Genomic DNA, 229,371 nt, shown 5'->3' with positions numbered 1-229,371 from the left:
TGGCGCGATTACGACCGTGAGCGCTCCGTCTTACAAAAGCGTTGTTTTGCGCATCCGAAAAGAATTGGATTTTTTCGCGAACGTCCGTCCGATTCACCCGATTCCGGGCATTGAAAAGTGTTTGGATTACGGATTCTTAAAACCGGACACGGATATTGTTATTGTGCGCGAAAACACGGAAGGGTTGTATTCCGGAATTGAAGAGCTTGGCGACGAACGGTCAACAACGCTTCGTGTGATCACCAAAAAAGCCAGCGAACGAATTGCCGCTTTTGCGTCGGAACTCGCCTCGTCTCGAAAAAATAAGCTGACGATCGTTCACAAATCCAATGTCATTAAATCGGACAAACTTTTTTTGGATACCTGCAAAAAAACAGCTTTGGATTACTTTGTTGAACCGAACGATCTGTTGGTGGACGCCTTTTCTTACGATATGTTGATCCATCCCGAAAAATATGACGTGGTTGTCACGACCAATCTTTTCGGTGACATATTAAGCGATACCGGCGCCGTTCTTCTCGGAAGCATCGGGTTAGCCCCAAGCGCCAACATCGGCGACAAAAAAGCCCTTTTTGAGCCGGTTCACGGCAGCGCTCCCGACATTGCCGGAAAAGGAATCGCCAATCCGATGGCGGCCATTTTAAGCTTGAAAATGATGTTTGAATGGTTGAAAATGAATAAAGAAGCGGAACTGATTGAAAAAGCTGTTTCCATTTCCGTTTCGGAAAAAAAAGTGACGCCGGATCTTGGCGGAAATTTATCGACCCGGGAAGTCGGAAAATTCATTTTGGAACAAGTTAAAATACTCGATTCAAAAGCGGATAAAAAGAGTTGATTGATTTATCCGCTTTTGATTTCATTTATTTTATTTCTTTTTATTCTAATTCTCATTTGAGCATTTTCTTTTTTCATTTTCTTGATTCATGTCATCCGAGCAACACCAGGAAATATTTTCCGATAAACGGCCAAATGAACATGAAAAAAAATGACCCGAAAATGAAAACGCTGAGATAGAAACAAATCCTTTTGGACAAACGCGCCGCTTTCTCCGAACTCATTTTAAATTTTTCGGCAACGGTTTGAATGACAGCTCTAAAGACGTGACCGCCGTCCAGCGGATTCGCGGGCAGGCAGTTGAAAAGTCCGACATAGAAATTCAGCCACGCAATCCAAAAGAGAGCGTTTGCGATCCAAAAGATGCCGATTCCGAGCGGTTCTGCCCAACCGGTCGGCGCATAAAATTGCATCATGGATCCGGAAAAGCCGGAAAAACCCTCCCCGGTGAGTCCGAAAAACGGAAGCGCCATCACATAAATCCAAGCGGCCAACATCATTTTTAAGGAGCCGCTGATGTCTGAGAAGTCTAAATCAAACAACATTGACGGCAAGCGGTTTAAAATATCCAAATAGGTGGCGGCGTTAAATTGGCCGACCGAAAATCCCAAAAGACCGATGTGAAGCGGTCCGGACGTATAAGAAATGCCGATGTAAGCACGCGACGCGTTGGATGAGTTTTGACCAAGCGTGACCGTTAAATCGCTTGTTTGAACGAGATGGCCGTTTTCATCAAATGTTTCCGCCGTTAAAATGATGGTCTCCCCCGGTTTTTTTCCGGAAAGCATTTCCGAAAACCCGTTCATATCGGAAATATACGCGCCGTCGGCTTTATAAATGACCATCCCGGATTGAATTCCGGCAGCTTCAGCCGGAGAACCGGACACGACGTTTTGGATGTAAATGCCGGCATAATTTGTATTTTCCGCATTCGGATTTGTTTGCAATGTATAATCTGTCATGACGCGGTCATAGGCGGCGGTGACAGTCACTGTATCTCCGGGCATCACATTCTGTAACAAATTGTTCACCGAATTTGAATCTGTTACGTTTTGACCGTTGATATTGACCAGCACCATATCTTTAGAAAGACCGGCAACAGATGCCGGTGAGTTGTCATTTACATCCGTTATTTGCAAACTTCCGATGGACGTGATGCCGCCCAACACGGGACCGAAAAATAAAATGAAGGCGACCAGAGCAATACAGAAGTTGGCCATGACGCCGGCGGATAAAACACGTGACCGTTGAACATTAGAGGCGACAACTTTTGGTTTTTGGTGCGTCGGTTGCGTTTCCGCTCGGATGTTTTCCGCTGATTTGTCTTTTGCTTTTTGTTCGGCTTCACGCGCCCGGATTTCCTCAATGCTTGCGGTCATGTCATTGTATTCGGTTTCCGCTCTTTTGCGTTCCTCGTAATCAATTTCGCCGCCAAAAAGTTCGTCTTCGTCCGGCTCGGCAAAACCGCCGACCGGAATAATGGCCAAAAGAAGTCCCATAGATTTGACACGGATGCCTTCAACGCGCGCCAAAATGGAGTGGGAGAATTCATGAACGGCCAGCGTCACAATCAACGCAATCAGTCCCCATGTAAACGGAATGTAGTCGTTGACGCCCGGAATCAAAAAGATATTTTTGAGTTCATTATATTTTCCGGGTTCCATTACGGTTCCTTCAAGATACGTTTCAATCAAAGCGTAATCGGATGCCAGGACAAGCGCGAACATAAAAATCATGCCGATAAACATCAAAATAATACCAACATTCGCGAAGAGTCGCCAGAAACGTTTGGGTTTTGCCGCTTTGTCAATCCATTCAAGACCCCGGGTGGTTCGAATCATAAGAACGGGACCCCAGGCGGTTATATTGTGTTTTTCCCAAAAACCGCGCCGGTCCAAATAGGAAACAATCGTCCAATAAAGTAAAAAAACGGCAATCAAAGCCATTGTTAAAGGTTCCAATAAATCACCTGTGTGTTTTTAAAAGTTAAAGTCATGTTCGGAAATAAAAGTCTTTCAAATAAATAAGGTTTGGCAACAATGTCATCCGGTTTGCAGCATTCGGTTACTGTTGCTGTTGCGTTGCTGTTGCGTTGCTGCTGCATTTCATCGTAAATAAGCTGCCGACGTAATCTTCTATCGGACATCAATCCTTTAAATTTTTAGAAGAAAGGATTTTAATATCAATAATCCGTTTCATAAAACCATGTTAAGACATATGGTTATGTGGACTCTCAAAGATGAAGCACTCGGAAATCCGGCGGAGAAGAACTCTCTTTTGATGAAAGAAAAATTGGAAGGGCTTTTTGGAAAAATTCCGGAAATCTTGAACATTCAAGTTCAATTTAACTCTTTGCAAGGTGTGAACAATGCCGACGTTGTTTTGATTTGTGATTTCGAATCCGCGGAAAAACTGAAAGCTTATCAAAAAAATCCGCTGCATGTGGAAGTCGCCGAGTTTGTCAAAGGCGTGAACGCCGGCCGGTGTTCAATTGATTTTGAATTTTAATTCGGTTTCTTTCTCCACTTTTATTTAAGTTTCACCATTCAACTATTAATCATTCAAATAACATTCAAATTTTCAAAAAATCATTTATTTCAAATTCCATTATTGGTATGGTACATATGGCAAACAATTCAGGAAACGAAAAAGGAAACGTAAAACAAGCCGAAACCGAAAAAGAAGCGGTTTTGCCGCCGAAATCCAATTTCAGCGAATGGTTTAACACGATTATCGACATCGGAAAAATCATGGATGTCCGTTATCCGGTTAAAGGCCTTTACGTCTGGTATCCGTTCGGTTTCGGCATCCGAAAACGTGTGTATTCGATTATCCGGGACGTTCTTGACAATTCCGGCCATGAAGAAACACTGTTCCCACTTTTGATTCCTGAAAATGAATTTATGAAAGAAGCCGAGCATATCAAAGGCTTTGAAAACGAAGTTTATTGGGTCACACGCGGCGGAATGTCCCCGCTGGATGTCAATTTGGCGCTTCGTCCGACCAGTGAAACTGCCATTTATCCGATGTATAAACTGTGGGTGCGTTCCCATGCGGATTTGCCGATCAAATTATACCAAATCGTAAACACGTTCCGGTATGAAACAAAACACACGCGTCCGCTTATTCGTCTGCGTGAAATCACTTCATTTAAGGAAGCGCATACGGTTCATGCCACTTGGGATGAAGCCAAAGCGCAAGTCGATGAGGCTGTGATGCTTTATACGGAGATTTACCGCAAAATATCCATTCCGGTTTTGATTTCGCAACGTCCCGATTGGGACAAGTTTCCGGGCGGCGACTACACCATTGCTCTTGATGCCGTAATGCCGGACGGAAAAACGCTTCAAATCGGAACGGCACATCATCTCGGAACCAATTTCGCGAAAACATACGACATCACCTACGAAAATGAAAACGGAGAACAGGTTTTGGCCAACCAAACCTGTTACGGTATTTCCGAACGGTCCATCGCCGCTCTTATTTCTCTTCATGGCGATGACAAAGGATTGGTTTTGCCGCCGGTCGCCGCCCCGATTCAAGTTGTCGTGATTCCGGTTCTCTTCAAACAAGGAGCTGAAGAAGTCATGGCTGCCTGCAATACCGTTGTTGACTCTCTCAAAAAAGCGGGAATTCGTGTGGAAACGGATGCCAGCGACCTTCGTCCGGGCGCTAAATATTACAAATGGGAATTAAAAGGCGTTTGCCTCCGGATTGAAATCGGGCCCAAAGACATTGAAAAGAAGCAAGCTGTCTTGGTACGCCGCGACACCGGACAAAAAGAATTCGTGCCGCTGGATAACATCGTCGGCGAAGTGAACGCAAGATTGTCGGCCATGGGCAACGACCTGTACGCCGCCGCCGAAAAGAGGCAAAATGAATTTATTTTGCCGTGCAAAACATTGGAAGAAGTTAAAACCTCCATTCAAAAAGGTGTTGCCACCATTCCCTGGTGTGAAAGTGAAGTTTGCGGCAAGAGAATGGAAGAAGAAATCGGCGCTAAAATCCTTGGAATTCCGACGAAACAGGACGGGGTTGCCGGAACGTGTCCGGTTTGCGGAAACAACACGCCAAAGATTGTTTACGTAGCCAAAACTTACTGACGGAAAAAATGGAACGAAAGCAGATAGCGTTTCAATCGCATTGGGCCGCATACTTACTATACCACGGTTTTATGCAATATATGCAAAAAATTTATGCAACAATTTATATGCAATAAAGGCATTTGAAAACGCCACTTTCATTCCATTCTGATGAAAGTGTGTTCTTTTTCAAAAGTTTTTTATTTTAACTTTAAAATCCAATGTGAGGGATTATTTTGTTCCCAAATAAGAAAGTCCAAAAAATTATCGGATCGCGCGTCGTTGTGGAAATGAAAGGCGACTCTAACCTTTTAGAAGGAACATTGAGCACGGTTGACGACTATATGAATTTGCATTTGATTGACACCGTTGAAATTGTCAATGGTCAAAAAGAAAGGTCCCTTGGGTCTGTCGTTTTGCGCGGAAACAACATCATTTTAATTACGCCGCTTGACTGAGCAAACCAAAAATCGATCGTATGGACTATATTTTGTTATTTTCCTATTCGTTGAGTTGACTCAAATCCGCTGTTCGGATTAGGAATCGTGTACCATGGCAAAAGAGAAAAAAGTAGACGCAGAACAGGAAGTCCTGGATATTATAACGCGTGAAAAAGACGGCATTTACCAGAATGATATCTGGAAAGAGCTTGAATTTGACAGCCGCAAATGTTCACGGATTATCAAAAAGCTTTTAGACGCCGATTTGGTAATTCGCGAAAAGGCGGTTTACAACGGAACACAAACCTATTTGCTCAAAGCAAAGGCGGAAGAAAAAGAAAAGAATTTTGAAGTTTTAATGGTCAATGATATTTTTTCACCTTGTACCGGCTGCAGCGGGGAATGCCGCCCGGAATATTGTCCGGCTTTGACGTTTTGGGTTATCAACCTTCATGACAATCCGGAAGAACTCAAAAATTGTTTCGGCTACAGTGACAAAAGTTATGCGGATTCGGGAATTGAATCGGCGGAACCGGAAGAACAATCCGAATTCTCCGACGAATTCGGAGAAGAGTTCTCGGATGAGGGCGAATTTGAAGATGAGGAATATTAAAATTTCATTTATTTGATCCGATTCTTTCTCTTCATTTCGATTTTTTATTTTTATAAAATTCAGGCGGGCTGAACTCTTTTTTAAAAAAATCAATATCAATCAATCTCACCAAAATATATATATAGAAGATGTGCCTTTTTATGCTCACAGCGCGGACCTGTAAATAGGAATGCGTCAACATGATTATTTTAAAAACGTTAGCATAAACCGCAGTTAAACCGTAAATGTTTTGTGCGTTTTTATGTTTGTTTCACATGCTCCAGTAGTGTAGCTCGGCCAATCATTCCGGCCTTTCGAGCCGACGACTCGGGTTCGAATCCCGACTGGAGCATTTTTTTATGAATGTTCGTGCATCCGCAATTTTTAATAAATGTTTACGTGTTTTTGATTTATTTTTCGATCTATTTTCGTTATTAATTGAGACTTTTTGTTTTCTGCATTCATTGAATCTTTTTTCCGGATTCAGCTTTAATTTTTCTCTAATCGACAAATATATATATCTTAGATTTGTATTAGGCATCAATGTATTAATTTATACATTTGTGTAGATTTTAAAACATCAATTCAAATTAAAAAGGAGATCTGAATTTCATGGTGACTGATTATCACAAAGTCCAGTTGGATGAAAACGATATGCCAAAGAAGTGGTATAACATTGTTTCCGACTTAAAAACACCGCTTGATCCGCCGATGAATCCGGCGACCGGACAAGTCGCGACCGCAAAGGACCTGGAACCGGTTTTTGCAAAAGAACTTATTCGTCAGGAAATGAGTACCGAGCAATACATTGACATTCCGGCGGAAGTGCTCGATATTTACAAGGCGTTTCGTCCAAACCCGCTCCGGCGTGCGGTGATGCTTGAGAAGTATTTGAAAACTCCGGCCAAAATCTACTACAAATATGAAGGAGAAAGCCCGACCGGAAGCCACAAAACAAATTCTTCCATCCCGCAAGTGTATTACAATATGAAGCAAGGCGTCGAGCGCCTGACCACGGAAACCGGAGCCGGTCAATGGGGAAGCGCGCTTGCTTTTGCCTGCAACCACTTTGGTCTTGAAAGCATGATTTACATGGTGCGCTCCAGTTTTGCTCAAAAACCGCACAGGAAGACGCTCATGAACCTGTGGAACGGAAAAGTTTTGGCATCGCCGAGCAACAATACAGAATTCGGACGCCGCGTTCTTAAAGAAACGCCGGATACGCCCGGAACGCTTGGAATCGCGATTACGGAAGCGGTTGAAGATGCGCTCCGAACTCCGAACACGCGTTACACGCTTGGCAGCGTTTTAAATCACGTGATGCTTCACCAAACCATTATCGGCCTTGAAGCTCAAAAGCAGTTTGAGATGATTGAAGATTATCCGGATTACGTGATTGCGTGTTGCGGCGGCGGCAGCAACTTTTCAGGTCTGGCTTTTCCGTTTGTCAAAGACAAAATGGACAAAAACCTTGACACTCAAATCATTGCCGTGGAGCCGGAATCTTGTCCGTCTTTGACGCAAGGAGAATACCGATACGACTTTGGCGATACAGGTGCCATGACGCCGAAAATCAAGATGTACACGCTTGGCTGTGATTTCGTGCCTCCGAGCATGCACGCGGGCGGTCTTCGCTATCACGGCTGTTCACCGATTGTGAGCAATCTCTATGCGGACGGACTCATCAGCGCCGAAGCTCTTGGTCAAAAAGATATTTTCAATGCCGGCATTCTCTTCTCGCAAACGGAAGGGATTACAGCAGCTCCGGAGTCGACGCACGCGATTTGCTGCGCAATTAACAAAGCTTTGGAATGCAAAAAGACCGGCGAAGAAAAGACGATTGTTTTCAATCTCAGCGGCCACGGACTTTTGGACATGAGTTTCTATCAGGAATTTTTGGAAGGAAAGATCAAATAAAAAATTCGCTGCGCGAATTTTTCAAGGGCGGGGGGAGTTTGATTGCCGCCAAGGTTCGCTGCGCGAACGGCTCCTTCGTCGCTGAAAATATGTCCCGATTCTTTCGAAAATTCAAGCAAACCAACCCGCTTAAACAGATGCGTATCGCGTCTGTTTAAGCGGATACCGGAAAAGATGCAATTGGAAATCGCAGCAGTCAAGGCAACCCAGCATTGGAAACGGAAGGTGCAATTCTCAAATTCGAATGCGCTCGGTGCCGGAAAATTAAAAAATAAAGATAGTGCGCATTGATCTATGGAATATTTATTCCGGTTTGGAAAACAGTCCTGTTCCTTTTCTTTGCCGGTTTTGTCCGTCATCATTATATTCCATTCACCTGTATTTTTGCTCATGCTTCCGAAAGTTGTGATTCCGCTCAAACCGGACAACCCGAAGTCCCGATTGTCTTCCGTTTTATCAGACGCCGAGCGTCAAACGCTTCTCCGGTTGACGCTTGAACATGTCGTCACGGTTTTGAAATGCGCCGGAATCCGAGACTTAGATGTTTTATCAAAATCACCGCTTCCGGAAACGATTGAAAAATCGATCAGAACCTCTTTTGATGACTATGAAAACAAACGAACGGTCCGAATCTTAACGGACGAAAGAGACTTGAATACGGCAGTCAATTTCTATTTAAAAAGTTCAGGCCCGGTTTTGATCGTGATGGCGGATTTAGCGCTTGTGCGCCCGGAAAATGTCAAAAAGATGATTGAGCCGATTCAAAATCCGGACGAAACCAAAAATGAACGTTTCATCCGAATCGCGCCCGGAAAAGGCGGCGGAACAAACATGATTTATATCGGCGCGCCGGACGTTTTTGACGTTAAATATCACGGGCAAAGTTTTCGGAAACATCTGGACGAAGCAAAGACGCTCAACCTTCCGGTGGAAATTTATGATTCTTTTTACACATCTGTTGACATTGACGAGCCGGACGATTTGACGGAAATTCTCATTCATGGAGAAGGAGATTTGTATCAATTTGCTCGGGACATTTTGAGCATCCAAGAAACAAACGGGCGGAACAAACCGGAACATAAAAAATAAACCAAGTCAAAAAAATATTCGAAAACGATTCTTTTGTTCAATTTATTGTTCTATTCATCGTTCACTTCTCAAAAAGACGGGAATTTTTTCCCATGCAATCAAGGATTTGAAGGACAAATCATATATAGCAGGTATTAATTATAGAACAATTATTATTTCATATCATTTTATAATTTCTTAGGTTTTATTTAATTATTGTCTCATTCTATTTTTTTCAATAACCCCCGAAATACAGGTGAATGAACAGTGACAATCACAATCAACCGAAATAAATGCGGCTATTGCGGCGCGTGCGTTGCGGTTTGCAGTACGCTTGCGCTCGAATTGAAAGAAGTCCGAATTGAAGTGGATGAAGGACTTTGCAACAAATGCTCGTTTTGTAAGAAAGTATGCCCGGTCGGCGCCATTGAGGTGAAAAAATGAGCGTTGAAATGAAGGACGAATATGATGTTGTGGTTGTCGGCGGCGGCCCAAGCGGCGCGATGGCGGCAAAGTTTGCGGCTCTTGGCGGCGCTTCCGTTCTTTTGATTGAAAAGCGCCAGGAAATCGGAACGCCGATCCGTTGCGCTGAAGGCGTCGGGTTGAAAGATATGGACCGTTTCCTTGACCTTCAGCCGCGGCACATCTCCCAAAACATTAGCGGCGCCACTATTTACGCGCCGGACGGAACGGCGCTTAAGCTTCGGGCCAAAGAAGGCGAAATTGCCGGCTACATTCTTGAACGAAAAGTGTTTGACCGCTCTTTGGTCGAATCAGCCGCCAAAGCCGGTGCCGATGTTTTTACAAAATCGTCCGCGACAAGTCTGATCATGGAAAAAGACACCGTTGTCGGCGTTAAGATCTCACGGTTGGATGTCGAAAAAGAAATCCGCTGCAAAATCATCATTGGTGCCGACGGCGTCGAATCAAAAGTCGGACGCTGGGCCGGCCTTTGTCCGGCGATTAAATTAAAAGACATCGAATCCGGTGTTCAATTCTTGATGACGGACATAGATATCGATTCTGAAAACATTGAATTTTTCATGGGCAACCAATATGCTCCGGGCGGATATGTTTGGATTTTCCCCAAAGGAAAGGACCGCGCGAACGTCGGGATCGGTCTTCTCGGCAGCAAAATCAAAGACGGCGGACGGCCGATCGATTATTTGAACGAATTTGTCAAAAAAAGATTTCCGGATGGCAAAATCGCCGAAATCAATTATGGCGGCGTTCCGGTGTCCGGCGGACTTGAAAAAATGTACGGGAAAGGAATTATGCTTGTTGGCGACGCTGCGCAATGCACAGATCCGATTACGGGCGGCGGTATAAAAAGCGGTCTTTGGTCGGGCGAACTGGCCGGAAAAGTAGCGGCTGACGCGGTCAAATCCGGCAACTGGTCGGAAAAAGCGCTTTCTAAATACCAACACGACTGGGAAAAACTGTACGGAAAACCCATGCGTGTGAACTTGGTTTTGAAAGATTATTATGTGGACATGACGGATGAGGAGGCCAATAAGTTGGCTCATGAGCTTGCGAAACATGATTTTACGGGTGTCATGGAAGTTCCGGATTTGGTGAAAATCCTGTCCAAAGTGGATAAAAAATTGCTTCTTAAACTCGGAGCTGCTTACGTCGGATTTTAATCCGGCGGCTCTTTTTTTTATTTTCATTTTTGTTTATTCTTTTCTATTTTTTATTTCGTTCCTCTTCGATTCTTTTTCGTTAAATTTGAAATCTCGTTTCAAAAAACACTTTTATATTTGGCGTGTATTGGAATTGGCAGATCAATGCAAAGGAAATATTTGATAAAAATCGGGTTTTAAATATGGAAAAATTGAAAAAATCAATTCGTGTCATGGGATGCGGCAATTTGTGGATGGGCGACGACGGCGTCGGCATTCGTATTGTCGAAAAAATGATTCAAATGAAAGATGAAGGCGCCGTCTCATGCCTTTCAAATGTCGACATTATTGACGCCGGTGTTTCCGGTCTGGATATGCTTCCTTTTTTGGAAGGATTTGATAAAATCATTATCGTTGACGCGATTAAAAGCGGAGAAAACGTCGGGTCGATTTTAAAAGTCAAGGGAGAAGATCTTCTTTTGGGGGATGATGTCGGACGAATGATGTCGTCTCACGATGTTTCCGTTCCGACGGTTCTTTCCATTGCCCGCGAAATTCAAGAACTTCCTGAAATTGTGGTTTTCGGTGTTGAAATCGGAAAACATGGGGATGAAATTGATTTGACAACGGATATGTGCCCGGAGGTCGAAAGTGCCATTGACCGGGTCATTCCGCTTGTTATTGCGGAAATCGGGAAGGATTTGAACTTATAAATGATATGAGATTACTCATTTTAAAAGCGGGTTTGCGTTGAAGCATTTGAAGAGCAATTTGAAACGGGATTTTTATGGCAGATTCGGTTGTTTACAAAAAAATAAGGATTAAAGGGGTTGTTCAAGGCGTCGGTTTTCGCCCGTTTGTTTACCGGACGGCTTTGGAACATAAAATCTCCGGCCGCGTGACGAATCTGGGAAATCTGGTTGAAATTGCCGCCGCCGGAACATCCGATGATTTCGATTCTTTTGTTTGCGATTTATCGGCCAAAAATCCGCCGCTTTCCCGAATTGACGACCTTGAAATTTTAGATTTAAATGATTCGGCCGCCGAAAAAAATGCGGATTCGGCCGACCTTTTATTTTTAAAAAGCGCAACATCGTTTTCGATTTCGGAAAGCCACATTGCCAAAAAGGACGCCGAGTCCGGCGCCGGAAACTCAATCATCCCTCCCGATACGGCTATTTGTGCGGATTGCTTAGCGGAACTCAAGGACAAGAGCAACCGCCGTTTCCTGTATCCGTTTACGGTTTGTACCAATTGCGGTCCTCGTTACACAACCGTTCGCAAGCTGCCCTATGACCGTGAAAATACATCCATGGACGATTTTCCGCTGTGTGATGCTTGCCGAAGAGAATACACAAGCGTAGCCGACCGCCGCTACCATGCGCAGCCGGTCTGCTGTCCGGATTGCGGTCCCAAGCATTTTTTTCAAAAGTCAACGGCAGATCCGTCTTGCAAAATAAATCCGCCCTTGTCTTTCGGAAACAACGCGCTCAAGGACGCGGCCAACGCCATTGACGCGGGTTCCGTTGTAGCGCTGAAAGGATACGGCGGCTTTCATTTGGTTTGCGACGCGTTTTCGGAAGAAGCGGTCTCAACGCTGAGGATGCGCCTCAACCGGCCGACGCAGCCGTTTGCGGTGATGGTCCGAAATGAAACCACCGCCCGGCAAATCGGAAATATACAAAACTCCCGGGATAGCGATTTGCTTTCTCTTCTTCAAAATTTCAGGCGGCCGATCGTTGTCTTTGATAAATCCGATTCTTACTCGCTGGCGCCATCCGTTGCGCCCCGCCTTCACAATATTGGCGTTATGCTTCCGTATTCCGGAACGCATCACGTCTTGTTCGAATCTCTCAAAACAGATTGCGTCGTCATGACGTCCGCCAATTTGCCGGGACTTCCAATGGTGGTTGATAACGATGAAGCTGTTTTGGAGCTGTCCAATGTTTGCGATTTCTTTTTGTTTCATAACCGAAAAATCGAAAACAGAACGGATGATACGGTGATTCGATGTGTTGCGGATGAGCCGGTATTTCTTCGTCGGTCCCGCGGTTTTGTTCCTGAAAGAATCCGCCTTCCGTTTTCGTCGGACTTAGGCATTGCGGCCGTCGGCGCTGAAATGAACAACACGATTTCGTTTGCAAAAGACGGAAACGTCTATTTGTCTCAATACATTGGAAATACCAAACATGTCAAAACCGCTCAATATCACGCCGACGCCTTTGAAACGCTCAAACGATTAACCGGAATCCGTCCGTCGGCCTTTGCTTGTGATTTGCATCCCGAATTTAATACGACCAAATTTGCGGAAGAGTTATCGGGCGGTCCAACTCCAAGCCCTCTCTTCCGGATTCAACATCATCACGCACACATTTGTTCCGTTATGGCGGACAACGGGCTTCCAATTGATTCCGAAATCATCGGAATCGCGATTGACGGTGTCGGTTACGGTGATGATCAAACAGTTTGGGGCGGCGAAATTTTCCGGTGCGATTACACCTTTTACGAAAGGGTGGCGTCGCTTGCGCCGCAGCCGATGCCGGGCGGCGACTTAGCGTCTTACTATCCGGCCCGGATGGTTTTTGGAATGCTTTACCCGTATGTGAAAAATGGCAACATTTCCAAAGAGGAGCTTTTCGATTTGGATCTTTATTTCAAGCACGGGCTTGATGAGAAAAAAATGGTGCTCACGCAGCTGGAAAATCATTTCAATTTGGTGACATCGACCAGCACCGGACGGGTTCTTGACACCGTTTCGGCTCTTCTCGGACTTTGCAAAGCCCGGACATACGACGGCGAACCGTCTATGGTTCTTGAGTCAGCGGCAGTTTCGGGTCTTTTGGAATCTCCGGATTTGAATTATTTTGTTCCGACGTTCAAATGTGTCGGGAATCGGCCTGTTTTGGATACAAGCGCCCTTCTTTATTCAATTTATAGGGAGATTCAAAAGCCTGACTCAGAACGCCGATTTTCCAAAAATGAACTTGCCGTCATGGCTGTTCATTCTCTGTCGTTTGGAATGGCGATGCTGGCCGCCGATGCTTGCGAAAAATCCGGAATTTCAACGGTTGGGATTTCGGGAGGCGTTGCCAATAACGATTACATTGTCCGAACATTTTCCGATTATTTGAAACAAAAAGGAATCCGGTTCCTGACGCACAAGAACCTGCCCCCGGGAGACGGATGCATCTCCCACGGGCAGGCGGCGATTGCCGTTGCGCGTCTTTTGTCCGAGAAATCAAAAGAACAATGACGTTTTCTTTCTCTTCTTCTTTCTTTTTTCTTAATAATATCGGACGGTTGTTTTGTAGAGAATTTGGTTATGAGAAACATCAATGACGGTGATTTCCATCGTTTCTCCTTGAGACATCACGTTACCCGCCGGTTTTTTTGTGCTTTTTGAGACGGGATATTCCAAAACCGAAATTTGACTGCTACCGGTGTTGGCAATCACAACGGCGTCTCCGATCCCGACCGTTTCTTTTTTCAAGTAAGACATGTTGGCTTCGGTGCTGCCGACCATAATCTTTAAATTTGAAACTGTTAACGGTGCGCCACCAATGTGTTCCAGTCGGATGACGCCGTACTGCACGGTTCCAACATCCACTTTTTCGTACCGCGCATTCATACTGACCGGCGGTGCCGGCTTTTCAAATTCATAACTGAGAACTTCGGACCCCAGATATCCGGCCATGATGACCGTAATTGCAAGAAGCATTAACACGCCGATAACGGGCGAAATGCCGCGTCTGTCACGTAAAAAATTCGATGATTTTGGTGATTTTGATAATTCCGATGATTTTGATAATTTTGATGATTTCGACGGATATGATTGTGAATTTGATTTTTTTAATTTTGTTTTCATACGAGCGTTGGTTTTTAATTTCATAAACAAGAACCTCCGGTTGGGAGAAAACGGACGATGTTTATGAATCTTTTTAAATAATTTGAAATTGTATTCGAGTGAAAAAATAAAAAAGACAATCTCGACAATTGTTTGACAATAAAAAGTCTTCCGGATATGTAAAAATAAATTGTCGGAATTGCGAAACCTGAAAAATCTTGTTTCAGAATAACCTTTAAATACAATCGTTATGATTATTCGTTGCTTAATTTGATTTTTCTTATATTTTTCACATTCGGGAAAATCAATTGACCGGACAAATTCCAAAATTTTCTTCCTTTTCGTGATGCGAGGGTTGTCGAGCTGGTCAAAGGCGCTGGACTTAAGATCCAGTTTCGAAGGAATTCGTGGGTTCAAATCCCATCCCTCGCATTTCTGGGAGGAGTCCTTTTCCTCCTCTTTTGTTTTTTTTAGAAGTTTAATAAAAAGTCTGTTTTTCTGATTTCGATATTCAATAGCGGGGCGTGTTTGTTGTATTCTTCGATGAGGCGGCGGGTTTTGATTTCGTAATAGTCGTCTTGGCTGTTTTCTCTACGGTCGCCCCGCAGCTCCGCCACGTAATCGGGATTCATGCCGCTTTCTTTCATGTGAGTTGTAAAATAGTGTCTGAACGCCTTGATTGTGGTTTTGTCTTCCGTTCTCGGGCTGTCCGGCTTGTGGAGTCCGGCACGCTGTGCGATTCGTTGAACGTTGATTAGAATACGGTTTGGTCGGATGCGGTTTGTGCATGTTTCGTTCAGGAAAAGAGGGCTGTTCTCTGTGAGGATTTCGCCCTAACTGACTCTCAGTTCAAGGTAGTCAAACAGGAGGTCTCTTAATTGGTCTGTGAACGGCACACGTTCATTTGTCCGTTTGGGATGTTCCGGTATGTAGAACATTTTCAGGTTAAAATCGGTCGTGTGAATCCCGACGTCGAGCATACAAAGTTCTTCCCGTCTGATACCCGTTAAAGCGTATACGGCAATCACGGCACGCCACAAACGGCTTTGAGCGGTTTTTATGAGCAGTTCGATGTCTCCGGTCTCCAGCTGTTGAGTTCGTGCCTTTTGGGGCGGTTTGTAGGTTCTCACGTGACGCTCCCTGAATTGAGGGACGGGGTTGACGGTTGATTCGCCTTCGTCGACGAGATAGGAAAAGAAATTGTTTAAGGCGGTGAAGCGTGTTTTTATTGTTTTGTAAGTGAGCTTCTTTTCTGTTCTCAGAAGGTTATTGTAGTCGATTAGTGACGGTTTGTAGTCTTGGTATGTTGATTCTTGGTTGATAATATCAAGGTCGATGATGTTTATGTAATCGTATATCATTGATTGATATTGTTTTGATGTTCTTTGTGTTAATCCTCTGTTTTGGCAGTCGTTGAAGACAGCTTCCGCTAATCGTGATTTAGTCGTTAAAATAGTATCACCAAAGATAAATAGGATATCTTTTATTTAATTGTTGTTATTAAAATAGTGTCGTCCGCTATCGTTTTATTATATAAAACGATGATTCGATATTGAAAAAAAGAAACGGGCACATTTGAGAATGTGTCCGGAATTAATTTTGTTTATTTGTTATTTTTTTGGCTTAAAATGATCGTAACAAGACACGAGCAACCATCCCTCCAAGAAAGGTCATTGTTGCGGAGAAGATTTGCCAAGCGTCCTCTCTGACTTCCGGCTTAATGAGCATTGCAATTAATGTCATAATTGCAACTGCCGCAATTGCGAGGACGACGAGTTCTTTTTTTCCGATTTCGGGTAATTCGATGTTTTCACCTCCTTTAATAATATGGTGCCGCTTTCGTGTACAGCGGGTAGCGGAAATAAACCGTTTTTGCAGTTGATGAGCCCGCCGTTGCTGTTCCAATCGCCCCTAAGAATTCTGAAAACGTGTTAAATGTGCCATTTATTCTATATGGATAAATATCTGTATTTGTTTTTACGATTTTTGTTCCGTTTTTGTTGAATTTTTGATATGAATAGACACATATGATATTGTTTTCTGTAATTTGTGATTTTGTTGACGCAGTCGATAGAAAATCTGTATACCCGAACGCCGGTATTGTAATTTCGTGTTCAGTCGTATCTGTACCGAATGAAAATTTCAAGAGTGACGCCGCGTATCCATAGTTTGCTTGCTGTGGATTTGGTGTGTAAACCGGGTTTCCATCGTATAGTATATTTCCGTTTTCGTTTTGTGTGAGCGGGTTTTGAACCGGGATTTCCTGAGGTGTCCAAACGCCGGCCGTGAAACAGAAATATACTATTCCCGTATTGTCGGCTTGGTATTGGTCGCCCGGTTGGGGAGATGCGGGTTTATCCGCATCGTTTCCGTGTTGGAAATTTGCCCGTTTGAAAATCGGCGTTGGTTGGGGCATGCTCATTAAAACAACCCTCCGACTGCCTTTTTAATATTACTCACTGATGGCGCTTTTATGTTAGTGTTTTTCACAGCGTTATAGGCTACGCCTAACGGATGCAAGGAAACCACCGTTTGGAGCGTTGATTTCTTTTGCGGTTCGTCACCTCTTGCGCCGCCGCCACCGCCTCCAAAGCCGCCGCCGACTCCGCCCTGACCGAATGCTTCATAGCTTCCTGCCGTTTGTGCCGTTGCGCCTTTTTTGGCTGTTCCTGTATCTCCGCCGTTTCCACCGCCGCCCGTTGTGGTTGTTGTGGTCGTGTTCGCCGGCATTTGGCCGCCGTCCGCAAGATAGTAATTGTAGACGGGTGCCGGCGCGGGTTCTGAAAGAGCTCCGCCGCCTCCGAGTCCGTAATCGTAACCGCCGCCTGAAACTGCTCCGGCTCCGCCACCGTTTCCGCCTCCACCGCCTCCTTTTGAGAAGAGAGCAAAGAGACCAAGAGCAATGACGCCGCCGATTAATACAGTTTTTTCTTGTTTAGTCATTGTCATGTCATGAACTCCTTGTAGGCGTAAATTCCGAGAGCGGCGAGACCTGCAATAATGAGAAGTCCCGTCATGTCGGTTTGGCGTGATTGGTCTTGGCTTGACGCCGTTTCTGTTTTAATAGACGGCGCCACGTCTTGCGCTTGGTCAACAGGGCCGCCCATGCTTCCCTTTTTAAGGGATGCAAACGGCGAGTTGCTGATAACGTTGTAGCTATTGTCAATCACGTATTGCAAGCTCGTTTGATTGGTTGTCGTGGTTGTCGTGGTGGTTGTGTTTTGCGTATTCGTTGAATCGTTGTTAAACAGACCGCCACTAAGAAAACCGTCCATCCAACTAAACGTAGACGAGTTCCCGGACGATGTGAGGTTGAGAGATGATTTTTTGAGGTTTTCCCAAATTGCCATTATTTCAGCCTCCCGAACGTTAACGCTGCCATTATGGCGGCGTTGACCATATCTTGCGTGATTGATTTTTTGACGATTATTTGGATTAAATCGTCTGTTGCGAACGTTTCCATATTTTCGATTTGCACGTTTTTTATTCCTTCTTCTTCGAAAATCGGGTAAGATTCAAGAAGGAGCGGTGGAATTTGGATTCTGTATTTGTAATTTACGATGAGCGTTAACCTGTTGCTTGACCCGTTACGGAGTTGCAATTCATTAGGCAGACCGTATTTTCCAAATACATTATCGCTGTCCCGTTCGAAATCGTGTTCGAAAATGTTTTGTTGAGCGGCGGCTCCGGCTTCGATGTCGTAGATTTTGGGCGGAGATGTTGCATAGCGCCCTTTTTCGAGTCCGGCATACATGGTTTAAGCCTCCTTAGACCATGTAGCTTGTAATCGGAATCATGCCGACGGATTTTGTGATGTCAATTGTTTTTCCGCTGACGTCCGCCCTGAAAGAGACCATCAGGTAGGAATCTTCCTTTGCGCCGGGGGAGCGTTCGCCGAGACGGTAGCCGTTTTGGTTTGTGTTTTCAGCCATTCTCTCCGTTCTGTCTTCGAGAACCGGAACGACTCCGAACTGCATAGCGTTTGTCACGTAAAGGCGGATTTGACCCGGAATGACCGCTCCGGTCGTGTCCTTGACGACCAGTTGGAGAACGCCGCGGATGTCCACACCGTTAACGATTGTTGAAAATCCAAATGTGTTAATGGATTGGGCGGTTGTTCTTTTTTGAAGAATCGGAATGAAATTGTTTGCGTTTGTGAGCACGCCCTGACCGATTGCTTCCCAGTTTGCAAGGGACGTTGTTTGTTCGTATTTGCTTGTCGCTTGCATTTGGTTGTTTTGGGATTCGCTGACGTATGCCATTTAGACCACCGCCACGGCGAGACCGCCAGTTTGCGGGCCGCTGACCATCGAAGAACCTCTTGCGCCGCCGCCGCCGCCGCCGAAGCCTTGGAGCATGCCGCCGATTCCGGAGCCGTAATAGATGTCTTCGCAGCCGTCGAGGATTTCGGCGGAGCTCACAACACGGCGAAACGGACCTGCCGGCAATAGGTAGTTAGCCGCAATACCGATTCCGAGCTTGATGGCGCCGCTTTTGAGGGTTGCATCCCCGACGAGCGGTTTTAAGAGCGCCTCGGAGAGAATTTTAGTTCCGGCCATGGCGAAAGATTCCACCAAGCCGTTTGTAGATGTTTTAATTTTTCCAGTGACTTCTGACATTGTTTTGTCCTGCTGAACCTTTGTTTGTTGTATATTTTTGTTCAGCAATGGACAAAATTAGTCAATATCGATTTATTCGTTTTTAAAATGAGTTAAAATTGATTTGTTAAATCTTCCCAACCGTCTTTTATTTCGACGTTTCCCGAACGGTCAAATATCATGAAATTGTGTTTGTCGTAGTCGATTTGTTTTTTCATGATGTCCGCCGCTCCTTTACTGTATTTGTCAAGAAGTTTTAAGTCGTCTACGCCGCTTTGTTTGAAAGCGATGATGTAGTCTGCGGTGTTACGGATATAGTAATTTATATCCATTAAGCGCCTGCTCATTGTGATTACGTTTGTGAGCATGTAATGCCGGCAGCTGACAAAAAATGATGTTGCGTATGCGGGAAGCTTCTTGTTTGACGGGAAATATAAGTCCGCTTCGTCAAAAATTATTGTATTAAGGGCTTCCGTGTATTGTTTTTTGTTTTCCAATTTATTGCAGTTTGGGATAATGACTCTGTTAATAACATCTTCAAGTTCTTTACTGATGCCTTCAAAATCGGTATGCTTCGGCGTGTAGCGGAAGGGGGCGCCTTCGTGTTCTTTTTGGGGGTCAATAACGAGGGTGTATTTGTCCCGCTCTTCGAACAATTTTTTGACAAGGTGGGTTTTTCCTGAACCTTGGAGTCCGACTACAAGGATTTTGTTGATTTTCTTACCGTCGCCCAATGCTTAACAACTCCTTATGTTGTTGATTACGGGTTTCAAAACTTGTTTGCAAAGTTCGGGGTTTGATTCCATCAATTTTACCACTTGCGATAATTTCATGTCTCCGGCGTTTTCAATGAATTGATTTAAGCCTGTAATGAGGCTTTCGTAGACGATATTGAATTTTTCTTCTTCGTCGAAATTTTGGGCGGAATTTTCGGGCTGTTCTTGGAAAAATTCTTCCGCTTCTGCTTTTGTCGGTCTGTGTGCTTGTTGAGGAGGCGTTTGGTTGAACTGTTCGGCTGGTCTGAATTGGGCGTCTCTTACTGTTTTTGGCGGGACGATTTTTTGCGCTTGTTTTTGTCCGAAGACTTTTTCAGCAAGCGGAGCGTATTTATTCGGGTCTTCGGCAACCCCGTTAAGCAGCTTTGTAACGGCTTCCGCCATGTCTTTTGTAATGAGCTTGAAAATGAACGGTTCTTCGGCCGAGGAGGCCGCCAAAGTGGCGGCTTTTTCGGCGTTCAAAAGAGTATCAAGCGTCAGAGTTTCCGGCATTTTCGGTTTCCTCCGGCTTTTTCGGGAAATTTCGGATTTGTTCGTCGAGAATTTGAATCTTTTTTTCGACTTCCGGTATTTGTTTTTTGAGCGCTTTCACGTTTGATTCGTAATTCGGAAGCTGTTCTCTCATAAATTGAAGTTGAGAGATTGCGGCGTTCTGTGTCTGAATCAATCCTTTGTATTCAATTAATTGTTCTTCTGTTAATGATTTTTCATCAATCATTTTTTACACCATCCTTTTTGTTTCTTTCCGCAGTCGGGGCAACGCTTGAACGGTTCGTCTTCTTCGTGGTTGCAGTTTCCGCAACGGAAAACGATTTCCGAGAGCGTAATAATGCGTTTCTTGTGGTTGAATTTGATTTCAATATATCCTTTGTTTTTAGCGGCAATCATAAGAGCGAAACCTCCTGATTCACCGGCATTTCCTGAACAAATTCAAGTGGAACGTAACGAATTCTCATGTTCCGGCGTTCAAATTCCGCGTTGAGGGTTTCGGTCACTTTGTCGGCGCCTTCGAAAAATTCCTTGTCGTCCATTTTTTTCATTCTTTCGATGGCGAGAGGCAATAAAGTTTCAAAATTCATTTTCTTCACCACATGCCGGGCATTTGCCGAATTTTGCGCTGCTTCTGTAACGGCATGCGCCGCATTTGTAAACTGTCGGGTCAAGCGCTTCTTTTTGTTCCTTGAAAAGCGGCACAGCCGGTTTTTGGGGCTCTTCTTTTTTGTCGTCTTTCGGCGGTTCTGTTGGTTTTGTCGGGTCAATTTCTGTCATGTCTTCGGGGTCTCCGCATACTTGTTTGTCATAGTGGTAATTAAGCCTCTGTTTCGTCGCAAAGCGTTTTCCGCAAAGGTCGCAAATAAAAGGCTTTTCTGCTGTCATTTGTTAAACTCCTTTAACAATTGTTTATGTGCGCTTAACAATTGTTAAGCATTTTTTAACAATTGTTAAAACCTTTTTAACAATTCGAATTCAAGTTAAATTGTTTTGTTAAAACGCAAGCGGTTAACTGTGTAAATTCTCCCACCCTCAATAATCCCAAAAACAAATAGCGTCGGTGAGGCCTGATGGGGGGCTCGTCCCCCCCTGAGGGCCGAATCCGGCGCCTCGACAACCGACGGCAAGCCGTCGGTTGTCGATAATACCTTGTTTCACATAATGGGGTAGGCAGGGAGGTGAAACCTTTTTATACCTTGTTTCACATAATGGGGTAGGCAGGGAGGTGAAACCTTCTTTTTTTTTAAAAAAAAGAAGGCACGGTCAATTTATATGCATTATTTATATAATATTCACTTTTTCCCAAAAAAGACCCTTTTTTACATATACGCTCACATTTTCGCAAAAGGAGACTCTCAGAGTCTCTCAAAAGAATAAAAATAGCGGTTGACGTTGCTTACTGTGAAAGAATATTTTGAAAAAGAAGCGGTTGAACCTGACTCTGAGAGTCTCTCAAAATGGGGTTCAGAGACTCTCAGAGTTTCCCAAAGTTTTTTAGTTATAGAAGTTTGGACTGTTTGAATCGGCAATAGTCGTTGGACAGTTTCAAGATTGTCTTATTCGTTCTACCGCTTCGGTATGTTTCAAGTTCGTATTTATCCGGCCATTCCTTAACCATCCGCTCGGCTAATTTTCGAGCGGCTGATAAGTATTTGTATTGGCAGATTTCTTTAATTTTCGTCATGCTGAGCGGGTTCGTCGGGCTGATTGTGTTTGAGACCATAACAACCCGCTGCTGGAACTCCGAGAGGATTAACGGACTCCTGCGTTGAGCTTGGATAATATCATACCGCATCTGTTCCGCTTCGTGTTTGCTTAGTGGTGTGATTTTACCCATTTTTCAGAACCACCCCGAAATTTGCCTGTCTGACCGTTTTCCCGTTCATTTGTTGAAACAGATAGGTAATGACTGCAATTGTCCATCCGTTGCCGATACATTCATACCGTTTCGATTTTGGAATTCCTTCTGTGTATCCTACCGGCAGCGTTTGAGCCTCTTCGCATTCCTCCGGCGTTAAATATCTCATTTCTCCCGTTTCCGCTTTTACTTTGAACGGTTTTTCCCGTTCATTCTCCTTTGTGTTTTTGTTGTGGCGGTCGATTCGTGTTAAAATGCACGGACATTTTTCCTTATCGGTCGTCGCTCCGTCGAGGATTCGCGCGAACGGTATTTTTTTGTCTTTCGGCGGCCGAATTTCCCAATTTGCCCAATACAACCGTTCCCGATTTTGAGCAGATACGAGGGATGAATTGATTAAAACAGGTCTTGTCCTCAGGTATCCGCTGATAAGTTTTTCTTCAATCGGGTTCATCTTTACGTTTTCGAGTAAGAATTTGACGGCCGGGTTTACGGACTGAATTCTGTTTAGAATGTTCAGGTATTCGAAAAATAACCCGCTGCGTTCGTCGTCAAGACCGGCTTTTCTCCCCGCCTGGCTGAAGCCCTGACACGGTGAGCCGCCGATGAGCAGGTCGATTTCAGACCAATTGATTTTCCAATGCTTCCACGCCCGAACATCTCCGAGTTCGATTATTTCGGGGTGGTTTTTCCATGCTATTTTCATGGCGTCGGTGTTGATTTCGGAGGCGTAATATATTTTTACGTCAACCCCGGCGTTTTTTAACGCTTGCGCACCGCAAGCGATGCCGTCGAAAAGAGAAAGAACGGTTATTCCACTCATTCAATCCCACCCCCCATATATTTCAATAATAACGAGGCCGAGGAGGAACCCCATCTCCGTAAAAATTAAACAGAATAAAAAAAAGAGTTCGGGGCTCATGATTTCACCCCTTTTAAATATGCATTAATGCACGTTTCGCAAAATGGGTGTTCTTCCAAAAATATGTCTGTCGGATGCACCCTCAACATATTTTTAATGACTTTACCGCATAATGTTTTCTCTCCTTTTTCGATTGTTATGTGTGTCGGAGTGTGTTCTCTCCGAGATTGTTTTAAAACGTAAAAATTGACATATGAGGTCATTCTGAAACCTCCTCAAATCCATAGCTCATTCCGATTTGGCATTTGTTACAAATAACAATCCTTATGTCCGCGTTTACTGTATTTTTTGATGTGCCGTTAATCAAGAGACGACCACACGTGCAGCGTATAATGTCGTGTTTTTCACCGCACGTGTCGTAGGCTGGACCGACGTATTCCATTATTCCGCCCCCTTTGCGAAAACGGCAAAGCCGCCGACGGAATCGTTATTGACAATACTTTCTTTTTTGCTTATGTAGTCTGAGTTTTTGCGCAACTCTTTAATGATCATGCAAGTCTTGGCAAATTCCCATTCCCAATAAGAAGCTTCTTCCGCCATTTCTTCTTGGATTTTCTTGTCGGTCGATTCCGCATAAGAACGGACGGCGGCTTGATGGTTTTGAGATTCTCTTTGAGAGAGGTCTTTCATTTTTTGGATGAGCTCGTTTCTAACGGCTCCGCTAATTGATTTTTGTTTCATATAGTTCAATCCATAATGTTCTTATCAGGGTGTTCAGTCCTGATGATTTCAAATAAGATTCAAAAGATATAAATAGTTGTCTATCGTTTTTCTTCTTAATGGTGGAGCTCTCGGGCTGTTCACCCTAATTATGCTTTTGCTGATGCCGTTTTCTGTTCAATCCGCGGCGGACATGTAAAAAATAAAGGGCTCCTTCCAGAAATTCCGAGAATCGTCACGTGTTGGCGGTGTGGGTTCAAATCCCATCCCTCGCATAAATCCTAAATTTGTGAAACGGAGTCCTACCCTCCGTTTCTTTTTTTATCCCCATCTCTTTTTGTGTCACCCAAAAACATTCAGAATCATCAAAAATCTTTGATTCGTTTTTTAAATACGATGACCGCCTAAGAATAGATAATCAATATTAAATGATTGAATTCATTTTTGAAGGATTTTTATGACGGAACAAAACACTTCAAAACCCGGGCAACCCGGTAAACACATGCCGGCCGAGACCTCTGACTCGGCAGCCGCTTTGGCCTCCATGTCCAAAGAAGGCATCCGTGTGACAATAATCGGTATGGTTGTCAATGTGGTTTTGACAATTTTTAAAGTCGTTGTCGGATTTTTCGGACACAGCGAAGCGTTGATTGCGGATGGTATTCATTCTCTTTCAGATCTCCTCAGCGACATTGTCGTGATTTTGAGCCTGAAAATTTCCGCAAAACCGGGCGATAAATCTCACAATTACGGTCACGGCAAAGTGGAAACACTCGCATCGACCGTTGTCGGGTTTATGCTTCTTCTCGCCGGTATTTTGATCTTTTACGGCGGTGCGGTTTCGATTTATAAATTCATGAATGGCATTCTCCCGGAAACGCCGACCGCTCTCACATTTTATGCGGCGCTGTCGTCTATCATTATTAAAGAACTGCTTTATCAATACACGCACCGGGTGGCTAAAAAATTAGACAGTAATTTGATTGAAGTGAATGCCTGGCACCACCGGTCGGATGCTTTTTCCTCCGTTGGCGTTGCCGCCGGAATCGGCGCTGCGATTCTTTTGGGCGGTTCGTGGGTGCTTCTTGACCCGATTATGGCCGTTATATTGGCTCTTTACATTCTTTACATTGCCTTTAAAATCATATATGCCAACGTCAATGATTTGGCGGAAGCGTCTCTCGGCCCTGCGGTTCACGAAGACATTCTCAAAATTGTTTCCGAACAACACGGCGTTCGCGATTGCCATTCCCTTAAAACCCGAAAACTCGGCAACACAAAAGCGATTGATCTCCACATTATGGTCGATGGCAATCTCAGCGTGGAAGAAGCAGACGACATACAAACAGAAATCGAAAAATGCTTAAAGGAACGGTTTGGGCCAAGTACTTTCGTGATGATTAAGGTGGAAAAATATTTGCCGGATGAAGCGGTTTTGGAAGAACACAAGCATGCAGAGATATAATTTCAAATTTTTTATTTTTTCGGCAGGCAGCTCTGCGCGCGTTATGGCGACACATTTTGATGATTTTAATAAAATGTGAGTTTGTTTTTTATTTGTCTCTTTTTCATTTTCTTTTTTTCATTCTTCTCTTTTGTCAATAATATTTTATATTTAAAATCAGTTTGATAAACGCGTGACTTAAATTTGACCGGAATATTTCGTTGAACCCTGTTGATCGGATTGTTTCTGTCTTTTTAATTTTATTTTAATTTTTAAAATAATTGAATCATGTTCAGTTTTGATTGAAACCGAATAATATTTGGGATGAATTATGGCAAAAAAACCACAAACATTGGCTGAAAAAATTATCAGTGGCCGTGCCGGAAAAGACGTTTATGCCGGCGACATTACGCTTGTCGATGTCGATGTGACCGCTGTTCAAGACGGTACCGGACCGCTGGCGGTTCAGCAGCTTGAAAAAATGAATCTTGTTCAAGCGGCAAACCCGGAACGGACAGTTCTTTTCATTGACCACGCAGCGCCCAGTCCGCAAAAAGATTTATCCAACGCTCACCAAATTCTTCGGACTTTTTCCAAAAAAACGGGTGCACAGCTCTCGGAAGCCGGCGAAGGTGTTTGCCACCAGCGGCTTGTTGAAACATATGTGAATCCGGGAGAAGTTCTCATCGGCGCCGATTCCCACACGTGTACATCCGGCGCTCTCGGCGCGTTTTCAACCGGCATGGGTTCCACCGATGTTGCCGTCGGAATCGCTCTCGGGAAAACCTGGTTCCGTGTTCCCGAAACCTTCCGTGTCAACGTGACCGGAACGTTTCCAAAAGGCGTTTACGCGAAAGACTTAATTCTTCACCTCATCGGCCTCATCGGCGCCGACGGCGCAACTTACAAGGCCTTGGAATTCGGCGGCGAAACCGTTGAAAATATGACCATGTCCGAGCGGTTTACGCTTGCCAACATGGCAGTTGAAGCCGGTGCCAAAGCCGGTCTTTTTGAAACCGACGAAAAAACGCGCGCTTACCTCAAAGAACATGGCCGCGGCGACAAATATAAAGAAATCAAAGCCGATAAAGGCGCAACTTATGAGCGCGTCATTGACATTGACGTGTCCAAACTTCAGCCGACGATTTCAAAACCGCACACGGTGGACAATACAGCAATCGTCACCGAAATTGAAGGCACGAAAATCGACCAAGTCTTCATCGGAACCTGTACAAACGGCCGAATTGACGACTTGGAAATCGCCGCTAAAATTTTAAACGGTAAAAAACGCCACCCGGACACTCGCTTGATTGTTGTCCCGGCGTCCAAAGACGTCTTTTTGGAAGCTGTTCAAAAGGGATATATTGAAACATTTATCAAAGCCGGTGCCATTATTATGGCGCCCGGATGCGGTCCTTGCGTCGGCGTTCATGAAGGGGCTCTCGCGGACGGTGAAGCGTGTTTGGCGACCCAAAACCGCAACTTCCAAGGACGGATGGGCAACACGGAAGGATTTATTTATCTCGGCTCTCCGGCAACGGCAGCCGCAACTGCCATTTACGGCGTCATTACCGACCCGAGAAAGGTGATTTAAAATGGAAACCGTTTACAAAGGAAAAGCATTCAAATTCGGTGACGACATCAGTACAGACCACATCGCGCCCGGCCGCCTTTTCCACCTCCGGACAAATTTGCCGGAATTGGCCAAACACGTGCTTGAAGACGCCGACCCGGAGTTTGCCAAAAAAGTTCAAAAAGGAGACTTCGTTGTCGCCGGAAACAATTTCGGTCTCGGATCATCCCGGGAGCATGCGCCGACTATCATCAAAATGGCCGGTGTTTCCGCTGTTTTGGCGAAATCGTTCGCTCGGATTTTCTACAGAAACGCAATCAATGTCGGACTTCCGGTCCTCATTTGCGACACCGATCAGATCAGTGAGGGCGACCAACTTGAAGTGGATTTGTCTTCCGGAACAATTAAAGACGTGACCAAAGGAATAACGTTGACATTCTCACCGCTTCCGGACGCCATGATTAAGATTTTAAATGACGGCGGTCTTGTGGCGCATATTGAAAAGAACGGCGGATTCAATATCGATTGATAAAAGCGGATTTTTCCGTTTTCTTCTTCTTTTTTTATTTTATCTTCTTCTTTTCATCTTCCCTTTTCTTTTTGAATTTTTGATCTTCATTGAAAAATGTATACATCAGATACTCAAATTATCTGATTTTAATTGTAATCGTTATTCAAAAACAAAAAATAAATTATATATACTGCAAGCTCATGTTGTTTGTATTTATAAGGAAGAGTGAATTTATGGCAACATCATCGTACACTGACACAGTGATTATTAAAAATAAAAAAACCGCCGCATTATTAAGAAAATATAAAAGCGGCGATCTTAGAACAAACAACAATGAGGATACGGATGTTGATATTTTCGAAGAAATGAGAAAATGCAATGAATTGCTTTAATTCTTAATTTTCGAAAGCTTGCCGATTAATTTCGGAAGACTTTTATAACTTTGCCCAATGAAAAGAAAAACGAAGACGGTTCCATCATCTTCGCTTATTTCATTTCCGATTTTCGTCAGGCAATTTCTTTTCCCTCGATGCTCAGCGCCTGATGCGGACACATGCTGATGCATAACTTGCACCGGATGCACCGGTCAACTTCCGATTTCAAATTCCAATTATCGTCAAACGAAAAAACCTTGACGGGACACACTGAAATGCAGCCGCCGCATTCAACACATTCGTTTTCATCCCGCTTGATCAAATCGTGAATCGGAACCACCCGGACGCCTTTTGAGCACAACTCTTTTTTGATGCTCTCATAGCTTTGGTCAATGACTTCGATAATCATTTCCCCGCCGTTCATATCCACAACAGATGAAACAATACTGACCAAAACGCCGGTCTTTAAGATGACTTCCGAGAGAATCGGCGCGTTCACGCGCTCTTCCGGGAACGTGATTTTTAATTTCATTGATTTCTCCCCCTGGAAAATAATTGGCTGATATGTTCGCTTGTGATGAGCCCGACTACATTTCTGTTCTCGTCAATCACCGGCATTGCGGAAATATGATTTTCCGCCATTTTTTTGGCAGCGGTGTCCACCAAATCGTTTGGTCCGCACGTCACCACGTTTTTGGTCATGCACGCTTCAATCGTTCCCAAATGGTTTTCGGAAACCGCTTTTGAAATATCCCAGGAGGTGATAATACCGGCCAATTTTTTATCGGCGACAACCGGCAAATGATTGCGCTCATTTTTGCGCATGATTTTTGCGGCGTCAACGACACTTTTCGTCACATCGACCGTTTCGATATTTCCACTCATCACATCTTTAACGAGCGGGATTTTATTGGTTTCCTTCATCGGTTTGGTGGTTTGTTTGAGCGGAAGCGGATATACGGGCGCGCTGAGCGTGAATGTTCCCCTTTCAATCCAATCTTTAAGTTCTTCGGCCACTTTTCGCGCGGTCTTGAAAACGGACAGCGGCGAAGTCGGAACGGTTTTGCCGTAAAGTTCGACGCTTCCGGATTTGAGTTCTTCGTACGTTGCTGTTCGAATCACAGGTCGGTCCCGCTTTCCGATGGAATAGTCTTTGATGCCGACGGAAATATCACAGTCCCGAACGGCGGTCGATTTTGCCATTTCGGCGTCTAAGATCGGAATCGGAATTCCGAGACCCAGATAAAGGGAAGTGCCGTAGCCGCTAAAGGAGGCAGCGTTGACGTATTCCTTTTTCATTTGTTTGAGGTTTCCGGTGGTCATGAGCGTCGCGTAGCCGCCAGCGGTCGAACATTGCGTTCCTTCACCGACAATCATGCCCTGCGCGCCGCCTAAAAAGATTTTGGTGCCGGCACCGATGGTCCGGTAGGTCGAATCGTTTGAAATCGGAGACAAAATGCCGGCGCCTGAATACGTCACATTTTTGCAGTCCGGCAAAAGTTCGCCCATGTAGGTGTGCAGTATTTTTTTCGAACCGTTTGTGGCGGCGTCATATCTTTGATACGCGTTTCTCGGATTCACCATGACGGCTTGGTTCAAATCGTTCAGCGTCACCGTCGTCGTGAGCTCTTTTCTCGGGTAGCAATCGGTACCGTAAGAATAAGCGGCAACCTCCACCTCTTTTCCCGAAATCAAATCTTCAATCACATGAGCGCCGCCGTATTTTAAACCGACTTTTTCGGAAAATTGTGTCGCACCTAAGTAAGCGTCAACGGCGGCCACGCCGGAGTACGCTTCCACGCCATTCATGAACATTTTTGTGATTTTAATCGGCGTTTCCGAGTGCCCGAAGTTGAAAAAAACACCGGAGGAACACATGGCGCCAAACGTTCCGGTCGTGACGACATCCACTTCCGCTGCCGCTTTTTCTGCGCCGATGTCGTCGACAATGTCCGACATGTCCTCCGCCGTGACAACACAAACATCACCGGACGCAATTTTTTGATTAATTTCAGCAATTGTTTTCACCATTCTTAAATCCCCTCAAAAATAAAATTTGTTACTTTTCTGATACATTGATTCATTAAATATGTTTGTCCTTCTTTATTTTTCGGACTTTATTCTCATTTCTTTTTTAATTCTTTCCATTTCTTTTTGTTTAAATTCTTCTTTTTTTATTTTAGTTCTTTCTCATCATTTTGTTTTTTGTTGCTCAGCCATCTTTTTATAAAAGAATTCGGGTAATTTGAATTGAAACGATACTAATCTATATAAAATTGACTGTTAATTATTACTATTGGTTATATTTCATCCATTGAACCTTTTGACCCTTATTTTTATTTTCTTTTTTATTATGTTTAATATATATTTACCAAATGAAGCATATCATTTTTAAATAATGACAGACTAGCTATGTTGCTGTAGAATAAAAAATAAAAATCATCTTCGAACTCAGAGTCAATGTTTTCATTTTTGATGAAATCATTCTCATGAGAAGAAATTTTATATAATCTTATATAATTATATTTTAAATAATATAATTATGCCTTTTGCGTTAATATTAAACCGGCGTAAAGGAGTATTCAATTTCAAAAACACAGGTATACAATAACATACAAATACAAACATGATATCTACGTAATAAACATAGTACGTATGTTCGACAAATATTATGTTTATGACGCCTCATTAAAGTGGCATTTGTATTGCGGCTTTTCATGCCTTTATTGAACGGAATTATTGTGATTTTATGGCAGAGACACCTCGACCAGTTATCAATTATGAAGAATATCCCTTTTTACATGCGTATGAGACGCTCACTCGGTATTCGGACTGCTACCGGGAGATGGGACTTGGCGTTTACGGGCTTTTACGCCACGATTTGCAAAACTATTACAGCATCATCCTCATGTCTCTTGAGCTCTACCGTTTGAAAAATGATGAAAAATATTTGGATAAAATCTCGGAAGCCGCCTACAAAAGCTTGGAGTATATGTCTAAGTTTAAAGACGTGGAATACTATCTTTACAAAGGCGTCGTTCCCGGTATTTACTCTCTCTCCCATGAAATCGAAGAAGCTTTTTTGAAATATCCGGCGCTTTCTTTTTCCATTCAGGGGAATGATTATAATGTTTTAGCGGACCAAGCTTTAACAGTTATTTTTGAATTTTTATTTTCAAATATCGTCGCCTACGGCAACACCGGCGCGGAGGTTTCCATTTTCATCTCCGAATTTGTTGAAGACGGTGTCAAAAAGTGCCGCACGGATGTCACAAATATTGGAGACCCAATTCCGGAGCCCGTTCGTGGTTCCCTCTTTCTGCCGGGCGCTAAGGGCCCGAAAAGCAGCGGTTTTGGTCTCGGTCTTTATATTTCTAAAATTACGGCGGCACGCTATGGCGGGGATTTGATTTTAAAAGAATCAACGCCGGAGAAAACAACGTTCTCATTAATCCTTCCGGTCGTCGAAGTCGCGGAAAAATAATAAGTGTTAATAAAATAATGTTAAAATAAAATTATGTTATCTTTTCAATGAATGAAATGAATGTGAGAACTGTTTTCAGGTTCACAATTTATTTATAATTCTTGCTTTTTATAACGCTTTATTTTATCTTTGATTTTTTTCGAATTTTATCTGATTTTTCTTTCAGGCATTCGCAGGTGAATAAATTGGTACGCGTTTTAGCAACCGGAACTTTTGATATCTTGCATCCCGGTCACATTTCTTTTTTGGAGCAAGCCAAAGCGCTTGGGGATGAACTTTACGTAATCATTGGCCGGGACGCCAATATTTCAAATAAACCCAAGCCGATTATTCCCGAAGACCAACGTCTTTTGATGATTCAGTCATTAAAACCGGTGGACCATGCGATCCTCGGAAGTTTAACCGATTATTTCGAACCGCTTCAAATCATTCAACCGGATATCGTCGTATTGGGATTTAATCAGCAAATCGATGCGGTAAAACTGAAGAAAGATTTAAACGACCACGGCTTTTTCCCGAAAATTGTCCGGCTTTCGGAAGCGGACACCGGGTCGGTGGATGATATGTACAGCAGCCGGAAAATCATTGCCGAAGTTTTGAAAAAACGATGCTTGAAGGATTAACCCGCTGATTTTTAAGAAAAAAGAAAAAGAAGAACAAAGTTAAATTAATTTTTAACTTTGTCATCGTTGATTTTGTTTTTATTCGTGAGCAATGGAATGGTCACTTTTAATGTTCAAAATAGTCATTTTAAAGTTTAAGTATTGACCGGTCACTTCCGGTTTATTAAAGTCGACAACAATCGTCGTTTCGTTCACCGAAGTGACCGTTCCGACAACTGTTCCGGATTGAACCTTGGTTCCGACTGTAGGGGCAGATCCGAGCATTTCAACAACGTCTGCTCTTGTATATGAAATCACGAGCGATTCGTTGTACGGGTAAGCGTCTTCGGGGGCGACCCGCACTTCTTTTGTTTCGCCTTCTTTCATCCCGAGAAGCGCATTTTCAAATCCCGGAACCAATTTGTGGCTGCCGACGTTTTAGTCCGTGACCACGCCTGAATCGAAAACGGTTCCGTTGTCAAACGTACCGACGTATTCGACCGTCACGGTATCTCCAAGCTCAACCTGGGGCTCAACGGTATACGGGGTTGGATATAAAATGACAGCGATAATTCCGAAAATGAGAAGAAGAAGGAAAAAACCGCCGACGATATACATGACTGGGTTTACTTTTTTTGCCATAAGAATACCTAACTTTTTGGTTTAAAATAAAAATGAAATCAATATAACAATTTTGAGATAATACAAAAATCCGCTTCTTTTAAGACATTATTCGTGCAAGCAACGGAATTGTATAAACCGATTGTTTATGAAATAGAGTATCTCATTTAAAAAAGTTGCCATTTAAAAATACAAGGATGAATTTGAAAATTCACAAACTCGTTCAGGCGTATGTTTCAGCCCGTCTCCATTTGAATGGGAAGTTTTATATAATTTACAAGAAATATAAAGAGGATAATATTATTCATATTATATAATGTGCCGCCGGCAAAAAGCTGTCAAAGGCATACCGATTCGTCGGTAGACAAACATGTCGATTTTATTTTAAACAACCAAGGGTGTTTCTCCGTTGACTGACAATCCTTCAGATCATGAAAAAAAAGTTCCTGTTCCCAAACCATCTTATCTTCCGGGGGGGAAAAAAGAACAAATAATTGCCGGCGCGAAAGCCGGCATGAATATTGCCATCGGAAGTGTTCCGATTGCTTTAAGTTTTGGAATTTTGTCGGTGACCGGAAATCCGCCGCTGCCTCTTTGGGCGGCTCTTTTGATGTCCATTTTAGTTTATTCCGCCGCGGCTCAATTTAATGCGCTTGACATGCTGCAGGCCGGTTCAAGCGGCATTCAAATCGCCGTCACCACATTTTTCATCAATATCAAAAGCCTTTTGACCAGCACAACCGCCACTGAGAAGATGGACAAAGACATCAAACCGGGAATGCGTGCGGCCCTCGGGTTTGGAATTACCGACCAGACATTCAGTTTGCTGTCGACCAGCGATTCCAAAATCAAAGGATATTATGCGCTCGGTCTTGAAGGTGTTTCTTATGTTCTTTGGATTTTAGCGACGCTGATCGGCATATTGTTTGGCGGTTTAATTCCGGCGTCGATTTTAAGCGCTCTTGGAATTGCGGTTTATGCCATGTATTTGGTGCTCACCGGCGAGGAAATGTTAAAATTAAAAATCGTTTTGCTGATCTTTGCCGCCGCAGCCGTCATGAATTCTTTTGTCGGGGATATTCCGTTTTTAAGGGATTTGCCGTCCTCGTTTAATTTTATCGTCATTCCGGTGATTTGCGCGGCCATCGGCGCTTATTATATGGAGCTCAAAACCAAGAAGAATCCGAAAAAAGAAAACTCGGAACCGGCTGAAAAATCGCCGCTGTCGGGGGAAGCCCCACCGGCTGAAGGGGGGAGCTGATTTATGGTTTCATTCAGTTTGGGCGGTGTCAATTACGTCGCTTTGATGATCATCGCCATGGCCATCGCCACCTGTATTCCACGTATTATTCCGCTTTTTGCGATGCGGAATATCAAAATCACCGGTTATTGGGAAAATTTCTTTAAGCTGGTTCCGTACGGTATTTTGGGCGTCTTGACATTTCCGAAGATTTTCGGGTCAACATCAAGCCCCGTTTCCGCTATAATCGGGGGCGGTGTCGCTTTTGTCTTGTCTCTCTTTAAAATTAAAATGGTCTATATCATCATCATCAGTGTCGTGGTTGTTTTTATCGTCGAGTTGTTCCTACCGTCTGTCATTGGTACGTCTTCTTGATATTATTTTTTAATTTATTTCTTAGATATTTAGGTAAAATATTCAAATTCAAAAAAATCAGGAGAATCTTTTTGATTGATCAAATCAATGCCTTTTTGATAACCGTACAGCCTTATTTGCTCATTCTCTTCGTTTACGCGACGATGATTGAAATGGGCACGACTATGACGATTCACGATATTTTCAAATCGTTTAAAATGCCCAAAGTTCTGATTTCCGCTTTGGTCATCAACTTGGTTTTAAGTCCGATTATTGCGGTTTTAATCACTCAAATCTTTCAGACGCAGCTGGGCGCCACTTATCAAGCCGTTGCTTTGACTGCGATTTTAATCAACTTGATTGCGGGTGCGCCGGCCGGCCCGAAAAATGTTCAGTTGGCGCACGGTGACGAACCGATGTCCATCGCTCTTTTGGCCGTCCTTTCCATCGCGGTTGTCTTTATTGTTCCGTTTTCCTCCCACATTTTCCTGCCCGGCGATGTGGAGATCAATTCCGCGTCCATCATTGTCAATTTGGTTATTTTGGTTTTAATTCCCATGTCTATCGGCCTTATTCTTCACAGCGCGAAGCCGGCTTGGGCGGACAAAGTCAGAAAACCGCTTTCGATTCTCTCCAATTTGGGATTGGTCGGCGTGATCATTTCTTATTTGGTCCCCAACATCAACAACATTATCGAAGTCGGTCTTCTGGCCGGTCTTGTGTTCCTGCTCATCTTGTTCTTGAACTTCTTGTCCGGATTTTTGACCATCGGCAACAAACTTGAAAAGAAGACGGTGTCCATGATTACGATTGCCAAGAACTTTGGGGTTGCGCTGTCGCTTTCCGCATCTGTTTTTGCAAGCTACAATTTAACGCCTTATCTGATGACTTATGTCGTTATCATTTTGGTCTTTACAATTCCGGCTGCCCTTTTGATGAAAAAGTATGGTCCGGCGGAAGTGCCGGTTCCAAAGTAAAGTGTTAAAAAAGGTAATTGGCCATTGAAAATAAGACAAAATCATTGAAAATAAGATAATTTCATTGAAAAATAAGACAGTTGGTCATTGAAAATAAGATACCGGTCAATTTTAAAAATGGTCAAGTTTGAATTTGATTCAAACTTGATTTTTTATTTTTAATCGGTCAAATAAAACGAAAATCTCAGTCGCACTTGATTTCCTTTTTTAATCATCCTTGGATTTTTAACCGGAGTTCCTTGGCGTTTTTCACAACTTCGTTTTTTCCCATGTTTTTCGCAATCAGTTCCATGGCTTCAAGATTTCGGATCGAGTCTTCCAAATAGGAAAAGATGTCGCCGGCGTAAGCTGTTATTCCGTAATCATCCTCCAGCTTTCGAATAATTTCAATCGGTTCTAATCCTTTTGTCCGGAGAAGAATAATTTTTTCGGAAAACTTACGCTCCGCGCAGCCGCAATAAGGCGATTCTGAACACGCGCAGACAAACATGTCGGCGGCGAAATTGAGAAGCAATTTTTGGTACTTGGGACTCACGTCTTTCAGATTCTCGCCATCGAAAATGATGTCCATAAACGCGCCCTGAAAGACACGGGACGGCAAGTTCATCCGCAGGTCTTTTGAGATTTGGTCCGCGTATTTGAACGACGCTGCCGTGAAAAAATCAAGATTGGTGATGATGTGAAGCGGCGAAATCCCGGCCGTTATCGAATCCACAATCATGTAGGTTTTTGAGACCGATAAGAAATAGGCGGAAGCGATTTGACCAAGGCGGGTTTGTTTGACTTCTTTTCCGAGTTCGATAAATTTGTATTTTTGAAGTTTGATGAGCATGATGTTTTCACTAATGTCGCCAAACATGGATTTTTGAATTTTGGACAGGTCGGCGCGCGACGTTGTCACCGAAACGGACGCGAGAAGCTCTTCCAATTGTTCTTCTTCATCGTAATTGAATTCCTCTTCCAAAAGACCGCCTTTGAGAAGGGCAATGGCCACTTCTTCTTCCGTCCCCGTTGCGCCGGATGAGTAGGATTTTCCCGGAACCGGCATAAGAACGACAATTCCCCGGTCGTGATAATCGGGACGCCCCGCCCGTCCACTCATTTGAAGAAAGTCGGAAACGGTGAGCCATTCAATTCCCATCGCCATGGATTCAAAGATAACTTGAGACGACGGAAAGTCAACGCCGGCCGCCAAAGCCGCGGTGGTGACAATCGCCGCGATGTCGCCGCGGGCAAATTTGTTCTCAACGGTTTTTCGTTCCGACAAATTGAGGCCGGCGTGATAGTAAGCCGAATTGATTCCGTACGCGTGAAGGGCGGCAGAAAGGGTATGGCAATTGGCACGAGAATTGGTAAAAATAATCGTTTGACCTCGGTGGCCTTTTGACGATTTCATGTTGTATTCGTCTTGGATGAGTTGCGACATCAGTCGTATTTTTTCATCGTCCCGAGTAAAAATCAAGTGGCGCTCAATCGGAACCGGTCGGTGTTCGTAAACCACGAGTTTTGCGTCCAGCTTTTTTGCAAAATATTCCGGTCCGGCGACGGTTGCGGATAAGTAAATGAATTGTGTTTCCGGGAACAGGTAACGCAGGCGCGCAATCAGGCCGTCCAGGCGGTGGCCGCGGTCGGCGTCGGTCAGCATATGCACTTCGTCAATCACAACCGTTCCGACTTTTCCGAGGCTGTCGGCGTTTCCGAGACGAAGGATATGGTCGATTCCTTCATATGTTCCGACGATGATGTCGGAGTCCAATGTTTTTTTCATATCGGATGTGGATTTTGTTTTGATGAGTTCGGCACCGATTCGGATGGAGACGGACAAACCGATTTCAGAATACCGTTTTTTGAATTGGTCGTATTTTTGATTGGCCAAAGCCACAAGCGGAACCAAGTAAAGCATTTTTCCTTTGTCCGACAAATTGTTCTCAATGCCCGCGATTTCGCCGATCAATGTTTTTCCGGTGGCGGTCGCCGAGACGACCATTAAATTTTTGCCGTCCAAAAGACCGGCGTCAACTGCCAGCGATTGAACAGGAAGAAGTTTTTCGGATTTGGCGAGCAACAATTTTTTGAGCCGATTGTGAATTCGAAGTTTTTTGATATCGGTTTGCTTTTCGGAGCCGGCTGATTGGACGGTGTCGTACCGGGTGATTTCGGGGTCCAACCGGTCGGCGGACAGCAGGGACGCGGTTTTGTCAAAATCTTTGGTGCGCAGAAGCGTTTCATAAAAAAAATCAACGGTGGTATCGCCCATGTTTTGCCGGGAATTTTTAAGCACTTTTTTGAGTTCGTCTTTCGCGCAGTCCGGGCAAATCATTTCTTTGTGATAACGGACGGAGGATTTGTTGATAAAATTAAACCGTTTTTGAAGCAAACAGAAACGGCAGATGTTGACGAATTCGTATTTGAGTTGGTAGGCCAAAAGCATGTCCTGCAGTTCTTTTTCCTGCGCGGCTGAGCAGCCCGTTGCGATCATGATGCGGTTGGCTTTTTTAAGCAGATTAATGAAGTCTTTGGATTGAATGTATTCCTCACCGGAAAGCTCTTTTCCTTCCCGTTTGAGGACGCGGACCTTATGCGGCCGAAATCCCGCCGTGTTTTCTTTGAGCTCCAGCTCTCCGGTCCACAGCGGCTCCTTTTTTTTATCAAGAATGGTCATGACCGTAAACTTTTGACTCTTTCCGGCAAATAAAATCCACAACATCGGATAGAGAAAAAGAAAAGGATGATTAAAAACCTTTCATTTGTTTTTTTGTTTTTGTTTTTTATTTTTTTGTTTTGGGCGGGCGGCAGCGCGCGCTAAGGCGACACGTTTTCATTTCGAGTCAAAGAAAAAGGGTTCAATTTTTGAAAAATAAAGGGAAACAGACCACGCTTTTATGATGATGTCATGCAAACCGCCCCGAAAAATCAAACGCTTTGCGTTTGATTTTCTCGGATTTCGATGAATGCCGGCAGAGTTGGAAACAGCAGATACAAATTGGAAATAGAAACAGCAGATACAAATTGGAAATAGAAACAGCAGATACAAATCGGAAATAGAAACAGCAGATACAAATCGGGAATGAAAACAGAAGGTGCAAATAGGAAATAAAAACAGCAGATGCAAATCGGAAATAGAAACAGCAGATGCAAATCGGAAATAAAAACAGCAGATGCAAATCGGAAATAAAAACAGCAGATGCAAATCGGAAATAAAAACAGCAGATACAAATTGGAAATAGAAACAGCAGATACAAATTGGAAATAGAAACAGCAGATACAAATCGGAAATGAAAACAGAAGGTGCAAATCGGAAATGAAAACAGAAGGTACAATTAAAAAGTAAATGGCGGACGCGACCTCTGCTGAAAATCAGAACGTGTCTGCCAATAAAAATCCGCTTAAACAGACGCGAAACGCGTCTGTTTAAGCGGGGGAGGTTTCTTTTCGCCTTGAAAAACGTTTTATTTCGTTTTTCATTATTGTGACAGCTGTTGTTGTGGCTGTTTTATTTCATCTTTCGAATCTCATCCCATTTTTTGCCGGATGTCACCGCTTTGGCGATTTTAACGGCATCCAAGGGACTTTTTCCGTAGACAGCGTTTGAAAATGTCGCCACGAAGTGTTCATCAACCGCCGCGCCGCCGCAAGCCACGGGGACACCGGAAAACGCGATGCTTTCCGCAAGCGATTTAAGTCCTTCTTTGGTCGTGCTCATGAGGGATGTTCCGGTGATGAGGTCTATTTTTTGGGTTTTGACCAATTCGACGACATCTTCTACCAAAACATCGCGGCCCATGTCGATCACTTCAAAGCCGTTTGCGCGCAGAATGGCGGCGACGATGTTTTTACCGATATCGTGAACATCGCCTTCAATCACCAACGACGCGACTTTTCCGGCCGAAGGGATGTTTCCGAGTTTCTTTTGGCAAAGAACAACACCGGCAACCATGGCGTCGTTGGCGAGAAGAATCTCCGGAACGAACGCTTCGCCCATGTCGTATGTTTCGCAAACCACTTGAATGCCGGGCATCAAAGCGCCGACCACAACGTCAGTCGGGTTTTTGCCGGCGTCGAGAAGCTTTTGAGTCAACTTCGCCGCTTCTTCTTTGTCACCGTCGATGACGGCGTTTGTGAGCGCAGCTGCCGCCGGGTCTTTCGGAATATATTTCTTTCGGATTTCCTCAACGGTCGTTTTGGAAACGCCCCATTCTTTTACCTTTTCGCCGCGGCCGATTTTGATGCCTTCTTCAAGAAGTTCTTGGAATCGCTTCGGGTTTTTTTCTTTAAATTCAGTCAATTCAATGGTAGCGGTATCAATATGGCGGATCATTTGAAAACACCTCCGCAGTCAGAGCTGCTTTTATTGTTTTTGATTTGATATCTTCCGATTCCGACACCGATTTCCCGAATTGTGTCTTCAATGTCTCCGGCTTTGGGAACCGGCGTTTCTTTACACGCGCGGACATACGCTTTCAAGTTGTCAATGGATGTTCCAAAAGACACGTCGCAAGCGGTTCCGACAACATCTGTTCCCTGAAGGATGCATTCCCTGGTTCGGTTGTACACGTCTTGGGGCGTTCCGTTGGGCATCAAATCAATCACGTCCAAGCTTCCGAGAATCGACATACTGTTTCCGAGAACTTGCCGGCAGTACCAAACCGGAACGGCGTCAAAGGAAAAACAGTCCATACCGCTTTTTTTGACGTAGGGCAGCAATTTGCTGGTGTTGCCGCACATGTGGAGAATCTTGGGCGCGCTGACTTCGCGGGCCATTCTTTGGTGGGCCGGAAGCACGAATTCTTCATACGTTTCCCCGGAAATCAAATCACCCGATGCGGACGGGTCGGCCGGGAACAAGATGTGAGCGCCTGCTGCCACTTGAAGTTTGCCGTATTCAATGACAAAATCAGTGGCTGCGTCAATGAACGCGTGCGCTTTTTCCGGGTTTGTCCGCGTCCACCGGACCAGATTCTCAACGCCGGCAATGTGTCCCGCCACCGTAAACGGCGCGGTGATGACCGGAATAATCGGAAGCATGCCGCTGTAGCGTTCCCGAAGGATGGAAATCGCTTCCAGCACAACCGGAACTCTTTTGGCGTTGGCCAAATCGTCCGCCCACGTCACTTCTTTCGGGTCGGTGTAGGCATGAGCGGCCACCGGCGGACGGTCCGGTTTGTTCCAATCCAGCGGGCAGCCGAGAACTTCAGCTTCCAGCGAGATGTCAAATTGGGGCCGGGCAGCTTCGATACCGCAGACTTCGTACGGCGCGGCGGCGAGGTCTGCCATCATTTTCGCATCATAGTGCGCTTTCGGCCATGAAGCGTTTACATGTTTCATCAGTTCAACTGTCGTTTGTGCAAGCGGATTTGCCGGCGGCACATAGTCCACACGTCCGCCGAGAACGGCTGCAAGAGCCCGTCTCGTCGGCGTCATTTCGGATACCATTTTTTATGTCTCCTATTTCTTTAAACCTGTTTTTAAACCATTTCAGTTTTTTATCGTTTTTTTAAAACACACTTTTAAAAACACACACCGGCAGATTTTGCCGGTTCTTATGAATAGGCATGATTGGTATATATTGTAAACCTCTTGTAATTTGAAATAAATTAAAAAAGAGATAATAACCAAAAAAAAGCCGCACAAATTTTGTGCGGCTTCAGATTCCTTTTTTGATTTTATTAAGTCTTTATATTTTTTCATTTATTAAGAATTTATTATTTTAACCATTTTTATTATCTTTGATTTTATTTATTGTTTTTATTTTCACTGATTTTACTTTTACCGATTTTATATTCACCGGTTTTCAGATTATTCTTACTCTTCTTTCGGATTTTTAAAGAATACCGCAATCAGGAAGACGACAAAAACCATAAATCCGATTAAAATAACGGCCAGCAAAAACGTTTGGTCGAAATTAAAAATAGATTCGATGTCGGTATACCAAATATACACGAAAAGGAAGGCTAAAATCGCAAGGAGCAAGACGGATATCGTGAGAGCCGTTTTTTCGGCTTCGAAACGTTCTTTCAGCGTCGGCTTTGGCGCTTGTTTTTTGGCGTATTTGGCGGAAGACTTTGATTTGGACGGCTTTTTGGGTCCGCTTTTTTCGCGCTTTCCTTCCCAGTCGTCGCGCACCTTAAAAACCGGCGGCTTTTTGGTCCGCTTGGTCACATCGTCGTCTTCGTCGCTTTTCACAAGAACGCGTTCCGGGACGCTGGCAATCGGCGGATTGTTGGATTGAATAATCGGCGCGGGCGTATCACCGCGGGCAGCGGCGCGGCCAAAGTCGGTGGGGCCGGTTCCTTCAAGTCCGATGACGAGTTTAAATCCTTTCTTTTGAGCGCCGTAACCGGTCACCACATAGAACATGCCTTCAGCAACCGGGATTGCGTTATACGGCACTCGGATCACGATTTTGGCGTAAAGGTTGTTTTGAACGTGATGTTTGCTCGGCGCCAAAATCAAATAGTCTTTGATGGAATCGTCCGGCAAAAACGTAATGTAAGTCGGCGAACTGAAATTTTTGACAAAAACCTGAAATTCACGGTCTTCGCCTTTGTAAAGCGGCACTTCGATTGTGTCGTATTTGAACTCAATCGAGTCCATGGACTGCCGTCCGATGTAAATGTCTTGAAGCACTTCTTTCATTGAAAATCCCTGAGTGGCGTCTTTGTGTGAAAATAATAACAAAAATAAAGATCCATAAAATTTTGAAGATATGAAATTATTCTTTTAATATATCCTGTGTGTTAATAAAATTTATTGATAAATTGTGAATATTTTCAATTAACAAATGGAAATGAAAAATGACGGATGAAAAAATGAAAACATCCGGTTGGACGTCGAATGGCGTTTTTAAAAAAGTGATGTCATAAAGCGCACGCATGCCGGCGCCGCAAAAAAATAAGATAAAAAATAAGATAAAAAATAACAAAAATTCCATCAAAAATCCCGCATATCCGGCGGCAACAGATTCGGAATCTTATTTTCAACCGGATAGTAAATCAAACAAGCCGGACAATACAGGTTTCCCGAAATAATTTCCGTTTTATCCGCGTTTTCGATTTCCGGCTTAACTGTCAGTTCCCCGCGGCAAACGGGACAGACAAAAAGACACAAATTTTCTTTCTTCACGTTTTTTCCTCAATTTTACGGACTCGTCAATTGTTTTGTTTTATTCGCTCACTATTTTTTACTTTTAAACAGCTCCCGCAAGGAACAGCCGGTAGATATTGTAAATGCCCAGCGTCACCATGCCGACGGCAATCGCGGCCAAGAACAAGCCCAGTAGGCGCGTAATCACGAGCGTGCCGGTGTAGCCGAGGTATTTGCTGATTTTTCGGGAAAAGAGAAACCCGACGTAAGTGATCGCAAAAACCAACAGAATGGAAATAATAATGACCGCGCCGCTTGCCAAATCCTGACTGCCGCCCATCAGAACGATGACCGTTGAAATCAGTCCCGGACCGCAAAGAAGCGGAATCGCGATCGGAAATATCCAAAAGTCTTTGTCTTGGGATTCGTCGATTTCGGCTTGCGTCACATTTTGGTTCATCTTAGCCGTCATCATGTTGTAACCGATGGTAAAGAGAAGAATTCCGCCGGCAACCCGAAGCGAATCCACGCCGATTCCGAGAAATTCAAGAACGTAAGAGCCGGCAATCGCAAAAAAGATGGAAACGCCCGTCGCCAAAAGAACCGACTTTTTGGCATATACGTTTTTCATTTTTTCCGGATAACCGCTTGTCATCGACACGAACGTAAACAAAGCGTTAATGGGGTTGACAATGACGAAAATCGCCGTAAACGCATACAGGAAAAAAGAAATAAGCGTCACAGCATCCATTTGAAACAACTCTTTATCATTACTTATTTTATTCGTTTTATGAGATAATATTGGAGTATGAATAGGATTTTGTATATATAAATGATTGGAAATTTTTGTTGTTTGTTTGTTGGCACCGCCGCCACGCGCGTTAAAGCGACACAATTTTAAAAATAATAACCAAAACCGATCTCCGTCTTTTTAAATTCTCGTCAAGACAAATTTATCCGACAATGTTTTTGATAAATGGTGTTCTTCACCGCACTGCGGGCATTTCACCGGGTCGCCAAGTTCTTTTTCGATAATGTAAATCCAATTGTTGCATTTTTTACATTTTCGAACAAGATTCATAAGCAGCCCCGATTTTCTGTATTCAAATTGAAAATTACTTTAAAACAATCATTATGCCGTATAAATCGGAATCGGGTTTTGGCGGGTTTTTCGGGCTTCCATGGATGATTTTTTCCTCCGGGTAACCGAGTTCTTCCAAAGAATAAACGTCCGCGTCGATTTTTTCGGCGTCCAAAAGCGCGCACACATCCGCTGCCCCAAACTTTTCATCCGGCAGCAAAAAGATGTTCTTGCCGGTCTTGATTTCCCGAAGCAATTCGTTTTTCGCAAGGCCTATGTCATCGCGTCCGTGTGCCGTAATGCAATAAAAATTCGTCAAATTCACATGAAGGCGGGAACAGGCAATTTGAAATGAGGAAATGCCGGGAATGACTGTGTCGCCCGGTGTTGCAAATTTCCCGAGACCGGAAAACATCGGGTCGCCGGTGGACAAAATGACGGCGTCTTTGGGAAGCAGATGCAAGTTTTTAAAACTTTTAAGCGCCTCAACCGGCGTTCCTTTTTGAATGTATTTTTGAGCGATTTCAAGCGCGCGCCCGGAACCGTAAACAACGGACGCGTTTTGAATCGCTGAAATCCCTTCTTCCGTGAGCATTCCGGGACCCACGCCGACGCCGACCACAATCATCCTTCATCCTCTCATTCATTTATTTTATTGTTTCATCAAATAATCAAATTCGCCTTTGCTGTCAAGAAGCACAAGCCCGTCGCGCTCAATCACGACAATCCGGGCGCCTTTTCCTTTTTTGACCGCCATGTCAAACGCTGTTTGAATCCGTTCGTTTTTCGGGTCTCGCTCAATCATTTCAACAACGGTCGCAAACGCGCTGTCTTTCATCATATTCGGGTTTCCCCATTTGAGAACAAGACCGGGAAGTCCCGACACGACAATTTCTTCCGCGTTTTTGGCGGCGTCGATTCCTTCCGAAATCCGGCTGCCGACCATAATAATGTCGTAGCCCGGAAACAGCATGCTGGAAATGCTCATTCCCTGCCGGCCCGTCGTCAGCACCAGTTTTTTGGATTGCTGAATCAATTCATCTTTCATGTCGCCCAAGTGGTCGTTCCACGGCTCAACAAAACCGGTGGTTCCGAGTATTGAGATTCCGCCGCGGATGCCGATGCGGTCGTTTAAGGTTTTTTTGCTGAGCTCAACGCCATCCGGAACGGAAATGATGACGATCAAAACCGAATCGGAATCCTCGCTGCAAATCTTTTCAAACATTCCGATTTCTTTCAGCGCTTCTGCCGCTGATTCCCTGATTTGATGAAGCGGTTTCGGGTTAATCGCATATTCGCCGGCCGGCGTTTCAAATCCGACGCGTTCGATAACGCCGACGCCGAGACCACCGGTTACAATAATATTGGAAACCGCTTTTTTCAAAATAACCGGTTCAACGGCCTTTTTTGAAACGATACGCGCGTCCGCGCAAAATAAAATGTTTCGGGTAATGTCGGATTCATGATCGTTCCCGACTTTTCGGACGCCGGATTTTCCGCCGTTGGCAAACTCAATTTTCATTTCCGCTCGAAGACCAACCGGGGTCGGAACAGACACAATGGTTTCGGGATTAAGTTCTTTTCCGAGAGACAATACGGCGGCCTTGGCAGCGGCGGCGGCGGTCGTTCCGGTCGTAAATCCGCGATTTAAAAAAGACCCGTCGCTTAAAACGACGGCAAGCCCCTTTGATACCAATTTTTCAAGTTCGTCCCGTGAAAGCGGCGACTTGGCCAGCCACTCCTCGGGAATTTCAAAATCATTGACGGGATCTTTCATAAAAATCATAGTGTCGGCATTTTATAACTCATTGCTTTTTCTTTTCGTTCGCGATCGCCACAATTTCGTTGACGCAGGCCACCGCCATCGGTGTTCCGCCCCGGGTGCCGACGCACGTAATCGACGGAACCGGAATGTCTAAGTCGCGCACCATTTCTTTAGATTCGGCGGCGTTCACAAACCCGACCGGCGTTCCGACAATCAAAGCCGGACGAAGTCCTTTTTCAACCATGCGGCAAACGATGATTGCGGCCGACGGCGCATTGCCGATCGCGATAATCGCGCCATTTAAACGGTCGCGGCAAGCTAAAAATCCGGCGGCGGTCCGCGTGATTCCGTATTGTTTCGCGATTTCGGCGTCTTTGTCTTCATCAAGAACGCAAATCACATCGCAGTTGTGTCCCATTTTCGTAATGCCGGCTTTCACCATGCTGATGTCCACAAAAATCGGCGCGTCCTTCAAAACAGCGTCAACGCCGGCATCAATCGGATTGTGCCTGAATTCCATAATTTCCGCGACGGAAATGTCACCGGTCGCAACGGCACAACGCTGACGGATTCGGTCTTCCGGCGTATTGTTTCCGACAACGCCCTGGATATATGTCCGGCTTTTCATGTAAATGGTTTTGGCCTCGTCGGTACTGGCGCCGAAATCGGAACAGGATTTGATAAATTCGGGGTCAATTTCAATGGAAAACGATGCCAATTCGTCCAATGTTCCGTATTCTTTGTTTTTGTCCTTCAGTTGTGCCATATTTTCTCCTCAATTGAATCATTTTAATTTTTTGAATAGATGAATCATATTTTTGAATAATTAACCAGAGATATTCATTAAAAGTTAAATATTAAATCAGAAAAAGTATCTTTAAAAAGTATCATTTTTCAAAAAAAGATCTGAGTTAAATCAGATACTTTTTATTCGAATTAATTCCTAATAAGTTTTATCCTTGTTTTCTGTCATATCAACAAAAACTTAAAATTTCGGATTTGTCAAAAGTTTGCCATCGGAACTGAAATCCAAATCCGAAATCAGGAATTTAGAGTCCGGTTAATATTCATACTTCTTTTGATATCCGCGCGGCGTGATAATTTTGTCGCCGTGCGGGCTTTTCCAAATGCGGGAGTCGACGTTACAAATGATGATCGCGGTTCTCATGTCCACCCAATCGTTATAATTCAAAACATCGCCGAGCGTTGTCACAATAATTTCCTGTTCATCGCCCCGGAGCGCGTTTTTCACAAGGCCGACCGGAACATGCGCCGGTTTATATTTTTGAATAATCTCAATCGCCCGCTCAAAATTGGATGTTCTTTGCCGGCTTTTCGGGTTGTAAAGCGAAATGATAAAATCAGCTTGCGACGCAAACGACAATCTTTTTTCAATGACGTCCCACGGTGTCAGCAAATCGCTGAGGCTGATCGTTGCCGCATCCGTCACAACGGGCGCCCCCAGAACACTCGCGCTTGCCAGCATCGCCGTCACGCCCGGAACCACTTCGATGTCCACATCCAAATTGTTGCGCTCCGCGACTTCAATCACAATGCCGGCCATGCCGTAAACGTTGGCGTCGCCGCCGCTGACCATGACTGCCACATGGTTTTCCGCCATCTTGACGGCTTCTTTGGCCCGGTCCACTTCCTGCCCCATACTGCTTCTGTATACGTTTTGATGGGTGATGAGCGATTCTATTTGATCCAAATACGTATCGTTCCCGAGAATGTAGTCGGCGTTTTCAATGACATTTTTGGCGTGAACGGTCAGCTGCTCCACAGACCCCGGTCCGATGCCGACGATGTACAACTTTCCTTTCTTACTTTGATTGTTATTTTGCGATGGCAATGGTAACTCTCCCATAGACTTTTTTCTTAAACACAAGTTGACGACATTTTGATAAAGCTAATGCGGCGGGCTCGGCCACGCCTTTTAAACCAAACCGGGACGCTTCGGATTCCGATTCCGGTTCGTATTTGTTAATGACATCGTCCGGCAAAAAACGGATTTCTTTGCCGAGCGTTTTGGCGGCGGACAAAAGTCCCGCTTCGTTTTCTTTCAACGTTGACGAAGCCAAAAGCTCAATATTTTCGGGCTGAATTCCGGCTTCGGATAAAGCGGCGGCGACGGCGTCCAAAACTTCCGGTTCGGTGACTCCGCGGCGGGTGCCGATTCCCATAATCATGCGAATCCCCGGTTTTTCTTGTCCCGTTCATCCGATTGATCCACGGATATTTTTTGGCCGTCTTTTCTTTTGACAAGAACGGAAACGTCTTCGTCAACGACAATGATTTTCGGACCCGATATTTCCAAGACGTCAACGTCGCCGTCTAGAAGGGCGCTGTTGACAGCAATGGTGGATTTTTTATTTTTGACGACACAGTTCAATTTATCGGCAATTCCTTCCACGGATGGTTTTTGATGAACTTCGGTCGCGGTTGTAATGACCGGAATCACGCCGATTTCCGAAAGCCGGCGGACGGTTTCGTTGCCGCCGTGGTGTCCGCCGAGAACCGGAATCGCGAAATTCAGGCCCGAATCGACGACAACCAATGCCGGATCGTCCCATTTGCTGCCCAAATACGGCGCAATTTCGCGAACGGCAATGCCGGTCGCAAAAAGGGCGACAACCACATTGTATTTTGAGAAGATGTCTTTAAAAATGCCTTTCTCATAAAGGACAACATCGCCGCTGAGATGAGCCGCCACTTTTTTTGCGGCATCCCTGTTTCGCTCAAATGTTAAAACGGCGATTTTTAAATCCATCTTTATTCCCTTCGTTTCTTATTTAATCCGAGAAATTTGTTTGATTTTTAATCCGGAATCTGTTTGTTTTAGTCCAAAGGACCTTGTTTGACGCCGTACAGGTAAGATTTGGCGTAATTTTTCGGGTCCACGACATCGCCGATAATGATCATTGCCGACCGTTTGATGCCGGCTTCTTTCACTTTTTTGGCAATATCTTCCACCGTTCCGCGAATGACGGCTTCGTCATCCCAAGACGCGTGGAAGACAACAGCAACCGGCGTTGTTTTCGGGCAGCGGACTTTTTTCATAATTTCCTCAATCTTTTGGGTGCCCAAAAAAATCGCCATCGTCACGCCCAGTTCCGAAAATTCAGGTATTTGATCCGTTTCAAGCGTGGTGCCGGCCGGCCGGGTGATAATGAGAGAATCGGAGACGTTGTTCAGCGTAAATTGTGTTTCAAGCGCTGCCGCCACCGCAAAGACCGATGAAACGCCGGGAACGCGTTTGGCGGTAATGCCGTATTTTTTCAGTTCTTCGGTTTGCTCCACAATGGATCCGTAAAGCGCCGGGTCGCCGCTGTGCAGGCGAACGACCATCTTGCCGGCGTTCACGGCGTCCACCGTCATTTTGGTGGTTTCGTCCAGCGTGAGACCGTAACTGTCCACACACTCTCCTTTCGTATATTTCAGCACTTTCGGATTGACCAAAGAGCCGGCGTAAATGACCAAATCGGCTTTTTTGAGCAGCTCTTTTCCTTTGACGGTAATCAGTTTTTCATCGCCCGGGCCGGCGCCGACAATGTAAATTTCATTGGTCACTTTTTTGGATTTTTTCTCTTTTTTTGCGGCTTTTTCTTTTCCTGCCATATTTTTTCCTCCGTCCTTTGCTTTTCTCATTGTTATTTTTTGGCGTACATAATACTGAAATAGTTTCCTTCTTCCGGAATCTTGCTCTGGTCCTTAATAATGACTTCGCGGTCCGAAAAGAGCCGTTCTGCGAAAATAAATTCCGTGTATCCTTTTTTCTTGAATTTTTCCATGATCTCGCGCGGTTTTCGGGCTTTTAAATGAATCATATATCCGATATCGGATCCGTCATGCACTTCAAAAGAAGATTCGACGGCGACGCCCATTTGCGACGCGCAGGAGGTGATGGAACTGATTCCGGGAACCGTTGCGGTCTTGACATCCGGCGCAACTTCTTCCATCACTTTTTTCATGTGGGTAAATGTGGAAAAGAAATTCGGGTCACCAATAAGACAGAACGCGACGGTGCCTTTTCGGGCATATTCGGCGACCTTTTTCGCGTTTTCCGTCCAAATTTCATTGAGTTTTTCTTTATCGTAAATCATGGGAAAATCGAGATATTCCGGTTCTTCCGTCACATACGGGCGCACCAAATCGGCGGCCATTTCTCCCGGCACAAACACTTTGATACTTTCCTTTAAAATATTGACCGCTTTGATTGTGAGCAATTCCGGGTCTCCGGGACCGAGTCCGACACCATATAACATTTTTAGTTCTCCGATTCGTATTTTAAAAATTAGAAATAAATCATGAAATAATAAAATTAATTATGAATTATTCTTTTCGTTTGGCGCACATGATGTACACCGGGTTTTCCGGTTTAAACATGGTCTCTCCGGTCAGTTCTTCGCTTTTGGACGCGATGATGTGAACCGTTTCGTCGTAAATTCCGAGCTTTTTCATGTGTTCAATGACTCTGACGACCGTTTCAATTCGGACGGCATTGACAATAATGGAACGTGCGCCTTTTTCAACCAATTTGTCCAAAACGGCGGTAATGTTTTTCGTTCCGCCGACAAAAGCGCAATCGACATGGTCCAACCGCGAAATCACATCGGCCGATTCGCCGAGAAAAACGGTTGCTGAAACGCCGAAATTTTTAAAGTTCTGAGCGGCGACATCGGTCGCAGCCTCGCGCGCGTCAATCGCATAAATGGTTAAGTGGTCGGCGAGACGCGTCGCTTCAATGGAAATCTAACCGGTTCCGCAACCGACATCCGCAAACACATCTCCGTCCCGAATGTCCAGCTTAAAAAGAGAAACGGCTACGATTTCCGGTTTGGTTGGTCCGCCACTGACGCCGATAAGTTCACACATTTTTTCACCGGATTTTGATTAATTATGTTCATTAATTATGTTTCGTTTTTTATTGAAATATTATGTTTCATTTTTATTGAAATATTATGTTTCATTTTTTATTGAAATATTATGTTTCATTTTTTATTGAAATATTGAGTAACAAAAACGTAGGGTTTTTTTATGAATAAATATGACGGTAATTTCAATAAATTCCATTCATCGAAAATGACCGAAATTTGAATCATCTGAAAATCATCTAAATTTGATTTTTTCGATGAATTTTGAAAATTAAACATCTAAATCATTTTGTTTTATTTTATATCTTTTCCTTTGGTTGAGCTATTTTTGAATTTCAAATTGATTTTTCTTCGAAAGTCCGGTATTGTTTTTCGCCGGAAGAAAATCCGGCAAACTTTTCCGGGTTCTTTTTCAATTATTATCTTTTTAGATTACATGTTTAACCCAAATCTGCGGTCTTTATATTCAAAGAATGTCCTATTCATCATTACTTTGTTGAAAAACGATTAAATTGATTATTGACTGATTAAAGCAGTGTCATTTTTAAAAAATGCTTTGATTTCAATATATAAATTGAACAAAAAAGATTAAATTTGAAAATGAATTCAATTTTAATTGTTTTAATCAACGGTTTTATTTATGTTTAAGTGGTAACAGAGAGTCGATGATAAATCATTTATCGGCTTTTAATTTGTTATCGTTAGTAACTATTTTGAACGAAAAGGGAGCTTGAAAAGTTATGCACATTATGGAAGGAATGCTTCCCGTACCGTGGGCTGCTTTTTGGTGGGGTCTGACAATTATTATTTTGATTGTCGGTATTTATCAACTCAACAAAATTGTCCGGAAAAACCGGGAAGTTTTACCGCTTTTAGCCGTTTCGGGCGCATTTATTTTTGTTTTGTCCAGTTTAAAAATTCCGTCCCCGGTGACAATGTCATCGTCGCACCCGACCGGTACCGGCCTTTCAGCGGTTACTTTTGGTCCGGCAATCACGGCCGTTTTATCGGCAATTGTTCTTCTTTTCCAAGCGCTGTTGTTGGCGCATGGCGGTCTGACAACACTTGGCGCCAACTGTTTCTCCATGGGATTTTTCGGTCCGCTTTTGGCTTGGGGATGCTATCGCCTGTTAAAAGGAAAAGTCAACGTTTATGTCAATGTTTTTATTGCGGCGTTTATCGCGGATTTGGCCACTTATGTCATGACATCCCTTCAATTGGCGCTGGCTTACGGCATGAGCAGCTTTGTTTCGTTCCTTGGAATTTTTGCATTGACCCAGATTCCGTTGGCGATTATTGAAGGTGTTATCATCGTTGTCGCGTTCAAATACATCGCCAAAGTTAAGGGAGACTTTTTGGTCGAAACAGGAGCGTTGACGCCGGAACAAGTGGATAAGCTAAATGCGCCTGACGCCGCCTGAGGAGGAAAAAACATGAAATTCAAAGTCGAATACCTTTTAGTTCTCATCATTTTGATTTTGGCCGTCTTCTTCCTTTACCAAACATTAAACTCCGATTCAGAATTCAGCGGAGCCGATGGTGATGCGGAAGACTTAATTTACGAACTCCATCCGGATTATGAACCGATTGCACAACCGCTTTGGGAGCCGCCCGGTGGGGAAACTGAAAGCCTTCTGTTTTGTTTACAGGGCGCAATCGGCGCTTTGATCATCGGTTGGTTCTTCGGATATTATTATGCGATGAGCAAAGTCAAAAAGAATAACAAACCGGCAAAAGATACTTAAAAATTTAGTTTATGTTTGCGTTGATGTTGAGGTTCAATGCAAACTCTTTTTTATTTTCTTTGATCTTTTCATTTTATAACCGGTTTTTTTCGGTTTTTTCGGTTTTTTCCGCTGACACGCGCGCGTTACAGCAACACGTTTTAACGGCGAAGAAAAAGCCAACGCCGATTTTAAAAATGGGATGACGAATGCGCCGGTTTTTAAAAAAACAAATTCATGCTGAAAAATAACAATTTTTGTTAACATGATTTCTTTACTTATGTCATCTCTTGTCTTTTTTCGGGCGTTTAATATTTCTGAATAACATCAAGTTTTAATACAATCAAAAGCTTCTTTATGTGGACAGTATTCTATTTTAAAATTCAATTCTTATTTTTCGGTGGAAAATATGGTAACCAATCTGGATGATATTGCGCTTCTGAGTCCGCTCAGATATAAAAATACATCCTTGAAGCTGTTTTTGGTTATTTTCGGACTGTTGGCCGGTCTGTTTTCCAATACGCCGATTTTGCCGTTTTTCATTGCGGTTTGCATGATTGCGGCTACGATTATTTTCGGGAAAGTTCCTGTCAAATTCTATTTTAAATTGTTTCTGACTTTACTCGGGTTTGCGCTGGTCAGTTGTATTATTTTGGCATTTTTCACACACGGCGACAACAGTCAGGTCCTATGGTCCATCGACATTTTATGGTGGACGTTTTCAATCACCGTTGACAGTCTCAACCAAGCTGTTTTGGTCTTTTCAAGAACCATTAACGGTCTGGCGTGCATATTCCTTTTGTCCATGACGACGCCGATGCTTGAAATGTTTTCTTATTTCAAGCGTATTTCCTTTTTGGACATATTTGTGGAACTGTCCATGCTGATTTACCGCTACATTTTCGTCTTTTTGGAAACGGCGATTAACATCCAATCCTCTCAAAAAATGCGGTTCGGATACAAAGGTCTTAAAAACAGCGTCCGTTCACTCGGGATGTTGGTCGGCAGCTTATTTGTTCAAACCATTGAACAGGGAGACAAGCTCTATTTGTCTATGAATTCAAGATGCTACACGGGAAAATTGCCGTTTTACACGCAAAAATACAAAATCAAAGTTGCCGACGCTGCCGTTTCAATTTTATTTATAGGTCTGACGGCAGCGGTTTTTGTTTATACGAGAGGATATCAATTCTTTTAATGCCGGTTTTATAGATTAAATCATTCATGATTCACAATTGAGGGAAAGTTTTCATGATTATTTTAGAAACAGAAAAATTGGAATACAGTTATCCGGACGGTACAAAAGCCATTGATGACGTTTCCATTCAAATCCCGGCCGGTGAAAAAGTCTCGTTTGTCGGGAAAAACGGTTCCGGAAAGTCCACATTATTTTTGCTTTTGAATGGGACGCTCAAGCCCAAAAAAGGAAAAGTGCTTCTCGGCGGCAAAGAAATTTCTTATTCGTCTTCCGGTCTTCTTGACCTTCGAAAACGGGTTGGAATCGTGTTTCAAAATTCCGATGATCAAATCATCGCGCCGACGGTGTATCAAGACATTGCGTTTGGTCCCGTGAATTTGAATTATAAAAAAGAAGAAATCGATCGAATTGTCAGCAAAATGTTGGACTATTTCGGCCTTCAAAGTCTTAAAGATAAGCCGCCGCACCATTTAAGCGGCGGCCAAAAGAAACGGGTGGCGATCGCCGGCGTTCTTGCCATGGACCCCGACGTCATTATCTTGGATGAGCCGCTGTCCAATTTAGATCCGGTCGGCGCGGATGAAATTTTAGATATTTTAAACGAGCTCAATCATTCCGGAAAAACCATCATTATTTCCACACACGATGTAGATTTGGCGTACAAATGGTCCGACCGCGTTTTTTTGATGTCCGGCGGCAAACTCATTGACGAAGGCTCGCCCAAAGAAGTATTTTCGAATGAAGCGCAGGTGCGCAATGCGTCCCTTAAAAATCCGGTGATTTTGGACTTTTACCATGAATTGGAAAAGCGTTGGCTGGCCACCGGCGGGCAGCAGCCGAAAGATATTCCGGAGTTGGTTCAATTGCTTCACAAAATTGATTTGATGCGCGTGTCTGTCGGTCCCAACACCCGCGTCGGTGAATGCGTGAACTTGGGCGTTCTTTACGGCGACTACTCCAAAGACGGGCTTTACGAAGCCGTCAATTCCCGCGTGTTGTGTAAAAATGATGACGGGACCGCCGTTGTCGAACTGAATCGGCGCGTGCTTAATCCCGGAAATATTTGCGTTTACAACATGGACAGCTTTGATAAAAATGAATATGAACAAATTGTTGCGGAATACAAAATCAATTTCATCGGCGCGATGGGCAAAAAAAGCAAAGAGCGCGCGGAAGAAGAAGGAATTCCTGTCGTTTGCAATTCCGGCGTGATCGACAAATCCATTTTAAACGCGCTCACCGGCAACCGGTGTTTGATTTTAACCAGCCAGGGCATGGTGGAACATACATCAAAACGCATTCGGGACTATATTAAGAAAAGCGGCATTCGTTTGTCATTCCATCCGATCGGAAAGAGTGCGGCGGAAATTGATGAAAACGCAAAAAAACGAGAGGAAAATCCGGAAAAGCTGAGCGTTGAGGAAAATAAATTGAAAGTAAGTACTTATGACCACGGTATTGAGGATGAAGAAACGCGCGGATGATGTTGAGATAACGAATTCAATATCGAATTTCGATGAACTTTTTGAGCCTTTTAAAGTCTTTTATTTTGAATAAAGTTCCTTGAGATTGCCAGTCCGTTTCCTTTTCGGAAGACATCTGCAGATTCTATTTTTGGTTTCGATTTGCGTACTGTTTTCAGTTCCGATTTGTACCTACTGTTTTCAGTTTCGATTTGTACCTGCTGTTTTCAGTTCCGATTTGTATCTGCTGTTTTCAGTTCCGATTTGTACCTGCTGTTTTCAGTTCCGATTTGTATCTGCTGTTTTCAGTTCCAATTTGTATCTGCTGTTTTCAGTTCCAATCTGCACCGACTGCTTTTCAGTTCCAATCTGCGCCGACTGCTTTTCAGTTTCAATCTGCACCGACTGCTTTTCAGTTCCAATCTGCACCGACTGCTTTTCAGTTCCAATCTGCACCGACTGCTTTTCAGTTCCGATTTGTATCTGCTGTTTTCAGTTCCGATTTGTATCTGCTGATTTCAGTTCCGATTTGTACCTGCTGTTTTCAGTTCCAATCTGCACCGACTGTCCTGCGACATCCGCTTAAACAGACGCGATACGCGTCTGTTTAAGCGGGATGGTTTGCTTGGCTTAAAAACAAAAAATATCCCGCCGATTTGCTTGAATCAAACCAAAAAATTACCAACCGGTTTGCTTGGCTCAAAAACAAAAGTGTGTCGCTATAACGCACGCGGCTGCCCGCCGCAAAAAAGAAAGAAAACGGACAGAAAAAAGGAAAACGGGAAAATAAAAATGGAACAAAGTCAAATAATAAAAAAGGCGGAAACGGTAAAACCGAAATCCGCCCTTTTGATCTTTGATTTCAATTCAATCATTACTTTCGAATCTCATCCGTATCGTTGAGACCGATGATTTTAATGTTGTTGAGTTGAGCGAAATTGCGCACGTCGGCGGAAACGTCGCCTTCGACGACAAGCATTCCGAAGTCACAGCGGTTGAAATCGCGCGCTTGAATGATTTCCGTCACGTCATCGGTGGTCACAACCCGGTCCCGGCTTTCGACGGCAACGGCATATTTGAGGCCTTCGCCGGTCAAAATTAAATCGGCGCCTTTTCCGTTTTGAAGTGTTGTGATGTCAAATCCAAGTTCCGTAAACACAACTTTCACTTGGCTCATGAAATCATCGGCTTTACCGCCCAATTGCTTGATTTCCGCCGCTTCGATTTGCCCGTTCTTGCTGCCTTCAACGGATTTTGTCTTGTTGTCGATTTTTTGAGTTTTGTCACCCGAAAGCTGGGTTTTATATTCCGGCGCTTGGTTGTTGAGCGCATATTCGTAATTGGATTGGTTAAACAGAACAGATCGCATCTTGTCGAAATAACGGTTTTCGGTTTCTTCCAAATACAAATCCTTAGCGTCTTGAACAGCCATTCTGAAATCATCAATTTGACTGCCGCGGCCGCGAAGCAGGAAACGGTATTCTTTACCGTCTTTTGTCGTCATTAAAAAGGTGGTTCTTTTGTAAAGGAAATAGGCGATAATGTCAAGGACGGCGCCGATTAAGAGGAGAGCCGCGATGAAATAAAAGAAGTAGACGATGTACTGAGAGTAGGAGGAAATGTCGTCGTAAGCATAAACGCCGGTCAGATAATTGACCAACGAATCAACAGAACTTTGGGCAAAATAAAGAATCACCGCCGCCAGGATGATGTTGATAACGGCACCGATAATTCGTCCCCATTGCGGGTGATAAACCCATCCGGTTGACACGACATCTTCCAAACGGAATTCACGCATGCTTAACTTTTTCTTGTTGAGCGAAAAGAACCTTTTGTTGGTCAGGACAAGAGTTGTCCAGCTTTTCCATTCGGCTGCGGCCGGATTGTTGGTTGCGAAAATTGTTTCGTCTTTCATATCAATGGAATTGAGCACACGCTCTTCTTTTCCCAAGTATTTTGAGAAATCTGCCATGAAATCACCTTTTAATCCCTGTTTTATGGTAAATTATAAGACTACAACGAAGACAATATATAAAGTTTTTTAATTCAAATCGTTTTGATTCAAGCTGAATTTATTTTTTAATCCGTTATTTAATTCAAATATCATTTGACCTATTATTCAGCCGAGATGGACTGATAAAATAAAAATTCGAAGATAATGAATTAAAATTATAAGAGTTGTATATTATATAACGACTAAACTATTATGCAATCATACATCTTATTCTCTTATAAATGTTATTATTCAAAAGCCGGAATAGAACAGGAAGGGAAAAATGAAAAAATTATTATTTTCGCGGGAAAGCGAATGTATTCAACCGATTCGAGAATTGGTTGAGAAACAAAATCATCGGACGCTTATATTATGGGCTTTGGATTGTACAACACGCATCCTTCCGATTTTTGAAGAAAAGCATCCGACAGATCAACGCCCGCAAAAAACCGTTGAAAACGCGCGATTGTGGGCAAGAGGCGATATTATTCGACGGTTACTTTTTCCAAAATTCCGACGTGAACAGCAAAAGAACGGTGTACAGTTCAAGCCTTCCGATCCACATATTGGCAATCAAGATGAGGCGTGACAACGGCGGAAGGACGCCGAAGTTGTCAAAGGGACCGAGCATGGCACCAAAACCCGGACCGATGTTCCCAAGAGAGGTGATGGAAGACGTCACGGCGGAGACAATGTCCAGACCCAAAATGCTGAGAAGAACAGCACTGATGATGAAAACCAAAAAATAAAGCGCGATGAAAGAAAGAACAGAGTTGACCAGGTCTTCCGGAAGGCTTTTCCCGTTGTATTTAATGGGTTTGACGGCGTTTGGGTGTAAAAATTTGAAAATATCACGGCGCGCGTGGCGGATAACGATCAGCCAGCGGACAAAAGTCGGGCCGCCGGCGGTTGAGCCGGAACATCCGCCGGTAAACATCGCCAGCAACAAAACCATTTTCGCGGAATCGCTCCATGTATTAAAATCAATGCTTGAATAACCGGTGGTTGTCATAATGCTGCTGACCTGAAAAGACGCATAACGCAAAGACTCAAAAACACTGTAGTTCATATCCCGAATCAAAAGAATGGATAAAAAACCGACAATGATGACGAAAAACAAAATATAAGCTTTGAATTCCTCGTCACGGACCAGGGAACGGATATTTTTGGTCAACGCTTTATGAATCAACGCAAAATTTGTCCCGGCGACCAACATAAAAAACATGAGTATGAGCTCGATTTTGAAATTGCCGAAATGCAAAATGCTGTCATTGTACGGAGAAAAACCGCCGCTTGACATTGTTGCCAGCGAATGGACCACGGCGTCGTAAAAGGGCATCTTTAAAAACAACAGCAGAATCATTAAAATTAAAGTAAACCCGACGTAGAGTCCCCATAAAATCTTGGCCGTGTTGCTGATTTTCGGGCTGATTTTGTCTTCGGTCGGTCCTGAAAATTCTGTTTTGTAAAGTTGACGCCCGCGCATGTTGACTTTCGGAATAACAGCGATGAAAAGAGCAATTAAACCAAGACCGCCGAGCCACTGAATGAAACTGCGCCAAAAGAGAATGCTTTTGGAATAAGATTCAATATCTGACAAAACGGTTGAGCCGGTTGTGGTGACTCCCGACATGGATTCAAAAAAAGCGTTAATGGGAGAAAGACCCGCAAACAAAAAAGGAATTGAACAAAATAAAGCGCAAAAAAGCCAGCTGAAGGCAACAACCGCATAACTTTCCCGAATCATCCATTCGTCATTATTCGGTTTTGAGAAGCGGTGAAACAAATAACCAACGACGCCCGCCGCAATCATTGAAACAATAAATGGGACCAGCGGCTCATGGTAGTAAACGGCAACGATGAGCGGAATGAGTTGGACGCCGGCCAAAATCAGCAAAACTTTTCCGATAATGGAAAAAATATTGTTAAAATTCATACATTCTCACGGTTTTCATTTAAACAATTTGCTGAGTTTGGAGTAAGCTTCCGGTTTTGAAAATAAGATGACGCGGTCTTCCGGCTGAACAATTAAGTTTCCGTTCGGGACAAGCAGGTCGTTTCCGCGGACCACCATGCTGATAATCGCATCTTTCGGAAAATCCAAATTTTTAAGCGGCGTTCCGACAATTTTGGATTTTTCGGTGGCGTGGTACTCTAAAATTTCGGATTTAGACTGCGGTACCGACCGCAATGTTTCGATACTGGTTCCGGCGGTCAGGCGAAGCACTTCGTTAATTGTTGCGTTTCGGGTGCTGAGCGCAATGTCGACGCCGACCATTTCGAAAACCGGAATATAATCCGGATGGCTCGTGCGCGCAATAACTTTTCCCGCGCCGAAATGTTTGGCCATAAGACCGCACAGCAAGTTTTTTTCATCGCTGTCGGTGACGGCGACCACAACGTTTGAACCGCCGGCATCTTCTTCTTTTAACAGATCCACATCTGTCGCGTCCCCCTTTAAAATCAAAGAATTCGGAAGCAAATCCGCGATTTCCAGGCAACGGTCTTCGTTTTGCTCAATGATTTTTAAATCGACATTGGGATCTTTGTCAATCAGATTCGCCAAATACAAACCAACGTCACCGCAACCGATCAAGAGAATTTTTTTCCGCTTTTTTTTGCCGGATTCTTCTTCCGGCGAGAATAAGGATTGAATGTGGTCAATGTCTTCGGTTTTACAGATGATAATCGCATTGTCGCCCGGCATCAGAAAACTGTTACCGTTAGGGATGATCACTTCATTTTGGCGCATGACGGCACTGATAATGCAACATTTTGCAATATCCAATTCTTTAAAGGGCTTCCCGATGAGCGGATTTTTTTCGGAGATTAAGAAGACAACCATTTCCACTTTGCCGTCCGCGAACAGTTCGGCATCGATGGCACCCCGAAGGTACAAAAGTTCGGCAATTTCAGAAGCCAGCGCAAGTTCGGGGCAAACCATGACGTCGATACCGACTTCGGTCCTTTTGGAAACCGGTTTTTTAATATAATCCGGATTGCTGACACGGGCGATTGTTTTTGCCTTTTCTTTGGAAACAGCTTTCGCTGCCAGACAAGCCAGGATATTAATTTCATCATTACTGCTGACGGCAACAAACAAATCAAAAGACGGCAATTTTTTGAGAATATCGACATTAGCGCCATTTCCAACGACGACGCCGACATCCAGCTCGTTGGCGCGCGCCGCGCGCTCGGTGTCCTTTTCAATGACGATCACATCATTTTTCTCGGACATTATTTTGGCAATGTTGTAACCGACTTCGCCGGCGCCGACAACAATGACTTTCACTGAAATTTCCCCCGAAATTGATTTTGAACAAAAAAGAATGCTGAGACGGATAAATTATGAAATTCTAAAATTCTAATATATTGCTAATATATATAACTTAAACTCTTTTTTGGCTTTATGAAACTTATTCCCGTGGATTTAAATTCATTTTTGGATGATGAAAACGGAGACGAAGCGCGTTCAAAATCCTTCTCGGACGAGTTTTCCGACTTGGAAAAACGAATTTTTGCGTGCAAGCGCTGTGATTTGCACTTGACGGTGACGAACAAGGTGATTTCAAAAGGTTCGAATCATCCGAAGGTCGTTTTTATCGGCGAAGCGCCCGGTAAAAATGAAGATGAAACCGGTGTCCCGTTTTGCGGCCGCGCCGGGAAATTGCTTGACAAAATGATTGATTACATGGAAATCAAAGACGGCGGCTGGGCGGTTATCAATACGCTCAAATGCCGTCCCCCGGAAAACCGGACGCCGACCGCTAAAGAAATTGAAATTTGCCGTCCGTTTTTGACGGAACAGCTGCGTCTCATGAATCCTGATGTGATCATTCTTCTCGGAAACACCGCTGAAAAAGCCTTCGGCGAAAGCGTCGGCTGGGGAGAACTCAAAAAGACAAAAGACGGCAAAATGATTTTAAAAATATTTCATCCGGCCGCCATGATTTACAAAAGAGAACGGGAACAGGAACAGTATTCGTTTTTGGATAAATACAAATATTTGTGGACGGAAGGATGATTGAGTTTAATCACTTAAATCAAATAAAATCCTTAAATAATAAAACCAAAAAAATCAAATAAAAATCAAATAAAAAATAAAACCAAAAAATCAAATCACAAAACGGTCTCCGATTTCCGGCGCGTACGCGTCAACGCCGATACTATCGGAAACCCATTCCGCAAAACCTTCCGTGTCTTCCCCATGGACGCAAAAAACCTTTTCCGTTCCGTTTTTGCAGAAACTTTTGACAAACTTTTTCAGATCTTTGTCGCCGGAATGCGCCGAGAAATCATAGCGGTTCACTTGCATGCTGACATGGTGAATTTTGCCGTCTTTTTCAAAGAACTTTGAATTCAAGATTTGCCGGCCGTTTGTTCCGTCCGCCTGAAATCCTGTCAGCATCAGCCGGGACCGCGGGTCATTTTTCAATTTTTCCAAATAATAAAGCGCGGGACCGCCTTCCAGCATTCCTGACGTCGTTAAAATAACGGACCCGAGAGGCGCATGACGCTTTCCGGCCGACCGATCTTTCTTTTGAAGGTTGACGGCGTTTTTGAAAGCAGAAACCAATTCTGTTTTGCTTTGATGCTTCAAATAGTCGGGAAAACGAATCAGCCGTTCGTATGCTTCAACGCCCATGCCTTCCACAAAAGGAGAAATTCCGTGCGCATGAAGCAACATTAAAATTTCCTGCGTTCGTCCGATGGCAAACGCCGGAATGAGAACGGTTCCGCCGCGATTGATGGTTTCATAAATGTCTTCAATAAAACGCTTTTCGGTTTCTTCCCGCGGCGGATGGTCGCGCCCGAAATACGTGCTTTCGATGATGAGCGCATCCGCATGAGCCGCTTCCGTCGCTTTTCCGACCAAACGTGTTTCTTGATGGTTGACGTCGCCGGTGTAATAAACACTTTTTCCAAAAGGTTTGTTTGCCGGATCCGTTGACTTTTCTTTCAAAAAGATGGAAACCGCTCCGGGAATATGTCCGGCGTCAAAGAAGCGGGCTTTGTAACTCAATTCCGGGTCATACTCTGACAAATCAAACGACTGACCGGGATTGATTTCAACAGTCCGGCGAAAGAGTTGCGGTAAATCGTCTTCCGAAAACGGGCAATATTCACCTTCGGCCGCTGCAATTTTCAGCGTATCCCGTGCCAGCATTTCGGAAAGCGAGGCTGTCGGCGGCGTCATAAAAAAAGAAGGTGCCGGCAAATAACGGGCAAGTCCGGGAATCGCTCCCGCGTGGTCCAAATGTCCGTGAGAGACAAAAACCGCCTTCGGGAAAACAGAGCCGGCCGGATATTCGGTGACCTCGCCGACTTTGATGCCGTAGTCGAACAAGATTTCACGATTGACAAGAATCCCGGAACGGCCGATGTCCCGGCAGGCGCCTAAAAATTGAAGTTCCATGTTATCCCAAAAATAAAGATTTCCAGCAATAGAATTGAAAAGGCAAGTTTAAACGAACCAAGCAAACCATCCCGCAAAAATTCCTTCGCTCCGCTTCGGAATTTTTCAAGGGGCGGGGGGGAGGCTGTTTCCAAAAAGTTCGCTGCGCGAACGGCTCCCTTCGGTCGCTGAAAAATTCGCAGGCGGCTCTTTATGAATCAAGCAAACCGCCCCGCAAATTCTACCGCAAAAATTCCTTCGCTTCGGAATTTTTCAAGGGGCGGGAGGAGGCTGTTTCCAAAAAGTTCGCTGCGCGAACGACTCCCTTCGGTCGCTGAAAAATTCGCAGGCGGCTCTTTATTTATGAATCAAGCAAACCGCCCCGCAAAATCAGACGCTTTGCGTCTGTATTTTGCGGATTTCCACAGCTGATGAATTACATTTTTCAGTTTCAGACTGCACCTTACTGTTTACAGTTTCAGATTGGACCTTGCTGTTTACAGTTACAGATTGTACCTTGCTGTTTACAGTTTCAGATTGCACCTTGCTGTTTACAGTTTCAGATTGCACCTTGCTGTTTACAGTTACAGATTGCACCGACTGTTTATAGTTTCAGATTACACCTTGCTGTTTACAGTTACAGATTGCACCGACTGTTTACAGTTTCAGACCGCAACTGACTGTTCCATTGTTGTTTGCGCTTGATGCTTCCAATTCTGCTATCTTTCATGGAATCCGAGAAAATCAAACGCAAAGCGTTTGATTTTTCGGGATGGTTTACGTGATATAATAATTTAGCCGAATTGTAATTAATCAAATTGTAATTAATCAAATTGTAATTAATCAAATTGTAATTAATCAAATTGTAATTAATCAAATTGTAATTAACCAATCACAAATTAATCAAACTGAAAAAACCAACTCTAAAGACTTATTCATTGGAATCCGACTCTTCTTTTGTTGCTTTTGCAGCCTTTGCCGCATTCGCCGCTTCTTTCCATTTGTCCAAATTTTTAACGCTGATTCCGGTCTTCTTTGCTAACTTTTCCGTATTTGCCGCCGCTAAATCTTCGATGGTTTCAACTTTCGCGTCATTTAATTTCTTTAAAGACGCTTCTCCAAGGCCTTTGATGTCGGAAAGTGTTTCCGGCGTTTCCGATTTGCTTTTTGCTTTGGCGCGGGCTTGAGCCTTTTTCACGGCTTCACCGAACGGAATCATGGTTTGACCTTTTTTGTCCGCCTCTTCTTTTTGGCGCTCCCAATCATTGAAATTGCATGCCGGACAGCCGAATTCCCAGGGACGTTTGCCTTCGGTGATGATTTTAATTTTCGCCATCTTATGCTCATCGCACATCTTGTCGGTGACGACAACTTGTCCCGTTCTCGGAAGCGGAAGAGAATAACTGCAATCCGGATAGCCGCTGCAGCCAATGAAACGAGAACCTTTTTTGGACTTCCGGATGATGAGGTCGGAGTCGCAAAGCTGACACTTGCCCACGATTTTGTCTTCCAAAAGACCGGACTGAAGAGATTTGGCGATGTCTTCGCTGTTCTTTTCCAAATCTTCAAAGATAATGTTCAGCATTTCTCGGGACTCAGCCAAAACGTCGCCTTCTTTGATTTTGCCTTCCGAAATTTTGTCCATGTCCTCTTCCAACCGCTTCGTCATTTCGGGTTTTACAATGGTCGGCGTGTATTGTTCAAGCGTATCGACGACGGCGTACGCCATTTTTGTCGGCTGGAGCGGGTTTCCGTGAATATAATATCGGGAAATCAGTTTATTGATAATATCGGCGCGTGTCGCTTTTGTTCCAAGACCCAGGTCGTCCATCAGCCGGATCAAACGGCCTTGACCATAGCGGCTCGGCGGCTGGGTTTCCTTTTCATAGAATTCTTTGTGCGTTACCTTGAGCACATCGCCTTCCGAAAGCGGCGGTAAGAGGCGGTCTTCCGGTTTGTTGTACGGATAGTACCAGCGCCAACCCTCATCGGTGAGGCGAGAACCGTTGACTTTGAATTCCTCTTTGTTTTCCGCTTCGTTGATGTCGATATTGACCCGCAGCGTGTGCCACTCGGCTTCGCCCGCAAATGTCGCCAAGAAACGGCGGACGACAAGTTCGTAAACTTTCCATTCGTCTTCTTTCATATCGGAACGCTTCGCCGGCGCGACCGGGTGAATCGGCGGATGCGCCGGATCTTCTTTTTTGCCTTGCGTCGGCGTGAGTGTTTTTTGTTTGAGAAGTTTTTTGGCATAAACCTCAAATTCGGTGCCGATAAACATTTCAATTAAGGAGCGGAGTTCCAAACTTTCCGGATAAATGGTGCTGTCCGTTCTCGGATAGGATAAATAACCGGCTTCGTAAAGCGTTTGATACATGCGTTTGGCATTGTTGACGGAAATGCCGATCGCGTTTGCCGCCACATAAAATTCGGTCGTGTTAAACGGAATCGGCGGCTTTTCTTTGCGTTCTTTGGCTTCGACCGCGGCAACTTTCGCAAAACCGCCGACAATGACATTTTTAAAAATACGTTCGGCCACTTCTTTTTCAAAAATGCGGTTGAGATGATATTCCGATACAAACGACTCTTTCTTTTTGGTTTCAAGCGTCGCTTCAATTTCCCAATAATCGACCGGAACGAATGCTTCCCGCTCTTTTTCACGTTCGACGATGAGAGCGAGCGTCGGCGACTGAACGCGTCCGACCGACAAGAAGAGTTTTCCGAGACGGCCGGCGCAAAGAGAAATGTAGCGCGTCAGCGATGCACCCCACACCAAATCAATCACTTCGCGAGAATGACCGGCATCGGCCAGGTTAAAGTTAACGGTCGTTAGATTTTCAAAGGCGTGCGTGATGTCTTTGGGGGTAATCGCACTGTAAAGCGCGCGGTTGAACTTGACTTTCGGATTGACGGATTGGATGAGCGACAAAGCTTCGACGCCGATCAATTCTCCTTCCCGGTCGTAGTCAGTCGCAATTGTAACAAGGTCGGCGTCTTTTCCGATAACTTTGAGAGCGGTGACGATTTTTTTGTTCGTGGTGGTCACAATGATGTCGGCGTCAATCAAATCTTTGGCCGAATTTTTCTGCCAATTGTTGTATTCTTTTGGAAAATCAATACCGACGACGTGTCCCGAAAGTCCCATCACGACTGTTCGTTCATGTCCGCCGTAAGCAAATTCGTACGTTTCGACGCCGAGTTTCGGGTACCGCACTTTCTTGACTTTGTTTTCCGCCAGAATCGCCGCGATTCTTTTCGCCGCTGTTTCTTTTTCTGTCACGATCAGATACAAATTGTAAAACTCCGTTATTTTTAAACTTTTAATATATTTAGATTCTTTATAGATTTTGATTTTGATGTGTTATGTCAAACTGTTCTATTTATATTTTGTTCACTCTTTCTTTAAATTTCGCCGGGGTAAAATCAGGAACAGAAGACGTCCACTCAGATACAATGTTTTGAACTGTTGGCGAAAAGTTGTCTTTTTGCATCGTAATAAAAAAATTAGGGAAAATGTTTTTTAGAAAGTTAGGGCAATTGAGGCTGGCAAAGCCGACAGATCTCTTTTCGTGCCAATTTCAACCGGAAATCAAGATTGGGGTTTATTTTTGCGAACGCAAAAATAAAAACCGACAGCTTTAAAGGAAAATGAAAAGGCCGGAAGCAACTGTATTTAGCGGCAGCCGCCGGCGCAAACCGGAATCAGAAAGCAACTGTATTATGGGAACAGAGGGTGCAAATCGGAACAGGAAGCAACTGTATTATTTGGAAACAGATGATGCAAATCGGAACAAGAAGCAACTGTATTATTTGGAAACAGATGATGCAAATCGGAACAGGAAGCAACTGTATTGTTGGAAACAGATGATGCAAATCGGAACAGCAAGCAACTGTATTGTTGGAATACGATGACAACCTGCCCCGCTCATTCAGACTCGTTTCGCGTCTGAATGAGCGGATATCGCAAAACATACAGGATAATGCAGCTGACTGAAACGAAAACCGAACCGGAAACAAGAATGAAGAGGAATAGAGTGAAAATAAATAATATGAATGATGGAATCAATAATGACAAGAATTAAAATGAGTAGCCCGGCACGGATTCGAACCGAGGTTACAGGATCCAGAGTCCCGTATGATTGACCACTACACTACCGGGCTTCGTTGATGGGTTTTTTGAAAATTCAAAAACGAATTCAGTTCTAAAAGTGAAAAATGATATAAATACTTTTCCCGACGGACACCGTTTTTCAAAAAAAAGAAAAAAAGGTGAAGTGAAAAGAACAAAATGAAATGAACGAAGTGAAAAAGAAAAAGAATGAAAAAAGATAAAAGAAGAAGAGAAGAATAAAAAAAGATAAAAGAAGAAGAGAAGAATGAAAAAAGAATAAAAGAAGAAGAAGAGAAAAAGAAAAGAATAAAGGAACCCTTTTAATCGACGGTTTCTTCTTCATTTCCCAAAATGGCCGTCCACCACCAGCGGGCCATATCGGTCAAATCTTTGGAAAACTGACCGGAGAGACGATATTTTTGATTTTTGACGGAAATTAACCCGGCGCCCATCAGTTTGTTGCGCATCGAATAAAACGAGGCGCGGTTTGTTCCGAGTTGTTCGATAATGGATTCCCATTCATCCGTCCGAAGCGGATTTCCTTCCTTTTGGCGTTCTTCGACCATATTTAAAAATTTTTGCCCGCGAACAGCTGTCGCATCTTCTTGAAACACGCGCCGCATTAAACTGTAATACGGATCACGCGAGTGACTGACACGCGCGCTGGAGTCGGAACGGACAACAATAGTGGTTGCGGTCCTGGGGGCATTTTTAACGGTAGACATGACTGTTTCAAATACATTATGAATGATAAATGTTTTGACAAAAGCTTGAAGTTGTTTTTAGGAAGAAATTCAAAAGACTATGAGAAGAAAAAAATATGTTTTTGCGGAATATATTTAAGAAAGAATCTGCATTGTATGAATTATAACCATTATTCTACATAATTGTACAAAATTGATTCAAACGGAGGGATCGTTATTTGGGAACCGATTCGCATCAAATTTGAAAAATATCCGGCTCAGGAAAAAGTTGTCAAACTGCTTTTTGAGCGCGGGTTTCAGGTCAATTCCGAAGGAAAAGTCGTTTCCGGAAATATTGAAATTCCGCACGTTCAAATCGGAAAAGAAGTACGTGTCGACCGCCGCGTTGTTGACGCGACCGCCAAACACATTCTGGAAGATGAAATGCTTTTTGATATCTTCAAAAATGTCAAGTCGATTCCATTTTTAGCGGACGTTGCACCGCACTTGAATCTGGGCGTCGTGGTCATTACGCCGGATGACGGCGCTGATGTTGGAATTATCTCTAACGTCACCCGGATAATATCAGACGCCGGCCTCAGCATCCGCCAAGCTGTTTCCGATGACCCTTATTTTACAGATAATCCGAAGTTGACGATCATTACCAATGAAAAAATTCCCGGGAATTTGGTCGAACGAATTTTGAAAGCAAAAGGTGTCAAAGGCGTCAGCGTTTATTAAATCGAATAAAATATTAAGTTGAAATCAAATATTAAATCGAATCAAAATATTAAGTGAAATCAAATATTAAACCAAATCAAAATAATATCATATCAGATTTGTAAAATCAAATTTGTAAAATCAGAGACGGTTAAAATTTATATATTTTGAAGAGATACTTTTAGAATAAATCAACTTTTATTTTCTTTAAATCAACTCTAATTGTCCCAGCATCTTTTTAATCAATGAAATTATAAATGCTCCATTAATTTTCATAAATTTTTTCATATAATTATATCATTTCAGATCATCGACAATAAAATATTTCAAAAACAATTGGGTGGAATTCAATTTTGGTTCAAATTTCCGTTATCATGGGCTCCGAATCCGACCGTGCCATTGCGGACAGAGCGGTTTCCGTTCTGGACAAAACAAGTTATACTTATGAAGTTGTGGTGATATCCGCACACCGAAATCCGGATGATTTAGATGTATATATCAAAAACAGTGAAGCTCTTGTCTTCATTACAATCGCCGGCCTTTCGGCGGCGCTTCCCGGAGTCGTGGCGTCCAAAACCAAAAAACCGGTCATCGGCGTTCCCGTAAGTGCCAAACTTGGCGGTCTTGACGCGCTTTTATCAATTGCCCAAATGCCACCCGGCATTCCGGTCGCAAGCGTCGGAATCGACAATGGCGCAAACGGCGCGCACATGGCGGTTCGCATTTTGGACCTGATGAATCAAAAATAATTATCAAAAATAATAAATATCGGGAAGCCTGAATATGAAAACATTATATCAGCTTCTTTTGAAAAAACAAATGAATCATATTCTTCCCGTTTTTGGTTTTGCGCCGGCGGACGCGTGGAAATCGGAAAAAAAATATCCGGTGCCGGACGAATTTTTTCCGGAAAATATTTTTCCGTCCGCAAAAACCGTAATTGTTATTGGTGTTCCCGTCAATTTGCCGATTTTGGAGACAACACCATCAGTTTATTACAATGAGCATTATAAAACGCTGAACTCTTTTTTGGATCAAGAAGCCTTATTGATATCTCAATTTCTCAATGAAGAAAATATGCCAAGCATGCCGATTTCAAGAGACGGGTATGCCGGAATTTCCGCGCTTGTCAAAAACCCGGCGGCTGCGTTTTCTCACAAACATGCCGCTTACCATGCCGGCCTTGGAACTTTCGGGCGCAACAATACGATTTTGACAAAAAGGTATGGACCGCGGATTCGGTTTACAACGGTATTGACAGCTGCCACATTTGACGAGTTGGGTATCCCTCAAAAAGTATCAAAAGGCATCAAGTCCAACCAAAAACCGGAGGCAAACCTTTGTATCGAATGCATGTTGTGCGTACGTCATTGCCCGGCCGGTGCCATTTGCGGCGACAAAAAAATGCCGTATCCGCTTTCAAAAATCGATAAACAAAAATGCACGGCTCAAAGTGAGAAACTGGCTGCTCGCGGAATTTCGCCATGCGGTATTTGCATCAAAGTTTGTCCGATCGGCGAAGACAGAAATAAGTTCAGACGGACGGATTTGAGTGTTTATAATTATGAAAAAGACAACAGCTCATCAAACAAGGAAAATGCGCCGGCCGAAGAAATGAGTCAAAAAACAGCCGAAAAGATTAAGTTGATTCAATCTTGGGACCATATTCGAAAATACGGTCAAAAATAATTATTTTTAAAAACGGCATCAACAGAAAGTTTCAAAACAAATTATACTTATATTTTTCGATTTTGAAAAATTCAAATTGTTTATAAAGATTGAGACGATGCTTTGTTTTATGTCTCAAAGAAGATTTCAAAACAAGCGGAAAATAGTTTCTGTTCTTGTTTTTTTGCTGATTTTATTCTCAGTTTGCACACCCTGTTTTGATACAGGCGTCTTTCATTTTGCCGATGCGTCATCTGAATCCGTTTATTCGACAGATTTGTCCGGCGCGTCCCCCCGCGGCGGCGTTCTTTTGATTGTCGATGGCATGGGTTCTGCCTATCTGTTTCCGGAACTGACGCCTTACACGCTGACAAACGAAAGCGAGAAACATGCGGTTGTTAAAACGCTTCCCCGGATTTGGGAAGACGGATTTCGAATTTCCATCATGAAATCGCCGCATCCGGTCACTGAACTTGGACATTCCACAATTGTCGCCGGAAACACGGCGGCAAATTCCGAAATGGTCGGATATTCTGATTCGACTTTGATGGATATTTTCCGTGAGGAAGGATTCCTGTGCATCGGTGTGATGCAGCGCGGCGATTTTGCGTCCATGCGGCAAAAATTCGATATCATCGCCTATGATGAAACCAATTCGGTTAATAATATGAATTTTACAATTCAAAGAAATGACCGCTATGATAATTCAACGCCGGAAGGCGCACAAAAACAAAAAATAATTCGGGAAATTGAGACAGAATTTGAAAAATATCAAAAAAACGCCTCCTCATATGTTTCATCTAAGGAGACAAGCGAAAAATATGCCGGCTACAACCGGTGGGCGCTTGATTCTGCCTGTGCCGCGCTGACGGTTATGGAAAAATATCCGGATCAAAAGTTTGTTGTGGTGATCAGCGCTGGCGCGGTCGATTCAACCGGCCATTACCGCGGTTATTACGCTTATTTGGATTCAATTGAGCGCTTGGACAGGGACCTTGAAACGTTGTGGAATAAATGCAAGAAAAATAACTTGTTTTTGGCCGTGACGGCTGACCATGGAATGTCTTTTGAAACGCTGGATAAAAAGGGTGGCGGACACAGTTCGGGAAAATACGCGAAATCGACGGAAGCCACAACGATCCCGTTCATTGTTTGGGGACCGAATGTTAAGAAAGGAACGGTTTATGCCGGCGAGACCGGGCAAGATGATATTGCGGCGACATTCTTGTCTCTTTTCGGAATTTCCGAGTCCCCGCGTTTTTCCAACGGGAATGTGTTGCCGGCAAAGGAAAAAGTGACTCTGTCTCTTGAATTTCCGGGAGCCGAAAACGTTCAAATACAACACTCCGGCCGCGAAATTATTTCCGCGTCCGGCTATTCGAAATATGTTATTTCCGGAATGGAACCGGGAAGTTACACCGTCAAATGGTCGGGCGAAAGCGGGAAATATGCGCAAACGGAGATGTCCGTTTTTATCGAAAACGATACGCGCAAGAATATGTCCGAATTTTTAAAATCGGCTAAAACGCCGGTTTCGATTTCAACCGAATCGAAAGAAACCGGAGGTTTGGCGAATTTTGGCGGCGGTGCGATGTCAACCAAATATGTTGTTGCCGTTTTGATTGTGTTAATCAATGTCATCGGCGGTGCCTTTGCCTACCGGATTTATAAAAAATAAGGGAACGGTTTTTGAGGAGATTCAAGAGAATGAGAGGTTTTTATTTTTGCGGACGCAAAAATAAAAACAAAGTGGCGGCAACTGATGCAAATCGGAACAAGTAAGCAACTGTATTGTTGGCGGCAACTGATGCAAATCGGAACAAGTAAGCAACTGTATTGTCGTCAGCAGCTGCTGCAAATCGGAACAGGTAAGCAACTGTACTGCCGGCAACAGCTGATGTTAAACTGCCCCGCTCATTCTTTATTTTCACGAATCGCTTTGAGGATTTCTTCCCCGAAATCGTAAGAAACATCGGGCCCGTCTCCCGTAATGAGCCGCCCGTCGCGAACCACATGTTCCGGCCTTAACTTAGAACCGGCCGCATTCATTGCTGAAATGGCATCAGGATCATTGAAAACGGTCGCGTTTTTGCCGGACAAAAGTCCCGCTTTTGCTAAAACAACCGGCGAAATGCAAATGGCGGAAACAATTTTGTTTTTGGCATAAGCGTCTTTTAAAAGAGTGTGAAGCGCCGGATCGTTCCACAAATACGCTTTTGAACCGGCACCGCCGGAAATCGCAATCGCGTCATAATCGTCGGCTTTTGCGTCTTTGACAGGGATATCAACTTTGTAAGAACCGCCTTTGGCGCCTTGCGCCACGCCAGGTTTTGTCGAGGCGACGGTGACCGAAAATCCGTTTTTTTCAAAGACTTCTTTGGGCCGGAAAAATTCTTCGTCGCGGAAACGTTCGGGCGCAATGACCATTAATATTTTGTTGGATTTCATAGGAGACCTCCGGTATTTTTGAAAATAGGAATCATGTATTAATAAGCTTTATTAGTTGTCTTCAAATTGACCTTAAAGTTTGCTGTTCATGATTTTTTAGCCGCCAGCATCACGCCCATTTGCGACGGCAGAAGTTTTCCGACCGATGCGACAATCCCGGGACCGTCTGTTTTTTCATGGCAAATGATCACGCATTCCATCAATCCGAGCCGTTCGACGCCGTAAACATCCCGGCCGTGCCCTTTCTTCTTGAGAGCCGCTTTGATTTGAGAACGGGTGGCGTTATTCACAAAAACGCGGTCTGTCGATGATTTTTTCCACGACCACCACAAATCGATTTGTTCTTTTGAAAAACCTGCTGTTAAAGCTCCTTTTTCGATTTGTTCTTTCGAAAACTGAATCGTGACCGGCAAATACGGAATCATACCGAAACGGGCGGCGATTTGACCGGGCGTTCCGACGCCGAGCGCGGACAGAGAAATCGCTGAAACAGCGACTTCAAAACCGATATCAATAGTGATTTTTTCAGGCTCTATTTTTAAAATAAAACCCTTATAAGTCTCATTCGGAACGATTTCGGATTTTTGAAGCGGTTTTCCAAAAGCGTTGGAGAGAAAATTCGCCGAGATTTCTTCGTCATCACCGGAAATCATCACCGAAATGTGTTTTCCTTTCGGAAGGATTTCAAAAACCACATCCAAATCTTTAAACTCCTCGCCCATAAACGCCTGAAGCGATTTGACCGCATTTTCCTCATGACCGTAAACCGGCTGCAATAATTCAATCATCATGTAAATCATTCATTTATTCGTTTTATATATTCACTGAAACCGTTTCTGTTTGGTTCTTTTTATAATCCTTATTTTGGCCATCTAAGATATCATTTAGACATTTAGATCTCATATTCTTTTCCCAAATAAAAAGAATATTTCATAACGGCAACCCGATATGATTTAACGAGTTTCGGATCCGGATTTTCCAAACTTTCGATTTCTTTTCCGATCATTTTGAGTTCGCGGTCATAAGGCCCGAGTTTTCGAAGAAGCGTTTTTGAATCGGCTTCCGATTCCGTTTGTTCTTCATAAATCTCCCGGATTTTATCGTTGAAAATTTCAATCCGGTCTTCAAGCGTCAGCGGTCCCACATACACCTTTTTCTCTTTTTTTCGCTCGGTGCCACCGGCAACAAAAACGTTGTTCGGCTTTTCGCCGGACACAGTTAAAATTTCAGGTTCCGGATCCGGTTTTCTGGTCGGAATATATCCTTCCGGGAACGCAAAATTTTCGTCGGAAAAGACCACCCGGTACGCTTCCGTCAAGTTTTTGGAATAATGCCATCCTTTGGGCGTCAATTGAAGAAAACGCGTCCGTCCTTCAAAAACGCTGGAAATAAAACCGATTTCTTCCAACCTCTTGATGATCTTATTGGTGTGCGCAAATGTCGAATCAATGTTTTCCGCCACTTCCGAAATGTAAGTGACTTCTTTGTCGTAAATGAAAAGAAGCGAAAGGCAAGTTTTTTCCTGAAACAGGAATTTCTCAATATCAGAAATCATAAAAATCCTCATTTTATATTATAATTTGAGGTAATATGTTTTATGAAACATATATGTTTTGATGAAATTATGAAATAAATAAAATAAGTAAGAGAAAGATTAGAAAAACGAAAGAATTGAAAACGGAAGATTGGAGAAATTGGAAGAATTAGATAATGAAAGATGAAACGTTTTGTATCATCTTTCTAATGAGTGACGATTTTTAAGTGACAGTTACCGTCAAAACATCGCCGGAAGACATATAGAATGTTCCTGTATCCGGATTATAAAGATCAATGTGATAAACGCCGGGTTCGTTGAATGTGAAATAAATTTCATATTTAGCGTTGACACGGATATCTTCAAAAGCACCTTCTTCAGAGTGGTAAAGGTGGTTGTACGGAACATTCGTTTCCCGGTTCCAAACGTGAAGCGTATCGCCAACGGAAATAGATGCATTCTGAGTAACAAATTGACGGTTCTCAGCGTAAATGACTTGAGTAACGGTTCCGTTAAATTCTCCCGGACGGGAAACAGTCACGGAACCGGATCCCGGGGTTGTGTTGGTGGTATTATTGGTCGTATTGTTGGTCGTATTATTCGTTGTGTTGTTGGTTATATTGTTTGAACTGTCAACGCAGCCGGAAATTCCAACAGCGATGGCGAGTGTGATGAGCAATAAGACAAATGCCAAAGATTTTACAGATTTCATCATATCTCCTCTTTTATAAAAATTCAAAGATTAAATATATTTTATGATATTTGAATATTGGGTAAATCCAAAAATAGAAATATATATTCAAGGTAACAAATACTCAAAAAAGAGGGAAGACAATGAAATTAAAAATCATTATTATTGCGATTCTTATACTTACATTAATTCCAATAACAGGATGTTTATCTTTAAATTTGAGTGAAAACAAAATTGAATCAGATAACTCCTCTGATGAAATCCATATCAATTACCCTGTAAAAGAAACACTTCAGTATACTTATTCAAAACCAACGGTTGAATTTCATACAAATTAGGATAAATTACCAAAAAGTAATGAAATTATTTATGCAAAGATAGATTCCGGCGGACCCATTACAGATCCTGTTTTTTATACAAGAGAAATGGTTGAAAAAGATGCAGATATAATCATTTATGCAACGGTTACAGAAGTACTTCCTTCAAAATGGTCAACATCTGATGGAAATATACCTCAAAATATAAAATATGGGGACGTAATAGGGGGAAATAACAACGGACCTTATACTTACCCAGCTCTTTTTACAAAAAGTGATTATATTTATACTGACATCGTTTTCACAAAAAATGAATTCGTAAAAGGATATTGTAATGATGAGATAATAGTCCGACTTTACAAAAGTGGTCAGGTAGAAAGTATTGTCATGTGTGAGGAAATAACACCCAATTCATGGGAATATGAGATCGGCGACCAGGTTCTCTTGGGTTTAGTTTATGATGATAAATCAAACTGTTATAAAATTCTGGTTGGGGAAGGCATTCGAAAAGTTGCCTATGATTAATTGTCATATATTTTTTATGATTCGTTTGTAGACAATTTTTTTCTAAAACTAAAAATATAAAAAAAATTAAAGATATGAGATGCAGATTACTTAGAAAATATTATATACAATTTTTATTAATTTACTAGTAGAATATATTTTGATAAAACAAAGTATATTTTATAAGGAGGAGCAATATGAGAAGAAATCTGTCTATTTTTTTAATTTGCATTCTTTTGTTTATGCTTTCTTGTAATATGGTAAATGCATATAACATATTGTGGGTAAATGGTCAAAACTGTTCAAACGGTGTTTATACTTTAAACATTCCTGTAACTTACACAAACGATTTTAATGGAACAGAAAAGCAAGCTATAATGCAAGCGTCTGGTCAGTGGTGTGTGCCCACATTTAACTTTTCAAGAGAATTGTGGTTTTTTGAAAACGGAAGTTATAATACAAGTCAAGGGGTTGCATTTCGAAAAAGTCCAACACTGATTTCAGGCAGCAATAATCTAGCTGAAACACAAATAACTATGAAAAAATATGGGAATAATAAATACTTCATAGAAAAATCTGTAGTTACATTTAACTCAAACCTTAACTGGACAACTAATCTTTCGCAAGCTAATAGTAATTCAACCCTTAATTATTTTAATACAACTGCTCTTCATGAACTTGGTCATTGTATAGGATTAGACCATGACAGCGTGACAGACCCATATGCTGCCATGAGTATCTATAACAAACAGTATAGGTCCGTGAGACAGGATGATGTCAACGGATTAAGGATAATATACAATAAAATTGTGGCCTTAAGCGTACCTATTGATGAACAAAATGCAGAAAATTATCTCTTATTACTTAATATTTCAGATTCGGATTCTGAAAAAGAATGTTGTGATACAATAATACAAATTATTGGTTGTGGAGACCCAATTTCTGATGATTTAATGGTCGAAAAATCAGATTTAATAATAAGAGGAACTGTAAAATCTATAATGCCCGCTGAATGGAGCACAAACAATAAATTAGCTCCAAAAGATACAAGTGACTATGTTATTTATCATGATGTTATGATTGATGTAGAAGAAATTTATAAAGGTAATTTATCCAAAGACGTCGATAGCATCTATGTTCGAAAAATTGGTGGAATTGCTGATAATGTAGAAATGATAACCGATTCTGTTGATTATTATGAAGGAGAAGAGGTTATATTGTATTTATCTGAAGATACCAATTCATTGACTAAAGACATTGGTCCAAAACATTATTTTGAAATCGATAAAAAAGGTCAACTGTTCATAATTGATAATGAAACTATTGTTAATGCCTATGGCGAGAAAGTTGATATTGAAAAAACGTCATTTACAACCTTTATAAAAATTTAAATAAATTAAAGTGAACAAAATTATTTTGTTTACTTTATCTTATCTTTTTTAATTAGATACTGTTACCGTCATCGTTCTGTTGCCGGTTGTGTCATAGAACGTTCCTGTGTCGGGGTTGTAAAGGTCGATGTGGTAAACACCCGGTTGATTGAATGTCATGTAAATTTCATATCTCGGGTTGACTTGAACATCGGCAAAGGCGCCTTCTTCAGAGTGGTAAAGGTGTTTGTAAGGGGCTTGATCTTCACGGTTCCACATATGCAGAGTTTGTCCGACCGTGATATTTTGAGTGGCTGTTGAAAACTGTCTGTTTTTGTTCAACATCGTGATCGCCGTATCTTTATTGCCTGTAAATTGTTCAGGTGTTTGAACTGTCACGGAGCCGGCGCTTGGCGTTGTGTTGGTCGTGTTGGTCGTATTGTTGGTCGTGGTATTGTTGGTTGTGTTTGTGGTGTTATTGGTGGAGTTGTCGCCGCCGATGCAGCCGGATAAACCGACAACTGAAATCAGAACCACGAATGCAACCAAAATCATGAGCATTTTAGATTTTGTGATTTGCATAATATCCTCTGATAATGTTTGTTGAAAATTAAATAAAATTTGAAGATTCATTTTTAAATAAATTGAATATTTCAATTGCCGTTTTTCCATTTTTGTTTTAGGTTGTTTGACAATAATTTGATTTTGTGATTTATTTCGTCACGGTCACCGTCAAAGTGGTGTTGCCGGTCGTTCCGTAAAGCGAATTCGTAGCCGGATTGTACAGGTCTATTTTGTAAGTTCCGGGTTTGTTGAACGTCAAATAGGTGCTGTCCAAAGCGTTGACGCGGATGTCTTTAAAGGCACCTTCTTCCGAGTGGTAAAGGTGGTCGTAATGCGCTTGATCTTCACGGTTCCAAATTCTGATTGTCTCACCGGTCTGTAAGGTGACTGAGGTGCTGACGAATTGCCGGCCTTTTGCCAAAACCGTTTGGTCCGTCTGTCCTTCAAAATCGGAAGACGTCCAAACTGTAACGGATTCCGAGCCAAAGCCGGAACCCGATTGGTTGTCGGTTGTATCGGAACCGCCGATGCAACCGGAAAAGCCGGCAACAGAAATGAGGATCAAAAGGCATAAAAAAGAAAGAAATGATTTTTTCGGAATCATTTTCATAATTTTTCCTCTCACTGTTGCTGTAAATGTTTATTTTAATTTATTGTCAATTGATTTCATTATTTAATTTATTCTGGATTATGATACTTTAACCGTCAAAACCGCATTGGTCGGATATGGTTCTCCGGTATTTGGATTATAAATATCAATCTTGTAAGTGCCGGGTTGGTTGAAGGTGAAGTAAACATCGTATTTGATGTTGACTTTGGTGTCCGGAAAGGCACCCTCTTCGGAATGGTACATGTGAGCGAAGTTCACATCTTCACGGTTCCAGATTCTGACGGTTTCACCGGCGCTGATGTTAACGGTGCCGGCGGAAAATTTCCGGTCTTTGGCAATGATGAGAGCCTTGGGTGTTCCGGTAAATTCGGATGCGTTTTGAACGGTGACAGTTTCACCGGACGGTGCCGGCGGTTCGGGTTCCGGTGTGGAGTTTACAGGTTCCGGATTGGCCGGTTGGGACGGTTCTGTGGTCGGTTCCGTTTGGTTGGATTGATTCGATTGGTTGGACTGGTTGCTTTGGTTGGTTGCGTTGTCGTCATCATCGCCGAGACATCCGGCAGCGCCGACCGCACCGACCAATAAAACCAATGCTAAAAGAAGCATAAATGTTTTTTTGAGTTGCATAATAATTCCTCTTTGAACGGATTTACCCAATTTATTGTCGAAATATTGTTTAAAAATATTATATTATTTGAAAAACCGATTTTGAGTTTATCAAAATAACATAGAATCGTAAAACAATATAGGAACAGTAAATTGAAAGATAATGAATATACGGGACTTTGATATATAAGCGTTGTTCATTGACTCGCCCGTCCGATATATAAAAGAAATAATATTAAAATGATGGGCGCCATTCTCATGAAAACAATATTTGGGTTTGTTCCGGCAATTTTCGGTTTTGAGTTGCAACTCTTGTTTCCGGCTTTGAGTTACATCTGCTGTTTTCCAATTTTCAGTTTGCATCTGCAGTTTGCTGTTTTGGTTTGCATCTGCAGTTTGCTGTTTTGGTTTGCATCTGCTGTTTACTGTTTTACCATTTGCATCTGCTGTTTACTGTTTTATTTTGCATCTGCTGTTTTCTGTTTTACCATTTGCATCTGCTGTTTACTGTTTTAGTTTGCATCTGCTGTTTTCTGTTTTGGTTTGCATCTGCTGTTTACAGTTCCGATATGTACTTGCCACTACTGTATCCAATTATTCCAATGAAATCCGAAAAATCAAATGCAAAGCGTTTGATTTTTCGGGGTGGTTTTCTTGGATCTCAAAAAATTACGTATGTTTTCATTTTATTTTTCAAAAGACACACACATGGTTTGAAAAATCCGAATGAAAATGTGTCGCCATAACGCGCGCGCCGCCATCGCAAAAATAATATTATTCCAACAGTTTTCTTTTGATTTCATCCACGGGCGCATCTGTTTTGAACGATGTCCCCGAAAAATGCGTTCGGGTCGCGACGTACCCGGCATCTCGTAACCGTTCTAAAAACGGCTCAATCGGCGGCGCTGAAATTTTCAGTTCTTCGCAAAACAGATGCTCGTCATAGAAAAACGGAATATCGGCTTCATTTTTGCAGGCTTCGACAAGCTTTCTCGCAGGTTCTTTTTTGTTCAGCGTCAACCGGCCATTGTCAAGTTCATCGATGACGTCGGCGCAAAATAATTCGTCTCGAAGCGGTCCGAGCCAAAGCGGGCCGGCGATTTTTCGATTGCTGCCGCAAACGCATTTCTCATTCATAAAAACGGCAAGCCCGGTTTTGGTTTCCCGGTTTTGGCAGGCCGGACACCATGCCAAAAATCCGATGTTTTGAAGCGTTTGGTCCGCGCGGCCGGCGCCATGCAAAATTTCGGCGTAGACGCGCACGTAGTGCCGCGTCGCGTGCGACAAAAGAGGAAGGATTCCTTTATCGAATTTGGCGGTTTCGCGGGCGATGCTCCCGAGAAGAATCCGAAGTCCCATTTCGCTGTGAAATTCATTATTGAGCGGAACGGCAGCATATTTGCGTATGCCGGATTTGAGATGAGCACCGCAGAGAGGAGCCGTGTCGGTTGCGGTAACGCCGAGAAGAAAGGTGGCGGACATGGCGGCGGCGTCCAAAAAAGGAGACGGCGTTCCGAACGGGTCGATGTCAACGATGGCAAATTTTTCCCGGCAAAGAAGAACGTTCGCGTCTTCACAAACGGCGACAGCGTTTTGAAGACCGATTTCGAAAATATTTTTTTGAATCAGTTCAACAGCTTCCGGTTTTATGTCATTCAAAACCACGGAAATTCCGACTTCGTTCGCGATGCGAAGGCCGCGGATGCCGGAAGCGGAAAAGGCATCCAAATACCGGATATTGGATTTTTCAAAACCCTTTCGTTCCGCCAACCGGCGGACAAAAACGGAGGTTACCGCCACGTTAATGTCGCGGTTCATTTCCATTTCCGGATTGTAAAAAACAGAAACCGATGCTGTCGGGATTTTGGCGTCGTTTTCGGCGGGAACCAAAACTCTTGTTTGGCCTTCCTCAACCGACAAAAAACCGTCAGGCGTCGGTTCATTCGATGGAGCCATTTGATTTAATCCTCAAAGATCTTGTTGACAAACCAAACCGGGTCAAACTTCATCAAGTCATCATAGTTTTGCCCGATTCCGAAAAAGAGAATCGGTTTTTGCGTGATGTAAGCGATTGAAATCGCAGCGCCGCCTTTAGAATCGGCGTCCAGCTTCGTCAGAATCGTCCCGCTGATGGGAACAGCGTCGGCGTACTGCGACGCCCGTTCAACCGCATCGTTTCCGGCAGTCGCCTCGTCCACAAAAATGATGAGGTCCGGCATTCCGACACGGCAGATTTTTTCCAGCTGCGCCATCAGGTTGACGTTTGTGTGCATGCGGCCGGCGGTATCAGACAGGAGAACATCGATTTTATGGGCTTTGGAATACTGAAGCGCGTCATAAATGACAGCGGCCGGATCCGATCCTTCCTGGTGCCGGATGGTTTTGACGCCGAGGCGATCGGCATGGATTTGAATTTGGTCAATGGCGCCCGCGCGGAATGTGTCGCCGGCGGCAATCGTGACGGTTTTGCCTTGTTTTTGCAGGCGGTTGGCGATTTTGGCAATGCTGGTCGTCTTTCCGGTACCGTTGATGCCCACGAAAACAACGTGCGCCGTTTGTCCTTTTTTGGAGTTGATGAATTCGTCGAAATCAAAAACGTTGGCGGACATCACGTCAAGAATCGCCTTCCTGAGCGCTTCTTCCACAATATTTCCCGTGTTTTTTCCGAACTTTTTCCGGGTGCCGGACAGCTGGTCTTTAACGGACGCGACGATCGCGTCGGTGACGGAAAGCGCGAGATCGCTTTCGAGGAGCGCGATTTGAAGATCCATGAGCGGACCTTCAAGGTCGTCGTCGTCCAGAATCACTTCCCGGTCAAAAATAAGCGCTTTGGCGCGGCCGAAAAAGCCTACTTTTTCTTTTTTGCTTTTGTCTTTGACGATCTCGGCCGTTATGAATTCTTCAACGACAACATCACCATTGTCGTCTTTTATGGCAACCGTTTCTTCCGTGATGATGACTTCTTCTTCATCTTTTTCTTCTTCCGGTTCACCGCCGGCTTCTTGAATTTCAGAAGCGGATTCAACCTCCGGTCCATCTGTTATGATTTCTTCCGCCAAAAGAAGTTCTTCTCCCACCATTTCCGGTTGATCGAGTTCAACCGCCTTTTCGTCGATTGTTTTATTCAAAGATTTTGTAAATCCTTGAAGTTTTTCCTTTAATTTTCCGAACAAAAAAATGTCTCCTGAATTTTTTATTTTTGATGATATTTTTATGAAATATAAAGTAATGCGACATCGAATATAAAAATGCTTCAATTGAGATAAAATCAAATTCATTATATATCTTGAACTGCCTTTTCGAATTATGACAAATAAAGAAACCGATTTTGAAAACAAAAAAGGAAATCAAAATGAAGATGAAGAATTCGATGACGGCTTTGATTTCGATGACGAAACCGATGAATATGACGAATTCTCTCCCGAACTCTACGAAGAAGACGAAATTAATGCGATTGAAGAGCACATTGAAACTTATTTCGGCTCGTTTGAAACCGTTTTTCATGAAATTGTCTCGCCCGACATTCACGTGGACATTTGCGTGATTCCGCCCGACAAAGAATCGGGCCGCGACTTTTACACGCTGATCACGATGGGAATGGGCGCGCATCTCATGAACGTTCCCCGGGAACTGGATGACATGAAACTCACGCGCGCGGAAATGATGGTAACGCTTCCGTCCGACTGGGATATTCAAAACAACGATGAAAAATATTATTGGCCGCTTCGCTGGCTGAAAATTTTGGCGCGCCTGCCGATGAACAGCGACACGTGGCTTGGATGGGGACACACGGTCGCAAACGGCGGCCCGTTTGCCGAAAACACGGAACTTGCCGGCGTCCTGCTTCTTAACCCGTACACCGACGACGGCCATGTTTGCGTGCTTCCGGGCGGCGACGACGTGAATTTCTATCAGATGGTTCCGATTTATGAAGAAGAAATGAATTACAAAACGGAAAACGGCGCCGAAGCGTTTTTGTCGCTTTTCGGCGACGCGGACGATGACGACGCTTTGGATCACGTGGTGAACGTTTGCCGGACAAACGTCTGCCGACTTGACGCCCCGAAACGCCGGCAGAAGAATTACAAGATTACGAAAGAAGACATTAAGCCTCTTTTTGATTGGGACGGCCCGATCGGCTGCATCGCGACTGACCGGATTACGGTCGATGGTTTCCGAGTCGGTTTTATGTACCGCGAAGAATCGGATTATCCGGAAGACAGCGGCTGGCGGTTTTTTGCAGGCGATGAATCGGATGAATATTTAGAGGATTCGTTGAACTCGGATGTTTATTCGCTGAATACGATTGTGAATTATGATCCGGAAATTATGGAGTTTTTGAAGGAGAATGTTGGGGCGGCTTATTTTAGAGGAGAGGATGGGGCGTTTTTGAGGGATGAGGAGTGGAGGAAAGGAGAAGATTAAAACAAAAAATATAGAATAGGCCAAGATGATCCATAGCAACTGGATAGATAATAGATATGAATATAATAAGGGGAGGAATAAAATAAATGGTAATTTTGTCAAAAAATATAATCTCAGAGGATAAAACTTTTCTTTATTTATTTGTTACATAATCCTTATTGCGATTTTTTCTGATGTGACACATTTAAGCATTTCTGGAAGTTTTCTTGAGGATACTCTTAACTTTGTTGATTCAATTTCTTCAATAGTATATAGCTTATTTTTTGCAACTCCTGCTCTTTGGGTCTTCAAACTCTTGGACATTCCATACTAATTCCATCAAAAATTATTTTATAAAAAGAAAACAATTGAATCACAATATTTCAAATATTCAGTGATTCAAATGATTCTTTACAGCAGCAACGCCATCGGATTCAAAAAGGATACCGACCAAAACTTAATCGTCGACAAAATCGAAAATTCATTTGTCGATTGTTTTGGAAAATTTCCTTCTCCTTCTGAAAGAAAATCATGGAACAATTCCATGCAATTTATGGAAAAAATTATCCGAAATTCCAATGTTGCCAACGACTGCGGTGTTTTAATTGAATACAATATTCCAACGTCAAGCAAACGTGTCGACTTTATCCTTTCCGGAAAAAACGAAAGTGAGGAAGACAACTTTGTTATTGTCGAATTAAAACAATGGGAAGAAGTGGAACCGACCGAAAAGGAAGATATTGTCAAGACTTTTGTCGGAAAAGCCGTTCGTGAAGCAGCACATCCGTCTTATCAAGCTTGGTCTTACCAGCAAATGATTCACGACATGAACATGGCGGTTTATGAAGGAAATATTCAATCTCATTCCTGTTCTTATTTGCACAACTACAAAGAAAAAAATCCGGAACCGCTGAAATTGCCGCAATATTCGGAATGTATCAGTCAAGCGCCTGTTTTCTTAAAAGACGATTACAAAATGCTGGAAGATTTTCTATTTTGCCATGTCGGCCGCGGCAAAGGAATGGAAATTCTTTACAGGATTGAAAGCGGAAAAATTAAGCCGTCCAAGAAGCTTATCGACTGCGTTTCCGGATTGTTCCAAGGAAATAAAGAATTCATTTTGATTGACGAACAAAAGGTGGCTTTTGAAACCATTGTCAATGTCGCCAAAAAGGCGGATGGAAAGAAACGCACAATCATTGTAACAGGCGGTCCCGGAACCGGAAAGTCCGTCATTTCCATGAACGCTTTTGGCGAATTGCTCAAAAATGAAATGAATGTTCAATTTGTGGCGCCAAACTCCGCTTTTAGAAATGTTCTTTTGGAAATGCTGACAAAGCAAATGCCGAAAAATAAAAACCGTGTTCGAGCTTTGTTTTCAGGTTCCGCCAGATTCTACAACACAAAGGAAAACATTTTCGACGTTTTGATTGTCGATGAAGCCCACCGTTTGAAAGGCGCCGGCGCCTACCAATATATGGGAAAAAATCAAATCGAAGATATCATCAAAGCGTCAAGAATCAATGTATTTTTTGTGGACGACTCTCAACAAATCCGTCCGGAAGACATCGGTTCGGTTCAATCCATAAAAGATATCGCTCAAAAATACAATTCGGAAGTTGAAGAAATTGAGCTTAAAGCTCAATTCCGGTGTTCCGGCGCCGAAGGTTTCATGAATTGGTTGACAACGGTTTTGCAAATCGAAGACACCGCCAACTTCGACGGCTGGGACAAAACGGCATTTGAATTCAAAATCGCCGACAGCCCAACTGATTTGCTTGACATGATCAAAGCCAAGAACTATGAAGGATACAAAGCCCGAATGCTGGCCGGTTATTCTTGGAAATGGTCGTCCGAAAAAGAAGGAAACAAAAATGGAGAAATTGACGACGTCGTCATTTCGGAATGTGATTTCAGTATGCCTTGGAACAGTCGGGCGACAAATACTTGGGCGATTGATGATGCCGGCGTCAATCAAATCGGATGCGTTCATACATCTCAGGGACTTGAATTTGATTATGTCGGTGTGATTGTTGGAAATGATTTGAAATTTAATCCGGAGATGAAGACGTTGTATGCTTCCTATAATGATTACAAAGATTTGGTCGGGAAAAAGGGATTAAGAGACGAGCCTGTGGAATTGACTCGTCTTGTATCAAATGTTTATAAGATTTTGATGTCGAGAGGGATGAAAGGTTGTTATGTTTATTGTAGGGATCCAGAGTTGCAGGAGTATTTTAAGGAGAGATTGGAACATGCAAAATATTCAAATATAAATTAATATGAGATATATAAAATATGGATTTATTTAAAACCGTTTTTAAAGTATTAATTGATGTGGAGAATAATTTATGGATGTGTTGCACAAATCATTTTATAGAGTGGATGTTGACGGACAAAAAGTAAGTAAAAGAGATACAAACGATAATTTTGATGAATTTATATCAAGTTTGATTTCCTTTGTCTCGAAAGATAGCCATACCCGTTCATATAAAGAACAGGATTCAAATACCCAGGTTATAGCAGCGATATTAAAGCAAATAGATTTGGTATTCAAAAGTAAGCATACACCAGAAGACTTAGAAAAAGAATGTTTATCCATTGCAAAACGTTTATTAAAAATAGAAACGGATACACAAGAATCAATTGATAAACTTGGTCAAAAAGTGCGAAAAGGAAGTTTATTATCTGCTTTATTACGTGAAGGAAATACATTTACATTTATACTGTCTAAAGTGAATTATACAAAATTTATCGATGATGATGATTTAGTTGCAAAATTGGGATTTCCTGAAGAAACACAAAAAATTTGGAAGACCGCCGTTTTTGTAATTTCTTTTGAGAAAAATAATATTTCAATTAAAAAAATAAGTGTTTACTTAGATAAAGCTGTAAAATATTGGTGTAATGACTTTTTGGAAATAGACCCATTAAAAACCGATGAAAGTAACACACACGAAGCATTTAAGGGAATGCAACAAATATTAAGAAAAAGAATTCAACCAAATTCTCAATCTGATTATTTACATTTGAGTAATTCTGTTGTTGGTTACATGAGAAAGGGTGGTCTTATTGACTACCCAACTATGATTGATGATATTTTTGAAAGGTATATACCAATAAATATGGAAGATAAAAAATACAAAGATACCGTAAAAGCTCTCCGTAACTTACCCTCTGATAAAAAATTTGATGAACAATTTTATTCAATTCCAGACCAAGTTAAAAAAGGAATGAAAAAGAAATATAATGTTGCTTTGGGAATTGAACTCAACATACTTGACCAGATAAACTTGGACATAATAGAATCTTATCAGGATAATGATGGGAAGAAATATATAAAAATTGAAACGACAGATGACGACACATATGAAGCATTTTACAAGCCAAAAATAATGAATGAAATTGATGATTTATAATTAATTAACAAGAGGAGAGAAGAAAGGGCATGGGTTTATTAAATTCACTAATAAATAGCTTTTCTAAAACTCCTACTTCACTGTCTGAAAGAGTAACGACGTTAGAAATCAAGACGGTTTGCTTGGGAAAAGAACTACCTGATTTAGAGCATCTAATACTGATTAAAGATAGGTTTCCAAGAAGAGAGAAAATAAAAATATCGATTGAAAACGAAACATTGGAAGAAATAATTCAAATAGCAGACATTCCAAACTTCCAACAATATCAAAACTTTAAAAACAAATTTTTTGATGATGAATTAGAAGTAATGATTACGATTGATAAAAAAGTGGAAGACAATAAATTTTCGATATACTGCTTTGATAATTTTATGAGTGATTTCTTAAAAAAAGAAACTTCAGACATAATGAAAGCATTTAATCAATTACTAAAATTAAATAATTATTTAATTTTTGAAATCTTTGACTCCAGCCTTGTACCATCTTTGTTATTATCTACAGAGACAATGGTATTTAAAAAGGCAGATGAAGAGAACACAATTTTAGAATCAGATAGGCTCAAAAAAATAGAAACTTGTAAACAAAATTCAAATTTCTACAGTAATTCAAATTTGGAATTAATTCCTGAGGATTTTCATATTAAAACCGATTCAAATAGTAATCTCAGAAATGTTTTTGAAAAAATTGAAACCTTGTTATCAATTGCATATCTTAGTAACAGTGCTTTCCTTGAGAAATCTTCATTTAAAATACAAATATCAGGACATCGAATGTCTAATTATGAATGTGATATAAATGTTCAAAAACTAAAAAATAAAGAATTCTATGAGATATACAAATGGACATACACTGATGGAAATCCTGCAGATAAATTAATTATTGCAAGAAATGCCATTAGCTTGCACTGTAAAAATTTAGATTTAATTAATATTGATGAAACTGTTTTTGCTTCTATCAAGTCCAATTTTGCACTTTACCAAAAGGAAAATGTAATGCAATATATTGATTTGAAAAACAAACTAGCTGAATATATTGTAAAATTGACAACAACGTCAAATGATATGATTTATGGTTTATTTGATAAATTCAAAAACAATTTAATAGCCTTCCTAACATTTCTATTATCTGTTTATTTGATAAAAATCATGTCCAATCAATCAGTGGGAAGTGTATTTACAAAGGATGTTACATATTTATCTTTCTTAATATTAGTTGCATCTTTCTTATTTATGATAATCGGAATTGCCGAAGTTTACTTTCAAAAAAATAAAATTGTTAATGGGTATAATGAACTGAAAAAAAATTATGAGGATATATTAGATAAGAAGGATATTGAAAATACATTTAAAAGTGATGATTTGTTGAAAAAAAGTATTTAGGATATCAAAAAGGGTGTATTCCTTATTGTTATTATTTGGGTGCTGTTTATTTTTGTATCACTCATTATTATAAATTTCTTGAGCGTATCGCCTTTATTTTGATTCGATAAAAAATCATAACCCTAATTTTTAATCTATCAAACCCAACCCAAAACCCAACCCCAACATTCCCCGATAAATCCGCATTGGTACCAAACATTTCCTGAATTCACATTCCCCGAATTCACCGTTTGGTTCTCAAAATCGGAACCGGAAACATCAAACCCGCAATCCGTCGCATAAGAACTGTCATTCGAATCGGCGCCGGCGTTCTTGTAGAGATAAGAATAAGTCGCGTTTGAACTTGAATTGTTGACGCCGGAGAAATCGGCGTTGCAACCGCATGCCAAAACGGGCGTGGTTAAAGCGGACAGAATGGTCAAGATGACAAGGGAGATAAAGATTTTTTTAGATTGTTTCGTAAAGATGTTCCTCTTTTGTTGTTTGTTTTATAGAACTATAATAAACAAGCAGATGAAAGGCAGTATCCTATTTATACTTTATTATTTCAATTAACATAGATTATATCTTCAATGATATAATAAATGACAAAATTAAAAATTAAATTGAAAATATTTATTCATGGATGACGTTGTCCAAATTTATTTTTACAAAAACGCCTTTTTCTCTTTTGCGCAAACATCGGTTTGACGCGGTTTCTTTTTTCATTCAAAGAGAACGTCTCCGCATTAAAAACGGCTGTAAAAGAATCATTTGTCAAATTTCATCCGCTGTATGTATTCAATGACATTTTTTGTACGGATTTCAAAAAAAGCACCGTTTTGAGGTAAATCTTTGTCCGGAACATCATGAATGGAAATAACCTCAACATATTTGAATAAAAAAGGAGGATTAAAGATGAGATTATTTGGATTTTTTGTTCATTTCTTCCAATTTTTTCTGAGTTGTTGCAATATATTCTAAAAAATCATATTCCACCGGCGATAAATCGTCCTTTTCTTTATGTTTATATTTTTCAAATTCAAGTTCGGCCTTAGTTACAGCATCTAACTGACTGACAGAGCCGGCATTTTTCAAGAGTTCACTTCCGGAAATCTTGATAAAATCATCTAATTTTTCAATCCAATCGCTCATATGCATCGGTTTTTTACGTAAAGCTTGAAGTTCAGCAAATTCTAAATATGCTGAAACAATTTGGTTCAAAATATTCAATTCATCTGAATTCAAATAATTTTTTGCATTTGTGATATCTGACTTCTTTGGTTTGGCACCTGAAAAATGAGTTAGCCCCATAAAAGGCTCATGAGCATTTGCTCTTTCTGCAACGACTTCGGCTGCTGTGTGACCATGAGCTGCATAATGCATTTTATTTTGAACCGTTTTAAAAAATAAAATTGATTTATCATCTTTTGGATCATAATCAACACTGGTCGCATAAATGTCTAAAATTTGGCGGTAAAAAACCTTCTCAGAAGAACGAATATCACGAATTCTATCAAGCAGTTCTTTCCAATACCCGCCGCCACCCGATTCCTTAAGCAAATCATCATTCATTGTAAATCCTTTGAGAAGATACTCACGGATTCGTTCTGTTGCCCAAATTCTAAATAAAGTTCCCCTTTTCGACTTGACGCGGTATCCGACAGAAATGATGACATCTAAATTATAAAACTCTACGGAGTAATTTTTGCCATCAAGAGCAGTTGTTGCATATTTTGCAACAACTGAATCTTTAGACAGTTCTCCTTCTTCAAATATATTTTTAATATGCCTGGAAATCGTCGATTTATCCCGATCGAATAAAACAGACATCTGATCTAATGATAGCCACACCGTTTCATATTCATACATGACGTGGATTTTTGTTATTCCGTTGTCTGTTTCATAAATTATAATTTCATCCTTAGATTCCAATTCAATCCCCTATGTGGATAAACCGTTTTCAATATATAATTATTCAATTTCCAGAACAAAATGTAAAGCATACCGGAATCTGAAAAATATCACAGTAATATAAAAAAATGATAAAAGCTTTCATTTGATAAACAAAAAAAGAAAACACACACAAATCCGTTATTTAGAGTCTGTTATTTTAAAAACGCCCTTTCAAAAAAGAAAGAAGAAAAGCAGCTGGTTGCTGCCTTTCTCCCCCATTTTTGAGGTGAATGAAGAGTAGATGCGCGAAAAGCGCGCGAACTTTAGTACGGAACGGGCAGACCCATTTCGATCCGGTGTTCAATTTCCTTGCCGTTTCTCGTCTTTTTGTCCACGGACAACTTTTCAAGAAGCGGGAAGCCGATTTTTCCTTCCATGTCGATCGGCTTTGTTTCCAATTTGCCGTCGGCAATCATTTGGTCGATGAAATCCTTACCTTTCTGGTTGCGGATGAGCACCGTGCTCCAACCGTCGGGCGACCCGACCGAACCGGTCGAAAAGTCGGCGTATTCGGACGTGTAGTCCATACAAATGTGGCAGGCTTTCTGCTCGTACGGCATGGTTTCCTTAATCGGAATGGTTTTGGGTTCGCTGCCGTCTTTCGGGTAAACGAAGAGTTTTCCTTTTCCGATATCGGTTTTAAGGACATCGCCCATTTTCACGTCGGCGTATTCCTCAATCAACGTTTTCATACCTTCATACGGGAAATTTTCCATACAGAAGATACCGATCACAAGACCGATGTTTCCGACAGTCAGACGGAATCCGGCCGGGTACTGCATCATCTTTCTCATTGCGATAATTTGACACGGCGTTCCGACAAAACCCACCTTTTCAAGCGCGTATTCTTTGACAGCGCTCTTGACCATGGATACGTTCGGGCACAAAGAATATTTCGTGCCGGCGGCAGCCAAAACTTCGTCTTTGGTCCGGGCAATTCTCGGCTTTGGGGTAAATCCTTCTTCCGTTTTCGCGACAATCACGCCGTCCAAAAGGCCTTTCTCAAGACCGTAAATGTAAGCGGCCGATACGATACCGCCGTCTTGGGACCGCTTTAAAATTTCAGGGTCCGTGGACCGGGCGGCGATAACCGAAATATAATCTCCGACAGATGACATTTTTATACCCCCAAAATTCCCTTTGCTTTCGGCATTCTGATTCTCGGACATTGCATGATGCAGGAACCGCAATTGATGCAAAGCTCCATCCGGACATCCGGCTTGCCTTCAAACATTTCAATCGCACGCACCTGGCAGGACGCGGAACAAGAACCGCAGCCCATGCAAAGGCCTTGGCTGATGACGCGTTTCCACAAGTCGTCGCCGCTCACGTCTTTGTTTTTCACGAATTCGGCGTACGGTTCCAAGTAATCTGTGTCGCCTTCAAGCGCGGCCACAACGAACTTGACAATGGCGTCCGTCGATGGCGGACAGCCCGGAATCGCAAAGTCGACCGGAACCACTTCAGACACCGGAACGAAAGCAACGTGCGTCGGCTGCGGATTTTGCCCGCCGCGGCTGAATCGCGTTACACAACCGGTAACCGCGCAACCGCCGAGCGCCACAACGATTTTGGTTTTGGCGCGGACATCTTTGATGAGCTCGACCGCGTGGGGATCGTCCAAACAGACGCTGCCTTCCACAAGCGCAATATCGACATTTTCCGGATAAATGCGTTCAATCGTGAGCTTTTCTTCCGTATCTATGATCCTGGTCTGTTCATCCGCAAGCGTAATGGCGTAGACCAAGTCAACCATTTGTAAAATATCCAGCAGCTTTTCGTAAGTGTCGGCAAAAGAAATGAGACACCCCGTACATCCGCTTAAGTGGACATGTGAGACTCTTACCAATTTATCACCCGATTTTATTCAATTTTATATTTCCAAATTTTTGAATTTCTTGACGAAATCAATCATTAATCAATCAATTATACTGAGTTTGCAACCATCATTTTTGATTCAATTCGGTTCATCTGAATCAATTCAATTTGTTCCGAATCAATCCGATTCATTCCGAATCAATCCGATTCGTCCCGAATCAATTCATCCAAAACCATGTCAACCGCTTTGTCAATGGACGCTTCGACTTCGTCGGAAAGATCCATACAAATGTCCGGCGCCGGCATATTTTTGTATTGGCAGCCGATGACCACGACATCGATTCCGAAATCTTTGTTTAAATCAACCAACATTCCCGCAAGCGGCATGTCGTGCGCGTCGATTTGATATTTCGGAATGCGCGGTAAATCTTTCGGATACAACTTGATCATTTCTCCCGGAACAAGTCCGTAATCGACGATGTCAACGATAATGATTTTTCGAATTATCGTGGTTTCGTCAATCAGGGAAAGAATGAAGTGAGACGCGCCGGTTCCGGCGTCGATGATTCCGATTTTGTCGTCGGACAAAACCGATGCGTCGCAGCCGCCGCCCGATTTGAGTTCATTCAAACGGTTGACGACATGAAATCCGAATCCATCGTCTCCGAACAAGATGTTTCCGCAGCCCAACACAAGGACTTCTTTTTCCAGATATTCCGGCAATTTTTACCCTCTCAATGACATGTTTTTTTCTGAAGCTGAATTTGATGAAACGAATCTGTCACAGCTGTTTACTGAAACACCTTTTCGTCGATGATTTTATCGTCCCGGTCTTTGACAATCATGTGGGTTGCGCATGAAACACAGGGGTCGTAAGCTCTGGCGACGTGTTCGGCAAACTTGTAATGCTGGCCGACGGCGGCTTGTCCGATAATCGGAATGTTCCAGGTCGTGGCGACAATGGCTGTGTAGTCGACGACTCTTCCGTTCCGGTCGATAACGGCGGTGTGCACGTTGTGACCGCGGGCGGCTTCAAACGGTCCGACGCCGAGCCGTTCGCCGTCACCGACGATCGGGCTTTCCGAACGCGGAGCGCCGTTTGTGTTCAAAGACTCCAGCAAATCAAGAGCTCTTGGCGCATAGTGGCACATTTCAAGAGCGCGGGCTTTGTGGATGCCGAGCGTTCCTTTCTCTTTGAATCCTTCAAACCGGGCCATACGGGCGCGGGGACCGACTTCAACCAAACTTCCCTTGTATTTCGGAACGTTGGTGCAAGCGTGAAGAGCGACTTCTTTGGGGAAAATCTCAAACGGCGACACTTCAACCGTGTCGGCGTGGTTGTATAAAGAGCGGTCACGGTAGGTTAAACTGGTGGCCAGCGTCGGGAAGTTGTGATAGCCGAGCTTTTCCGGAATGTCGGTGCCGTCCGCCAATTTGCCTTTGTTGAAAATATTCATCATGTAATCGGACTGGATTTCCGCCAACTTTTGGTATTCCTTGGCGCGCTCAATCAATTTATTTTTGGCTTCCGGCGTGATATTTTTGGCCATGCCGCCGATTTTAACGTTCGGGGGATGGATGGCTTCACCGCCGATGGTGTCCACGAAATACTGGCCGATGCGTCTCATTTCCTGGATTCTCTTAATGACTTCCACGCGGTCCTTTTCCGGAACATAATCCGGTGTCACTAAGAATTGGTGAAGCGGGTGGGATTGCATTTTGTTGCCGATGCCGGTCAATTCTCTTAAAATAAGACCGTCTTTGGTGGGTTCAATGCCGCAAGCGTCTTCAATACACTCAACGGCGGAGACGGAGTGGGAGGTTGGGCAAATGCCGCAGAACCGGGAGACGGCAATCGGAGCGAATTCGGCGACTTTTCCGGTCAGGAATTTTTCAAATCCGCGGACGGGCGTCACACTGTGATACGCGCCGTATTCGACGATTCCTTCGTCGTCGACCGTTAAGACCAAATTGGTGTGTCCCTCATGTCTTGTTGTTGGTTTATATTCTACTGTTTTACTCATTCAATCACCTGAAATGGATCTCCGCTGTTTTTCCAAAAATTGAACACGAATACGGTGAAAAATTAAAGGTAAACATTCGGATTTCGGATTCGTTTTTAGAATACATTCTGTTGTTCATAATGTATTTTCATTAAAATATAATTCTACCCTTTGTTTTCAGGGTTCTAGCTATACAAAATCGAAGTATTATATGTATTTTATGGAAGATTCTCGTTTTGTTTTGAGAGATTTTTCTCAAGAGATGAAAAGAAATAAAACTAAAAAAACAGAATTGGAAAGCATTTCATTTAAAAGATTCTTGTGAAAATGATCTTATTTTATGAAATATTTTTCAAATATTATATTTTATAAATAAAATTCATGTTTTTTGCCGGACGGAAGAGGAACAATTCAAAAAAGTTAAAGAAAATCAGACGGATATGTTAACTTAAATGTTATGTTTCGTGACGTTTACAAATAAGCGCTGTTTTAAAGCGCCTCAAACAATATCTTTTTATTTTTCAAGACAAATTAAACCTTCGAGAATTTTGGTGGAGATAGATATGACAGAAAATCAGAACAAATTGGATCAAAAAGATTTAAACGCTTACGGAAACGAGTTCAAAACCCTTTTGGGACTCAAAGGGTCAGCCGTTGCCGTCAAATTGGTAGAGCCCGGCAAAGAATCCGACATTCCGGCCGGCATGAACAAAATCGACCGTCAGATGCGCCACTGCCAAATGACGGATTATGTCCGCCGAACCGGCGAAAGCTTTTCAACCACATACGACGACCACCAATGCAAAGGCGGCGCTGCCGCGCTCGGACTTGGCGTCCTTCCGGACAAAGTGAGAAGCGGACAGTTCTACTGCGACGGTCTTCACCATTTCAAAACTGTTGAAAGTGCCAAAAAAACCGTGGATTTGATTACGTTTTTGGGACCGAACACCCGGATTTCCGCACTTTACGCGCCCCTCGAATCCGTGAATTACAACCCGGATGTTGTGATTTTCATTTGCAACCCCAAGCAAGCCATGCTTCTCACGCAAGGCTACGAATACCGTGACGGCGGCCGGATTGAAGCGGCTTTTTCCGGAAAACAAAGCGTTTGTTCCGACGCGGTGGCTCATGTCATGAAAACTAATAAGCCGAATATGACCATCGGCTGCAGCGGAAGCCGATCCTATACGAAAATCACGGATGATGAACTTTTGTTCTCGATTCCGGCAAAGGACGTCGAAAAAACCGTCATCGGCCTTCGGTCTATTGTGGGCGAAAATAAAAACTAAACAGAGAAGGACAGAAGGGTGTTTGTGTGCCGGCGCCGCGCGTGTTACGGCAACACATTTTCATTTTGTAAAAATGAGAGTTGATTTTAAATCAACTCAAAACCTTTTCTTCGTCTTTTTCAAAGCTTTCGTAAGATTTGGCCAGCTTCATCATGTTTCTCATTTTATCGACGGAAAATGAAATGAGTTCCGGGATTTTTTGAACCAATTCGGAATTTTCATCCGGCGTTTTCGGGAGGCTTGACGCGAACCGGTAAACTTCGTAACTCGGAAGGAACTCGGCGCTGATTCGAGCGGCATCGATTGCGGAGATGAGAAGGTATTTGAATGGAACATAGTTCATGGCGCTGATTTCGTTCAACTCCGGCGTGTCGATTTCATGAATGAGAAAATCAAAAATAACATTAACGGCCTTAATATCGCTTCCGCTGACAAAAATCCGGTACTTGGCGTCAATTAAGTTTTCCACCGAATACCCCGGATCCGCTTTTCTTTTCTGAAGGCCGACAACAACATTATCCCGCACCGGCTTATAATTGGAAATGGTCATGTTTTTTGTGATAAAAGACTCCAATTTATCCAATTCCTGCAGGCTGTTTTTGGCCGTTTGCTCAAGTTCTTTGACCCGCTCCATGTGTGCGTCAATGCCTTTAGCTGTCCACTTTTTCGATGCCGGAAAATCAGCCGCCTGAGATTTGAGTTTGTTTTCCGCGATTTTTTTGCGGGCGGAATTTCGAACGGCCGCCACAACATTTGCATTGGGTTTCCCGATGAGAGACGTTTCCATTCCCGATTCCATATCAATGACTTCCTTAAAAAGGTCGTCCATGATTCCCTTAACATTTTCGGAAAAACGGACAAAGTAAAGGAAAGATTGCTTTTGGTCGTCCGGGTGTGATTTCTGATAAGATTCGAGTTCCGATTGGGCGGATTTTAAGCGGTCATAAATTGAAGTTGTCATGGGAAAAGAAAGGAATCGAATGTTTTTATATTTATCCGTATATTTAAAAGAGAAAAAACTGAACTTTTGTTTCGCTTCGGAATATTCAAAAGCAGCGGAACGGCAAATTTAAACGAAATAAGCAAACCGCCCCGCAAATTCTACCGCAAAAATTCCTTCGCTTCGCTTCGGAATTTTTCAAGGGGCGGGGGGAATCTGTTTCCAAAAAGTTCGCTGCGCGAACGGCTCCCTTCGGTCGCTAAAAATATATGGTCAAATTATTACGAACCAAGCAAACCGCCCCGCAAATTCTAACGCAAAAATTCCTTCGCTTCGCTTCGGAATTTTTCAAGGGGCGGGGGAGGCTGTTTCCAAAAGGTTCGCTGCGCGAACGGCTCCCTTCGGTCGCTAAAAATATATGGTCAAAATTACGAACCAAGCAAACCGCCCCGCAAAATCAGACGCTTTGCGTCTGTATTTTGCGGATCTCCATAAGCAGATGCATTCCAATTGACCGCTGGCGAAATCCGGTTTTATGGTACGGATTGCATCTGCTGTTTACAGTTTTCAGTTTGCATCTGCTGCTTACAGTTCCAATTGCATCTGCTGCTTACAGTTCCAATTGCATCTGCTGTTTACAGCTTTCAGTTTGCATCTGCTGTTTACAGTTTTCAGTTTGCACCTGCTGCTTACAGTTTTCAGTTTGCACCTGCGGTTTACAGTTTTCAGTTTGCATCTGCTGTTTACAGTTTTCAGTTTGCATCTGCCACCGCTATATCCAATCCATTTCATGAAATCCGATTAATCAGACGCGAAACGCGTCTGATTGAATCGGGAGGGCTTTCTTGAATTGAACAATAAGCGACTAATATTTAGTGATTTTTTTAAAAAAACCGCCCCTGTTTTTCTCAAGTCCAAAAGAAAATGTGTCGCCATAACACGCGCGCAGACCCCGCCGGAAAAAAGAAAGAAAAAGAGAAAAGAAAAGAAAAGAAAATGAAAAAAAAATATTTTTACTTCAAATCCACCGGACACGTGCACATTTCAATCAACGCCTCTTCCCCGACACGGGAACCGCGCGCGATTAAGATATCATTTTCACGAATGGTGATTTTTCCGCTGACGGAATAAATCCAACGGTTGTCTCGTTTGATGGCAAGGACGTGGATACCGGTCTCGGTTTCAAGGCGAAGCTCTTTGAGCGTTTTTCCGAGAATCGGGGAACAAGACGCCACGTCGATTTTAATGATAATTTCATCAGATTCGCGAACGGCCATCGCAATAATCGGATGAAGGCCGATTTCACGAATCACCGGATCCGCAATGTCGGATGCCGCATTTGAAATCCGTTCCGACGCGCTGGCCAAAATGAGAATACCTTTCAAGTCAGCGGGCGCGTCCATAGAGTGGGCAGCTTCCAAAACCAAATCTTGAACTTCATATTTCATTTCATCCAGCGTCTGTTCCATCGACTGCACTTCTTGCGCGATATCTTTGTTGTTGAAAAGAAGCGCGGAATACGCCAGACCGACCGACAGCTCACACATGTTTTTCATTTCAACAATAATCTCAATCGCCTGTTCGAGGCCGGCCGCTTCGTTGCAATCAATCACTTTCCGGGGCGTATAAATTTTCTGAGTCGCCTTTTCAAAAAAGATCGGGACGCCCTCATCATGACCGCGGGCAATCAGAACATCCCCTTGCCGAAGCCGGGTTTCACTGTCCGGCGCATAAATCCAGTCTGAATTTCGCCGGATAGCGATAATCCACATGCCGGTTTCGACATCAAGCCCCAAATCTCCAAGCGTTTGCCCGACCATCTCGGACTCGTCGTTTAAACGGACTTTGACGATGGTTTCGTCAGCGTTTCGAAGCGCCACTTTGAGGCGGTCCGGAATCGAAATGTCCATCAGAACGCATTTTGAAATTTCCATGGCGGCGTTTGCGATGTATTCGGAAGCGGACGCCACCTCCAGAACACCAAGAAGCTGCTCGCCCTCATCAATCCGGCGCGTACTCAGCATCGCCCCCATCTTGACGTGATAGTCGAGCATATCCATCGTTTCTTCCAAATGCATTACTTCCTCAGCAATGTCTTCGTCATCGTAAATCATTGCCGAATAAGCCAAATCAATCATCAGCTCAGATGTGTCTTTCATCTCAACGAGCAACTCTTTGAGATTCCGCGGCGCATACTTATACTGCTTTTTTGTCATAACCTGATAAACCGTCCGTTCAATTCAACTTGTAGTCGCATATCCATAATATTGCTAATTTTTTAGTGCTTATTTACAGAATTATTGTTTACTTTTAAAGTACTTACTTTTTGTTTACATTGGATTTTGAGGTATTTATTATAATTGTTTTGTTGTCCATTCTTCAGAAAATATTCAACACATAAAGACCGAAAAGAATAATGGAAAACATAATGCCAACGACGCCGACCAAATCGCCGAGGCTGGCCACAACCGGAATGACAGTGTCGTCCGGATCCATTCCGATTTTATGGGACAAAAAGGAAAGACCGACCGTCGTTGTGTAAACGATTAAAATGTCAAAGAAAACGACAATGGCGCTGACACTTAAAATTAGTGAAAGCGACGTGCCGTATCCCAGGTAAATGTTAATCACGTAAACAATAAGGCTCACAAAAGTTGTCGAAACCACCGCCACAATGATGGCCGCAACGACGCTGTTTCGGACGACCGGATTTCGCCGAATCCGGCTGCTGAGACCTAAGTGAAATGCGGACGACAACCGGGAAGCCAACATACTTCCGGTATCGCCGCCGATTTTAAGCAGAACCGGCATCAAAATCAAAAGCGTCGGATACTCGATCAAAATGTCTTCCTGATATCCGAGAAGAAGACCGACGAAAATCGCCATAAAGCAGGTCACAAAAAGGATTGGAAGGCCGTTTTTAACAAGTCCTTTCACGGTATAGTACGTCATAACATGATCACCAACCGCGCGAAGATGAAAATCATGACCATTGACAAAATATCGCCAATTGTCGCAATCGACGGCGTGACAACGTTATCCGGGTCAAACCCGAATTTGAATGTCCCGATCGCCAAATAGGTGGAAATGACCGACAAAACAATACCTGAAAAGAAGCCGGACAACAGTGAAATCAGAACCAGCGTTAAAAGTCCCGCACTTTCAAATCCAAGAAGTAGAGAAATAAAGTGTCCCAAAACGCCCAAAAACGTGGAAACAATAATCGTTAAAATCATGGAGCCGATAATGTTGTTGGTCAACTCTTTGTTTTTAAAATCGGCTTTTGTAATCAAACCCATATGAATCGCGCTTCCAAGGCGTGAGCCAAGGGCGGATGAAATATTTCCGCGAAGCCCCATGACGCCCGGAATAATCACCAAAAGCCCCGGAATCAGTTCAAGCTCGTCCGTCATGCCGGATAAAATCACACCCGAGACAATACCGCCGATGACCGCGATGAGTTCAAAAGGCAACGCCTCTCTCACAATGGACAAAACACTCGCGTACTCCCCGAGATATTGTCCGACATCGGCTTCATCATCTTCTCGTTCGCGGTGAGGCATAGGACTGTATAAAGCGGGGATATTATTAAAATATTGGCAAAATTAAAATGAGAAATGGACATTGAAAGTTAAACAAACGGGAAGAAAGTGCACAAAAATGCCCCGTTTAAAGCATAAAGATTAATATTTCAAAAGCTGTATTAAGCAACTGTTTTTATTGAGTTTCTTTATTTGATTTTATTTTTGATTTTATTTTTACTTTTATTTTTACTTTTGTTTTTATTATTTTATTACTTTCAATGGAGGAGTTGAATGCAAAATCGAATGAAAACACATCAGTTAATCGAAAATGAGATCATATCTCTCTTGGACAATGAACCGGTCGGCCGCTTGGCAACGGTCGATGTTTCCGGATTCCCGTATGTGATTCCGGTTCATTATGCTTATCTCAATCAAAAAATATACATCCACGGCTTGGTTAAAGGGGAAAAGCTGGACAACATCATCAAAAATCAAAAAGTGGGTTTTGAAATCGACCGATTTGAAGGATTCATTCGGCCGGAAGAAAAAAACCCATGCAATGTCAACACTGTCTATCAAAGCGTTATCATCCGGGGAACGGCAAAAATACTGGAAGACGAGACTTTAAAAACAGAAGCGCTCAATAAAATTGTCGAGAAATACACGCCCGACCTTGCCGGAAACTCGTTTAAAAACGCAATCAAAGCAACAGCGGTCATTGAAATTACAATCAAAGAATGTACCGGCAAGTATTACAAATAAGAAAGAAAAGAGTTTTTTTAATTTCAATCAAAATCGCTGGATCAGACAGGAATCGTGCCTGATTTAGCGAATGTCATATTCGGCAGATGAAATGGGTACAGACGAACTGTTTTTCAGTTACAATCCGCACCGGCTGTTTTTCAGTTCCAATCTGCACCGGCGGTTTTCAGTTACAATATGCACCAGCTGATTTCAGTTCCAATCTGCACCGGCTGTTTTTCAGTTACAATATGCACCAGCTGTTTTCAGTTCCAATCTGCACCGGCTGTTTTCAGTTCCGATTTGTATCTGCTGTTTTCAGTTCCGATTTGTATCTGCTGTTTTCAGTTCCGATTTGTATCTGCTGTTTTCGGTTCCGATTTGTATCTGCTGTTTTCAGTTCCGATTTGTATCTGCTGTTTTCAGTTCCGATTTGTATCTGCTGTTTTCGGTTCCAACCAGCACTGACTGTTCGGCGACATCCGCTTAAACAGACGCGAAACGCGTCTGTTTAAGCGGGATGGTTTGCTTGAGATGGGATTCTGATTGAACCGGTGTTTTTGACATTAAAAATAAATCGCGGGTTGCCCTCGTTCACGAACCTGAAAAACGGATGCCATACCGCGCGCGTCGCCGTCCGCATCAAAAAAGAGAAAATAGAAATGAAAAGAAGAAAAGAAAAAGGCAAGAAATCATTCATTCATTCATTCATTCTTTCATGCTTTTTACAAATGCTCCGATCAAGGGTTCGACGCGAGTCGGTCTGGATTTAAACTGCGGGTGATATTGCGTCCCCACGAAGAACTTTTTGTCGGGAAGTTCAATCGCCTGTGCCGCGCCCCGGATGTCTCCCGAAAAGACCAAACCGCTTTCTCCAAGTGTTTTGATGAAATCCGAATTGATCTCATAACGGTTTCTGTATCGGCCAAACGTTTTGCTTTCGCCGTAAACTTCACGGACTTTCGTGCCTTCTTTTAACGTGATTTCAAATTCGCCCAAACGCATAATCCCGCCAAAGCCGGTTCCGTCATTGTTTTCGGAAATCGTGTCTATAACCGGATATTTTGTTTTTTCGTTGAATTCGGTCGTGTGGGCGCTTTCAAGGCCGACAACATTTCTTGCGAACTCGACAACCGCCATTTGCATACCAAGTCCGATTCCGAGGAACGGAATATTATTTTCACGGGCACAGCGAATCGCTCGGATCATACCGTTGGTACCGCGTTCGCCAAAACCGCCCGGAACGATGATGCCGTCAAACGTTTCCAAACTGGCGAAACAGGAGTCGTCGCATTCCAGTTTTTCGGAACTGATCAGCTCACAGACAACTTTGACGCCGGCTGCCGTTGAACCGTGTTTAATCGCCTCAAAAAGACTGATGTACGAGTCGGCCAAATCGGTGTATTTGCCGACAATCGCAAGACGAACAGCCTTTTCATCCGGAATTTGTTTGATTTCGTTCATCTTTGAAACCATATCGCTCCAAGTCTTTTCGCCGGTGTTGTCACGCCCGATTTTCGGAAGCTTCAGTTCCTCAATCAAGTGGTCCGTAATGCCTTCTTTGTCCAAAATAAGCGGAATTTCGTAAAGGTTAGAGACATTGTAGGCGCTGGCCACATATTCTTCACGGACGTCGCAGAAAAGAGCGATTTTTTCTTTCGTTTCCTTTTTTAAAGGATAAGTCGCTCGGCCGACAATGAAATCCGGGGACAGTCCCAGCGTCCTCATTTCTTTAACCGAATGCTGCGTCGGCTTTGTTTTCTGTTCGCCCTGCGTATCGTCAAAAGCAAGCGTCACGTGAACGAATTTCATATTTTCGTGCTTCTCTTCGTTTTTCATCTGACGGATGGCTTCTAAAAAAGACATGCTTTCAATGTCGCCAACAGTTCCGCCGACTTCGATAATACAGATTTCAGCACCGCTTTTCTCCGCGGCCCGGCGAACACGTCCTTTGATTTCGTTGGTAATGTGCGGAATAATTTGAACGGTTTTGCCCAAATATTCTCCCCGACGCTCGCGATTAATGACAGATTGATACACCTTTCCGGTGGTGATGTCATGGTCGGCGGTCAATTCCGTATCCAAAAACCGCTCGTAGTTTCCTAAATCCAAATCGACTTCGCCGCCGTCTTTGAGGACGAAAATTTCACCGTGCTGCAACGGGCTCATAATGCCGGCATCCACATTCAAGTAAGGATCGATTTTGAGCGCCGTCACTTTGTAACCCCGGTTTTTCAGGTTTCTGCCAATCGATGCTGTTGTGATTCCTTTCCCAAGACCGCTGATGACGCCGCCGGTAACGACAATATACTTCATGACTTTCGCACCCTTTCTTGATTTGTTTTGGTTTAATTTTCCCGCCAAAATCAATAAAAAAAGGACAAGAGATTTTTATTTTTTCAAAAAACCTCATGCCCTTTCTTATTTCAAACGAATTCTTAACGAATGATTTTGAATTTGGTTTTTATTTTGATGGGTTATTATTCAGTTATTTTTATGATCCCATGAAAGTTAATTTAACGATATATAAAGGTTCTTCTTCGCTTTTCGAAAGTCATGAATAACTCAAAAAGAACGGACAACAAAAAGAAAATATAAAAGAAAAAGAAAAAATAAGAAAGAAAAAAATAAAAAAATAAGAAATAAAAAAGAAATTAAAAATAAAAATAAATCGAAATTGAACCTTTTATTAAGTTCAATTTCAGAATTTCATGGATGGTGAAAAGTGTTCAAAACAATATTTGTCAAAGATTTCATCTTCAACATCGGCATGCATTTTTTTGTAGTCCTTGGATTTTTGATCATATTTTTTCATTTTCTCCCGGACTTCAGCGTTCATTTTATCAAGTGTTCTCTGGTCGAAACCTTCTGTGTTATCTAAAGTAAACATATAAATCAATCTGTAGTTATCAATTTTAATCTGTGTTTTGAATTTTTCTTTTGAAAATTCAGCAAAAGCATCTTAATAATGCCTTTTTGTTCAACATATATCGGACATTATCAGTCATCCGGAAAATCTGATCCCGACTGCATTTATTTATGAATGAATCGGAAATTTCCGGTTTTACCCGAAATTATTCATTGTCTATGAAAATTGTACGCCCTTTTTCGCACAATGAGGGATAGTTTTTCCTTATCAGATATATATTTAATCTCATCTTTTATTTTGTTCAATTATATATAAATTGTTGTCTCGATAATCATTCAAATTGATTTAGATGATAAACGCCTTATAAAAAATAAAGACTTAAAGATTTTTAAAATCCGTTTCCTTTTTGACAACGACTTCAAGCGTTCCGTTATATTCCTCCACAATCCCGGTCACGCCGATTTTATTCCCCACACTCGTTTTTTGAAAAATAGATGACGCGCCGGATGACTTGGGAATAAAAATCACCAAAACATCCTGATTGGTTCCTTCGATATTGAGAATTAAATTCTCGCCGGTGAAAGTCATTTTTTTGTTTAAAACAGTACCTTCCACATAAACACTCTTTCCAATATCACTTTGTGTGGGAATGACCGGTGATTGTTGCGGTCCGGTTCCGAAACTGCCGCTAAAAACGAATGCATAGAGTAAAAGTACAGATAAAAAAGCTGTCAAAAACAGGACAATGACGATTTTGTTTTCTTTTTTCATGATAAATCCTCCAAAGACAAAAATAAATGCCGATGTTAAATACATTTCGAAAAAAACAAAATCGGAAGACTTAAATAGGGTTTGGAAAACATTCCTTAAAATTAAATCTCCATGACAAATTAGTCATTTATCATTTTGAAAAATTTAAACTGGATCGTCATGAATAATTCATCTCGTAAATAAAAAATAATGACAAATATTAATTCAAAAATAGATTCAATTGGCATTAAAAAATTTAAATTAATTTATACATTATTTTATAATTAATATATTATATTATATAATTTAGAACGAAAATATTAAATACTCTTAAGTTTTCCTCTTTTTTGTCGGTTAAATTTGCCGAAAATGTAATGACAATTCAAAAACGAAATTTAAAAACGACCAAAAACGGTAAAAACGACCAAAAACGAGACAAAAACGGGATAAATAAAATTTTAACAATAGCCAAAAACGAAATAGATAAAATTTAAAAATAGTCAAAAACGGAATAAATAAAATTTAAAAATAGTCAAAAACGAAATAGATAAAATTTAAAAATAGTCAAAAACGGAATAAATAAAATTTAAAAATAGTCAAAAACGAAATAGATAAAATTTTAACAATAGCCAAAAACGAAATAGATAAAATTTAAAAATAGTCAAAAATGGAATAATAAAATTTAAAAATAGTCAAAAACGGAAATAATTTGAATTAAATTAAGAATTTAAAAAACCCTACGGAGTTTAAAAATATTCAAGAGGTGAAATTGATGCTTCAAAATCAACGGTCCATTAAAAGCTAAAATCGGATCGTCTACAAATAACGTTTTATTCAAAAGGTGAAATTTTGATTGATAGCGGCTCTACAGCCTTTATTTTGATCTGTATCGCTCTTGTAATGCTCATGGTTCCGAGTTTGGGACTTTTCTACGGCGGATTGGTTCGAAAGAAAAATATCATCTCCGTTATCTTCTTGTGTTTTTTATCGCTGGCTTTGGTCAGCCTTCAGTGGGTTTGTTTCGGTTATTCTTTAGCGTTTGGCCATGACATTTTCGGGCTCATCGGCGGCCTTGATTTCCTCGGTCTTTCCGGCATCGGAATTGACGATACGATTGTTTCCGGAATTCCCGACCTTGTCTTTGTTGCCTACCAGATGATTTTTGCGGGAATTGCTCTGGCGATTATTATTTCCGGATTTGCCGAACGCGTTAAACTCAGCTCTTTTATTCTTTTTGCACTTTTGTGGACGACGCTTGTATACGACCCGTTGGCTCATTGGGCTTGGGGCGGCGGATGGGCGCACGCCATGGGCGTTTTAGATTTTGCCGGCGGAACGGTTGTTCACATCAGTGCCGGCTTCGGTGCGCTTGCAGCTTCTTTTGTGATCGGAAAACGCAGCGGTTTTGGTTCATTCCGGGTGGTTTCAGCACCTCAGAATATTCCGCTCACCCTTCTCGGCGCCGGACTTTTATGGGTCGGTTGGTTCGGGTTTAATGGCGGATCCGCCCTTTGTGCAAACGGGATTGCCGGCCTGGCCGTCATGAACACTGCCATTGCAGCAGCGGCCGGCTCTTTGATTTGGATTGCGGCCAGTTCCGTTCACGGAAAGCCGAGCGCCGTCGGCCTGGTTTCGGGTGCGTTGGCCGGTCTTGTCGGGATTACGCCCGCTGCCGGATATGTTTCCGTATTTTCCGCCATGATTATCGGCGGCATTGCGGCCGTTATTTGTTATACGGCACTTTCCTTCCGTCTGAAAAAGAAATGGGATGAAAGTTTGGACGCTTGGGCGATTCACGGCGTCGGCGGCCTTTGGGGCGCGATTGCGACCGGCATCTTTGCGACAGCGGCCTTTGCGGGAACGGGCGGACTGATTGAAGGAAATGTTTCACTCTTTGCCGCCAACATCATTGATGCTTTAGCCGCCCTGATTTACTCATTTGTCGTCACATATGTTTTGGCTTACGGAATCCACAAAACCATCGGACTCCGGGTTTCCGAACTTGAAGAAGAGCTCGGGCTTGACATTTCCAACCACGGCGAGCGGGCATGAAAGAAATCAAAATTCAAAAAAACAAGAATCAATACGGAGGAAAATATGAAAATGATCGTTGCCGTCATCCGGCCCGACAAATTTGACGCTGTCAAAGACGCTTTGAGTGAAAAAGGCTACTTTGGCATGACCGTTCACAACGTCTGCGGACGCGGGGAACAGCGCGGCATCACACTTCAGTACCGGGGAAAACCAATACAGGTGGAAATGATTGACAAAACTGAAATTCAGCTGACCACTTGCGATGAAAAAGCCGACGAAGTGATTGAAATCATCCGGAACGCTGCCAAATCCGGAAAAATCGGGGACGGGAGAATTTTTGTTTTGCCGGTGGAGAAATCCATCACCATCCGAACCGGAGAGGTTTTTTATTAAAAAGACCTCTTTTTTCTTTTTTTATTTTTAATTTCTTATTTTTTAATTTTTTATTTTTAATTTTTCTTTTTTTAATTTCTTATTTTTCAATTTTTTCTTATTTTTTAATTTTTCTTTTTTTGTTTTTATATTTTTATCTATTTTACCTTTCTTAACCCATATCGTTTCTATTAAAAGACATTTCTTTTAAATCAATTAAAATGAACTTTATTTCAATTAAACTGAACACACAATTAATATTCAATCAAAACCTATCTGTTTCAAATTGTCGTTTCATTTGTTTATTTTTCAAGTTCATCTTTTTTCAATTATTAAATTAAACGATCAAGGAAGCAATGATATGAGTTGGATTACGCCGGAACCGAATATAGATGTTGAAAAGCCGCTTTACATTTGCGTTTTGTCAAACACGAAAACATCTCAAATCCCGGGGCTTTCGGCGGCGGGAAAAACTGCTGAGTTGACCGTTTACACGCCGGCCGGCGACAGCGAACTCATGCACACCGGAAACATCATCAGCGTTCCCGTTCTTCCAATGACGCCGCCATTGGATACGCCGACACCGGCTGTCATCACCCGTTCCGCTTTAAATTTGACCAAAACGCCGCACATTTTTGTCAACTCCGGCCTCATGATTTTGCCGGACAAATCCATCCCGATGAAATCCACATCCGGAAAACCCGGGGAAGATATCCGAAACGGTGTTGCGGTTCACGACCCGAAAGACATTTTTGAAAACGCCAAAAAAATCGGATACGAATTGGCGCCGACAACGGACCACCCGATCATCGGCGAAAGCACACCCGGCGGAACGACAACGGCAATGGGCGTTTTAATGGCTCTCGGCTACGACGCAAAAGCCAGCAGCAGCGCAGATATTAATCCGATTGAACTCAAAAAGCAAGTGATCCAAGAAGCGATGAGCCGGAACAATCTCAAATTCGGCTGCCTTTCAAACGATCCGTGGAAAGCCGTCGCTTATTTGGGCGACCCGATGATGCCGGCAGCTGCGGGACTTGCGGCCGGATTTAAAGAATATGACCCGGAAATGCACATTATATTGGCCGGCGGAACTCAAATGGCGGCCGTTTTCGCGGTTTTAAAACATGCGGGCGTGAACACGAAAAATGTTTGTTTGGCAACCACCCGTTATGTTTTGGAAGATAAAAGCGCCAACTTCAGCGATTTGTCCGAAAAAGTCGGATTTAAGTCTTACATCGCGGACCCGGGCTTTGGAAAATCCCGCCTTCCCGGCATTCAACGGTACGAGTCCGGAACCATTAAAGAAGGGGCCGGGGCCGGCGGCGCCATGTATTTGTCGGCTCTTTTGGGCATTTCCGACCAAAGATTCCGGGAAGAAGTCGAAAACGTCTGCGGCATTTTAAAAGCCGGAAAGGTGTGACTCCTAAAATAAAAATCGCGTCCGATATCATCGGACCTACATTTCTATTTTTAATCCGTTACGAGATTATAATCCGGATTCAGCATCCGGCAAATCATTTTGTTGACCGGGCTCGGCAACTTTTTGATCGATCTGCGGTTTTTTCAACCAATAATAATAAAGAAACATGCCCGATGTTTTGCTGCCGCCTTTTGCGGTTAATTTCAAAACGGCATCCCAATCTTTGGGCGTGATTTTATCGCATTCGGCAAAGAAATCATTTTTCTTTTTGAGTTCTGCCCGGATCCAGCCGCCTATGTTTTCAGAACCTTTATCCAAAACGTAATCATAAGTTTTGGTGAAATCGGATGCTTTGGCCTTCACTTCTTTACTTAAAAACCGGCTTTTGAGCTTTCCGGCAAAAACAGTTGTTCCCTCGCCAAATGTGATCGTTTTATCTTTATATTCAAAATAAAAAAGATCCAGCGGGTTTTTGCCGAGAAGGACCTTTCCGTCGGCTTTCGTATCGTTTTTGTTGTCCAAATAAACGGACAAAAACGCCTTCTCCGATTCGAAACATTGACGGATTTCGGATAAACAGGTCTGATTTTCAAACGTGTGCTGGCCGATGAGAATCACGGTAATTTCGGAATCGGAAATCGTTGGCGAAATCAAAATGTCTTCCGGCTCCGTTTGACTCATTTCGGACATCACGTTTTTTGCCCGTATTTCGTCAGCCGAATCAAAACAAAAATAGACGGAGATTACCATAATGATCAATTGAATTTACACGGGATTTACACGGGATTTAAACGGTTTTACATTGCTTTTACATTGCTTTTACAATTATTTTCAGACGGGATGAGAATTTTTGTCTGATGAACAGATTTAACACGGATAGGAAATCAAAGCAATCGGATTGTATTTTTTCAATTTCTCATGACCGCCGATATCAGTCAGTTCGATGACCGCCGCCATGCCGACAATGCGTCCGCCCATTTTTTCCACCAATTGCGCCGTCGCCAAAAGCGTTCCGCCGGTTGCGATCAGATCGTCAATAATCAGGACTTTGGTTCCGGGGCCGACCGCATCTTTGTGCATCTCAATGGCATTGGTTCCGTATTCCAGTGTGTATTCTTGGGAAACGACTTCACACGGAAGTTTTCCCGGCTTTCGGGCCGGAACGAATCCGATGCCCATTTTAAACGCAAGCGGAATTCCGAAGAAAAAACCGCGGGATTCGGGCGCAACGATAATGTCCGGCTTTTCATCCAGATTTTGAACCAACTTTTCCAGTTGATTGACCGTTTCCATATAAACATCGGGGTCGGATAACAACGGCGTTATGTCTTTGAAACTGATGCCGGCAAACGGGAAACCGTCAATAATTCGAACTTTTTCTTTCAGATCCATATCTTTCACACACTTTTGTTTTTTTTTATAACAGATTATATGAAACTTTTTTATTTCAAATCCTTATTATTGTTCACTTATTTCTGAGTTGCTATTTTTTCAAATGCCGCTCTTATTTCTTCGGCCGCCGCCCGGGGACGAGGACTTGCCATAACAGCCGATACAACGGCAACACCATCAATTTTTGTCCCGGCAAGTTGGGGAATTGTTTCTTTGGAAATGCCGCCGATGGCAACAACCGGAAGGCCCGCAGATTCCTTGATTTCGTGAAGAGTATTCAATGCGACAGCATCAGCGTCCGGTTTTGTACCGGTCGGAAAAATCGCGCCGACCCCGAGGTAATCGGCACCGTCTTCTTGTGCTTTTTTGGCTTCCCGGACGGTGGAGACGGAAACACCAAGAATTTTTCCGGGACCAATAAGTTTTCGGGCAACGGCAACCGGCAAATCTTTTTGTCCGACATGAAGACCGTCGCAATCGGCCGCAAGCATAATATCGGCCCGATCGTTGACAATCAGCGCAACACCATATTTTTTTGTGACGGAAAGCAATGCTTCGGCGGTCTTATAAGACGTCAGCGAATCCGCTTTTTTTTCCCGAAGCTGGATGACTGTCGCGCCGCCGAGAATGGCTTCTTCGACTTGGAAAAGAAGCCTCTCCGGCGGGCAAATCACGCTGTCCGTGATGACATAAACGGAATAATCAATCGTGTTTCGTTTCATATTATTTTTCCAAAACATAAATTTTGGCACCCGCGTCCATTTCTGTTCGGCCGATTAAATAGAGGTAATCCATCACCTTTTCCCGAAACGTCCCAAGTCCCTGGCCTGTTTTTTCAACAAATTCAAAAGCCATTTCTCCGGAAAGCCCGTTTAAAACAAAAGCGGAGACCGTAGACATTAAGTAATCGTTCCGTTTTGCAGCGCCGGCAAATCCGCCGACCAAACTGCTGAGAACACAACCGGAACCCGTTATTTTACAAAGCATTTCATGTCCGTTTTCGATAAAATAAGTATTCTCGCCGTCGGAAACAATGTCAATCTTTCCCGTTGCGCCGACAATGCAGCCGTAACGTTTGGCCAACTCTTCCACGGTTTTTGCAGCCGTTTCGGCATTTTCAAACGTCACATAATCGGAAGCGGCGGCTTCCACACCTTTGGTTTGCCCGTCAAATCCGTACAGCGCCCGAATTTCGGACATATTTCCGCGAATGATATCAGGCTTCACTTCCTCCAAAATCTGTTTGGAAACAGAGTCGCGAAGCGGTGTTGCGCCGGCACCGACCGGATCAAAAATGACAGGGACGCCGATTGCTTTGGCTTTTTTCCCGGCTTTGATCATCGCCTCGACTTGAAGCGGCATCAGCGTACCGATGTTAATGACAAGCGCCTGCGAAATGGACACAATGTTCTCCACTTCCCGCACATCTTCAGCCATAATCGGAGCGGCGCCCGACGCTAAAAGACCATTTGCGCATTCGGTCATGGTGACTCTGTTGGTGATGCAGTGAACCAGCGGCTTTTTAAGACGGAGCGTTTCTAAATGGTCGATCGCTTTTGTTTTAGTATTATTGGATAAAATAAACATATGTCACCTCATTATTTGTTTCGGCGGCAACATTGTCAATATCTTATTTAAAAATGTTGAATCAAAATCAAACAAAAAAATGTTACAATTATTTTTATAATTTTACGATTGTTGTTCATTTACATTCGATGCTTTTTATATATTTTATATTCTTCATATTTTTTATATTCTTCATATTTTTTATATTCTTCATATGTTTTCGATATATTATTAAGATAATTTTTATTTTGTGTACAATTATATCCTTTTGATTATAATCAAATTTCGATGAAAAAAATCATCTGAATGAGATAACTTTTTATTTAAGAAAATATATAAATAATATCTTGACAATAAAAATAGTTTTGTTTAATTCGTTCAATAATTATTATTTGATTATTTTTTAAAAATTGTTCGGATTAAACTCATGACGATTAAGTCATTTCAACTTGATTGTCGGAAGCCAAAAGGAGGTCTAAAAATGAAAATCTCACCCAAATTCTTGCTTGTTGCGGGTTTAGTTCTTGTTGTTGCTCTTGCGGTCGGTGTTTCCGGCTGTACGGATCCTTCAAACAACACAACCAACAACACGACAAACAACACAACCAATACGACAAATAATACAACCAACAACACGACAAACAACACAACCAACAACACAACACCCGACTTTGACACAAACATCACGGTCGTTGACAACAAAACATTGTCTGTCAAAATCGAAGGCAATCCGACCACCGGTTACACTTGGAACTTAACCAACACCACCGTTGTCGGCGTCTTGAACGAAACATCTTCCGGATTTACCGAGCCGACAACAGAACCCGGAATGACCGGTGTCCCGGGAACATTCTACTGGACATTTGACGGCGTCCGGGACGGAACAACCAAGTTGACATTTGAATACGCACGGTCATTTGAAGCAAACAGCACGATTGCAACGATTCAAGTGGAAGTTCAAGTCAACAGCGACCGAACCATGAAAATTTTAAACATAACGGAATCGTAATTCTGAAAATAAGTAAAAATGATTCTAAAAACAGGTAAATGAAAACGTTCAAAATCAATGAATGAATTTGAGTCCGTTTTCTTTTTACCGTTTTTTCTACCATTCTCTTTTTTATTTGCCTCTTTATCTATGCAAATGAAATTAATTCTGTACAAATAAAATCAGAATTAACTCATATCGAGCGGATCTGTTTTCATATATTCCCGCAAAACGGTTGTCGCATAACTTCCTTTTGGAAGCGAGAAATGAAGCGTCAGCGCAGTTTTCTCGGGAAAATCATCATCTTTTGCCGCTAAAAATGTCGGTTCGACTTCCAGAAGGATTTCTTTTCGAAGGCCTTTTGACGCGGTTTCGGGAAAAGCCGGCACTTTAAAATCGTCGGCTGAAAATCCGGTCATTTCAATCACGGATCGCTCGATTTCTCCCGGGATCCCGCCGGCAAGCGGCGTTTCCGATCCAAAGAGCGGCGCCGTGATAAAAGCGCGTTTTCTTCGGAGAAGATTATTGATGCCTTCTCTGTTTTCCGCATCTACCGTCTCTAAACGGTCCGGATCCGGAATTTTGCCACGGCGATAACAGACGATATCGCCGATTTCGGCGCGGTTGAGCAAAAGCCCGGCTTCCAGGCGTTTGCAAATGATTTGATTGAATAAATAAGACTGATACGCGTGCACGAACATGGTGTAAAGGTTTTTCGGAAGCACCATAAAGGCGCCTTTGTAGTCGCCCGGATACGCAATCAGATGATTGAGAAGCGCTTTTTCGTGCCCTAAATGGTCCGGCATTTTGGCAAGACCGCCTTTGAGATCGTTCGTTTCTAAAATATAGTTTCGCACCGCTTTTGTTTCCTCCGACTCATCCGGATACGATTCCGCAATATACCGCATGACTGCTTTTTCCAGGTTTCCCGACAAAATATCCTGCCCGACCAAATGCGTCATCGGACGCTTTGTCCCAAACCGCTGAATTCCGAAAAAATTCGGAACGCCGCCGGACGCCGCAATCTCCAGCGTTGTTTTTTCCGCCATCCGGAGAGTTTCCTCCGGTGAAAAATCAATGTTTCGGAGAGTGATTTTAAATAAGTTACCGTCCAGGTCTCCGAGAGCGACCGGATTTTGAGATTTTCCGAGAACACGAATGGAAATATCTTTGAGAGAAACGTTATTCAGCGCTTCTTCAGAAACATCATAAACGCTCATCTTTTGAACCGTGACGGCGCGTTTGTCTTTGGTGCCGGCGTAACTGATTCTCTTATGGCTGATTCCAAGGCTGTTTGAAAGCGCTTTTAAGAAATGATTGGTATCCCAATTGTTTTTGGTCAGCTCAAAAACCAAATATTTCAAGCTCTTGTTACCGGTTCCGACCGGGCTTACCTGAATGTCGGAAATCTCTTCCACATAGAAATCCTCCGGACGGTGCCTTAAAATTCCTTTGACGCCCGGCGTATCTGTCTCATAAAGAGTCATGCCGATTTTTAGTTCAAGATCAAATATCGGATTGTCTGTTTTTGTCATAAAAATCGCATCCTTCTTAAAGCATTTTCAAATGCCCGGTGATTTTATCAATCCGTTCTTCCGCTGCCGGACCGATTCCGAGAACCGTAATGGTTCCGGGCGCGATTTCCGTTCGTCCCGCGTCGGTAATGAGCGCCGTCGGAAGCCCTTCCCGTCTCGCTTTTTCTTTGAGTTCGAAAAGTTCCTGAAGACTGCCGGCTTTGAGCACCACTTTCTTTTGCCCGCCCGCTTTCCAGGCATCAAGCTCGCGCTTGTCCGCCCATTCAGCCGCGGAAACGGCCGCGTGCGCCACCTGAACGGCCAGCTTGCCGGGCGAGAGTTTTAAGTCCGTCCGCATCACAATACATTGTTTATATTCGCTCATCTCATCCTCCGCTTTTGAATTCATTGATTTTTAAATCCGTCGAAAGTTCTTACAACAAAACAACAAATCAACTATAAAAATAAATCTCAAAAATAAAGAACTAAAATCAGGAAAACAAAATCAAATAAAACCAAAAAAGAAGAGAAAAAATAAAAGCGGATTCCCGCTTTTTAAATTAAATTAAATTAAATTAAATTGAATTAAAGTTCAGCGCCGACAATTGTTTGTGTTGCCGTAACATTCGGATTTTCACGAATCTTATCCACCACATCGTTTAATTCACGCAGCGTCTCAAGTTCCATGATGACGACGAAGTCGAATTCTCCGAAAACGTGATAAACATCCTTGACGCCGGCAAACGACTTTAAATCATTATAAGCATTCTTTTCGGAACCGGGCAATACGTTTAACATTGTAACTCCAATAACCATTTTTATCTCCTCCTGTTTTTATAATAAATCGATTACTCAAAATTTGAAATTGTCGTATATAAAATTATTCATCCTGAAAAATGTCTTTTGATTTGTGCCCATTGGAACAATCGTAAATCAAATTTATATACACCAACCGCAACTTTGTCTGCTGAACAACAAATCATAGATTAAGTCATGATAATCGAACAGAAATTGTTAAGCAATAAGATAAAAAAAAGTTATAAATAACGACGATAAATAACGAAGATAAATAACGAAGATAAATAACGAATAAAATAATGATGATTTTTATGTCAATGTCACCTACATCCGCTTCTTTGTCCTCTTCAATGCCGGCGCCTGCTTCAAATACAGGTGATGCGCCAACGTACTCGTTTCGGGATAAAATAATTGTTCTGATCGGCGCATCCATTGCGGCGTTTATTACGCCTTTTGCGGGCGCGATGGTCAATCTGTCTTTGCCGCACATCGGCGAAACATTTCACGTTACAGCACATGCACTTGGTTGGATGTCAACCGCTTACCTTTTGGCGTCTGTTTTGTTTTTGATTCCGGTCGCCCGACTGGCTGATTTATATGGCCGGAAAAAGCTTTTCTTAATCGGTATTGTGATTATCATGATCACATCTTTTTTAGCACCGTTTTCTCCAAGCTATGCCATACTGGTTCTGCTGCGGTTTTTGGATGGAATGGGGATGGCTTGTATATTTTCAACATCACTTGCTATGCTCAGTTCGGTTTATCCGCCCAAAGAAAGAGGTTTTGCCTTCGGGATTAATGTTGGTTTCGTTTACATCGGCTCATCCCTCGGACCAGTGATTGGCGGCATTATGACGGAGAATTTCGGATGGCAAAGTTTGTTCTTTTTATTGATTCCCATGGCGTTTATTGGCGGTATTCTTATATGGCGCGGCGTTAAAAGCAACTATGATGAATCCCGCGGCGAGCCGTTTGACTGGATGGGAACGATACTTTACGCCGTGACAATAATCTTCTTGATATTCGGACTCACCAACATTCCGGAAACTTGGGCATTTGGATCTTTGCTCCTGGGAATTTGCACACTTCCAATGTTTGTCCTTTATGAGAAAAGGCAAACATATCCGGTGCTTAAAGTGAAATTATTCATTCAAAATAAATTGTTTCGGCGGTCCAATATGGCCGCCTTTTTGAACTACGCGGCAACTTATTCGATTTTATTCTTCCTCAGTTTGTATTTGCAATCGGTTGATCACTTATCTCCTCAAAACGCCGGATTTGTCCTTTTGGCGCAGCCAATCATTCAAGCAATTCTGTCGCCTGTTATTGGAAAAACATCGGATAAAATTGACGGCAGATATTTGGCGACTTTTGGAATGCTGTTGATTACGGCCGGCCTCCTTCTGTTGACAACGCTTGAGGGCAACACGCCGATTTCCCATATTATTGCTTTTGAAGTCATTCTCGGTCTTGGATTTGCGTTCTTTGCGGCGCCGAACACATCGACAGTTATGGGGTCTGTCGGCCAAAAAGATTATAGCAGCGCCAGCTCCATTCTGTCGGCCACAAGGCAGGCGGGAATGGTTCTTTCAATGGCTATTGCCATGTGCAGCATTTCCTTTTTTGTCGGCAGTTCGGATATGATCAGTTCCGAGATGATTCCGAACTTTTTGATGGCAATGCATTTCACATTTTCTTTCTGCGCCCTGCTGTGTTTGGTCGGCGCCGTTTTGTCTTATCTCCGCGGACCGACAAAACGGGAAGTCGAGGCTTAATAACAATCGGCGCTGTCCCGGCGCCAATCTTTTTTTAATGAGTTTATAAAAAGATTTTTAAAATCAACAAGTTTACCGTCTCTCTTTTCGAAATGCCGGCAGGAAGCCAAAACAAGAATAAGCCAAAATAAGCAAAGAAGATAAAAAATAAAAAAAAATAAAAGGATGCAAAGAAAAAGCGATTCCTCATTTCTGATTTAAAACCGCTTCAATCGATTGCATTTGCTGGACAATGTTGGTCAGTGATGTGTTTAAATCTTGAAGCATTTTTTCAAGTTTACCTTTTCGGTCGTTCAAAAATTCAAGAGCGCCGGCAACATCTTTTTCAATATTTGCGCCGGAGCCGACACTGACAATGACCTTGGAAAAGTTTTTGATTTCAGCATGGACAAAACAGCCGGAACCGACCGGAATGATCGATTCGACGTCGTTCGTCGCCGCTTCTTTAAGACCGGTAACTGTCCGAAGGGTACTCTCACAGCCCGCCAATGTATTCCGAACCATATTCATTTGGTCCTGAATCATTTCGGCGTTTCTCTGATAGTCCTGGTACTGAGCAACCAACTGTCGGGCCTGCTGCTCACTGACCTGTGCCATCATCATACCTCTTTGATGGATTCGATTTTGATGGAACGTCTTTCAAGACGGTGTTTGCTTCCGATGGTGGAGTAAACCTTGTCAAGAGCGTTCTTTTCATTTTGGCTCTCCACGGTTTTGGTGAAGGGTTCCCAAAAGAACCCGGGTTTAAATTTTCCTGTAACAGTATAACTTGGCATTTATATCACCGATTTTTGATTGTTTTATACTTTTCTTTAGTTTGACTATGATTGTGAAAACTTTTGCCTCAACCCGCATTAGACAAAACCAAGCGCGGTTGAGATTCTTCCGAGTTCATAACCGCTGGTTTCGGTTCCCGCTAAATATCCCTTGGAATTGGCGAGAATGCCTGAGCCGACCATGCGCGAACCAAAGTTCACACTGCCGACCATCGGCGCAAATCCGAACAATTCTTCAAGGAGCGCCGATTCGCTTTCGGTAATTCCGGGGCTGACCAAAAGACCGTTGTTGGTCACGCAGCCGGCCATTCCGACCGTTTTAATGCCCGCGATGGTTCCGCGGCAGACGTCGATTTTAAGGGTGTTTGCGATGAATTCAAGCACGTTATCCGAAACCTCCGGATGAACCAGGCCGGCTGTATCGTTGGCAAGCACAAGGTTGCCGACGGCGTTTAACTTACCGGGAAGCGTGTGAAACGGAAAACCTGTTTGCTTTTCAAGGGCTTTTGTGTCTGCTTTTCCCGGGATGATAAATCCGTTCGAATTGCCGCGGCACAAAGAGCCGACCAAAATGCTGTCGTTGACCAAACAGGAATGGACCGGAACCGAAAGCCGCTTTTGAATGAATTCAACAGCTTCCGGATTCGTCCCTTTCGGCACCAAGCAGACATCTTCCGTGCAGGTGGAAAAAACCCCGATGACCGGAGTATCCATAATATTAATCGTTTGTATTGTCATAATTCTCTTTAATTTTTGATAAATTTGATTGAGGAAATCCGATATTTGAATCAATCCTCATCGAAAACAATCAATGAGAACTCAATCACCAATTCATTCAAAATTAAAACGGACAACAAAAACAAACAAAAAATGATAAATCATTGATCGTTTGTTTAAGAGTTTTCGGCAAGCTCAGCCTGAACTTCGCCGTCCGCATATTTGGCGGCTCTGACGCGGATGAACGACGGCGGTTTTTCGCAGCCTCTTTCCCAGATGCGCTCGTTGATGGATTTGTCAATTTTAATTTTGTCGGATTCGACTTTCATATGCCGTTCAAGATATTCCCGAATGATGGACATCGCTTTGTTCGCTCTCTTCCATCTCGGAGCCACCTTCACACCCCGAAGCGGGATGGTGTAAATTTGTTCTTTGACAATGTCTTCTGCCATTAAATCACCTGAATTAACATTATTTTACTCAATTTTTCGTTCACAAAAGATTGAAAAGATTACTTCAATCTCATGCTGGATCTTCTCCAGTGGCGTCTCTTGGGGTGTGAAGTCACATTTCTCTTGGTCTTGATAATGACCCAGACCGGCACACGGGCGTTTTGAACGTGCGCCTTTGCTAATCTTTTCTTTTGTCCTTTCAGATTTTTACTCATAGAAAAACACCTTTTCGGGTTATTTCATCAATTAATTTATAAGTCGGTTGATGCATAACGTTTATCATTTCCGGATTCTGGAAATGACACGTGATTGCTTGTGGGATTTTGGAAACAATTTGTGCGTCGCTTCTTCTCCAATGTCTTGAGACAAATATTCCCGAAGCTCGGCTTCATAATCGCATTTGAGCATGCCGGCGCTTTCTTCTTCCGTGATGACCAAATGGGAATCGATCATTTTGTTAATCGTCGCGCGTCCGAATCCCATCAAAGGGCTGCAGTAGAGAACTTTGTTTTTGGATTCAAAACTTTGAATTTCGGGAAGAGGAACGTGCGGAACACGGTCATCCCGGCGAAGCCCGTCGGCAATGACAGACACGCCGTCCGTTTTGGCAAGCAGCGCTAAAACGTGCCGGTGAATGTCGTTGATGGCCTGATTCGGAAATCCGTCTTTTTGAGCGGTTTTCGCCGCTTCTTCCAAGACGCTGACATCCGGTTTTAAGATTTGATGGGGAAATCCGATTTCTCGGGCAATATCCGCCGCAATCGGTCCGGTCGGCAAAATACCAAAATTGCACGTGACCAAATGAACGTCAAAAAACGGCTCAAGAAGGATGGCCGACAGAGAACTGTCTTTTCCGCCACTGAACAATACATGAGCTTTTGTTTTCATAACATTCCTCCGGTTTTGATCAAACTCTTTTGATGGATGTTTCACGCTTTGGCGGTTGAATTTGAGCCAACAATTGCTTCAACTGTTCGTCATCAATCATATTTTGAAGGCGGCCGTTTTGTGCGAGTGAAATGAGTTGCATTTCAAGCTGTTCGACCAGGGCCGGACGGGACATGCGAAGTGTCGTCAGCCGCTCGCGGGCTTCGGGCGTTAAAATCTTTCGGAGAAGCTCTTGTTTTCGGGCTTCCATTTCGGATTTTGCCTGTTCCTGCTGATAGGCGGCTTGCTCGGGACTCATTTGAGCCTGCGATTGCTGCTGTTGCATTTGAGCAAGTCTTTTACGTCTGATTTCTTCAAGCTCGTTGTCCATACTCAAAACTCCTGTTCAATTCGGCACAACCAATCAGTATTTCTTAAGTCCCGGATATTTTTCGAGAAGCTCGCCTTTTAATTCGTAGGCGGTGTTGTCGAGAAGCGCTCTTCCGGCGCCGGTAACGACACGTCCTTCTTTGTCGGTTTTGGAGACATAGCCGGCGGCTTCAAGTTGTTGAAGGGCTTTTCGAATGATTGAGCCGCTTCCCTTGGCGCGGTGGTAGGGTTTAGATCCGCGGTCTTGTTTTCCGCCGTAGATGGAGGAAAGTCTTTCCACGCCGACGGGGCCGTCTGTGTAAATCATTCTGAAAATGGCGGCGCAGCGGATGTACCACCAGTCGTCTTGAGTCGGCGGGAATTCTTTGTGAACGCCTGTTTTGACGAATTCCGCCCATTCCGGCGGGACGAATTTATCGTTTCCTTTCAATTTTTCCGCAACTTTCGCGATTAACTCGGCTGCGGGAACATCGTATGCTGTTGTCATTAATTAATCTCCTTAAATTTTATAATCTGAATTCCGAAAAACATATCGGATAAACAACCGCGACAAAAAACAGCAAAACAGCGAAAAAAGCAGAAGCCAAATCCAAAAGGATTTCAGGATAGGAGTCACTTAAATGGCAGTCCGCGAAATTTTGCATGCCGACTGAGACGGTCAACCGACAGTCATAACGGCAGTGCAATGCTGCGATTACAACCGGCAAAACGAATTCAAATCAGCATCAAAGTCAATGACCTTGCCTGATTTTCGGTTACCGTGATACGACAAATCGTACCGTTTAAATTAAACTCCCCGCTTTTCCTCAGTTTATTTGATTTTGAAGTCATCGGTTCGTTCGGATTATATTTGTTGCCTGATACGACGCTGGCTGAAGTATCAAACGTTTATGCCTATGTTTCAAAGCACCCCATGGCCGAAACGGGAAACTTTGAATGAAAGACTCAAATGGAACCTAAAACAGAACGTTTGTATATAAAGATTGTGTTGAAAATTCGAATACAGGAATAGAAATGATTAGTTCTGATTTTGTTCTTCAATTGTTTTTAAGATTAACTTTTTTAATTCCGGGACCGTTGTCGGAAATTTTTCCTCGGGCTTGGTTTCTTGAATGATTCTTGGTTTAACCTTATAAAAATCATCAATAAAATTATCAACAGCAATCCTGATCACATAAGATTTTGGCTTATTCATGATTTTGGATAAATTATCAATTTCATCCATGATATAAGGACTTTGAGAAATTGTAATCTTTTCTTTGGGAGATTTATCCTCATGTTTCAGCTGATTAAGCATTGAGTAATCAAAATCGGGATCTTCTTCATAAATAGAAATTTTCCCGAGAAATGTGGAAACAGAAGTACTAATAATATCCGAGATTGACGAAAACTTTCCGGAATTAACCAAAGAATTCATCCTGTTCAAAAGTTGTTGGCTAACCATAAATGAGGCTGATAGCTTTTTAGGGTTAGTTTGATCCATACTTTTTATACACAGGTTTGAAGATATTAGTATTTGTGACAGAGAGGTAGGCATATTTTTTATTCGCTTGAATAAATAAGCATTTTTTAAAAAAATAAGAGTTAAATATAGAAAAAATTTAATATATCATCATGTTTTTATAGGCATATGCCAAAAATTGAATATTGGTTTTTTAAATTTTTAAAACTAATGTCGTCAACAAAATATTTTTGAAAAATCAGTATTCCTGAGACATATTGATGGCAAAAATATATCTAAAAAACTATATGGGGAAAACAAATGTCTGAAAAATATTGTTCCAATTGTGGTAACAAAGTAGAATATGAAAATGCTGTTATTTGCACTAATTGTGGAACTGCTCTCAGCAGTGCAAAAACCACCGATTTACACAAACCGGTAAACCAAAAAACACCGGTCTTATCATTAATTCTTTCATTTTTGTGGCCGGGACTCGGGCAAGTTTATAATGGACAACTTTCACGCGGTTTTGGTATCTTAATAGGTTATTGGATCGGCATCTTTATTTTCATTATCCCGGGAATTGTGGTATGGATCTTTGGTATGTATGACGCATACACACAAGCTGAAAAAATAAACAAAGGAGAAGTTCCATATAAAGAAGCAAAAGCAAACGAGATTGCTGCATTTATAGTCGGTCCATTGATTGCTATTTTTTTACTTTTATTCTTTTATTTCTTCATTAATTATTATTATTATTATATGTGATGTGATGTTATGATTTTTCAAAAACCAATACCAATAATAATCACCATTTTTATTTGCTTTTGTTTGTGTAGCACCACTTTGGTGGCAAATGCTTCAACATCCAATTATAAATTCTGCTGATGATTTATCCAAAATAGGGAATGATGCTTCATATCCTTTAAGTGGAAGTTATATTTTAACAAAAAACATTGAAATTTCAGGTGATTGGCTATCTATTGGCAATAATGATTTTCCATTTACAGGAATTTTTGATGGAAATGGAAATTCAATCACATTTACAACCGAAACAAAAATTTTAAGAAGCACAGGGCCAACTGACAATGTCGATGGGGCGGGTTTATTCGGGAATATTAAAAGTAAAAGTAATTCTACATGTGTTATTAAAAATTTGAATATTGTTGCTAAAGGAAACCTATCTTCCAGCAGTTATTTTGGAACATTGGTTGGTTATTCTACTGGTGGATCCGTTGAAAATTGTTCTGTTCAGTTTTTTGATGATTTTTCAATTAACGGGAGTTCATCCGTTGGCGGTCTTTTGGGATATAATGAAGAAGGAACGGTTAAGAATTGTACATTTATTGGTAATGTAAGAGCTGATAGCAACTATGCCGGCGGTCTTGTTGGAAATATGAAAAACGGTAGTATTGAAAACAGCCACCAGGATGGAAATGTTAATGCAACTCTTATGGCCGGCGGTCTTATTGGTCAAGCTACGAATGTTAATATTAGAAATTGTTCTGCAACTGGCAACATCCATTCAGGTTCAAACAGTGGAGGATTAATTGGCAGAGTTTTTGAGAATGGGACAATTGAAAATAGTTTCGCTATTTGTAATGCGACCTCTTCAAATAAGGCTGGAGGACTCGTTGGAGGACAAGATGTCTTTAACATGTCGATAAGGAACAGTTATGCTATTGGTACAATAATTGCAAGCGGGTATGGTGCCGGTGGTTTAATTGGTACGATTGACAATGGAAGCATTGAAACAAGTTACTTTGTCGGCACTGTTTTAGCATCTAATAATCGGATGGGTGGATTAATTGGATCTACGAATAGCGATATTAATATTTTAGATTCATTTTACTCCGATGACATTGAATCAAATAAATATGGAACAGCCGTTCCAGACCAAGATATGAAACAAATTTCAACATATTTAAGTGGAAGTCCTTATTTGAATTCCGGAAGCCATGGATGGAATATTTCTCAGGATTCAAATTCAAACAATATTTGGTATATCATTAACGGGGAAGATTATCCGCGATTAAGTTGGAGCTATAAACCGCCCGTAATTGAAGAGCCTGTTGAAGTCATTGAAGACTTACCACAAGTTGTTGAAGTCTCGGATGCTGAAGTTGAAAAAAATATGACTCCATTTTACTTATACATTTTATTTGGAATTGTGCTTCTTATTATATTTAGTTTTACATTCTTATTCTTTAAAAAAAGAAAAAGTAATTCCAATAAGTAAGGACATAATTGTCTTTCAATAAAAGAATGTTATGCAAGTGGAAATGTAACTGCAAATGGCAAACATCAGGTGACCTGCAGGATAAAAGAAGTTTCCTGAAAGTGGGTTTGCCATAAGCATATTCGTCAAAATTTTTAATAATATTAGTAATATTTGTTTCTGAGGCTATATATTTTGCAAAGAAAATAAAACAATATTTACAGGACTGCAATAATGAATTATTGCGGCCCATATCTTTTTTTGATTTTTAAAAAATCACATGCCTCTCGCAAACTTGTTGCAATAAATTTCCGGCTCCCGAACTTCCGCCATCTTAAAAGTCTGCTCCCGTCCGGGTCCGACGGAAACGTAAGTGATCGGAACGTCGCACAACTTTTCAATAGCGGTGACATATTCCCGAGCGTTTTCAGGCAAATCGTCAAAACTCTTCACGTTTTCCAGATTTTCTGTCCAACCGCTCATTTCCGAATAAACCGGAACGCAGCGATCCAAATCTTTCGTGAGAAGCGGCGGATAATCGATTCTTTCGCCGTCGAGCTCGTACGCAACGCAGATTTGAATCGGATCAAGACCGGTCAGCACGTCGATTTTTGTTAAGGCAAGTTCGGTGTAACCGTTTAAATTGATGGATTTTTTAAGGAGCGGCAAATCAAACCAACCGCAGCGGCGCTGCCGTCCGGTGGTTGTTCCAAACTCCTGTCCGACGTTTGTGAGGTGAGCGCCGATTTCGTCGGCGAGTTCCGTTGGAAGCGGACCGTTTCCGACGCGCGTGATATAAGCTTTTACGATTCCGATGGTATTGGAAACCCGCGACGGTCCGACGCCAAGACCGGTACAGGCGGAACCGGCGATCGTAGATGACGATGTCACATATTTTTGCGTGCCGTGAACGACGTCCAGAAGCGTTCCCTGGGCGCCTTCAGCCATCACTTTTCGGCCGGCTCGAATGGATTGATTGATCATTTGAGACGTGTCGACCGCAAATTCTTTCAGTTTTTCGCCGAGTTCAAGCATTTCCGAAATGGTTTTTTCCGGCATGATATATTCCGGACTGCCGCCGAGTTTTGCAATGGTTTGAGCCTTGGCCGGCCAAATATCTTTTAATTTGGCGCGAAAGATTTCTTCGTCCAGCAAATCTTCGAGACGGATTTCATCTCGAAGAACGCGGTCGGAATAAGCGTGAGAAATCCCTTTTTTGGTGGTTCCAATCTTATTTTTGCGGGAAACTTCACTGAGCGTATCCAAAGCAATGTGGTACGGCATAATGATGCTGGCTTTTGCGTCGATGCCAAGCTTTTCCGGCGTCACCGAAATGCCTTTTTCTTCCAGCATTTTAATTTCATCCATAAGCGAAAACGGATTGAGAACAACGCCGGGACCGATCATCACGGACGCGCCGACTAAGATGCCGGACGGGATTTGATGCAATTTGTAAACGTTGCCGCCGACGGTCACGGTGTGCCCGGCGTTGTCGCCGCCCTGAAACCGTGCGACGATATCGTATTCGCTTGCCAAAAGATCAACGATTTTTCCTTTGCCTTCGTCCCCAAATTGTGCGCCTGTGATGATTGTGAACATAAGGAGTAGGATTAATCGGCATTATAAAAGTCTTTTGTAAAAATTCCTCGTTAAAAATTCCTGCGCTTCGCTTCGGAATTTTTCAAGGGCGGTGTAACATTTATACCATAAGTTCGCTGCGCGAACGGCTCCCTTCGGTCGCAAGGAGTTTGTCCAAAAATAACAATATGAAAGGAGAAAAAGAAAAAAAGAAAACAAAAAAAGAAAAAAGCAATAAATTTATTCGAACCGTCCGATCGGACTGGTTTCATCCGAAACGTCATGAGACAATTCGTCTTTGTCGATATCAAGGATAATCATGCCGGTTTTTAGGGATTCCAATTCGTCGCATGTCAGCGGACGGGATTTGGCGTTGGCGGACAAAATCGCGCTGTTGCCGAGCGGATCTTTGATTTCAAGTGTAATTTTGCAGTCGGCCGTTTCCGGATTTTCGATGATTTCGTCAATTCGGGCAAGCAGATAAAGCCCGCGTTCGACTTTATCGAGTTCACAATCAGCTTCCGACCAGCGGGTCGCGCTTTCAACGACGCCGCGGATGCGCTGAAGAACGCCTTCCACATTCGTGATATAGGATTCCGAAATCGGTCCCGGCTCCACCATGATGCCGAGTTCCTGAATGAGAATCGTTCCCGAGGTCGATCGAATGACACGGGCGTCTAAATCATCCGGCGTATTCACGGAAAGGGAATAGCAAACCGGATCTTTTCCGGTTAAAATCAACGTGTCGGCAAAGCGGAATGTGCAGTTGGAACAGATCGACGTCGTGTACATGATGTCGCCGAAATACGGAATGTTGTCCCGCTGCCATTTCATCACCAACTCGTTTTGGCAAAGCGGGCAGTTGGTTCGTGTTTCAAAAGTATCTTCAATCAAAAAGAATTCACCTGAATGAGAGAAACGCCTTTGCATATATAAAAGCAACTCAAAAATGCCGCAAAGTTTCAGATTTCAAAAAAATGCGCCTCAGTTCCGTTTCCGAATCAAACAAAACGATTCCACAAACAATGACTAAACCAAAAGTCCCCCGCAAACGTTTTTTTTAATTCAAGCAAACTGCCCTGCAAATTCCGACGCAAAAATTCCTTCGCTTCGCTTCGGAATTTTTCAAGGGGCGGGGGGAGGCTGTTTCCAAAAAGTTCGCTTCGCGAACGGCTCCCTTCGGTCGCTGAAAATATATGGTCAAAATTACGAACCAAGCAAACCGCCCCGCAAAATCAAACGCTTTGCGTTTGTATTTTGCGGATTTCCATAAGCAGATGCATTCCAATTGGTAATTTCCGACACCGATTGAATCTGCTGTTTCCAATTTCCGATTGCACCTACTGTTTGCAGTTTCAGATTGCACCTACTGTTTCCAATTTCCGATTGCATCTGCTGTTTCCAATTTCCGATTGCATCTGCTGTTCCCAATTTCCGACTGCATCTGCCACCACGACACAAATCCTTCTAATGAAATCCGATTAAACAGACGCAAAATGCGTCTGTTTAATCGGGGCGGTTTGCCTGAACTTTAAAAAATGGTTGGATATGCTCGTTGACTTTTCAAAAAATTGCCCCAGAGGAATTATCGGAGCAAAAAGAAAATGTGTCGCCATAACGCGCGCAACCGCTCGCCGCAAAAAGGAAAAGGAAAAACAAAAAAGCAAAAAAATGAAAAGAAATAAAAAATGAAAAAGACGAAAAAAAAGAAAATGAAAAGCGGAATCAGTAATTTCCACCGATTTTTCTTCTGTCAACCTTAATACCGGTCGGGGTGACCAAAATGTTGTTGTCTTTCATGCCGACAATGTCGCCGTGAACATCTAAAACCACATCTTTAAGCTCGTTGAACAAGTGGTTTCTGAGACGTTCGTCGGACTTGATGTTGGAAATATCGACGATGAGAATGTTTCCGTCGTAAATTTCCTTTTTAAGCATCGTGATTTGATCGAAATTGGTAAAAATCGCAATCTTGACATAAGTTTCCGCAGGCTCGTTCGCCGTGTCTTTATCAATGTCCTTTTCGAATTTGTCAAGGTCGATGTATGCTGAATAGTCGTCCGATTGCTTGGATTGGCCGGATCCGCCAAGGATTTTTTTCATGAAACTCACGATGAGACACCTTTGGTTTGAATTGGAATTAAAATTATAAAATACAGAATAAATTGAAATGTGTATAAACTTTGACTAAAGTTACCAATAATTGATTTAAATTGGATGATTGCTTTATGTATAGCTTAATGATTTATTAATCTAATTATAGAAAATCATCTGAATAATCAATAGCTTAATGATTTCTTCATTTATAAACTTATATATAAGCAATGCCCAAAAGACCGTCGTCCCGTCAAATTTCCAGGTTCCAAAGCGTATCGCCGACGTACGACAGCGACTTAACAGCCTTTCCTGATTTTGAATCAGTCATTTCAATGCCTGAAATCAATGCGCGCCCGATTGCCAGCGGCTTCTTATGCGTTTCATCCACGACAATCACCAAATCATCTTTTTGAATCACCGGGTTGGCAAAAACAATTCCGGGACTCATGACATCCGCCCCGTTGACCACGAACTTAACGGCGCCCATATCAACAACCACCAACCGTTTGTCCGGCATCAAAGAAAGCGCCCCCCGAACGGTCGGAAAAACCTCGCCGTCGAATTCAAAAAACATCTGTTTGCCGTCGACGAAGATCACCTTAAATTCGTCCGTCGTGATGACTTCGAATTTAGAATCGGAGAGAGAAGAAACGCTATCGCCGAAAACTTCCGCCAGCGACGCAATAATTTTATTTTTATCATTTTTTCTGAGACTGACTCTGGATTTAATTCTCAAAAAATCACCTGTTGACGGTTGAATATGAAAAACTGTATATAAAAAGATATTTGCTCAAAAACCCAATTCATCCCTTTTTCGAATATTTTGAAAAACAAAGACTCGATTTTGAGAAAAAAGAAAACGTAATGTCACAACGCTCGCGTGGGCAACAACCGATAGCGAAAGTTACAAAGTTACAAAAAATGCCATAATACGCACAGCACAACGCCGCAAAAATGATAAACAAAAAATCGATGAAAAAATAAAAAGAAAAAAAGGAACCGGAAACAGGTTCCTCATTTTACACATTGGCGTTAGAACAATCCGCCGAAAAGTCCGCCCATCGTGAAAAGTGTGGCGAACAAAATGGCAACCATGTTCACGACTTTGATTAAAGCGTTCAAACCCGGACCGGATGTGTCCTTACACGGGTCGCCGACCGTATCGCCGACAACAGCTGCCTTGTGAGCGTCGGAACCTTTTCCGCCGTAAAGACCGGATTCAATCAACTTTTTCGCATTGTCCCAAGCGCCGCCGCCATTGTTTAAGGTCATGGCCAGCATGAGTCCGACAACGATGATTCCGATCAAAAGACCGGCAAGCGCAGCGGAACCGAAAACGTATCCGACGATGAACGGAACAATGATTGCAAGAACTCCCGGAATCACCATTTGGCGAAGAGCCGCGGATGTCACGATGTCCACACATTTGCCATATTCCGGCTTTGCGGTACCGTCCATAATTCCCGGAATTTCCCGGAACTGGCGGCGGACTTCTTCGACGACGCCCATCGCCGCTGTTCCGACCGCACGCATGGTAACCGCTGCAAAGACGAACGGCAAAAGCGCGCCGATCAAAAGACCGATCAAAACAAGCGGATTGTCAATGGCAAGCGCACCGGAATCCAAATGCGCCTTTAACTTAAAGTCAGCGAAAAGCGCCAAAGCACCGAGAGCGGCCGAACCGATCGCATATCCCTTGGTCACGGCTTTTGTGGTGTTTCCAACCGCATCAAGCGCATCGGTGATTTCACGAACGGACTCGGGTTGTTTAGACATTTCAGAAATGCCGCCCGCGTTGTCGGTAATCGGACCGTAGCAGTCAAGCGCAACAATCATTCCGGTTGTGGAAAGCATGGAAACGGCCGCAATCGCAATGCCGTAAAGTCCAAGGGTTGAATTGGTTGCGCCGCCGACAATGAAGAAGGAAATTAAAATACCGGCAATAATCACAATAACCGGAAGCGCCGTGCTTTCAAATCCGAAAGAAAGACCTGAAATAACGTTGGTCCCGGCACCGGTTTGAGACGCCTTCGCAATGTCTTTGACCGGACGGAATTTGGTGGACGTGTAATATTCCGTGAAAACGACCATTAAAACGGTGATAACCATACCGACAAGGGCTGCCAAGTAAAATTTATAGTCGCCGATTAAGTAGTTGGTCACGAAAAAGAAAATCACGGCACAAATAACCGTCGCTGCCGCAACGCCCTTGTACAGAGCGTTCATGATGTTTTTGTTCTTGCCGAGACGGACAAAGAAAATAGAAACAATCGTGGCCAAAATGGCGGTTGCGCCGAGAATCAATGGGTACAAAACCGCATTCGGAATCGCCGTAATCAAAAGGGATCCGAGAAGCATGGCCGCCAAAAGTGTGACCGCATAGGTTTCGAACAAGTCGGCGCCCATACCGGCACAGTCGCCGACGTTGTCACCAACGTTGTCGGCGATAACGGCCGGATTTCGGGGGTCATCTTCGGGAATTCCCGCTTCGACTTTTCCGACAATATCCGCGCCGACATCAGCTGCTTTTGTGTAAATACCGCCACCGACTCTGGCGAAAAGACTGATCAAACTGGCACCGAAACCGAATCCGACAACCAAATTGATGTCCCCGTAGATGATGTAAAACAAACTGACACCGAGAATAGAGAGACCGACAACGGAAAGTCCCGTGACGGCGCCGCCGCGAAACGCGACATTCAAAGCGTGTTCCAAACTGTCTTTGGCGGCGCTGGCGGTTCGGACATTGGCGCGAACGGAAACGTTCATGCCGATATAACCGGCGGCAGCGGATGAAAGCGCACCGAATACAAATCCGATGGCAATTTTAAGACCGCCGTGCGGCCACAAAAAGACCGCAATTAAAATTGTTAAAATAACCGCAACAATCGCGATTGTTTTGTATTGCCGGTTCAAGTAAGCCATTGCCCCTTCCTGAATCGCAGCAGAAATCTCTTGCATTTCCTGGGTTCCTTTGTCCTCGGAAAGGACTTTTTTCGCCAAAAAAGCTGCAAAGAGAAGACTGATGATACCGGAGATGGGAGCAAGGTAAATCAAATATTCCATCATGGTAAACCTCTTAACCTCTTTTTAAAAATTGAAAATGATGAATGAAATATCATCTCATGTGAAAACAAAAATGATAAGAATAACAAGAATCACAAGCCGCCACCCGAAAAATTGTCAAACAATAACGCAGGAAAACGACGTGTCCTGCATGGAAATAGGTATTTACCTATATAATTGTTTCATAAAAACGTTTCAAAACTCCATCATTGAGACAGTTCATTCAAAAGAGCTGCAAGAGGAAAATAAATAATTTTAAATAATTAGAATTCATTTGAATTAAGGTTATAACCTAAATTTTAACAAAATTAAAGATATAACCTTAATTTTAGAAAAATTAAAGATATGACCAAAATTTTAGGAAAATTAAAGATATAACTTAAATTTTAGCAAAATTAAAGATATAACTTAAATTTTAGGAAAATTAAAGATATAACTTAAATTTTAGGAAAATTAAAGATATAATCCAATTTTAGGAAAATCAAAAATATAATTCAATTTTAGAAAATCAAAGATATAATCCAATTTAGGATAATTAAAGGTATAACCTAAATTTAGGGAAAATTAAAGATATAACTTAAATTTTACAATTTAAAACATTAATTCATTCAATAGATGTTATTTTCAACAATCATTCACAGCAAGGCAGTTAAGAAAATGAATGAAGATATATATTTTGCAATCATCGGCGACATCATTTCATCAAAAAAAATAACAGACCGAAATAAAATTCAAAAGGAACTGAAGGATGTGATGGCCGGAATCAATCGACAATATGCCGATGAGATAGCATCGGATTTTGTTATTACGTTGGGGGACGAATTTCAGGGACTGCTCAAAAGTGCGACACTTTTACTGGAGATCTTGGACCGGATAAAATTTGAATTGGAACCGATTGAAATTCGATTCGGAATTGGAATCGGCCGCATCGAAACTGAAATTAACAGAAAATCAAGCGTCGGCGCTGACGGACCGGCTTATTGGTGCGCCCGGCGAGCCATCAATATTATCCACAGTAATAACGATTATAATATATCTAAGGTGGCTGTAGAGATTGAAAATGAAAAGTTCGCCGATGTGGTCAACTTGATAAATGAAAGTCTTCACGTGTGTGATTATATGGAAAAACATTGGCGAAAAACACAAAAAACACTTATTAAAGAAAGTGTTCTTCGATTCGGACATGACACAAAAATTCCTCAAAAAGAATTAGCCGTTTTACTAAATACATCAGCACCGGCTTTAAACTTAAGAATTCAAAGTTCAGGCTATTATAATTACCTTCGAACAAAAAAATCAATCTGCGATGTTCTTCAAAAAATAGGAAATGAATAAAAATAGATAAAGCAATAGACAGCAATAGACGAGACAATAAAAATAGGCAAATCGATCAGACAATAAAAATAGGCAAATCGATCAGACAATAAAAGGCAGATAAAATCAAAAAAAGAGGGCAGAGGAATAAAATGGATTCGGAAATCTTTAAATTTTATTTATTTGTTTTCTTATTTTGCCACGTCATTGGAGATTACTACCTCCAAACGGAAAAACTGGCCGGAGAAAAAGAAAATAATTATAAAAAAGCATTGATCCACTGCCTTTTGTATTCGATTCCGTTTTTAGCGTTTTTAATGTTTTATCTTATATTTCCAACCCTAACGGAGATACCCAAACCGACAAATTCGGAAGTTATCGCCATAATAATTACGATTGCCGGAATAGTCTTATCTCATGCCTCAATTGATTTAATAAAATTAAAGTGGACCAAAAAAACAGCCGACGCTAAAAACGAAACGTTGCGAAATGCATACATCATCGATCAGGTTCTGCACCTTTCAATTATTTTAGCTGCCGCCTTGTGGCTGTCAGCTGAAACGGTTTCAAAAACCATTGACATAATGATTTCATCGGCGGACCTGTATCTCGGATTTAAAATCGTTCTCTTTTCCGCAATCATTCTAAAACCGGCAAACGTCAGTTTTAAAAAAATATTTTTAAAATATCAGCCGCCAAAAAGCGACGCAACGGAAAACCCGACAATTATCGGTGCCGGAGCGACAATCGGATCTTTGGAACGTCTATTGATGGGATTTTTTATGATAATTAATCAATTTGCCGCCGTCGGCTTAATCATGACCGCGAAATCGATTGCCCGCTATGACAGAATATCAAAGGACCCGTCTTTTGCGGAATACTATTTAATCGGAACACTTTACAGCATCCTGATAACGTTGATGGCTTACCTGCTGATATTCAGATAAAAACCGTAAAAACACATTAAGAAGGCAGCATAATAATTAAAAAACATATAATTAAAAAACATAAAATTAAAAAACATAAAATTAAAAAACATATAATTAAAAAACATAAAATTAAAAAACATAAAATTAAAAAACATATAATTAAAAAACATAAAATTAAAAAACATAAAATTAAAAAACATAAAATTAAAAGATAGAAAAAGAACATGAAAGAAAAACAGCAAAAAGATTAACAGCCGGCAGATTTTATATTTCTTCTTTCTTTGTTTTTTCATAAAACTGAATAATTTGTTCCCGAATCATTTCACCCAAAATCGCGCGGTCTCGCTCGGACAGCAAACTTATTGGCTGCAACTGTTTTTCATCATACTCCCTCAAGTATTCGGAAACGGCTTGATTTAAAAAATCAGAGATACTCGCAAATTCACCTTTTTGAATCAGCTCATCGATTTTTCGTTTATGGGCCGGACTGATTGTTCCGCTAATAACCGGCTTTTTACGAGTATATTTTGTCATCGCCGAGTAAATCGGCAAACTGCTAATTAAAACTGATTCAGACTATTGTTTTCATATTGTATACAATTTAATCTAAGATTAAATATAGTTTTGAATAGATGGAAATATAATATAAATGACAAAAAACAAAAGTGAAAACAGCCGAGCTGAAAAACAAAATGGCTGGTCATTTTTGCGATATTTGAAGATCAATCTAAACTTTTCAAATATTCTAAAAATTTATCAACCGCACGCCGGCGGTGAGAAATCGTATTTTTGAATTCAGTCCCAAGCTCCCCGAATGTTTTTCCATTATAATCAAAAATCGGGTCAAAGCCGAATCCGCCGGACCCGCGTTCCTCATACGCAATTTTACCATCAACGGTTCCCGAAAACGTCAACGGTTCCTCCCCGGGTCGGCAGAATGCTACCACCGTTTTAAAATAAGCTTCACGATTTTGTTCACCCTCCATCAATTTTAAAACGCGGGGATTTCCCAGATGGTCCTCCACAAAACGGGAATACGGTCCCGGAAAGCCGTTGAGCGCTTTGATGAAGAGACCGGAATCATCCACGAGAACCGGAATTTTTAAATCATCCGCCGCCGCTTTGGCACTGGCTGCCGCAATCGGCTCTAAATCGTCCGCCTGAATTTCCGGATAATCGCCTTTGTTTTGAATGGCTTCAATTCCGAAATTTGCCAGAATTTCCCGAATCTCGTTAAATTTTCCGGCATTGCCGGTCACAAAAATGATTTTTTGAATCCCGTGATTTTTCATCCGATTTTCCCCTGAATATTGATTTTCCATGGATTAAACGTACCGTCCTCTTAATTTGATTTCTTCAGCCCGTTTTAAAACGTCCGTCGCCTGATTAAATTCGGACACATACCCTTTTGAGAAAAACGCAATCAATTGTTTTGAATTCCGGTGAGAACTTTCAAGCGTTTGGAAAAGAACATGAACGTCCACACCTTTTGCCTCAATGTTTTTATCCGTAAAAGAAAGTCCGAAGTCAATGAAACAAACGGATACGGCGGATTTTTCGGGCTCGGCGGATGTCGCATTTGTATAAATCATATTGGACGTGGTCAAATCGCCATGAATAATATTTGCCGCATGAAGTTTCCCGACTGCTTTTCCGACAAAAACGAATAGCGATTCAAGAAAGACGGGATCGGATTCGTGCGCGTCAACCGCGAATTTGAGCGGGACGCCGTCAATATATTCCATTTGAATAGAAACATCGGAAACACCGGATACAGTCGGCGTAATAACTCCGGCCCGGCGCGCTTCCGTCATCATCCGGACTTCCGTCCGAGTCCGCTCTTTCCGAATCCGGGCATCTAAAACATCCAAACGGTACCCTTTCTTGATCCGTTCCTTAACAACCATCCCGGACGGAGCGTCATGCTTTTGATTTTTAGTTTTATTTCCGAGAGATTCCATTTTATTGCCAAAACCGTCAGCTTCGCCGCCAAGATCGTCGGACAAAACCGCATGAATTTGATGCTCAAATCCGTACGCGTTCGGAAAAGTAGATACAGTTGCCTCGGCACCGTTTCTCATTTTCTGAATTTCAGTTTCCATGCTCACCGGCATTTTTTCTTTCCAAGTGACGGAAACTTGATCGGCCCGAAACCCGGCGTCAACGGCGGATTCTTCCAACGTCAAAATATCGCCGGCTTTGTACATCAGAAGACCGGTATAAGCAATCATGGCGCCGTTGTCGCCCATAAATCTTTTTTCAGGAACATAAAATTTAGCGCCGCGCTCCTGACACATTTGGCTCAGCATTTCCCGAAGACGGGAATTGGCGCCGACACCGCCGGCCAAAAGCACTTCGGACTTTCCGGTGTGGGCAAGCGCCCGCTCGGTTACCTCAACCGACATGGCAAAAGCGGTTTCCTGATAAGCATGGCAGATGTTTGCCAAAAATACATCGCCGGCCTCTTCGTTATTTTGGCTTTGGTTTTGTTTGACTTTAATTTTGTTTTCTTGAAGAAGACGGGTTGCCGCTGTTGAAAGACCGGAAAAGAAAAAGTCCATTCCTTTGACAGTATACGGAAGTTCAATATTTTCGGTCGCCTCTTTGGCATATTTTTCAATCAACGGTCCGCCGGGATGGGGAAGTCCGGCCGAGCGCGCGAATTTATCAAGAGAATTTCCAAGACCGATATCAAGCGTTTCCCCAAAAACGCGGTAGGTGCCTTCCTGATACGCAAGAACTTGAGAATTGGCGCCGCTCACATAAAGAACGACGGGATCGATGGCATCCGTTTTCCAGACGCCGACTTCAATGTGCGCTACGCAATGATTGACGCCGACGAGCGGTTTTTTGAGAATTTGAGAAATCATGCGCGCGGCTGTTGCGACAATTCGAAGGCAAGGACCAAGTCCCGGACCTCGTGAAAACGCAACCGCGTCGATTTCATCGCGGGAAATTCCCGTCTCTTCCAATCGGAAAAAAACATCGGCAATAACTTCTCCGATGTGCGCCGCATGATGTTGAGCCGCCTCGCGCGGATGAATGCCGCCGGACGCCGGCCGGTAAGTGTGCGTCACCTCAACGATGACATCGTCTTCATCGACAACCGCCGCGCTCAAATTCCAAGCGGTTCCTTCAATTCCCAAAACAAGCGTTCGCTTCAAGTAAAAACCTCAATGAATGATGAAGAAATGAAACGAATTAAGATATAAATAGTATTTCAAACGGAAAGTCCGGTTTTCGGGAAGACAGCTTCGTACGCATTCGAAGGGAGATTTTCTTTTTTGCGGCGGCGGACGCGCGCATTATAGCGACACACTTTTTTTGAGTTTTCAAAACAATCCGGCTGCTTTTAAGTTTAAACATTCAAGTTGACCGCCATTTTTGATTTAAACGCAGGTAAACCCTCCCGCTTAAACAGACGCGTATCGCATCAAAAATTCCTTCACTTTGCTCCGGAATTTTTCAACACCAAGTTACGTCTGAGTCTGACAGTTCGCTGCGCGAACGGCTCCCTTCGGTCGCTGAAAATATATCCCGATTCTTTCGAAATCTCAAGCAACCCATCCCGCCTAAACAGACGCGTACCGCGTCTGTTTAAGCGGATTCCGATGAACGGAATTGAGTACAAAAGTGGCGGATGCAACCTGAAATGGAAACAGTAGATAAAATCGGAAATGGAAACAGTAGATACAATCGGAAATGGAAACAGCAGATACAATCGGAAATGGAAACAGTAGATACAATCGGAAAAATGGAAACAGAAGATACAATCGGAAATGGAAACAGGAGATACAATCGGAAATGGAAACAGAAGATGCAAATGGAAAAATAGAAAAAATAATGATCGTTCTGAATGAAAAATAAGATCAGATCGAAATCAGATCAAAATCAAACCCAATCAATCAAATCTTTTTGTTCCGCTCTCATTTTCTTTGAAAAAATCAAACTTTCGGAAACAGCGCCTCCGTTACAAGTTTTCGTATCAAAAATTCGGGAATCCGGATATAGAGAAATCCATTTGCTTCGAACGTCTTGTTTCAATTGAGTCAACCGGTTGATTTCATCCGGTGTTTTTCCGAGCGGGAAAAGCGTGATAAAAGAAGGTCCCGTCCCCGAAAGCCCGGAAACGATTCCAAACTCTTTTCCAAGTTCCATCGCGCAAAGAGCCGGTTCCGGGTCAAATCCGAGAGCGCCGCAATATAAAAGCCCGTTTAATTTCATCGCTTTTTCATATTGTTCGTCTTTTGCCAAATCAAAAGCAATTTCCACTAAATCTTTGAGAAGAACACTCCGGGAAACATTTGCGTCGGCGCTGTGCGCTCTTTGATTGGGATTTAAAATTAAAACATCATAATCAAACGTCTTGCGGCTGATTAATTCCATTTTCCGGTTGTCGGTGAGCGCAACGCCTCCGAAAAAAGAAGCGCAAGCGTCGTCAAAGGCGCCTGTAATCGTCACCTTCGCATCCTTAGCCGCCGCAACTCCCCATTGAACAACGTCCAACGGGTCAATAGATCTGCCAACGCCGATTTCATCTAAATATCCGAGCGCGTCAAGCGCCGCCAATACGCAAGAGTTGGCGGCGGCACTGCTGCTTTTAAGACCTCCTGCCGCCGGAATAACACTTTTTGTCAAAACCCGCGCGGATTTTCGGCAATCCATTTTTTCAAAAACAAGTTCAACACAGCGTTCCATTAAATACGGATTCATGCCGGAATCATTCAAATTCCGACCGGAAACGACAGGACCGATATTTCCCGGCTCCGAAACAATAACTTGCGCGTATGTTTTCATCTCCGTCGCAAACGCGCAGCCTTTCCACGCGGCAATCGCATTGATGATGGTTCCGCCGCCGAAAGCACACCCGTATCCCTTTTGAATCATAAGACAACGTTACGGGATTTTATTATAAAATTTATTCCATGAACAAAAAACAATTTTCTGAAAACATAAGTTTATTCTATTGAAATAATTTATTTTCATGAATCGTATATATAAATTATCAAAATATATATAGAATTAAGCATTTTACCTATTTTCAAGAGATGTCCTTCAATAAAATTTAAAACCGTCAAATAAATTCGATTCGTTCATTAATTCATTATATGATCATAAAATCATCATAAAATCATCAACGAGGTTAGGAAATGGAAACCAGAAAAGTGCAACAAACCGGCGGCTCAACATATATCATATCTCTTCCGAAACAATGGGCGGATAAAGTCGGCATTTCTCCGGGCATCCGGGTCGGCGTTCAGCCGCAGCCGGACGGAAAATTGCTGATATGTCCGACAATAGACTCAAAACCGCTTCGGAAAAAAACCATCGACATTACAAACATTACCGGACAAGCTTTGGAGCGAACCGTCATCGCCGCCTATCTGGCCGGCTACGATATTATTGAATTTGTATCCCCCAAAATCCTGGCGGAACAAAAAAAGATTCTTCGAACGATTTGCTACAAATTAATCGGTCCCGAAATTATTGAGGAAAACTCAAACAGCGTCCTTGTTCAAGACTTGCTCAACCCGAACGACTTATCGATCAAAAAAGCCATTCAAAGAATGTACCTCATCTCAAATTCCATGTTTTGCGACGCGATTATCTCTCTTAAAAACTGCGATTTAGACTTGGCCACCGACATTGACGAGCGGGATGATGAAGTTGACCGCCTTTACCTTGTGATTTCCAAACAATTCAAATCCATTCTTTGCGGCACCAGTTTTTTGGACACAAACGAAGCGTCTGTTGAAGAATACCACGACTTGAGAATGGCGGCAACACCCATTGAGCGAATCGCTGACCACTCCCAAAAAATCGCGCGCGTGGTTTTGACCATGAAACCTAAAATTGACACCGAAACGATGTCCGAAATCGAAAAAATCAGCCTTTTGGCCAAACAAAATTCCGAAAAAACAATGGACGCTCTTTACAGTTCAAACGCGAAACTGGCCAACCAAGCCATTGAAAATCAAAAAGAGATTAATGCGTTAATTGAGAAATTTAACCTCGAAAAATTCAACAATACAACCAAGCTGTCCTTTGACAATGTTTTGGCGCTCAGGATTGTTATGGACAGTATCGGCCGAATCGGAGATTACAGTACAAATATCGCGGAAATTGCAATCAACGCGTCCATCGAATCCAAATGAGGCAACTCCAAGCATCAACCGGACAAATGCTTCATAATACAATTTTGGCTCATTGATCATAAACCAATTAAAAACAAATTAAAAACAAATTAAAGCCAATTAAAAACCAATTAAAAACCAATTAAAGATAATTAAAAACCAATTAAAGATAATTAAATAAAATTCACGAAATATAATAGAAAAGAACTTATAAAAACAAACCATTTATCAAAAATTAAATTTTGCATTTATTTTGCATTTATTATGTTTATTAATTGATTCGTTTGAAGTTCAACTCAGATTTTTAGGATTGAAATGACTTTTGCAATGTTTGAGGAGGGAAGAAAATGAAAGTTGAGACGAAAAGCGGTTTGGTTTTTGCTCTTTACGCGCTCATTTTGGGTGCTTTTGTCGGCGTTGTGACATTTGTTTTTTTAAAACTGATGAATTACAGCACTGATTTTTTATGGGTTTACCTCCCGTCTCAAATTAATTTTATATATTTGCCGATTTTGATTTGCGCTGTCGGCGGCATTTTTGTCGGCTGGACGAAAAAAAAATATGGGAATCAACCGCCAACATTATCGGTCGCGCTCTTGGAAGCGAAAAAAAACAAAAGAATAGAATATAAAAATTTACCGTCCATTGCTTTATGCGCTTTTCTTCCGCTGATTTTCGGCGGCAGTATCGGTCCGGAAGCCGCTCTTGTCGCCATTATCGGAAGTCTTTGTACATGGATTGGCGACCACATCAAAGCGTCAGCCAAATCGATTCAAGCTTTATCCGAAATCGGAATGGCCGCAACGCTTGGCACTTTATTTGGGTCCCCGTTTTTCGGCGTCGCCAAAACGGTTGAAGAAGAAGAGGAATCCAATATCCTTTTTACTCAAAAAATTGAAGAGAAAAAATTTGAAGCCGAAACAAAAATCGACAAAAAAAATGGTTATGTCGAGTCCGGCGAAGATTTCCGGAACAAAAATGAATTTGAAGAGAATTTTGAGAAAATTCTCGAAAAAGATGACGACTTCATCATCCCGAAACAATCTAAAATTTACATTTACATACTGGCCGCCATTGCCGGCTTTGGAACATATTTCCTGCTGACATCCTGGTTCCCGACCGGTGGATTTTTCAGATACGATTACGTCAGCATCGGCGTAGAAGAAGTGTTGGCCTTGCTGCCGCTTGCCATTCTCGGTGTTTTGGGAGCTTGGCTCTACTTCGCATTCGGCTACGTGATTAGAATCATCATCAAACCGGTACTGAAATACAAAATTCTTCTGGCCGTCATCGGTGGGGTTGCTCTCGGCGCTATCGGAATTTTGTTGCCGTATACATTATTCTCCGGTGAAAAACAGATCGGAGAAATGGCAATGAATTGGACAACGCTCACAACCGCCGTCCTTCTATTGACAGTCATTGGCAAATTGTTCATCACCCGATTCTGTATCATGACCGGTTGGCGCGGCGGACAAATTTTTCCGGTGATCTTCGCCGGAATCGTTCTCGGATATGTGGTCGCGTCTGTCTTTCCGATTGATCCGATATTCTGCGCCGCAATCGTCTCCGTTTCACTGACCACCGTTATTTTGAAAAAGCCGGCGGCGGTTGTTATTTTAATGATCATCATTTTCCCCATCGGATATATCATTCCATTGGCAGCGGCATCAATCATCAGCAATTTCCTTCCGACCCCGAAAATTTTGGTCAAATCCGAAAAAGAGGATTTTGAATCCGAATACAAAGAAACAATGCGTTTGACGGCAAAAGCGATGGGAAAAGAGGATACTGTTCCGGAAACTGCCTGAACAGTAAGCAAACAACAAATTAAAGAAGAAAGAAAATAAAGAATGGAAAGACCATTTCAGCACAAAAAACTCCAAAATAAAAAAATACTCCAAATAAAAAAAATCCAAAATAAAAAATACTCCAAATAAAAAAATCCAATAAGTATCAAACTTGACGGAGAAATCATATTGACAACAATCGGAACCCCTCTTTCTCCTAACGCGACAAAAGTGATTCTTTGCGGCTCGGGCGAGCTTGGAAAAGAAGTCGCTATCGAACTTCAGCGACTCGGCGTCGAAGTGATTGCGCTTGACCGCTACTCAAACGCTCCGGCCATGCAAGTCGCTCACCGCTCTTATGTTCTTCAAATGACAAACGGGGATGAACTCCGAAAAGTCATTGAAATGGAAAAGCCGGACTTTGTCGTCCCGGAAATCGAAGCAATTGCCACCGATGTGTTGGAATCGCTTGAAAGAGAAGGATTTAAAATAGTCCCGTCGGCACGGGCTGTCCGCCTGACCATGAACCGGGAAGGAATTCGAAGGCTTGCGGCCGAAGAACTCGGCCTTAAAACGTCACGTTATATTTTCGCCGATTCGGAAGAGGAGACCAAAAACGCGGCAAACGCCTTGGGTTTTCCATGCGTCTTAAAACCGATCATGAGTTCATCCGGAAAAGGCCAAAGCGTCATTTGGCAACCGGAAGACATGGCGCCCGCGTGGGAAAAATCTCAAACGGAAGCGCGCGGCGGCAGCGGAAAAGTAATTATTGAGCAATTTATCGATTTCGATTTTGAAATCACGCTGCTGACCGTGCAATGTGTCAGCGGCACATTATTTTGTGAACCGGTTGGCCACAAACAGATTAAGGGAGATTACCGGTCATCCTGGCAGCCGCAAAAAATGAACGAAAAGGCGCTCAGAAAAGCCCAAAAGATGGCGGAAAAAATAACAAAAAGCTTGGGCGGTTTCGGAATTTTCGGCGTTGAGTTTTTTATCAAAGGAGAGGACGTTTATTTCAGCGAAGTGTCCCCGCGGCCGCATGATACCGGAATGGTGACAATGGTGTCGCAGGATTTGTCGGAATTTGCGCTTCATTCGCGCGCTTTTTTGGGACTGCCGATTCCGATTAGTCAAGTAAAATCGCCCGAATCAGCAAAATTAACGAAAGGAAAACAAAAAAGAAAAGCAAAAGGGAAAAAAATCAGAATAAATGTGATTCCAACCAATGGCCCGGCGGCTTCTCATGTCATTTTAAGAGAAGGAAATTCAAACCGGATCTCCTATGAAAATTTGGAAAAAGCCCTTCAAAAAAGAGATACGCAAATCCGGCTCTTCGGAAAACCGGAAATTAAGACAGAGAGAAGGCTCGGCGTTGCGCTTGCCAAAGGAAAAAACATCAATGACGCAAAGAAAAAGGCAAAAAACGCGGCAAACTCCGTTGTTGTCAAAATGGAATAAAGGCAAATCGGGCGATGAGAAATCATTTGACTTTTTTTCAGAAAGGCATAAATATCCGGCATTTCTCATAGATATACTTCTGAATATATACAATAATAATGATGAATTATAAAATAAAAAATCATAAATAAAAATAATAAAAACAAAAGGTGTTTTAAAAATGCAAAATGACGAACTTTATCCCGAATATTGCCGCAACAAGCTGATGGATTTTGTCAAAAAAAGAGACATTAAAATCGAAATTTGCGATGTGACATTGCGCGACGGCGAACAAACACCCGGCGTTGCTTTTTCAAAGGAACAAAAAATGTCCATCGCGCGCCATTTGGATGAAATCGGCATTGAAGTGATTGAAGCCGGATTTCCGGTGGTCTCGGAATCCGAAAAAGAGATTGTCAAAAGCATCGCTCAAATGAACCTGGACGCCAAAATCTGCTGCTTATGCCGGTCCACTCAAAAAGACGTGGAAACCGCTCTGGACTGCGATGTCGATATTGTGAGCGTTTTTTTGGCCATGTCCGATCTTCATTTAAAATATAAGTACCACAAAGATTTAAATGAAATGCTTTCGGTTGCGATGGACGCGATCGAATACGCTAAAGACCACGGCCTTGGTGTCCGTTTCGCCGCGGAAGACGCGACAAGAACACCGATTGACCGGTTAATTTCAGCTTTTAAGCAGGCAGAAGAGCGAAAAGTGGATTATGTCAGTATTGCCGATACGGTCGGCATTTTAAATCCGTCCACCGCCAAATATTTGACAAATCAAATTTACAAAGCGGTGAACACAAAAATCTGTATCCATTGCCACGATGATTTGGGAATGGCGGTTGCAAACACGTTGGCAGCCGCCGAAGCAGGCGCTTACCAACTTCATACCACCGTAAACGGAATCGGAGAGCGGGCCGGAAATGCGGCGCTGGAAGAAGTTTTGGTTGGCCTTCGCGTCCAATACGGAATTGAACGTTACAACCTCAAAGGTTTAGTCGATTTATCAAAAGAAGTGGCATGCTACTCAAAAATTACGCCTGCCATTAACAAAGCGGTTGTCGGAGAAAATGCATTTTCCCATGAATCCGGCATTCATGTTGCCGCCATTCTTGAAAATCCGCGGACTTATGAATTATTCTTGCCGGAAATGGTTGGCGGACAGCGTAATTTAATCGTCGGAAAACATACCGGAACAAAAGCGCTTGCCGGAATCATCAAAAATATGGGTTATGAGCTGGATGAAGAGGATTTTAACCTGCTGTTCGACCAAGTCAAGATGATTACCGAAAAAGAACAAAGAAGCGTCAACCGGGATGAATTGGAAACTTTAATGATGAATATTTTGGAGATCAGCGATTAAGTTCGTCCTTTTCTTTTTTCATTTTCTTTTTTCATTTTCTTTTTTCTTTCCTTTTTTCTTTCCCTTTTTCTTTCCTTTTTTCTTTCCTTTTTTCTTCTATTATTCCGATTTTACAAATCAGAATATGCTTTCCAATTATATAGAGATATATTTATAAATAAAAGGAGTTTTATAAGTTCACCTAATAGTTGAAATAAAATTAAGAAATTAAAAATAAAAAGGCTCAGATGCAAATGGAAGAGCGTTATAATAAAATGAAAACGGACCCGATCGAAGAATCAGTGATTCAGTCCCGTCTTGAAAAAATAAAAGCGGCCCGTGAAAATCCGGACATTGAAGTCATCGAAATCGAGCTTGGGTCAATTGAGCAGATTTATAATCATATGGATCCGTCACCGTTTTATGATAAAGAATTGGACTTTAACGCCGAACAATACATTTTATCATCTGTTGAAGAGATACCGCTTAAAAAGGAGGCATTGCTGGTCATTTATGTTCAGACCAAAAAATTGACGGAAAAGAGAGAAACGATTCTCAAAGACTCGATTCACCGTCATTTTGAACGGAAATTTAAATCTTTGGACCGGCAGGCTCACAAAAAAACAAGACGGGTCGGATACAGCGCGATTTTCGGAATCGCTTTTTTGGGACTGTGCTTAACGCTTTCTTACAAATTAACAACGCAGACGGCTGCCGATAGTTATTATCAGATTTTGGGGCAAGGTTTGGTGGTCATCGGCTGGGTGGCCCTTTGGGACCCGACAGAATATTTCCTTTTTGATTGGTGGGACCCGCGAAAAGAAATCGCGGAATGTAAAAAGATCAGCAAAATCGCAATCGAAGTCATTCCTGTCAATCCCCCGGAAACGGAAAAGTCGGCAAAACAGGAAGAAACAAAAGTAAAAACCGGTGAAATAAAAACAGCTCCGCAAGAACCGAAATTAAAACAGGATGAAACAAAAGCAAAAGCTGATGAAACAAAAACAAAGTCTGAGGAAACGAAAACAGAAGATATAAAATCTAAATCAGTCGAATAAAAGTAAAACCGAAAGATACAAAGACAAAACCGGATAAATGAAAATGAGCCGATGAAATGAAATCGTCCAAAAAACAATTTAATGAAAGAGGGAACGTTTTTTTAATTTTTGTATTTGAATAAATGAAACCGAAAAAGATCCGGTTTCATTTACACCGTTTTGGGGTTACTTTTTTAAGTTATTAGTCGGTTTTTGTTTTTGTTTTTGTTGATTTGTTGAGATTGGTTTCAACTTTTTAATGGGTGCTGCTATTAATTATGTTTCTTTTTAAATTACAAATCGTCGCAAATCACAACCGGCTTAATTAAGTCCTTTGGTTTGTCTTTCATAAGCAAGAGCGCCTTTTCGATGTTTTTGAAACCATCAAAAACGTGCGTGGCCATTTTTTCAGGCTCGATTCTCTTGTATGTACAAAGGTCGACCATTCTTTCCATTCTCAATCGGCCGCCTGCAACAAGACCGCCGCGAATATCTTTGTGCGCCATTCCGTTGCCCCATTCAAGTCTCGGAATCGGGAGTGTTTCACCGTTTCCGAAGTAGTTGACGTTGGAAATGGTTCCGCCCGGTTTGGTCATTTTGACGGCTTCCAAAATCGCGTTGGAGTCGCCGCCGGCAATGATGGTCGCATCAACGCCCCGACCGTTGGTGGCTTTTAAAATTTGCTCAACAATGTCGCCTTTTTTATAGTCGATGATGTCAGAGGCACCGTATTCCTGGGCAAGATCCGTACAAACTTTCCGGTTACCGATTGCAAAGAGGCGGCCGGCACCGTGGATGGCAGCTCCGGCAACACCCATGAGTCCGACCGGACCGATACCGAGAACGGCAACAGTAGCGCCGGATTTGATGTTGGCCAATTCCGCGCCTTGAATGCCGGTCGGGGCCATGTCGGAAAGCATAACGGCTTGTTCAAGCGACATTCCTTTCGGCATTTTGGCCAAGTTCATGTCAGCGTCGTTGATGTGAATAGCTTCCGAGAAAACACCGTCTTTGATGTTTGAGAATTTCCAGCCGGAAAGCATGCCGCCGGAGTGCTGCGGATATCCGTCCTGAGCTTCAAGAGAGCGCCAGTCCGGTGTAATCGCCGGAATCACCACGCGGTCACCGACTTTGAATTCCTTGACTTCACTGCCGATTTCAATAATTTCGCCGGCACCCTCGTGTCCGAGAATCAAGTTGTGGCGGTCGCCGACAGCGCCTTCGAAAACGGTGTGAATATCAGATGTGCACGGCGCCAAAACGAGTGGTTTGACTAAGGCGTCATATGGTCCGACATTTGGCTTTTCCTTTTCGATCCAACCGAGCTTTCCGATGCCTAACATCGCAAATCCTTTAACTTTCATTTAAAAGAACCTCCTTTGATTAAACAACAGGTTTAAACCGACCTGCTTATGGAGGACGTTATTTTGGACTTATATAAAGGTTTCGAAAGACTGTCATGAAAATAAATTATATAAGATAATTCTATATGATTCAACTACCTTTATCTTTTAAAAATATATTTTTTTGAAAAATAAGCATAATGAAGCTGTTTTTTAAAATATGTCAACGACAATAAATCGATATTAAAAATTGAAGTTAACAATAAATATTTAAGAAAAAATATTAAAATATCATGAATCATCGTTTAGAAATTTGCGCAAAACTGAGACATGATTTCATTAAAAAAAGGTTGGAAGACCTCAAAATGGAAACGAATGGACTCAAAAAAAGTGAAAAGAAACGAAAAAAACGAAAAGAAAAAACGAAAAGGATGAAAAAAATAAAATTGACCAAAAAGGAGAAGAGTGATGAAAATCAGTTTTTCAATGCTCTTTCCATAACGATTTCGGCAATCCGGTCATCGGCACCGATCGGTTTTTTGTAAATAATCTCCACATCTTTCGGAATGTCCACTTTTTCAAAATTGTGGTGGTGCCCATGTCCATTCCCGTGTTTGCAGCCGTCTTGGCCGGAACTTTGATCATGGTTGTGGGGAATTCCATGGTCGTGGCAATGCTGATGATCTTGGACGGCGCTGTCTTTTAATATGCCGAGCATGCGTGGAATATCTTTTTCGGTATGTGTTCCCGGCGCCAAGAAGACCGGAACGACGATGATTCGTTTCGTTCCGTCCGCGATAATTTTTTTCAAAGATTGCGGGATGGTCGGCTCGTTAAATTCCATGAGACCGATCTCAACGTTTTGAAATTGACCGGATGTTTTGACTTTGTCGGCCACATCAACCAGCAGCTGCTTGGAATACGGTAATTTGCTGCCATGTCCCACCAACAATAAAGTTTCTTTTTTGTCCATGTTTTTACCTTTTTTATTAAATAAAATGAAAAAGAAGAGAGAAGCATCAAAAAAGGCATCATAAAGGATGCCGATTCAAAAATGCGGATTAAAACGATATTGTAAATACCACCAAAGCTCTTTATTTTATATAAGTATTACGAAGACACGTAAAAGTATTAATAGTTTAAAATAGAGGCACTTTTGGTCGGACAACAGATAAGCTTTTAAAGGATGAGTTCATGCAAACTAGATTTTTTTCAATTTGTTTTTGGAATTTGCGCTCATCATTCTCTTTTTTGAATAATATAAATTTCAACTAAAATAAAAAAGGTTGTTTTGAATAAATTTATATAATTTAAAAGGAAAGATGAAATAAGTTCAGTTCGATTAAATATTTTCGTTTTTATCAGATTTTTTCAGATTTTTTCAAAAATCACATTGAAAATCATCCGAAAGAAAGTTCAAAAACGAAATGAAGAAGAGTTGTCAGAAAATAAGACGATTCAGCGAATAATATTCAGAAACAGCAGGAAGAATAATATGACCACCGAAAGAAAAGAAGATTACTTAAAAACCATTGACAAAATCATTTCCGAGAAGGGATACGCCCAAGTGAAAGACATTTCACGCGTTCTTGACGTTGGCCCGTCAAGCGTCACCGGAATGCTCAAAAAATTGACGGATGAAGGGTATATCAATTATGAAAAATATGGCGGCGTCACCTTGACCGAAAAAGGAAAAGAAACGGCTGACGAAACCAAAGAAAAATACAAAACCATTAAGGAGTTCTTAACCGCGCTCGGCGTCTCCGAAACCATCGCCGAAGAGGATGCCTGCAAAATGGAACACGTGATTGCGCCGGATACGTATACGAAATTCCTCATGTTTTGCGAATTTTCAATGACGGAAAAAGGAACAAAACAAATGGAACATTTTAAAGCCTATTGTGAAACCGGAAAATCGGAAAAGTGTACTTGCGGCCCAAAAATTCTAAAACTGGAATAAAAATTGAACTACCCTGCAGTTTCTGTATTCGGTTCTGCCGAATTATTTTTTATTTTCACGCGCCGGTTCTCTTTTGACTCCGGCTTTTTTAATTCCCGGACTTATTTTTTCATTTATTTTTTTAATTCATCATTACAATCCCGCCTCATTTCTTTTTTCTATTACGTAGATCGAATTCGGATCGAAGATTTATATATCTGAATCGCCGACATATCCAACGGTATTTTGAGAAATTTCAAAATAGAAAATATCAAAACAACGAGAGATCAAAATGAAAATGAAATTTTTGATGGTGTTGGTTTTGTCACTGGTGCTTATATTCGCGTCAGCCGGCTGCGTCGGTAACGATACGAAAGTTCAAATCAACGAATCGTTGGGCGAATTTAATAAAATAAGCATAACCGGCGTTTCCGAATTGAAATTGGTCAGTTCAGACACATCGAGAATCAACATCGAAGTCGGTCAAAAGAACGCTCAATACGTCAAATATGAAGTCGTAAACGGAACCCTTGAAATTACCGCCGACCGGAAGGTGCCCTCAGATCAAGATACGGAAATTACCGTTTGGTACAAAGACCTTAATGAAATAACCATATCCGGCGTTCATGATGCGGAGGCAGAGCTTCCGATCACGGGCAGCAATCTGGTCGTGACGTCCGACGGAACGAACAGCATTGATTTGAATGTTCAAGTTGAAAACTTGACATTAAACATAACCGGAGTTAATGATGTCGATATGAAAGGGTCTGCCAAAACCGTTATGGTCAAAGTGGACGGCACATCTGATTTAGATTTAGAGGAGCTGGCCGCTGCCGACATGACAGTTGCCATGAAGGGCGTATCGAATATGGATGTCTATGTCACCAACTCATTAAACGCCACATTAAACGGAACATGCAAATTAACGTATGCCGGAAACCCGCCGCAGGTTGTCAGCAATGTTTCGGAAACATCCGTCATTGTCAAAAAGAACTGAAAATGAAAAGATAAAAGACAAAATATAATGAAAAAATAAAAAATAGAATCAAGGTCAACAAATCAATTTTTGGTTTGTTGATCTTTTGAAAATTTAAGAAAATTACTCACTCAAAAATCCGGGCTTGACAGACTCGAATGGGTCGGCAAACCACGCAAAAGCCGCGAGGGCGCCAATCATTCCGTTTCCGCCCAATATGATGTCAACCGAATTTTCTTTAGCCGTTTTTTCCGCTTCCGCTCTCGTCACCCGTGATGTTCTTCCTTTTTGGCTGTAATCCGAAAGGCCTTTCGGAACCGAAAAACCGGAATAGACCAACATTCCCGTATTTTCACTGACGCTGTATTTTAAAAGAAGTGCTTTGACGTCGGCAATTAATTTTTCCTTGGCTTTTGGACTCACGCATCCGAATTCAAGGATGGCCGACATGCAATTTTGTGTTTTTTCCGGAACCGGATAAAGTTGAACAAGCGCCTGGGATAAAAAAACAGCGTCATCTGTACTGACGGCTTTTCCGATGTTGTGCGCCAATGTCCAAGTCGCGCCGGTTTCGCAAGAATCCGTATCGTCAATCGCAATCAGTACCCGTTCGCGCCGCGGAACATAAATTGTTCCTTTGGCGGTTTTGCCGCCGCCCGACTCTGAAATTTCATAACGGGAAACACCTTTGGCAAGTGCCCGGCATTTGGTGGCGCCGACGCCGCCGCCGCCAAGACCGGTGTAGGTAATTTCAACCTCATCATTTGCATTGCAAAGAACGGATTCAATTCCGGCCGCCGCAACCGAAGATTTCAGCTCAAACGGGAAACGGCCAACGGAAACGGTGTACCGGATAAATTCACCGTACGTTTTGACGCTTCTGACAGCCGGCGATTTGGCGTAATGATGATAAGACCAACAGGCGCCGCTGAAACAATTGGAATGTTCGATAATTTCGGCAACTTCGCCTTTGTCATCGCAAATCGCGTAAATTCCCTGATAAGGAACCGTATACGGGTCCTCTAAAACAAGGACGTCACCGCCGGAACTTTCATGGTTTTGATTTTTCAAAAATATAACCTCTATAAACCTGTCTTCCTTTCTAAAAGGAATGGTTTATTATAAACCATACGGTAAAAACAATCCTTTTTTCAAAAATTTAAACCTGTTTTTCCATGATTAGGTCAATTTCTTTAAAAATGAATTCAAAATAATGAAGGAATTTTCCTTTTTGTCTTATTCCAATCATATTTTTCCTTCCTGTTTCAAACTCAGAAAACAGCCGTCACCGACAATGATGTGATCTAAAACTTCAATCCCGAGAAGATGTCCGCATCCGGCAATCCGGGCGGTGACGTCAAGGTCCTCCGGACTTGGCGTCGGGTCGCCTGACGGATGATTATGAATCAAAACAATTGCAGCGGCGGATTCCATCAACGCCGGGCGGAAAATCTCCCGCGGATGAACAATGCTGGCATTGAGGCTGCCGATGGAAATGACTTCTTCCCGAATCACCCGATTTTTGGTATCGAGGCAAAGAACAATGAATTTTTCCCTCTTTTCTTCGCGGATTTTCGGATAGATAAAACTGAAAATATCTTCCGGCGACTTGATGAGACGCTTGGGTTCTTCCGTATAAGATTCAAGCCGTCGCGAAAGTTCAAAAAGAGAGACGATTTGACAAGCTTTGGCTTCACCGATGCCGTGTGTTTTTTTCAACTCTGAAACCGAAAGGCGGCTCAATTTTTTGAGCGAATATTCGGATAAAACCTGCTGGCATAAATCCAACACATTCCGGTTTTTGGTTCCGGTCCGAAGGATAACCGCCAAAAGCTCCGCGTTTGACAAAGATTCCGGACCGGATTTTAAAAGCCGCTCCTGAGGGCGTTCATTAACCGGAAGGTCTTTCATTTTCAACACGGAGTTCGGTTGGGAAGAAGAATTCAGTTCAATCATAAAAGAGGAAAAGAGATGACGGCATATAAAAACTGTTAAAATCTCAAAATCGAAAAGGATTTATAGAAATGATTCCGCCAAAAGAAGATGGAAGGAATGATTCCAAAAGAAGACGGGAGAGATGCCGTCAAAAAAGGAAAATCACTCCGTTAAAACGAAATGAACGTTTCGCCATTTTAATTCTTTTTGAATCTCTTCGATAAAAATGCCCCGGCCGTCAACGGATATTTCTTCAAAACCCGGGCTTGTTTTTGACGGTTTTTTGGACGTTGTTACAAAAACGCCGCACGACGGACTTTTGGAAACGCCCAAAATCAAAATGGAAAAACCGTCTTTTTCAAATTGTTCAATCATTTCGGCATACGGTTTAAACAAATCCGCACAAAAGAGACGGTATTTTAAAAAATCCAATTGATCTTTTGTCACCGTCCCCCGCGCGGTACCGAAATAAATGGTTTCAGGACAAGGAAGTTGAATCACAAATTCGGAACGCTCCGGCTTTTTTGTCCGGCTGAAATAATCGGTATGGAAATCAAACGGAACCGGTTTTCGAATTCCCTTGACACGTGCCGCCGGATTCAACAAACAATGCGCAAGAACATACATTTTCTTTGAATCAGAACCTGACTCCGTTTTTTCCGAAAAATCACATTCATTCGATTTCATGAGTAAAACCACGCCCGTTTTTCATTAATAATTCTATTTTTTGAATTTTTCATTGACCATTTTAGATTCATTTTATTCATTTTATTCATTTTATTCATTTTATTCATTTTATTCATTTTATTCATTTTATTCATTTTATTCATTTTATTCATTTTATTCATTTTATTCATTTTATTCATTTTTACCTTTCGGGTTTATTCAATATTTATAAAATTGATAAATATTTATAATTTAAAAATAAAAGTTTATATATATTCAATTCATTATAATATTTTTAATCGCCTCATATTTTATTTTTTAAAAAATATATTTTGTGAAGCGATATAAACCGATATATTTAGAGTTTGTTATATTTGTAAAACCCATTCAGGAGATATTTATGACAGAAGATACAATTGATGTCTTGGCAAACGGTGTGCGCCACTTTATCAAAAATCCGATTACACTTGCGCCATTCATTTGTTTGCTTATTGTTTTTATTCTTTTAACAATTATTGAGGGGGCCATTTTGAGCATTTACCTCAGTAATTACATTGGAAGCTTGTTCCAGTCCACCAATGACATTTATTATTCCCTCATCATGCTTTTTATCTACGTGGTCGTCCTCTTGTTAACGGCCTCTTTCTTCGGAGCCGGCTTAACCGGTATGGCGAAAACAGCTGTTGAGACCGGAAAAACAAACTTTTCCGACATGATTGCCTATGGTAAAAAAGGATTTTTGAGATTTTTCGAGCTGACCCTTTTATTCATTATTTTGAGTTTGCTCGCTTTGATCTTCTTCATTCCGCTTTACCTGCAACTCGGATCTTTCACGGAAGTATTAACCGGCTACTTGTTGGTGGATTTTGCCACCATGTTGTCTAAACTTGGAATTGCCTACATGGCCTTCTCCGCGGGCCTTGTTTTAACGGTTATTTACCTCTTGGTCCTCTGGATTGTGTTCTTCTACGCCTACTACGCCGTCATCGTCGATGAACTTTCATTCACAAACGGATTGAAAAAATCGGTCAGTATGCTCAAGAATAAAAAAGCGCTGGGATTCGTCATCGTCTTGACACTTTTTACCTTGGTGATGATTGACGGAAGTTCCCTTTTTGTTTGGATCTTCTCGCTTCTCGGTCCATTATCCGTTCTCGGACCGTATGTCTATGATATCCTTGTGATGATCATTTTAACCTTTGGCTACATTTGCGGTGCCAGGATGTACATGGTCATTGAAGGAAAAACCGTCTCTGACGCCAAAAACGATTAATTAAACCATTAAAGACCTCTAAAAACGAAACTCATAAAAGACCCATAAACCTAAACCTGAAAAAGACACAATATTTTTTGGCATTCGGCCGGAAGGTCGAATGCCGGAAAATGAAAAAAATGGAAGATTAAGAAAAACAACAGAAATAAAAGAAAAATAATAAAATAAATAATAAAATAATAGAAATAAACGCAGCAAAAAGCCAAAGAACAGCAACAAAAAAAGAAACAGATTAAATATTAATCCAGATACTTCTTAATAACGGTCACCAAATCATTGCTTTTGATCGGCTTTCCAATAATTTCTTTAACACCGGCTTTTAAGATTTCATCGCCTTTGGCCGAAGAGAAAGATGTGAGCGCAACGACAATGGCGTCAGGGTCATATTTTAAAATATTCGCGGTGGCAACGATGCCGTCGGTATTGGGCATGATGACATCCATAATGACGATGTTCGGATGGAATGTTTTGTACATTTCAAGAGCAACGGCACCGTCCTTGGCTTGTTCAACCGTATAACCCGAATTTTTGATCGTTTGGACCAAAAGTTCACGTAACAAATCTTCATCATCGACAACAAGTACCTTTTTTTTCATGGAAAATCCCTCGAGGAAAATAATAATTTTTATAAAATAAGATTATATTATTTTCAACAATTCATATAGAATACTCAAAGCATATAAAATAATATGCCTCAAATCCGACTAAATGTATTATAAAGTATTCGCTTAAAATCGGAATCGGATTATATATATTATAATCCATAATATCATTCAAATAATACTTTAAAATGAGTAAATAATATTGTGATTGACCAACATTTTTCAGCATAATGTTTAAATAATCTTGACATGTCGGTTTCATTGATTATAATTGTAATATAAGATAAGGAGGCCATTTCATGAAAGGATTCGGTGTTATTAAACCATTCGAACAGGTCGGATGGGTTCAAAAAGAAAAACCTGTTTTGGGACCTTGCGACGCTTTACTTGAACCGGTTGCGATTTGCCCTTGCACATCCGATGTCCATACGGCGTATGACATTCCGGCAACGCCCAACCGCATCTTGGGACACGAGGCTGTCGGTAGAATTGTCGAAGTCGGCCGGGAAGTCAAAGATTTTAAAGTCGGTGACGTCGTCGCAGTCCCGGCAGTGACGCCAAAATGGCGGACTTTAGATATTCAAGATTCATACCACCAACATTCCGGAGGACTTTTTAAAGGAATGCAATTGTCGTCAAGCGAAGACGGCTGCATGGCGGAATATTTTAAAGTAAATGACATTGACATGAACGTCGCAAAAGTGCCGGACGGTGTTCCTTTGGAAGCGGCGGTTTTGGTCGGCGATATGATGACGACCGGCTTTCATGGCGCAGAACTTGGAAATGTCGGTTTTGGGGACAGCGTTTGCGTAATCGGAATTGGTCCGGTCGGCCTCATGGCCGTGGCCGGTTGCGCTCTTCGCGGCGCCGGTAAATTATACGCGGTGGGCAGTCGTCCGGTCTGTTGTGAACTGGCTCAAGAATACGGAGCAACCGAAATAATCGATTACAAAAACGGCCCGATTGCGGAACAAGTCTTGAAATTAAACGGCGGCCGCCAAATCGACGTCGCGATTATCGCCGGCGGCGGCACCGGAAGTATTGAAGAAGCTTACAACATGGTCCGCCCGGGCGGCACGATTGTTAATATTGAAGTTCAGTCGGACACCAACGGTTTGGTTATCCCGACTTATGCATCCGGATTTGGCCTAGCGCATAAAACCTTTGTCGGTGGACTTTGCCCCGGCGGCCGGCGGCGCATGGAACGGCTTATGGATATGATTTTGGAAGGCCGGATCAACCCATCCAAAATGATTACGCATAAGTTCTACGGACTGGACGCTTGCGAAGACGCTTTTTATTTGATGCGCGACAAACCCAAAGATTTGATTAAACCGATCGTTTATTTCGATCAAAAGAAATAATTGAAGGAACAATTTTCGGAAAAATGAGCGGAAGCTTTTTTTCCGTTTATTTTTCGTTGTCGAGTGATATACTTGTCTCAAGAAACTCAATCCCCGATTTCCGGCCAAATCTCAGAAAAGCCGCTCAAAATCGCTCTTGTCCGCTGCCATATCGTCGCCGAAGTGTGTCCCGGCATCGGTTGTTTTAAAGCGTTTAACAACAAAACCGTCGCTTTTTCAAATTATAACGATTCTGCGGAACTGATCGCCGCGTTTACATGCGGCGGCTGCAGCGGACGCCGTGTCCACCGGCTCTGCAAATCCGTTCAAAAATTCGGGGCGGATGTCGTCCATTTGAGTTCCTGCATGTGTAAAGACATGGACGGCTATTCCCGATGCCCGCACATTGATTCCATCAAAAAGATGATTGAAGACTTAGGACTTTTCGTTGTCGAAGGAACGCATCATTGAATGGTTTTAATTTCAAAACCGGCGGACGACTTTTTCGAAAGCTTTCAAAAAAGTGTCGCCTTAACGCGCGCGCAACCGCCCGCCTCAAAAAGCCTTATTTGTTTTTCAAAACATAGCGCCATTCAATACTTTTGTACGGCTCGGTGGCATAATTGATCCCGATTCTTTTCGTTGTGAAAAATTCCGGAACAAAACCGTCATCTTCAATCCACATTTCGTCCGATTCCGTTAAATCAATGGCGTTCAGCTCTTTCCCGATTTGCATCGCCTTGGTCAGTTTAGCGGGACCGTCAAATCCATCCACGCCGCGAATCAATGCCGCTTGCGGCACCTCACGTTCTCCGGTCACAATATTAAGTAAATAGTGAATGCCGTAACACAAATAAATATAAGATCGGCCGCCTTCTTCAAACATAACGGCGGTTCGTTTCGTTTTCCCGGCTTTGGCGTGACAAGCGGTATCCTCGACGCCGCGGTAAGCTTCGGTTTCCGTAATCCGATACTTGAGAAGTTCTCCCGACGGCAATTTTCGAACCAAAAATTTGCCAAGGAGTTCCGGCGCAACCGTTAAAACGTCGCGGGTATAAAAACCGGATTCCAATCTTTCCGATTTTGATTCTGCTTTTGGCTCTGTTTTTGACACCATTGTTGATTTTGAACCCGGTTTGATTTTCGGTTTAACAGTTTCGCTTTTGTTCTTTTCCGGCATGTTTTCCCATCAATCGAACTCTTTGATTTCGATTTTTTATTCTTTCGTCTCTTTTTGTTTTTCCATCTCGACGATTTTTTCATGCGCCTTTTCGATTTTTTGTTTCTTTTCGGCGTCTTCGTCCGCTTCAAAATCTTGTGTTTTTCTGTTTTGAACCCGGAATTCCTCAGGCCCAAGCTCATGGAATTGAGCGTATTTCCGCTTCAAAACTTTCCCGAAACAAGAGAGGCTTTCACATTTTTGGAAATATGTCGGCCGAATCAATTCATAAATGTCGCGCTCAGCTCTTTCGTCCCCGAGAATGATGTAAACCGACGGAAAACTGGCTTCTTCGATTTTGAATTTTCCGAAAATTTCAAAGCCTTCATACTTTTGAATGAATTCGTTTTGATACAGAATTTCATACGGGACGCCAAACCGTTTCATGAAATCCAAAACTTCCGGCTTGATTCCTTTGGCGTCGTGCGTGAGACCGTAAAGCGGGCATTCGATTTTGGAAGGCGAAACGATTCTTTTGAAAAAGTGCGTCGTTTTATTCACCGCACCGCCGTCTAATGCGTAAATGAAAACCAATTTTTCCTTCGTCTCATCGACTTTCCGGAGTTCATTCCTGTTTTCAGAATTTGTCATAAAATCTACCGAGCCAATGCGGGTTTATTCCCTATGGTGTCCCTTATCGTCATTTTTCAGTTTCACGGCTGTTCCGTAACACAAGATTTCGCATGCTTGCATAATGGTTGACGTTTGAAACCGGAAACAAACAACAGCATCGGCGCCCATGCTTTTGGCATCCTCAATCATCCGGTCATAAGCCTGTTCGCGGGCTTCGGCAAGCATTTTCGTGTATTCGTAAATTTCGCCGCCGACCATATTCCGAAATCCTGCCACAATATCTTTCCCGATGTGGCGCGCGCGGACGGTATTCCCACGGGCGATGCCGACGACTTCTTGAATTTCATAATTTGAAAAATTATCTTGAGTTGTGGTTAACATGTCTTTCGTTCCTTTTTCCCTATGTTTTTGTTTTTCCCTATGTTTTTGTTTTTCCCTATTTTTTTGTTTTTTCTGATGTTTTTCTTTTGTCCGGATCTTTTGTTAAATCCGATTTCATTTTTTAATGTTTTTGTATTTCTCTTCCTCTTTGTCTTTGACACGGTCATTGTACACTTTTATCAGCAAAAGAACTGCACCAACCGCAACGGCAAAGATGATGAAAAAATACGCCAGAACAAACCATCCGACCGCGCTCAGCATTTTATCTTCCCATTGAATTATATGAGTATGTTTGATTTATGTTTGATTATTGATCAAAAACAACTTTTAAAATTTGAATTTTCCCGCTCTCGATGACATCATCATACGGTACCGGCTTTTTATTGTTAAAAACCAAAACAGTTTCCTCGTTAATGTTTAATTTTTTGAGCAAACTCTCATAGGTTTCATTTTTTAAAATCTCAATGTCCCGTTCGGTTTTTTGTCCGTTTTGGTCAATCTCGACGGTTATTTTTCGGCTTTCCAATGAAATCACAAAGCATGCTATAAGTGCCTTTCACTTTTATATGTTTTCTTAAAACAGTGGAAACATGACGAATTCAATTTTTTCTTTATCTCGTATCTCTTTGTATCATTTTTTAATTTTTATAAATAATTATTTTTATAATATATTTTTGTTATATTCAAATAAATATATATACAAAAACTATTAGTTTAGTCATAAAACTTGTTTAATCATAATAATTACGAATTAAATAATTTCAAAAATTTCAAATTTATATAGATTCCTTTTCTTCGGACGATTTAAATATGGCTTATGAATCTGAAAATAGTTACCGCAAAAAAAGAAAACGCATTCTTTTTATTTTACTGCTCTTGTTGCTCCTCAGCCTTCTCAGTTATTACGATTTAAATCAGGAAAATCAGTCCACCTATTCCTGCTGTTCTTGTTCCCCCAGTAATTCAGAAACCGGTTACGTTTCCAAAGGATATGACGGAAACACCGGCACTCCGGTTGTCGAAAATAAAAGCACCGGTGGAAACAATTCTTCCGAAATAAATTATATACTACAGTACCTTTCGGGAACATCGGACCCTGTTTTCGGGATGCCAACCCCGAGTTCAAAGTCTCTTCCCTCAGGTGTGCCGGTAACGGTTGCCGACGCGCCGACCAGAAGCGATTACATGTTTTCAGGCTGGTCGGACGGAACTCAAACATATCCGGCCAGACAAGTAGACGCGTTTGAAATGCCGGATTCCAACGTCACTTTAACAGCGCTGTGGACCGTGAACAGTTATCAGTTGACTTATGAACCCGGAACATCCGACCCGGTTTCCGGTATGCCTTCTCCGGCCTCAACCCCGGTTGAATTCGGAACAAATGTTTCAACGGTCTCGGCGCCGAGCCGGACCGGTTATACCTTTTCCGGCTGGTCGGACGGAACAGATACCTATTCCGCCGGAGAAGCTGATGCTTTTGAAATGCCAAAAAACGATGTTACTTTAACAGCGCTGTGGACCGTGAACAGTTATCAGCTGACTTACGAGCCCGGAACATCCGACCCGGTTTCCGGTATGCCTTCTCCGGCCTCAACCCCGGTTGAATTCGGAACAAATGTTTCAACGGCTCCGGCGCCGAGCCGGACCGGTTATGCCTTTTCCGGTTGGTCGGATGGAACGCATATCTATTCCGCCGGAGAAGTTGATGCTTTTGAAATGCCGAATGCCGACGTCATTTTAACGGCACAGTGGGTTCCCAATCTCCATACGCTGACATATGTTCCGGGAAACGGTCCGGAGAATAATCCGCCAGTTCCGGTTTCCGCCACCGGAATGCCGGATCCTCTCTCAAGTCCGGTTGGTTTCGGAACGGTTGTGACGGTGGCGGAGGCGCCATCCAGTTTCGGATATATTTTCCAAGGGTGGTCAGACGGCACAACAACCTATCCGCCCGATCAAACTTTTTCAATGCCGGACAAAGATGTCACATTAACAGCAAAGTGGACTCCCAAAATGCATTACGTTACGGCTCAATTCTTCGATACAGACACAAGGGCCCCAATCGCTTCGGAAACACTCATGACTTATGAGGGCGGCAACATTTCTGTCTTTGCCTGTATAGTACCTGGCTATCAATTAAGAGGGGTTGGTTTGAAACCGGATGGTTTGGATATGACCAATGGCGACACATTTAGAGTTGAGAATGTCTCTGAAGATATAACGGTTTACTTCTTTTATCAACGGCTTTAATTTTGAATCTTTTTCAAAATTTTATTTTTGATTTTTTTCATTTTATTTTTTATTTAAAAACCTTTAAATGCAATGACGCAATTATTTGACTCCTGTTTCATTTCGGGATACGTCCCGTTGGAATGTGGCCGATTATCAGTTGGCTGAACCGTGAAACGAGAAATAAAATGGTGAAACAAATTGGTAAAATCTTTTTACGGATACGTGAGAGACGCCTGGAAAAAACCGGAAGAAACTTACGTTGACGAACTCAGATGGGAACGCCTCCAAGTGTGGAGACGCTCAGGCTCTGTGACCAGAGTCGAACGCCCGACAAGAATCGACCGTGCACGCTCCCTTGGATACAAAGCGAAGCAGGGAATCGTTATCGTCCGTGTGAAAGTCAGAAGAGGAGGTCTCCGCCACGCGAGATACATCCGCGGAAGACGCACGCACAACATGGGCATGAACAAGATTACCGCCGGAAAAAGCATCCAGAGAATCTGCGAAGAACGTGCCGGCCGCAAATATCCGAACATGGAAGTTTTGAACTCCTATTGGGTCGGTGAAGACGGAAAATTCAAATGGTACGAAGTTATCCTCGTTGACCCGAACCACCCGGTCATCCAAAGCGACAAAAATCTCAACTGGATTTGCAAGGGTGCCAACCGTGGCAGAGCCCAGCGCGGTCTGACCAGCGCCGGCAAGAAAGGACGCGGTTTGATGATTCGCGGCAACGGTTCTGAAAAGAACAGACCGAGCCTTCGCGCCAACAGGAACAGAGGAAAGTGATTCACTATATCCATTTTCGCGTGATTACGCACGCGACAGAAGATTTGTCCGGAGTCCTTGCGGCTCTGGATTTTTTTTTGCTTCCGTGTCTTTCCCCGAAAGACAATTTATCCGAATTAGTGGAAACCATCTCCGTTGAAGGCCACTTCGGAAACCCGATGTCGGTGACGACGGCCGAACTGAAACGAAACAGTTCCTGCATGAAATTTTCTAAATTATTCCAAGAAAACATCACAGAGGAAGACCGTGAACTTCTCCGTTCTCAAATGCCCGAGCGGCTGGACGACGACCTCAATTTTTACATGCGATTTTCCAAACAAGATGCAGCGCTTGGCCGTCTGCGTTTGACGGATTCTTCCGACGCGATTTTTGTGAAAATCAAAATTGAAACCTATCCCAAATGCTGGGAAAAAGCCGGACTTATTGTGGAGGAATTGTTTGGCTGATTCGGCAAAATTCCGGTGTTTTGATTTTGTCTCCTCCTCACTTTTCGACGAATCGAACGAATCGGCCGCGTTTTTTTCACCCGTCTGCGCGCCGTCTGCTTCAGATAACGGCTCATTTGTTTCCTTGTTTGAAAAATTCCGTTTGTCCGATTTGGTCATTTCCATGCCGGCAGAACCCGGAAATTCAAACTTAAAGATTCAAAAACCGGACACAAATATATCATTTTATTCCGGCGTCGAAATCACGCCGTCCGGTGACTTAACGTCTCATATTCAAAAATCCCGAAAAAAAGCCGATTTTTTGTCGGTTCGTTCGGCCGATGAAAAAATGATTCGGTCAGCGGTCGAATCCGCACATGTTGACCTGATCAACCCGATTTCAATTTCCATCCGGGACAAGGGATACCCGAACGGCAACTATAATACCGCAATCGGTCAAATCAATCATATTGTTGCCAAACTTGCCGCTGACAATCATGTCGCTTTCGGATTTGATTTGTTTCCGTTCCTTCAAACGCGCGGTTTTCGCCGCAGCCGGCTGTTCGCCGGCGTTTTCGACATGATACCGATTCTTCAAAAATACGATGTTCCAATCCTGATTTCAAGCGGCGCGAAATCCGTTTATGATTTGCGGGATTCCTACGAGCTCATCGCTTTTGGAGAACTTTTGGGACTTTCGCAGGCGGACGCTCAAAAAGCTGTTTTTGAGTTCCCGAAAAAAATCATTGAGGAACGGCAAAAAATATTGTCCGGCCAAAAACTTTCAAACGGCGTTGAAATAGACGATAACGCTGACTAATTAAAAATTTTTAATCATCAGGATAGTTTTTTATGGAACCGCTTCTTCCGACTCTTCGCCTCAGAAAACGCTACATTGCCGTCGTTGTCCTCGGCGCGACGGACGTATCTCGGGAAGCGTTTATTGCGGCCGTGTCCTCAACCGGGACATCTCTTCTCGGCGACGCCGGTTTTGCAGCGGCCGGAATCTCCGTTTACGGTTTTGAAAACGGCCAAGGGATTGTCAAATGCCATCATACCGCGGTCTCAAAAGCAATTGCGGTGCTGACTTTTATTTCCGTCCTGGATAACCGAAAGGCGGTTGTTCACACGGCGGGCGTTTCAGGAACAGTTAAAGGCGCAACGACTCAATTTTTTGGAAAAAAAGAATAACTCGATCTTTGATGAACGCTTCTGTTTTCAGATGTCATTTATTTACATCATCTTGTTTTATATCACAGTTTATAAATACAAACATTTTCTAAATCATTCATTCTGTTTGAATAGAATCATATAATAAAATTCAAATACATTCGGCTTACAAAAGAATCCAAAACTCAGGAGAATAAATTATGAGAGAAATGGCACCCCAAATGTATGACCGCGCCAGTACCGTTTTCAGTCCGGACGGACGGTTGTACCAAGTAGAATACGCAAGAGAAGCTGTCAAACGCGGAACAACAGCAGTCGGCTTAAAAGTGAAGACCGGGGTTGTTTTATTGGTGGACAAACGCGTCTCAAGCCGCCTTATCGAAGCGGCTTCCATCGAAAAGATTTTCCAAGTCGACGACCACATCGGCGCCGCAACTTCAGGACTTGTCGCCGACGCACGCGCGCTCATTGATCGTGCCCGTGTGGAAGCCCAAATCAATCGCGTCTCTTATGACGAACCGATCGGCGTCGAAGTGATTTCCAAAAAAATCTGTGACCACAAACAAACATTTACCCAATACGGCGGCACACGTCCTTACGGCACGTCTCTTTTGATTGCCGGCGTCGAAGACAACAAACCCCGTCTTTTTGAAACCGACCCGAGCGGCGCGCTTTTGGAATACAAAGCAACAGCGATCGGCGCCGGAAGAGTTCCGGTCATCGAAATGTTTGAAGCGCAATATGACGAAAATATGGATCTGAACGATGCGATTTTCCTCGGAATCGAAGCGCTTTACAAAGCGGCGGATGGCAAATTTGACCCGATGACGTTAGAAGTCGGTCTGATCGCCGTACCGTTTGAAAAATTCCGAAAACTGACCGCGGATGAAGTAACCCGGTTTGCGGACAAGATTTATGAGAAATATCCGAAAAACGATGATAAAGAGGATGCAGAGAAGTCCTGCAAAAAGAAAACAGATGCGGATGAAGACAGCGATATTTAATGATAAATATTTAATAAATTTTAATTTTTAATTAAAAGTTAAACGAGTGAATCTGTCCAAAATCGTCTTCGGAAGGAGTTGATTTTATGGTTTCGTTAGATGATGCCGTCACGGCTCGATTAAAAAAAGGAAGCAAAGAGTTTGAAATTTTAGTGGACCCGGAATTGGGTCTTGCTTTTAAACGCGGGGAGCCGGTGGATATTTCCAAGGTTTTGGCGGTTGAAGGCATTTTTGAAGACGCGCGCGGCGGTGAACGTATCGCGGAATCGGATTTGGTTTCTGTCTTTCACACGGACGATGTACTTGAAATTGCCAAACACATCTTAAAAGAAGGCGAAATCCAGCTGACGAAAGAACAGCGTAAGCGTTTCCTTGAAGAAAAGAGAAGACTGGTCGTGACGTTTATCGCTCAAAACGCGATCAACCCGCAGACAATGGCACCGCATCCGCCGCAACGCATTGAAATCGCGATGGAAGAAGCCAAGGTGAACATCGACCCGATGAAAAGCGTTGACGAGCTTGTTAACATCACCATGAAAGCCATCCGGCCGCTCATTCCGATCCGGTTTGAAGAAGTCAACGTTGCCGTGAGAATTCCGGCTCTTTACGCGCCGCGCGCTTATGGCGAAGTTTCCGGGTTTGGCAAAATGGTAAAAAACGAATGGCAAAAAGACGGGTCTTGGATTGCGGTGGTTCGGATTCCGGCCGGCATGCAAACCGATTTTTATGCCATGCTCAACCATTTCACGAAAGGGGAAGCGGAAACAAAGCTTCTTAAAGACGATTCGCCCGGAAAGGATTGATGATTCCGGTTCAAATGTTTAAAACTTAAATTTTTAATTATTTTTTGATTTGATTTTTTCTTTTCCTCTTTTTGTTATTGTCGAGTGAATAGACTTAAAAAAGATAAGAACGTAAAGGGTAAAGTTTAGAGTCAACAGAATCAAATCAATAAAATTCAATGAATGAATTTTTCAGAGGATGCCAATGGATACGAAAAGAATAGTCATACCCGGAGAATTATTGTCATCCACCCCGGCAAAAGCCGGTTTTGGAACATATGTGTCCGGTGGAAAAGTTTATGCGTCCGTTTGCGGTTTTGTGTCCGATAAGGACAAAATTTCCGTTCTTCCCTTTTCAGGTCCGTACATGCCGAAAAGATACGATCTTGTGATCGGATACGTGACCGTTGTCACGCCCTCCAACTGGATTTTTGATATCGGATGTCCCTATGAAGGACTTTTGCACGTTTCGGAATATCCGGTCCGGGTGCCGTCCGAAGAAATGGACCAGCACTTCAATGTCGGCGACACCGTTTTGTTAAAAGTGATCGACGTCAACGCCGAAATGAAAATTGAATTAACATACAAAGGCGATCCGGTTTGTAAAAAATTAAAAACCGGACGCATTTACGACATTCCGATATCCAAGGTGTCGCGCGTCATCGGCCGTTCCGGTTCCATGATTTCGATGTTGAAATCCAAAACCGGCTGTGAAATCTTTGTCGGAAACAACGGCCGCATTTGGATGAACGGTTCGTCCGAAGACATGCAAATTCTCACACAAGCTCTTGCTAAAATTGAAAGAGACGCCAAGCTGTCCGGCCTCACGGATTTGGTCGCCGCGTTTATTGACGAACAATATGCTCTTCTTGGAAATGAGAATGCGTGCGGCAGCGTATCCGATTGCGACAGAGGTTGCGGCAATTCTACCGATTCCGTTGAAAAAGATAGTTTGAATGCGGAAACACATGTTGACGAAGCCGGACCGGATCATGAAAACAGTTCTCAAAAACCCAAAAAACCGACACCAACCGCTTTAAAACCCAAGCGGCCCAAAGCGGTCGGAAAGGCGGTTAAAGCAAAACCTGTTGAGGAGAAAGAAGAAGCTGACGGCATAGGAAATAAACCGGACGACGGTGAAGAGACGCCATCCTCCAAAATACCGGTAAATGCGTCAAAATCCGAACCGAAAAGAGTTGCCCGTCCCAAAGTTGAAAAATCGGCCGATACGGAATCCGGGAACGGAACGGTTCGTGCCAAGCGGCCGAAAACGACATCTTTAAAAAAATCAAAACTAAAGCCCGATGAAAAGTTCTAAAATGCGCAAATTTGCATTTTAATAGAAATTGTCGGCATCCATACATTTAAATTCAAAATTCAATGTTATCTATGCAACTGGAGATAGTCAAATGAGCTCAAATCAGAATGATGTGGTTTTCTTCGATGAGAATGGTCTGAGGACAGACGGAAGAAAACCGGATGAGATCCGCCCGATGAAAATTAAAATCGGTGTTCTTTCACGTGCCAACGGTTCCTGTTATTTGGAATGGGGCGCCAACAAAGTTTTGGCCGCGGTATACGGCCCCAGAGAAGCTCACCCGAAGCGGACGCAACGCGCGGGACAAGCGATTATTCGTTACCGTTACAACATGCAATCTTTCTCCGTCGAAGACCGGGCCCGTCCGGGTCCGAGCCGCCGGAGCAGCGAAATCTCAAAAGTCAGCCGCGAAGCGTTTGAGCCGGTGATTATCAGCGACGCTTACCCGAAAGCGGCGATTGATATTTTTGTCGAAGTTCTTCAAGCGGACGCCGGAACCCGGACAGCCGCCATTAACGCCGCGTCTTTGGCGCTCGTTGACGCCGGAATTCCGATCCGCGGACTGGTCTCCGCCTGCGCTGTCGGAAAAGTCGGCGGTAAAATTGTTTTGGATTTGAACAAACCGGAAGACAACTACGGCGAAGCGGATTTGCCGATTGCGATGACGGAAGACGGAAAAATTACATTGGTTCAAATGGACGGTCACCTGTCCCCAAGCGAATTTGAAGAAGCGATGGCGCTTGTTCAAAAAGGATGCCGCCAGGTCCTTGAGATTCAAAAAGCTGCTTTGATGGAAAAGTTTGCGGCGGACGGCAACTTTGACGAAGTGGTTGAAGGCGTCGTGGAAATTGAAGAAGACGCAGAAGTTGAATTTGATGATGATGTGGTCCTGTCGGACGAAGACATTGAAGAATTTGTCAACAACGTTTCCGAGCGCCTGGCGAAAGGTGTTTCCGAATTAATCAAAAAATATGAGGAATCTCTGGAAGCCGGTGAGATCGACTTAGCGTCCGGCCTTTTTGAAAATGATGACAGTTTAAACGAATTTGTCGAAGGCATCGTCGGAGACATGATGGAGGATACAGACGCCTGCGCTTGTACTTGCGGGGACTTAAATGATGATTATGACGATGAAGAAGACGCCGACATTTTCATTATTGAAAGCGACGACGAGATCGACATTGTGGCTGAATTTGACGATGAAATTGATGTCATTGAAATCATCGATGACGATATGGATGCGATTGACTTGGATGAGGCGGCCGACGATTTGAGCGGTGAAGATAACAAAGACCGGGCATCTTGCCAATCCGAAAACGATGAAGAGGAGCAGTGATTTTCATGAGCAACGAAGTGATTTCCGCTTTAAAGAAAGATTTTATTCATAATTTAGTCATTGAAGGCAAGCGTGCCGATGGCCGCGACTTTTTTGAGATGCGCAACGTTTCCGTCAAGACGAATGTGATTGACAAAGCCGAAGGTTCCGCTTACGTCAAATTCGGAGAGACAAAAGTGCTTGTCGGCATTAAACTTCAAAAAGGAACGCCGTTTCCGGACGACCCGAATATGGGCATCATTATGACCGGCATGGAAATGAATCCGCTCGCTTCACCGGACTTTGAGCCGGGTCCGCCCAAAGAGGATTCCATTGAAATGGCCCGGATTGTGGACCGCGGCGTCCGCGAGTCTCATTCGATTGATTTGGCCAAGCTCTGCATTAAAGAAGGCGAGCTTGTGTGGATGGTTTTTGTGGACATCAGTATTTTAAACGATGCCGGAAACATTGTCGATGCGTCCTGTCTCGGTGCGATTGCGGCGCTGATGACGACCACCGTCCCGGCGGATGAAGCCAACGGATTCCCCTCAATGCCGCTTCCGATGCAAGATTATCCGGTCGGCGTCACCGTTGTCAATATCGGCGGCCAGTTGATGCTGGACCCGGCTTTGGATGAAGAAATGGTGTGCGGAACGAAACTGACTGTAATTACCAACAAGGAAGGCGCGCTTTCCGGTATGCAGAAGAGCGGGTCGGAAGCTTTGACCCCGGAGAAAGTTTTTGAAATGGTCAACCTCGGGCGGGACAAGGCGGCTGAGTTAAGGGAAAGATATTTATTCAATCTCTCTGTAAGGAGTTGAATCTGCTCGGTTATAAATAGTATCAATTTATTATAACGACAACGATTTTACGTTTACATTGACAAATTTATTTGAATTCATTTTATTGGTGAAATTATGGCAGTTAAGAAAAATGTCAGAAAAGGAAAAGTTTCCAGATCTGCAGGCAGATTTGGTGTGAGATACGGCAGAAAAGACAGAAAGTTGGTTGCCGACCTTGAAATTCGGACCCACGCGGCGCACACCTGCGCCAAATGCGACCTCCCGTCCGTCAGAAGAATCGGAACCGGTATTTGGGAATGCCGAAAATGCGGTTATAAATTTGCCGGCGGCACATTTATTCCTCAGACCAGCGTTGGAAAAACTTTCCAAAACACCATGAAAAACGCGCTCTCTGACAGTTCTTCAAAATACCACTACGCTTTCCTTGACGAAGAGGATGTTGAAGAGTAATAGAAATAAAGAAGATGAACGGCTGTTCGTCTTTTCCTTTTCTTTATTTTTTGTTTGTTCTTTTTTAAATTGTTTCAAAGAAACCGTTAAAGGAGGGTGAATATGTCTTACTATTGTACCCAATGTAAAAGAGAGATTGATATTGACTATGAGAATTCAGGCGTTCGCTGTTCTTATTGCGGCCACCGGATTCTTGTGAAAAGACGTCCGACCACCCGGAAGAAAATCGAAGCCAGATAACAATAAAATCAAGTTATCCGCCTTTAGGAATTGAATTTTTGATTCAATTTCATATTTTCGTGCTTCATGCCGCTCTTTTGCATTCTGTATTTGAGATCAGCCCCGGTGTTGCTTTCATTTGTTTCATCCGATCATTTTTAATTTTTGAGGATTTTATGATGCTTCTGACATCTTCCCGAAAACCGTCTCAAAAGACAAAAATATTGTGCAAGAAGCTGGCTCTGTTCTTTGACGCGGCTTACATGACCCGCGGTAAAATGAGTTTTTCGGATGTTTTGGAAAACGGATCGGGCGGAATCCTCCTCGTTGTCGGCGAATTTCATGGAAACCCCGGCAGCTTGTCTTTTTATGACGAATCCGGAAAAACCTTCCTGTCGGTTTATATTTCGGAAAGTTATCCGGAACCGGTCCCTCAAGATGATATTCACTTCGGCCGCCACATTTTTTGCGGAACGGAAAGCTCCGCCGTTTTTCGATTGCTGAACGAGTTTTTGCTCGGCGGCGCCGGAGAAACTGTTTCCGGGAGTTCCGTATCGAAATTAAAATCAAGTCCGGTCAAAAAAGAAACTCTGAAAACAGACGGAAAAGTTTTGACCGCCAAAGAAAAAAACGCGGCTTTTGTCCGAAAACTTGAGATTTATGATGACCGCTTGGATTTTTCATCCAACGGACGTATTTTCATGCGGCTTTATGTAAAAAGCGTAAAAGCCGACGGCGATGGTCATGAAAACAGTGGCGACAGAATCAACACCAACGATAGCTATTCAGAGGACGCGTCATGAAAGCCGAAGCCGAATTTTTCTTTGAGTCGGACGACTTAAATTTAATTCTTGAAATTTATCAAAGCCTTCTTCCCGAAGCCGGCGATCCGATTTCGGACCGGTCTGCCATTTCTCTCAAAGTGGATGAAAACCGCTTGGTTTTGAACATTCAAAGCGATGACGTCATTTCCCTGCGTTCGGCCTTAAACACTTGGCTTCGTTTGATTCAGACGGCTTTTGACGTGGCGGTCTCATCAAGTTGATTTTTCTATTTTTCATTCCATTCATCTATCTTTATTTTAACATTTTTATTTTTTCAATAATATTTAAAATTTTGAACTGTCAATACATTCAAATAATTTAAATTCTTTTTTATTCAATATGTCAAAAAATATCCGAAAACTTGCTTTTTTAATTTTGTTTCTTTTGATCGCAGCAATCGTATTCTGTTCTCCCGCTGCCGCCTTTTCCGGTGCCGGAACCGGAACAGCGTCCGACCCGTTTCAAATCACAACCATTTCGGAACTGAACGAAATGCGTGACAATTTGTCGGCCCATTACATTTTAATGAATGATTTGGATTTTTCAGGTTCGGGTTTTTCAAATTGGGAACCGATCGGCAACATACAATACGACTTGGAAACATATGAGTCCGTGCGTGAACCGTTCTCCGGAACATTGAACGGGAACACCCGGACGATTCGAAATCTGACTGTTTCTCTCCCGGACACGCCGCCGGAATCATGGAACGCCGGTTTATTCAAATTTATCGGCTCAGACGGCTACGTTTTTGATTTGACGCTGGCAAACATTCAAATTTCCGGAAATTATGCGACCGGCGGTGCCTTAGCGGCCACCAATAACGGCACGATTTCGAATTGTTCTGTTATCAATGCTTCCGTTTATGCGAATCACTCTGTCGGCGGGCTGGTTGGTACGAATTATGGTTCGATGATGAATTGTTCTTCCTCCGGTCAAGTTATTGTCATTGAAAGAGAAGGCGGCGGTCTTGTCGGCCGCAATGCCGGTTCAATTCAAAACAGTTTTTCGACGGCTTCCGTTGAATCGGTTTGGACAGGTTCGTCAAAGTGGAGCTGGTGGGGCAATAATATCGGCGGCCTTTGCGGCTATAATGACGGGGGATCAATCAGTAACTGTTACGCAACCGGTTCCGTAACAGGAGACGGCCATGTTGGGGGGCTTGCCGGTGATTCTCATGGATACATTGTAAACTGTTATGCCGTCGGAAATGTCACGTCTTATCAGTCATATGCCGGCGGCTTGGTCGGGCTGAACGGCGGCACTTTAAAAGACAGTGTTGCTTTGAACGGTTTTGTCAATTTCAATGAGAATTCCCCTCAATCTTTCGACATATTTTTCAATTCGGAACCCAGCACATCTAATCCGTATTTTAATCCGGGAAACGCCGGAAGCGTCATTGGTAACGGATACCAATCCGGGTATCAGGGAAACAATGTTGAAAATTGTTCGGCGTGGGGCGGCATGACCATCAATGGAAAATCCATCCTGTATTTCCCGTATGAACTCAATATTCCAAAAAAGTCAGCGGACGACATTTGGGACACATTTCCGAACGGCGTTTGGGAAGGGTGGAACACATCGATTTGGATCAACGGGGACGATGCCGGAAATGGTGAAGATGTCGTAAACAGTAACAATACCGGAAACAATGGCCCGGATTTTGAAAATTACCAGCTTCCTGTTTTTGCACAACAACCAACTCCGGCGGACGCTTCTTACTTGACGACGTTTACACAAACGGATATGATGATTTATCATCTGACTCTTCTTGCGATGGTTGTCGCCGTTATTTTGATTATCGCGGGCATTATTTATTTCCTGAAACGGAAAAATATTCATCCTGTTCGTCTTTTCCGAGAGAATTCATCACCGGAAGGACGTCTCAACCGAAGGCCATACATCATAGTCATGATTCTCGGAATTTTCTATCTATTCTTCCTGATTTTTATTCTCTTTGTTTATGATTTGCTGTCTAACATCTTGTCGGGAATAGGGATGGATATTGTGAGTGTCGTGAGCGTCATAATCGGACTTGCTTTAATGTTTGCATCAATTTGGATTTTTATGTTTATTTTCTTTCAAACAGCACGCCGTCTTCATGATTTGAATTTGCCGGGGTGGGTCGCTTTACTTTTAATCCTTCATATTATTCCCATTTTGGCCTTTATTCCGACGCTTATGGAACTGATTTTGTTTGTCATTGATGGAACAAAAGGACCCAATCAATATGGAGAGGATCCAAAAAATAGAATGCCGGAAGAATAACAATTATTCGGATTGTTTTTCCTCTTCATTTGTTTTTAATCCAAGCCGTCACTCAAAAACGGATATATACTTTAAAAGGATTGAATGTGCTTAGTTTTTACTTTCACTTAAATTATTGAAATCATAATCGGAAGAGATATTATGAAAACAGATCGGTATGTAATTACGGTAATCGGTGTGGACACGGTCGGTATCGTCGCCGGTGTCACAAAAGTGATGTCGGATTTTGGTGTCAACATTGTTGACATTCGGCAAACGCTCATGGAAGACATTTTTACGATGCTGATGATCGGCGAAGTCAAGAATGAAAACTTTGTTCTGTCGGATTTTCAGCGCAAAATGACCGAAGTCGGCGACCAATTTAAAGTCGAGATTCGCGTGCAGCACGAGGATGTTTTCCGGTTTATGCACCGCATTTGAAATCCGGAGGCTTACCATGTACATTACTTCCGAAGAAATTATGCAAACCATCGACATGGTTCGGATGGAAAATTTGGACATACGAACGATTACGATGGGCATCAGCTTGCGTGACTGCGCGCATCCGGACGCGGATGTTTTCAATCAAAATATTTATGAAAAAATCATCTCCAAAGCCGAAGATTTGGTTAAAACGGTTGTCGATGTGGAAAATTTATACGGGATTCCGATCATCAACAAAAGAATATCAGTGACGCCAATTTCAATCGTTGCCGAGTCGTGTAAAGGAACCGATGTTTCCACTTATGTTGAAATCGCGAAGACGATGGACAAAGCGGCCAAGGATGTCGGCATTGATTTTATCGGCGGGTTTGGCGCGTTGGTTCAAAAAGGCATGACAAACGGCGACATGCGGCTGATTTCCGCCATCCCGGAGGCATTAGCGGTCACCGATAAGGTTTGCTCTTCCATCAATTTGGCAAGTACGAAAGCCGGAATTAATATGGATGCCGTTGCCCTCATGGGAAAAATTGTCAAGCAGGCGGCTGAAAAAACAGCTCACAGAGATGGGATCGGCTGCGCGAAGTTGGTGGTTTTTGCAAACGCGCCCGACGACAATCCGTTTATGGCCGGCGCGTTTCACGGCATCGGCGAAGCTGAATGTGTCATCAATGCCGGCGTCAGCGGTCCGGGTGTCGTGAATTCCGCACTCCGGCGGCTTTCAAATCCGACATTTGGCGACATTGCCGAAGAAATCAAGAAAACGGCGTTTAAAATCACACGCATGGGAGAGATGGCAGCTCGTGAAGTTTCGCGGCGGCTGGATGTGGAGTTCGGCGTCGTTGACATTTCTTTGGCGCCGACACCGGCCGTCGGCGACAGTGTTGCCGAAATTTTGGAGGCAATGGGACTTGAACGCTGCGGTACGCACGGTACAACGGCGGCGCTGGCTCTTTTGAATGACGCCGTCAAAAAAGGCGGCGCTATGGCGTCATCGTCTGTCGGCGGGCTTTCCGGCGCTTTTATTCCGGTCAGCGAAGACGCCGGAATGATTGAGGCAGTCAATTGCGGCGCCTTGTCTCTTGAGAAATTGGAAGCAATGACCTGCGTTTGTTCGGTCGGCCTTGACATGATCGCCGTTCCGGGAAATACCAGCGCGGCAACGATTTCAGCGATTATCGCGGACGAAATGGCCATCGGCATGATTAACAAAAAAACAACGGCGGTTCGGATAATTCCGGCGCCCGGAAAAGTTGTCGGTGACTCGGTTGAATTCGGCGGGCTTTTGGGACGCGCGCCGGTCATGAAAGTTTCCCGGTTCAGTTCGGAAGAATTTATTAAACGGGGCGGACGCATTCCGGCACCGATTCAATCATTGACGAATTAACTGCGATTTAAATAAATAAAAATTTAAAAATATGAACAAGTAAATAAAAATAATCGCAAAACAAAAAATCAAGTTAAAAATTGAAAATAAACCGGCCAATAGAAAAATAAAATAAAATAAAATAAAATAAAATAAAATAAAAAACCAAAGAGTTAAAGCACAAATCCGTTTCGGATTTGTGGCGCTCTTTTAATTCAAAAAAAAGAAGTGAATTTAAGATATTTTCTTTAACTCTTCGATATTTCTCAAGATAATTCGGCTTTCCTCAATAATGTTTTCTTCGATTTTTTCGATGATTCTGTCCATCGGGACAACGAGTTTGTAATACTTCACAGGTCTTCCTTTTCCGTTGTCTCTTTTTTCTTCACGAATATCGATCCAATCATTGCTTTTTAAGTAACGCATGGCAATGCTGACTTCGGGTTGTCTGAGCCCGGAAGTCATTTCAATGGAATGGGATGTTAATTCTCTGCCATCGGAAAGACACGCCAACGTTTTCGCGACAGGTCTGCTGATGTCCAATTTTCTTAACAACTCTACCATTTCAGAATCTTTTGTGTATTGTTCGTTCATTTATAGTTCCCTCTTTTTTAGTGGCTTCAAACTATATTGTTTGTGCTGTTATTGTTTTCGTTTTTGGTTTTATTCGTTTTTGTTTGTTAGGACCTCAGGCATAATTGTAAGTTATTTATGTCAATTGAGGACCATTCTAAATTTATATAAAAATAACTGTATAGCAGTCCTTACAATTATTTATTTGTTTTTATATCTTTCGTTTTTTTTAAAAACAATCAATATATTGTCATTAAAATTCATCAATTTGTCATTATTAATAATGGTTAACTTTCAGACAGCCCACCTTTCAGAAAGATATGGCGGAGATTAATCATCTCAAAATAACACATTGAATTTACGCATGACAAGCAGCCGATAAGGCTGAACCGTTTTTTAGATGGTGTATATGCTTATTTGAATATTTTTCTCATATAACGAATGAATATTCGAATAATTAACATATCATTCTATTTTTTTATTTTATTTATATTTATTGCTTTATAGTTCCATATATTAATAAAATTTTTTATAAATATTGCCGTTTCCTTTTTTAAAAATGAGCAGATTCTTTTTTAAAACAAGCGGATTGTATGAATTCATCTTCAATTATTCAACTTTATGCCGATTCACCGTCATAAACAAATAATGGAGTACTGCCAACTGTTTTTCACACATAAATATAATATATAAGAACTTTTATTTAAATATATTTATTTTAATACTTTGAGATGTTTCAAAATAATGAATTTCCAACGAATTCAGATTTAATGAAAATAAAAATAAAAATGTCTTTAATTTCAAAAAAATCAAATAAATGCCAAAAACGAAACAAACAGAATAGAATTGTTCAAAAAAGGGTGTGGTGGGCCCGCTGCGATTCGAACGCAGGGCCTTACGGTTATCAGCCGTACGCTCCACCAAGCTAAGCTACGGGCCCAATTGATTGTTGAACCAAAAAACAGAAAAGCAAAATTAAAATTGAAGATGATTTTTATCTCAATATTATTTCAATTTTAAAACGAAAAATCAAAATGTGCTTTGTGATTTGGTTTTTGTTGCCGCAAGACAACATTCCTCTAAATACATATTTTGATATTTAAAGGTTTTGCCATTTTCGGTCTTTTCGTTTTTCAAAACCTCAAACCACCGCCCGTCATATCGACAAATATTTATACCAAATTTGCGTTAGTTCATATCCGACGCCATAGGTTCACAAGAACCAAAGCGGTAAGGATTATTTTGTTCAAAAATCATTTGGGCTGATAGATCAGCGGAAGATCGCTACCTTGGCATGGTAGAGGCCTCGGGTTCAATTCCCGATCAGTCCATTCATTTCCTTTTTTATTTTTCTTTTATGTTTTCTTTTTCTTTATTCGCTCTTCTCTCTTCTCTCCTTCATTTCTTATTTCGACGTTAAATGGAGAAATAAAAAAAGGAATCAACGACTTCAACGATGCGTTAAGTCGCCGCTGAATATTAGTTGATTCCTGTTTTTCGTTCATCTCAAATTAAAGGGTGATCAAACGCTTTATATCGGCGTCAACATCCGAATTCTTGCTGATGTTAAACGTTTTAATCAAAACATCCAAAACGTTCGGAGAAACGCAAGCCGGCAAGACCGGTCCGAGAACAATGTTTTGAACGTTGAGGGACAAAAGCGCCAGGAGAACCAGGCAAGCCTTTTGTTCGTACCAGGCGATGTTGTAAACGACCGGTAAATCATTCACGCTTTCAAGGCCGAACGCTTTGGCCAATTCCAACGCGATAACCACTAAAGAATAACAATCATTGCATTGGCCGGCGTCCAAAACGCGGGGGATGCCGCCGATGTCGCCCAAATCCAATTTGTTGTACCGGTACTTGGCGCACCCGGCTGTTAAAATGACCGTGTCTTTCGGAAGCGCTTGCGCAAATTCGGTGTAATAAACCCGCTCTTTGTGGCGGCCGTCGCAACCGGCCATGACGACGAACTTTTTGATTTGCCCGCCTTTGACGGCGTCAATCACTTTATCAGCGACGCTGAGCGTTGCGTTGTGGGCAAATCCGGTCATGACGGTTCCATCCTCAAGAGGTGTCGGCGCCGGACATTTTTTGGCAAGCGCGATGATTTCGGAAAAATCCTTCGTACCATCCGCCTTTAGCGGAATGCTTTTGATTTTAAGACCGGTCTTTTTATCGGAGAAACCAACCATGTTGGTCGTGAATAATCTGCCCGCATAGGATTCTTTTGGCGGAACCAGACAGTTGGTGGTCATCAGAATCGGACCGTTGAATTTTTCAAATTCGTCCTTTTGCATCCACCAGGCATTTCCATAGTTGCCGACAAGGTTTTCATATTTTTGAAAGGCCGGATAAGCATGTGCCGGAAGCATTTCACCGTGTGTGTAGACATCAACGCCGGATCCTTTCGTTTGTTCAAGAAGCATTTCCATGTCTTTCAAATCGTGACCGCTGATCAGAATTCCCGGATTTTTGCCGACACCTGTTTTGACGGCGGTCGGAACAGGGTTTCCGTAAGCGCCGGTATTGGCGGCATCCAGCATGGACATGACTGTAACACCGCAGCTGCCGCATTCCAAGAGAAGGCCGACCATTTGATCCACGGAAAGTGTGTCGTCAAATGTGGAAACCAGTGCTTTTTCAATAAACATGTAAACATCATCGTTCTCGGAATCCAAGATGTAAGCATGAGTTCCATAGGCAGCAAGGCCTTTTAATCCGTAAACGAGCGTTTCTCGAAGAGAGCGGACATCTGCATTGGCAGTTGACAAAACACCCACTTCAGCCGGATCCTTGGCCATTAATTGGTCATAGGAAATTGTGGCGGCGTCAGCCATTTTTTGAGAAACGCCGGCCAAAACGGAAGAGCACCCGCTTTTTCCGCAGACTTTTTGGCAGACGGCGTCACGCCGCTGAATCGCTTCTGCAATTGTCTTCTTAAAATAATCTTCGTCAAAATTGACGTTGGTCAACGTTGAAAAAAGCGCTTCCATGACAAAAGGACCAAAGGTTTTATCGTCGTTGTTTTTTTCACGAGCTTTCATATTGCAAAAAGCATAGCCTTTTAAAGCGTAAATCAACTTGTCTTGAAGCACCGCAACATCTTCTTTTTTACCGCAAGCGCCGCCGGTCGTACAACCGGTTCCGTTTATTGTTTCTTCGCACTGATAGCAAAACATTAAAATTCACTCCCGTATATCAAATGCAAACGAAATGCCAAACGGAGAGCAGATGAATGAAAGAAATCCGTTTGGCCGATTTTAAAGTTCGTTTGAAAGCAAATTATTTTCGTCTTTGAAAATAATATGTAAAAAACATACTATTTTCAGAGATTTTTTAGGTTTTAGGTTTTATATTTATCAAATTTTTTTAATTCTTGGTTTTATTTTGGGTTGGTTGTTTTGGTTGTTTTGTTTTTACTTTTTTTGTTTTTCACAAAAAGATAATTCTTGGAAGAAATGCTATCTTTTTGATAGTCAATAGTAGGAAGATATTTATTTAAATAGTAGATAGTATCTAATCGGATACTTATGAAAGATTGTACCATTTACAAAGTGACGGATCTGGTCGGTAAGAAGTGGACACTTTGTATTCTTCACGAATTATACAAAGGAAACATGTGCGACAAAAGGTTCAACGAACTCAAAAACTGTCTGTGCGACATCACTCCGAAAACACTTTCCATGCGGCTTAAAGAAATGGAAAGCGAAGGTTTGATTGAAAAAAGAATTGATTCATCTTCTTTTCCGGTCAAATGCGAATACACGTTAACCGACAGCGGAAAAGAGTTGGTTGAAGTCGTCCAGGTGCTCAAAAACTGGGGACACAAGTGGAAAGTGGATAACGAAGCTTGTAAAAATACGCTTTGCATTCAGTGTAAAAACTGAAACGAATAACCCTTTTTGGCGGGCGGCGGCGCGCGCATTACAGCAACACATTTTCTTTGAGCGTCAGACAAACAACGAACCGTTTTTTTAAAAATGCGAATCCGAAAAATCAAACGTTTTACGTTTGATTTGCGAGATGGCTTGTCTGACAGAATTATGAAAATAATGTGAAACAAACACAAAAAAACAATCAAAAAAACGAAATAAAAACAAAATAAAGAAAAAACGAGATGATTCAAAACAATCTGAAAAATTTAAAAACATGATAAGAAGAAAGCAGGCTTTTGAGGTGGAGTTTTAAAAACACTGCTTTCTTCCTTATGAAAGCTGTCCGGCAATTTGATTGGCGGATTTTGCAATCATTCAATTTGTGATGGACAAATTTTTGAGGGAAAACAATTGCAAAACCTATTACCGACAGTCGGTTGTCAATTGAAAGGATGTCGTGCAGACCTTTCAACGGAGTCTAAAAAAGATGACAACCGTGATATTATTTCAAGCTTTACGGATTCTTAGAGAGAGTCCGATTTTTATTTTAGTTTTTAATTTACTTTTAGTCATTTGTGATTTGATTTTACTTTTTTACAGTCTTTTTGTATTCCGTTGCCGCTTTACTTTTTAGATTTCGGCGGCAAAGAATCGTTCAAATTTCCGACGGCAGGAGTTGTTTTTTCCTCCCCGCGATCCTTATCTTTGGACGTTGGCGGCGGCGAACAACAACCGTTTGAACCAAATACCTGTGATTTGGCGCAACAGCCGGAAGACGAACAATTGCTGCAAGACGTTTTTCCATTGAGCATCCCCCACAACTTGTAAACAATAACAATTGCCGCAAAGGCAATCATTCCGTAAACAAGAAGTTGGGGAAGAAGGGATGAATCCACTTTCCCACATCCTTTTCATTTATATTTTCTCATTCACCCGGTGAAATACACCGACAAGAACGGCCAAGCCACCAGCGCAATCCGGTAAACGATAAACGCAACCACATAGGCAATGACGGTTTGGTAAACGGCTGCGAAAATGCCCAGCTTCCAACTGTTGAGTTCACGCTTAATCGTCACAAACGCAACCAGGCAGGGCAAGTAAAGCAGACAGAAGACCATGAACGAAAGCGCAATCTCCGGCGTGAAGAATGACAGGAGCGAATCGCCCGGGTACAAAATTTCAAGCACGGAAACCACAGCTTCTTTGGCAACGAATCCGGTCATCAACGCATCGGCCGCACGCCAATCGCCAAATCCGAGCGGTCCGAAAATCGGCGCAATAATAGAACCGATGACTCCGAAAATACTTTCGGCGGGATCGTCTACCGCTTGGAAGGAAAAGCTGTAGCCTTGGAAGAACCAGATGACAATCGACATCGCAAAGATGACGGTACCGGCACGGATAATGAATCCGCGTGCTTTTTCCCAAATGTGTTTGAAATAAGTGTACAAATCCGGCATTCTGTATGGCGGCAACTCCATAATAAACGGTGAGACAGGCCCTTTAAAGACCGTCTTTTTAAGAAGCCAAGCCGAGAAGATGGCGACGATAACACCGAGAACATAGATGAACAACATGATAATTCCGGCATTCGCGGCAAAGAACGCGGCGATGAAAAATCCGTAAATCGGAAGCCGAGCGCCGCAAGACATAAACGGCGTAATCATGATGGTCGTTTTCCGGTCCATTTCATTGTCCAACGTTCTCGCGGTCATGACAGCCGGAACAGAGCAACCAAAGCCCATAATCATCGGAATAAAGCTTTTTCCGGAAAGACCGATCTTTTTGAACAAGCGGTCCATAATGAAAGCAACTCTGGCCATGTAGCCGGTGTCTTCCATGAGTGTCAAGAAGATAAACAAGATGACGATTTGCGGAACGAATGTCAGCACGCCGCCGACTCCGGCGATGATGCCGTTAATGACAAGATCCAACATCCAATCGGAAACACCGGCGGATGTAAACCATCCTTCGACCCAGCCCGCTAATGTTTCGTTCAAGAAAACATCAATCGCGTCCGAAAAGAAAGAGCCGACCGCTCCGAAAGCCAACTGGAAAACAACCAGCATGATGATCAGAAAAATCGGAATTCCGAGCCATTTGTTGGTCAAAACAGCGTCGATTTTCTTAGAACGTTCGGCTTGAACCTGCCGCTCGCCTTGCTTGACGGTATCGGCGACGATTTTTGTGATGAGATCGTAAACTTCGGAGGAGTGCTCGTCAAAATCAATCTCGTCGGCGTTTTTAAGTTGAGATAAATTGAATTTCGTGTGATCAAATTGATAACCGGCTTTTCCGGGGACGTAACCGGGCACGTTCTTATAACTGTGGTCTAAAATGTCGTTGCATTTCTCCACCAGTTTTTTAATACCATCTTTCGCAACCGATGACGTATGTTTTCCCATCAATTTGGCGACTTTGGCGGAAATGCCGGAGCCTTCAATCGCAGAGATCGGAATAACCGGAAAACCCAAGAGCTTGGACATTTTTTCAAAATCAATTCTTGTCCCGTTTACTTCAACTTCGTCCATCATATTGAGCGCGACGATGGCGGCACATCCGAGTTTTTTAAGTTGGAAAGTTAAATAAAGACCGCGTTCCAAATTGGTCGCGTCAATGATATTGATAACAAGGTCCGGCTTTTCATCAACGATAAAATTCCGGGCGATAATCTCTTCCGCAGAATAAGGCGTGAGAGAATAAATACCGGGAAGGTCAACAACATCTACTGTTTCTTTAGTTCCACCGGAAGATGTTTTGACGTAAGAACCGACTTTCTTTTCAATTGTGACCCCGGGCCAGTTTCCGACTTTTTGGTTGGAACCGGTCATCCGGTTAAAAAGAGTTGTTTTTCCGCTGTTCGGGTTTCCGGCAAGTGCAATCGTGTACTTCCCGGACATTTAGGAAACGCTCCCGGAAACATCTGCTTTTGCGGCGTCGGCGCCGGCACCCGGAACGGTACATTTTCGAACATTTTTGACATGAATTCCTGAAGCTTCGTTTTTCCGGATGGAAAGGTTATAATTGCGGACACGAAGCTCAATCGGGTCGCCGAATGGTGCTGTTTTGACAACTTCCACGCAGGTCCCCGGAGTCATACCCATGCACAGCAAGCGGTTTTTTAAAACGTTGTTGCAATCAATGCCGACAATTTCACATGTGCTTCCCGGAGTAACTTCTTTTAATGTTTGCGTCATAGTTTTTAAGACCTCAATAATTTATTTTATGTTTTTTAAATTAATAAATGATAATTCACGACAATAATAACAATGATGAGAATTGATAATTGGAAAATAATTGAAAATTAAGAACAAGAGAACTTGACTCTTAATTTTCAATTTATTTTATTTGCTTTCAGTTTTGATTGATTTCGTTTTTTTGGGAAATGATTGAATGGAAAAACAATATTTCATGCTTTTCATTGTAGGTTTTGTGATTTTGCATCACTTAGTCTGCTTAATCGGGTTTTCATTGAGTTGATTTAAGATCTCAAACAAACAAATTGTACAAAAACATATGAATGAGAGGGTTTTTCATTGGACTCATATTTTTTCATACAGGACATTGTTTTTTGTTTGTTCAAAATATTTCGTCTTGACGAAACTATTCCTAATAGACATACGGAGTATATAAATGTTTTGGGAATATTTTCAAGGAAAGTAAAGAGGATAAAAAGGAAACCGGACTTGTTTTTACGCGATTGAATAATTGATGAGTTGATCGTAAATACCAAACGCCAAAAAAAATGAACAATAGGATAATAAAGCAAAACGGATAAGAAGTGATTATGGATTTAGAAGGTTACGCAAAGCAGTTTCTTTTAAATAACGACCCGATGGCCGAAGAGAAACTTCAACAAAGAATTGTGGAAATTAAGAATATTTCAGAAGCTGACGCCAAAATGATTGCGGACGCTGTTTTAGAAGAAGTGAGTTTGACGCTGAATTTAAAAGGTGACCTTTTTTCGTTTCAAAAATCCGGCGTTTCCGTCGGTCATTTCGGGGTCGGTTCACGCGGAACCGGTGATTTTTATGTCCACCGAAAAATCGGCGACGTCATCGGAAAAACGGGCGCGGTTTTAGATGCTTCGAATTTGGACGATTCCGGCGTCGTTTTTGTTCCGCCGAGTTCAAGTAAATCGAGCGGCAAAAGCAATAAAAACAACAAAAGTAATCATTCCGAGAACTCTTTTTTGATTTTAACCGTTGACGGCATGCATTCCCGTCTGAGCGCTTATCCTTTTTTGGCCGGGTTTCATGTGGCGAGAGCCGCCCTTCGGGACATTTACGTGATGGGCACAAAGCCGCTGGCGATGCTTTCCGACATCCATGTGGCGGATGACGGCGATATTTCTATGATTTTTGACCATTTGGCCGGAATTGCCGCGGTTTCGGAACTTACGAAAATTCCGCTCGTCACCGGAAGTACACTTCGGATCGGCGGCGATATGGTGATCGGCGACCGGATGACCGGATGTGTCGGTGCCGCCGCTGTTGTTGATAATACCGCGCTGACCGCTCGGAAAAAAGCTGTCCCCGGAGATTTGATTTTGATGACGCGCGGCGCCGGCGGCGGAACAATTACGACGGCCGCCATTTATTCGGGATATGCGGACGCGAAAGCCGTGGTTGAGCGAACGCTGAACGTTGATTTTCTGACGGCTTGCCAAGCTGTTTTGGACGAAAATTTGCATGAAAAGATTCATGTGATGACCGATGTCACGAACGGCGGCATTCGCGGGGACGCCCATGAGATTTCCAAAGAAGCGAATGTTCGGCTTGTTTTTGAAGACGACATGCTGAAACAATGCGTTGACCCCGTTGTTTCAAAAATGCTTGACACGCTTTCAATCGACTTCCGCGGTGTTTCGATTGATTCTTTGCTGGTGATTTGCCCGAAAGAAGCCGCGGATTCAGTCATCGACGCCGTCAAACGCGCCGGAAGTGATATGTTTGTGGTCGGCCGTGTTGAGGAAAACGACGGCAAAAAACCGGGCGCCGTTTTGATTTCAAACGGCAAAGAAACGGATTTTAAACCGCTTTTCCGGGAAGCGCCGTACACGCCGCTTAAAAAAGTTCTCGGCGAACAAACGCCGCCGAATTTTGAGGAAATGCGCATAAAAGTCGATGAGGCGGCGGCGGCGGCGATTTTGAAGAAAGAACGAATTGTGAAGCGGATTCAAGAGATGGAAAAATAACCGTCGAACAATCTTGTTTTTACTTTTTGAGCCGCCGGCAGTTTTTGGAAAAATGGGCGCACGTTCATGAAAAACAGAGAGATGTTTTATTTTTATGTCCCGCAAAAATAAGACAACATTTTCAGCAGCAATCCCTGCATTTGGAGCAAAGCGGCAACTGTATTGTCAGTTGCGGCTGCTCAAATCGGAACAAGAAGTAACTGTATTGTCGAAAACCGCTGTTTTTTACCGAAATGAATTGTCAGCTTCCATTATTCATTTTTTAATTTTAAACATACTTTTCCAAAACCGCCTGCAATTCCTCAACACTGAAAACAAATGCGTCCACCGTTTCTTGAATCATCAAATTGACTTTTTCGTTCGGCGTGTGAATTCGAAAATCCGTGCGAAGCCCGATGATCGGAAGGCCGGCCGCAAAAGCGTAACCGAGTTCCCAAGCCGTTCCGCTGTCGATGTCCGCGCCTTCCAAAACCGCCACCACCAAATCAGACGTTTCAAGCCCCGCAAAGCAGCTTGCAAAGATTCCGGATTGATTTTGATTGTGGCGTTCAACATCATTATCTTCCGCGTCTTCCTGCGGCAGAAAAACGGAAAATCCAATTTCCAAAAACATGGACTCTAACTTTTTGTTAAATTCACGTTCCGCTTGTGAGAAAAGCGGGCCTGCCAAGTAAATTGTGACCATTTTGAAAACCTCATTGTTGAATAAATAAATTAAATTTGAATCATAATTAATAAATTAAACTGAATTCACTTTTTTGAATTGAATATTTATTATAGCAACGGAAGCCAACCGTTTGACGATGGAAAGATCAATATCCGACGATGAAAAACTCGACAGACAGATGGTGGAAAAACTTAATCAGCGACTAAATTCATTCGGTTCGCCCTCTCCAAGACCATTTCCAAATATTTCTCTTTCATCTCTTCCGGCAAGAAACTTCGATGAATCCAATCTGTCCAAAGCGGAATTGTCGTCTCGAATTTATTGAAAATATTTTTTCCGGTTTTTTCATCCAATTTAAGTGTTTGAAACGCCGCCTCAAAATCCCCCCGGTCGATTTTTCTTTTTCGTCCGTTTAATGTCAACGCAAGTTCATCCAAATCTTCCGATAAAATGAGTTTTGTTGCAATCATATCATAAGCCGGCGCCAAAACGTAATCCGTTTTGTTTTCTTTGATGAGAGAGAAGTTTTTGAGATGCATGTCGGCATTCCCGGTCAAAAAACAAAATAAAACTTGTTCCATGAGACGGATCAAATCTAAACCCGGAAGGGATGAATAACTCACAATCGTTTTCCCGATTTGCTCGTATGAACCTTTATATTTATTTTCCGTTAACCGTTCGGTTAACTGACACATGTCCTCCATATGTCTCTTGTTTCCATTTTTGTCCCGGTCAATTCTTTTGGTGATATAGCATAACTCTCCGCCTTTGAAACGAATCAATGAATGCGGAACGGTCGGCAATCCTGAAACTTCCGCTAAATGCATCGTCAAATCTTCTGTTTCAGGTAAATGAAGATACGCATCTGCCGGAGGCTTTAAAATATATCGTCCCCAAAGGCCAACGATTGTAAATCGCTTTGGGGTTTCATTCAAAATATTCAAAGATAATTTCGGCTGAACGCCGGTGATTGTTGTTTGAGACCGGACAACTTCAAGCGCCAACGCATCAATTTCATATTTATGATACGGCAAAACAGGCTCTTGTGTTGTTTCAAATATTTTTTTGGAACAGGAAGGATGAAAATCCATATTTTTTTCAATTTCATTTTTTGACAAATCTTTATAGCAGTAAAGGCACCTTTTTACTTCCGACACCATCGGTTCCGATTCTTTCATTTATACACCTCATCAGCTTCTTTTTTGTCAGCCTGAATACTGACGGCGCCAATACAATCCTTGCAGCAAACCATCAACAAAGACATTCGATCTCGAATATCATACTCGTATCTCCAATTTTTTTTAACAATATCCAGTAACCATCCTTCCGGAATCAACCCGTCAAAAAACGGAAAAAGAACTTTGCTTTTGTATGTTTTGTCCAAAAGAGGTAATGTTAAACTAACCGGCTCGGCATTTTCTGATTTCAAATAATCCGGATCGTAAGAAAACACATATCCGTCATCTGTTTCCGTTAATATTCCGGCAAAATAATCATGCATATAAACATAAGCCGTTTTCATTTAAACCACCGGCTGCGGTCGAGCGGAACAGGGCCCAATTCGCTTCCAAACAACCGAAGAACTTGATTGACTTTATCCATTCGAAGCGTTTCTTTTCCTTGTTCCATGTCTCGAACAAAACGAAGTCCGACTCCGGCCTTCTCCGCTAAATCGACTTGAGTCATTTTTGTTTTCTTCCGTTGAGCCTTCACATATTCCGGAATCGAAAACTTCGGAGAAAGAGAATAATCCTCTTTTTTCATGCCGGCCGAAAGAGATTGTAAAAATGGATTGTCTTCAGCTTTATTTCCCATGAATTATACCTTATCGGGTCTAAATATTTAAACATTTTCATAATTATACCCAAAAAGGTATAATTTAATTAAATTTCCAAAAAGTATATCAATTCGGGTATAAATTAAGATATAAATATAATGAATTAAGCATTGTTTTCAGCCTAAACATTCTGTTTTTAACATCCAACATGTGCTTACCGTTTCCATTTCAGATTTGCACCTGCTGTTTCCATTTCAGATTTGCACCTGCTGTTTCCATTTCAGATTTGCATCTACCGTTTCCATTTCAGATTTGTATCTACCGTTTCAATTTCAGATTTGCACCTGCTGTTTCCATTTCAGATTTGCACCTGCTGTTTCCATTTCAGATTTGCATCTACCGTTTCCATTTCAGATTTGCATCTACCGTTTCCATTTCAGATTTGCACCTGCTGTTTCTAGTTCCAATTATATCCTACCTTCAGCGAAATCCGCAAAATACAAACGCAAAGCGTTTGATTTTGCGGGGCAGTTTGCTTGTTTCGTCAATATTATAGCCGCCCACAGGCTTTAAGCGACCGAAGGGAGCCGTTCGCGCAGCGAACTTTTTGGAAACAGCCTCCCACCGCCCTTGAAAAATTCCGAGCGCAGCGAGGAATTTTTGCGTTAGAATTTGCGGGATGGTTTGCTTGGCTCGTCAAGATTTGACGTTTCCACAATGATTGAAATTCTGAAGTGGGGCGAAGTAATTTTTGCATCTGATTTTGCGGAACGGTCCGCACGAATAAATAATAAATAAAATGGAGGAGCAATTTGAATGATTCAGCAATTTTAATTTTAACGAAAGGATAATTATTTTTTTTCGAAATATTTATTTTTATTTCAAAGTGCATTCAAAAAAGTTCTTCGTTTTTTGATTTTAAGGACATGTTTTATATATTCAATATTTCTTTTTTCATTTTTATGAACAAAACTTTGACCTGAAATAAAAATAACAGGTTCATTCAGGAAAAAGAAATTCCGAAAATTAAGAAAAGGGAATTAAAGAGAAAAGAAAGGAAAAATTATGATTAAAGCAGGAATTATCGGCGCGTCCGGATACGCCGGCGAAGAATTGTTGCGACTTTTAGCGACACATCCGTCGGTTGAAGTCGTTGCCGCCACCTCCCGAAACCTCGCGGGAAAAAAGATTTCATCGGTTCACACCAACCTGGCCGGATTTTATAACAAACTCATCTTTGAAAATTTGAGCAACGACGACATTAAAACGCTCTGCGACGTGATCTTTTTGGCCGTTCCGCACGGCGCTTCCATGGACATTGTTCCCGAACTTTTGGAAAAAAGCAAATGCAAAATCGTTGACTTAAGCGCTGATTACCGCCTCAAAACCGCCGAATTTGAAAAAACCTACGGCCACCCCCACAAAGACCCGCGAGAGGCCGTCTACGCGATTCCCGAAGTTCATGACGTTGCCGCCGAACTCAAAAACAGCAAAAACCCGCGCCTTATCGCCAACCCCGGATGTTTTCCAACCGGAGCCACGCTGGCCGTTGCGCCGCTTGCGAAAACAGGCGTTTTGGAAAATGTTATTTTTGACTCAAAATCAGGAATCACCGGCGCTGGAAACACGCCAACCGAAACATCCCACTTCCCGAATTTAACGGAAAATATCATCCCGTATAAATTAACAGCTCACCGTCACCTTGCGGAAATGAAACAGGAAATTTCACGCCTGCAACCCGGATTCTCCAATGTCTGCTTTACGCCACATGTGATTCCGGCCGCGCGTGGAATTATGACGACGGCGCACGTCTTTACAAAAGAAAAATACACCACAAAAGACGTGAAAGAAATCTATTCGGAATTTTATGAAAATAAACCGTTCGTTCAACTGGTTGACGGTGTTCCATCCCTCTTAAACGTCCGCGGTTCCAACTTCTGCCACATCGGCATCGAAGCGGAAGCCGCCAACAACCGGATTGTGATCACATCCGCCATTGACAACCTTGTGAAAGGCGCGTCCGGGCAAGCGATTCAAAACATGAACATTATGTTCGGACTCAAGGAAACAGAAGGTCTTTGGTTCCCGGGACTTCCGTAATTGAAAACGGCAACAAGAACGCAGATCAAAAATAAAAAACGAAAAATCCAAAAATCCAAAATCATAACAATCATCAAATAATTCATTAAAACTGAAAAAGAGGAATATCATGATTCGACAAATTGAAGGCGGAATCACCGCCGTTTCCGGAGTTTCGGCCTTTGGTTTAAAGGACGGGAAAAAAGGTCTTGCGATTATTTTGGCGGAAGGCCCTGCCGCCGGCGTCTTTACGCGCAATAAAGTCATTGCGGCGCCGCTCATTGTTACCAAAGAAAAATTAGGAACAAACGGCGGCTTTCTGTCGGCTGTCATCGCCAACAGCGGAAACGCAAACGCGTATACCGGCGAACAAGGTCTTAAAGACGCGAAAGAAATGACGCGCCTGCTTGCCGAAAAAATCAAAGCGGACGATAAATTCATCGCCGTCGCGTCAACCGGCGTCATCGGCCGAAAAATGGACATGAATTGGATTTCATCCCACATCGAACCGGTCCTGTCGTCCGTATCAACAACGGAAGAGGGAAGCGTCGGCGCGATGCGCGCGATTATGACAACTGACCTCGTTCCGAAAGTCTTTGCCTGCGAAGTGAAAACGGATGCCGGAAGTTACCGGATTGCCGGAATCGCCAAAGGCTCCGGCATGATTGAACCGAATATGGGAACCATGCTCGGATTTGTGTACACGGACGCTGCGGTTGCCTCGGGACAGCTTCAAAAATGCCTGACGGCCGCCGTCAACAAGAGTTTTAACATGATTGTGGTGGACGGTGACACCAGCACAAATGATATGTGCCTTTTGACCGCCACCGGAAAATCAGGTATTCGAATCACCGACGGAAAATCCTTGGAAGAATTCCAAAACGCGCTGGACCTTGTTCTCATTGAGCTGGCCAAAATGATTGCGAAGGACGGGGAAGGCGCGACCAAATTGGTCGAGTCAACCGTGATTGGCGCTAAAACGAAAGAGGATGCGAAGTTGGCCGCAAAATCCATTGTCCGCTCGCCTTTGGTCAAAACCGCCATCTTTGGAAACGACCCGAACTGGGGACGAATTGTTGCCGCCGCCGGCTATTCCGGCGCGGACTTTGACCAAACGAAAATAACGCTTTCCGTTTCGGACGGGACGAAAACGGCCAACCTTGTGAAAAACGGCGAAATCATCGAAAAAGACCCGGCCGTTCTGGACGAATTGAAGAAAATCATGTCTGCCAAAACTATTTTTATCAAAATTGATTTGGGCGCCGGACCGGAAACGGCAACGGCATGGGGCTGCGATTTGACATATGATTATGTGAAAATCAACGCGGAATACACAACTTAAAATGAAACAGAAAAAATAAAAATCTAATGAAGATTCAAAAAATAACTAAAAACGAATATTTAAAATAAGATCTAAAAATTAAATTTAAAAATCTAAAAATTAAATTTAAAAATCTAAAAATTAAATTTAAAAATTAATTTAAAAATAAATAAAAACCGGTTCGGTTTAACCGAAATCGGTCCTTATTTTTTAAAACGTTGTTAACGGTTTTTATTTCTGATTCAATTGTTTCTTTTTATCCGACCACTTCTTGTAGGCGTAAGCCGCGAGAATCAGAAGAAGCAAAAGCAGCAGGAGAATCCACCATGGGAACGGTTTTTTGACAACTTCGGACTCCATCGGCGGTACTTCCGGCGTTACCGTATTATTGTTGCCGCTGTCGTTACCGTCCGTAATAGTGGTTCCGTTCGTACCGTTGTTCGGACCGATAATTGTCGCGTTTCCGGTGCCGCCGCTTGATCCGCCGCCTGTTTCATTGCCTATTTTAAGAACAATGGCATCGGAAATCAGATTTGAATTGGACACCGTCACCGGACTTTGAGATGTGATGACAGGACTGCTTTCACGGTCATATTCGTACCGGAAATTTGCCGAAACCGGCGCCACCGGCAAAGTGTACTCGACCGAATCATCAGTCATCAATACTGTTCCGGCAAGTCCGATGCCTGTCCAGACCGACGGGTCAAAAACAAATTGCCCGGTTGTTGTGTCCAATGTTCCTGTTGTTAACGTAGAACCGGAACGGACGAGCGTCAAACCGTAAGTGCGGTCTCCCAAATTGACAGCATCTTGATTAACGTTGATCGTCAGAGTCACCGGATCAAGCGTCAACGTAACGGTTTGCTCTAAATCAGACAAACTTGCTCCGGTCCGCGAGAACGTTTTTTGGTTGTCAGCCGGTAAATTAAGATTTTCGGTAAAACCGGTTGTCGGTTGGTAATTGGCAAAATAAGTACCATCGGACTCAATAACAAATACATTTAAAGTGCCCGAGATTGGAGAACTGGCACTATCGGTAACCGTGTAATTGAAATCGGAAATCGCCGCATTGTTCCCGTCCATGACAGCGGAAACGGTCAATTTTCCGTTCTTGGCGACGGCATTGATGGTATCCGTCGTTCCGGCGCCGAAATCCACTGTTTCTGAATAATTTTCACTGTATCCGGTTCTGTTGACGAAACACAAATACTCATCCGTTTCAAATAAAATCCGGTATGTACCGGACCGGTTCATGAGTTCGGTCGGAACACCGCCAACCTTTTTATTTTCAAAAACGTAAGTTCCGGGACTTCCGGCGGACACGCTGACGCTTGAAACATCGTCCCAAAGGGAACCGTTTTGTTCTTGAAGAGTAACGGTCACATCTTTTCCTGAAAGCGTCACCGTGTCGGACGCAACGCTTACCGTTCCGGACACATTCAATGGTTCTACGACAGTCAATTCCGCCGAATTGGATGAAACGGTTGACGACGCAATCGGGTTGTTGTTATCGCCGACGACCGCTTTAAATTCCCAGCCGTCCATACCGGCCGCCGCTGAAGAAATGGATAATTGATTGGAGTTAAATCCGCTGCTTCCGGAAACAGTCGCCGTTGTGACATTGACAAAACCGCTTCCTTTGTCCACCGTCCACTGATAAGTCAAAGTTCCGTGACCGACCGCCGTTACATTAAAGGTCACCGGGTCGCCGGCCATAACGGAAATATCCTCCGGGCTTGCGGTCACCAACAACTGCTGCTGATAAGTAATACTTAAAGTACTGCTGTTATCCCACCCGTATTTGGCGGCCATCGCTTTCAAATTCGTTCCGGGGGACACGGACACTGTGCTTCCGGAACTTCCGGAAAAGCGCGTCAAGCTGCTTGACGGGTCCGATCCGTCTGTTGTCCAATAAATGGTCGCGTCGGACGGGCTCAAACAACTCAACGTAATGCTTGTTGCCCCGTTAATAATATTTCCCGAAGGCGTTGTTGTCGGCGTTGAAATGGTGCCGAGAGAATTGACAATGACATTGTATTTGGCAATGGGAAAGCTGTTGCCGCCAACAGTGATGTAACAAATATAAGTTCCCGCATCGGAAGACTGAACGTATGTTTTACCATAAGCTGCTTCAGTTTTTCCGGACAAGTTGACGTCGCCTTTTGTCCACTGCAAAGTTCCGCCGCTGCCCGGAATTTGTAAAGTGCAATTCGTTTGAAGCTCCAGGTCATCGCCGGCGTTTAACGTAATCGTTCCCATCTGCAAAGAACCAATCGCGACAATTGAACCGGTCTGAAAACCGCTCATATTGTTGTTGTAAGTTTGAGCGGCGGTAATGTTGGGCACAAAAATTAAAACAGAATCACTAAAAGATGGGTTCGTAGAAGTATTGTTTATAGATGCCGGTTTATTTCCGAGACTGATAACTTCCAGTGGCACATCTAAAAAAACACCAACATCGAAACTGTTCGCTGATGGCAAATATGCATACCATAAATTCAAACAATCACCAAGAGAATAATCTGAAAGACTTATTGCGTTTGGGAAAGAAACGTACTCAAGAGCAATAAAATCTAAATACTCATGACTGCCGACAGATGTAACACCGTTTCCCGTGATGGAAAGAATGTATTGATTACCACCATGATATCCGTCACCCGGTCCTTCCGACGCGTCGTTAAGCACCAAATGATACCTTTGGGTAAGTCCCATCAATGTCGCCCAGCCGGTAGCGTTAAGAGCTGTCGGCCCGGTGACGTTAATCGTATCTTCGGGTTGATAAAACGGCGCCGTTCCGGCGTTTAATGAGGCTGCGGTCACCTCAACGTTTGCGGCCATCGCTGTCGGAAGGACGAGCAGAAAGATCAATAAGAATACAAGAAGGAATGAAATTTTCGAAATATTTCGCGTTGTTTTTTCAATTAATTTTTCCATAGTATTTCCTTTTAGAATTAAATTCAAAAGATTGTTTTTAATGAAATTTATCAGATATTATTATAATGATAAATTGATCAAATAAAGAAAGAAGAAGGATATATATTTTTTGAGATATAATATTTGATGTGATAATTATATTAAGAAAGATGAGAGAGAAGAACATAACCTTACATGAAACACGACCAAAAAACAGAATATGCGGCTGAAACAAAATACAAAAAACAGAAGGAAAATAAAGAAATAGAAGAGAAAATAAAAAAACAGAAAGAAAAAACAGAAGTAAAAAACAGAAGTAAAAAATTAATTCTTTTCATCCGGAATCCGGACCGGCAAGTCAATGAAAAAAGTGGTTCCTTCCTCTTTATTGCTCACAAAACCGACTTTTCCGCCGAGATATTGTTCGCCAAGCAGCTGGACGCTGTAACTGCCGAGTCCTCGGTTTTCGCCTTTTGTGGAAAACTGTTTCTTAAAAATATAAGGCTTTGAATCTTCCGAAATTTCGGAATCGTTGTGTACCCAAAAACGAATAAAATCAACCGGATAACAATCCCCGGATACATGAGAACCTTTGCAATCACATCCGGCACCGCTGCCCATTCGATGTCCGCTCTGACCCTTATTTTTCGAATCACACATTTTTGAGCCGATCGTAACCGAACCGCCGACATCGGTGGCTTCAAGAGCGTTTTTCATTAAATTAATCAAAATGCGGGATAAAAGAACCTTATCTGTTTGAACCGGAACCGGCTGCGAATTCGGAGAAACGTCAATCGTTTTGCCTTTGGAAACATCATGGTTTTCCAGTTTCATCGTCACCGATTTGAGAAGCTCAAGAGAATTCACGTCGTTTTTGAAAACTTTCAAGTCGCCGTTTTCCGCAAGTGTAATTTGGCGGTAGGATTGAATTTCCTCAATAAGAGAATCGCACAGCTCAAGCGAGCTTGCGATGTACTTTTGAATTTTGACCGGATCCGGATTTTCAGACATTAATTCTAAAAACCCGTGAAGGCCGCCGACTGAATTCAAAAGATCGTGAAGAAAAAGGCGCTCGTGCTGGACTCTGATTTTGTTGTCCGGCGATTCAACAACCGTCGGAACATTCAGTTGAGATGAAGAATCTGAAATATGCGCCGGCGAAGAACACAGAGTTTCCGGTTCCGAATAAATCGGGCCGGATTTGGTCCTCACGATTTCAGATTTTTGATTTGAAGACATGAAACATGCACCGTTAAATTAAACGATTATTCTATAAGAATCTGACATTATATAATACGTTTGTCAAATGAAATTATAAGGAGAATATGATTTTTAAAAATCTAATAAAAATAAATGATGAATAAACTCAACAATAAATTGTCAAAAATGAATCGGAAAATATGAAAAAACGCCCGGCTGTTTTCTTGAATTGATCAAAAGCAGGCACCATAGCGCATACGACGCCCGCCCAAAAAAAAAAAAAAAATGATTATTGAGGAATGTTGCATTCCTTGACAATAATCTTTTCATCCGGTTTTGTCGGCGAGCGTTTAACCGTGACATCAACGACCGGCGCTTTGGCGTAAACTTGTTTGCTCCAAGAAATAATGTATCCATCCGCCATCGGGGACACCTTAAACTCGGATGTTTTCAATCTTTCACCGCAATTGCACATCACGTCGGCCGTAAATCCTTTGAGCAGCTTCAGTTCTTTGACTTGGCAGCGGCTGATTTCAAAGAAATCTTCGTCTTCCATGTTGTTCCAAAGGAACGGGTTCATCAAATACACGTGTTTTAAGTTGACTTCATTGGAAACCTGCACAGCTTTCACCGACGATGACGACACAAAGGACGAGGGAGCTTCGGGACCGCCCGATAAATCCGCATTAGTCGTGATGTTGGGCAAATTGCCGGAAATTTTTAAAACCGCCGGTTTATTCTTCTTTTCGGGCGGCTGAATCTTAAATTCATCATCCGTCGCACCGAGCATGTTCAAAACTTTTTGATGCGCTTCGTCAAACGTCATCGGTTTTGCGCCTAAAACGGTCAACATATCGGACAAAGCGTTAAACCCGGTCAGCAATGTTTCGCCGGCGGCCGTTGACAAATTAATGAGACGGCCTTCCGAATTCATGACGGAGCCTTTCTTCTTGTAAAACGGTTCGGACGCAATCACGATACCAGCCTCATTACAGCTTGATGTGTAACGCGACGATTGAATAATCAACGCGTCCAAGTTCTTAAATGCCTCTTTGATGTGGTCGTTGAGACAAATGTCGATCAAATCGGATTCCAAACAGTACAACACTTTAATGCTGCCGTCATCGATACCGGCCAAAATGTCATCAAACGACTTTTGTTTGGTGTGCTTTGACAAATATCCGGCGCCGGTCGCGTTGATGAACGGACGGAGGAAAAGCATGTTGCCGGGAAGGTCAGGATTTCCGCGGCCGGCTGACAGTTCAACAATTTCCGCGAGACGTTTCGCATGCGTATACGGCGTCAAATCGGAAATGATGAGAGTGTCGGCGTCCGGTTTGAAATCAACGTCATAAAGGCTCATTTCAGGCGTGAGCAAAATATTTTTGTCCGCAATCGGAAACTCTTTGAGACCGAATGAAATGATTTCTGCCCCTTTGTTTTTGGCGTGAATCAACCGGCGGACCAACAACGGATACGAAACATACGGGTCCACCAAGAGGTAAATTTTCTTGGCATGGGCGACATCGTCGTAGGTAACGCCGCGTCCCGTGTGCGCGTGAAGCTTGCCGATTGCCTTGAAAAGTCCGGTCATTCCGGTGTTGACCGGAACGCCCAGTTTCTTTCCGACTTCCATGAACATCAAATGTTCTTCGTTCGTCGCGTTGCCGATGGAAAGCAGGCAAATGTTTTCCGGTTTGGTTTTCTTCAAAATTTCGGCGGCTTTCGAAACGGCGGTTTTTACATCCGTATCATTTCCATCGACCATTGATTCGGCCGGACAGAAACTCTTGGCTAATTTCACACCGAAGCGGCAAAGTTTGCCTTCATTGACCGGCGATGCTTTCCGGAAATCAACATGAAGCAGCGGCGCGCCGCAAGCACTTCCGGTCGGAACGTCGGTCATAATTTCCCGCATGTAAACACCGCAGCCGAAACCGCAGCCCGGACAAACGGTAGAATAAACGTTTTCCTTAAACACGACGTCGCAGACCTTTGCACCATCCGTGTTTCCGGTACCGGTGCCGGTTCCGCACTTGCCGGCAGAATTTGCATTGTTTTCAGTTGCCATTTTACTGCACCTCCTCAAGTTTCACTTCAAAGAAAGGCGGCGTCCGATCATCCATTCCGGTCGTGTATTTGAGTTCGTCCTGAATCGGGTTCGCAAACTTCCGGTACAGGCGCGTCAACGGAATGTCCGCGGGGCACACGTCCGTGCATTGCCCGCAGCTGACGCAGGAGTCCATCAGGTGAAGGAACCGGATCATATGGAACAGGGAAATATCGTAACTGTCCGCCAGGTTGTCAAAGGACGTACATTTGGCTTCGGGGCCGCAGGCGCAGGGCGGGCAAACGGTTTTACAGGCACCGCAGTGAATGCAGTTTTCAAGCTCCTTTTTAAACGCCGCCAGTTTGTCGCCGTCAATCGGCGCAAACACCTTTTCTTTGGTTTTCGCGGACATCTTCAACATAATGTTGGTGGTTTTTCCGCGCGCTTCGGCTGCTTGCTCGCTCGCCGCTTTCACTTCGGCGTAGCCGTTATCCACCGCGTTTCTCAAAAACGCGGCGCCTTTTTCAGTCATGACTTCGACAAACGTTCCCTTGCCGGATAAATCGGAGAGAACGCCCCAGTTTCCGCAGGCCAAATCGGCATTGGTCGCGATCTTAACAATACAATAGCGGCAACATTCACGGCGGCCGTTGTCTTCCAGTTCCATTTCGTCAATGGATTGGGAGTGGTGCACGCCGTCTTTGGTTTCCATAATCAATTGACCTTTCTCGATTTCCTCGCCGCAAACGTCGTCCGGATTGAGTTTGTACACTTCTTCCACCACCCGACGAATCTTGTACGGCGGAATGGTGCCGCCGCAGTTGAGGCCGATAGTGAAAACTTTGTCCAAATTGATCATGTTCCGCTTGGCTTGTTCACGGATACCGCGCATGTCGCAGGGTTTGACGGCAATCGCGATGTTCGCGTCATTTTCAAAGTGGCGCAAGTACTTGGTGGGATTTGAAATGAGCATGTGCATGGAACCGGCCGATTCGTAAATATCTTTGACGTCGGATGTCAGAACCGGAACCGCTTCAAACTGGTTGGATTTTTTCAAAACAACCGTGTTTGCCACAAGTCCTTTTTCAAGCGCCGCCGCGAGAACGGCAGTGACAAGTCCGCCGGACCCGCCGCGTTTTCGAACATCGTCAACGGCAGACCAGCCGATGTATTTGCCGCCGACTTGAATATCGGCGCCTTTTAATTTGTCACCGGCCACGGAAACCGCGGGCGGTTTGGGTGCGCCTTCGGGCGGTTTTCCGGCGGGTGGGGCGCCGGCCGGTGGCGCTCCTGCGGGTGTTCCGGCTGCCGGTGCTGCTGTTGCCGGTGCTGCTGTTGCAGCGGCCTGTGTGGCAGCCGCTGTTTTCTGTTCAGCTGTCTTTTCGGGAGCGCTCATCAGATCACCCCGTCATGGCGGAGCGGGCTGGGCCCGAGCGCTTTTACTTTTTCCACCATTTCGCGGACAAACTCCGCAAACTGTTGGCCTTCCGATGCTGAAATCCACCGGAGCATCAATCTGTCGTCTTCAATTCCCATTTCACTCAACATCGATTTAATAAATTTGTATTTGACAAGCGTTTTGTCGTTGCCGTTGACGTAGTGGCAGTCACCGATGTGGCAGCCTGTAATCAAAACAGCGTCCGCACCCTCCAAAAAGGCGGTGTAAATGTGAACGGCATCCACGCGGCTGGAACACATCACACGGACCACACGGATATTGGTCGGCTGCTGGAACCGGGCAATTCCGGCACCATCCGCCCCGGCGTAAGAACACCAGTTGCAGCAAAACATCACGATTTTCGGTTCAAAATCCGGGCTGGTCGTCGGACAGTGGGAAACGCCGGACTTGGAATTGTCTTGAACTCCTGTTTCGGTTTTCGCGTCCATTTAATTCACCTCCTCCTCAAAGTAAAACACACTCTTGACTTGAGACAACAACTGCTTATTTTCAAAGTGTCCCTGCTCAATCGCGGCGGTCGGACACGCCATCGTACAGCAGCCGCAGCCTTTGCACGCTGCCGGGTTGATGACGGAACGGATGGCCTTAAAGGAAAGTCCTTTTTTGGTCACGATTTGTTCTTCAAGCGTAATCGCATGGTACGGGCAAACATCTTTACAGGCGCCGCAACCGACGCAAACGTCAATATTGACGCGGGAGACTTCCGCCGGAGATTCCAAAAATTCCCGGGACAAAATCGTACAGGCACGGGATGCCGCCGCTTGCGCTTGGGAAATGGTTTCTTCGCAGAATTTCGGCGATTGGGCGAGGCCGCAAACAAACACGCCGTCCGTTCCGAAATCAACCGGGCGGAGCTTCGGGTGAACTTCGAGGAAGAAGCCGTTTTTGTCCAGCGGCACTTTCATCATCGGCCCGACGTCATGATTGCCCTCTTCCGCAATCGTGGCCGCACTCAAAATGACACAGTCGGCCGGCAGTTCAAAGTCAAGCCGGGTGGTCAAATCGTGGAACTTCACCACATTGCCGTCAACCACCGGCGGCTCGTTTTCATCGTACATCAGGAAGTGAATACCCATTTCACGCGCCTTGGTGTAAGACTCCTCGTACATGCCGTAGGTGCGGATGTCGCGGTACAAAATATAAATTTCAGCGTCCGGATGCTGTTCCTTGTATTGAATCGCGTTTTTGACGGAATTCGTACAGCAGATTCTTGAACAGTACGGTCGCTCCTTGTTCCGGCTGCCGGCGCACTGGATGAAAATCAAATCTTTCCAGCTGCCTTCCTTTTTATCAATCATTTCCTTGAATTCAAGCTGCGTCCGAACAATCGGGTTTTCCTTGTATCCGAAAAGGCCTTCCTGCCGGAGTTCGTGAGCGCCGGTCGCAATCACAATAACACCGAAATCAATGTCGGAGATGGTTGTTTTTCCGCCGTCGTCCGTGATGATTTTGCCGCTGAAATTGCCGACAGCGCCACTCACGTCTTCCATTACGGAATTGTAATGAATACGGATTTTCGGATGGGTGGTTGCCGCCTTGATGATCGGATCCAAAATCGGCGCGTAACTTTGAAGCGGCCGGATGGTTCCACCGAGTTTGTCCGTCTTTTCAATCAAATCCACATTATAACCGTTGGCGGCAAGCTCGTTGGCAACCGTCAGTCCGGCGACGCCGCCGCCGAGAACGACGGCATTGTGCACAAGCGACAACTTTTGGCTGTAAAGCGGCGTGTAGTACCGGACTTTTCCGGCGGCCTGGCGCACCAAATCTTTGGCTTTCGCGGTTGCCTTTTCCGGATTATCGTGGTGAATCCAAGAGCAATGTTCTCGGATGTTCGCAAATTCAAAGAGCCACGGGTTCATACCGGCTTCCTGACAGGTTTGCTGGAAGAGCGGCTCGTGGGTTCTGGGCGTACATGCCGCCACAATGAACCGGTTTAAGTTGTAATCGCGAATCATTTCAAGAATCCGGCCTTGCGTGTCGTCGGCGCAGGAATACATTTCCTCTTTGGCGATGATGACGTCCGGAAGAGTGGACGCGTATTCCACAACCGCCGGCACATCGACAACGCTTCCGATATTTGTTCCGCAACGGCAGACGATAACGCCGATTCTCGGGTCGCCCGAAACAGGCGTTTCCGGCGCGATTTCAACCACAATTTCCAAAGATTTGCGGGCACTGTTGAGCAAAGCACCGGCTTTTGACGCCGCGCCGCTGGCTTGCGCAACCGATTCCGGAATGTCTTTCGGCCCTTGGGCGACACCGGCCGTGAAAATACCTTTTTTGGACGTTTCGGTCGGCGATTCGACGGCGGTTTTGACGAAACCGTAATTGTCAAGATCAACATTGAGAATGTTGGCGAGTTCTCGGGTAGACGCCGGCGTATCAAGGCCGACGGAAAGAACGATGAGATCAAAGTCTTCTTTGGCGACTTCGCCGTCTTTGCCTTCATATCTCAAATAAAGCGTGCCGTCGTCGCGGACATCCACGCCGGACGGGCGGGAATTAATGAAACGGACGCCGTTTTCATCCCGGGCGCGCAACGCGAATTCTTCGTATCCTTTTCCGAATGTCCGCAGGTCAATATTGAAAATGGCCACATCGACTTCAGGATGGTGGTCTTTAATCAAGCGAGACTGTTTGACCGCATAGGTACAGCAAACGGAAGAACAGTACGCTTTCTTGATTTCCGGATTTCTCGAACCAATGCACTGAATGAACGCGATCTTTTTCGGGAGAACGCCTTTGGACGTTTGAATGTGTCCGCCAAACGGTCCGGACGCGTTGGTGTAACGTTCAAATTGAAGCGCGGTGACGACATCCGGGTGGTCGAAGCGGTAAGCTTCAAGAAGTTTCGGGTCAAAGGCTTTGAACCCGGTCGCCATGATGACGGCGCCGACCGGAATGTCAACGACTTCATCTTCCAATTCGTAATTGACGGCATCTCTTTGGCAGACTTTCTTACAGTTGCCGCATTTGCCTTTTTGAATCATAAGACAATTTTCCGGATCAATCGTCACAATTTTCGGAATCGCCTGGGTGAACTGGAAATAAATCGCTTTTCTTTTGGAAAGGCCTTCTTCAAATTCGTCATCGACTTTTTTCGGGCATTTCGCGATACAATCACCGCAGCCGACACATTTGTCGGGGTCGATGTAACGGCTCTTTTTCTTCACGGACAACGTAAAGTTGCCGACATCGCCGGAAAGTCCGACCACTTCGGAATAAGTCATTAACTGAATGTTCGGGTGGCGGCTGGCTTCCACCAGTTTCGGAGAAAGAATACAAGCGGAACAGTCCAAAGTCGGAAACGTCTTGTCAAGCTGCGCCATAATGCCGCCGATAGACGGTTTTGATTCGATGAGATAAACGCGGTATCCGCTGTTGGCCAAGTCAAGCGCCGACTGAACGCCCGCAATGCCGCCGCCAATCACGGCAACAGCGCCGACCGCACCGGAAACACCTGTTGTGTTGTTGTCTGCCATTTTTACTCCACCTTCTTTTGCGAAAGCGCTAAGATTTTTTGTTCAAAAGCCGGATTGCAGGTCATGTTCATTTGAATGCCGAGTTCCTGCGGGGTGTGCCCGAACGCCAGCCCGAGAAGCTGCGCGTAGTGCAGCACCGGAATGTTGTAATCTTTGCCGGTCGTCTTTTTGAGCTGCACTTGTCCCGAATCAAATTGCAGGTGGCAGAACGGGCAGGCGTCAACGATACAGTCGTATTCCTCCCGCTTCAGAATGTCCAGTTTTTTCTCCGTCATTTTGAGCGTGGTGTCTAAAAACGCGGAGCGTGCACCGCCGCCGGCGCCGCAGCACAAAAGCTTGTCTTCGTAATCAACGCTCTTCGCGCCGGTCGCGTTGACCAAGTCATCGAAAAAGCGCGGGTTTTCGGCGCTGCCGAGTCCTTCTTTTTCTTTGGACGGGCGGATGAGGTGACAGCCATAGTGAACGGCGACTTTAATGCCTTCCAAGGGAACGGTCACTTTTTCTTTGATCGCGTCAGCACCGACGTCTTTGGCCAAAAATTCCATGATGTGGCGGACTTCTATACTTCCCTGATAGGACATGCCGATTTCGGACAACTTGTCGTTGACTTCCTTTTTATGATCAGGATCATGTTTTAAAGTGTGGTTGGCTTCGCCCAAAGACCCGAAACAGCCGTTACAAACGGTTAACAGGTCCATACCCATCTGTTCGGACAAAACAATGTTGCGGCTGGCGAGCGTGAGCCATGTGGTTTTATCAAAAGACTTGAAAACGCCGGGCGCCGGACAGCAGGACGCGCCTTTAAGCTCCTGAAGGTCGACTCCAAGTTCTTTCATTACCCGGCGGGAGGCCAGCTCGATTCCCGGATACCGGTTTGGAGCGACGCAACCGAGGAACAAAGAAAGACTTTGATTCTCTTTTTTAGATTCTGTAGCAGACATAATTGACATAAACTCCCAAAAACAAAAAAACCGCCTGAAAGCCTCGGTTTGGATTTGTTTTTATTCATTCGATTACAATATAATATAGACAACTGAAAAGAACAAAATACTCAATAATTATTGAAAAACATTATTGAAAACTTCTTTTTTTATTTTTTCGCAACCAATGTATCGAATTGGCAGGCTTTGACGAGTTTTTTCACCTGCTCGTATGCTTCCGGATACATATGAACCGTCGGCGGCACTTCCGTGAGACCGAGTTCCTTTCGTTTCGCTTTGTTGGAATCGTTGATCGGGACGGCGTGTCCGGTTGTCACGACAAAATTGGCGACATCTTTGTGCGGCTCAAGCATGATGCCTTCATGAACCGCCATGGTACGCAGCCGAAGGAGCGTATCGACGTTTAAAACGCCTTCAGGACACCGTTCCTGGCATTTGTAGCAAGTTGTGCAATACCACAAGTATTGGTCGTTTAAAATCCGGTTTTTAAGACCGAGGCCGGCCATTCGCATGTACCGCTTAATATCGAAATCAGGCTCGATATCCTTCATCGGGCATCCGGTCGAGCAACCGTTGCAATTAAAGCACAAAAGAACTTTTTCGGTTCCTTTGTCTTTTTTAAGCTCGTTGAAAAAGGTTTTATCGATTTCTGAAGAGTTGATTGATTCTTTCACGAAATATCCCTCTCATATTTTCAAAAACCAAACCGGAAAAGCCGGCAAAAATGCTGATTTTTGAAAATGTTTAATGAATCATATAATAGAATAACTGTTTTACCGTTTTGAAACGAAAATAAAAATATTCAAATAAACAGAACGATGAAAACAAAAACAAGCGATTGAGTTTCATGCACTATTTATATAATGATAAATTATGAACATATGCAAAACAATTAAATCCTATATAAATTCTGCCATTGCCTGACAAGGTTTACAATAGAAGACGACACCTCTTTTTAAATAGAAACTCCTTATGAAAATAAATGTTAACAATTCAAAAAACAACAAATAACAACACTTATTTGCGCGGCGGGCTGCGCGCGCGTTATCGCCATCTTTTTTTGAAAAACGACAAAATTCGGATGATCGGATAATGAAAAATAAAAAGAAAAAAGAATGAATGATTTTTGAATCATTCATTAAGAAGCGGACTGTTCGAAAGCCGGTTAATTTAAGAAGCGGATTCGGCCGATACCGGTTCCTCTTCTTTTTTAAATAACTCTGATACCATTTTTTCCGACGGCGGTTTTGTCATCAAACTGACAACAATCGCAACGATGATGGAAAGCGGAGTGGCAATCAAAATCGGGTCAACATACGCCCACATGCCCGGAAGGAGTGTGGCAACGCCGAACAACTTTTGACAGATGCCAATCGGAACAGCTTCGGCGGCGTGAACAAACACGTACCAAAAGATGCTGACGAAGAACCCAACCGCAAAACTCGCGTAAGCGCCGGTTTTGGTCATTCTCGGCCAGAAGAGCGCGCCCGCGTACATCGGAAGGAAGGCGGCGGTACACATGCCCATGAAAATGGCGGTCGCGCGGGCAATGATGCTGCCCGGCAAGTAGAACGCCAAGATGACAGCCATAATGATTGTAATCACGATGCCGATCCGGGTAAACAGGATGGTGTGAACGGATTTTCCTTTAAAGATGCCGTTTCGGATCAAATCGTAACCGACAGCAGTTCCCATGGTGTGGAACTGAGAACTGGCGGTGGACATGGCGGCGGACAGCAAACTGAGCATGAAAATCAAGACGAAGATTTCAGGCATCGCGCTGTTGATGTAAACGGGAATGATCGCGTCAATATTTCCCCCGACGGCGTCCAGCGCAATTTTTCCGGTCGTGTTGTAGAAAAACACATTGGAGAGAGGACCGACAATGTAAGCGACGCCCACCATCATAAAGATGAACGGGCCGCCGGCCAAAACGGCTCTTTTGAGCGTTTTCTTATCTTTGACCATCATGAAACGAACCGCAAGTTGCGGCTGCGCGATGATTCCGATACCGACACCCAAGATCAGAGAGGAAATCATGGTCCACCACAGTTGGGATCCGAAAACCGGCATGGAAGTCCAGCCTTGGTGACCGATCGCCACCAAATTGGCAGGAACAAGCGACACCATGTTGCTGAGCGCCTCGTGAGCCGGGATGACGCCGCCTAATTTAACATAGGTTAACACCAGCAGCAAGAACATGCCGACAAACATAATTCCGCCTTGGAAGGCGTCGGTGTACATGACGGAAATCATACCGCCGACAATCACGTAAGCCGCAACGATGACCGCGAAGATCAGAAGGGCTGTTGTGTAATTGATTCCGAGTGTTGTTTCAATAAATCGGGCGGACCCGATAAGAACACTGGCAGCGTAAAGCGGCATGGTCACCGCGATAAAGATACCAATCCAAGACTGAAGTCCGCGGGATTCAAACCGTTTTCCGATAAACTCCGGAAAAGTGGACGCGTGCAGGAATTGTCCCATTTTGCGCATCACAGGTCCGAAAACCAAGAAAGCGATAATGATCCCGACAAGAATGTTGAGGAAAGCCAACCAGAGCATTCCCATTCCGTAAGCGGCCGCAACGCCGCCGAATCCGATGATGGCAGACGTACTGATGAAAGTCGCGCCGTAGGAAACCGCCATGACGAGAGAATTTGTTTTCCGGCCGGCCAACAAGTAGTCAGCATCACTGGTTGTTTTTTTGTAACCGTACCAGGCAAGACCGATCGTGGCAATCATATAAATAAAGATCAAAGCAAGCAAAGCCGGCATGTTAATACCGGTGGAATGAAACAAGTCCGACGGAATAATATCGTTGACGGACGATGAGGCGATGTGTGTGAGTGAAGATGAATCCAACATAAATAACAGTCCTTAAATGATCATGAAATTGCGATAAACGATACCAAATACAATTTAACTGTCGTCGTTCCAGTGCCGGATTCCATAATAGATGCACCAGACGGCCGCAAAAATAGACAATAGATAAGCGCTCCAAACGAGGGGATCAACAATTCCAAGAAACATTTGACAACTTTACTCCTTTCTTTATGTGATTTTTTGATTTTATTCATATTGTTGTTTAAAATTATGTGTAAGTGCCGGCATTATATATTAAATAGGATGATGGAACATTCCGTGCTAAGTTCTGCCATGACAATATATAGCACACTTACAAGATGTAGAAATAATTCGGATAGTATATAAAAGATTTGCTTGAAGAATTGAGACACTTTTTATAAGAATAAGGTGATATTTGTTTCTATTATCTGATCAAGAAAATGAGAGGGAAATTGATGAGACAGTGCGTTGACATTCCGAAAGCAAAAGCCCGGTTAAGCCGGATTGAAGGACAAATTCGCGGCATTTCCGATATGGTGGAAAGAGATGTGCCGTGCGAAGACATTTTAATTCAAATCGCCGCCGCAAAAGCCGCTCTTCATAAAGTCGGCCAAATGGTCTTAGAAGGACACCTGCAACACTGCGTTAAAGATGGAATCGAACACGGCGACGCTGACCAAACTATCGAAGATTTGACAAAAGCGGTGGAACAATTTTCACGGATGGTTTAATCAAATTTTCTTTTTATCCTCTATAGCTTTTTTCTCTTTTTTTGTTTATTTTTCTCTTTTTTTGTTTATTTTTCGCCGGCGTCGACGCGCGCGTTATGGCAATCATTTTTGTTTAAAATTCAAAAATGAAGGACAAAATTTGAAAAATTGGACGTCGGCATAACCCTATTTTTTAAAAATGACACGGCCGATCTTTGAAGTTTCAAAACACGCCGGTTTAATGCGTACACGACTCTTTCATTCAAAAATACCCATTTCGAATAGGGGTGAGGCTTCACACAAATATGTTTTGACGTGTTACGGAAACCATTATATACAAATGAAAAATATTGGTTTTTGAAATATACCCCTAAGGCGTATAGAGTATAAAACAAATATTATCTTAGAAGATAACACTTGAAAAAAGAAGGACAGAAAAATGAATACCGTTCTTGAAAAAATAAAAGATTTCCTTGAAAGCGACTTGTTTGTCGTCATGTCAATGATTATCTCAGCCATTGCTTTAATCATCAGCTTTTTCGGATGGGCAGACCCGTACGTTTTGTTTGATTTGTCATGGATAGCGATCATTTTGTGCGGCGTTCCGATTGTTGTCGGCGCTGTCGTCGGACTTGTTACGGAATTTGACATTAAAGCTGATGTTTTGGTTTCTTTGGCGCTCATTGCCTCCATTCTCATCGGCGAATATTTCGCGGCGGCGGAAATTGCGCTGATCATGACAATCGGTGCTTATTTGGAAGAGAGAACATATCATAAAGCGCAGGAAGGAATCGAAAAACTTGTCAAAATGAATCCGGAAACCGCCCGAATCGTCACACAGGAGGGGGAAAAAATAACGGACGCCAAAAACGTTTCAAAGGGCGATGTGTTGCGCGTTTTTCCGGGAGAAACAATTCCGGTGGACGGAACCGTTTTATCCGGACAAACTTCCGTGGACCAATCCGTGATGACGGGAGAAAGCCTGCCGGTTGAAAAAACAATCGGAGACGACGTTTTTAGCGGGACGGTGAATTTGTTCGGCGCCTTTGACATGACGGCGTCCAAAGTCGGCGAAGACAGTTCCATTCAAAGAATGATCCGGCTGGTCAAAGAAGCCGACGCCGAAAAAGCGCCGATCGTCCGCCAAGCGGACAAATGGGCGACTTGGATTGTCATCGCCGCGCTTTTGACATCCGTTTTTACAGGAATCGTAACCGGCGAAATTATTCGCGCCGTGACCATCTTGGTTGTTTTTTGTCCGTGTGCTTTGGTTCTGGCAACGCCGACTGCCATTATGGCCGGCATCGGTAATGCCACCAAAAAGGGAATTTTAGTTCGGACGGGGGACGCCTTGGAACGGTTATCAAAAGTGACTGCCGTTGCTTTTGACAAAACCGGAACTCTGACATACGGAAAACCGGAAGTGATTGCGGTTGAAAGTCTCAGGAAGGATTGGACGGTTGCAGACGTGGTGACGCGCGCCGCCATTGCCGAATGCAATTCGGAACATCCGCTTGGAAAATCCGTGGTCCGGCATGCGTCAAGAACAGGTATTTCAGACCATCCGCGACCGGAAAAATTTATTATGCATCAGGGTTGCGGTGTTGCGGTGGAAATCGGCGGCGAAACAGTTTTGGCCGGGAACGAAAACCATTTAAAAAATTGCCAAATCAAAATGGATGATTCGGTTGAAAAATCAAGAAAATACAAAGAAAGGGGCGCAACGGTTATTTTTGTGGCGGCAAGCGGTGTTTTAGTGGGAATGATAGCTCTCTCCGATACGGTTCGGGACAAAATTAAGGAAACGTTTGATGAAATTAAAGAATCAGGCGTTAAAATTTTCTTGTTGACGGGAGACCATCGGGAAGCCGCGTTAACAGTTTCGGCAGCGGCCGGAATTGAAGAATATCATTGTCATTTTGAATTATTGCCGGAAAACAAGTCGGAAACCATCAAACGTTTGCAAGCCGCCGGCGAGAAAATCGCGATGGTCGGCGACGGAATCAATGACGCGCCTGCGTTGAAAACGGCAGATGTCGGCATTGCGATGGGCGGCATCGGAAGCGATATTGCCATCGAAGCGGCGGATATTGTTTTGGTCGGAGACGACATCGGCGCCATTCCGTATTTGCTCAAGCTGTCCAAAAAGACGATGAACAAAATTGACTTCAACATCGCGCTTTCGATCGTCATCAATTTTGCCGCCGTTATTTTGGCGATGTTGGGTCTTTTAGGACCGATCGGCGGCGCCTTGATTCACAACGCCGGCTCCGTTTTGGTGATTATCAACTCGGCACTTCTGTTGGCTTGGAAAGGTAAATGACATCTGACGAATGAACGAATCATTTGAAATATAATTCAGCTTGAATTTTTGTTGCTACAAATTTGAAGATTCGTAACAACCATTAAATAGAGTGACGTTGTTTGGACTCTCATAAGAAAAATAAATCGGAGTTTTCAAATGCATATTTCAGAAGGTGTTCTCCCGGCTTGGCTTCTTTTGGCCGGCTGGGTTTTAACAATTATATTGTTGGCCGGAAGTCTTTGGTGGGGAAAGAAAAGCACGGAAGATATGAATCAAAAGATTCCTCAAATTGCCGTGATGACCGCCGCCTTTTTTGTTGCCTGCATGTTTCGGATTCCGCTGCCGCCAACGTCGCTCCATTTGGTATTGGCCGGCCTTGTCGGCATTCTTTTGGGACCGTTTGCATTCGTTTGCATTTTTATCGGTCTCCTTCTTCAAGCGCTCCTTCTTGGAAACGGCGGCCTCACGGTTCTTGGCGTCAATACGTTTGTGATGGGATTTCCCGCGCTGTTAGGATACTTGGTTTTTGTCGCGCTTTCCAAAAAGACGAATTTTGCCATATCCGGCGCCGCTGCCAGCGTCTTTGCGATTTTGATTTCAACGCTTATTTTGGGCGTCGTTTTCATCCTCGGCGGAATTACATTCGGCAGCATTGACAGCGTTCAAGCGTTCGCGTCCCAATTTTCGTTACTGGAAAGCGTCATGGCCGCGCTGGCAGATTCCCCATGGCTGCTGACGTTTGCCCTTCTGATTATCATGAACCTCCCGCTTATGATTGTGGAAGGAATTATCAGTGGGTTGATTGTGCCGTTTATTGCAAAAGTGAAACCGGAAATGTTGCCGGAAAAAAAGAAACAAACGGCTTGAAACTTTATCTGATAAATTACTACATTATTTAAAAACTGCCAAGCAAACCCTCCCGAATAAACAGACGCATTTTGCGTCTGTTTATTCGGATTCCGATGAAGGATAATAATATGGGAAGCAGCAGATGCAAACCGTAAAACAGAAAACAGCAGATGTAAACTGCAAAATAGAAAACAATAGGTGCAAACTGCAAAATAGAAAACAGCAGATGCAAGCTGAAAAATGGAAAACAATAGGTGCAAGCTGTAAAACAGAAAACAGCAGGTGCAAACTGTAAAACAATAAATTTATTTCAATCCGACTAACTGTACCTTCCTAATAATAGTAATCCGCAAAATACAGACGCAAAGCGTCTGATTTTGCGGGATGGTTTGCTTGGTTCGTTTAAATTGCCTTTTCAATTCCATTGCTGGAAAAATTCCGAAGCGGAGCGAAGGAATTCTTGCGTTAGAATTTACGGGGTGGTTTGCTTGTTTCGTCAATATTATCGCCCACAGGCTTTAAGTGACTGAAGGGAGCCGTTCGCGCAGCGAACTTTTTGGAAACAGAAAACAAAATAAACTCAAAAATCAAAAACAGGGACAGGAGATTAAATATGAAAATTCAAAAAACCGCCTCTTTGCTTGTTCTTCTCAGCCTTGCGCTGACGATGCTGGCTGTACCGGCTGCCGCCCACGGAACATACATGAGCCTTGAGCCAAACGGCGTCAAAATCCAAGCTTGGTACCAGGGAAATGAACCGATGGCGAACTGCGACTACCAAGTTTACGCGATTTCCGTTATCAACGGTACTGAATCCGAATCTCTTTACATGACGGGAAAAACGGATGAGAACGGAACGGCTGTTTTTGATATTAAACCGGGCGTGAACATTTACCGCGTTAAAGTCGTTTCCGGCGAACATGCCGCCGAGCGGCGGATTGATTTGGCGGAAGGGTCAATGGGTGCCGCCGGCGACCACGGCATTTCCTGGTTTAACGTCTTTGCGGGACTCGGTTACATTGTCGGGATTGCCGGCATTTTGATGTATGTCATGTCGAGAAAAACGAATCAGAAGAAATAAATGAATATTTGTTGTGACAAAATGAAACTGCCGTCTGAGACTTATTCCGCAATCGACGCGCCGATTCAGCGTATGAATCCGATGACGAAAGTCATCGTTTTTTTGCTGCTCATCTTTTCGGTGTCGTTCGTCAAATCGATGGAGATGGCATCATTTGTTTTGTTGCTTTCGGTTTTGATTTGGATTTTATCCAAATTGCCGGTTTCATATGTCTTGAAAAGAATGGCAGCACCACTTTTGTTCGTTTTTATTTTTGCGGTTGCCCTTTTGTTCAGCGTTGGCGGCGCGGATGGCGGAGATATTGTCGGATCCGTTTGGATTTTTAACATCACAAGCGCGGGAATTTCGGAAGCCGTCCTCATTTTGGTTCGGGCGACAGCGGCTCTTCTGCTGATAACAATCCTCCTTGGAACAACGAAATTCGATTTGATTGTCAAAGTCTTGTATGACTTAAAAGTTCCCATTTTTATTCTCCAAATTTTAATGTTTTCCTACCGCTACATTTTCGTGTTCTCCAAAGAGATGGAGAGCATGAAAAATTCGATGGCGTCCAAAGGTTTTACGCCGAAAATTTCCATGCGCTCGCTCACAGCGGCTGCAAACACCATCGCTATGTTGTTCATCAACGGATTTGAGCGTGCTGACGCTGTTTATCAATCGATGGTCTCCAAGGGATATACCGGAAAGCCGGCGATTATCACCAAAAATCAAATGCATGCAAAAGATTACGTAATTGTTGTCATGGGAATTATCATTGCGGTTGGGATTCAAATTCCGGCAATCGTATCATATTTAAGCAACGCCGGTATTTAACAAGAATAATAAATAAAACAAAAAATAACAAAAGTAATAAACTGAAAAGAAAAGGTGACGGAAATGGAATCAGACAAACTATTGGAAAAACAAATCGAAAAAGATCCGATTCTTTCTTTGTCGCATTTGACGTACGTTTATCCGAACAAAAAAACAGCTCTTGACGACATTTCTTTTGACGTTTTCCCGGGCGAAAAGGTCGCGATTGTGGGCCCAAACGGCGCCGGAAAAACCACGCTCTTCCTTCACCTGAATGACACATTCAAAAGCAAAGGACATATCCGTGTTGCGGGAAAAGATATTTCCGACTACAAAAATGCTGACCGTGTGAAAGAAATCGGAATTATGTTTGCCGACCCGGACAACCAACTGTTCATGCCGACTGTTTTTGATGATGTCGCTTTCGGACCCCTCAATTTAGGGCTTTCGGAAGAGGAAACAAAAAAGCGGGTGGAAGAAGCGGTGGCGATGACCGGAATTGAAGACCTTTTGGATCGGGTGCCGCATCACCTCAGTTTCGGGCAAAAGAAAAAAGTGGTTTTGGCGTCCATCATCGCACTTCGCCCTAAAATTTTGGTTTTGGACGAGCCGACTGCCAATCTCGATCCGAAAAGCAAACGGGATGTTCTTGCCATCATTGACAAATTGAACAAAGAAGGTGTTACCACGATTGTGGCGACACATGACGTTAATTTGTTGTCGGAACTGGCGGACCGGGTGATTGTTCTGAACGAAAGAATTATTGAAACCGGAACGCCGCGGGAAATTTTTTCAAATATCCGGTTGCTTCAAGAAAATAATTTGGAAGCGCCGGAAGTGTTTAAACTGTTCCAACTGCTTTCCTGCATCGGATTTGATTGCGAGAAATTGCCGCTGAATTTTGAAGAAGCGGTGGATGAAATATTAAATCAAATTGAAAGCGGAAAAGGACATATTCATCTGCATTCTCATTCTGAATCTCATGAACATATTCATCAGCTGAGAAAAGAGTACGGGAAGCATTAATCTTATCGGTTACTCATTTCAATTTGTGCTGTGATGATTGTATAGCTTTTAGCGTTAACGGTGACCTTAAAAGTATCAACGCATACATACCAGTTTTTACCTTTTTTAGAGATATCAGTTGCGTTTTCGATTTTTTGTTTGCACCAGGCAACAACATCTTCGACATCTAAGTCTAAATTTTTTCGGATCCGCTCCAAGCCTAATTCCGTTGTGTGAACTTTATCAAGGTTCGCTAATAAATCATTATTTTCAAGGTGTTTCATTTTTCTATTTCCTCCTCAACCTTCTTCAAATATAATTAAGTTATATGAGATGATTTTGAGATGATTCATTTCACTTTATATTTCACCCGATTCCCATATTTCTGTGACTTTAACAAACCAAATCCTTCAAACTTCAACACAAATGTCCGAACGGTCGCATAAGCTACATCCCGGTAATCTTTTTCAAGCTGCTTTGTGGAAAATTCATTCGTTCCGTAAGTCGACACGACGAAATAAAACAAATCTTTTTCTTTTTCCGTGACGTCGCCGGCTTCCAAATGCTTTTGAAACTTGGACAACGGTTTTTCAACACGACCGGTTAATGTTTATAGGAATGGACGGAAAAGTCAAAATCCGGGAGATGACAAATACATTCAGCTGGTTTGCGAACACATCATGCCACCACTCTCCCCACCGACAATTATAAAGATGAAAAAATTTCCCTTAACAATATTGGTTGAAAACAACAAATTTTATTATAAATCGAATGTAATGACTGAAGTTTGTGACCCAAATCAAACTTTTGAACATTTCGGAGACGAATTTTACGGGTCACAAAGGTTTCGGATTGTTACAAAAAAGATGAAAGAACTTTTAATCGAACGATTTAATGAGACAGAAGGTGACTTCATACCGGTTATGTTGGTTGATGAAAATGATGAAGCTATTAAAAACGAATGAAAATCAACACAAATCAAATCAATGAACATCAAATCCGTTAAATAGAAAAAAACCAATCTGTTCTCATGATTGCGGAACTGTTATGCGTCGGAATCGGCGGGTTTTTGGGGGCGTGCGCACGCTATCTCATCACCCAAATGTCCAAAGATTTCGGCGTTCCTGTTCCGCTCGGAACATTGATTTCAAACGTTACCGCCGGCTTTTTGATCGGACTTATTATTGGCGCGGAGCAGCAAACGCAAGCTCTTTCCCCATCCGTCAAACTCTTTTTAACCACAGGATTTCTCGGCGGTCTTTCCACGTTCTCGGCGTTCAGCCTCGAAACCGTCAATTTGGTCGAAAACGAAAAATATGTTTTGGCGATATTGAACATTTTTCTAAATTTGGCGCTCAGTTTTGCAGGCGTCATCCTCGGTTTTGCCGTGGCGAAACTTTTGTTTTCGCCGGCTGTGAAGGTTTAAATAAAACAAAAGAAATGATAGGTTTATTTTTATTCTTTTATGATTTTATATTTATATTCATTTTTTGTTGTTATTTTTTAAATTGTCAGGTGGAGAAATTAAAATGCATGCGATCGCAATTAACGCCAGTCCGCGGAAAAATCATAACACAGCCACAATTCTAAAGCACGCCCTCGACGGCGCCGCATCCGCCGGCGCAACCGTTGAAACCATTCATTTGTACGACCTCAACTACAAAGGCTGTACCAGCTGTTTTGCTTGCAAACGAAAAGATGATAAAAATCCGGGACACTGCGCTATGAAAGACGATTTGACGCCGATTCTTGAAAAAATAAGGGACGCCGACGTTCTTTTGCTCGGGTCGCCGATTTACATATGGGACGTCACCGGCGAAATGCGTTCGTTTATGGAACGGTTAATTTTCCCAAACCTCAGTTATGAAAATCTCAACCCGTCCTCTAAAAAGCTTCAATCGGCCTTCTTTTTTACAATGAACATGCCCAAAGACGCCGCTCAAATTTACACCGGCGTTTTTGAAGCCAACACCAAAATATTCGAACGCGCCTTCGCCGGCCGCGCCGAGATTTTGGCCGTTTACGACACCTACCAATTCAACGACTATTCCAAATATGCCGCCGCCCGATTTGATGAATCTCACAAAGCAAAAGTGAAAGCGGAACAATTCCCGAAAGATTGCGCTGCCGCCTTTGAAATAGGAAAAAAGCTGGCTCAAAAGAAATAAAAAAACTACACGACATTATTATTCGATGTCTGCGCCACTGTCGCCGGACCAGCGGCATGCTGCCATATCGACGCGGCCGTCCGGCAAAAACGTGACGTTTTCGTTTTGCAAGAGGAAGCGGCGCATATCCGCAAAGTCGCCGCCTGCAATGGAACCGTCCGCCATAACGACACGCTGCCACGGCAAATTCTCAGGACAGCACCGCATCGCCCAACCCACTTGGCGCGCCGCGCGGGAATGCCCCAGCATTTGCGCAACTTGTCCGTAGGAAACGACTTTTCCGGAAGGAATCTGCGCCACCAGATCGTAGACTTGTTGAAAAAAAGAATTCATGATATAACCCCTAAAAATGAAAATAAAAGATTAAAACAATCAATGGCCTTGTTTTAATCAATAATCATCGACGAGATTTCCCCGCGGTAATCTTCAACAATCTTCTTTTTCACGGTTTCATAATCGTAACCTTGGCCCAAAAGCCACATCAGTTTCACAAAAACCGCGTCTGTCGTCTGATCAATCGCTTCAACCGCGCCCGCCTTTTTCATATTCTGACCGGTTTCGTACGTATCGCAAGCCGTTGCGCCGAAAACACACTGCGACGTGATGACGACCGGAATTTTCATAACGGTGGCTTTTTGAATCAGCGGAATCCAATCGTCAGACACGTGACCGAGTCCGACACCTTCCAAAATAATTCCTTTGTAACCGTTTTCCAAATAGTAATCAAAAATGTCGGGACTTGCACCCGGAACGAACTTGACGATGGCGCACCGTTTTTCTAGTTTCGGAGAGAAGGAAAGCTTTTTTTCGCCGCGCTTTTGGTAATCGACGTAATCGGACAACAACTCAAAGCGATCCGATTTATAATCGATGAGCGCAATCGGCAGCATATTGATAGATTTGAACGTGTCGCGGCGGCTTGTATGCATTTTTTTTGCTTTGACGGCGCGATGAACATAACAGAAATCATCCGACAGGCTGCCGTGCATCACAAGGGTGACTTCGGCAATATCGCTTCTTGCGATTTTGGCGGCGCACACCAAATTCATGTGATTGTCGCTGCTTGGGCGGTCGGGACTTCTCTGAGCGCCGGTAAAAACAATCGGGACCGGCGTTTCAATCATGTAAGAGATCGCTGCGGCCGAGTAAGCCATTGTATCGGTTCCATGCGTCACGATAATGCCGTCGGCGCCGTTTTGAATTTCTTCATAAATGGCTTCGGCCAGCTTGATCCAGTGTTCGGGACCCATGTTTTCGGAAAGCAAACTAAAGACTTCACGTGCGGAAAAGTCCGCAAAACCGTCCAGTTCCGGAACTTCCGATAAAATGTCAGCGGCGGAAAACGATGGGACAACGCTTCCGGTTTCCGGGTTGAAATAACAGGCAATGGTGCCGCCGGTCGAGAGAATGGAAATTTTGATTCCGGATTTGCTTTTGGAAAAAGCGGGCGCATTTTCCGCACACGGGCGGACGAGAAAAACCGGCGGAACTTCGGGAGATTCCAAAACTTCAATGCCGACGGCGTCTTGTAAAAATCCGGAAATATAACCGCCGCCGGTCATTTTAATCGTGATGTATCCGGGATCCCCCTGAATCACATGACCTTCAAAAAAAGCGCCATCCTTTTCGATTCTCACAAAATCTCCAATCTTGTACGACATTTAGAATTCTCCGGTTTTTGATTTGAAATAACCAACAAATGTAAAAGATAAATCTAATAAAAAGTGAACGAATCAATAAAGAAAATGATTTCAAACCGATATATTATGTTTTTTAATAATCAATTTTAATGATAAATCCAAATAAATAAAATGACAAATCCAAAATTTCAGAAGAAATATTGGATCCGTTATTGATTTACAAGAATTATAATTGATTCTGATTCATACCTATTAATTTGGCAAGTGACCGTTGTTCACTGAATTTCTTTTTGAACGTCTGACACCAATCCATTAAGCGCGTTTTCAACCGCGGCGTTCAATCCGGAGATTTGAGATTCAAGAGCATTGATCCTCTTTTCTTTTTCCGAAATTGATTTTTTCATTTGTTCCGGAGCCGGCCCGCCGAGAACAGCCCTTCTTTTGACGTTTTCCATCGGGTCTAAGGCATCTTTCACGGCTTTTTGAGTAAGGCCGCGCGCCGATAATTTTTCGCCAATCACAGTCACGGACACGGCGTCGATTTCTTCCAGCGTCGGTTCAATTGACGTTCCCCGGCTGAGTGTTCCGACAATTTGATGCGCCGTTCTAAACGGAATTTTCGCTTCCCGAACCATGGTATCTGCAAGCTCGGTTGCGCTCGTAAACCCGGCCGGCGCCTGCCTTTGCATGACATCGGCGCGAACGGTTAATGTGGACAGCATGCCCGCCATCATTCGAACGGATGCGGATGTGACCGATGAGCTTCGAATAATATTCGGCGTTGCTTCCTGCAAATCACGGTTGTAGCTGAGCGGCAATCCCTTTGCGGTCACCAAAAGCGCCGACAGCGCGCCGATAACGGTTCCGGATTTGCCGCGCATAAGTTCGGCCGTATCCGGGTTTTTCTTTTGCGGCATAATGGACGACGTTGACGCATACGTGTCGTCAAGTTCCACAAAATTAAATTCTTGCCCGGACCAAATGATGAGTTCTTCAGCCATCCGGCTGAGGTTGATCATGATGTTTGAAAAAACGGCCGCGCATTCAATTAAAAAGTCGCGGCTGCTGACAGCGTCCATAGAGTTGGTCATCGGTTTTGAAAATCCGAGAGATTTGGCTGTCATTTCCCGGTCCAAATTAAAACCGGTGGACGCAAAAGCCGCCGCCCCAAGCGGGCATAAGTTGACGCGGGAATAAGCCGAAATAACACGTTCGATATCGCGCTCAAGCGCGTCGGCGTGCGCCATCATATGATGTGCAAACGTCGTCGGTTGCGCATGCTGAAGATGCGTAAATCCGGGCATGACGGTGGTCAAATGTTTCCGGGAAAGAGAAACTAAAACATGTTGAAGCGCCACCAAATCGTCCAACAAGGACAAAAGTTCCCCGCGAAGCGCAAAACGGATGCAAGTCGCCACTTCATCGTTTCGAGACCGCCCGGAATGCATGCGTCCGCCGGCCTCGGCGCCGATGATGTCAATAAGCCGTGATTCCAACGAAATGTGAATATCTTCATAACTGAAATCAAGCTTTTCCATTCCCTCTTCCCGAATTTGAAGAAGTCCCGACAGGATTTTTCGGCCATCCGATTTTAAAATAATACCTTGTTTTTCAAGCATCAGCGTGTGCGCCAAATCGACATAAACGTCCGCTTCGAAAATCCATTTGTCCGCCGCCATCGACGACGTATAATTCCGCATTTCCTCATCCGGGCTTTTGCTTAAACGCCCGCGCCTTAAAATGTCACTCATAACGATTTTCCTAAATTTATGGTGAAAAGAATTCATTCTTAGAATTAAATGATTACGATTCAATTTTTTTGACGTTGTCATGAAAAAAGGCGGGACGGTTTTGGTGATTTATAAAGACTGTGAGGCGATTTTGGTGATTTATAAAGACTGTGGGCGGTTTTGACGATTTCGGCAAAAGTGATTGCGATAACGCGCGCGTGGGGCAGCGGTTCCAATTTCCGGTTCCAATTTCCAGTGCTTGTTCTACTTCACTCATCGGCAAAGCCGATGAGTGTGAAGTAGAACATAATTCCAAACCGGAATGAATCGTACCAAAACACCACCGCAATTAAAACCGCGGAACAGAAGATGCAAATAAAAAACAGAAACAGAAGATGCAAACAAAAAAAAGAAACAGAAGATGCAAACAGAAAACAGAAACAAAAGATGCAAACAAAAAACAGAAATAGAAGATGCAAACAGAAAATAGAAACAGAAGATGCAAACAGAAAATAGAAAACAGAATCGGAAAGTTCGAATTTGCAATCGGAAAAGGCAAACCCGAAATTTCCGCGGCGCAGCCGCCTTGCGACCGAAGGGAGCACCTCGACAGACTCGGACTCCCCCCGCCCCTGGAAAATTCCGAGCGAAGCGACGGAATTTTCTTTTAGTTAAGCTTCACATGCTCATACTTCACCAAATACACAACTTCTTCGCAAATGTTGGTCGCGTAATCGGCAATTCTTTCGATGTGTTCCGCCAAAATCAAAACTTGAATCGGAATGTCGTAGGGATTTCCGTTCATGATGCTGGTCCGCATATTCCAAAAAACAACATCAATGTCGTCATCCATTTCAGCGATTTTGTAAGCCAACTCAATATCCCGGGTTTCATAAGCTTTCATGGCTCCCAGAATCATGTCGCCGGCTTTCTTTCGGATTCGGGTCAAAGATTCCATCATGTCATCGCTGACTATATTTCTGTGAGAATAAAGCGCGTATTCGGAAATATCAACCGCGTGGTCGCTGACGCGCTCCAAATCGGTCGCAATCCGGATGGCGCAAACCACTTCACGGGTATCTCTGGCCAGCGGCTGCTGAAGAGAAATTAAGTGAATGGCGGCAACCTCAATTGTTTTTTCAAGCTGGTCCGGCGTATTGTCCATTTCAGTTACAATTTTCGCAAGCTCTTCATCCTGATTCCAAAATGCGTCCATGCTTTTTTCAAACATATCAAAAGCGATTTCACCCATTTGGGCGAGGATTTTTTTCATACGGTCCAAATCTTGACTATATTGCTGCCGGAGCATTAACCAAACCTCCCGGTGATGTATTCTTCCGTCCGGATATCCTTCGGGTTTTCAAAAATTTCAATCGTCTCGCCGGCTTCAATCAATTCGCCGGAAAGGAAAAAAGCGGTATAATCCGAAACCCGTGCTGCCTGCTGCATGTTATGCGTCACGACAACGATGGTATAATCAGACTTAAGTTCCGTCATCAACTCTTCGATTTTGCCGGTCGAAATCGGATCAAGCGCACTGCACGGCTCGTCAAAAAGGATAATCTCCGGGCTTACCGCAAGCGTTCGCGCAATACAAAGACGTTGCTGCTGTCCGCCCGAAAGCGAAAGAGCCGACGTTTTCAACCGGTCCTTGACTTCGTCCCAAAGCGCCGCTCGTCGGAGGGCGTTTTCAACAATACCGTCCAATTCTTTTTTGGGAACCCCGTGAATTCGAGGACCGTAAGCGACATTGTCATAAATCGACATCGGGAACGGATTGGCTTTTTGAAAAACCATACCGACACGTTTTCTCAAATCGACGACATCGACGCCCTTTTCATAAATGTCATGGCCGTCGACCATAACTTTGCCCTCGATTTTACAATTCGGAACCATATCGTTCATACGATTCATCGTCCGAAGAAAAGTTGATTTTCCGCAGCCGGACGGTCCGATAAAAGAGTAAACGCAATTTTTCGGAATATTGAGCGTAATCCCTTTCAAAGCCTGAACCGGACCGTACCACAATTTCAAATCCGAAACCGTGATTGAATTCGGAGGAACAGAAACCGGATTCTTTTGCGACTCAAATTTGACAAAATTTTCCGCGGACGGATAAACTCTGTATTTCGCGGGAGAATCCATCGGGGTTTCCGATCCTGTTTCGATTATATTTCCTGTCATTTTACTCCCTTTATAAGTCGTCTATTGAATAATTTGATTATGATATCTTAGTAGTATTATATTATTTCATGCTTTTTCATTCAGATAATCCATATTTGTAACTTTTCACCATTTAAGAGAGCTTTTTCTTATAATGCCGTCGAATGCCGGTCGCCACCAAATTCATGGACAAGACAATCAACAAAAGAATGAGCGCTGTCCCGTACTGGATCGACCGCGTCATTTCAATATTCATGCTTTCCGTTGCCATGACGTATAAATGGTAAGAAAGTGCCATAAACGGTGAAAATACATTATCCGGAAGTCTCGGATAGTAATAAACAGCACCTGTAAACAGAATCGGCGCCGTCTCGCCGGCCGCACGGCCGACGCTTAAAATGATTCCCGTGATGATGCCGGAATAAGCCGAGGGCAAAACAACACGGCGGATTGTTTCCCATTTGGTGATGCCAAGCGCATACGACGCGTCACGAAGCTCTTTAGGGACCGACAAGAGCGATTCCTGAGTGGTTCGGATGATGACCGGCAAAATCAAAACGCCCATCGTCAATGACGCGGTCAAAAGAGAGGACGGAAGACCGATGTATTTGATAAAAAGAGCCATTCCGAAAAGTCCGAAAACGATGGACGGCGTTCCTGCCAAATTGTTGACCGCCTGTTCAACCGCCCATTTTGCCCGTCCGTCCGGTGCGTATTCCGTCAAATAAATAGCCGAAAGAATCCCGGCCGGAACGGCAAAAAGCAAAGATAAAATCACCAACTCGACGGTTCCGACGATGCAGGGTAAAATACCGCCGGCGGTCATTCCTTTTTGCGGCATTTGCGTGAGAAATGTGACATTAATCGCGGACCAACCGTTTAAAACAATGTCTCCGACAACGGCAATCAAAATAAGAAGAACCAACGCGACAGATAATTTCATCACGGTAAACGCAAGAGTTTGATACAAATCATTTCGTTTTCGAACGGAATTTTTGGATGTTTGAACTTCTTCGCTCATAGTCACACCTCAAAGCGGTATTTCCGTTTCACGGCGTCCGCGATTAAATTAATAACGAACGTCATCACAAACAAAACGACGCCGACTGCAAAAAGCGCATAATAATGTTCGGTTCCTTTCGCCACTTCCCCCATTTCAAGGGCAATCGTTGCCGTCATCGTCCGGACGGAGGACAAATACGGATCCGGCCACGGAATAATCGCCATGTTTCCGGTGACCATCAGAACAGCCATTGTTTCCCCGACAGCGCGCCCGATTCCCAGAATAACGGACGCGGAAATTCCCGAAATGGCAGCCGGCAAAACGACTTTATAAATCGTCTGCCAATGCGTGGACCCAAGGGCAAATGAACCCTGACGCAACGAATCGGGAACGGCGGAGATCGCATCCTCAGAGATCGAAATGATCGTCGGAAGCGCCATAAAAGAAAGAATAATTGAACCGGTGAGCGCCGTTTGCCCGGTTGTTAATGAAAACAAATTTTGAATCAACGGCACCAAAATAACCAAACCGAAAAAACCGAGAACAATAGATGGGATTCCCGCCAAAAGTTCAACCGCGGGCTTAATAATTCCCGCTGTTTTGGGACCCGCAAGTTCGGCAACGTAGACGGCTGTCAAAATGCCGACCGGAAGCGCAATCGCAATAGCGCCGACCGTCACCAAAGCGGATCCGACCAAAAGCGGCAAAAGACCGAAAAGTTCGGGAGAATTGGCCGGTTTCCACTCGGTTCCGGTCAGGAAATCCAAGATGCTGTAAACGGAGAAGAAATGAAACGCTTCTTTAAACAAGAAAACACAAATGAGAAAAAGAAGTAAAACGGTACCGATTCCGGCCGCTAAAAAAACAACTTTCATCGCATTTTCTTTAAAATATCGAAAAGCGTTTTTTGTACTTTTAGAAGAATTCAAAGACTGTCCGCCTCCAATATTTTTAAATTTAAATGATGAGGAGAATGAAATAATGAAATAATGAATAACGAAATATCTTAATATTTTATTTTATTTTATTTTATTTTATTTTATAGGAGTCGGATCCGGATTTCAAAAAATAAGATCGATTATCGTTGTCGATCTTAAATTTTGACGATTTCGATTTTATTTCGATTTTATTTCAATTTCATTTCAATTTTATTCGATTTTATTTCGACTTGACGTCAATGAAATGATCCGGGGGTTGCCGACATATTATGAAATTTTAATATTATTTAATCTTATTTTTGTTTAATTGGTGTTAACAGGTGCGTACCCGACTTCTTTGACAACGGCCTGACCGTCCGGATTCATGACATAATTGATGAAATTCGTGGTGGCATTCGATGGCGTTTGTGTGGTGTAGAGGTAAAGCGGGCGGGAAAGCGGGTAGGTGCCGGTCAAAATGTTGGTCTCTGTCGGATAAACGTCTGTTCCGTTGACGTTAATTCCGAGTGTTTTGACACGGGAATCCTGATAAGCAGCGCCGATGAATCCGATCGCGTTTGCGTTTTGAGACACTTCCTGGGTGACAGCGCCTGTTGCGGATTGTGTAATCGTATCACTTCTGAAAGAATTGTTGTGCAAAACCGCTTCTTTGAAATACTCTTGTGTACCGGACGCGGAATCGCGAGCAATCGCCGCAATCTTCATATCGCTTCCACCGACTTGGTTCCAGTTGGTGATTTCGCCGGTGTAGATTTTTTGAAGCTGATCCAAAGTTAAAGAGTTAACCGGATTGGAGGGATTGACAATAATGGTAATGCCGTCCATGGCGATAATGGTTTCAACCGGTTCAATACCGTTGGATTGGGCATTTGCAAGTTCTTTGTCGTTGATTTTTCGGGAAGACATTGCGATATCGTTGGTTTTGTCGATCAGTTCGGCAATTCCGGAACCGGACCCGCCGCCTTTGACAATAATCATGTCGGTGTGGTCAACCATGTAATTTTCCGAAAGGACTTGGATCAAAGGAAGAACGGTGGTTGAACCGCTGATCAAAACAGATTCATCGGACGAGCCGCTCAGACAACCGGCACCTAAGACCGTTGCGGCGACTAATAAGGAAAGGATAAATAATCGGGATAAGTTTTTCATATTCATAATAGGAAGTCTCCGATTTCTTCGAAAAGTTGAAAATTCAAATTTTTGAAGAATATTTTGAGATTAATAATTTAAGACTTAAATTTTTATTAATTTTTTATTTTTTATTTTTTGCTAAAATCTGCGACGTTTTAATTTTTCATTTTTTTCATTTTCTTTCATTTACTTTCTTTCATCGACGTCTTATATTATTCTAATTTTTTCAGATTTTACAGATCCTAACAAGTCTATATAGAATATATAGTGCTGAATGACATTGATTTTTCATTTTGATTTCGAAAGATAAATCTTTAAATTCAAAACGAATCTGTCAAACTTCAACCAAAAAAGGAATAAATTCTATTTATAGATTTTACCAATAGTCTATATATATCTAAATAAATTATAATTTTTACAAGAAATATATAGAAAATCATAAAATCAACAAATTAAGGCATAAATACATAAATAAACGTGTAGAATGAACAAAGAAGATAAACGAAATGTTGATATTTATTATAATCCGCTGGAAAAATAAACCATCAACAGATATTTATCCAATCCGACTCATTTCTCTGATGAAATTTGTTTTTATATTTAGGAATAGATAATTATTGAATCTCAATTGTCATAAAGATGGCAAAGAAACAACCAAAGGTGTAAAAATGGTTCAAAATTTAAAAGTGGAAGACGCGATGGTCAAAAACGTGGCCTCGGCAACCCTTCCCGGATCCCGGGATGAAGTTCTGGCAATCTTAAAAGACAAAAAGGTCTCAGGAGTTCCGGTTTTAAAAGATAATAAAGTTGTTGGAATTGTTTCCCGGACAAATATTTTGAAAAACCCGGAAGAAGAGCAATTGGCTCTTCTGATGTCCCGGAACCCGATTACGATTCACGTCGGCGAAAGTTTAAAAGAGGCCGCACGCATCCTTTACGAGAAAAACATCCGTCGCCTACCGGTTGTGAGCGACGGCGGAAAACTGGAAGGATTGATCACAACGGCCGACATCATCGGGACGATTGCCGACCTCAACATCGAAACGCCGATTCAACAATACTTGTCCCCGAATGTTTATGCTCTTTGGAGCGAAACCCCGCTTCCGGTTGTCTCCCTGCTCATGGATTTGTCAGACGTTAAAGCCTGCCCGATTGTGGACGCCGGACTTAATCTGGTCGGAATCATTTCCGACCGCGACGTCGTCGGCGCCAGCATCATTGAAGACCGCGTGGAAAAATCCGACATGTCCGCCGGAAACGATGACGACAATTGGACATGGGAATCCATGCGCGATACCATGAGCATTTATTACAGCGTCTCCCGTGTGCGGCTTCCGGCCGACAAAGTAGCCAAAGACATTATGATTTCAAACATGATCACCGCCACCAGTTTGGCAAGCGTTGATTCCTGCGCCAAAAAAATGAAGCGGAACAAAATTGACCAAATTCCGATCATCGACGCCACCGGAAAACTGCAAGGCATGCTTCGAGACCGTGATTTGCTGCTCCCGTTGATTGAAGTGGAATAATTGATTTTAATTTTCCATTTCTTTTTTTACATTTCTTTCATTTTTTAATTTCCGAACTTTTGAGTCAACCGAATTTTGGATTGAGGACTTATGAAATCACTTCCTTCTCCGTTTATTTTGATCAATTCCGCAATGTCTGCCGACGGCAAACTCTCCACAAAAGAACGAAAGCAAGTCAAAATCTCGGGAAAAGCCGATTTTGACCGTGTTGACGCACTCCGCGCGTCGTCGGACGCGATTATGGTCGGGATTGGAACGATGCTTTCCGACAATCCGAGCCTGACCGTTAAATCAGAGAAACGAAGGAAAGAGCGGACTCTTGCGGGAAAGGATGAAAACCCGGTTCGAATTGTGGCGGACAGTCAGGCAAAAACACCGGTTGACGCGGACATTTTCAAAAAAGGATCCGGAAAAAAAATCATTGTGGTTTCAAAAACCGCGCCGTCCGAAAAAGTAAACGCTCTTTTGAAAAATCCGGACACAAAAGTCATTGTTGCGGATCCGGTGGGGAGCGGACGGGTTGACTTGACCGAAATGGCAAAGCTGCTTAAAAAAGAAGGCATTGAAAAACTGATGGTTGAAGGCGGCGCCACGCTCAACGAAGGATTGTTAGCAGCCGGCCTTGTTGATGAGATCAATATTTTTATCGGAAATATGATTATCGGCGGAAAAAACGCGCCAACATTTGCGGACGGCAGCGGTTTTTCAGAAAACAACTTGTTAAAACTGGAACTCATTTCCTTTGAAAAAATTGAGGACGGAATTCTGTTGAAATGGAAAGTGAAAAACGATTGAAAATGGAAAAAATCAAAAGATAAAACAGTAACGAAATAAATATAAATGAGAAAATAAAGGAAGAAGGGACAAATAATTATTTTTTATGACTTCACCGATTTTTCATCGTCCCAAATTTTCATCAATTCAATGGCAACCGCCGCCGCAACGGCAACGCCGCCTTTTGTTCCTTGTGACAGAATAAAAGGTGTTTCTAATTGTTCCGCTTCCAAGAATTCTTTCGATTTTTTCTGATTTTCAAATCCGGCCGGAAAACCCAAAATCAGATAGGGTTTGTTTCCGCGTTCAACCAGGCGGCAAACGCCGAGAAGCGCCGAATCATCTTCTCCGATGATAACAATTGAACTTTTAATTTCATTTTTAAGAAGCATAAATCCGGCGGCAGCTTTTGAAAGATTATGTTTTTTTGAAAACTCTTCCGCCTTGGGGTGAGTTGCGGCACATACGACTTCCGGCACCGGGATCTGTTCAATGCCTTCTTTTTTTCTCATTTCCTGCTCATTTGAGATTTTAGACAGAACGGCTTCCTTCACAAGCGGCGTATCAACGTAAATTTTGGAGTTATTTTTAAAAGATTTGAGTCCGGCTGCGACCGGATGCATCCGAAAAACCAAATTATCCCGAAAATCCATATCTCCCGATTCTAAAATGCAGGCCAAACGGATACGATTTTCATTCTTAACATCATGAATTTCCTCAAATTCTTCCGTTTTTACCGGCGGTTTTGGCGGCTCGGGCCTCTTTTGAAGTTGATCGTAAATTTCGCTGATATTGAGATCATAATCATTCTGAGTTTGATGAACTTGATCCGTCATGTGATAAATCCCCCGTTCCGTGGCGCATATTCAGGGCGCATTTACGGATTTGATATTTTTCATATAAAAACTTCCAAATTATAAATAACCGCTTGTTTTTAAGAATGAAAAATCGATCCGGTAAACCAAAACAATGTCGGTCAAATAATTCAAACACCAATGACGAAAATATTTAAATGATTCAAAAGCTAAAAATGATGAATAAACGGTTCAGATGAATAAACGGTTCAGATGAATAAATGGGTCAGATGATAAATGATTTAACAGAATTGTTAACCGAATTTTCATAATGTTTTGGAAGGAATTATAAATCGGTTTTTTGATTGTAAACCTGAATTCTTATTGTTAACAGGAACATATTTGAATAAGAAACTGCTTTTATGGTTTTCAATAAATAAATTCCGAATTTTGTCCATTTTGAAAAAAGGAGATCCAAAGGACGGATCAGATTCAGATTTCATTTTTTAAATTTCTTTTCTCTTTTTTAATCAAATTCAGCCGGGTTAAAAAAGATGCCGCACGGATAAAGATATGAAAAAATGGTCAAAAATGCCGAAATTCGAAAATTTTAGAAATTGTTTTGAAAAACCATCAAGTTTATTAATTCAAAAATTCGTTAATCAAGTTTAATCAAAATATAGAAACATTCAGCTTATTGAATTTATTGAAATCGTATGACAACGAAACAAAAACCAAGTGAGGTAATCAATATGACCCTTTATGAAAGTTATGAAGACATGCCCAAAATCAATAATTTGTCCCAAGATGACATATTCATCAGCGACAGCACGATTCGCGACGGCAGCCAAATGCCGGGCATTGTCATGACCCGTGAATTCAAAATTAAATGTTATGAATATTTACACAAAATCGGAATCGAAAAAGTGGAAGCTTTCGTTTTCAACAAGCGTGAAATCGATGCCGTCAAAACCATGTTGGACATCGGTTATGAATGTCCGGTCGTCACCGGTTGGGCCCGCGCCGTTCCGGCCGATATCGACAAAGTCCTCGCTGTTGACGGCCTTCACGAAACCGGAATTTTAATGTCGGTTTCCGATTCCCACATTTTCGCTAAGATGAGACTTTCCGGCCGCCAGCAAGCCGAAGAAAAATACTTAAACGCGCTCCAATATGCCGTTGACCATGGTTTAAAAACCCGCGCCCACTTAGAAGACATGACCCGCGCCGACAACCCGGGATTTACGTATCCGCTCGTCAAAAAGATTTTAGAGATCGACCCGAACTGTATCATCCGCATTTGCGACACCGTCGGCTACGGACTTCCCTTTGAACAATTCGGAGAACCGTACAGCGTCCCGTCCATGGTTCAATCGCTCAAAAAAATCGGCGCCAAAAACATTGAAACCCACATCCACGACGACTACGGTCTCGGTGCCGCAAACTCTCTGTCCGGATATTTGGCCGGCGCCAACTGGACAAGCGTCACTTTCCTCGGCATTGGCGAACGCGCCGGAAACACCGGTATGGAAAAGATTCTTTTGTTCTTGGCCGACCGTGTGGAAGGATTTAAAAAATACAACTTAAGCTGCCTGACGGAATTTGCCCATTACATGGAAAAAAGCATTGGAATCAAACTTCCGAGCAACAAACCGGTGGTTGGACGAAACGTTTTCGCCCACGAATCCGGCATCCACGCCTCCGGCGTTCTTAAAAATCCGTTCATTTACGAAGCCTATCCGCCGGAACTGGTCGGTGGCGAGCGTTTTGTTTTGCTTGGCGATTCATCGGGACTCGACAGCGTGAAGCACAAAGTTGAAGAAACCATGAGAGAACTCCTCAATATTGACATTAAAATCAACAAAACAGACCCGCGCCTCAAAAAAATCCAGGACGAAATCCAGAGCCTCTACGACAACGAGCTTCGGACATCCTGCATTTCCGACGAGGAACTCGTCTATTACGTTGAAAAATACTTCCTCAACCGTCCGATTCGCGAAGGTGAAGAAGAAGTCACATTCTGATGCCGCGTTTTTTGCTGCAACTTTTCTTTTTTCATTTTTTTCTTGTTCTTTTTTGTTGTTTTCGAGCGGGCGGCGCGCGCGTTATGGCGACACATTTTCGTTTAGAATAAAAGAACCCATTCCGCCATTTTTTAATTTATACAAACCACCCCGCCACTTTTTTTAATTCATCAAACTGTCCTGTCACTTTTTCCAACTCATGAAAACCACCCCGCAAATTCTACCGCAAAAATTCCTTCGCTCCGCTTCGGAATTTTTCAAGGGGCGAGGGGAGGCTGTTTCCAAAAAGTTCTCTTCGCGAACGGTTCTCTTCGGTCGCTTAAAACATGTAGGCGGCTATAATATTGACGAAACAGGCAAACCGTCCCGCAAAATCAAACGCTCTGCGTTTGTATTTTGCGGATATCCATGAACTGCCCCCCAAAGTACCAGCCGGCATACAAATTACCGATTCTAACTGCCAGTTCCATTCCGGTTTGCAGATTGCAGATTGCAGTTTGCAATTTACAGTTTGCAGATTGCAGTTTGCAATTTACAGTTTGCAATTTGCAATTTGCAATTTGCAATTTCCAACTTCCAACTTCCAATTTCCAACTTCCAATTTCCAACTTCCAATTTCCAACTTCCAATTTCCAACTTCCAATTTCCAACTTCCAATTTCCAACTTCCAATTTCCAATTTCCAACTTCCAATTTCCAATTTCCAACTTCCGCAAAATACAAACGCAATCGCGTTTGATTTTGCGGTTCTGTTTTCGGATATTGTTCAAAAGACGAGGACCAATTTTCCAAACTCACCTCAAACAACGGAAGTACACGTTTGACGTCATCCGGCAAAATCAAAACAAGAAAGTAAACCTGCCAACCATCGTTGAGAGAACAAAATTTATAATCCAAGAGAGGTTATTTGATAATATGTCGGAAGACCAAACATTTCTTTCCAGATTTTCAACAAAACAATTCTACACGTTTGTCGCCATCGGTTTAATTCTTCTTGTTTTGTTCTCGTTTTTTGCGTATACCTCAAAAGCAAAATTAAAAGACGAAACATTAAGCCCGGAAGAAGAAACAACGCAAAGTACCATCTATATCATCTCAAAAATCGGACAAGTGGTCGGATTCCTCGTCGCGTTGGTCCCCAGTATCGGAATTTTGCAAAAAGAAATAGAGAAATACAAATCCGAAAACCCACCGACGCTCATTGAATTTTCGGAAGATTACGGTGACAAAAAAGACGAAACGAACGAACCACATGATGAAAAAAATAAAAAATAAAAACAAATAAAAAACAAAAACAGCAATAAAATCTTTTTTAATTAAAATGTAAAAAGTTTATCCGGCATACGGATAAACATAAATGTCAAACGGCTGTTCCAAAATATTGGCTTCAAGCCGATGAATCGGCTTTGACACAAAATCGCCATTATCCTTTTGCGTATTTCCGTTGAGATCCACCCAAGCGGACACGGTATAAATGCCCTTCGGATTCAAGTAACCGTCGTGGACCAACACATAAGAATAATGATTGAACGAACCGTTTTTAATCACTGCCGTATCCATGACAACAACCTTGTCCGGGTCCGTGATGTCCTCAAGCTGCAGATAAATGACAGCGTTTCCAAACGGCTGCGACGCGTCTTCCATCAACACCTTTCCTTCAACCGTGTATGCTGTGCTCATGCATCCGGACACAAAAACACAAGCAAAAACGGTTAAAGCAACCAAAGAAAACAAAAAGAAAGAACGAATTTGAACCATAGCATCCCCTGAAATATGAATGAATTATGCAAATTTATGTTTATTAGACAAGATTTAAGTTTATATGATTATGATTTATGTGATTTTTAAATTATTAATTTTTACTTTTGTTTTGATTTTCTAAAACCTATTCTAAATAGGATTGTTTGATGGACGCGTCTTTTTCAATCCCCAAAGATTTCAAAAACCGGAAAATTTTATCCGTAGCGCCTTTGATTTCTTCCGGACTTGACCCGTCCGAAACATCCGTTTCAACTTCCATGTATTCCCCCAGATCTTTCACGGTGTCAAAGCCGATTAAGAAGTCGTCCAGCTTATAAATTTCCCGCCGTTTAGCAACAGCGCCCGACTTAAAAAAACCAAGCGCCAACAGAATAGAGATTATATTTTCGGCATCCGCCGGACAATTATATTCGGTCCGCGTCTTTGAAACCTTATCCAATTTCGGTCCCTTGTAAGTGATTTCACCGGCGCCGTTCACCAAGCGGACACGAAGCGCTTCGTCCGTTTTTGAAAAATCCCGGGACGGCGAATTAAAATAAACGTCTGCCTGCTCCTCAACGCCGGAAAAAACAGCTCCTTTTTCCAAAACGATTTTTTTGACCGCCGCATGATCAGCTTTCACTTTAACTTCGACTTCAATCAATTCACCACTTCCTGTTACCAAAATGTGTAGATTCGATGGACTGTTCCATCCAAATAAATGTCCCCTTCTTTAAGCTCAAAAAAGAAAATGTCCGAGCCGGCAAATCCTTCCGAACCGGTGGTTTCGACATACATCGTCCGCCCGTCCGTCAAACGGTAAGCGTTGAGCATATGCGTTCCGCCTTCTTTAAAACACAAAACAATGATCCCGCATTTTATGCCGGCCGCCTCCGAATTATTCGCAAGGTCGGTCGCATAATTGACGCAAATATACGAATTCGGGAGGTACATATGTTCATCGGTTTTGTCGTTCTACAAAAAAGTGCAAACATCCTCATAAGATTTGTTTTCGGAAAAACGAGTCCGCACAACGCGGGCCGCCGAACCGTCCGAATAACTGGAATAAAACTTTTTGCCGTTATAAACATAAAACATATTCTGGAGGTGCGTATCGCTTATTTTGCCGATGTAAGATTCTTCCGGCACCTTTTGCGTTAACGGAGGGACCGGTTCCGCCGGCAAATCGTTTGAAGCGTTGGAAGTGTCAGAATGACCCGAAAAATCGGATTCTTGAGACGTGATGGATTGATCTTTGAAAAAATAACTGGAACCGATGCCCAAAAAAATCAAACCGACTGCCGTAACAATGACAAGAAGAAATAAAATGAAAACAAATGCTGTCGATTTTTTTGACATAGGACAAAACCAGCCGGTTGAAATTAAAATTTCAACATGAATCAAATTTTGATGAATTCGATTCATGAAGATGTGAAAGCGTGATATAAATGTTAAAATGTATAAAACGTATGAAATCAATCCATTTAAAATTAACTCCTATCGACGGCAGAGTCATCGGCTCTCGTTGTTTTTTCAGACTTATCCGTTTTTTCTTTTCCGGCCTTTTTGTCTCGTTCCGCTTTATCCGCCTCCTTTAAACCGGCAATGACAGCATCATATTTTTCGCAAACACGTTTAATTAAATTGCCGGACTGGCTCTTATGCGTTGGAAATGTCACGGTGCCTTTTGGAATCTTTTTGCCGTCGGACGATTTCCCGTAATCCGGCGCGATAACAATTCCATCTATGGAAATACCGATGCCCATCTCATTCAACAATTTGGCCGACATTTCGGTGGCCGGGTTGGCTTTTGATTTGATCAAAAGCGCTTTTTTCCGGTAAATATCTTGGAATTCCTTTAAATCGTTGATGTTTTCATCGGCTTTGCCTGCTTTTCCGAGACGTGAGAAATCATCTCCGAGGGTTTCCCGAACGACATTGATATCGTCGATTAAATCGCCGAAAGTTGTTGATGAAACCTCAACGATTTGCCCTGAAAACGCGGGATTTTGTTCAAGAACCTTGTCGGCATACCCTTTCGCCAAAATCAAAACATTGGATTCCATAATGATTTTTTTGTCATCGTCGGTTGGGTGGTAAGGATTGGCCACTTTGTAATTCGTCATCCCGCACATTCGGGCAAGCGATTCGTACATTTCGGTCACGACCACCTTCTTTTCAGGCGCGAACCGGGAAATATTGCTTTGACCGCCCTGTGTTCTTAAAATCTCAACCATTTTGTTTCGGATATCGGATGTTCCGGATGAGGAAATGCCGAAATAATCCGCAAAAAGGCGCGTCGTCGTCATAATTTTGGTCCGCCCTTGCGGTTTTAAATCAATAAATCCGCGTTCGGAAAGCTCTCCGATATGTTCGTAAGCGTTGGCGCCGCGCATTTCAACAACTTCCGATTGCGTAATCGGCTGGTGGTAAGCGATAATCGACAGCGTTTTTAATTGAGAAGACGTGAGCTCTTTGGGCGCAACATCCCGTACTTTTTCCGCAAAATCGGGACGCACCTGCATCACAAAGCGGTCCGACAAATCCGAAATTTCAATGCCGGAATTTCGGGAAAGATATTCCTCTCGCAGCTCGCTCACCATTTCGCGGACTTCACGTTTGTTTTGACCGGAAATTTTCATGAGCGTTTCAACGGAAACGGCGCTGCCGGCCGCAAACAAAGCCGCTTCAATGATTTGTTTTGCAACACGGCTGCTGATTTGAGAAGGAACGGAAGAATCTTCACCGTCCGAACCGTCAACAAGCACCGCATTCTTGGAGCGCCGGGATTTTGTTTTGGGGGCGGAACGGCGTGAACCGGAATCCGAAATATCGGAACCAAGCTCAACCGAGTCATGAGACTCAGGCTCTTCTCCGCCAGATAAATCAACATTTTTAGTCATCATAAAACCGGTCATATCTCCTCAGCTGCTACCTTAATTAATAGAGTAGAATAATAATCATCCGTTTTCCGCGGCGGTTTCCTCAACATTCTTTTTGAGCTTTAATTTGCCGCCGGAAACAACTTCCGTTTCGATTGCGTTTGATTCATCCAAAACGGCGCCGAACGGGTAAATAAACAAATCTCCGAAAATAATTTCCTGATACAAAACGATTTCTTTCATAGACGCCAAAAACAAAAGCGTGATGTAATCCATGATTTTATCGGAATTTTCAAGCGAAAACACCTCGTCAATGGTGACGCATTCTTTTGTTTTAAACAGCCGCTTTAAAATATCCAAAAGCGACCCGGTTCTCTTTAAAATCGCCTCATCGTGCGCGATGTTGACCACGTCTTCCGTCGTTAATTCGACATCAATATACCGTTTCGGACTTTCCATCAGACGCTCGCGGCGTTTGATGACATCTTTTTCCGCTTTTTTAAGTTCGTCAATTAACTCTTTCAGCGTCACCGGGCGGCGGGCTTCGCGGCGGATCGGCAAAACGGGCGCCGGAAACTCGGAAATATCAAATTCTTCTTCCGCATCCCAATCTTCCTCTTCGCTCCATTCCGCTTCAACTTCCGATTCTTCCCGGAAAAGGCCGGTTGATTTCATCCGAAGCAAAACGCAGGAATACAAAAGCGTACGCCCTGAAATCCGAAGGTCCATCCGCTCAAGCTCTTCCACCTTGTTCAAAAATGTGTCCGTCACATGAACAATATCAATATTCCACGGGTCAATTTTTCCGGATTTGGCGAGTTCGACCAAGATTTCAATCGGCTCGTTGCCGATAAACGATGAAAAATCCAACTGATCCACATCAATGCCGCTGTCGTTTAAACTGTCGCCCAAAGAATCGATGAAATAAGAACGAGCGTCGTCGTCTTCCGACAGGACAAACTCGCTGTCCATCGAAACGAACCGGTCCGGATTTGTTTCCAAAATCCGGCTGTTGTCGGCAAAAGCGTTTTCATCGCCGATAAAAGAATCGTCGATAAATCCGAAATCGGATACCGGCGCCGAAACGACGGTGGATTTAAAAGCCGGTGTGGCGGCGGCTTTCATTTCTTTTTTGTTTGAATTGGAACTCATTTGGATTTCACTCCGGTGATACTGGTTGTTCCGTCCTGCTGCGTGACGCCGATAATTCGGTCGGCCCGCTCAAGCATGGGTTTTCGAAGAGAAATAACAATAAACTGCGCCGACGGCGCGGATTTTAAGACACGGTCAGCCACGCGCTCAACATTCCAACCGTCTAAGTTTTGATCAACTTCGTCAAAGACGTAAAACGGCGCCGGACGGTATTCTTGGATGGCGATGATAAAAGCCAGCGCCGTCAAACTTTTTTCGCCGCCGGACATGGATTCCAGGCGGATAATATTTTTGCCTTTCGGCTGCGCGTGAAGCGTCATGCCGCCGGCAAACGGATCTTCCGGATTTTCAAGAACCAATTCCCCAAAACCGTCGGCCAATTCGAAAAAGACATTTTTAAAATTGGCGTTGATGCCCGTATACGCTTCCATAAACGTATCGCGTTTCAACTTTTCATACTGTTCGATCCGAGATAAAAGCTGTTCTCGCTCGTTAAATAAAATATCACGGCGCCCGGACAACTCGTCGCACCGCGCGTTCACTTCATCATATTCGTCAATGGCAAGCATATTGACCGGTTCCATTGCCACCATTTGTTTTTCCAAAGATTCAATGGTGATGTAAACCGTCTGATAACTCGGAATATCGTCCCGCTCTTCAAGGCCGCGTTCCCGAATTTCGGCAAGCAAAGATTCATACTGAATCTGAAGAGACGATTTGGTAAGAAGGCAAGACGCCGCATGGCTTTTAATGTCCTCCAAAGAAAGGCGCGCCTTATCCAACTGGCGGCGGAACAGCGTGCATTTTTCATCAAGTGTTGCCCGTTCCTCTTGAAGTTCTTTCAGTTCGTTTGAAATTTCAATTTCCCGGGTTTCATTCTGTTTTTGCTTTTCGGAATGCGCTTTAATTTCATTTTGAAGCGCCGCGATTTTTTCTTTACTTGTCGCTTTCTTTTCTTCCAGATTTGAAATTTCAAGACGGGCTTCCTCAATCAATTCTTCCGCGTTCTTTTTGGATAATTCGACCGCGTTCGTGTCGGATCGGATATCGGACAGGCGGCCGTTCAGACGCTGAATTTCTTCATCTATTCGGACGGACTTTTTCCGAAGCTCTTCAAGCTCGGGGTCGT

Annotated in this window: 240 protein-coding genes, 5 tRNA genes and 1 pseudogene (2 of these 246 running past the window's edge); 98 read left to right on the top strand and 148 right to left on the bottom strand. The window is 43.1% G+C overall.

Annotated features, from left to right (window positions below; genetic code table 11):
- Positions 1-835: the 3' portion of an isocitrate/isopropylmalate dehydrogenase family protein gene (locus tag MsAc7_RS01755; protein ID WP_338102889.1), read on the top strand. 206 nt of this gene lie to the left of the window's left edge; the window shows 835 of its 1,041 coding nt (coding positions 207-1,041); the start codon falls outside the window, past its left edge; it ends in the stop codon at positions 833-835.
- A gap of 91 nt (positions 836-926) precedes the next feature.
- Here the strand turns inward: MsAc7_RS01755 and MsAc7_RS01750 are convergent, their stop codons facing one another.
- Both MsAc7_RS01750 and MsAc7_RS01745 read right to left on the bottom strand, forming a co-directional pair.
- Positions 927-2,795, bottom strand: coding sequence for a site-2 protease family protein (locus tag MsAc7_RS01750; RefSeq protein WP_338102888.1), 1,869 nt, complete (start codon positions 2,793-2,795; stop codon positions 927-929).
- Positions 2,783-2,980, bottom strand: coding sequence for a hypothetical protein (locus MsAc7_RS01745; protein ID WP_338102887.1), 198 nt, complete (start codon positions 2,978-2,980; stop codon positions 2,783-2,785). The genes MsAc7_RS01750 and MsAc7_RS01745 overlap by 13 nt, the downstream gene beginning before the upstream one ends.
- A 71-nt stretch (positions 2,981-3,051) precedes the next feature.
- On the opposite strand from MsAc7_RS01745, the gene MsAc7_RS01740 reads away from it, so the two are divergent.
- The 11 genes from MsAc7_RS01740 to hypF all read left to right on the top strand — a co-directional run bounded on the left by MsAc7_RS01740 (position 3,052) and on the right by hypF (position 13,808).
- The gene (locus MsAc7_RS01740) at positions 3,052-3,342 is read left to right on the top strand and encodes a Dabb family protein (RefSeq protein WP_338102886.1); all 291 of its coding nucleotides are present in this window, start codon (positions 3,052-3,054) and stop codon (positions 3,340-3,342) included.
- 116 nt (positions 3,343-3,458) lie between these two features.
- A complete protein-coding gene (proS, locus tag MsAc7_RS01735; protein ID WP_338102885.1) occupies positions 3,459-4,937 on the top strand; it encodes a proline--tRNA ligase in 1,479 nt (492 codons plus the stop codon).
- Positions 4,938-5,152: 215 nt separating this feature from the next.
- Positions 5,153-5,374: an LSM domain-containing protein gene (locus MsAc7_RS01730; protein ID WP_338102884.1), complete on the top strand. Its 222-nt coding sequence runs from the start codon at positions 5,153-5,155 to the stop codon at positions 5,372-5,374.
- A 94-nt stretch (positions 5,375-5,468) separates the two neighbouring features.
- Positions 5,469-5,969, top strand: coding sequence for a helix-turn-helix transcriptional regulator (locus MsAc7_RS01725; RefSeq protein WP_338102883.1), 501 nt, complete (start codon positions 5,469-5,471; stop codon positions 5,967-5,969).
- A gap of 256 nt (positions 5,970-6,225) precedes the next feature.
- Positions 6,226-6,300: transfer RNA gene (locus MsAc7_RS01720), tRNA-Glu, on the top strand.
- A gap of 260 nt (positions 6,301-6,560) precedes the next feature.
- On the top strand, positions 6,561-7,865 hold the full coding sequence (locus MsAc7_RS01715) for a TrpB-like pyridoxal phosphate-dependent enzyme (protein WP_338102882.1): 1,305 nt from the start codon (positions 6,561-6,563) through the stop codon (positions 7,863-7,865).
- A 294-nt stretch (positions 7,866-8,159) separates the two neighbouring features.
- Positions 8,160-8,954, top strand: a complete 795-nt coding sequence (gene cofC, locus MsAc7_RS01710) for a 2-phospho-L-lactate guanylyltransferase (protein WP_338102881.1) — start codon at positions 8,160-8,162, stop codon at positions 8,952-8,954.
- A 246-nt stretch (positions 8,955-9,200) separates the two neighbouring features.
- The gene (locus MsAc7_RS01705) at positions 9,201-9,377 is read left to right on the top strand and encodes an indolepyruvate ferredoxin oxidoreductase subunit alpha (RefSeq protein ID WP_338102880.1); all 177 of its coding nucleotides are present in this window, start codon (positions 9,201-9,203) and stop codon (positions 9,375-9,377) included.
- A complete protein-coding gene (locus MsAc7_RS01700) occupies positions 9,374-10,576 on the top strand; it encodes an NAD(P)/FAD-dependent oxidoreductase (protein WP_338102879.1) in 1,203 nt (400 codons plus the stop codon). The genes MsAc7_RS01705 and MsAc7_RS01700 overlap by 4 nt, the downstream gene beginning before the upstream one ends.
- Positions 10,577-10,758: 182 nt before the next feature.
- Positions 10,759-11,268 (top strand): hydrogenase maturation protease, encoded by a 510-nt coding sequence (locus MsAc7_RS01695; protein WP_338102878.1) that lies wholly within the window; start codon positions 10,759-10,761, stop codon positions 11,266-11,268.
- A gap of 74 nt (positions 11,269-11,342) precedes the next feature.
- On the top strand, positions 11,343-13,808 hold the full coding sequence (hypF, locus tag MsAc7_RS01690) for a carbamoyltransferase HypF (RefSeq protein WP_338102877.1): 2,466 nt from the start codon (positions 11,343-11,345) through the stop codon (positions 13,806-13,808).
- A 30-nt stretch (positions 13,809-13,838) separates the two neighbouring features.
- Here the strand turns inward: hypF and MsAc7_RS01685 are convergent, their stop codons facing one another.
- Positions 13,839-14,420, bottom strand: coding sequence for a type IV pilin domain-containing protein (locus tag MsAc7_RS01685; protein WP_338103444.1), 582 nt, complete (start codon positions 14,418-14,420; stop codon positions 13,839-13,841).
- A gap of 327 nt (positions 14,421-14,747) precedes the next feature.
- On the opposite strand from MsAc7_RS01685, the gene MsAc7_RS01680 reads away from it, so the two are divergent.
- Positions 14,748-14,831 (top strand) — tRNA-Leu (locus MsAc7_RS01680).
- 38 nt (positions 14,832-14,869) lie between these two features.
- On the opposite strand, the gene MsAc7_RS01675 is transcribed toward MsAc7_RS01680, so the two are convergent.
- From MsAc7_RS01675 to MsAc7_RS01595, 17 genes are all read right to left on the bottom strand, one after another.
- Complete coding sequence (locus MsAc7_RS01675; protein WP_338102876.1) at positions 14,870-15,031, bottom strand: hypothetical protein; 162 nt, start codon at positions 15,029-15,031, stop codon at positions 14,870-14,872.
- 201 nt (positions 15,032-15,232) lie between these two features.
- A complete protein-coding gene (locus MsAc7_RS01670; RefSeq protein WP_338103443.1) occupies positions 15,233-15,853 on the bottom strand; it encodes a phage integrase N-terminal SAM-like domain-containing protein in 621 nt (206 codons plus the stop codon).
- Positions 15,854-16,218: 365 nt separating this feature from the next.
- Entirely contained in the window at positions 16,219-16,821 is a 603-nt protein-coding gene (locus MsAc7_RS01665; protein ID WP_338102875.1) for a hypothetical protein, read from the bottom strand.
- Positions 16,821-17,348: a hypothetical protein gene (locus MsAc7_RS01660; protein WP_338102874.1), complete on the bottom strand. Its 528-nt coding sequence runs from the start codon at positions 17,346-17,348 to the stop codon at positions 16,821-16,823. The genes MsAc7_RS01665 and MsAc7_RS01660 overlap by 1 nt, the downstream gene beginning before the upstream one ends.
- A complete protein-coding gene (locus MsAc7_RS01655; RefSeq protein WP_338102873.1) occupies positions 17,345-17,749 on the bottom strand; it encodes a hypothetical protein in 405 nt (134 codons plus the stop codon). The genes MsAc7_RS01660 and MsAc7_RS01655 overlap by 4 nt, the downstream gene beginning before the upstream one ends.
- On the bottom strand, positions 17,749-18,153 hold the full coding sequence (locus MsAc7_RS01650) for a hypothetical protein (RefSeq protein WP_338102872.1): 405 nt from the start codon (positions 18,151-18,153) through the stop codon (positions 17,749-17,751). Before MsAc7_RS01650 ends, MsAc7_RS01655 begins: the two co-directional genes overlap by 1 nt.
- Positions 18,154-18,166: 13 nt before the next feature.
- Positions 18,167-18,661, bottom strand: a complete 495-nt coding sequence (locus MsAc7_RS01645) for a hypothetical protein (protein ID WP_338102871.1) — start codon at positions 18,659-18,661, stop codon at positions 18,167-18,169.
- Positions 18,662-19,018, bottom strand: a complete 357-nt coding sequence (locus MsAc7_RS01640; protein WP_338102870.1) for a hypothetical protein — start codon at positions 19,016-19,018, stop codon at positions 18,662-18,664.
- Between the two features lie 92 nt (positions 19,019-19,110).
- Entirely contained in the window at positions 19,111-19,731 is a 621-nt protein-coding gene (locus MsAc7_RS01635) for an ATP-binding protein (RefSeq protein ID WP_338102869.1), read from the bottom strand.
- Between the two features lie 3 nt (positions 19,732-19,734).
- On the bottom strand, positions 19,735-20,265 hold the full coding sequence (locus MsAc7_RS01630) for a hypothetical protein (protein ID WP_338102868.1): 531 nt from the start codon (positions 20,263-20,265) through the stop codon (positions 19,735-19,737).
- Positions 20,243-20,491: a hypothetical protein gene (locus MsAc7_RS01625; RefSeq protein ID WP_338102867.1), complete on the bottom strand. Its 249-nt coding sequence runs from the start codon at positions 20,489-20,491 to the stop codon at positions 20,243-20,245. The genes MsAc7_RS01630 and MsAc7_RS01625 overlap by 23 nt, the downstream gene beginning before the upstream one ends.
- The gene (locus MsAc7_RS01620; RefSeq protein WP_338102866.1) at positions 20,488-20,661 is read right to left on the bottom strand and encodes a hypothetical protein; all 174 of its coding nucleotides are present in this window, start codon (positions 20,659-20,661) and stop codon (positions 20,488-20,490) included. The genes MsAc7_RS01625 and MsAc7_RS01620 overlap by 4 nt, the downstream gene beginning before the upstream one ends.
- On the bottom strand, positions 20,658-20,852 hold the full coding sequence (locus tag MsAc7_RS01615; RefSeq protein WP_338102865.1) for a hypothetical protein: 195 nt from the start codon (positions 20,850-20,852) through the stop codon (positions 20,658-20,660). The genes MsAc7_RS01620 and MsAc7_RS01615 overlap by 4 nt, the downstream gene beginning before the upstream one ends.
- Positions 20,842-21,150, bottom strand: a complete 309-nt coding sequence (locus MsAc7_RS01610) for a hypothetical protein (protein ID WP_338102864.1) — start codon at positions 21,148-21,150, stop codon at positions 20,842-20,844. The genes MsAc7_RS01615 and MsAc7_RS01610 overlap by 11 nt, the downstream gene beginning before the upstream one ends.
- 613 nt (positions 21,151-21,763) lie before the next feature.
- A complete protein-coding gene (locus MsAc7_RS01605) occupies positions 21,764-22,102 on the bottom strand; it encodes a hypothetical protein (RefSeq protein ID WP_338102863.1) in 339 nt (112 codons plus the stop codon).
- Positions 22,095-22,946, bottom strand: a complete 852-nt coding sequence (locus MsAc7_RS01600) for a DNA cytosine methyltransferase (RefSeq protein WP_338102862.1) — start codon at positions 22,944-22,946, stop codon at positions 22,095-22,097. The genes MsAc7_RS01605 and MsAc7_RS01600 overlap by 8 nt, the downstream gene beginning before the upstream one ends.
- A gap of 480 nt (positions 22,947-23,426) precedes the next feature.
- Entirely contained in the window at positions 23,427-23,726 is a 300-nt protein-coding gene (locus MsAc7_RS01595) for a hypothetical protein (RefSeq protein WP_338102861.1), read from the bottom strand.
- Between the two features lie 436 nt (positions 23,727-24,162).
- Between MsAc7_RS01595 and MsAc7_RS01590 the strand changes: the two genes are divergently transcribed.
- From MsAc7_RS01590 to MsAc7_RS01580, 3 genes are all read left to right on the top strand, one after another.
- A complete protein-coding gene (locus MsAc7_RS01590; protein WP_338102860.1) occupies positions 24,163-25,170 on the top strand; it encodes a cation diffusion facilitator family transporter in 1,008 nt (335 codons plus the stop codon).
- A 310-nt stretch (positions 25,171-25,480) separates the two neighbouring features.
- Entirely contained in the window at positions 25,481-26,743 is a 1,263-nt protein-coding gene (locus MsAc7_RS01585) for a 3-isopropylmalate dehydratase large subunit (RefSeq protein WP_338102859.1), read from the top strand.
- A gap of 1 nt (position 26,744) precedes the next feature.
- Entirely contained in the window at positions 26,745-27,251 is a 507-nt protein-coding gene (locus MsAc7_RS01580) for a 3-isopropylmalate dehydratase small subunit (RefSeq protein ID WP_338102858.1), read from the top strand.
- A gap of 489 nt (positions 27,252-27,740) precedes the next feature.
- On the opposite strand, the gene MsAc7_RS01575 is transcribed toward MsAc7_RS01580, so the two are convergent.
- Together MsAc7_RS01575 and MsAc7_RS01570 are read right to left on the bottom strand one after the other, a co-directional pair.
- Complete coding sequence (locus tag MsAc7_RS01575) at positions 27,741-28,139, bottom strand: 4Fe-4S binding protein (RefSeq protein WP_338102857.1); 399 nt, start codon at positions 28,137-28,139, stop codon at positions 27,741-27,743.
- Positions 28,136-29,638, bottom strand: coding sequence for a homocysteine biosynthesis protein (locus tag MsAc7_RS01570; protein ID WP_338102856.1), 1,503 nt, complete (start codon positions 29,636-29,638; stop codon positions 28,136-28,138). Before MsAc7_RS01570 ends, MsAc7_RS01575 begins: the two co-directional genes overlap by 4 nt.
- A 718-nt stretch (positions 29,639-30,356) precedes the next feature.
- On the opposite strand from MsAc7_RS01570, the gene MsAc7_RS01565 reads away from it, so the two are divergent.
- Both MsAc7_RS01565 and MsAc7_RS01560 read left to right on the top strand, forming a co-directional pair.
- Positions 30,357-31,091 carry a sensor histidine kinase gene (locus MsAc7_RS01565; protein WP_338102855.1) on the top strand — a complete coding sequence of 245 codons (735 nt, stop codon included), beginning with the start codon at positions 30,357-30,359 and terminating at the stop codon, positions 31,089-31,091.
- A gap of 185 nt (positions 31,092-31,276) precedes the next feature.
- A complete protein-coding gene (locus MsAc7_RS01560) occupies positions 31,277-31,714 on the top strand; it encodes an FAD synthase family protein (RefSeq protein ID WP_338102854.1) in 438 nt (145 codons plus the stop codon).
- A gap of 78 nt (positions 31,715-31,792) precedes the next feature.
- Here MsAc7_RS01560 and MsAc7_RS01555 read toward each other — a convergent pair.
- A pseudogene (locus MsAc7_RS01555) lies at positions 31,793-32,116 on the bottom strand (FKBP-type peptidyl-prolyl cis-trans isomerase); the annotation flags it as partial.
- A 15-nt stretch (positions 32,117-32,131) separates the two neighbouring features.
- Entirely contained in the window at positions 32,132-32,335 is a 204-nt protein-coding gene (locus MsAc7_RS01550; RefSeq protein ID WP_338102853.1) for an FKBP-type peptidyl-prolyl cis-trans isomerase, read from the bottom strand.
- A gap of 388 nt (positions 32,336-32,723) precedes the next feature.
- Between MsAc7_RS01550 and MsAc7_RS01545 the strand changes: the two genes are divergently transcribed.
- From MsAc7_RS01545 to MsAc7_RS01535, 3 genes are all read left to right on the top strand, one after another.
- On the top strand, positions 32,724-33,575 hold the full coding sequence (locus MsAc7_RS01545) for an AzlC family ABC transporter permease (RefSeq protein WP_338102852.1): 852 nt from the start codon (positions 32,724-32,726) through the stop codon (positions 33,573-33,575).
- 3 nt (positions 33,576-33,578) lie between these two features.
- Positions 33,579-33,929, top strand: a complete 351-nt coding sequence (locus tag MsAc7_RS01540) for an AzlD domain-containing protein (protein WP_338102851.1) — start codon at positions 33,579-33,581, stop codon at positions 33,927-33,929.
- A gap of 71 nt (positions 33,930-34,000) precedes the next feature.
- Positions 34,001-34,885: a bile acid:sodium symporter family protein gene (locus tag MsAc7_RS01535; protein WP_338102850.1), complete on the top strand. Its 885-nt coding sequence runs from the start codon at positions 34,001-34,003 to the stop codon at positions 34,883-34,885.
- A gap of 211 nt (positions 34,886-35,096) precedes the next feature.
- On the opposite strand, the gene MsAc7_RS01530 is transcribed toward MsAc7_RS01535, so the two are convergent.
- The 17 genes from MsAc7_RS01530 to MsAc7_RS01450 all read right to left on the bottom strand — a co-directional run bounded on the left by MsAc7_RS01530 (position 35,097) and on the right by MsAc7_RS01450 (position 49,689).
- Positions 35,097-37,547 carry a DUF5814 domain-containing protein gene (locus MsAc7_RS01530; protein WP_338102849.1) on the bottom strand — a complete coding sequence of 817 codons (2,451 nt, stop codon included), beginning with the start codon at positions 37,545-37,547 and terminating at the stop codon, positions 35,097-35,099.
- Between the two features lie 831 nt (positions 37,548-38,378).
- A complete protein-coding gene (locus tag MsAc7_RS01525; RefSeq protein WP_338102848.1) occupies positions 38,379-39,203 on the bottom strand; it encodes a cobalamin-dependent protein in 825 nt (274 codons plus the stop codon).
- A complete protein-coding gene (locus tag MsAc7_RS01520) occupies positions 39,200-40,318 on the bottom strand; it encodes an MtaA/CmuA family methyltransferase (protein WP_338102847.1) in 1,119 nt (372 codons plus the stop codon). Before MsAc7_RS01520 ends, MsAc7_RS01525 begins: the two co-directional genes overlap by 4 nt.
- Positions 40,319-40,687: 369 nt before the next feature.
- Positions 40,688-41,521 (bottom strand): hypothetical protein, encoded by an 834-nt coding sequence (locus MsAc7_RS01515; RefSeq protein ID WP_338102846.1) that lies wholly within the window; start codon positions 41,519-41,521, stop codon positions 40,688-40,690.
- 294 nt (positions 41,522-41,815) lie between these two features.
- Entirely contained in the window at positions 41,816-42,007 is a 192-nt protein-coding gene (locus MsAc7_RS01510; protein WP_338102845.1) for a Trm112 family protein, read from the bottom strand.
- A 64-nt stretch (positions 42,008-42,071) separates the two neighbouring features.
- Positions 42,072-42,719 carry a MarC family protein gene (locus MsAc7_RS01505; RefSeq protein ID WP_338102844.1) on the bottom strand — a complete coding sequence of 216 codons (648 nt, stop codon included), beginning with the start codon at positions 42,717-42,719 and terminating at the stop codon, positions 42,072-42,074.
- 180 nt (positions 42,720-42,899) lie between these two features.
- Positions 42,900-43,049, bottom strand: coding sequence for a hypothetical protein (locus tag MsAc7_RS01500; protein WP_338102843.1), 150 nt, complete (start codon positions 43,047-43,049; stop codon positions 42,900-42,902).
- A 34-nt stretch (positions 43,050-43,083) separates the two neighbouring features.
- Entirely contained in the window at positions 43,084-43,677 is a 594-nt protein-coding gene (locus tag MsAc7_RS01495; protein ID WP_338102842.1) for a cobalt-precorrin-7 (C(5))-methyltransferase, read from the bottom strand.
- A 24-nt stretch (positions 43,678-43,701) separates the two neighbouring features.
- Positions 43,702-44,826, bottom strand: a complete 1,125-nt coding sequence (locus MsAc7_RS01490; protein WP_338102841.1) for a cobalt-precorrin-5B (C(1))-methyltransferase — start codon at positions 44,824-44,826, stop codon at positions 43,702-43,704.
- Positions 44,827-44,854: 28 nt separating this feature from the next.
- A complete protein-coding gene (locus MsAc7_RS01485; RefSeq protein WP_338102840.1) occupies positions 44,855-45,580 on the bottom strand; it encodes a precorrin-8X methylmutase in 726 nt (241 codons plus the stop codon).
- A gap of 294 nt (positions 45,581-45,874) precedes the next feature.
- Positions 45,875-46,681, bottom strand: a complete 807-nt coding sequence (gene cobJ / locus MsAc7_RS01480; RefSeq protein ID WP_338102839.1) for a precorrin-3B C(17)-methyltransferase — start codon at positions 46,679-46,681, stop codon at positions 45,875-45,877.
- Positions 46,650-47,003 (bottom strand): cobalamin biosynthesis protein, encoded by a 354-nt coding sequence (locus MsAc7_RS01475; protein ID WP_338102838.1) that lies wholly within the window; start codon positions 47,001-47,003, stop codon positions 46,650-46,652. Before MsAc7_RS01475 ends, cobJ begins: the two co-directional genes overlap by 32 nt.
- Complete coding sequence (locus tag MsAc7_RS01470) at positions 47,000-47,584, bottom strand: cobalamin biosynthesis protein CbiG (RefSeq protein WP_338102837.1); 585 nt, start codon at positions 47,582-47,584, stop codon at positions 47,000-47,002. Before MsAc7_RS01470 ends, MsAc7_RS01475 begins: the two co-directional genes overlap by 4 nt.
- Positions 47,585-47,652: 68 nt before the next feature.
- A complete protein-coding gene (gene cobM / locus MsAc7_RS01465; protein WP_420847457.1) occupies positions 47,653-48,432 on the bottom strand; it encodes a precorrin-4 C(11)-methyltransferase in 780 nt (259 codons plus the stop codon).
- 32 nt (positions 48,433-48,464) lie between these two features.
- Positions 48,465-49,079, bottom strand: coding sequence for a cobalt-factor II C(20)-methyltransferase (locus MsAc7_RS01460; protein WP_338102836.1), 615 nt, complete (start codon positions 49,077-49,079; stop codon positions 48,465-48,467).
- Between the two features lie 67 nt (positions 49,080-49,146).
- Positions 49,147-49,413, bottom strand: a complete 267-nt coding sequence (locus MsAc7_RS01455; RefSeq protein ID WP_338102835.1) for a hypothetical protein — start codon at positions 49,411-49,413, stop codon at positions 49,147-49,149.
- Between the two features lie 153 nt (positions 49,414-49,566).
- Entirely contained in the window at positions 49,567-49,689 is a 123-nt protein-coding gene (locus MsAc7_RS01450; protein WP_338102834.1) for a hypothetical protein, read from the bottom strand.
- 739 nt (positions 49,690-50,428) lie between these two features.
- On the opposite strand from MsAc7_RS01450, the gene MsAc7_RS01445 reads away from it, so the two are divergent.
- The 4 genes from MsAc7_RS01445 (at position 50,429) to MsAc7_RS01430 (ending at position 54,094) form a co-directional block, all read left to right on the top strand.
- The gene (locus MsAc7_RS01445) at positions 50,429-51,109 is read left to right on the top strand and encodes an energy-coupling factor ABC transporter permease (protein ID WP_338102833.1); all 681 of its coding nucleotides are present in this window, start codon (positions 50,429-50,431) and stop codon (positions 51,107-51,109) included.
- Positions 51,110-51,121: 12 nt separating this feature from the next.
- Positions 51,122-51,433, top strand: a complete 312-nt coding sequence (locus MsAc7_RS01440) for an energy-coupling factor ABC transporter substrate-binding protein (protein WP_338102832.1) — start codon at positions 51,122-51,124, stop codon at positions 51,431-51,433.
- A gap of 388 nt (positions 51,434-51,821) precedes the next feature.
- Positions 51,822-52,610, top strand: coding sequence for a cobalt ECF transporter T component CbiQ (gene cbiQ, locus MsAc7_RS01435; protein ID WP_338102831.1), 789 nt, complete (start codon positions 51,822-51,824; stop codon positions 52,608-52,610).
- A 53-nt stretch (positions 52,611-52,663) separates the two neighbouring features.
- Positions 52,664-54,094 (top strand): energy-coupling factor ABC transporter ATP-binding protein, encoded by a 1,431-nt coding sequence (locus tag MsAc7_RS01430; RefSeq protein ID WP_338102830.1) that lies wholly within the window; start codon positions 52,664-52,666, stop codon positions 54,092-54,094.
- A gap of 258 nt (positions 54,095-54,352) precedes the next feature.
- On the opposite strand, the gene MsAc7_RS01425 is transcribed toward MsAc7_RS01430, so the two are convergent.
- Entirely contained in the window at positions 54,353-54,529 is a 177-nt protein-coding gene (locus MsAc7_RS01425) for a hypothetical protein (RefSeq protein WP_338102829.1), read from the bottom strand.
- A gap of 418 nt (positions 54,530-54,947) precedes the next feature.
- Positions 54,948-56,045 (bottom strand): restriction endonuclease, encoded by a 1,098-nt coding sequence (locus MsAc7_RS01420; protein WP_338102828.1) that lies wholly within the window; start codon positions 56,043-56,045, stop codon positions 54,948-54,950.
- Between the two features lie 304 nt (positions 56,046-56,349).
- On the opposite strand from MsAc7_RS01420, the gene MsAc7_RS08940 reads away from it, so the two are divergent.
- Positions 56,350-56,655: a putative immunity protein gene (locus MsAc7_RS08940; RefSeq protein ID WP_420847456.1), complete on the top strand. Its 306-nt coding sequence runs from the start codon at positions 56,350-56,352 to the stop codon at positions 56,653-56,655.
- Here MsAc7_RS08940 and MsAc7_RS01415 read toward each other — a convergent pair.
- Both MsAc7_RS01415 and trkA read right to left on the bottom strand, forming a co-directional pair.
- Entirely contained in the window at positions 56,563-58,002 is a 1,440-nt protein-coding gene (locus MsAc7_RS01415) for a TrkH family potassium uptake protein (RefSeq protein ID WP_338102827.1), read from the bottom strand. The two genes, MsAc7_RS08940 and MsAc7_RS01415, sit on opposite strands and share 93 nt — an antisense overlap.
- A gap of 15 nt (positions 58,003-58,017) precedes the next feature.
- On the bottom strand, positions 58,018-59,358 hold the full coding sequence (gene trkA / locus MsAc7_RS01410; protein ID WP_338102826.1) for a Trk system potassium transporter TrkA: 1,341 nt from the start codon (positions 59,356-59,358) through the stop codon (positions 58,018-58,020).
- Between the two features lie 117 nt (positions 59,359-59,475).
- On the opposite strand from trkA, the gene MsAc7_RS01405 reads away from it, so the two are divergent.
- Positions 59,476-60,090: a uracil-DNA glycosylase gene (locus tag MsAc7_RS01405; RefSeq protein ID WP_338102825.1), complete on the top strand. Its 615-nt coding sequence runs from the start codon at positions 59,476-59,478 to the stop codon at positions 60,088-60,090.
- Between the two features lie 90 nt (positions 60,091-60,180).
- Here MsAc7_RS01405 and MsAc7_RS01400 read toward each other — a convergent pair whose 3' ends face one another.
- Positions 60,181-61,482, bottom strand: a complete 1,302-nt coding sequence (locus MsAc7_RS01400; protein ID WP_338102824.1) for an MBL fold metallo-hydrolase — start codon at positions 61,480-61,482, stop codon at positions 60,181-60,183.
- A gap of 192 nt (positions 61,483-61,674) precedes the next feature.
- Here MsAc7_RS01400 and MsAc7_RS01395 point away from each other — a divergent pair, with 192 nt between their 5' ends.
- The gene (locus tag MsAc7_RS01395) at positions 61,675-61,893 is read left to right on the top strand and encodes a hypothetical protein (protein WP_338102823.1); all 219 of its coding nucleotides are present in this window, start codon (positions 61,675-61,677) and stop codon (positions 61,891-61,893) included.
- Between the two features lie 499 nt (positions 61,894-62,392).
- Here MsAc7_RS01395 and MsAc7_RS01390 read toward each other — a convergent pair whose 3' ends face one another.
- On the bottom strand, positions 62,393-64,741 hold the full coding sequence (locus MsAc7_RS01390; RefSeq protein WP_420847455.1) for a DNA topoisomerase I: 2,349 nt from the start codon (positions 64,739-64,741) through the stop codon (positions 62,393-62,395).
- Positions 64,742-65,109: 368 nt separating this feature from the next.
- Here MsAc7_RS01390 and MsAc7_RS01385 point away from each other — a divergent pair, with 368 nt between their 5' ends.
- Positions 65,110-65,373 carry a hypothetical protein gene (locus tag MsAc7_RS01385; RefSeq protein WP_338102821.1) on the top strand — a complete coding sequence of 88 codons (264 nt, stop codon included), beginning with the start codon at positions 65,110-65,112 and terminating at the stop codon, positions 65,371-65,373.
- A 176-nt stretch (positions 65,374-65,549) separates the two neighbouring features.
- On the opposite strand, the gene MsAc7_RS01380 is transcribed toward MsAc7_RS01385, so the two are convergent.
- Together MsAc7_RS01380 and MsAc7_RS01375 are read right to left on the bottom strand one after the other, a co-directional pair.
- Positions 65,550-65,622: transfer RNA gene (locus MsAc7_RS01380), tRNA-Gln, on the bottom strand.
- Between the two features lie 270 nt (positions 65,623-65,892).
- On the bottom strand, positions 65,893-66,297 hold the full coding sequence (locus MsAc7_RS01375; RefSeq protein ID WP_338102820.1) for a hypothetical protein: 405 nt from the start codon (positions 66,295-66,297) through the stop codon (positions 65,893-65,895).
- A 195-nt stretch (positions 66,298-66,492) separates the two neighbouring features.
- Between MsAc7_RS01375 and MsAc7_RS01370 the strand changes: the two genes are divergently transcribed.
- From MsAc7_RS01370 to MsAc7_RS01355, 4 genes are all read left to right on the top strand, one after another.
- Positions 66,493-66,996 (top strand): TrpY family transcription regulator, encoded by a 504-nt coding sequence (locus MsAc7_RS01370; protein WP_338103441.1) that lies wholly within the window; start codon positions 66,493-66,495, stop codon positions 66,994-66,996.
- Between the two features lie 332 nt (positions 66,997-67,328).
- Positions 67,329-67,724, top strand: a complete 396-nt coding sequence (locus MsAc7_RS01365; protein ID WP_338102819.1) for a 5-(carboxyamino)imidazole ribonucleotide mutase — start codon at positions 67,329-67,331, stop codon at positions 67,722-67,724.
- 34 nt (positions 67,725-67,758) lie between these two features.
- Positions 67,759-68,664: an epoxyqueuosine reductase gene (locus tag MsAc7_RS01360; RefSeq protein ID WP_338102818.1), complete on the top strand. Its 906-nt coding sequence runs from the start codon at positions 67,759-67,761 to the stop codon at positions 68,662-68,664.
- Between the two features lie 109 nt (positions 68,665-68,773).
- Positions 68,774-70,321 (top strand): sulfatase-like hydrolase/transferase, encoded by a 1,548-nt coding sequence (locus MsAc7_RS01355; RefSeq protein ID WP_338102817.1) that lies wholly within the window; start codon positions 68,774-68,776, stop codon positions 70,319-70,321.
- 40 nt (positions 70,322-70,361) lie between these two features.
- Here the strand turns inward: MsAc7_RS01355 and MsAc7_RS01350 are convergent, their stop codons facing one another.
- From MsAc7_RS01350 to MsAc7_RS01330, 5 genes are all read right to left on the bottom strand, one after another.
- Positions 70,362-70,574 carry a hypothetical protein gene (locus MsAc7_RS01350; protein WP_338102816.1) on the bottom strand — a complete coding sequence of 71 codons (213 nt, stop codon included), beginning with the start codon at positions 70,572-70,574 and terminating at the stop codon, positions 70,362-70,364.
- On the bottom strand, positions 70,558-71,091 hold the full coding sequence (locus MsAc7_RS01345; protein WP_338102815.1) for a DJ-1/PfpI family protein: 534 nt from the start codon (positions 71,089-71,091) through the stop codon (positions 70,558-70,560). Before MsAc7_RS01345 ends, MsAc7_RS01350 begins: the two co-directional genes overlap by 17 nt.
- 86 nt (positions 71,092-71,177) lie before the next feature.
- Positions 71,178-71,882, bottom strand: coding sequence for a DUF2110 family protein (locus MsAc7_RS01340; protein ID WP_338102814.1), 705 nt, complete (start codon positions 71,880-71,882; stop codon positions 71,178-71,180).
- 101 nt (positions 71,883-71,983) lie between these two features.
- Entirely contained in the window at positions 71,984-72,646 is a 663-nt protein-coding gene (locus tag MsAc7_RS01335) for a hypothetical protein (RefSeq protein WP_338102813.1), read from the bottom strand.
- A gap of 202 nt (positions 72,647-72,848) precedes the next feature.
- Positions 72,849-73,340 (bottom strand): cupredoxin domain-containing protein, encoded by a 492-nt coding sequence (locus MsAc7_RS01330; protein WP_338102812.1) that lies wholly within the window; start codon positions 73,338-73,340, stop codon positions 72,849-72,851.
- Positions 73,341-73,741: 401 nt separating this feature from the next.
- Here MsAc7_RS01330 and MsAc7_RS01325 point away from each other — a divergent pair, with 401 nt between their 5' ends.
- Both MsAc7_RS01325 and MsAc7_RS01320 read left to right on the top strand, forming a co-directional pair.
- Entirely contained in the window at positions 73,742-74,158 is a 417-nt protein-coding gene (locus tag MsAc7_RS01325; RefSeq protein ID WP_338102811.1) for a hypothetical protein, read from the top strand.
- Between the two features lie 176 nt (positions 74,159-74,334).
- A complete protein-coding gene (locus MsAc7_RS01320; protein ID WP_338102810.1) occupies positions 74,335-75,528 on the top strand; it encodes a matrixin family metalloprotease in 1,194 nt (397 codons plus the stop codon).
- Positions 75,529-75,576: 48 nt separating this feature from the next.
- On the opposite strand, the gene MsAc7_RS01315 is transcribed toward MsAc7_RS01320, so the two are convergent.
- The 5 genes from MsAc7_RS01315 to ftsY all read right to left on the bottom strand — a co-directional run bounded on the left by MsAc7_RS01315 (position 75,577) and on the right by ftsY (position 80,460).
- Entirely contained in the window at positions 75,577-76,089 is a 513-nt protein-coding gene (locus tag MsAc7_RS01315) for a hypothetical protein (RefSeq protein WP_338102809.1), read from the bottom strand.
- Between the two features lie 130 nt (positions 76,090-76,219).
- Positions 76,220-76,681 carry a cupredoxin domain-containing protein gene (locus tag MsAc7_RS01310; protein WP_338102808.1) on the bottom strand — a complete coding sequence of 154 codons (462 nt, stop codon included), beginning with the start codon at positions 76,679-76,681 and terminating at the stop codon, positions 76,220-76,222.
- A 78-nt stretch (positions 76,682-76,759) separates the two neighbouring features.
- Entirely contained in the window at positions 76,760-77,308 is a 549-nt protein-coding gene (locus MsAc7_RS01305; RefSeq protein ID WP_338102807.1) for a cupredoxin domain-containing protein, read from the bottom strand.
- A 753-nt stretch (positions 77,309-78,061) separates the two neighbouring features.
- Positions 78,062-79,243: a tRNA (guanine(10)-N(2))-dimethyltransferase gene (locus MsAc7_RS01300; protein ID WP_338102806.1), complete on the bottom strand. Its 1,182-nt coding sequence runs from the start codon at positions 79,241-79,243 to the stop codon at positions 78,062-78,064.
- A gap of 5 nt (positions 79,244-79,248) precedes the next feature.
- Positions 79,249-80,460: a signal recognition particle-docking protein FtsY gene (gene ftsY, locus MsAc7_RS01295; protein ID WP_338102805.1), complete on the bottom strand. Its 1,212-nt coding sequence runs from the start codon at positions 80,458-80,460 to the stop codon at positions 79,249-79,251.
- A gap of 133 nt (positions 80,461-80,593) precedes the next feature.
- Between ftsY and MsAc7_RS01290 the strand changes: the two genes are divergently transcribed.
- The 4 genes from MsAc7_RS01290 to MsAc7_RS01275 all read left to right on the top strand — a co-directional run bounded on the left by MsAc7_RS01290 (position 80,594) and on the right by MsAc7_RS01275 (position 86,489).
- On the top strand, positions 80,594-81,712 hold the full coding sequence (locus tag MsAc7_RS01290; RefSeq protein WP_338102804.1) for an immunity protein Imm33 domain-containing protein: 1,119 nt from the start codon (positions 80,594-80,596) through the stop codon (positions 81,710-81,712).
- Positions 81,713-82,094: 382 nt separating this feature from the next.
- The gene (locus MsAc7_RS01285; RefSeq protein WP_338102803.1) at positions 82,095-83,972 is read left to right on the top strand and encodes a DUF2075 domain-containing protein; all 1,878 of its coding nucleotides are present in this window, start codon (positions 82,095-82,097) and stop codon (positions 83,970-83,972) included.
- Positions 83,973-84,042: 70 nt separating this feature from the next.
- Positions 84,043-85,110: a hypothetical protein gene (locus MsAc7_RS01280; RefSeq protein ID WP_338102802.1), complete on the top strand. Its 1,068-nt coding sequence runs from the start codon at positions 84,043-84,045 to the stop codon at positions 85,108-85,110.
- Between the two features lie 29 nt (positions 85,111-85,139).
- Positions 85,140-86,489, top strand: coding sequence for a hypothetical protein (locus tag MsAc7_RS01275; RefSeq protein WP_338102801.1), 1,350 nt, complete (start codon positions 85,140-85,142; stop codon positions 86,487-86,489).
- 137 nt (positions 86,490-86,626) lie between these two features.
- Here the strand turns inward: MsAc7_RS01275 and MsAc7_RS01270 are convergent, their stop codons facing one another.
- From MsAc7_RS01270 to frhA, 6 genes are all read right to left on the bottom strand, one after another.
- Positions 86,627-86,911 (bottom strand): hypothetical protein, encoded by a 285-nt coding sequence (locus tag MsAc7_RS01270; protein ID WP_338102800.1) that lies wholly within the window; start codon positions 86,909-86,911, stop codon positions 86,627-86,629.
- A gap of 481 nt (positions 86,912-87,392) precedes the next feature.
- Positions 87,393-88,403 carry a virulence RhuM family protein gene (locus MsAc7_RS01265; RefSeq protein ID WP_338102799.1) on the bottom strand — a complete coding sequence of 337 codons (1,011 nt, stop codon included), beginning with the start codon at positions 88,401-88,403 and terminating at the stop codon, positions 87,393-87,395.
- A gap of 284 nt (positions 88,404-88,687) precedes the next feature.
- Positions 88,688-89,542, bottom strand: a complete 855-nt coding sequence (frhB, locus tag MsAc7_RS01260; protein ID WP_338102798.1) for a coenzyme F420 hydrogenase subunit beta — start codon at positions 89,540-89,542, stop codon at positions 88,688-88,690.
- Between the two features lie 2 nt (positions 89,543-89,544).
- Positions 89,545-90,273: a coenzyme F420 hydrogenase subunit gamma gene (gene frhG, locus MsAc7_RS01255; RefSeq protein ID WP_338102797.1), complete on the bottom strand. Its 729-nt coding sequence runs from the start codon at positions 90,271-90,273 to the stop codon at positions 89,545-89,547.
- Positions 90,274-90,440: 167 nt separating this feature from the next.
- Positions 90,441-90,965, bottom strand: coding sequence for a coenzyme F420-reducing hydrogenase, FrhD protein (gene frhD / locus MsAc7_RS01250; RefSeq protein ID WP_338102796.1), 525 nt, complete (start codon positions 90,963-90,965; stop codon positions 90,441-90,443).
- 68 nt (positions 90,966-91,033) lie between these two features.
- On the bottom strand, positions 91,034-92,266 hold the full coding sequence (gene frhA, locus MsAc7_RS01245; RefSeq protein WP_338102795.1) for a coenzyme F420 hydrogenase subunit alpha: 1,233 nt from the start codon (positions 92,264-92,266) through the stop codon (positions 91,034-91,036).
- A 542-nt stretch (positions 92,267-92,808) separates the two neighbouring features.
- On the opposite strand from frhA, the gene MsAc7_RS01240 reads away from it, so the two are divergent.
- The gene (locus tag MsAc7_RS01240) at positions 92,809-93,534 is read left to right on the top strand and encodes a DUF169 domain-containing protein (protein ID WP_338102794.1); all 726 of its coding nucleotides are present in this window, start codon (positions 92,809-92,811) and stop codon (positions 93,532-93,534) included.
- Positions 93,535-93,625: 91 nt separating this feature from the next.
- Here MsAc7_RS01240 and MsAc7_RS01235 read toward each other — a convergent pair whose 3' ends face one another.
- A complete protein-coding gene (locus MsAc7_RS01235; RefSeq protein WP_338102793.1) occupies positions 93,626-94,495 on the bottom strand; it encodes a hypothetical protein in 870 nt (289 codons plus the stop codon).
- A 489-nt stretch (positions 94,496-94,984) separates the two neighbouring features.
- Here MsAc7_RS01235 and MsAc7_RS01230 point away from each other — a divergent pair, with 489 nt between their 5' ends.
- Positions 94,985-95,323, top strand: a complete 339-nt coding sequence (locus MsAc7_RS01230; RefSeq protein WP_338102792.1) for a hypothetical protein — start codon at positions 94,985-94,987, stop codon at positions 95,321-95,323.
- A 164-nt stretch (positions 95,324-95,487) separates the two neighbouring features.
- On the opposite strand, the gene MsAc7_RS01225 is transcribed toward MsAc7_RS01230, so the two are convergent.
- The 3 genes from MsAc7_RS01225 to MsAc7_RS01215 form a co-directional block, all read right to left on the bottom strand.
- Positions 95,488-96,690 carry a potassium channel family protein gene (locus MsAc7_RS01225; protein WP_338102791.1) on the bottom strand — a complete coding sequence of 401 codons (1,203 nt, stop codon included), beginning with the start codon at positions 96,688-96,690 and terminating at the stop codon, positions 95,488-95,490.
- A 163-nt stretch (positions 96,691-96,853) separates the two neighbouring features.
- Positions 96,854-97,426 carry a magnesium transporter gene (locus MsAc7_RS01220; protein WP_338102790.1) on the bottom strand — a complete coding sequence of 191 codons (573 nt, stop codon included), beginning with the start codon at positions 97,424-97,426 and terminating at the stop codon, positions 96,854-96,856.
- On the bottom strand, positions 97,423-98,037 hold the full coding sequence (locus MsAc7_RS01215) for a magnesium transporter (protein ID WP_338102789.1): 615 nt from the start codon (positions 98,035-98,037) through the stop codon (positions 97,423-97,425). The genes MsAc7_RS01220 and MsAc7_RS01215 overlap by 4 nt, the downstream gene beginning before the upstream one ends.
- 252 nt (positions 98,038-98,289) lie before the next feature.
- On the opposite strand from MsAc7_RS01215, the gene MsAc7_RS01210 reads away from it, so the two are divergent.
- Positions 98,290-98,760, top strand: a complete 471-nt coding sequence (locus MsAc7_RS01210; RefSeq protein WP_338102788.1) for a pyridoxamine 5'-phosphate oxidase family protein — start codon at positions 98,290-98,292, stop codon at positions 98,758-98,760.
- 687 nt (positions 98,761-99,447) lie between these two features.
- Here MsAc7_RS01210 and pyrG read toward each other — a convergent pair.
- The 3 genes from pyrG to MsAc7_RS01195 all read right to left on the bottom strand — a co-directional run bounded on the left by pyrG (position 99,448) and on the right by MsAc7_RS01195 (position 102,379).
- A complete protein-coding gene (gene pyrG, locus MsAc7_RS01205) occupies positions 99,448-101,055 on the bottom strand; it encodes a glutamine hydrolyzing CTP synthase (RefSeq protein ID WP_338102787.1) in 1,608 nt (535 codons plus the stop codon).
- 385 nt (positions 101,056-101,440) lie between these two features.
- Entirely contained in the window at positions 101,441-101,629 is a 189-nt protein-coding gene (locus MsAc7_RS01200) for a hypothetical protein (protein WP_338102786.1), read from the bottom strand.
- A 357-nt stretch (positions 101,630-101,986) separates the two neighbouring features.
- Positions 101,987-102,379, bottom strand: coding sequence for a hypothetical protein (locus tag MsAc7_RS01195; protein ID WP_338102785.1), 393 nt, complete (start codon positions 102,377-102,379; stop codon positions 101,987-101,989).
- 828 nt (positions 102,380-103,207) lie between these two features.
- Here MsAc7_RS01195 and MsAc7_RS01190 point away from each other — a divergent pair.
- From MsAc7_RS01190 to cobT, 3 genes are all read left to right on the top strand, one after another.
- Entirely contained in the window at positions 103,208-104,410 is a 1,203-nt protein-coding gene (locus MsAc7_RS01190) for an ammonium transporter (RefSeq protein WP_338102784.1), read from the top strand.
- A gap of 45 nt (positions 104,411-104,455) precedes the next feature.
- The gene (locus MsAc7_RS01185) at positions 104,456-104,785 is read left to right on the top strand and encodes a P-II family nitrogen regulator (RefSeq protein WP_338102783.1); all 330 of its coding nucleotides are present in this window, start codon (positions 104,456-104,458) and stop codon (positions 104,783-104,785) included.
- A 340-nt stretch (positions 104,786-105,125) separates the two neighbouring features.
- Positions 105,126-106,187 (top strand): nicotinate mononucleotide-dependent phosphoribosyltransferase CobT, encoded by a 1,062-nt coding sequence (gene cobT / locus MsAc7_RS01180; RefSeq protein WP_338102782.1) that lies wholly within the window; start codon positions 105,126-105,128, stop codon positions 106,185-106,187.
- 66 nt (positions 106,188-106,253) lie between these two features.
- On the opposite strand, the gene MsAc7_RS01175 is transcribed toward cobT, so the two are convergent.
- The 4 genes from MsAc7_RS01175 to thiM form a co-directional block, all read right to left on the bottom strand.
- Complete coding sequence (locus MsAc7_RS01175; RefSeq protein WP_338102781.1) at positions 106,254-106,868, bottom strand: TIR domain-containing protein; 615 nt, start codon at positions 106,866-106,868, stop codon at positions 106,254-106,256.
- A 186-nt stretch (positions 106,869-107,054) separates the two neighbouring features.
- Positions 107,055-107,579 (bottom strand): adenine phosphoribosyltransferase, encoded by a 525-nt coding sequence (locus tag MsAc7_RS01170; RefSeq protein ID WP_338102780.1) that lies wholly within the window; start codon positions 107,577-107,579, stop codon positions 107,055-107,057.
- A gap of 77 nt (positions 107,580-107,656) precedes the next feature.
- Entirely contained in the window at positions 107,657-108,319 is a 663-nt protein-coding gene (thiE, locus tag MsAc7_RS01165; protein ID WP_338102779.1) for a thiamine phosphate synthase, read from the bottom strand.
- Entirely contained in the window at positions 108,303-109,166 is an 864-nt protein-coding gene (gene thiM, locus MsAc7_RS01160) for a hydroxyethylthiazole kinase (RefSeq protein WP_338102778.1), read from the bottom strand. Before thiM ends, thiE begins: the two co-directional genes overlap by 17 nt.
- 460 nt (positions 109,167-109,626) lie before the next feature.
- Here thiM and MsAc7_RS01155 point away from each other — a divergent pair, with 460 nt between their 5' ends.
- Positions 109,627-110,154: a protease inhibitor I42 family protein gene (locus MsAc7_RS01155; protein WP_338102777.1), complete on the top strand. Its 528-nt coding sequence runs from the start codon at positions 109,627-109,629 to the stop codon at positions 110,152-110,154.
- Positions 110,155-110,321: 167 nt separating this feature from the next.
- Here the strand turns inward: MsAc7_RS01155 and truD are convergent, their stop codons facing one another.
- The 3 genes from truD to MsAc7_RS01140 all read right to left on the bottom strand — a co-directional run bounded on the left by truD (position 110,322) and on the right by MsAc7_RS01140 (position 112,463).
- Positions 110,322-111,668: a tRNA pseudouridine(13) synthase TruD gene (gene truD / locus MsAc7_RS01150; protein WP_338102776.1), complete on the bottom strand. Its 1,347-nt coding sequence runs from the start codon at positions 111,666-111,668 to the stop codon at positions 110,322-110,324.
- 16 nt (positions 111,669-111,684) lie between these two features.
- On the bottom strand, positions 111,685-112,032 hold the full coding sequence (gene pth2 / locus MsAc7_RS01145; protein ID WP_338102775.1) for a peptidyl-tRNA hydrolase Pth2: 348 nt from the start codon (positions 112,030-112,032) through the stop codon (positions 111,685-111,687).
- A 200-nt stretch (positions 112,033-112,232) separates the two neighbouring features.
- Entirely contained in the window at positions 112,233-112,463 is a 231-nt protein-coding gene (locus tag MsAc7_RS01140) for an Lrp/AsnC ligand binding domain-containing protein (protein ID WP_338099653.1), read from the bottom strand.
- 293 nt (positions 112,464-112,756) lie between these two features.
- On the opposite strand from MsAc7_RS01140, the gene MsAc7_RS01135 reads away from it, so the two are divergent.
- A complete protein-coding gene (locus tag MsAc7_RS01135) occupies positions 112,757-114,220 on the top strand; it encodes an MFS transporter (protein ID WP_338102774.1) in 1,464 nt (487 codons plus the stop codon).
- A gap of 186 nt (positions 114,221-114,406) precedes the next feature.
- Here the strand turns inward: MsAc7_RS01135 and pfdA are convergent, their stop codons facing one another.
- From pfdA to MsAc7_RS01090, 9 genes are all read right to left on the bottom strand, one after another.
- Positions 114,407-114,823, bottom strand: a complete 417-nt coding sequence (gene pfdA, locus MsAc7_RS01130; RefSeq protein ID WP_338102773.1) for a prefoldin subunit alpha — start codon at positions 114,821-114,823, stop codon at positions 114,407-114,409.
- Positions 114,820-114,996 carry a 50S ribosomal protein L18Ae gene (gene rpl18a / locus MsAc7_RS01125; protein WP_338102772.1) on the bottom strand — a complete coding sequence of 59 codons (177 nt, stop codon included), beginning with the start codon at positions 114,994-114,996 and terminating at the stop codon, positions 114,820-114,822. Before rpl18a ends, pfdA begins: the two co-directional genes overlap by 4 nt.
- 78 nt (positions 114,997-115,074) lie before the next feature.
- Positions 115,075-115,710 carry a translation initiation factor IF-6 gene (locus MsAc7_RS01120; RefSeq protein ID WP_338102771.1) on the bottom strand — a complete coding sequence of 212 codons (636 nt, stop codon included), beginning with the start codon at positions 115,708-115,710 and terminating at the stop codon, positions 115,075-115,077.
- 179 nt (positions 115,711-115,889) lie between these two features.
- A complete protein-coding gene (locus tag MsAc7_RS01115) occupies positions 115,890-116,165 on the bottom strand; it encodes a 50S ribosomal protein L31e (protein WP_338102770.1) in 276 nt (91 codons plus the stop codon).
- Between the two features lie 59 nt (positions 116,166-116,224).
- Complete coding sequence (locus MsAc7_RS01110) at positions 116,225-116,380, bottom strand: 50S ribosomal protein L39e (protein ID WP_133517669.1); 156 nt, start codon at positions 116,378-116,380, stop codon at positions 116,225-116,227.
- A gap of 64 nt (positions 116,381-116,444) precedes the next feature.
- The gene (locus MsAc7_RS01105) at positions 116,445-117,053 is read right to left on the bottom strand and encodes a DUF7411 family protein (RefSeq protein ID WP_338102769.1); all 609 of its coding nucleotides are present in this window, start codon (positions 117,051-117,053) and stop codon (positions 116,445-116,447) included.
- A 19-nt stretch (positions 117,054-117,072) separates the two neighbouring features.
- Positions 117,073-117,423 (bottom strand): DNA-binding protein, encoded by a 351-nt coding sequence (locus tag MsAc7_RS01100; RefSeq protein ID WP_338102768.1) that lies wholly within the window; start codon positions 117,421-117,423, stop codon positions 117,073-117,075.
- 33 nt (positions 117,424-117,456) lie between these two features.
- The gene (locus MsAc7_RS01095; RefSeq protein ID WP_338102766.1) at positions 117,457-117,909 is read right to left on the bottom strand and encodes a 30S ribosomal protein S19e; all 453 of its coding nucleotides are present in this window, start codon (positions 117,907-117,909) and stop codon (positions 117,457-117,459) included.
- 531 nt (positions 117,910-118,440) lie between these two features.
- A complete protein-coding gene (locus MsAc7_RS01090) occupies positions 118,441-118,905 on the bottom strand; it encodes a hypothetical protein (RefSeq protein ID WP_338102765.1) in 465 nt (154 codons plus the stop codon).
- Positions 118,906-119,184: 279 nt separating this feature from the next.
- Between MsAc7_RS01090 and MsAc7_RS01085 the strand changes: the two genes are divergently transcribed.
- Positions 119,185-119,631: a zinc ribbon domain-containing protein gene (locus tag MsAc7_RS01085; RefSeq protein WP_338102764.1), complete on the top strand. Its 447-nt coding sequence runs from the start codon at positions 119,185-119,187 to the stop codon at positions 119,629-119,631.
- Between the two features lie 88 nt (positions 119,632-119,719).
- Positions 119,720-121,102 carry a GLUG motif-containing protein gene (locus MsAc7_RS01080; protein WP_338102763.1) on the top strand — a complete coding sequence of 461 codons (1,383 nt, stop codon included), beginning with the start codon at positions 119,720-119,722 and terminating at the stop codon, positions 121,100-121,102.
- Between the two features lie 255 nt (positions 121,103-121,357).
- Here the strand turns inward: MsAc7_RS01080 and MsAc7_RS01075 are convergent, their stop codons facing one another.
- The 6 genes from MsAc7_RS01075 to MsAc7_RS01050 form a co-directional block, all read right to left on the bottom strand.
- Positions 121,358-122,680, bottom strand: a complete 1,323-nt coding sequence (locus tag MsAc7_RS01075) for an adenylosuccinate synthase (protein WP_338102762.1) — start codon at positions 122,678-122,680, stop codon at positions 121,358-121,360.
- A gap of 219 nt (positions 122,681-122,899) precedes the next feature.
- Entirely contained in the window at positions 122,900-123,553 is a 654-nt protein-coding gene (locus tag MsAc7_RS01070) for a ZPR1 zinc finger domain-containing protein (RefSeq protein WP_338102761.1), read from the bottom strand.
- 312 nt (positions 123,554-123,865) lie between these two features.
- Positions 123,866-124,090 carry a hypothetical protein gene (locus MsAc7_RS01065; RefSeq protein ID WP_338102760.1) on the bottom strand — a complete coding sequence of 75 codons (225 nt, stop codon included), beginning with the start codon at positions 124,088-124,090 and terminating at the stop codon, positions 123,866-123,868.
- 294 nt (positions 124,091-124,384) lie between these two features.
- On the bottom strand, positions 124,385-124,762 hold the full coding sequence (locus MsAc7_RS01060) for a cell division protein SepF (protein ID WP_338103440.1): 378 nt from the start codon (positions 124,760-124,762) through the stop codon (positions 124,385-124,387).
- 244 nt (positions 124,763-125,006) lie between these two features.
- Positions 125,007-125,492 (bottom strand): RNA-binding protein, encoded by a 486-nt coding sequence (locus tag MsAc7_RS01055; RefSeq protein WP_338102759.1) that lies wholly within the window; start codon positions 125,490-125,492, stop codon positions 125,007-125,009.
- Positions 125,493-125,788: 296 nt separating this feature from the next.
- Positions 125,789-127,822 (bottom strand): sodium-translocating pyrophosphatase, encoded by a 2,034-nt coding sequence (locus tag MsAc7_RS01050; RefSeq protein WP_338103439.1) that lies wholly within the window; start codon positions 127,820-127,822, stop codon positions 125,789-125,791.
- Between the two features lie 657 nt (positions 127,823-128,479).
- On the opposite strand from MsAc7_RS01050, the gene MsAc7_RS01045 reads away from it, so the two are divergent.
- Both MsAc7_RS01045 and MsAc7_RS01040 read left to right on the top strand, forming a co-directional pair.
- Positions 128,480-129,157: a SatD family protein gene (locus MsAc7_RS01045; protein WP_338102758.1), complete on the top strand. Its 678-nt coding sequence runs from the start codon at positions 128,480-128,482 to the stop codon at positions 129,155-129,157.
- Positions 129,158-129,288: 131 nt separating this feature from the next.
- The gene (locus MsAc7_RS01040; RefSeq protein WP_338102757.1) at positions 129,289-130,083 is read left to right on the top strand and encodes a DUF3307 domain-containing protein; all 795 of its coding nucleotides are present in this window, start codon (positions 129,289-129,291) and stop codon (positions 130,081-130,083) included.
- Between the two features lie 246 nt (positions 130,084-130,329).
- On the opposite strand, the gene MsAc7_RS01035 is transcribed toward MsAc7_RS01040, so the two are convergent.
- The 3 genes from MsAc7_RS01035 to MsAc7_RS01025 form a co-directional block, all read right to left on the bottom strand.
- Entirely contained in the window at positions 130,330-130,599 is a 270-nt protein-coding gene (locus tag MsAc7_RS01035; RefSeq protein WP_338102756.1) for a ribbon-helix-helix domain-containing protein, read from the bottom strand.
- Between the two features lie 188 nt (positions 130,600-130,787).
- Positions 130,788-131,342, bottom strand: coding sequence for an XTP/dITP diphosphatase (locus MsAc7_RS01030; protein WP_338103438.1), 555 nt, complete (start codon positions 131,340-131,342; stop codon positions 130,788-130,790).
- Between the two features lie 48 nt (positions 131,343-131,390).
- On the bottom strand, positions 131,391-133,229 hold the full coding sequence (locus MsAc7_RS01025) for a bifunctional N(6)-L-threonylcarbamoyladenine synthase/serine/threonine protein kinase (protein ID WP_338102755.1): 1,839 nt from the start codon (positions 133,227-133,229) through the stop codon (positions 131,391-131,393).
- Positions 133,230-133,717: 488 nt separating this feature from the next.
- Here MsAc7_RS01025 and MsAc7_RS01020 point away from each other — a divergent pair, with 488 nt between their 5' ends.
- Positions 133,718-133,900: a hypothetical protein gene (locus tag MsAc7_RS01020; protein WP_338102754.1), complete on the top strand. Its 183-nt coding sequence runs from the start codon at positions 133,718-133,720 to the stop codon at positions 133,898-133,900.
- Between the two features lie 56 nt (positions 133,901-133,956).
- Here the strand turns inward: MsAc7_RS01020 and MsAc7_RS01015 are convergent, their stop codons facing one another.
- Complete coding sequence (locus MsAc7_RS01015) at positions 133,957-134,952, bottom strand: shikimate kinase (RefSeq protein ID WP_338102752.1); 996 nt, start codon at positions 134,950-134,952, stop codon at positions 133,957-133,959.
- A gap of 263 nt (positions 134,953-135,215) precedes the next feature.
- Here MsAc7_RS01015 and MsAc7_RS01010 point away from each other — a divergent pair, with 263 nt between their 5' ends.
- The 5 genes from MsAc7_RS01010 (at position 135,216) to MsAc7_RS00990 (ending at position 141,835) form a co-directional block, all read left to right on the top strand.
- On the top strand, positions 135,216-136,220 hold the full coding sequence (locus MsAc7_RS01010) for a PhoU domain-containing protein (RefSeq protein WP_338102751.1): 1,005 nt from the start codon (positions 135,216-135,218) through the stop codon (positions 136,218-136,220).
- A 326-nt stretch (positions 136,221-136,546) separates the two neighbouring features.
- Positions 136,547-138,007 (top strand): chloride channel protein, encoded by a 1,461-nt coding sequence (locus MsAc7_RS01005; RefSeq protein ID WP_338102750.1) that lies wholly within the window; start codon positions 136,547-136,549, stop codon positions 138,005-138,007.
- A 168-nt stretch (positions 138,008-138,175) separates the two neighbouring features.
- Entirely contained in the window at positions 138,176-139,447 is a 1,272-nt protein-coding gene (gene purT / locus MsAc7_RS01000) for a formate-dependent phosphoribosylglycinamide formyltransferase (RefSeq protein ID WP_338102749.1), read from the top strand.
- Positions 139,448-139,607: 160 nt separating this feature from the next.
- A complete protein-coding gene (locus MsAc7_RS00995) occupies positions 139,608-140,798 on the top strand; it encodes a homocitrate synthase family protein (protein WP_338102748.1) in 1,191 nt (396 codons plus the stop codon).
- A gap of 227 nt (positions 140,799-141,025) precedes the next feature.
- Positions 141,026-141,835, top strand: coding sequence for a hypothetical protein (locus MsAc7_RS00990; RefSeq protein WP_338102747.1), 810 nt, complete (start codon positions 141,026-141,028; stop codon positions 141,833-141,835).
- A gap of 272 nt (positions 141,836-142,107) precedes the next feature.
- Here the strand turns inward: MsAc7_RS00990 and MsAc7_RS00985 are convergent, their stop codons facing one another.
- On the bottom strand, positions 142,108-143,178 hold the full coding sequence (locus MsAc7_RS00985) for an NAD(P)-dependent alcohol dehydrogenase (RefSeq protein WP_338102746.1): 1,071 nt from the start codon (positions 143,176-143,178) through the stop codon (positions 142,108-142,110).
- Positions 143,179-143,632: 454 nt separating this feature from the next.
- A complete protein-coding gene (cfbA, locus tag MsAc7_RS00980) occupies positions 143,633-144,157 on the bottom strand; it encodes a sirohydrochlorin nickelochelatase (protein ID WP_338103437.1) in 525 nt (174 codons plus the stop codon).
- 495 nt (positions 144,158-144,652) lie between these two features.
- On the opposite strand from cfbA, the gene MsAc7_RS00975 reads away from it, so the two are divergent.
- Both MsAc7_RS00975 and MsAc7_RS00970 read left to right on the top strand, forming a co-directional pair.
- Positions 144,653-145,117 (top strand): metal-dependent transcriptional regulator, encoded by a 465-nt coding sequence (locus MsAc7_RS00975; RefSeq protein WP_338102745.1) that lies wholly within the window; start codon positions 144,653-144,655, stop codon positions 145,115-145,117.
- Between the two features lie 271 nt (positions 145,118-145,388).
- Positions 145,389-146,093, top strand: a complete 705-nt coding sequence (locus MsAc7_RS00970; protein WP_338102744.1) for a head GIN domain-containing protein — start codon at positions 145,389-145,391, stop codon at positions 146,091-146,093.
- A 102-nt stretch (positions 146,094-146,195) separates the two neighbouring features.
- Here MsAc7_RS00970 and mmp11 read toward each other — a convergent pair whose 3' ends face one another.
- The 3 genes from mmp11 to MsAc7_RS00955 form a co-directional block, all read right to left on the bottom strand.
- Positions 146,196-147,143 carry a methanogenesis marker protein 11 gene (gene mmp11, locus MsAc7_RS00965; RefSeq protein ID WP_338102743.1) on the bottom strand — a complete coding sequence of 316 codons (948 nt, stop codon included), beginning with the start codon at positions 147,141-147,143 and terminating at the stop codon, positions 146,196-146,198.
- A 174-nt stretch (positions 147,144-147,317) separates the two neighbouring features.
- Complete coding sequence (gene radC / locus MsAc7_RS00960; protein ID WP_338102742.1) at positions 147,318-147,983, bottom strand: RadC family protein; 666 nt, start codon at positions 147,981-147,983, stop codon at positions 147,318-147,320.
- Positions 147,984-148,169: 186 nt separating this feature from the next.
- Complete coding sequence (locus MsAc7_RS00955) at positions 148,170-148,694, bottom strand: hypothetical protein (RefSeq protein ID WP_338102741.1); 525 nt, start codon at positions 148,692-148,694, stop codon at positions 148,170-148,172.
- 379 nt (positions 148,695-149,073) lie between these two features.
- Between MsAc7_RS00955 and MsAc7_RS00950 the strand changes: the two genes are divergently transcribed.
- On the top strand, positions 149,074-149,946 hold the full coding sequence (locus tag MsAc7_RS00950) for a hypothetical protein (protein WP_338102740.1): 873 nt from the start codon (positions 149,074-149,076) through the stop codon (positions 149,944-149,946).
- 239 nt (positions 149,947-150,185) lie between these two features.
- Here the strand turns inward: MsAc7_RS00950 and MsAc7_RS00945 are convergent, their stop codons facing one another.
- On the bottom strand, positions 150,186-150,542 hold the full coding sequence (locus MsAc7_RS00945) for a response regulator (protein WP_338102739.1): 357 nt from the start codon (positions 150,540-150,542) through the stop codon (positions 150,186-150,188).
- A 305-nt stretch (positions 150,543-150,847) separates the two neighbouring features.
- Between MsAc7_RS00945 and MsAc7_RS00940 the strand changes: the two genes are divergently transcribed.
- Together MsAc7_RS00940 and MsAc7_RS00935 are read left to right on the top strand one after the other, a co-directional pair.
- On the top strand, positions 150,848-151,912 hold the full coding sequence (locus MsAc7_RS00940; RefSeq protein WP_338102738.1) for a zinc-binding dehydrogenase: 1,065 nt from the start codon (positions 150,848-150,850) through the stop codon (positions 151,910-151,912).
- Positions 151,913-151,984: 72 nt separating this feature from the next.
- Positions 151,985-152,362, top strand: a complete 378-nt coding sequence (locus MsAc7_RS00935) for a CGGC domain-containing protein (RefSeq protein ID WP_338102737.1) — start codon at positions 151,985-151,987, stop codon at positions 152,360-152,362.
- 94 nt (positions 152,363-152,456) lie between these two features.
- Here the strand turns inward: MsAc7_RS00935 and MsAc7_RS00930 are convergent, their stop codons facing one another.
- From MsAc7_RS00930 to MsAc7_RS00910, 5 genes are all read right to left on the bottom strand, one after another.
- Positions 152,457-153,071, bottom strand: a complete 615-nt coding sequence (locus tag MsAc7_RS00930) for a DNA-3-methyladenine glycosylase (protein ID WP_338102736.1) — start codon at positions 153,069-153,071, stop codon at positions 152,457-152,459.
- 36 nt (positions 153,072-153,107) lie between these two features.
- On the bottom strand, positions 153,108-153,701 hold the full coding sequence (locus MsAc7_RS00925; RefSeq protein WP_338102735.1) for a hypothetical protein: 594 nt from the start codon (positions 153,699-153,701) through the stop codon (positions 153,108-153,110).
- 24 nt (positions 153,702-153,725) lie between these two features.
- Positions 153,726-154,064, bottom strand: coding sequence for a YbjQ family protein (locus MsAc7_RS00920; protein WP_338102734.1), 339 nt, complete (start codon positions 154,062-154,064; stop codon positions 153,726-153,728).
- 114 nt (positions 154,065-154,178) lie between these two features.
- Positions 154,179-154,325 (bottom strand): hypothetical protein, encoded by a 147-nt coding sequence (locus MsAc7_RS00915; protein WP_338102733.1) that lies wholly within the window; start codon positions 154,323-154,325, stop codon positions 154,179-154,181.
- Positions 154,326-154,371: 46 nt separating this feature from the next.
- On the bottom strand, positions 154,372-154,590 hold the full coding sequence (locus tag MsAc7_RS00910) for a hypothetical protein (RefSeq protein WP_338102732.1): 219 nt from the start codon (positions 154,588-154,590) through the stop codon (positions 154,372-154,374).
- 284 nt (positions 154,591-154,874) lie between these two features.
- Here MsAc7_RS00910 and MsAc7_RS00905 point away from each other — a divergent pair, with 284 nt between their 5' ends.
- The 17 genes from MsAc7_RS00905 (at position 154,875) to MsAc7_RS00825 (ending at position 169,467) form a co-directional block, all read left to right on the top strand.
- Positions 154,875-156,314, top strand: a complete 1,440-nt coding sequence (locus tag MsAc7_RS00905; RefSeq protein WP_338102731.1) for an InlB B-repeat-containing protein — start codon at positions 154,875-154,877, stop codon at positions 156,312-156,314.
- Between the two features lie 180 nt (positions 156,315-156,494).
- On the top strand, positions 156,495-157,085 hold the full coding sequence (locus MsAc7_RS00900) for a 50S ribosomal protein L15e (RefSeq protein WP_338102730.1): 591 nt from the start codon (positions 156,495-156,497) through the stop codon (positions 157,083-157,085).
- Complete coding sequence (locus MsAc7_RS00895) at positions 157,082-157,531, top strand: RNA-binding domain-containing protein (RefSeq protein ID WP_338102729.1); 450 nt, start codon at positions 157,082-157,084, stop codon at positions 157,529-157,531. Before MsAc7_RS00900 ends, MsAc7_RS00895 begins: the two co-directional genes overlap by 4 nt.
- Positions 157,524-158,330, top strand: coding sequence for an RNase P subunit p30 family protein (locus tag MsAc7_RS00890; RefSeq protein ID WP_338102728.1), 807 nt, complete (start codon positions 157,524-157,526; stop codon positions 158,328-158,330). Before MsAc7_RS00895 ends, MsAc7_RS00890 begins: the two co-directional genes overlap by 8 nt.
- A 32-nt stretch (positions 158,331-158,362) precedes the next feature.
- On the top strand, positions 158,363-158,701 hold the full coding sequence (locus MsAc7_RS00885; protein ID WP_338102727.1) for an Rpp14/Pop5 family protein: 339 nt from the start codon (positions 158,363-158,365) through the stop codon (positions 158,699-158,701).
- Positions 158,702-158,880: 179 nt separating this feature from the next.
- Positions 158,881-159,684: an archaeal proteasome endopeptidase complex subunit alpha gene (gene psmA, locus MsAc7_RS00880; protein ID WP_338102726.1), complete on the top strand. Its 804-nt coding sequence runs from the start codon at positions 158,881-158,883 to the stop codon at positions 159,682-159,684.
- An 86-nt stretch (positions 159,685-159,770) separates the two neighbouring features.
- Complete coding sequence (locus tag MsAc7_RS00875; protein WP_338102725.1) at positions 159,771-160,487, top strand: ribosome assembly factor SBDS; 717 nt, start codon at positions 159,771-159,773, stop codon at positions 160,485-160,487.
- A gap of 184 nt (positions 160,488-160,671) precedes the next feature.
- Positions 160,672-161,784: an exosome complex RNA-binding protein Rrp4 gene (gene rrp4, locus MsAc7_RS00870; protein WP_338102724.1), complete on the top strand. Its 1,113-nt coding sequence runs from the start codon at positions 160,672-160,674 to the stop codon at positions 161,782-161,784.
- Between the two features lie 91 nt (positions 161,785-161,875).
- Positions 161,876-163,120 (top strand): exosome complex exonuclease Rrp41, encoded by a 1,245-nt coding sequence (gene rrp41, locus MsAc7_RS00865; protein ID WP_338102723.1) that lies wholly within the window; start codon positions 161,876-161,878, stop codon positions 163,118-163,120.
- Between the two features lie 5 nt (positions 163,121-163,125).
- Positions 163,126-163,920: an exosome complex protein Rrp42 gene (gene rrp42 / locus MsAc7_RS00860; protein WP_420847454.1), complete on the top strand. Its 795-nt coding sequence runs from the start codon at positions 163,126-163,128 to the stop codon at positions 163,918-163,920.
- A gap of 96 nt (positions 163,921-164,016) precedes the next feature.
- Positions 164,017-164,352, top strand: coding sequence for a 50S ribosomal protein L37ae (locus MsAc7_RS00855; RefSeq protein WP_338102722.1), 336 nt, complete (start codon positions 164,017-164,019; stop codon positions 164,350-164,352).
- Between the two features lie 102 nt (positions 164,353-164,454).
- Positions 164,455-164,592, top strand: coding sequence for a DNA-directed RNA polymerase subunit P (locus tag MsAc7_RS00850; RefSeq protein WP_338102721.1), 138 nt, complete (start codon positions 164,455-164,457; stop codon positions 164,590-164,592).
- A 155-nt stretch (positions 164,593-164,747) separates the two neighbouring features.
- On the top strand, positions 164,748-165,374 hold the full coding sequence (locus MsAc7_RS00845; protein ID WP_338102720.1) for a hypothetical protein: 627 nt from the start codon (positions 164,748-164,750) through the stop codon (positions 165,372-165,374).
- Positions 165,371-165,616: a KEOPS complex subunit Pcc1 gene (locus tag MsAc7_RS00840; protein WP_338102719.1), complete on the top strand. Its 246-nt coding sequence runs from the start codon at positions 165,371-165,373 to the stop codon at positions 165,614-165,616. Before MsAc7_RS00845 ends, MsAc7_RS00840 begins: the two co-directional genes overlap by 4 nt.
- A gap of 163 nt (positions 165,617-165,779) precedes the next feature.
- Positions 165,780-167,660 carry a DUF805 domain-containing protein gene (locus MsAc7_RS00835; protein ID WP_338102718.1) on the top strand — a complete coding sequence of 627 codons (1,881 nt, stop codon included), beginning with the start codon at positions 165,780-165,782 and terminating at the stop codon, positions 167,658-167,660.
- Positions 167,661-167,801: 141 nt separating this feature from the next.
- Positions 167,802-168,080, top strand: coding sequence for an ACT domain-containing protein (locus MsAc7_RS00830; RefSeq protein ID WP_338102717.1), 279 nt, complete (start codon positions 167,802-167,804; stop codon positions 168,078-168,080).
- A 16-nt stretch (positions 168,081-168,096) separates the two neighbouring features.
- Positions 168,097-169,467, top strand: coding sequence for a PFL family protein (locus tag MsAc7_RS00825; protein ID WP_338102716.1), 1,371 nt, complete (start codon positions 168,097-168,099; stop codon positions 169,465-169,467).
- 213 nt (positions 169,468-169,680) lie between these two features.
- On the opposite strand, the gene MsAc7_RS00820 is transcribed toward MsAc7_RS00825, so the two are convergent.
- Both MsAc7_RS00820 and MsAc7_RS00815 read right to left on the bottom strand, forming a co-directional pair.
- The gene (locus MsAc7_RS00820; RefSeq protein WP_338102715.1) at positions 169,681-170,040 is read right to left on the bottom strand and encodes an MreA family transcriptional regulator; all 360 of its coding nucleotides are present in this window, start codon (positions 170,038-170,040) and stop codon (positions 169,681-169,683) included.
- Between the two features lie 842 nt (positions 170,041-170,882).
- Positions 170,883-170,959, bottom strand: a tRNA-Ile gene (locus tag MsAc7_RS00815).
- Positions 170,960-171,278: 319 nt separating this feature from the next.
- Between MsAc7_RS00815 and MsAc7_RS00810 the strand changes: the two genes are divergently transcribed.
- Positions 171,279-171,350, top strand: a tRNA-Ala gene (locus MsAc7_RS00810).
- Between the two features lie 180 nt (positions 171,351-171,530).
- On the opposite strand, the gene hcp is transcribed toward MsAc7_RS00810, so the two are convergent.
- Positions 171,531-173,201 carry a hydroxylamine reductase gene (hcp, locus tag MsAc7_RS00805; RefSeq protein WP_338102714.1) on the bottom strand — a complete coding sequence of 557 codons (1,671 nt, stop codon included), beginning with the start codon at positions 173,199-173,201 and terminating at the stop codon, positions 171,531-171,533.
- Positions 173,202-173,552: 351 nt separating this feature from the next.
- Here hcp and MsAc7_RS00800 point away from each other — a divergent pair, with 351 nt between their 5' ends.
- Positions 173,553-173,909, top strand: coding sequence for a winged helix-turn-helix transcriptional regulator (locus tag MsAc7_RS00800; protein ID WP_338102713.1), 357 nt, complete (start codon positions 173,553-173,555; stop codon positions 173,907-173,909).
- A 611-nt stretch (positions 173,910-174,520) separates the two neighbouring features.
- On the opposite strand, the gene MsAc7_RS00795 is transcribed toward MsAc7_RS00800, so the two are convergent.
- Genes MsAc7_RS00795 through MsAc7_RS00785 form a run of 3 tightly spaced genes read right to left on the bottom strand, consistent with a single transcriptional unit; the run spans position 174,521 to position 177,094 of the window.
- Positions 174,521-174,793 (bottom strand): hypothetical protein, encoded by a 273-nt coding sequence (locus MsAc7_RS00795; protein ID WP_338102712.1) that lies wholly within the window; start codon positions 174,791-174,793, stop codon positions 174,521-174,523.
- Positions 174,794-174,826: 33 nt separating this feature from the next.
- A complete protein-coding gene (gene feoB, locus MsAc7_RS00790; RefSeq protein WP_338102711.1) occupies positions 174,827-176,797 on the bottom strand; it encodes a ferrous iron transport protein B in 1,971 nt (656 codons plus the stop codon).
- On the bottom strand, positions 176,798-177,094 hold the full coding sequence (locus MsAc7_RS00785; protein WP_338102710.1) for a FeoA family protein: 297 nt from the start codon (positions 177,092-177,094) through the stop codon (positions 176,798-176,800).
- A 590-nt stretch (positions 177,095-177,684) separates the two neighbouring features.
- Between MsAc7_RS00785 and MsAc7_RS00780 the strand changes: the two genes are divergently transcribed.
- Complete coding sequence (locus MsAc7_RS00780) at positions 177,685-179,094, top strand: AIR synthase-related protein (RefSeq protein ID WP_338102709.1); 1,410 nt, start codon at positions 177,685-177,687, stop codon at positions 179,092-179,094.
- 268 nt (positions 179,095-179,362) lie between these two features.
- Here the strand turns inward: MsAc7_RS00780 and MsAc7_RS00775 are convergent, their stop codons facing one another.
- From MsAc7_RS00775 to MsAc7_RS00760, 4 genes are all read right to left on the bottom strand, one after another.
- Positions 179,363-179,779, bottom strand: coding sequence for a nucleoside 2-deoxyribosyltransferase (locus MsAc7_RS00775; RefSeq protein WP_338102708.1), 417 nt, complete (start codon positions 179,777-179,779; stop codon positions 179,363-179,365).
- A 173-nt stretch (positions 179,780-179,952) separates the two neighbouring features.
- Positions 179,953-180,939 (bottom strand): HipA domain-containing protein, encoded by a 987-nt coding sequence (locus MsAc7_RS00770; protein WP_338102707.1) that lies wholly within the window; start codon positions 180,937-180,939, stop codon positions 179,953-179,955.
- Positions 180,936-181,283 (bottom strand): HipA N-terminal domain-containing protein, encoded by a 348-nt coding sequence (locus tag MsAc7_RS00765; RefSeq protein WP_338102706.1) that lies wholly within the window; start codon positions 181,281-181,283, stop codon positions 180,936-180,938. The genes MsAc7_RS00770 and MsAc7_RS00765 overlap by 4 nt, the downstream gene beginning before the upstream one ends.
- On the bottom strand, positions 181,280-181,576 hold the full coding sequence (locus tag MsAc7_RS00760) for a helix-turn-helix transcriptional regulator (RefSeq protein WP_338102705.1): 297 nt from the start codon (positions 181,574-181,576) through the stop codon (positions 181,280-181,282). The genes MsAc7_RS00765 and MsAc7_RS00760 overlap by 4 nt, the downstream gene beginning before the upstream one ends.
- Before the next feature lie 1,027 nt (positions 181,577-182,603).
- Here MsAc7_RS00760 and argC point away from each other — a divergent pair.
- Positions 182,604-183,638 (top strand): N-acetyl-gamma-glutamyl-phosphate reductase, encoded by a 1,035-nt coding sequence (gene argC / locus MsAc7_RS00755; protein WP_338102704.1) that lies wholly within the window; start codon positions 182,604-182,606, stop codon positions 183,636-183,638.
- Positions 183,639-183,750: 112 nt separating this feature from the next.
- A complete protein-coding gene (gene argJ / locus MsAc7_RS00750; RefSeq protein ID WP_338103435.1) occupies positions 183,751-184,959 on the top strand; it encodes a bifunctional ornithine acetyltransferase/N-acetylglutamate synthase in 1,209 nt (402 codons plus the stop codon).
- 210 nt (positions 184,960-185,169) lie between these two features.
- Here the strand turns inward: argJ and MsAc7_RS00745 are convergent, their stop codons facing one another.
- From MsAc7_RS00745 to MsAc7_RS00700, 10 genes are all read right to left on the bottom strand, one after another.
- Complete coding sequence (locus MsAc7_RS00745) at positions 185,170-187,872, bottom strand: chitobiase/beta-hexosaminidase C-terminal domain-containing protein (protein WP_338102703.1); 2,703 nt, start codon at positions 187,870-187,872, stop codon at positions 185,170-185,172.
- A gap of 303 nt (positions 187,873-188,175) precedes the next feature.
- On the bottom strand, positions 188,176-189,090 hold the full coding sequence (locus MsAc7_RS00740; RefSeq protein ID WP_338102702.1) for a sensor histidine kinase: 915 nt from the start codon (positions 189,088-189,090) through the stop codon (positions 188,176-188,178).
- 250 nt (positions 189,091-189,340) lie between these two features.
- The gene (locus MsAc7_RS00735; protein WP_338102701.1) at positions 189,341-191,122 is read right to left on the bottom strand and encodes a hypothetical protein; all 1,782 of its coding nucleotides are present in this window, start codon (positions 191,120-191,122) and stop codon (positions 189,341-189,343) included.
- 1 nt (position 191,123) lies between these two features.
- Entirely contained in the window at positions 191,124-192,497 is a 1,374-nt protein-coding gene (locus MsAc7_RS00730) for a Coenzyme F420 hydrogenase/dehydrogenase, beta subunit C-terminal domain (RefSeq protein WP_338102700.1), read from the bottom strand.
- Complete coding sequence (locus tag MsAc7_RS00725) at positions 192,497-192,988, bottom strand: hydrogenase iron-sulfur subunit (protein ID WP_476738682.1); 492 nt, start codon at positions 192,986-192,988, stop codon at positions 192,497-192,499. Before MsAc7_RS00725 ends, MsAc7_RS00730 begins: the two co-directional genes overlap by 1 nt.
- The gene (locus tag MsAc7_RS00720; protein ID WP_338102699.1) at positions 192,989-196,045 is read right to left on the bottom strand and encodes an FAD-dependent oxidoreductase; all 3,057 of its coding nucleotides are present in this window, start codon (positions 196,043-196,045) and stop codon (positions 192,989-192,991) included. It abuts the gene before it with no gap.
- A gap of 2 nt (positions 196,046-196,047) precedes the next feature.
- Positions 196,048-196,986 (bottom strand): CoB--CoM heterodisulfide reductase subunit B, encoded by a 939-nt coding sequence (gene hdrB, locus MsAc7_RS00715; protein WP_338102698.1) that lies wholly within the window; start codon positions 196,984-196,986, stop codon positions 196,048-196,050.
- 149 nt (positions 196,987-197,135) lie between these two features.
- A complete protein-coding gene (gene hdrC, locus MsAc7_RS00710; protein ID WP_338102697.1) occupies positions 197,136-197,660 on the bottom strand; it encodes a CoB--CoM heterodisulfide reductase subunit C in 525 nt (174 codons plus the stop codon).
- A gap of 496 nt (positions 197,661-198,156) precedes the next feature.
- On the bottom strand, positions 198,157-199,764 hold the full coding sequence (locus tag MsAc7_RS00705) for a sodium:solute symporter family protein (protein ID WP_338103433.1): 1,608 nt from the start codon (positions 199,762-199,764) through the stop codon (positions 198,157-198,159).
- A gap of 144 nt (positions 199,765-199,908) precedes the next feature.
- A complete protein-coding gene (locus MsAc7_RS00700; protein ID WP_338102696.1) occupies positions 199,909-200,019 on the bottom strand; it encodes a symporter small accessory protein in 111 nt (36 codons plus the stop codon).
- A gap of 269 nt (positions 200,020-200,288) precedes the next feature.
- On the opposite strand from MsAc7_RS00700, the gene MsAc7_RS00695 reads away from it, so the two are divergent.
- The 7 genes from MsAc7_RS00695 to MsAc7_RS00665 all read left to right on the top strand — a co-directional run bounded on the left by MsAc7_RS00695 (position 200,289) and on the right by MsAc7_RS00665 (position 206,596).
- Positions 200,289-200,564, top strand: coding sequence for a metal-sensing transcriptional repressor (locus MsAc7_RS00695; protein ID WP_338102695.1), 276 nt, complete (start codon positions 200,289-200,291; stop codon positions 200,562-200,564).
- 418 nt (positions 200,565-200,982) lie between these two features.
- Entirely contained in the window at positions 200,983-202,866 is a 1,884-nt protein-coding gene (locus MsAc7_RS00690) for a heavy metal translocating P-type ATPase (RefSeq protein ID WP_338102694.1), read from the top strand.
- A 138-nt stretch (positions 202,867-203,004) separates the two neighbouring features.
- Positions 203,005-203,715: an energy-coupling factor ABC transporter permease gene (locus MsAc7_RS00685; protein ID WP_338102693.1), complete on the top strand. Its 711-nt coding sequence runs from the start codon at positions 203,005-203,007 to the stop codon at positions 203,713-203,715.
- Positions 203,716-203,839: 124 nt separating this feature from the next.
- Positions 203,840-203,992 carry a hypothetical protein gene (locus MsAc7_RS00680; RefSeq protein ID WP_338102692.1) on the top strand — a complete coding sequence of 51 codons (153 nt, stop codon included), beginning with the start codon at positions 203,840-203,842 and terminating at the stop codon, positions 203,990-203,992.
- A 318-nt stretch (positions 203,993-204,310) separates the two neighbouring features.
- Complete coding sequence (locus tag MsAc7_RS00675) at positions 204,311-204,778, top strand: hypothetical protein (protein WP_338102691.1); 468 nt, start codon at positions 204,311-204,313, stop codon at positions 204,776-204,778.
- The gene (gene cbiQ, locus MsAc7_RS00670) at positions 204,779-205,591 is read left to right on the top strand and encodes a cobalt ECF transporter T component CbiQ (RefSeq protein WP_338102690.1); all 813 of its coding nucleotides are present in this window, start codon (positions 204,779-204,781) and stop codon (positions 205,589-205,591) included.
- A gap of 63 nt (positions 205,592-205,654) precedes the next feature.
- Positions 205,655-206,596, top strand: coding sequence for an energy-coupling factor ABC transporter ATP-binding protein (locus MsAc7_RS00665; RefSeq protein WP_338102689.1), 942 nt, complete (start codon positions 205,655-205,657; stop codon positions 206,594-206,596).
- A 2-nt stretch (positions 206,597-206,598) separates the two neighbouring features.
- Here MsAc7_RS00665 and MsAc7_RS00660 read toward each other — a convergent pair whose 3' ends face one another.
- Both MsAc7_RS00660 and MsAc7_RS00655 read right to left on the bottom strand, forming a co-directional pair.
- The gene (locus tag MsAc7_RS00660) at positions 206,599-206,859 is read right to left on the bottom strand and encodes a DUF3781 domain-containing protein (protein ID WP_338102688.1); all 261 of its coding nucleotides are present in this window, start codon (positions 206,857-206,859) and stop codon (positions 206,599-206,601) included.
- A 65-nt stretch (positions 206,860-206,924) separates the two neighbouring features.
- Complete coding sequence (locus MsAc7_RS00655) at positions 206,925-207,158, bottom strand: hypothetical protein (RefSeq protein WP_338102687.1); 234 nt, start codon at positions 207,156-207,158, stop codon at positions 206,925-206,927.
- A gap of 97 nt (positions 207,159-207,255) precedes the next feature.
- On the opposite strand from MsAc7_RS00655, the gene MsAc7_RS00650 reads away from it, so the two are divergent.
- The 3 genes from MsAc7_RS00650 to MsAc7_RS00640 all read left to right on the top strand — a co-directional run bounded on the left by MsAc7_RS00650 (position 207,256) and on the right by MsAc7_RS00640 (position 208,743).
- The gene (locus MsAc7_RS00650) at positions 207,256-207,540 is read left to right on the top strand and encodes a hypothetical protein (RefSeq protein WP_338102686.1); all 285 of its coding nucleotides are present in this window, start codon (positions 207,256-207,258) and stop codon (positions 207,538-207,540) included.
- 65 nt (positions 207,541-207,605) lie between these two features.
- Positions 207,606-208,001: a fluoride efflux transporter CrcB gene (gene crcB, locus MsAc7_RS00645; protein WP_338102685.1), complete on the top strand. Its 396-nt coding sequence runs from the start codon at positions 207,606-207,608 to the stop codon at positions 207,999-208,001.
- Positions 208,002-208,104: 103 nt separating this feature from the next.
- The gene (locus MsAc7_RS00640) at positions 208,105-208,743 is read left to right on the top strand and encodes a flavodoxin family protein (protein WP_338102684.1); all 639 of its coding nucleotides are present in this window, start codon (positions 208,105-208,107) and stop codon (positions 208,741-208,743) included.
- 18 nt (positions 208,744-208,761) lie between these two features.
- Here the strand turns inward: MsAc7_RS00640 and MsAc7_RS00635 are convergent, their stop codons facing one another.
- The 8 genes from MsAc7_RS00635 to MsAc7_RS00600 form a co-directional block, all read right to left on the bottom strand.
- The gene (locus tag MsAc7_RS00635; protein ID WP_338102683.1) at positions 208,762-209,076 is read right to left on the bottom strand and encodes an MGMT family protein; all 315 of its coding nucleotides are present in this window, start codon (positions 209,074-209,076) and stop codon (positions 208,762-208,764) included.
- Between the two features lie 53 nt (positions 209,077-209,129).
- Entirely contained in the window at positions 209,130-210,404 is a 1,275-nt protein-coding gene (gene gatD, locus MsAc7_RS00630; RefSeq protein WP_338102682.1) for a Glu-tRNA(Gln) amidotransferase subunit GatD, read from the bottom strand.
- Positions 210,405-210,658: 254 nt separating this feature from the next.
- A complete protein-coding gene (gene argH / locus MsAc7_RS00625) occupies positions 210,659-212,134 on the bottom strand; it encodes an argininosuccinate lyase (RefSeq protein ID WP_338102681.1) in 1,476 nt (491 codons plus the stop codon).
- A gap of 646 nt (positions 212,135-212,780) precedes the next feature.
- Positions 212,781-213,422, bottom strand: coding sequence for a phosphate signaling complex protein PhoU (gene phoU / locus MsAc7_RS00620; protein WP_338102680.1), 642 nt, complete (start codon positions 213,420-213,422; stop codon positions 212,781-212,783).
- On the bottom strand, positions 213,422-214,297 hold the full coding sequence (gene pstB, locus MsAc7_RS00615; protein WP_338102679.1) for a phosphate ABC transporter ATP-binding protein PstB: 876 nt from the start codon (positions 214,295-214,297) through the stop codon (positions 213,422-213,424). The genes phoU and pstB overlap by 1 nt, the downstream gene beginning before the upstream one ends.
- A 112-nt stretch (positions 214,298-214,409) precedes the next feature.
- Positions 214,410-215,297: a phosphate ABC transporter permease PstA gene (gene pstA / locus MsAc7_RS00610; RefSeq protein ID WP_338102678.1), complete on the bottom strand. Its 888-nt coding sequence runs from the start codon at positions 215,295-215,297 to the stop codon at positions 214,410-214,412.
- Positions 215,298-215,299: 2 nt separating this feature from the next.
- Positions 215,300-216,208 (bottom strand): phosphate ABC transporter permease subunit PstC, encoded by a 909-nt coding sequence (gene pstC / locus MsAc7_RS00605; protein WP_476738681.1) that lies wholly within the window; start codon positions 216,206-216,208, stop codon positions 215,300-215,302.
- A 312-nt stretch (positions 216,209-216,520) separates the two neighbouring features.
- Positions 216,521-217,372, bottom strand: a complete 852-nt coding sequence (locus MsAc7_RS00600; protein ID WP_338102677.1) for a PstS family phosphate ABC transporter substrate-binding protein — start codon at positions 217,370-217,372, stop codon at positions 216,521-216,523.
- Between the two features lie 644 nt (positions 217,373-218,016).
- On the opposite strand from MsAc7_RS00600, the gene MsAc7_RS00595 reads away from it, so the two are divergent.
- Together MsAc7_RS00595 and MsAc7_RS00590 are read left to right on the top strand one after the other, a co-directional pair.
- Positions 218,017-218,877, top strand: a complete 861-nt coding sequence (locus MsAc7_RS00595; RefSeq protein WP_338102676.1) for a CBS domain-containing protein — start codon at positions 218,017-218,019, stop codon at positions 218,875-218,877.
- 90 nt (positions 218,878-218,967) lie between these two features.
- Positions 218,968-219,672, top strand: coding sequence for a 2,5-diamino-6-(ribosylamino)-4(3H)-pyrimidinone 5'-phosphate reductase (locus MsAc7_RS00590; RefSeq protein WP_338102675.1), 705 nt, complete (start codon positions 218,968-218,970; stop codon positions 219,670-219,672).
- Positions 219,673-219,755: 83 nt separating this feature from the next.
- Here the strand turns inward: MsAc7_RS00590 and MsAc7_RS00585 are convergent, their stop codons facing one another.
- Positions 219,756-220,487, bottom strand: a complete 732-nt coding sequence (locus tag MsAc7_RS00585; RefSeq protein ID WP_338102674.1) for a precorrin-8X methylmutase — start codon at positions 220,485-220,487, stop codon at positions 219,756-219,758.
- 710 nt (positions 220,488-221,197) lie between these two features.
- On the opposite strand from MsAc7_RS00585, the gene MsAc7_RS00580 reads away from it, so the two are divergent.
- On the top strand, positions 221,198-222,469 hold the full coding sequence (locus MsAc7_RS00580; RefSeq protein ID WP_338102673.1) for a homocitrate synthase/isopropylmalate synthase family protein: 1,272 nt from the start codon (positions 221,198-221,200) through the stop codon (positions 222,467-222,469).
- Between the two features lie 374 nt (positions 222,470-222,843).
- On the opposite strand, the gene MsAc7_RS00575 is transcribed toward MsAc7_RS00580, so the two are convergent.
- Positions 222,844-223,365 carry a hypothetical protein gene (locus MsAc7_RS00575; RefSeq protein WP_338102672.1) on the bottom strand — a complete coding sequence of 174 codons (522 nt, stop codon included), beginning with the start codon at positions 223,363-223,365 and terminating at the stop codon, positions 222,844-222,846.
- A gap of 18 nt (positions 223,366-223,383) precedes the next feature.
- On the opposite strand from MsAc7_RS00575, the gene MsAc7_RS00570 reads away from it, so the two are divergent.
- Positions 223,384-223,743: a hypothetical protein gene (locus tag MsAc7_RS00570; protein ID WP_338102671.1), complete on the top strand. Its 360-nt coding sequence runs from the start codon at positions 223,384-223,386 to the stop codon at positions 223,741-223,743.
- Between the two features lie 57 nt (positions 223,744-223,800).
- On the opposite strand, the gene MsAc7_RS00565 is transcribed toward MsAc7_RS00570, so the two are convergent.
- The 7 genes from MsAc7_RS00565 to smc all read right to left on the bottom strand — a co-directional run.
- A complete protein-coding gene (locus MsAc7_RS00565) occupies positions 223,801-224,226 on the bottom strand; it encodes a hypothetical protein (protein ID WP_338102670.1) in 426 nt (141 codons plus the stop codon).
- A gap of 127 nt (positions 224,227-224,353) precedes the next feature.
- Positions 224,354-224,872 carry a class IV adenylate cyclase gene (cyaB, locus tag MsAc7_RS00560; protein WP_338102669.1) on the bottom strand — a complete coding sequence of 173 codons (519 nt, stop codon included), beginning with the start codon at positions 224,870-224,872 and terminating at the stop codon, positions 224,354-224,356.
- Between the two features lie 14 nt (positions 224,873-224,886).
- Positions 224,887-225,162 carry a hypothetical protein gene (locus MsAc7_RS00555; RefSeq protein ID WP_338102668.1) on the bottom strand — a complete coding sequence of 92 codons (276 nt, stop codon included), beginning with the start codon at positions 225,160-225,162 and terminating at the stop codon, positions 224,887-224,889.
- Positions 225,163-225,183: 21 nt separating this feature from the next.
- On the bottom strand, positions 225,184-225,567 hold the full coding sequence (locus MsAc7_RS00550) for a hypothetical protein (protein ID WP_338102667.1): 384 nt from the start codon (positions 225,565-225,567) through the stop codon (positions 225,184-225,186).
- A 131-nt stretch (positions 225,568-225,698) separates the two neighbouring features.
- On the bottom strand, positions 225,699-227,114 hold the full coding sequence (scpB, locus tag MsAc7_RS00545) for an SMC-Scp complex subunit ScpB (protein ID WP_338102666.1): 1,416 nt from the start codon (positions 227,112-227,114) through the stop codon (positions 225,699-225,701).
- Between the two features lie 54 nt (positions 227,115-227,168).
- On the bottom strand, positions 227,169-228,242 hold the full coding sequence (locus MsAc7_RS00540; RefSeq protein ID WP_338102665.1) for a segregation/condensation protein A: 1,074 nt from the start codon (positions 228,240-228,242) through the stop codon (positions 227,169-227,171).
- Positions 228,239-229,371, bottom strand: the 3' portion of a protein-coding gene (gene smc / locus MsAc7_RS00535) for a chromosome segregation protein SMC (protein WP_338102664.1). 2,389 nt of this gene lie beyond the right edge of the window; only the last 1,133 of its 3,522 coding nucleotides appear in the window; its start codon lies off the right edge, out of view; it ends in the stop codon at positions 228,239-228,241. The genes MsAc7_RS00540 and smc overlap by 4 nt, the downstream gene beginning before the upstream one ends.

The sequence above is a fragment of the Methanolapillus millepedarum genome, from assembly GCF_032594115.1.
Classification (GTDB): domain Archaea; phylum Halobacteriota; class Methanosarcinia; order Methanosarcinales; family Methanosarcinaceae; genus Methanolapillus; species Methanolapillus millepedarum.
Note: the sequence above shows the minus strand (reverse complement) of the source record. Positions and strands in the feature narration are given on the sequence as shown.

What these genes read in the sequence shown, in the direction of transcription:
- MsAc7_RS01155 (WP_338102777.1), top strand. Translation starts at nt 109,627, where the DNA reads ATGAAAATCTCACCCAAATTCTTGCTTGTTGCGGGTTTAGTTCTTGTT.
- MsAc7_RS01620 (WP_338102866.1), bottom strand. Translation starts at nt 20,661, where the DNA reads ATGATTGCCGCTAAAAACAAAGGATATATTGAAATCAAATTCAACCAC.
- MsAc7_RS00940 (WP_338102738.1), top strand. Translation starts at nt 150,848, where the DNA reads ATGAAAGGATTCGGTGTTATTAAACCATTCGAACAGGTCGGATGGGTT.
- MsAc7_RS01335 (WP_338102813.1), bottom strand. Translation starts at nt 72,646, where the DNA reads ATGATTTCTGATATTGAGAAATTCCTGTTTCAGGAAAAAACTTGCCTT.
- MsAc7_RS01565 (WP_338102855.1), top strand. Translation starts at nt 30,357, where the DNA reads ATGGCAGAGACACCTCGACCAGTTATCAATTATGAAGAATATCCCTTT.
- MsAc7_RS00665 (WP_338102689.1), top strand. Translation starts at nt 205,655, where the DNA reads ATGGAATCAGACAAACTATTGGAAAAACAAATCGAAAAAGATCCGATT.
- MsAc7_RS01415 (WP_338102827.1), bottom strand. Translation starts at nt 58,002, where the DNA reads ATGAATTTTAACAATATTTTTTCCATTATCGGAAAAGTTTTGCTGATT.
- MsAc7_RS00660 (WP_338102688.1), bottom strand. Translation starts at nt 206,859, where the DNA reads ATGAAACACCTTGAAAATAATGATTTATTAGCGAACCTTGATAAAGTT.
- MsAc7_RS01665 (WP_338102875.1), bottom strand. Translation starts at nt 16,821, where the DNA reads ATGAGCATGCCCCAACCAACGCCGATTTTCAAACGGGCAAATTTCCAA.
- MsAc7_RS01325 (WP_338102811.1), top strand. Translation starts at nt 73,742, where the DNA reads ATGGTTGAAAAAGATGCAGATATAATCATTTATGCAACGGTTACAGAA.
- MsAc7_RS00580 (WP_338102673.1), top strand. Translation starts at nt 221,198, where the DNA reads ATGACCCTTTATGAAAGTTATGAAGACATGCCCAAAATCAATAATTTG.
- MsAc7_RS01110 (WP_133517669.1), bottom strand. Translation starts at nt 116,380, where the DNA reads ATGAGTAAAAATCTGAAAGGACAAAAGAAAAGATTAGCAAAGGCGCAC.
- phoU (WP_338102680.1), bottom strand. Translation starts at nt 213,422, where the DNA reads ATGCTCCGGCAGCAATATAGTCAAGATTTGGACCGTATGAAAAAAATC.
- frhA (WP_338102795.1), bottom strand. Translation starts at nt 92,266, where the DNA reads ATGAGTAAAACAGTAGAATATAAACCAACAACAAGACATGAGGGACAC.
- MsAc7_RS01135 (WP_338102774.1), top strand. Translation starts at nt 112,757, where the DNA reads ATGTCAATGTCACCTACATCCGCTTCTTTGTCCTCTTCAATGCCGGCG.
- MsAc7_RS01475 (WP_338102838.1), bottom strand. Translation starts at nt 47,003, where the DNA reads ATGATTATGGGAATCGGCACCCGCCGCGGAGTCACCGAACCGGAAGTT.
- MsAc7_RS01170 (WP_338102780.1), bottom strand. Translation starts at nt 107,579, where the DNA reads ATGGATCTGAAAGAAAAAGTTCGAATTATTGACGGTTTCCCGTTTGCC.
- cbiQ (WP_338102831.1), top strand. Translation starts at nt 51,822, where the DNA reads ATGGTAACCAATCTGGATGATATTGCGCTTCTGAGTCCGCTCAGATAT.
- MsAc7_RS00770 (WP_338102707.1), bottom strand. Translation starts at nt 180,939, where the DNA reads ATGAAAGAATCGGAACCGATGGTGTCGGAAGTAAAAAGGTGCCTTTAC.
- MsAc7_RS00730 (WP_338102700.1), bottom strand. Translation starts at nt 192,497, where the DNA reads ATGAGCGCTCCCGAAAAGACAGCTGAACAGAAAACAGCGGCTGCCACA.
- MsAc7_RS00775 (WP_338102708.1), bottom strand. Translation starts at nt 179,779, where the DNA reads ATGGTCACAATTTACTTGGCAGGCCCGCTTTTCTCACAAGCGGAACGT.
- MsAc7_RS01215 (WP_338102789.1), bottom strand. Translation starts at nt 98,037, where the DNA reads ATGCCTCACCGCGAACGAGAAGATGATGAAGCCGATGTCGGACAATAT.
- MsAc7_RS01600 (WP_338102862.1), bottom strand. Translation starts at nt 22,946, where the DNA reads ATGAGTGGAATAACCGTTCTTTCTCTTTTCGACGGCATCGCTTGCGGT.
- MsAc7_RS01015 (WP_338102752.1), bottom strand. Translation starts at nt 134,952, where the DNA reads ATGATTCAAAAGGGATACGGGTGTGCTTTCGGCGGCGGAACCATCATC.
- MsAc7_RS01035 (WP_338102756.1), bottom strand. Translation starts at nt 130,599, where the DNA reads ATGACAAAATATACTCGTAAAAAGCCGGTTATTAGCGGAACAATCAGT.
- MsAc7_RS01550 (WP_338102853.1), bottom strand. Translation starts at nt 32,335, where the DNA reads ATGGCAAAAAAAGTAAACCCAGTCATGTATATCGTCGGCGGTTTTTTC.
- MsAc7_RS00585 (WP_338102674.1), bottom strand. Translation starts at nt 220,487, where the DNA reads ATGACGGATCAAGTTCATCAAACTCAGAATGATTATGATCTCAATATC.
- MsAc7_RS00650 (WP_338102686.1), top strand. Translation starts at nt 207,256, where the DNA reads ATGCCACCACTCTCCCCACCGACAATTATAAAGATGAAAAAATTTCCC.
- MsAc7_RS01695 (WP_338102878.1), top strand. Translation starts at nt 10,759, where the DNA reads ATGGAAAAATTGAAAAAATCAATTCGTGTCATGGGATGCGGCAATTTG.
- MsAc7_RS01700 (WP_338102879.1), top strand. Translation starts at nt 9,374, where the DNA reads ATGAGCGTTGAAATGAAGGACGAATATGATGTTGTGGTTGTCGGCGGC.
- MsAc7_RS00760 (WP_338102705.1), bottom strand. Translation starts at nt 181,576, where the DNA reads ATGGGAAATAAAGCTGAAGACAATCCATTTTTACAATCTCTTTCGGCC.
- MsAc7_RS00595 (WP_338102676.1), top strand. Translation starts at nt 218,017, where the DNA reads ATGGTTCAAAATTTAAAAGTGGAAGACGCGATGGTCAAAAACGTGGCC.
- MsAc7_RS01540 (WP_338102851.1), top strand. Translation starts at nt 33,579, where the DNA reads ATGGTTTCATTCAGTTTGGGCGGTGTCAATTACGTCGCTTTGATGATC.
- hdrB (WP_338102698.1), bottom strand. Translation starts at nt 196,986, where the DNA reads ATGTCTGCTACAGAATCTAAAAAAGAGAATCAAAGTCTTTCTTTGTTC.
- MsAc7_RS01330 (WP_338102812.1), bottom strand. Translation starts at nt 73,340, where the DNA reads ATGATGAAATCTGTAAAATCTTTGGCATTTGTCTTATTGCTCATCACA.
- MsAc7_RS00680 (WP_338102692.1), top strand. Translation starts at nt 203,840, where the DNA reads ATGCAAACCGTAAAACAGAAAACAGCAGATGTAAACTGCAAAATAGAA.
- MsAc7_RS00820 (WP_338102715.1), bottom strand. Translation starts at nt 170,040, where the DNA reads ATGAACGAACAATACACAAAAGATTCTGAAATGGTAGAGTTGTTAAGA.
- MsAc7_RS01200 (WP_338102786.1), bottom strand. Translation starts at nt 101,629, where the DNA reads ATGTTTACTTTAGATAACACAGAAGGTTTCGACCAGAGAACACTTGAT.
- MsAc7_RS01630 (WP_338102868.1), bottom strand. Translation starts at nt 20,265, where the DNA reads ATGCCGGAAACTCTGACGCTTGATACTCTTTTGAACGCCGAAAAAGCC.
- MsAc7_RS00850 (WP_338102721.1), top strand. Translation starts at nt 164,455, where the DNA reads ATGTCTTACTATTGTACCCAATGTAAAAGAGAGATTGATATTGACTAT.
- feoB (WP_338102711.1), bottom strand. Translation starts at nt 176,797, where the DNA reads ATGTCCGGGAAGTACACGATTGCACTTGCCGGAAACCCGAACAGCGGA.
- MsAc7_RS01220 (WP_338102790.1), bottom strand. Translation starts at nt 97,426, where the DNA reads ATGACGTACTATACCGTGAAAGGACTTGTTAAAAACGGCCTTCCAATC.
- argC (WP_338102704.1), top strand. Translation starts at nt 182,604, where the DNA reads ATGATTAAAGCAGGAATTATCGGCGCGTCCGGATACGCCGGCGAAGAA.
- MsAc7_RS01655 (WP_338102873.1), bottom strand. Translation starts at nt 17,749, where the DNA reads ATGGCAATTTGGGAAAACCTCAAAAAATCATCTCTCAACCTCACATCG.
- MsAc7_RS01300 (WP_338102806.1), bottom strand. Translation starts at nt 79,243, where the DNA reads ATGGCTCCATCGAATGAACCGACGCCTGACGGTTTTTTGTCGGTTGAG.
- MsAc7_RS01095 (WP_338102766.1), bottom strand. Translation starts at nt 117,909, where the DNA reads ATGACAACAGCATACGATGTTCCCGCAGCCGAGTTAATCGCGAAAGTT.
- MsAc7_RS01195 (WP_338102785.1), bottom strand. Translation starts at nt 102,379, where the DNA reads ATGAAAAAAGAAAACAAAATCGTCATTGTCCTGTTTTTGACAGCTTTT.
- MsAc7_RS00970 (WP_338102744.1), top strand. Translation starts at nt 145,389, where the DNA reads ATGAAAATGAAATTTTTGATGGTGTTGGTTTTGTCACTGGTGCTTATA.
- MsAc7_RS01290 (WP_338102804.1), top strand. Translation starts at nt 80,594, where the DNA reads ATGACAAATAAAGAAACCGATTTTGAAAACAAAAAAGGAAATCAAAAT.
- MsAc7_RS00780 (WP_338102709.1), top strand. Translation starts at nt 177,685, where the DNA reads ATGGATTTAGAAGGTTACGCAAAGCAGTTTCTTTTAAATAACGACCCG.
- MsAc7_RS00635 (WP_338102683.1), bottom strand. Translation starts at nt 209,076, where the DNA reads ATGAATTCTTTTTTTCAACAAGTCTACGATCTGGTGGCGCAGATTCCT.
- pstB (WP_338102679.1), bottom strand. Translation starts at nt 214,297, where the DNA reads ATGACAGGAAATATAATCGAAACAGGATCGGAAACCCCGATGGATTCT.
- MsAc7_RS00875 (WP_338102725.1), top strand. Translation starts at nt 159,771, where the DNA reads ATGGTTTCGTTAGATGATGCCGTCACGGCTCGATTAAAAAAAGGAAGC.
- MsAc7_RS01500 (WP_338102843.1), bottom strand. Translation starts at nt 43,049, where the DNA reads ATGAATCTTGTTCGAAAATGTAAAAAATGCAACAATTGGATTTACATT.
- rrp4 (WP_338102724.1), top strand. Translation starts at nt 160,672, where the DNA reads ATGGATACGAAAAGAATAGTCATACCCGGAGAATTATTGTCATCCACC.
- rpl18a (WP_338102772.1), bottom strand. Translation starts at nt 114,996, where the DNA reads ATGCCAAGTTATACTGTTACAGGAAAATTTAAACCCGGGTTCTTTTGG.
- MsAc7_RS01005 (WP_338102750.1), top strand. Translation starts at nt 136,547, where the DNA reads ATGAAAGTTGAGACGAAAAGCGGTTTGGTTTTTGCTCTTTACGCGCTC.
- MsAc7_RS01485 (WP_338102840.1), bottom strand. Translation starts at nt 45,580, where the DNA reads ATGGCACAACTGAAGGACAAAAACAAAGAATACGGAACATTGGACGAA.
- MsAc7_RS01505 (WP_338102844.1), bottom strand. Translation starts at nt 42,719, where the DNA reads ATGGATGCTGTGACGCTTATTTCTTTTTTCCTGTATGCGTTTACGGCG.
- MsAc7_RS00735 (WP_338102701.1), bottom strand. Translation starts at nt 191,122, where the DNA reads ATGGCAACTGAAAACAATGCAAATTCTGCCGGCAAGTGCGGAACCGGC.
- MsAc7_RS00550 (WP_338102667.1), bottom strand. Translation starts at nt 225,567, where the DNA reads ATGTCAAAAAAATCGACAGCATTTGTTTTCATTTTATTTCTTCTTGTC.
- MsAc7_RS00765 (WP_338102706.1), bottom strand. Translation starts at nt 181,283, where the DNA reads ATGAAAACGGCTTATGTTTATATGCATGATTATTTTGCCGGAATATTA.
- MsAc7_RS00590 (WP_338102675.1), top strand. Translation starts at nt 218,968, where the DNA reads ATGAAATCACTTCCTTCTCCGTTTATTTTGATCAATTCCGCAATGTCT.
- MsAc7_RS01090 (WP_338102765.1), bottom strand. Translation starts at nt 118,905, where the DNA reads ATGGATCAAACTAACCCTAAAAAGCTATCAGCCTCATTTATGGTTAGC.
- MsAc7_RS01185 (WP_338102783.1), top strand. Translation starts at nt 104,456, where the DNA reads ATGAAAATGATCGTTGCCGTCATCCGGCCCGACAAATTTGACGCTGTC.
- MsAc7_RS00690 (WP_338102694.1), top strand. Translation starts at nt 200,983, where the DNA reads ATGAATACCGTTCTTGAAAAAATAAAAGATTTCCTTGAAAGCGACTTG.
- MsAc7_RS01235 (WP_338102793.1), bottom strand. Translation starts at nt 94,495, where the DNA reads ATGACAACTTCAATTTATGACCGCTTAAAATCCGCCCAATCGGAACTC.
- MsAc7_RS00640 (WP_338102684.1), top strand. Translation starts at nt 208,105, where the DNA reads ATGCATGCGATCGCAATTAACGCCAGTCCGCGGAAAAATCATAACACA.
- MsAc7_RS01460 (WP_338102836.1), bottom strand. Translation starts at nt 49,079, where the DNA reads ATGTTATATGGTGTCGGACTCGGTCCCGGAGACCCGGAATTGCTCACA.
- MsAc7_RS00985 (WP_338102746.1), bottom strand. Translation starts at nt 143,178, where the DNA reads ATGAAAGTTAAAGGATTTGCGATGTTAGGCATCGGAAAGCTCGGTTGG.
- pfdA (WP_338102773.1), bottom strand. Translation starts at nt 114,823, where the DNA reads ATGATGATGGCACAGGTCAGTGAGCAGCAGGCCCGACAGTTGGTTGCT.
- MsAc7_RS01530 (WP_338102849.1), bottom strand. Translation starts at nt 37,547, where the DNA reads ATGACCATTCTTGATAAAAAAAAGGAGCCGCTGTGGACCGGAGAGCTG.
- MsAc7_RS01040 (WP_338102757.1), top strand. Translation starts at nt 129,289, where the DNA reads ATGGATTCGGAAATCTTTAAATTTTATTTATTTGTTTTCTTATTTTGC.
- MsAc7_RS01420 (WP_338102828.1), bottom strand. Translation starts at nt 56,045, where the DNA reads ATGGCAGATTTCTCAAAATACTTGGGAAAAGAAGAGCGTGTGCTCAAT.
- MsAc7_RS01010 (WP_338102751.1), top strand. Translation starts at nt 135,216, where the DNA reads ATGGAAACCAGAAAAGTGCAACAAACCGGCGGCTCAACATATATCATA.
- MsAc7_RS01625 (WP_338102867.1), bottom strand. Translation starts at nt 20,491, where the DNA reads ATGATTGATGAAAAATCATTAACAGAAGAACAATTAATTGAATACAAA.
- argH (WP_338102681.1), bottom strand. Translation starts at nt 212,134, where the DNA reads ATGAGTGACATTTTAAGGCGCGGGCGTTTAAGCAAAAGCCCGGATGAG.
- rrp41 (WP_338102723.1), top strand. Translation starts at nt 161,876, where the DNA reads ATGAGCTCAAATCAGAATGATGTGGTTTTCTTCGATGAGAATGGTCTG.
- MsAc7_RS00600 (WP_338102677.1), bottom strand. Translation starts at nt 217,372, where the DNA reads ATGAATATGAAAAACTTATCCCGATTATTTATCCTTTCCTTATTAGTC.
- MsAc7_RS01490 (WP_338102841.1), bottom strand. Translation starts at nt 44,826, where the DNA reads ATGAAAGATCCCGTCAATGATTTTGAAATTCCCGAGGAGTGGCTGGCC.
- MsAc7_RS00840 (WP_338102719.1), top strand. Translation starts at nt 165,371, where the DNA reads ATGAAAGCCGAAGCCGAATTTTTCTTTGAGTCGGACGACTTAAATTTA.
- MsAc7_RS01495 (WP_338102842.1), bottom strand. Translation starts at nt 43,677, where the DNA reads ATGATTGTGGTCGGCGTCGGCGTGGGTCCCGGAATGCTCACGGAAGAA.
- MsAc7_RS01605 (WP_338102863.1), bottom strand. Translation starts at nt 22,102, where the DNA reads ATGGGTAAAATCACACCACTAAGCAAACACGAAGCGGAACAGATGCGG.
- MsAc7_RS01310 (WP_338102808.1), bottom strand. Translation starts at nt 76,681, where the DNA reads ATGAAAATGATTCCGAAAAAATCATTTCTTTCTTTTTTATGCCTTTTG.
- cobJ (WP_338102839.1), bottom strand. Translation starts at nt 46,681, where the DNA reads ATGGGAGAGTTACCATTGCCATCGCAAAATAACAATCAAAGTAAGAAA.
- MsAc7_RS00700 (WP_338102696.1), bottom strand. Translation starts at nt 200,019, where the DNA reads ATGTTTCTTGGAATTGTTGATCCCCTCGTTTGGAGCGCTTATCTATTG.
- MsAc7_RS01440 (WP_338102832.1), top strand. Translation starts at nt 51,122, where the DNA reads ATGAAATTCAAAGTCGAATACCTTTTAGTTCTCATCATTTTGATTTTG.
- MsAc7_RS00885 (WP_338102727.1), top strand. Translation starts at nt 158,363, where the DNA reads ATGGAACCGCTTCTTCCGACTCTTCGCCTCAGAAAACGCTACATTGCC.
- MsAc7_RS01430 (WP_338102830.1), top strand. Translation starts at nt 52,664, where the DNA reads ATGATTATTTTAGAAACAGAAAAATTGGAATACAGTTATCCGGACGGT.
- MsAc7_RS01650 (WP_338102872.1), bottom strand. Translation starts at nt 18,153, where the DNA reads ATGTATGCCGGACTCGAAAAAGGGCGCTATGCAACATCTCCGCCCAAA.
- MsAc7_RS00745 (WP_338102703.1), bottom strand. Translation starts at nt 187,872, where the DNA reads ATGGAAAAATTAATTGAAAAAACAACGCGAAATATTTCGAAAATTTCA.
- MsAc7_RS00845 (WP_338102720.1), top strand. Translation starts at nt 164,748, where the DNA reads ATGATGCTTCTGACATCTTCCCGAAAACCGTCTCAAAAGACAAAAATA.
- MsAc7_RS01385 (WP_338102821.1), top strand. Translation starts at nt 65,110, where the DNA reads ATGAAAAGGCCGGAAGCAACTGTATTTAGCGGCAGCCGCCGGCGCAAA.
- MsAc7_RS01355 (WP_338102817.1), top strand. Translation starts at nt 68,774, where the DNA reads ATGTCTCAAAGAAGATTTCAAAACAAGCGGAAAATAGTTTCTGTTCTT.
- MsAc7_RS01450 (WP_338102834.1), bottom strand. Translation starts at nt 49,689, where the DNA reads ATGTGTGAACTTATCGGCGTCAGTGGCGGACCAACCAAACCGGAAATC.
- MsAc7_RS01105 (WP_338102769.1), bottom strand. Translation starts at nt 117,053, where the DNA reads ATGAAAACAAAAGCTCATGTATTGTTCAGTGGCGGAAAAGACAGTTCT.
- MsAc7_RS00855 (WP_338102722.1), top strand. Translation starts at nt 164,017, where the DNA reads ATGGCAGTTAAGAAAAATGTCAGAAAAGGAAAAGTTTCCAGATCTGCA.
- MsAc7_RS01240 (WP_338102794.1), top strand. Translation starts at nt 92,809, where the DNA reads ATGACAGAAAATCAGAACAAATTGGATCAAAAAGATTTAAACGCTTAC.
- MsAc7_RS01590 (WP_338102860.1), top strand. Translation starts at nt 24,163, where the DNA reads ATGACGGAACAAAACACTTCAAAACCCGGGCAACCCGGTAAACACATG.
- MsAc7_RS08940 (WP_420847456.1), top strand. Translation starts at nt 56,350, where the DNA reads ATGAAAAAATTATTATTTTCGCGGGAAAGCGAATGTATTCAACCGATT.
- MsAc7_RS00685 (WP_338102693.1), top strand. Translation starts at nt 203,005, where the DNA reads ATGCATATTTCAGAAGGTGTTCTCCCGGCTTGGCTTCTTTTGGCCGGC.
- frhB (WP_338102798.1), bottom strand. Translation starts at nt 89,542, where the DNA reads ATGTCATCTGTCGGAGATTATATTTCGGTTATCGCCGCCCGGTCCACG.
- MsAc7_RS01740 (WP_338102886.1), top strand. Translation starts at nt 3,052, where the DNA reads ATGGTTATGTGGACTCTCAAAGATGAAGCACTCGGAAATCCGGCGGAG.
- MsAc7_RS01685 (WP_338103444.1), bottom strand. Translation starts at nt 14,420, where the DNA reads ATGAAAACAAAATTAAAAAAATCAAATTCACAATCATATCCGTCGAAA.
- MsAc7_RS01400 (WP_338102824.1), bottom strand. Translation starts at nt 61,482, where the DNA reads ATGGAACTTCAATTTTTAGGCGCCTGCCGGGACATCGGCCGTTCCGGG.
- pstA (WP_338102678.1), bottom strand. Translation starts at nt 215,297, where the DNA reads ATGAGCGAAGAAGTTCAAACATCCAAAAATTCCGTTCGAAAACGAAAT.
- MsAc7_RS00925 (WP_338102735.1), bottom strand. Translation starts at nt 153,701, where the DNA reads ATGACAAATTCTGAAAACAGGAATGAACTCCGGAAAGTCGATGAGACG.
- MsAc7_RS01715 (WP_338102882.1), top strand. Translation starts at nt 6,561, where the DNA reads ATGGTGACTGATTATCACAAAGTCCAGTTGGATGAAAACGATATGCCA.
- MsAc7_RS01445 (WP_338102833.1), top strand. Translation starts at nt 50,429, where the DNA reads ATGCACATTATGGAAGGAATGCTTCCCGTACCGTGGGCTGCTTTTTGG.
- cofC (WP_338102881.1), top strand. Translation starts at nt 8,160, where the DNA reads ATGGAATATTTATTCCGGTTTGGAAAACAGTCCTGTTCCTTTTCTTTG.
- MsAc7_RS01120 (WP_338102771.1), bottom strand. Translation starts at nt 115,710, where the DNA reads ATGGATACTCCGGTCATCGGGGTTTTTTCCACCTGCACGGAAGATGTC.
- MsAc7_RS01345 (WP_338102815.1), bottom strand. Translation starts at nt 71,091, where the DNA reads ATGAAATCCAACAAAATATTAATGGTCATTGCGCCCGAACGTTTCCGC.
- MsAc7_RS00905 (WP_338102731.1), top strand. Translation starts at nt 154,875, where the DNA reads ATGGCTTATGAATCTGAAAATAGTTACCGCAAAAAAAGAAAACGCATT.
- cbiQ (WP_338102690.1), top strand. Translation starts at nt 204,779, where the DNA reads ATGAATATTTGTTGTGACAAAATGAAACTGCCGTCTGAGACTTATTCC.
- MsAc7_RS01050 (WP_338103439.1), bottom strand. Translation starts at nt 127,822, where the DNA reads ATGGAATATTTGATTTACCTTGCTCCCATCTCCGGTATCATCAGTCTT.
- MsAc7_RS00975 (WP_338102745.1), top strand. Translation starts at nt 144,653, where the DNA reads ATGACCACCGAAAGAAAAGAAGATTACTTAAAAACCATTGACAAAATC.
- hcp (WP_338102714.1), bottom strand. Translation starts at nt 173,201, where the DNA reads ATGTTTTGCTATCAGTGCGAAGAAACAATAAACGGAACCGGTTGTACG.
- thiE (WP_338102779.1), bottom strand. Translation starts at nt 108,319, where the DNA reads ATGTTTTGGAAAAATAATATGAAACGAAACACGATTGATTATTCCGTT.
- MsAc7_RS01745 (WP_338102887.1), bottom strand. Translation starts at nt 2,980, where the DNA reads ATGTCCGATAGAAGATTACGTCGGCAGCTTATTTACGATGAAATGCAG.
- truD (WP_338102776.1), bottom strand. Translation starts at nt 111,668, where the DNA reads ATGACAAAAACAGACAATCCGATATTTGATCTTGAACTAAAAATCGGC.
- MsAc7_RS01520 (WP_338102847.1), bottom strand. Translation starts at nt 40,318, where the DNA reads ATGGTATCCGAAATGACGCCGACGAGACGGGCTCTTGCAGCCGTTCTC.
- MsAc7_RS01395 (WP_338102823.1), top strand. Translation starts at nt 61,675, where the DNA reads ATGAATCAAGCAAACCGCCCCGCAAATTCTACCGCAAAAATTCCTTCG.
- MsAc7_RS01305 (WP_338102807.1), bottom strand. Translation starts at nt 77,308, where the DNA reads ATGCAACTCAAAAAAACATTTATGCTTCTTTTAGCATTGGTTTTATTG.
- rrp42 (WP_420847454.1), top strand. Translation starts at nt 163,126, where the DNA reads ATGAGCAACGAAGTGATTTCCGCTTTAAAGAAAGATTTTATTCATAAT.
- proS (WP_338102885.1), top strand. Translation starts at nt 3,459, where the DNA reads ATGGCAAACAATTCAGGAAACGAAAAAGGAAACGTAAAACAAGCCGAA.
- MsAc7_RS00950 (WP_338102740.1), top strand. Translation starts at nt 149,074, where the DNA reads ATGACAGAAGATACAATTGATGTCTTGGCAAACGGTGTGCGCCACTTT.
- MsAc7_RS00990 (WP_338102747.1), top strand. Translation starts at nt 141,026, where the DNA reads ATGCAAATGGAAGAGCGTTATAATAAAATGAAAACGGACCCGATCGAA.
- MsAc7_RS00695 (WP_338102695.1), top strand. Translation starts at nt 200,289, where the DNA reads ATGAGACAGTGCGTTGACATTCCGAAAGCAAAAGCCCGGTTAAGCCGG.
- MsAc7_RS00920 (WP_338102734.1), bottom strand. Translation starts at nt 154,064, where the DNA reads ATGTTAACCACAACTCAAGATAATTTTTCAAATTATGAAATTCAAGAA.
- MsAc7_RS00830 (WP_338102717.1), top strand. Translation starts at nt 167,802, where the DNA reads ATGAAAACAGATCGGTATGTAATTACGGTAATCGGTGTGGACACGGTC.
- MsAc7_RS01085 (WP_338102764.1), top strand. Translation starts at nt 119,185, where the DNA reads ATGTCTGAAAAATATTGTTCCAATTGTGGTAACAAAGTAGAATATGAA.
- MsAc7_RS01615 (WP_338102865.1), bottom strand. Translation starts at nt 20,852, where the DNA reads ATGAATTTTGAAACTTTATTGCCTCTCGCCATCGAAAGAATGAAAAAA.
- MsAc7_RS01360 (WP_338102818.1), top strand. Translation starts at nt 67,759, where the DNA reads ATGAAAACATTATATCAGCTTCTTTTGAAAAAACAAATGAATCATATT.
- thiM (WP_338102778.1), bottom strand. Translation starts at nt 109,166, where the DNA reads ATGTTTATTTTATCCAATAATACTAAAACAAAAGCGATCGACCATTTA.
- MsAc7_RS00930 (WP_338102736.1), bottom strand. Translation starts at nt 153,071, where the DNA reads ATGCCGGAAAAGAACAAAAGCGAAACTGTTAAACCGAAAATCAAACCG.
- psmA (WP_338102726.1), top strand. Translation starts at nt 158,881, where the DNA reads ATGAGAGAAATGGCACCCCAAATGTATGACCGCGCCAGTACCGTTTTC.
- MsAc7_RS01210 (WP_338102788.1), top strand. Translation starts at nt 98,290, where the DNA reads ATGCAAAATCGAATGAAAACACATCAGTTAATCGAAAATGAGATCATA.
- MsAc7_RS00540 (WP_338102665.1), bottom strand. Translation starts at nt 228,242, where the DNA reads ATGAGTTCCAATTCAAACAAAAAAGAAATGAAAGCCGCCGCCACACCG.
- MsAc7_RS01075 (WP_338102762.1), bottom strand. Translation starts at nt 122,680, where the DNA reads ATGTTCACAATCATCACAGGCGCACAATTTGGGGACGAAGGCAAAGGA.
- MsAc7_RS00705 (WP_338103433.1), bottom strand. Translation starts at nt 199,764, where the DNA reads ATGCCGGCTTTGCTTGCTTTGATCTTTATTTATATGATTGCCACGATC.
- MsAc7_RS01115 (WP_338102770.1), bottom strand. Translation starts at nt 116,165, where the DNA reads ATGGCAGAAGACATTGTCAAAGAACAAATTTACACCATCCCGCTTCGG.
- MsAc7_RS00955 (WP_338102741.1), bottom strand. Translation starts at nt 148,694, where the DNA reads ATGAAATCGAATGAATGTGATTTTTCGGAAAAAACGGAGTCAGGTTCT.
- MsAc7_RS01610 (WP_338102864.1), bottom strand. Translation starts at nt 21,150, where the DNA reads ATGACAGCAGAAAAGCCTTTTATTTGCGACCTTTGCGGAAAACGCTTT.
- cobM (WP_420847457.1), bottom strand. Translation starts at nt 48,432, where the DNA reads ATGGCAGGAAAAGAAAAAGCCGCAAAAAAAGAGAAAAAATCCAAAAAA.
- MsAc7_RS01280 (WP_338102802.1), top strand. Translation starts at nt 84,043, where the DNA reads ATGGATGTGTTGCACAAATCATTTTATAGAGTGGATGTTGACGGACAA.
- MsAc7_RS00740 (WP_338102702.1), bottom strand. Translation starts at nt 189,090, where the DNA reads ATGTCTTCAAATCAAAAATCTGAAATCGTGAGGACCAAATCCGGCCCG.
- MsAc7_RS01020 (WP_338102754.1), top strand. Translation starts at nt 133,718, where the DNA reads ATGGAAACAGTAGATAAAATCGGAAATGGAAACAGTAGATACAATCGG.
- MsAc7_RS00800 (WP_338102713.1), top strand. Translation starts at nt 173,553, where the DNA reads ATGAAAGATTGTACCATTTACAAAGTGACGGATCTGGTCGGTAAGAAG.
- MsAc7_RS01320 (WP_338102810.1), top strand. Translation starts at nt 74,335, where the DNA reads ATGAGAAGAAATCTGTCTATTTTTTTAATTTGCATTCTTTTGTTTATG.
- MsAc7_RS00555 (WP_338102668.1), bottom strand. Translation starts at nt 225,162, where the DNA reads ATGTACCTCCCGAATTCGTATATTTGCGTCAATTATGCGACCGACCTT.
- MsAc7_RS00565 (WP_338102670.1), bottom strand. Translation starts at nt 224,226, where the DNA reads ATGGTTCAAATTCGTTCTTTCTTTTTGTTTTCTTTGGTTGCTTTAACC.
- MsAc7_RS01060 (WP_338103440.1), bottom strand. Translation starts at nt 124,762, where the DNA reads ATGAAAAAAATCCTTGGCGGATCCGGCCAATCCAAGCAATCGGACGAC.
- MsAc7_RS01340 (WP_338102814.1), bottom strand. Translation starts at nt 71,882, where the DNA reads ATGATGATTGAATTATTGCAGCCGGTTTACGGTCATGAGGAAAATGCG.
- MsAc7_RS01575 (WP_338102857.1), bottom strand. Translation starts at nt 28,139, where the DNA reads ATGAAATTAAAAATCACGTTCCCGGAAGAGCGCGTGAACGCGCCGATT.
- MsAc7_RS01175 (WP_338102781.1), bottom strand. Translation starts at nt 106,868, where the DNA reads ATGAGTCAAACGGAGCCGGAAGACATTTTGATTTCGCCAACGATTTCC.
- MsAc7_RS01275 (WP_338102801.1), top strand. Translation starts at nt 85,140, where the DNA reads ATGGGTTTATTAAATTCACTAATAAATAGCTTTTCTAAAACTCCTACT.
- crcB (WP_338102685.1), top strand. Translation starts at nt 207,606, where the DNA reads ATGATTGCGGAACTGTTATGCGTCGGAATCGGCGGGTTTTTGGGGGCG.
- MsAc7_RS00725 (WP_476738682.1), bottom strand. Translation starts at nt 192,988, where the DNA reads ATGGACGCGAAAACCGAAACAGGAGTTCAAGACAATTCCAAGTCCGGC.
- MsAc7_RS00995 (WP_338102748.1), top strand. Translation starts at nt 139,608, where the DNA reads ATGCAAAATGACGAACTTTATCCCGAATATTGCCGCAACAAGCTGATG.
- MsAc7_RS00675 (WP_338102691.1), top strand. Translation starts at nt 204,311, where the DNA reads ATGAAAATTCAAAAAACCGCCTCTTTGCTTGTTCTTCTCAGCCTTGCG.
- MsAc7_RS01470 (WP_338102837.1), bottom strand. Translation starts at nt 47,584, where the DNA reads ATGGATTTAAAAATCGCCGTTTTAACATTTGAGCGAAACAGGGATGCC.
- MsAc7_RS01100 (WP_338102768.1), bottom strand. Translation starts at nt 117,423, where the DNA reads ATGGACAACGAGCTTGAAGAAATCAGACGTAAAAGACTTGCTCAAATG.
- MsAc7_RS01225 (WP_338102791.1), bottom strand. Translation starts at nt 96,690, where the DNA reads ATGACAAAAAAGCAGTATAAGTATGCGCCGCGGAATCTCAAAGAGTTG.
- MsAc7_RS00915 (WP_338102733.1), bottom strand. Translation starts at nt 154,325, where the DNA reads ATGCTGAGCGCGGTCGGATGGTTTGTTCTGGCGTATTTTTTCATCATC.
- MsAc7_RS01375 (WP_338102820.1), bottom strand. Translation starts at nt 66,297, where the DNA reads ATGTCTACCGTTAAAAATGCCCCCAGGACCGCAACCACTATTGTTGTC.
- MsAc7_RS01725 (WP_338102883.1), top strand. Translation starts at nt 5,469, where the DNA reads ATGGCAAAAGAGAAAAAAGTAGACGCAGAACAGGAAGTCCTGGATATT.
- MsAc7_RS00570 (WP_338102671.1), top strand. Translation starts at nt 223,384, where the DNA reads ATGTCGGAAGACCAAACATTTCTTTCCAGATTTTCAACAAAACAATTC.
- hypF (WP_338102877.1), top strand. Translation starts at nt 11,343, where the DNA reads ATGGCAGATTCGGTTGTTTACAAAAAAATAAGGATTAAAGGGGTTGTT.
- MsAc7_RS01645 (WP_338102871.1), bottom strand. Translation starts at nt 18,661, where the DNA reads ATGGCATACGTCAGCGAATCCCAAAACAACCAAATGCAAGCGACAAGC.
- MsAc7_RS01580 (WP_338102858.1), top strand. Translation starts at nt 26,745, where the DNA reads ATGGAAACCGTTTACAAAGGAAAAGCATTCAAATTCGGTGACGACATC.
- MsAc7_RS01315 (WP_338102809.1), bottom strand. Translation starts at nt 76,089, where the DNA reads ATGCAAATCACAAAATCTAAAATGCTCATGATTTTGGTTGCATTCGTG.
- MsAc7_RS01140 (WP_338099653.1), bottom strand. Translation starts at nt 112,463, where the DNA reads ATGGTTATTGGAGTTACAATGTTAAACGTATTGCCCGGTTCCGAAAAG.
- gatD (WP_338102682.1), bottom strand. Translation starts at nt 210,404, where the DNA reads ATGTCGTACAAGATTGGAGATTTTGTGAGAATCGAAAAGGATGGCGCT.
- MsAc7_RS01640 (WP_338102870.1), bottom strand. Translation starts at nt 19,018, where the DNA reads ATGTCAGAAGTCACTGGAAAAATTAAAACATCTACAAACGGCTTGGTG.
- scpB (WP_338102666.1), bottom strand. Translation starts at nt 227,114, where the DNA reads ATGATGACTAAAAATGTTGATTTATCTGGCGGAGAAGAGCCTGAGTCT.
- MsAc7_RS01515 (WP_338102846.1), bottom strand. Translation starts at nt 41,521, where the DNA reads ATGAAAGAAGTGCTTCAAGACATTTACATCGGACGGCAGTCCATGGAC.
- MsAc7_RS01675 (WP_338102876.1), bottom strand. Translation starts at nt 15,031, where the DNA reads ATGAATCCCGATTACGTGGCGGAGCTGCGGGGCGACCGTAGAGAAAAC.
- MsAc7_RS00825 (WP_338102716.1), top strand. Translation starts at nt 168,097, where the DNA reads ATGTACATTACTTCCGAAGAAATTATGCAAACCATCGACATGGTTCGG.
- MsAc7_RS01525 (WP_338102848.1), bottom strand. Translation starts at nt 39,203, where the DNA reads ATGATCCGCCATATTGATACCGCTACCATTGAATTGACTGAATTTAAA.
- MsAc7_RS00720 (WP_338102699.1), bottom strand. Translation starts at nt 196,045, where the DNA reads ATGGCAGACAACAACACAACAGGTGTTTCCGGTGCGGTCGGCGCTGTT.
- radC (WP_338102742.1), bottom strand. Translation starts at nt 147,983, where the DNA reads ATGAAAGACCTTCCGGTTAATGAACGCCCTCAGGAGCGGCTTTTAAAA.
- MsAc7_RS01595 (WP_338102861.1), bottom strand. Translation starts at nt 23,726, where the DNA reads ATGAAACAAAAATCAATTAGCGGAGCCGTTAGAAACGAGCTCATCCAA.
- MsAc7_RS01405 (WP_338102825.1), top strand. Translation starts at nt 59,476, where the DNA reads ATGAAACTTATTCCCGTGGATTTAAATTCATTTTTGGATGATGAAAAC.
- pyrG (WP_338102787.1), bottom strand. Translation starts at nt 101,055, where the DNA reads ATGAAGTATATTGTCGTTACCGGCGGCGTCATCAGCGGTCTTGGGAAA.
- MsAc7_RS01585 (WP_338102859.1), top strand. Translation starts at nt 25,481, where the DNA reads ATGGCAAAAAAACCACAAACATTGGCTGAAAAAATTATCAGTGGCCGT.
- MsAc7_RS01660 (WP_338102874.1), bottom strand. Translation starts at nt 17,348, where the DNA reads ATGACAATGACTAAACAAGAAAAAACTGTATTAATCGGCGGCGTCATT.
- pth2 (WP_338102775.1), bottom strand. Translation starts at nt 112,032, where the DNA reads ATGAGCGAATATAAACAATGTATTGTGATGCGGACGGACTTAAAACTC.
- MsAc7_RS00785 (WP_338102710.1), bottom strand. Translation starts at nt 177,094, where the DNA reads ATGACGCAAACATTAAAAGAAGTTACTCCGGGAAGCACATGTGAAATT.
- cobT (WP_338102782.1), top strand. Translation starts at nt 105,126, where the DNA reads ATGAGTTGGATTACGCCGGAACCGAATATAGATGTTGAAAAGCCGCTT.
- MsAc7_RS01570 (WP_338102856.1), bottom strand. Translation starts at nt 29,638, where the DNA reads ATGGTGAAAACAATTGCTGAAATTAATCAAAAAATTGCGTCCGGTGAT.
- MsAc7_RS01080 (WP_338102763.1), top strand. Translation starts at nt 119,720, where the DNA reads ATGCTTCAACATCCAATTATAAATTCTGCTGATGATTTATCCAAAATA.
- MsAc7_RS01285 (WP_338102803.1), top strand. Translation starts at nt 82,095, where the DNA reads ATGATTCTTTACAGCAGCAACGCCATCGGATTCAAAAAGGATACCGAC.
- MsAc7_RS00945 (WP_338102739.1), bottom strand. Translation starts at nt 150,542, where the DNA reads ATGAAAAAAAAGGTACTTGTTGTCGATGATGAAGATTTGTTACGTGAA.
- MsAc7_RS01045 (WP_338102758.1), top strand. Translation starts at nt 128,480, where the DNA reads ATGAATGAAGATATATATTTTGCAATCATCGGCGACATCATTTCATCA.